Origin of the sequence: Micromonospora sp. HM134 (assembly GCF_007833915.1) — a bacterium.
Lineage (GTDB): Bacteria > Actinomycetota > Actinomycetes > Mycobacteriales > Micromonosporaceae > Micromonospora > Micromonospora wenchangensis.
In genome coordinates, this window is the sequence record NZ_CP041061.1 from 5,900,226 (window position 1) to 6,129,449 (window position 229,224).

209 protein-coding genes, 3 tRNA genes, 3 rRNA genes, 7 pseudogenes and 1 riboswitch (2 of these 223 running past the window's edge) are annotated in these 229,224 nt (G+C 72.3%); of the genes and pseudogenes, 86 read left to right on the plus strand and 136 right to left on the minus strand.

Features of this window, described 5'->3' with window-relative positions:
* Window positions 1-44: the beginning of a helix-turn-helix transcriptional regulator gene (locus FJK98_RS25445; RefSeq protein WP_240762349.1), read on the minus strand. It extends 760 nt beyond the left edge of the window; only the first 44 of its 804 coding nucleotides appear in the window; the start codon lies at window positions 42-44; the stop codon falls past the left edge of the window.
* Between the two features lie 448 nt (window positions 45-492).
* Between FJK98_RS25445 and FJK98_RS25450 the strand changes: the two genes are divergently transcribed.
* Window positions 493-714, plus strand: coding sequence for a flavin reductase (locus FJK98_RS25450; protein ID WP_240762350.1), 222 nt, complete (start codon window positions 493-495; stop codon window positions 712-714).
* 111 nt (window positions 715-825) lie between these two features.
* Here FJK98_RS25450 and FJK98_RS25455 read toward each other — a convergent pair whose 3' ends face one another.
* The 5 genes from FJK98_RS25455 to ppdK form a co-directional block, all read right to left on the minus strand.
* On the minus strand, window positions 826-1,437 hold the full coding sequence (locus tag FJK98_RS25455) for a hypothetical protein (protein ID WP_145921246.1): 612 nt from the start codon (window positions 1,435-1,437) through the stop codon (window positions 826-828).
* Complete coding sequence (gene dnaG, locus FJK98_RS25460) at window positions 1,437-3,311, minus strand: DNA primase (RefSeq protein WP_194821093.1); 1,875 nt, start codon at window positions 3,309-3,311, stop codon at window positions 1,437-1,439. The genes FJK98_RS25455 and dnaG overlap by 1 nt, the downstream gene beginning before the upstream one ends.
* A gap of 233 nt (window positions 3,312-3,544) precedes the next feature.
* Window positions 3,545-4,378, minus strand: coding sequence for a siderophore-interacting protein (locus FJK98_RS25465; RefSeq protein ID WP_145921248.1), 834 nt, complete (start codon window positions 4,376-4,378; stop codon window positions 3,545-3,547).
* A 278-nt stretch (window positions 4,379-4,656) separates the two neighbouring features.
* Window positions 4,657-5,958, minus strand: coding sequence for a deoxyguanosinetriphosphate triphosphohydrolase (locus FJK98_RS25470; protein ID WP_145921249.1), 1,302 nt, complete (start codon window positions 5,956-5,958; stop codon window positions 4,657-4,659).
* Between the two features lie 236 nt (window positions 5,959-6,194).
* Window positions 6,195-8,897 (minus strand): pyruvate, phosphate dikinase, encoded by a 2,703-nt coding sequence (gene ppdK / locus FJK98_RS25475; protein ID WP_145921250.1) that lies wholly within the window; start codon window positions 8,895-8,897, stop codon window positions 6,195-6,197.
* Between the two features lie 314 nt (window positions 8,898-9,211).
* Here ppdK and FJK98_RS25480 point away from each other — a divergent pair, with 314 nt between their 5' ends.
* Together FJK98_RS25480 and FJK98_RS25485 are read left to right on the plus strand one after the other, a co-directional pair.
* The gene (locus FJK98_RS25480) at window positions 9,212-10,993 is read left to right on the plus strand and encodes a beta-N-acetylhexosaminidase (RefSeq protein WP_145921251.1); all 1,782 of its coding nucleotides are present in this window, start codon (window positions 9,212-9,214) and stop codon (window positions 10,991-10,993) included.
* Window positions 10,994-11,788: 795 nt separating this feature from the next.
* Window positions 11,789-12,445 carry a C39 family peptidase gene (locus FJK98_RS25485; RefSeq protein ID WP_145921252.1) on the plus strand — a complete coding sequence of 219 codons (657 nt, stop codon included), beginning with the start codon at window positions 11,789-11,791 and terminating at the stop codon, window positions 12,443-12,445.
* 92 nt (window positions 12,446-12,537) lie between these two features.
* Here FJK98_RS25485 and dusB read toward each other — a convergent pair whose 3' ends face one another.
* The 7 genes from dusB to FJK98_RS25520 all read right to left on the minus strand — a co-directional run bounded on the left by dusB (window position 12,538) and on the right by FJK98_RS25520 (window position 18,986).
* The gene (gene dusB / locus FJK98_RS25490; protein WP_240763065.1) at window positions 12,538-13,629 is read right to left on the minus strand and encodes a tRNA dihydrouridine synthase DusB; all 1,092 of its coding nucleotides are present in this window, start codon (window positions 13,627-13,629) and stop codon (window positions 12,538-12,540) included.
* A 160-nt stretch (window positions 13,630-13,789) separates the two neighbouring features.
* Window positions 13,790-14,590, minus strand: a complete 801-nt coding sequence (locus tag FJK98_RS25495; protein ID WP_145921254.1) for a hypothetical protein — start codon at window positions 14,588-14,590, stop codon at window positions 13,790-13,792.
* Window positions 14,591-14,606: 16 nt separating this feature from the next.
* Window positions 14,607-15,413: a hypothetical protein gene (locus FJK98_RS25500; protein WP_145921255.1), complete on the minus strand. Its 807-nt coding sequence runs from the start codon at window positions 15,411-15,413 to the stop codon at window positions 14,607-14,609.
* Window positions 15,414-15,456: 43 nt separating this feature from the next.
* On the minus strand, window positions 15,457-16,284 hold the full coding sequence (locus FJK98_RS25505) for a hypothetical protein (protein WP_145921256.1): 828 nt from the start codon (window positions 16,282-16,284) through the stop codon (window positions 15,457-15,459).
* Window positions 16,285-16,437: 153 nt separating this feature from the next.
* Window positions 16,438-17,817, minus strand: coding sequence for a glycine--tRNA ligase (locus FJK98_RS25510; protein WP_145921257.1), 1,380 nt, complete (start codon window positions 17,815-17,817; stop codon window positions 16,438-16,440).
* A 116-nt stretch (window positions 17,818-17,933) separates the two neighbouring features.
* A complete protein-coding gene (locus tag FJK98_RS25515; protein WP_145922986.1) occupies window positions 17,934-18,407 on the minus strand; it encodes a hypothetical protein in 474 nt (157 codons plus the stop codon).
* Window positions 18,408-18,644: 237 nt separating this feature from the next.
* Window positions 18,645-18,986 (minus strand): antibiotic biosynthesis monooxygenase, encoded by a 342-nt coding sequence (locus FJK98_RS25520; RefSeq protein WP_145921258.1) that lies wholly within the window; start codon window positions 18,984-18,986, stop codon window positions 18,645-18,647.
* 27 nt (window positions 18,987-19,013) lie between these two features.
* Here FJK98_RS25520 and FJK98_RS25525 point away from each other — a divergent pair, with 27 nt between their 5' ends.
* The 7 genes and pseudogenes from FJK98_RS25525 to FJK98_RS25555 all read left to right on the plus strand — a co-directional run bounded on the left by FJK98_RS25525 (window position 19,014) and on the right by FJK98_RS25555 (window position 24,517).
* Window positions 19,014-19,271: a DUF6703 family protein gene (locus FJK98_RS25525; RefSeq protein WP_145921259.1), complete on the plus strand. Its 258-nt coding sequence runs from the start codon at window positions 19,014-19,016 to the stop codon at window positions 19,269-19,271.
* A 54-nt stretch (window positions 19,272-19,325) separates the two neighbouring features.
* Window positions 19,326-20,276: a metal ABC transporter substrate-binding protein gene (locus tag FJK98_RS25530; RefSeq protein ID WP_145921260.1), complete on the plus strand. Its 951-nt coding sequence runs from the start codon at window positions 19,326-19,328 to the stop codon at window positions 20,274-20,276.
* Window positions 20,273-21,034 carry a metal ABC transporter ATP-binding protein gene (locus FJK98_RS25535; protein ID WP_145921261.1) on the plus strand — a complete coding sequence of 254 codons (762 nt, stop codon included), beginning with the start codon at window positions 20,273-20,275 and terminating at the stop codon, window positions 21,032-21,034. Before FJK98_RS25530 ends, FJK98_RS25535 begins: the two co-directional genes overlap by 4 nt.
* Window positions 21,035-21,037: 3 nt before the next feature.
* Window positions 21,038-21,904 carry a metal ABC transporter permease gene (locus FJK98_RS25540; RefSeq protein WP_145921262.1) on the plus strand — a complete coding sequence of 289 codons (867 nt, stop codon included), beginning with the start codon at window positions 21,038-21,040 and terminating at the stop codon, window positions 21,902-21,904.
* A gap of 43 nt (window positions 21,905-21,947) precedes the next feature.
* A pseudogene (locus tag FJK98_RS25545) lies at window positions 21,948-22,250 on the plus strand (ArsR/SmtB family transcription factor); the annotation flags it as partial.
* Window positions 22,251-22,317: 67 nt separating this feature from the next.
* A complete protein-coding gene (locus FJK98_RS25550) occupies window positions 22,318-22,923 on the plus strand; it encodes a hypothetical protein (RefSeq protein WP_145921263.1) in 606 nt (201 codons plus the stop codon).
* Between the two features lie 103 nt (window positions 22,924-23,026).
* The gene (locus FJK98_RS25555) at window positions 23,027-24,517 is read left to right on the plus strand and encodes a cellulose binding domain-containing protein (RefSeq protein ID WP_205789217.1); all 1,491 of its coding nucleotides are present in this window, start codon (window positions 23,027-23,029) and stop codon (window positions 24,515-24,517) included.
* Window positions 24,518-24,562: 45 nt separating this feature from the next.
* On the opposite strand, the gene FJK98_RS25560 is transcribed toward FJK98_RS25555, so the two are convergent.
* Entirely contained in the window at window positions 24,563-25,819 is a 1,257-nt protein-coding gene (locus FJK98_RS25560; RefSeq protein ID WP_145921265.1) for a cellulose binding domain-containing protein, read from the minus strand.
* Window positions 25,820-26,060: 241 nt separating this feature from the next.
* On the opposite strand from FJK98_RS25560, the gene FJK98_RS33370 reads away from it, so the two are divergent.
* The gene (locus tag FJK98_RS33370; protein ID WP_168222550.1) at window positions 26,061-26,228 is read left to right on the plus strand and encodes a hypothetical protein; all 168 of its coding nucleotides are present in this window, start codon (window positions 26,061-26,063) and stop codon (window positions 26,226-26,228) included.
* A 106-nt stretch (window positions 26,229-26,334) separates the two neighbouring features.
* On the opposite strand, the gene FJK98_RS25570 is transcribed toward FJK98_RS33370, so the two are convergent.
* Window positions 26,335-26,838 (minus strand): DUF6328 family protein, encoded by a 504-nt coding sequence (locus FJK98_RS25570; RefSeq protein ID WP_145921266.1) that lies wholly within the window; start codon window positions 26,836-26,838, stop codon window positions 26,335-26,337.
* 127 nt (window positions 26,839-26,965) lie between these two features.
* Window positions 26,966-27,796, minus strand: a complete 831-nt coding sequence (locus FJK98_RS25575) for an alpha/beta fold hydrolase (RefSeq protein ID WP_145921267.1) — start codon at window positions 27,794-27,796, stop codon at window positions 26,966-26,968.
* A 102-nt stretch (window positions 27,797-27,898) separates the two neighbouring features.
* Window positions 27,899-28,004: riboswitch (TPP riboswitch) on the plus strand.
* Between the two features lie 76 nt (window positions 28,005-28,080).
* Between FJK98_RS25575 and FJK98_RS25580 the strand changes: the two genes are divergently transcribed.
* From FJK98_RS25580 to FJK98_RS25590, 3 genes are read left to right on the plus strand one after another with little or no spacing between them, the layout of a single operon-like run.
* Window positions 28,081-28,671 carry an ECF transporter S component gene (locus tag FJK98_RS25580; RefSeq protein WP_145921268.1) on the plus strand — a complete coding sequence of 197 codons (591 nt, stop codon included), beginning with the start codon at window positions 28,081-28,083 and terminating at the stop codon, window positions 28,669-28,671.
* Window positions 28,672-28,704: 33 nt separating this feature from the next.
* Window positions 28,705-30,132, plus strand: coding sequence for an ABC transporter ATP-binding protein (locus FJK98_RS25585; RefSeq protein WP_145921269.1), 1,428 nt, complete (start codon window positions 28,705-28,707; stop codon window positions 30,130-30,132).
* A gap of 52 nt (window positions 30,133-30,184) precedes the next feature.
* On the plus strand, window positions 30,185-30,985 hold the full coding sequence (locus tag FJK98_RS25590) for an energy-coupling factor transporter transmembrane protein EcfT (RefSeq protein ID WP_145922987.1): 801 nt from the start codon (window positions 30,185-30,187) through the stop codon (window positions 30,983-30,985).
* 124 nt (window positions 30,986-31,109) lie between these two features.
* Here FJK98_RS25590 and FJK98_RS25595 read toward each other — a convergent pair whose 3' ends face one another.
* Window positions 31,110-31,361: a hypothetical protein gene (locus FJK98_RS25595; RefSeq protein WP_145921270.1), complete on the minus strand. Its 252-nt coding sequence runs from the start codon at window positions 31,359-31,361 to the stop codon at window positions 31,110-31,112.
* 388 nt (window positions 31,362-31,749) lie between these two features.
* Here FJK98_RS25595 and gndA point away from each other — a divergent pair, with 388 nt between their 5' ends.
* The gene (gene gndA, locus FJK98_RS25600) at window positions 31,750-33,195 is read left to right on the plus strand and encodes an NADP-dependent phosphogluconate dehydrogenase (protein ID WP_088644399.1); all 1,446 of its coding nucleotides are present in this window, start codon (window positions 31,750-31,752) and stop codon (window positions 33,193-33,195) included.
* Window positions 33,196-33,382: 187 nt separating this feature from the next.
* On the opposite strand, the gene FJK98_RS25605 is transcribed toward gndA, so the two are convergent.
* The 3 genes from FJK98_RS25605 to recO form a co-directional block, all read right to left on the minus strand.
* Entirely contained in the window at window positions 33,383-33,568 is a 186-nt protein-coding gene (locus tag FJK98_RS25605; protein ID WP_145921271.1) for a hypothetical protein, read from the minus strand.
* Between the two features lie 70 nt (window positions 33,569-33,638).
* A complete protein-coding gene (locus FJK98_RS25610) occupies window positions 33,639-34,415 on the minus strand; it encodes an isoprenyl transferase (RefSeq protein ID WP_194821763.1) in 777 nt (258 codons plus the stop codon).
* A 32-nt stretch (window positions 34,416-34,447) separates the two neighbouring features.
* Window positions 34,448-35,344: a DNA repair protein RecO gene (gene recO / locus FJK98_RS25615; RefSeq protein ID WP_145921273.1), complete on the minus strand. Its 897-nt coding sequence runs from the start codon at window positions 35,342-35,344 to the stop codon at window positions 34,448-34,450.
* A 102-nt stretch (window positions 35,345-35,446) separates the two neighbouring features.
* On the opposite strand from recO, the gene FJK98_RS25620 reads away from it, so the two are divergent.
* On the plus strand, window positions 35,447-36,223 hold the full coding sequence (locus FJK98_RS25620; protein WP_194821754.1) for a DUF4097 family beta strand repeat-containing protein: 777 nt from the start codon (window positions 35,447-35,449) through the stop codon (window positions 36,221-36,223).
* Window positions 36,224-36,239: 16 nt separating this feature from the next.
* Here the strand turns inward: FJK98_RS25620 and FJK98_RS25625 are convergent, their stop codons facing one another.
* The 13 genes and pseudogenes from FJK98_RS25625 to hrcA form a co-directional block, all read right to left on the minus strand.
* Complete coding sequence (locus FJK98_RS25625) at window positions 36,240-37,322, minus strand: acyltransferase (protein ID WP_145921274.1); 1,083 nt, start codon at window positions 37,320-37,322, stop codon at window positions 36,240-36,242.
* Window positions 37,323-37,461: 139 nt separating this feature from the next.
* The gene (era, locus tag FJK98_RS25630) at window positions 37,462-38,358 is read right to left on the minus strand and encodes a GTPase Era (protein WP_145921275.1); all 897 of its coding nucleotides are present in this window, start codon (window positions 38,356-38,358) and stop codon (window positions 37,462-37,464) included.
* Entirely contained in the window at window positions 38,355-38,741 is a 387-nt protein-coding gene (locus FJK98_RS25635; protein ID WP_145921276.1) for a cytidine deaminase, read from the minus strand. The genes era and FJK98_RS25635 overlap by 4 nt, the downstream gene beginning before the upstream one ends.
* Window positions 38,734-40,116, minus strand: coding sequence for a hemolysin family protein (locus FJK98_RS25640; RefSeq protein WP_194821762.1), 1,383 nt, complete (start codon window positions 40,114-40,116; stop codon window positions 38,734-38,736). The genes FJK98_RS25635 and FJK98_RS25640 overlap by 8 nt, the downstream gene beginning before the upstream one ends.
* The gene (gene ybeY / locus FJK98_RS25645; protein WP_088644390.1) at window positions 40,092-40,565 is read right to left on the minus strand and encodes an rRNA maturation RNase YbeY; all 474 of its coding nucleotides are present in this window, start codon (window positions 40,563-40,565) and stop codon (window positions 40,092-40,094) included. The genes FJK98_RS25640 and ybeY overlap by 25 nt, the downstream gene beginning before the upstream one ends.
* A gap of 18 nt (window positions 40,566-40,583) precedes the next feature.
* A pseudogene (locus FJK98_RS34365) lies at window positions 40,584-40,943 on the minus strand (PhoH family protein); the annotation flags it as partial.
* A gap of 312 nt (window positions 40,944-41,255) precedes the next feature.
* A pseudogene (locus FJK98_RS34880) lies at window positions 41,256-42,026 on the minus strand (phosphate starvation-inducible protein PhoH); the annotation flags it as partial.
* A pseudogene (locus FJK98_RS34375) lies at window positions 42,015-42,710 on the minus strand (PhoH family protein); the annotation flags it as partial. The pseudogenes FJK98_RS34880 and FJK98_RS34375, both read right to left, overlap by 12 nt.
* A 213-nt stretch (window positions 42,711-42,923) precedes the next feature.
* Window positions 42,924-44,333 (minus strand): serine hydrolase, encoded by a 1,410-nt coding sequence (locus FJK98_RS25655; protein ID WP_145921279.1) that lies wholly within the window; start codon window positions 44,331-44,333, stop codon window positions 42,924-42,926.
* The gene (locus tag FJK98_RS25660) at window positions 44,333-44,692 is read right to left on the minus strand and encodes a histidine triad nucleotide-binding protein (RefSeq protein WP_145921280.1); all 360 of its coding nucleotides are present in this window, start codon (window positions 44,690-44,692) and stop codon (window positions 44,333-44,335) included. Before FJK98_RS25660 ends, FJK98_RS25655 begins: the two co-directional genes overlap by 1 nt.
* A gap of 441 nt (window positions 44,693-45,133) precedes the next feature.
* Window positions 45,134-45,868 carry a 16S rRNA (uracil(1498)-N(3))-methyltransferase gene (locus FJK98_RS25665; RefSeq protein WP_145921281.1) on the minus strand — a complete coding sequence of 245 codons (735 nt, stop codon included), beginning with the start codon at window positions 45,866-45,868 and terminating at the stop codon, window positions 45,134-45,136.
* 189 nt (window positions 45,869-46,057) lie between these two features.
* Complete coding sequence (gene dnaJ, locus FJK98_RS25670; protein ID WP_194821761.1) at window positions 46,058-47,203, minus strand: molecular chaperone DnaJ; 1,146 nt, start codon at window positions 47,201-47,203, stop codon at window positions 46,058-46,060.
* Between the two features lie 74 nt (window positions 47,204-47,277).
* On the minus strand, window positions 47,278-48,300 hold the full coding sequence (gene hrcA, locus FJK98_RS25675; protein ID WP_145921283.1) for a heat-inducible transcriptional repressor HrcA: 1,023 nt from the start codon (window positions 48,298-48,300) through the stop codon (window positions 47,278-47,280).
* 235 nt (window positions 48,301-48,535) lie between these two features.
* Here hrcA and FJK98_RS25680 point away from each other — a divergent pair, with 235 nt between their 5' ends.
* Complete coding sequence (locus FJK98_RS25680; RefSeq protein ID WP_145921284.1) at window positions 48,536-49,138, plus strand: DUF4870 domain-containing protein; 603 nt, start codon at window positions 48,536-48,538, stop codon at window positions 49,136-49,138.
* 83 nt (window positions 49,139-49,221) lie between these two features.
* Here FJK98_RS25680 and hemW read toward each other — a convergent pair whose 3' ends face one another.
* On the minus strand, window positions 49,222-50,445 hold the full coding sequence (gene hemW, locus FJK98_RS25685) for a radical SAM family heme chaperone HemW (RefSeq protein WP_205789557.1): 1,224 nt from the start codon (window positions 50,443-50,445) through the stop codon (window positions 49,222-49,224).
* A gap of 19 nt (window positions 50,446-50,464) precedes the next feature.
* Between hemW and FJK98_RS25690 the strand changes: the two genes are divergently transcribed.
* Together FJK98_RS25690 and FJK98_RS25695 are read left to right on the plus strand one after the other, a co-directional pair.
* Window positions 50,465-51,247, plus strand: a complete 783-nt coding sequence (locus FJK98_RS25690; RefSeq protein ID WP_145921286.1) for an enoyl-CoA hydratase-related protein — start codon at window positions 50,465-50,467, stop codon at window positions 51,245-51,247.
* A 96-nt stretch (window positions 51,248-51,343) separates the two neighbouring features.
* Window positions 51,344-52,207, plus strand: coding sequence for a hypothetical protein (locus tag FJK98_RS25695; RefSeq protein ID WP_145921287.1), 864 nt, complete (start codon window positions 51,344-51,346; stop codon window positions 52,205-52,207).
* 37 nt (window positions 52,208-52,244) lie between these two features.
* Here FJK98_RS25695 and FJK98_RS25700 read toward each other — a convergent pair whose 3' ends face one another.
* The 8 genes from FJK98_RS25700 to FJK98_RS25735 all read right to left on the minus strand — a co-directional run bounded on the left by FJK98_RS25700 (window position 52,245) and on the right by FJK98_RS25735 (window position 60,033).
* On the minus strand, window positions 52,245-52,886 hold the full coding sequence (locus FJK98_RS25700) for an MOSC domain-containing protein (RefSeq protein ID WP_145921288.1): 642 nt from the start codon (window positions 52,884-52,886) through the stop codon (window positions 52,245-52,247).
* Window positions 52,887-52,928: 42 nt separating this feature from the next.
* Window positions 52,929-53,759 carry a carbohydrate ABC transporter permease gene (locus FJK98_RS25705; RefSeq protein ID WP_145921289.1) on the minus strand — a complete coding sequence of 277 codons (831 nt, stop codon included), beginning with the start codon at window positions 53,757-53,759 and terminating at the stop codon, window positions 52,929-52,931.
* The gene (locus FJK98_RS25710; RefSeq protein WP_145921290.1) at window positions 53,756-54,742 is read right to left on the minus strand and encodes a carbohydrate ABC transporter permease; all 987 of its coding nucleotides are present in this window, start codon (window positions 54,740-54,742) and stop codon (window positions 53,756-53,758) included. Before FJK98_RS25710 ends, FJK98_RS25705 begins: the two co-directional genes overlap by 4 nt.
* A complete protein-coding gene (locus FJK98_RS25715; RefSeq protein WP_145921291.1) occupies window positions 54,739-56,028 on the minus strand; it encodes a sugar ABC transporter substrate-binding protein in 1,290 nt (429 codons plus the stop codon). Before FJK98_RS25715 ends, FJK98_RS25710 begins: the two co-directional genes overlap by 4 nt.
* 298 nt (window positions 56,029-56,326) lie before the next feature.
* Entirely contained in the window at window positions 56,327-56,614 is a 288-nt protein-coding gene (locus FJK98_RS25720) for a GlsB/YeaQ/YmgE family stress response membrane protein (RefSeq protein ID WP_088644376.1), read from the minus strand.
* Between the two features lie 213 nt (window positions 56,615-56,827).
* Complete coding sequence (locus FJK98_RS25725) at window positions 56,828-57,115, minus strand: GlsB/YeaQ/YmgE family stress response membrane protein (RefSeq protein WP_145921292.1); 288 nt, start codon at window positions 57,113-57,115, stop codon at window positions 56,828-56,830.
* A 365-nt stretch (window positions 57,116-57,480) separates the two neighbouring features.
* The gene (gene lepA, locus FJK98_RS25730; RefSeq protein ID WP_145921293.1) at window positions 57,481-59,358 is read right to left on the minus strand and encodes a translation elongation factor 4; all 1,878 of its coding nucleotides are present in this window, start codon (window positions 59,356-59,358) and stop codon (window positions 57,481-57,483) included.
* 138 nt (window positions 59,359-59,496) lie between these two features.
* A complete protein-coding gene (locus FJK98_RS25735; protein ID WP_145921294.1) occupies window positions 59,497-60,033 on the minus strand; it encodes a DUF4240 domain-containing protein in 537 nt (178 codons plus the stop codon).
* Between the two features lie 91 nt (window positions 60,034-60,124).
* Between FJK98_RS25735 and FJK98_RS25740 the strand changes: the two genes are divergently transcribed.
* Complete coding sequence (locus FJK98_RS25740; protein WP_370516923.1) at window positions 60,125-61,318, plus strand: phosphotransferase family protein; 1,194 nt, start codon at window positions 60,125-60,127, stop codon at window positions 61,316-61,318.
* Window positions 61,319-61,377: 59 nt separating this feature from the next.
* Window positions 61,378-61,644 carry a 30S ribosomal protein S20 gene (rpsT, locus tag FJK98_RS25745; protein ID WP_088644372.1) on the plus strand — a complete coding sequence of 89 codons (267 nt, stop codon included), beginning with the start codon at window positions 61,378-61,380 and terminating at the stop codon, window positions 61,642-61,644.
* A gap of 196 nt (window positions 61,645-61,840) precedes the next feature.
* Here the strand turns inward: rpsT and FJK98_RS25750 are convergent, their stop codons facing one another.
* From FJK98_RS25750 to pepN (FJK98_RS25790), 9 genes are all read right to left on the minus strand, one after another.
* Entirely contained in the window at window positions 61,841-62,239 is a 399-nt protein-coding gene (locus FJK98_RS25750) for a hypothetical protein (protein ID WP_145921295.1), read from the minus strand.
* A gap of 92 nt (window positions 62,240-62,331) precedes the next feature.
* Complete coding sequence (gene holA, locus FJK98_RS25755; protein ID WP_145921296.1) at window positions 62,332-63,312, minus strand: DNA polymerase III subunit delta; 981 nt, start codon at window positions 63,310-63,312, stop codon at window positions 62,332-62,334.
* A 221-nt stretch (window positions 63,313-63,533) separates the two neighbouring features.
* Window positions 63,534-65,891: a ComEC/Rec2 family competence protein gene (locus FJK98_RS25760; protein ID WP_145921297.1), complete on the minus strand. Its 2,358-nt coding sequence runs from the start codon at window positions 65,889-65,891 to the stop codon at window positions 63,534-63,536.
* Window positions 65,888-66,736, minus strand: coding sequence for a helix-hairpin-helix domain-containing protein (locus tag FJK98_RS25765; RefSeq protein WP_370517094.1), 849 nt, complete (start codon window positions 66,734-66,736; stop codon window positions 65,888-65,890). Before FJK98_RS25765 ends, FJK98_RS25760 begins: the two co-directional genes overlap by 4 nt.
* Before the next feature lie 498 nt (window positions 66,737-67,234).
* Window positions 67,235-68,086 (minus strand): DegV family protein, encoded by an 852-nt coding sequence (locus FJK98_RS25770; protein WP_145921298.1) that lies wholly within the window; start codon window positions 68,084-68,086, stop codon window positions 67,235-67,237.
* A gap of 72 nt (window positions 68,087-68,158) precedes the next feature.
* Window positions 68,159-68,788, minus strand: coding sequence for a histidine phosphatase family protein (locus FJK98_RS25775; RefSeq protein ID WP_145921299.1), 630 nt, complete (start codon window positions 68,786-68,788; stop codon window positions 68,159-68,161).
* Window positions 68,785-69,189: a ribosome silencing factor gene (gene rsfS / locus FJK98_RS25780; RefSeq protein WP_145921300.1), complete on the minus strand. Its 405-nt coding sequence runs from the start codon at window positions 69,187-69,189 to the stop codon at window positions 68,785-68,787. The genes FJK98_RS25775 and rsfS overlap by 4 nt, the downstream gene beginning before the upstream one ends.
* 110 nt (window positions 69,190-69,299) lie before the next feature.
* Window positions 69,300-69,896, minus strand: a complete 597-nt coding sequence (gene nadD, locus FJK98_RS25785) for a nicotinate-nucleotide adenylyltransferase (protein WP_088644365.1) — start codon at window positions 69,894-69,896, stop codon at window positions 69,300-69,302.
* A gap of 57 nt (window positions 69,897-69,953) precedes the next feature.
* Complete coding sequence (gene pepN / locus FJK98_RS25790) at window positions 69,954-72,470, minus strand: aminopeptidase N (protein WP_145921301.1); 2,517 nt, start codon at window positions 72,468-72,470, stop codon at window positions 69,954-69,956.
* Window positions 72,471-72,536: 66 nt separating this feature from the next.
* Here pepN (FJK98_RS25790) and FJK98_RS25795 point away from each other — a divergent pair, with 66 nt between their 5' ends.
* The gene (locus FJK98_RS25795) at window positions 72,537-72,755 is read left to right on the plus strand and encodes a DUF397 domain-containing protein (protein ID WP_067312494.1); all 219 of its coding nucleotides are present in this window, start codon (window positions 72,537-72,539) and stop codon (window positions 72,753-72,755) included.
* 122 nt (window positions 72,756-72,877) lie between these two features.
* Here FJK98_RS25795 and FJK98_RS25800 read toward each other — a convergent pair whose 3' ends face one another.
* The gene (locus tag FJK98_RS25800; RefSeq protein ID WP_240762351.1) at window positions 72,878-73,366 is read right to left on the minus strand and encodes a hypothetical protein; all 489 of its coding nucleotides are present in this window, start codon (window positions 73,364-73,366) and stop codon (window positions 72,878-72,880) included.
* A 107-nt stretch (window positions 73,367-73,473) separates the two neighbouring features.
* Here FJK98_RS25800 and FJK98_RS25805 point away from each other — a divergent pair, with 107 nt between their 5' ends.
* The 3 genes from FJK98_RS25805 to FJK98_RS25815 all read left to right on the plus strand — a co-directional run bounded on the left by FJK98_RS25805 (window position 73,474) and on the right by FJK98_RS25815 (window position 76,709).
* Window positions 73,474-74,721 (plus strand): cytochrome P450, encoded by a 1,248-nt coding sequence (locus tag FJK98_RS25805; RefSeq protein WP_145921302.1) that lies wholly within the window; start codon window positions 73,474-73,476, stop codon window positions 74,719-74,721.
* Window positions 74,722-74,935: 214 nt separating this feature from the next.
* A complete protein-coding gene (locus FJK98_RS25810; RefSeq protein WP_145921303.1) occupies window positions 74,936-76,039 on the plus strand; it encodes a glycosyltransferase family 2 protein in 1,104 nt (367 codons plus the stop codon).
* 187 nt (window positions 76,040-76,226) lie between these two features.
* Window positions 76,227-76,709 (plus strand): DUF4383 domain-containing protein, encoded by a 483-nt coding sequence (locus FJK98_RS25815; RefSeq protein ID WP_145921304.1) that lies wholly within the window; start codon window positions 76,227-76,229, stop codon window positions 76,707-76,709.
* Window positions 76,710-76,721: 12 nt separating this feature from the next.
* Here FJK98_RS25815 and FJK98_RS25820 read toward each other — a convergent pair whose 3' ends face one another.
* From FJK98_RS25820 to FJK98_RS25855, 8 genes are all read right to left on the minus strand, one after another.
* Window positions 76,722-77,171: a GNAT family N-acetyltransferase gene (locus tag FJK98_RS25820; protein ID WP_145921305.1), complete on the minus strand. Its 450-nt coding sequence runs from the start codon at window positions 77,169-77,171 to the stop codon at window positions 76,722-76,724.
* A gap of 70 nt (window positions 77,172-77,241) precedes the next feature.
* Window positions 77,242-78,714: a GTPase ObgE gene (obgE, locus tag FJK98_RS25825; protein ID WP_145921306.1), complete on the minus strand. Its 1,473-nt coding sequence runs from the start codon at window positions 78,712-78,714 to the stop codon at window positions 77,242-77,244.
* Between the two features lie 158 nt (window positions 78,715-78,872).
* On the minus strand, window positions 78,873-79,124 hold the full coding sequence (gene rpmA / locus FJK98_RS25830) for a 50S ribosomal protein L27 (protein WP_088647594.1): 252 nt from the start codon (window positions 79,122-79,124) through the stop codon (window positions 78,873-78,875).
* Window positions 79,125-79,135: 11 nt separating this feature from the next.
* A complete protein-coding gene (gene rplU / locus FJK98_RS25835) occupies window positions 79,136-79,450 on the minus strand; it encodes a 50S ribosomal protein L21 (RefSeq protein WP_067312477.1) in 315 nt (104 codons plus the stop codon).
* 181 nt (window positions 79,451-79,631) lie between these two features.
* On the minus strand, window positions 79,632-80,126 hold the full coding sequence (locus FJK98_RS25840) for a hypothetical protein (RefSeq protein ID WP_145921307.1): 495 nt from the start codon (window positions 80,124-80,126) through the stop codon (window positions 79,632-79,634).
* A gap of 118 nt (window positions 80,127-80,244) precedes the next feature.
* The gene (locus tag FJK98_RS25845) at window positions 80,245-83,361 is read right to left on the minus strand and encodes an Rne/Rng family ribonuclease (protein ID WP_145921308.1); all 3,117 of its coding nucleotides are present in this window, start codon (window positions 83,359-83,361) and stop codon (window positions 80,245-80,247) included.
* 131 nt (window positions 83,362-83,492) lie between these two features.
* On the minus strand, window positions 83,493-84,188 hold the full coding sequence (locus FJK98_RS25850; RefSeq protein ID WP_228543287.1) for a TIGR03936 family radical SAM-associated protein: 696 nt from the start codon (window positions 84,186-84,188) through the stop codon (window positions 83,493-83,495).
* 210 nt (window positions 84,189-84,398) lie between these two features.
* The gene (locus FJK98_RS25855; RefSeq protein ID WP_145921309.1) at window positions 84,399-86,420 is read right to left on the minus strand and encodes a TIGR03960 family B12-binding radical SAM protein; all 2,022 of its coding nucleotides are present in this window, start codon (window positions 86,418-86,420) and stop codon (window positions 84,399-84,401) included.
* Window positions 86,421-86,650: 230 nt separating this feature from the next.
* On the opposite strand from FJK98_RS25855, the gene FJK98_RS25860 reads away from it, so the two are divergent.
* Both FJK98_RS25860 and FJK98_RS34380 read left to right on the plus strand, forming a co-directional pair.
* The gene (locus FJK98_RS25860) at window positions 86,651-87,595 is read left to right on the plus strand and encodes a hypothetical protein (protein ID WP_145921310.1); all 945 of its coding nucleotides are present in this window, start codon (window positions 86,651-86,653) and stop codon (window positions 87,593-87,595) included.
* Window positions 87,526-88,833, plus strand: coding sequence for a hypothetical protein (locus FJK98_RS34380; protein ID WP_240763109.1), 1,308 nt, complete (start codon window positions 87,526-87,528; stop codon window positions 88,831-88,833). The genes FJK98_RS25860 and FJK98_RS34380 overlap by 70 nt, the downstream gene beginning before the upstream one ends.
* 118 nt (window positions 88,834-88,951) lie before the next feature.
* On the opposite strand, the gene FJK98_RS25875 is transcribed toward FJK98_RS34380, so the two are convergent.
* Both FJK98_RS25875 and ileS read right to left on the minus strand, forming a co-directional pair.
* Window positions 88,952-89,662 carry a 1-acyl-sn-glycerol-3-phosphate acyltransferase gene (locus tag FJK98_RS25875; RefSeq protein ID WP_145921312.1) on the minus strand — a complete coding sequence of 237 codons (711 nt, stop codon included), beginning with the start codon at window positions 89,660-89,662 and terminating at the stop codon, window positions 88,952-88,954.
* 151 nt (window positions 89,663-89,813) lie between these two features.
* A complete protein-coding gene (gene ileS, locus FJK98_RS25880; protein WP_145921313.1) occupies window positions 89,814-92,960 on the minus strand; it encodes an isoleucine--tRNA ligase in 3,147 nt (1,048 codons plus the stop codon).
* A gap of 320 nt (window positions 92,961-93,280) precedes the next feature.
* Here ileS and FJK98_RS25885 point away from each other — a divergent pair, with 320 nt between their 5' ends.
* From FJK98_RS25885 to FJK98_RS25895, 3 genes are read left to right on the plus strand one after another with little or no spacing between them, the layout of a single operon-like run.
* Window positions 93,281-94,291, plus strand: a complete 1,011-nt coding sequence (locus FJK98_RS25885; protein WP_145921314.1) for an ABC transporter ATP-binding protein — start codon at window positions 93,281-93,283, stop codon at window positions 94,289-94,291.
* A complete protein-coding gene (locus tag FJK98_RS25890) occupies window positions 94,288-95,058 on the plus strand; it encodes an ABC transporter permease (RefSeq protein WP_240762353.1) in 771 nt (256 codons plus the stop codon). The genes FJK98_RS25885 and FJK98_RS25890 overlap by 4 nt, the downstream gene beginning before the upstream one ends.
* A gap of 11 nt (window positions 95,059-95,069) precedes the next feature.
* Window positions 95,070-95,858, plus strand: coding sequence for an ABC transporter permease (locus tag FJK98_RS25895; RefSeq protein WP_240762355.1), 789 nt, complete (start codon window positions 95,070-95,072; stop codon window positions 95,856-95,858).
* 15 nt (window positions 95,859-95,873) lie between these two features.
* Here the strand turns inward: FJK98_RS25895 and FJK98_RS25900 are convergent, their stop codons facing one another.
* Entirely contained in the window at window positions 95,874-96,656 is a 783-nt protein-coding gene (locus FJK98_RS25900; RefSeq protein WP_145921315.1) for an alpha/beta fold hydrolase, read from the minus strand.
* Window positions 96,657-96,798: 142 nt separating this feature from the next.
* Between FJK98_RS25900 and FJK98_RS25905 the strand changes: the two genes are divergently transcribed.
* Entirely contained in the window at window positions 96,799-99,243 is a 2,445-nt protein-coding gene (locus FJK98_RS25905; RefSeq protein ID WP_168222551.1) for a glycogen debranching N-terminal domain-containing protein, read from the plus strand.
* Between the two features lie 60 nt (window positions 99,244-99,303).
* On the opposite strand, the gene ndk is transcribed toward FJK98_RS25905, so the two are convergent.
* Window positions 99,304-99,729: a nucleoside-diphosphate kinase gene (ndk, locus tag FJK98_RS25910; RefSeq protein ID WP_145921317.1), complete on the minus strand. Its 426-nt coding sequence runs from the start codon at window positions 99,727-99,729 to the stop codon at window positions 99,304-99,306.
* 141 nt (window positions 99,730-99,870) lie between these two features.
* Between ndk and FJK98_RS25915 the strand changes: the two genes are divergently transcribed.
* A complete protein-coding gene (locus FJK98_RS25915; protein ID WP_145921318.1) occupies window positions 99,871-101,268 on the plus strand; it encodes a VOC family protein in 1,398 nt (465 codons plus the stop codon).
* Window positions 101,269-101,274: 6 nt separating this feature from the next.
* Here the strand turns inward: FJK98_RS25915 and FJK98_RS25920 are convergent, their stop codons facing one another.
* The 3 genes from FJK98_RS25920 to FJK98_RS25930 all read right to left on the minus strand — a co-directional run bounded on the left by FJK98_RS25920 (window position 101,275) and on the right by FJK98_RS25930 (window position 105,751).
* Entirely contained in the window at window positions 101,275-101,772 is a 498-nt protein-coding gene (locus FJK98_RS25920) for a DUF4233 domain-containing protein (protein ID WP_145921319.1), read from the minus strand.
* Window positions 101,769-103,040 (minus strand): folylpolyglutamate synthase/dihydrofolate synthase family protein, encoded by a 1,272-nt coding sequence (locus FJK98_RS25925; RefSeq protein ID WP_228544452.1) that lies wholly within the window; start codon window positions 103,038-103,040, stop codon window positions 101,769-101,771. Before FJK98_RS25925 ends, FJK98_RS25920 begins: the two co-directional genes overlap by 4 nt.
* A 92-nt stretch (window positions 103,041-103,132) precedes the next feature.
* Window positions 103,133-105,751: a valine--tRNA ligase gene (locus FJK98_RS25930; protein WP_145921320.1), complete on the minus strand. Its 2,619-nt coding sequence runs from the start codon at window positions 105,749-105,751 to the stop codon at window positions 103,133-103,135.
* Window positions 105,752-105,820: 69 nt separating this feature from the next.
* On the opposite strand from FJK98_RS25930, the gene FJK98_RS25935 reads away from it, so the two are divergent.
* Complete coding sequence (locus FJK98_RS25935) at window positions 105,821-106,504, plus strand: hypothetical protein (protein WP_145921321.1); 684 nt, start codon at window positions 105,821-105,823, stop codon at window positions 106,502-106,504.
* A 186-nt stretch (window positions 106,505-106,690) separates the two neighbouring features.
* On the opposite strand, the gene rrf is transcribed toward FJK98_RS25935, so the two are convergent.
* The 3 genes from rrf to FJK98_RS25950 form a co-directional block, all read right to left on the minus strand.
* Window positions 106,691-106,807 (minus strand): 5S ribosomal RNA (gene rrf, locus FJK98_RS25940).
* A 93-nt stretch (window positions 106,808-106,900) separates the two neighbouring features.
* Window positions 106,901-110,010: ribosomal RNA gene (locus tag FJK98_RS25945) — 23S ribosomal RNA — on the minus strand.
* A gap of 377 nt (window positions 110,011-110,387) precedes the next feature.
* Window positions 110,388-111,902 (minus strand): 16S ribosomal RNA (locus FJK98_RS25950).
* Together the 16S, 23S and 5S rRNA genes form the textbook arrangement of a ribosomal RNA operon.
* Window positions 111,903-112,565: 663 nt before the next feature.
* Between FJK98_RS25950 and FJK98_RS25955 the strand changes: the two genes are divergently transcribed.
* Window positions 112,566-112,790: a hypothetical protein gene (locus FJK98_RS25955; protein ID WP_088647105.1), complete on the plus strand. Its 225-nt coding sequence runs from the start codon at window positions 112,566-112,568 to the stop codon at window positions 112,788-112,790.
* A gap of 41 nt (window positions 112,791-112,831) precedes the next feature.
* On the opposite strand, the gene FJK98_RS25960 is transcribed toward FJK98_RS25955, so the two are convergent.
* The 6 genes from FJK98_RS25960 to FJK98_RS25985 all read right to left on the minus strand — a co-directional run bounded on the left by FJK98_RS25960 (window position 112,832) and on the right by FJK98_RS25985 (window position 118,498).
* Window positions 112,832-113,629, minus strand: a complete 798-nt coding sequence (locus FJK98_RS25960; protein WP_145921322.1) for a carbon-nitrogen hydrolase family protein — start codon at window positions 113,627-113,629, stop codon at window positions 112,832-112,834.
* 290 nt (window positions 113,630-113,919) lie between these two features.
* Entirely contained in the window at window positions 113,920-115,215 is a 1,296-nt protein-coding gene (clpX, locus tag FJK98_RS25965) for an ATP-dependent Clp protease ATP-binding subunit ClpX (protein ID WP_145921323.1), read from the minus strand.
* Between the two features lie 213 nt (window positions 115,216-115,428).
* Window positions 115,429-116,091 (minus strand): ATP-dependent Clp protease proteolytic subunit, encoded by a 663-nt coding sequence (locus tag FJK98_RS25970; protein WP_030333536.1) that lies wholly within the window; start codon window positions 116,089-116,091, stop codon window positions 115,429-115,431.
* Window positions 116,092-116,101: 10 nt separating this feature from the next.
* Window positions 116,102-116,743: an ATP-dependent Clp protease proteolytic subunit gene (locus tag FJK98_RS25975; RefSeq protein WP_067310650.1), complete on the minus strand. Its 642-nt coding sequence runs from the start codon at window positions 116,741-116,743 to the stop codon at window positions 116,102-116,104.
* A gap of 171 nt (window positions 116,744-116,914) precedes the next feature.
* Window positions 116,915-118,267 carry a trigger factor gene (gene tig / locus FJK98_RS25980; RefSeq protein WP_145921324.1) on the minus strand — a complete coding sequence of 451 codons (1,353 nt, stop codon included), beginning with the start codon at window positions 118,265-118,267 and terminating at the stop codon, window positions 116,915-116,917.
* A 157-nt stretch (window positions 118,268-118,424) separates the two neighbouring features.
* Window positions 118,425-118,498 (minus strand) — tRNA-Pro (locus FJK98_RS25985).
* Between the two features lie 237 nt (window positions 118,499-118,735).
* On the opposite strand from FJK98_RS25985, the gene FJK98_RS25990 reads away from it, so the two are divergent.
* Window positions 118,736-118,809 (plus strand) — tRNA-Gly (locus tag FJK98_RS25990).
* A gap of 53 nt (window positions 118,810-118,862) precedes the next feature.
* On the opposite strand, the gene FJK98_RS25995 is transcribed toward FJK98_RS25990, so the two are convergent.
* From FJK98_RS25995 to FJK98_RS26025, 7 genes are all read right to left on the minus strand, one after another.
* Entirely contained in the window at window positions 118,863-120,221 is a 1,359-nt protein-coding gene (locus FJK98_RS25995; RefSeq protein WP_240762357.1) for a site-specific integrase, read from the minus strand.
* Window positions 120,221-120,439 carry a helix-turn-helix domain-containing protein gene (locus tag FJK98_RS26000; protein ID WP_018831717.1) on the minus strand — a complete coding sequence of 73 codons (219 nt, stop codon included), beginning with the start codon at window positions 120,437-120,439 and terminating at the stop codon, window positions 120,221-120,223. The genes FJK98_RS25995 and FJK98_RS26000 overlap by 1 nt, the downstream gene beginning before the upstream one ends.
* Window positions 120,436-122,256, minus strand: a complete 1,821-nt coding sequence (locus tag FJK98_RS26005) for a replication initiator (RefSeq protein WP_145921325.1) — start codon at window positions 122,254-122,256, stop codon at window positions 120,436-120,438. The genes FJK98_RS26000 and FJK98_RS26005 overlap by 4 nt, the downstream gene beginning before the upstream one ends.
* On the minus strand, window positions 122,253-122,873 hold the full coding sequence (locus FJK98_RS26010) for a DUF2637 domain-containing protein (RefSeq protein WP_145921326.1): 621 nt from the start codon (window positions 122,871-122,873) through the stop codon (window positions 122,253-122,255). Before FJK98_RS26010 ends, FJK98_RS26005 begins: the two co-directional genes overlap by 4 nt.
* Complete coding sequence (locus FJK98_RS26015; protein WP_240762359.1) at window positions 122,870-124,246, minus strand: FtsK/SpoIIIE domain-containing protein; 1,377 nt, start codon at window positions 124,244-124,246, stop codon at window positions 122,870-122,872. The genes FJK98_RS26010 and FJK98_RS26015 overlap by 4 nt, the downstream gene beginning before the upstream one ends.
* Before the next feature lie 38 nt (window positions 124,247-124,284).
* Window positions 124,285-124,512 (minus strand): hypothetical protein, encoded by a 228-nt coding sequence (locus tag FJK98_RS26020; protein WP_240762361.1) that lies wholly within the window; start codon window positions 124,510-124,512, stop codon window positions 124,285-124,287.
* 166 nt (window positions 124,513-124,678) lie between these two features.
* A complete protein-coding gene (locus FJK98_RS26025; protein ID WP_205789219.1) occupies window positions 124,679-125,107 on the minus strand; it encodes a hypothetical protein in 429 nt (142 codons plus the stop codon).
* A 153-nt stretch (window positions 125,108-125,260) separates the two neighbouring features.
* On the opposite strand from FJK98_RS26025, the gene FJK98_RS26030 reads away from it, so the two are divergent.
* Window positions 125,261-125,725, plus strand: a complete 465-nt coding sequence (locus FJK98_RS26030; RefSeq protein ID WP_145921329.1) for a hypothetical protein — start codon at window positions 125,261-125,263, stop codon at window positions 125,723-125,725.
* Here the strand turns inward: FJK98_RS26030 and FJK98_RS26035 are convergent, their stop codons facing one another.
* The 3 genes from FJK98_RS26035 to FJK98_RS26050 form a co-directional block, all read right to left on the minus strand.
* The gene (locus FJK98_RS26035; protein ID WP_145921330.1) at window positions 125,726-126,451 is read right to left on the minus strand and encodes a GntR family transcriptional regulator; all 726 of its coding nucleotides are present in this window, start codon (window positions 126,449-126,451) and stop codon (window positions 125,726-125,728) included.
* Window positions 126,452-126,799: 348 nt separating this feature from the next.
* Window positions 126,800-127,045, minus strand: a complete 246-nt coding sequence (locus tag FJK98_RS26045) for a hypothetical protein (RefSeq protein ID WP_240762363.1) — start codon at window positions 127,043-127,045, stop codon at window positions 126,800-126,802.
* Entirely contained in the window at window positions 127,035-127,316 is a 282-nt protein-coding gene (locus tag FJK98_RS26050; RefSeq protein WP_145921331.1) for a hypothetical protein, read from the minus strand. The genes FJK98_RS26045 and FJK98_RS26050 overlap by 11 nt, the downstream gene beginning before the upstream one ends.
* 362 nt (window positions 127,317-127,678) lie before the next feature.
* Between FJK98_RS26050 and FJK98_RS26055 the strand changes: the two genes are divergently transcribed.
* Window positions 127,679-128,902, plus strand: a complete 1,224-nt coding sequence (locus tag FJK98_RS26055; RefSeq protein ID WP_145921332.1) for a helix-turn-helix domain-containing protein — start codon at window positions 127,679-127,681, stop codon at window positions 128,900-128,902.
* Between the two features lie 24 nt (window positions 128,903-128,926).
* Window positions 128,927-129,394: an NUDIX hydrolase gene (locus FJK98_RS26060; protein ID WP_240762364.1), complete on the plus strand. Its 468-nt coding sequence runs from the start codon at window positions 128,927-128,929 to the stop codon at window positions 129,392-129,394.
* 37 nt (window positions 129,395-129,431) lie between these two features.
* On the opposite strand, the gene FJK98_RS26065 is transcribed toward FJK98_RS26060, so the two are convergent.
* From FJK98_RS26065 to FJK98_RS26095, 5 genes are all read right to left on the minus strand, one after another.
* Complete coding sequence (locus tag FJK98_RS26065) at window positions 129,432-131,381, minus strand: hypothetical protein (RefSeq protein WP_145921333.1); 1,950 nt, start codon at window positions 131,379-131,381, stop codon at window positions 129,432-129,434.
* 550 nt (window positions 131,382-131,931) lie between these two features.
* On the minus strand, window positions 131,932-133,305 hold the full coding sequence (locus tag FJK98_RS26075; protein WP_145921334.1) for a hypothetical protein: 1,374 nt from the start codon (window positions 133,303-133,305) through the stop codon (window positions 131,932-131,934).
* Window positions 133,306-134,258: 953 nt separating this feature from the next.
* Window positions 134,259-134,930, minus strand: coding sequence for an SMI1/KNR4 family protein (locus FJK98_RS26085; protein WP_145921336.1), 672 nt, complete (start codon window positions 134,928-134,930; stop codon window positions 134,259-134,261).
* Window positions 134,931-134,979: 49 nt separating this feature from the next.
* The gene (locus tag FJK98_RS34385) at window positions 134,980-135,438 is read right to left on the minus strand and encodes a hypothetical protein (protein WP_240762366.1); all 459 of its coding nucleotides are present in this window, start codon (window positions 135,436-135,438) and stop codon (window positions 134,980-134,982) included.
* Window positions 135,439-135,721: 283 nt separating this feature from the next.
* Window positions 135,722-136,219, minus strand: a complete 498-nt coding sequence (locus FJK98_RS26095) for a SigE family RNA polymerase sigma factor (protein WP_145921337.1) — start codon at window positions 136,217-136,219, stop codon at window positions 135,722-135,724.
* Between the two features lie 140 nt (window positions 136,220-136,359).
* On the opposite strand from FJK98_RS26095, the gene FJK98_RS26100 reads away from it, so the two are divergent.
* Window positions 136,360-137,220, plus strand: a complete 861-nt coding sequence (locus tag FJK98_RS26100) for a DUF3152 domain-containing protein (RefSeq protein WP_145921338.1) — start codon at window positions 136,360-136,362, stop codon at window positions 137,218-137,220.
* Window positions 137,221-137,392: 172 nt separating this feature from the next.
* Window positions 137,393-140,377 carry an Hsp70 family protein gene (locus tag FJK98_RS26105; RefSeq protein ID WP_145921339.1) on the plus strand — a complete coding sequence of 995 codons (2,985 nt, stop codon included), beginning with the start codon at window positions 137,393-137,395 and terminating at the stop codon, window positions 140,375-140,377.
* 76 nt (window positions 140,378-140,453) lie between these two features.
* Here FJK98_RS26105 and FJK98_RS26110 read toward each other — a convergent pair whose 3' ends face one another.
* Both FJK98_RS26110 and FJK98_RS26115 read right to left on the minus strand, forming a co-directional pair.
* The gene (locus tag FJK98_RS26110; protein ID WP_145921340.1) at window positions 140,454-141,251 is read right to left on the minus strand and encodes a trypsin-like serine protease; all 798 of its coding nucleotides are present in this window, start codon (window positions 141,249-141,251) and stop codon (window positions 140,454-140,456) included.
* 292 nt (window positions 141,252-141,543) lie between these two features.
* The gene (locus FJK98_RS26115) at window positions 141,544-142,083 is read right to left on the minus strand and encodes a hypothetical protein (protein ID WP_145921341.1); all 540 of its coding nucleotides are present in this window, start codon (window positions 142,081-142,083) and stop codon (window positions 141,544-141,546) included.
* Between the two features lie 123 nt (window positions 142,084-142,206).
* Here FJK98_RS26115 and FJK98_RS26120 point away from each other — a divergent pair, with 123 nt between their 5' ends.
* Complete coding sequence (locus FJK98_RS26120; protein WP_145921342.1) at window positions 142,207-142,536, plus strand: hypothetical protein; 330 nt, start codon at window positions 142,207-142,209, stop codon at window positions 142,534-142,536.
* A 36-nt stretch (window positions 142,537-142,572) separates the two neighbouring features.
* Here FJK98_RS26120 and FJK98_RS26125 read toward each other — a convergent pair whose 3' ends face one another.
* From FJK98_RS26125 to FJK98_RS26135, 3 genes are all read right to left on the minus strand, one after another.
* Window positions 142,573-143,058, minus strand: a complete 486-nt coding sequence (locus FJK98_RS26125; RefSeq protein WP_088647123.1) for a ribose-5-phosphate isomerase — start codon at window positions 143,056-143,058, stop codon at window positions 142,573-142,575.
* 74 nt (window positions 143,059-143,132) lie between these two features.
* Window positions 143,133-144,335, minus strand: a complete 1,203-nt coding sequence (locus FJK98_RS26130; protein ID WP_145921343.1) for a DUF1015 family protein — start codon at window positions 144,333-144,335, stop codon at window positions 143,133-143,135.
* Window positions 144,336-144,449: 114 nt separating this feature from the next.
* Complete coding sequence (locus FJK98_RS26135) at window positions 144,450-145,073, minus strand: DsbA family protein (RefSeq protein ID WP_145921344.1); 624 nt, start codon at window positions 145,071-145,073, stop codon at window positions 144,450-144,452.
* Between the two features lie 223 nt (window positions 145,074-145,296).
* On the opposite strand from FJK98_RS26135, the gene pepN (FJK98_RS26140) reads away from it, so the two are divergent.
* Window positions 145,297-147,843, plus strand: coding sequence for an aminopeptidase N (gene pepN, locus FJK98_RS26140; RefSeq protein ID WP_145922998.1), 2,547 nt, complete (start codon window positions 145,297-145,299; stop codon window positions 147,841-147,843).
* A gap of 308 nt (window positions 147,844-148,151) precedes the next feature.
* Here the strand turns inward: pepN (FJK98_RS26140) and FJK98_RS26145 are convergent, their stop codons facing one another.
* Window positions 148,152-148,565: a DUF5130 family protein gene (locus FJK98_RS26145; RefSeq protein WP_145921345.1), complete on the minus strand. Its 414-nt coding sequence runs from the start codon at window positions 148,563-148,565 to the stop codon at window positions 148,152-148,154.
* Window positions 148,552-148,836, minus strand: coding sequence for a hypothetical protein (locus tag FJK98_RS26150; RefSeq protein ID WP_067310700.1), 285 nt, complete (start codon window positions 148,834-148,836; stop codon window positions 148,552-148,554). Before FJK98_RS26150 ends, FJK98_RS26145 begins: the two co-directional genes overlap by 14 nt.
* A gap of 464 nt (window positions 148,837-149,300) precedes the next feature.
* Between FJK98_RS26150 and FJK98_RS26155 the strand changes: the two genes are divergently transcribed.
* On the plus strand, window positions 149,301-150,188 hold the full coding sequence (locus FJK98_RS26155; protein ID WP_370517095.1) for an alpha/beta hydrolase: 888 nt from the start codon (window positions 149,301-149,303) through the stop codon (window positions 150,186-150,188).
* 82 nt (window positions 150,189-150,270) lie between these two features.
* On the opposite strand, the gene FJK98_RS26160 is transcribed toward FJK98_RS26155, so the two are convergent.
* Complete coding sequence (locus tag FJK98_RS26160) at window positions 150,271-151,173, minus strand: tryptophan 2,3-dioxygenase (protein WP_145921347.1); 903 nt, start codon at window positions 151,171-151,173, stop codon at window positions 150,271-150,273.
* A 147-nt stretch (window positions 151,174-151,320) separates the two neighbouring features.
* Between FJK98_RS26160 and FJK98_RS26165 the strand changes: the two genes are divergently transcribed.
* From FJK98_RS26165 to FJK98_RS26175, 3 genes are all read left to right on the plus strand, one after another.
* Window positions 151,321-151,782 (plus strand): Lrp/AsnC family transcriptional regulator, encoded by a 462-nt coding sequence (locus FJK98_RS26165; RefSeq protein ID WP_145921348.1) that lies wholly within the window; start codon window positions 151,321-151,323, stop codon window positions 151,780-151,782.
* A gap of 87 nt (window positions 151,783-151,869) precedes the next feature.
* On the plus strand, window positions 151,870-152,394 hold the full coding sequence (locus FJK98_RS26170; RefSeq protein WP_228544104.1) for a hypothetical protein: 525 nt from the start codon (window positions 151,870-151,872) through the stop codon (window positions 152,392-152,394).
* Between the two features lie 48 nt (window positions 152,395-152,442).
* Entirely contained in the window at window positions 152,443-153,267 is an 825-nt protein-coding gene (locus FJK98_RS26175; protein ID WP_228544110.1) for a class F sortase, read from the plus strand.
* A gap of 31 nt (window positions 153,268-153,298) precedes the next feature.
* Here FJK98_RS26175 and FJK98_RS26180 read toward each other — a convergent pair whose 3' ends face one another.
* Window positions 153,299-153,844, minus strand: a complete 546-nt coding sequence (locus FJK98_RS26180) for an HNH endonuclease (RefSeq protein ID WP_088646592.1) — start codon at window positions 153,842-153,844, stop codon at window positions 153,299-153,301.
* Window positions 153,845-154,103: 259 nt separating this feature from the next.
* On the opposite strand from FJK98_RS26180, the pseudogene FJK98_RS26185 reads away from it, so the two are divergent.
* From FJK98_RS26185 to FJK98_RS26195, 3 genes and pseudogenes are all read left to right on the plus strand, one after another.
* Window positions 154,104-155,198 (plus strand): annotated as a pseudogene (locus FJK98_RS26185) (mechanosensitive ion channel family protein); the annotation flags it as partial.
* Window positions 155,199-155,604: 406 nt separating this feature from the next.
* A complete protein-coding gene (locus tag FJK98_RS26190; protein ID WP_145921350.1) occupies window positions 155,605-156,972 on the plus strand; it encodes an MFS transporter in 1,368 nt (455 codons plus the stop codon).
* A gap of 51 nt (window positions 156,973-157,023) precedes the next feature.
* Window positions 157,024-157,446, plus strand: a complete 423-nt coding sequence (locus tag FJK98_RS26195; protein WP_145921351.1) for a globin — start codon at window positions 157,024-157,026, stop codon at window positions 157,444-157,446.
* A gap of 40 nt (window positions 157,447-157,486) precedes the next feature.
* Here the strand turns inward: FJK98_RS26195 and FJK98_RS26200 are convergent, their stop codons facing one another.
* The 4 genes from FJK98_RS26200 to ettA all read right to left on the minus strand — a co-directional run bounded on the left by FJK98_RS26200 (window position 157,487) and on the right by ettA (window position 161,017).
* Window positions 157,487-158,068 carry a YbjN domain-containing protein gene (locus tag FJK98_RS26200; RefSeq protein ID WP_088646589.1) on the minus strand — a complete coding sequence of 194 codons (582 nt, stop codon included), beginning with the start codon at window positions 158,066-158,068 and terminating at the stop codon, window positions 157,487-157,489.
* Between the two features lie 131 nt (window positions 158,069-158,199).
* A complete protein-coding gene (locus tag FJK98_RS26205) occupies window positions 158,200-158,919 on the minus strand; it encodes a hypothetical protein (protein WP_240762368.1) in 720 nt (239 codons plus the stop codon).
* Window positions 158,892-159,338, minus strand: coding sequence for a thioesterase family protein (locus tag FJK98_RS26210; protein WP_088646587.1), 447 nt, complete (start codon window positions 159,336-159,338; stop codon window positions 158,892-158,894). The genes FJK98_RS26205 and FJK98_RS26210 overlap by 28 nt, the downstream gene beginning before the upstream one ends.
* A 2-nt stretch (window positions 159,339-159,340) precedes the next feature.
* Window positions 159,341-161,017: an energy-dependent translational throttle protein EttA gene (ettA, locus tag FJK98_RS26215; protein WP_145921352.1), complete on the minus strand. Its 1,677-nt coding sequence runs from the start codon at window positions 161,015-161,017 to the stop codon at window positions 159,341-159,343.
* A gap of 325 nt (window positions 161,018-161,342) precedes the next feature.
* Between ettA and FJK98_RS26220 the strand changes: the two genes are divergently transcribed.
* Window positions 161,343-162,743, plus strand: coding sequence for a trehalose-6-phosphate synthase (locus FJK98_RS26220; RefSeq protein WP_088646585.1), 1,401 nt, complete (start codon window positions 161,343-161,345; stop codon window positions 162,741-162,743).
* 41 nt (window positions 162,744-162,784) lie between these two features.
* A complete protein-coding gene (gene otsB / locus FJK98_RS26225; protein WP_145923001.1) occupies window positions 162,785-165,346 on the plus strand; it encodes a trehalose-phosphatase in 2,562 nt (853 codons plus the stop codon).
* A 146-nt stretch (window positions 165,347-165,492) separates the two neighbouring features.
* Here the strand turns inward: otsB and cobA are convergent, their stop codons facing one another.
* The 3 genes from cobA to cobC are packed head-to-tail and all read right to left on the minus strand — an operon-like array spanning window position 165,493 to window position 169,105.
* Window positions 165,493-166,833: a uroporphyrinogen-III C-methyltransferase gene (cobA, locus tag FJK98_RS26230; protein WP_145921353.1), complete on the minus strand. Its 1,341-nt coding sequence runs from the start codon at window positions 166,831-166,833 to the stop codon at window positions 165,493-165,495.
* Window positions 166,830-167,969 carry a nicotinate-nucleotide--dimethylbenzimidazole phosphoribosyltransferase gene (locus FJK98_RS26235; RefSeq protein WP_145923002.1) on the minus strand — a complete coding sequence of 380 codons (1,140 nt, stop codon included), beginning with the start codon at window positions 167,967-167,969 and terminating at the stop codon, window positions 166,830-166,832. The genes cobA and FJK98_RS26235 overlap by 4 nt, the downstream gene beginning before the upstream one ends.
* A complete protein-coding gene (gene cobC, locus FJK98_RS26240; protein ID WP_145921354.1) occupies window positions 167,969-169,105 on the minus strand; it encodes an Rv2231c family pyridoxal phosphate-dependent protein CobC in 1,137 nt (378 codons plus the stop codon). Before cobC ends, FJK98_RS26235 begins: the two co-directional genes overlap by 1 nt.
* A gap of 166 nt (window positions 169,106-169,271) precedes the next feature.
* Here cobC and FJK98_RS26245 point away from each other — a divergent pair, with 166 nt between their 5' ends.
* Entirely contained in the window at window positions 169,272-171,404 is a 2,133-nt protein-coding gene (locus FJK98_RS26245; protein WP_145921355.1) for a transglycosylase domain-containing protein, read from the plus strand.
* A 33-nt stretch (window positions 171,405-171,437) separates the two neighbouring features.
* Here FJK98_RS26245 and FJK98_RS26250 read toward each other — a convergent pair whose 3' ends face one another.
* Window positions 171,438-172,868, minus strand: coding sequence for a cobyrinate a,c-diamide synthase (locus FJK98_RS26250; protein WP_370516924.1), 1,431 nt, complete (start codon window positions 172,866-172,868; stop codon window positions 171,438-171,440).
* Window positions 172,869-172,996: 128 nt separating this feature from the next.
* On the opposite strand from FJK98_RS26250, the gene FJK98_RS26255 reads away from it, so the two are divergent.
* Both FJK98_RS26255 and FJK98_RS26260 read left to right on the plus strand, forming a co-directional pair.
* Complete coding sequence (locus FJK98_RS26255; RefSeq protein WP_145921356.1) at window positions 172,997-173,812, plus strand: SURF1 family protein; 816 nt, start codon at window positions 172,997-172,999, stop codon at window positions 173,810-173,812.
* A gap of 423 nt (window positions 173,813-174,235) precedes the next feature.
* Complete coding sequence (locus tag FJK98_RS26260; protein ID WP_145921357.1) at window positions 174,236-175,033, plus strand: hypothetical protein; 798 nt, start codon at window positions 174,236-174,238, stop codon at window positions 175,031-175,033.
* Between the two features lie 24 nt (window positions 175,034-175,057).
* On the opposite strand, the gene FJK98_RS26265 is transcribed toward FJK98_RS26260, so the two are convergent.
* The 4 genes and pseudogenes from FJK98_RS26265 to FJK98_RS26280 form a co-directional block, all read right to left on the minus strand.
* A complete protein-coding gene (locus tag FJK98_RS26265) occupies window positions 175,058-176,656 on the minus strand; it encodes an ATP-dependent DNA ligase (RefSeq protein ID WP_194821523.1) in 1,599 nt (532 codons plus the stop codon).
* Between the two features lie 103 nt (window positions 176,657-176,759).
* Complete coding sequence (locus tag FJK98_RS26270) at window positions 176,760-176,966, minus strand: hypothetical protein (protein WP_088646578.1); 207 nt, start codon at window positions 176,964-176,966, stop codon at window positions 176,760-176,762.
* A 76-nt stretch (window positions 176,967-177,042) separates the two neighbouring features.
* Window positions 177,043-178,395 carry a dipeptidase gene (locus FJK98_RS26275; RefSeq protein WP_205789558.1) on the minus strand — a complete coding sequence of 451 codons (1,353 nt, stop codon included), beginning with the start codon at window positions 178,393-178,395 and terminating at the stop codon, window positions 177,043-177,045.
* Window positions 178,388-179,332: pseudogene (locus FJK98_RS26280) on the minus strand (uridine kinase); the annotation flags it as partial. The gene FJK98_RS26275 and the pseudogene FJK98_RS26280, both read right to left, overlap by 8 nt.
* Between FJK98_RS26280 and FJK98_RS26285 the strand changes: the two are divergent.
* On the plus strand, window positions 179,267-179,668 hold the full coding sequence (locus FJK98_RS26285; protein WP_145923004.1) for a rhodanese-like domain-containing protein: 402 nt from the start codon (window positions 179,267-179,269) through the stop codon (window positions 179,666-179,668). The pseudogene FJK98_RS26280 and the gene FJK98_RS26285 sit on opposite strands and share 66 nt — an antisense overlap.
* A 117-nt stretch (window positions 179,669-179,785) precedes the next feature.
* Here FJK98_RS26285 and FJK98_RS26290 read toward each other — a convergent pair whose 3' ends face one another.
* The 3 genes from FJK98_RS26290 to ssb all read right to left on the minus strand — a co-directional run bounded on the left by FJK98_RS26290 (window position 179,786) and on the right by ssb (window position 183,298).
* Window positions 179,786-181,330 (minus strand): cobyric acid synthase, encoded by a 1,545-nt coding sequence (locus FJK98_RS26290; protein ID WP_145921360.1) that lies wholly within the window; start codon window positions 181,328-181,330, stop codon window positions 179,786-179,788.
* Entirely contained in the window at window positions 181,327-182,322 is a 996-nt protein-coding gene (locus FJK98_RS26295; protein WP_145921361.1) for a cobalamin biosynthesis protein, read from the minus strand. The genes FJK98_RS26290 and FJK98_RS26295 overlap by 4 nt, the downstream gene beginning before the upstream one ends.
* 157 nt (window positions 182,323-182,479) lie before the next feature.
* Window positions 182,480-183,298 (minus strand): single-stranded DNA-binding protein, encoded by an 819-nt coding sequence (gene ssb, locus FJK98_RS26300; RefSeq protein WP_145921362.1) that lies wholly within the window; start codon window positions 183,296-183,298, stop codon window positions 182,480-182,482.
* Window positions 183,299-183,694: 396 nt separating this feature from the next.
* Here ssb and FJK98_RS26305 point away from each other — a divergent pair, with 396 nt between their 5' ends.
* Window positions 183,695-184,117 carry an HPF/RaiA family ribosome-associated protein gene (locus FJK98_RS26305; RefSeq protein WP_145921363.1) on the plus strand — a complete coding sequence of 141 codons (423 nt, stop codon included), beginning with the start codon at window positions 183,695-183,697 and terminating at the stop codon, window positions 184,115-184,117.
* A 163-nt stretch (window positions 184,118-184,280) separates the two neighbouring features.
* The gene (locus tag FJK98_RS26310; RefSeq protein WP_145921364.1) at window positions 184,281-185,300 is read left to right on the plus strand and encodes an alpha/beta hydrolase; all 1,020 of its coding nucleotides are present in this window, start codon (window positions 184,281-184,283) and stop codon (window positions 185,298-185,300) included.
* 147 nt (window positions 185,301-185,447) lie between these two features.
* Here the strand turns inward: FJK98_RS26310 and FJK98_RS26315 are convergent, their stop codons facing one another.
* Window positions 185,448-186,131 (minus strand): hypothetical protein, encoded by a 684-nt coding sequence (locus FJK98_RS26315; RefSeq protein WP_145921365.1) that lies wholly within the window; start codon window positions 186,129-186,131, stop codon window positions 185,448-185,450.
* 151 nt (window positions 186,132-186,282) lie between these two features.
* Between FJK98_RS26315 and FJK98_RS26320 the strand changes: the two genes are divergently transcribed.
* From FJK98_RS26320 to FJK98_RS26335, 4 genes are all read left to right on the plus strand, one after another.
* Window positions 186,283-186,355: transfer RNA gene (locus tag FJK98_RS26320), tRNA-Arg, on the plus strand.
* A 68-nt stretch (window positions 186,356-186,423) separates the two neighbouring features.
* On the plus strand, window positions 186,424-187,926 hold the full coding sequence (locus FJK98_RS26325; protein ID WP_145921366.1) for a tyrosine-type recombinase/integrase: 1,503 nt from the start codon (window positions 186,424-186,426) through the stop codon (window positions 187,924-187,926).
* A 96-nt stretch (window positions 187,927-188,022) separates the two neighbouring features.
* Window positions 188,023-189,105 (plus strand): hypothetical protein, encoded by a 1,083-nt coding sequence (locus FJK98_RS26330; protein ID WP_145921367.1) that lies wholly within the window; start codon window positions 188,023-188,025, stop codon window positions 189,103-189,105.
* 126 nt (window positions 189,106-189,231) lie between these two features.
* The gene (locus FJK98_RS26335; protein ID WP_145921368.1) at window positions 189,232-190,266 is read left to right on the plus strand and encodes an NAD-dependent epimerase/dehydratase family protein; all 1,035 of its coding nucleotides are present in this window, start codon (window positions 189,232-189,234) and stop codon (window positions 190,264-190,266) included.
* Here FJK98_RS26335 and FJK98_RS26340 read toward each other — a convergent pair.
* On the minus strand, window positions 190,246-191,520 hold the full coding sequence (locus FJK98_RS26340) for a hypothetical protein (protein WP_240762372.1): 1,275 nt from the start codon (window positions 191,518-191,520) through the stop codon (window positions 190,246-190,248). The genes FJK98_RS26335 and FJK98_RS26340 overlap by 21 nt on opposite strands.
* Before the next feature lie 140 nt (window positions 191,521-191,660).
* On the opposite strand from FJK98_RS26340, the gene FJK98_RS26345 reads away from it, so the two are divergent.
* The 10 genes from FJK98_RS26345 (at window position 191,661) to FJK98_RS26385 (ending at window position 199,223) form a co-directional block, all read left to right on the plus strand.
* Complete coding sequence (locus FJK98_RS26345; protein WP_145921369.1) at window positions 191,661-191,903, plus strand: helix-turn-helix domain-containing protein; 243 nt, start codon at window positions 191,661-191,663, stop codon at window positions 191,901-191,903.
* Window positions 191,904-192,252: 349 nt separating this feature from the next.
* Window positions 192,253-192,495: a DUF6284 family protein gene (locus FJK98_RS26350; protein WP_145921370.1), complete on the plus strand. Its 243-nt coding sequence runs from the start codon at window positions 192,253-192,255 to the stop codon at window positions 192,493-192,495.
* Between the two features lie 12 nt (window positions 192,496-192,507).
* Window positions 192,508-192,717 (plus strand): hypothetical protein, encoded by a 210-nt coding sequence (locus FJK98_RS26355; RefSeq protein ID WP_145921371.1) that lies wholly within the window; start codon window positions 192,508-192,510, stop codon window positions 192,715-192,717.
* The gene (locus FJK98_RS26360) at window positions 192,714-193,508 is read left to right on the plus strand and encodes an ABC transporter permease (RefSeq protein ID WP_145921372.1); all 795 of its coding nucleotides are present in this window, start codon (window positions 192,714-192,716) and stop codon (window positions 193,506-193,508) included. Before FJK98_RS26355 ends, FJK98_RS26360 begins: the two co-directional genes overlap by 4 nt.
* A gap of 92 nt (window positions 193,509-193,600) precedes the next feature.
* Window positions 193,601-194,065 carry a DUF3307 domain-containing protein gene (locus FJK98_RS26365; RefSeq protein WP_013735514.1) on the plus strand — a complete coding sequence of 155 codons (465 nt, stop codon included), beginning with the start codon at window positions 193,601-193,603 and terminating at the stop codon, window positions 194,063-194,065.
* A 29-nt stretch (window positions 194,066-194,094) separates the two neighbouring features.
* Complete coding sequence (locus tag FJK98_RS33375; RefSeq protein WP_168222553.1) at window positions 194,095-194,262, plus strand: hypothetical protein; 168 nt, start codon at window positions 194,095-194,097, stop codon at window positions 194,260-194,262.
* A gap of 96 nt (window positions 194,263-194,358) precedes the next feature.
* Window positions 194,359-196,542: a cell division protein FtsK gene (locus FJK98_RS26370; RefSeq protein WP_145921373.1), complete on the plus strand. Its 2,184-nt coding sequence runs from the start codon at window positions 194,359-194,361 to the stop codon at window positions 196,540-196,542.
* 147 nt (window positions 196,543-196,689) lie between these two features.
* Window positions 196,690-196,929, plus strand: coding sequence for a hypothetical protein (locus tag FJK98_RS26375; protein ID WP_145921374.1), 240 nt, complete (start codon window positions 196,690-196,692; stop codon window positions 196,927-196,929).
* Window positions 196,926-197,231 carry a hypothetical protein gene (locus FJK98_RS26380; RefSeq protein WP_145921375.1) on the plus strand — a complete coding sequence of 102 codons (306 nt, stop codon included), beginning with the start codon at window positions 196,926-196,928 and terminating at the stop codon, window positions 197,229-197,231. Before FJK98_RS26375 ends, FJK98_RS26380 begins: the two co-directional genes overlap by 4 nt.
* A 36-nt stretch (window positions 197,232-197,267) precedes the next feature.
* Window positions 197,268-199,223, plus strand: a complete 1,956-nt coding sequence (locus tag FJK98_RS26385) for a DUF3987 domain-containing protein (RefSeq protein WP_145921376.1) — start codon at window positions 197,268-197,270, stop codon at window positions 199,221-199,223.
* A gap of 207 nt (window positions 199,224-199,430) precedes the next feature.
* Here the strand turns inward: FJK98_RS26385 and FJK98_RS26390 are convergent, their stop codons facing one another.
* Window positions 199,431-200,201 carry a hypothetical protein gene (locus tag FJK98_RS26390; protein ID WP_240762374.1) on the minus strand — a complete coding sequence of 257 codons (771 nt, stop codon included), beginning with the start codon at window positions 200,199-200,201 and terminating at the stop codon, window positions 199,431-199,433.
* Window positions 200,202-200,696: 495 nt separating this feature from the next.
* On the opposite strand from FJK98_RS26390, the gene FJK98_RS26395 reads away from it, so the two are divergent.
* Complete coding sequence (locus FJK98_RS26395) at window positions 200,697-202,118, plus strand: hypothetical protein (protein WP_145921377.1); 1,422 nt, start codon at window positions 200,697-200,699, stop codon at window positions 202,116-202,118.
* Between the two features lie 166 nt (window positions 202,119-202,284).
* Here the strand turns inward: FJK98_RS26395 and FJK98_RS26400 are convergent, their stop codons facing one another.
* Entirely contained in the window at window positions 202,285-202,854 is a 570-nt protein-coding gene (locus FJK98_RS26400; RefSeq protein ID WP_145921378.1) for a TetR/AcrR family transcriptional regulator, read from the minus strand.
* Between the two features lie 84 nt (window positions 202,855-202,938).
* Between FJK98_RS26400 and FJK98_RS26405 the strand changes: the two genes are divergently transcribed.
* Window positions 202,939-203,886, plus strand: coding sequence for a ketopantoate reductase family protein (locus tag FJK98_RS26405; protein WP_145921379.1), 948 nt, complete (start codon window positions 202,939-202,941; stop codon window positions 203,884-203,886).
* A 93-nt stretch (window positions 203,887-203,979) separates the two neighbouring features.
* Here FJK98_RS26405 and FJK98_RS34390 read toward each other — a convergent pair.
* Window positions 203,980-204,262, minus strand: a pseudogene (locus tag FJK98_RS34390) (hypothetical protein); the annotation flags it as partial.
* A gap of 8 nt (window positions 204,263-204,270) precedes the next feature.
* A complete protein-coding gene (locus tag FJK98_RS33380) occupies window positions 204,271-204,447 on the minus strand; it encodes a hypothetical protein (protein ID WP_168222554.1) in 177 nt (58 codons plus the stop codon).
* A 297-nt stretch (window positions 204,448-204,744) separates the two neighbouring features.
* Between FJK98_RS33380 and FJK98_RS26415 the strand changes: the two genes are divergently transcribed.
* The 7 genes from FJK98_RS26415 (at window position 204,745) to FJK98_RS26445 (ending at window position 210,503) form a co-directional block, all read left to right on the plus strand.
* Complete coding sequence (locus tag FJK98_RS26415) at window positions 204,745-205,629, plus strand: helix-turn-helix transcriptional regulator (protein WP_145921380.1); 885 nt, start codon at window positions 204,745-204,747, stop codon at window positions 205,627-205,629.
* Window positions 205,626-205,823: a DUF397 domain-containing protein gene (locus tag FJK98_RS26420; RefSeq protein WP_145921381.1), complete on the plus strand. Its 198-nt coding sequence runs from the start codon at window positions 205,626-205,628 to the stop codon at window positions 205,821-205,823. Before FJK98_RS26415 ends, FJK98_RS26420 begins: the two co-directional genes overlap by 4 nt.
* Before the next feature lie 102 nt (window positions 205,824-205,925).
* Entirely contained in the window at window positions 205,926-206,465 is a 540-nt protein-coding gene (locus tag FJK98_RS26425) for a DUF4240 domain-containing protein (RefSeq protein ID WP_145921382.1), read from the plus strand.
* Between the two features lie 156 nt (window positions 206,466-206,621).
* Entirely contained in the window at window positions 206,622-207,815 is a 1,194-nt protein-coding gene (locus FJK98_RS26430; RefSeq protein ID WP_145921383.1) for a sensor histidine kinase, read from the plus strand.
* The gene (locus FJK98_RS26435; protein WP_194821537.1) at window positions 207,805-209,016 is read left to right on the plus strand and encodes a hypothetical protein; all 1,212 of its coding nucleotides are present in this window, start codon (window positions 207,805-207,807) and stop codon (window positions 209,014-209,016) included. Before FJK98_RS26430 ends, FJK98_RS26435 begins: the two co-directional genes overlap by 11 nt.
* Window positions 208,986-209,702, plus strand: coding sequence for a response regulator transcription factor (locus FJK98_RS26440; protein WP_145921384.1), 717 nt, complete (start codon window positions 208,986-208,988; stop codon window positions 209,700-209,702). The genes FJK98_RS26435 and FJK98_RS26440 overlap by 31 nt, the downstream gene beginning before the upstream one ends.
* Before the next feature lie 75 nt (window positions 209,703-209,777).
* Window positions 209,778-210,503 (plus strand): hypothetical protein, encoded by a 726-nt coding sequence (locus FJK98_RS26445; RefSeq protein ID WP_145921385.1) that lies wholly within the window; start codon window positions 209,778-209,780, stop codon window positions 210,501-210,503.
* Window positions 210,504-211,109: 606 nt separating this feature from the next.
* On the opposite strand, the gene FJK98_RS26450 is transcribed toward FJK98_RS26445, so the two are convergent.
* From FJK98_RS26450 to FJK98_RS26490, 9 genes are all read right to left on the minus strand, one after another.
* Window positions 211,110-211,859, minus strand: coding sequence for a 1-acyl-sn-glycerol-3-phosphate acyltransferase (locus tag FJK98_RS26450; protein ID WP_145921386.1), 750 nt, complete (start codon window positions 211,857-211,859; stop codon window positions 211,110-211,112).
* A 74-nt stretch (window positions 211,860-211,933) separates the two neighbouring features.
* Window positions 211,934-213,994: a glycogen debranching N-terminal domain-containing protein gene (locus FJK98_RS26455; RefSeq protein WP_145921387.1), complete on the minus strand. Its 2,061-nt coding sequence runs from the start codon at window positions 213,992-213,994 to the stop codon at window positions 211,934-211,936.
* A complete protein-coding gene (locus FJK98_RS26460) occupies window positions 213,994-214,365 on the minus strand; it encodes an SCP2 sterol-binding domain-containing protein (RefSeq protein WP_145921388.1) in 372 nt (123 codons plus the stop codon). Before FJK98_RS26460 ends, FJK98_RS26455 begins: the two co-directional genes overlap by 1 nt.
* A gap of 160 nt (window positions 214,366-214,525) precedes the next feature.
* A complete protein-coding gene (locus FJK98_RS26465; protein ID WP_145921389.1) occupies window positions 214,526-214,942 on the minus strand; it encodes a CBS domain-containing protein in 417 nt (138 codons plus the stop codon).
* Window positions 214,943-215,006: 64 nt separating this feature from the next.
* The gene (locus FJK98_RS26470) at window positions 215,007-216,032 is read right to left on the minus strand and encodes an aspartate-semialdehyde dehydrogenase (protein WP_145921390.1); all 1,026 of its coding nucleotides are present in this window, start codon (window positions 216,030-216,032) and stop codon (window positions 215,007-215,009) included.
* A gap of 248 nt (window positions 216,033-216,280) precedes the next feature.
* The gene (locus FJK98_RS26475) at window positions 216,281-217,627 is read right to left on the minus strand and encodes a pitrilysin family protein (protein WP_145921391.1); all 1,347 of its coding nucleotides are present in this window, start codon (window positions 217,625-217,627) and stop codon (window positions 216,281-216,283) included.
* The gene (locus FJK98_RS26480) at window positions 217,624-218,916 is read right to left on the minus strand and encodes a pitrilysin family protein (protein ID WP_145921392.1); all 1,293 of its coding nucleotides are present in this window, start codon (window positions 218,914-218,916) and stop codon (window positions 217,624-217,626) included. Before FJK98_RS26480 ends, FJK98_RS26475 begins: the two co-directional genes overlap by 4 nt.
* A gap of 178 nt (window positions 218,917-219,094) precedes the next feature.
* Entirely contained in the window at window positions 219,095-219,313 is a 219-nt protein-coding gene (locus tag FJK98_RS26485) for a hypothetical protein (RefSeq protein WP_145921393.1), read from the minus strand.
* An 86-nt stretch (window positions 219,314-219,399) separates the two neighbouring features.
* On the minus strand, window positions 219,400-220,554 hold the full coding sequence (locus FJK98_RS26490) for an alkaline phosphatase PhoX (protein WP_145921394.1): 1,155 nt from the start codon (window positions 220,552-220,554) through the stop codon (window positions 219,400-219,402).
* A 314-nt stretch (window positions 220,555-220,868) separates the two neighbouring features.
* Here FJK98_RS26490 and FJK98_RS26495 point away from each other — a divergent pair, with 314 nt between their 5' ends.
* From FJK98_RS26495 to FJK98_RS26505, 3 genes are read left to right on the plus strand one after another with little or no spacing between them, the layout of a single operon-like run.
* A complete protein-coding gene (locus tag FJK98_RS26495) occupies window positions 220,869-221,972 on the plus strand; it encodes a 3-deoxy-7-phosphoheptulonate synthase (protein WP_145921395.1) in 1,104 nt (367 codons plus the stop codon).
* Window positions 221,973-222,009: 37 nt separating this feature from the next.
* Window positions 222,010-222,252, plus strand: coding sequence for an NAD-glutamate dehydrogenase (locus tag FJK98_RS26500; protein WP_145921396.1), 243 nt, complete (start codon window positions 222,010-222,012; stop codon window positions 222,250-222,252).
* Between the two features lie 28 nt (window positions 222,253-222,280).
* On the plus strand, window positions 222,281-222,490 hold the full coding sequence (locus FJK98_RS26505) for a hypothetical protein (RefSeq protein WP_145921397.1): 210 nt from the start codon (window positions 222,281-222,283) through the stop codon (window positions 222,488-222,490).
* A gap of 63 nt (window positions 222,491-222,553) precedes the next feature.
* Here the strand turns inward: FJK98_RS26505 and FJK98_RS26510 are convergent, their stop codons facing one another.
* From FJK98_RS26510 to FJK98_RS26520, 3 genes are all read right to left on the minus strand, one after another.
* On the minus strand, window positions 222,554-223,096 hold the full coding sequence (locus FJK98_RS26510; protein WP_088642719.1) for a DUF1360 domain-containing protein: 543 nt from the start codon (window positions 223,094-223,096) through the stop codon (window positions 222,554-222,556).
* A 69-nt stretch (window positions 223,097-223,165) separates the two neighbouring features.
* On the minus strand, window positions 223,166-223,483 hold the full coding sequence (locus FJK98_RS26515) for a hypothetical protein (protein ID WP_145921398.1): 318 nt from the start codon (window positions 223,481-223,483) through the stop codon (window positions 223,166-223,168).
* Window positions 223,483-223,803, minus strand: coding sequence for a DUF6158 family protein (locus FJK98_RS26520; RefSeq protein ID WP_145921399.1), 321 nt, complete (start codon window positions 223,801-223,803; stop codon window positions 223,483-223,485). Before FJK98_RS26520 ends, FJK98_RS26515 begins: the two co-directional genes overlap by 1 nt.
* Window positions 223,804-223,946: 143 nt before the next feature.
* Here FJK98_RS26520 and FJK98_RS26525 point away from each other — a divergent pair, with 143 nt between their 5' ends.
* Together FJK98_RS26525 and FJK98_RS26530 are read left to right on the plus strand one after the other, a co-directional pair.
* Window positions 223,947-224,366, plus strand: a complete 420-nt coding sequence (locus tag FJK98_RS26525; RefSeq protein ID WP_145921400.1) for a hypothetical protein — start codon at window positions 223,947-223,949, stop codon at window positions 224,364-224,366.
* A 24-nt stretch (window positions 224,367-224,390) separates the two neighbouring features.
* Entirely contained in the window at window positions 224,391-224,720 is a 330-nt protein-coding gene (locus FJK98_RS26530; RefSeq protein WP_145921401.1) for a DUF3817 domain-containing protein, read from the plus strand.
* Between the two features lie 26 nt (window positions 224,721-224,746).
* Here FJK98_RS26530 and FJK98_RS26535 read toward each other — a convergent pair whose 3' ends face one another.
* Complete coding sequence (locus FJK98_RS26535; RefSeq protein ID WP_145921402.1) at window positions 224,747-225,262, minus strand: DUF6232 family protein; 516 nt, start codon at window positions 225,260-225,262, stop codon at window positions 224,747-224,749.
* Window positions 225,263-225,744: 482 nt separating this feature from the next.
* On the opposite strand from FJK98_RS26535, the gene FJK98_RS26540 reads away from it, so the two are divergent.
* Complete coding sequence (locus tag FJK98_RS26540; protein ID WP_145921403.1) at window positions 225,745-226,728, plus strand: C40 family peptidase; 984 nt, start codon at window positions 225,745-225,747, stop codon at window positions 226,726-226,728.
* 96 nt (window positions 226,729-226,824) lie between these two features.
* On the opposite strand, the gene FJK98_RS26545 is transcribed toward FJK98_RS26540, so the two are convergent.
* Window positions 226,825-227,814, minus strand: coding sequence for an RNA polymerase sigma factor RpoD/SigA (locus FJK98_RS26545; RefSeq protein WP_194821544.1), 990 nt, complete (start codon window positions 227,812-227,814; stop codon window positions 226,825-226,827).
* A 443-nt stretch (window positions 227,815-228,257) separates the two neighbouring features.
* Window positions 228,258-229,224: the 3' portion of an N-acetylmuramic acid 6-phosphate etherase gene (gene murQ, locus FJK98_RS26550; RefSeq protein WP_370516925.1), read on the minus strand. It continues 8 nt past the right edge of the window; 967 of the gene's 975 nt are visible here — the last part of the coding sequence; its start codon lies off the right edge, out of view — the gene reads right to left on this strand; the stop codon is at window positions 228,258-228,260.

Below are 229,224 nucleotides of genomic sequence, written 5' to 3' on the forward strand. Positions count from 1 at the left end.
CGAAGTTCCTCCGCGAAGTGGTCCAGCATCGACGAGCGTTCCACCAGACAGCCTCCGTACATTGTCGTACCGCTCGGGCTCGACCGGTCCACGCCTGCGTCGTCGGCACGGCGGACCTCCCACCGTAGCCGGGTCATCAACAGACTGTCACCCAGCGGGACCGCTCCCGGGATCGGACGGTGGGCGGAACCAGGCCGGGAGCGTCCGTCGGTGTCGTCGGCGGACGCTCCCCTCCACCATCGACGGAGGCTCGACCATGCGTCAGGTTCTCGGATCGCGCTGCGGATTCTCGGGGCACCCCGGCCCCCGTTCCGGTCGACCGGATCGGCCCGAGCCGGGCCACGACGGGCCGGGGCGCGGCCGCCCGGCCTACGGTGATCCCGGCCGGGGCAGGTCGGGCGGCGTGTACTCCGACCGGGTCGGGGCCGGGCCGGGTGGGAGCGTCCGCCCGGTACGGCCGGGGCGGCGCTGATGCCCCGGTACCGTCCCCACGTGGCCGCCCGCCCCTCCTGGCGGTGCCGGGTGTGCGGGGCGGCCTGGCCGTGTTCGCCGGCGCGGCTGGCGCTGCTCGGGGAGTACCGCGAGGATCGCATCGCCCTGCTCGTCTACCTGGGCCTCCTGTTGGGCGAGGCCATGGACGACCTCGCCGGGCTGCATGGCGTCGCGCCACCCGGCCTCACCGAACGCATCGTCACCTGGGCACGGTCCCGGTAACCCGAGCCCACCTGACCGGCCGGTGATCGACTCAGGTGGGCTGATGTTGCGCTGTCCGGTTCGGATGATCACGCCATATCGCCGCAACAGCGACCAGCACCCCGACGATCCTCAGAGGTCGGCGGGGGCCGTCGCGGCGCGGGCGGCGGCGACGAGCTGGTCGGTCTCGGCGCGTACCTCGTCGGCGTCGACCGGGGTGCCGGGGTCGTAGCGGACCGTCCAGGTCAGACCGTCCGCCCCGGCCACCCGCCGGGCCGCGATCCGCCCCGAGCCGCCGGGCACCGGGTGCTGCTGGGTGTACGCCACCGAGCGGGTCACCCGGGCCCGCACCTGGTGCGGCAGGTCACCCGGGTCGAGCAGCAGGTACGTCTCGGCGGGACCGTCGGCGACCACCAGGTAGCCGTCCCGCTCGGCAGCCGTCGCGGCCGGGGTGACCGTCAACTCCCGCCCGGACCAGACGGCCTTGAGGATGTCGTGCCACCCCAACCGCTCCCCCCGGCCCGGCAGCCAGAGCCCGAGGTTCGTCGCCACCAGCACCCCGCCACCGGCAGCATCACCACCGGCACCGGCCGACGCACCGCCACCGGCCGACGTGCCCTCGGCGGGCGACGCGCCACTGCTGCCGCCGTCGCCGGGAGCGGCCCAGGCCAGTACGCGTTCACCGGCGGCCAGGGGCGGGCGGACGGCGGACGGCACCCTGCGTTTGCGGCCGAACAGTCCCATCAGAGTCCTCCCGCGGCCTGCTCGCGCAGGGCCCGCGCGTGCTGTTCCAGCGAGAGCAGTTCCCCGAAGAGAGCGAAGTACTCGTCCTTCTGGGTGACCGGGTTGATCCGCTGGATCTTGGACTTGAGGTCCCTGATCCGGGCGGTCACCGAGCCCCACTGCAACCGGGCCATGGTGATCGAGACGTACCTCGGGTCGGGCTCGCCGTCGAGCCGCAGCGGTTCCACGGCCAGCTCGCCGACCAGCGCCTGGGCCGCCAGGTCGGTGCAGGCGTCCCGGACCGCCTCGATCCACACCGCGCCACCGGCCGCGACGGCCACCCCGCCGGCCGCCGCGATCGCGGTACGCACCGCGACGTGCACCGGGTGCCGGTACTCGGCGGCCTCGACGGCGTCGAACATCGGGCCGGCGAGGACCGGCTCCTGGAGGGCGAGCTTCAACGCCTCCCGCTCGACCATCGACTCCGGACTGTCCACGGCGGGCACGGCCGGCCGGGTCCGACCCCGGGGCGGGGCGGCGGCCTCCCGCTCGCCGGGGGACTGGGCGGCGGCCAGCACCGCCCGCTGCACCGGCTCGATCTCCATGCCGAGGTCACCGGCGAGCTTGCGGACGTACTCGGGACGCTTCTCCCGGTCCTTGATCTTGGCGACCAGCGGGGCGGCCCGGCGCATCGCCTCCACCCGGCCGTCCACCGTGTCCAGGTCGTACCGGTTGATGACGTGCCGCAGGGCGAAGTCGACGAGCGGCTCGCGGCGGGCCACCAGGTCACGGATCGCCAGGTCACCCTTTGCCAACCGCAGGTCGCACGGGTCCATGTTGTCCGGGCTGACCGCGATGAAGGTACGCCCGACGAAGCGCTGGTCGTCCTCGAAGGCGCGCAGCGCGGCCTTCTGCCCGGCGGCGTCCCCGTCGAAGGTGAAGATCACCTCACCGGCCACCGCGTCGGTGTCGAGCAGCAGCCGGCGCAGCACGCCGATGTGGTCGGCGCCGAAGGCCGTGCCGCAGGTCGCCACGGCGGTCGGCACCCCGGCCAGGTGGCAGGCCATCACGTCGGTGTAGCCCTCGACCACGACCACCCGGCCCTGCTTGGCGATCTCCCGTTTGGCCTGGTCGATGCCGTAGAGGACGTGCGACTTCTTGTAGATCGGCGTCTCGGGGGTGTTGAGGTACTTCGGGCCGTCGTCATCGTCGAAGAGCTTGCGGGCCCCGAAGCCGATCACGTCGCCGGCGATGTCCCGGATCGGCCACATCAGCCGGCGGCGGAACCGGTCGATCAGGGTGCCCGAGCGCGACGGCCGGGACAGCCCGCCGGTGACCAGCTCGTCGTGGCTGAACCCCTGCTGGCGCAGGTGCTTGGTGAGCAGGTCCCAGGCGTCCGGGGCGAAGCCGCAGCCGTACCGCTGCGCGGCGGCCCGGTCGAAACCGCGCCGGGCCAGGAACTCCCGGGCCGGACGCGCGCCGGCCGTGGTGAGCTGCGCCTGGTAGAACTCCACGGCGGCGGCGTGCGCGGCCACCAGCCGCTGCTTCTGCCCCTGCTGCGGGCGGGTCCGGGGGGTCGACTGGTCGTTCTCGACGTACCGCAGCTGGATGCCGGCGCGGTCGGCGAGCCGTTCGACGGACTCGACGAAGCTGAGATGCTCGGCGTCCATCAGGAACTTGATCGCGTCGCCGCCGACGCCGCACCCGAAGCAGTAGAAGACGTTACGGGCCGGGGAGACGTTGAACGACGGGCTCTTCTCGTCGTGGAACGGGCACAGGCCCTTGAGGTTGCCGCCACCGGCCGACTTGAGGGTCACCGTGTCCGAGATGACCTCGGCGATGGAGGTGCGCTCGCGGACCAACGCGATGTCCTCGTCCCTGATCCGCCCAGCCACCGACGCCACCTCCTCAGGGCTACATCCTGCCCTGCCGCACCGACGATCCGGCGTCGGGGGGACGCCGTGTGGCCCACACCGCCACCGACCACGGGACGGGCATGCGGGGAGCGGTGGTGCCGGGTCGGGGGCGACGTCGGGGCGTCCGCTGGCGATGGTGTCGGCGGCGGGTCGGCGGAGTCGCCGTACGGCCCGGCGTGGCCGGGTCGCGGCCTCGTCGCCGTACGGCCGGGTCAGCCGACGGCTGCGGCCTCCTCGGCCTCGACCTGCCGGTTCCAGTCCGGCTTGGTGGAGCGCCAGCCCTCGTCGTCCATGCCCTGCCGCCAGTAGCCGGAGATCGACAGCGCCTCCCGGGGCACCGACCGCTCGACCCGCAGCAGCCGGCGCAGCTCCTTGACGAAGGTGGCCTCGCCGTGCACGAACGCGTGCACCCGGCCGGGCGGAAACTCCAGCTCCCGGACGGCCGCGACCAGGGCCTCGCCGACCGGCCGGCCGGCCCGGTGCAGCCAGGTCAACGCCACCGCGCCGGGACTCGGCAACGCCTGCTCGTCGGCCGGGTCGGCGATCTCGACCAGGACGACCGCCGGGGCGCCCTCGGGCAGCCGCTCCAACGCGGCACCGATCGCCGGCAGGGCACTCTCGTCGCCCACCAGCAGGTGCCAGTCCGCCGTCGGATCCGGCGCGTACGCCCCACCCGGGCCGACGAACAGCACCTCGTCGCCCGGACGCAGCCGCGCCGCCCACGGCCCGGCCAACCCCTCGTCCCCGTGGTGCACCACGTCGATGGTCATCTCCCCGGCCGCCGCGTCCCAGGCCCGCACCGTGTACGCGCGCAGCCGGGGCCACTGCTCCCGGGGCAGCTCCCGCTTGACCGCCGTCAGGTCCAGCGGCCTCGGCAGGTCCACCCCCTCGGGCGGGAAGACCAGCTTGACGTAGTGGTCGGTGAACTCCCCCACCGGCAGACCGGCCAACTCCTCCCCACCGAGAACGAGCCGGACCAGGTGCGGGGTGGGCCGTCCGGTCCGCACCACCCGCGCCGCAGTAACCATCTTGGAGCGCTCCGCCATAAAACTAAGGCTACCCTAACTCCCCCACCCCCGCTCCCCCGCCCCACGCCCGCCCCCGCCCCCGGTGATCAAGAGGTTTGCGTCAACCTCCCCCGTGATCAAGAGGTTCGCGTCAACCCAGTGATCAACTTTGACGCAAACCTCTTGATCGTTTGACGCAAACCTCTTGATCACCGGAGCGAGGGGCGGGGGCGAGGGGCGAGCGACCGGACGGGGCGGGGCGGAAGGCTGGGGCGGGCGGGAAGGGAGGTGGGACCGGGCTAGGGCGGGACCGGTGTTCAGGTGAGGTGGGTGTGCCAGGTCAGGGCGGCGGGGTCGGTGAGGGAGGCGACCTGGTCGATGATGACGCGGAGGCGGGCGGGGTCGTCTCCGGCCTGCCGCCACAGCGGGGCGAAGACCGGATCGAGGGCGTCCGGGGCGCGGTCGGCGAGCACGGTGACCAGTTCGGTGAGGACCTCCCGCTGACGGTGGTAGCGGGCGCGGGCGTCCGGGCGGCACATCACGTACCGCCAGGCGATGCCCTTGAGCAGGGCGCACTGCGCCCTGATCCGGCGCGGCACGACCAGGTCGGCGGCGTACCGGCGGTGCGGGCCGGGGCCGAAGCGGTCCCGGGTCGCCCCGACCACGGTCGCCACGAACCGGCCGGTGAGCACGCTGGTGGTGGCCTTGAGGGCGACCTGCGCCCGGTGGCTGCCGTCGTACCCGGCCAGCGGGGTGAGCGCCGGGTCGGCGAGCAGTTCGACCAGCACCCCGCCGAGGTCGTCCGGGGACTCCCCGGAGTAGACGGCGGCCACGTCGACGCAGAGCGCGGCGCGTTCGTCCGGGTCGTGCAGGAGGGGACGCAGCGAGACGTAGCCGCCGTGGATGCCGTCCTCGACGTCGTGCACCGAGTACGCCACGTCGTCGGCCCAGTCCATCACCTGCGCCTCCAGGCAGCGGCGGGCCCCACCGGACGGGTCGCCGGGTTGACCGGGACCGGGTGGGACCGGGGCGGGGCTGCCGGCGCGCAGCCAGTCGAAGACCGGGCGGTCGTCGCCGTACACACCGAACTTGCGCAACCCGGGGCGGCGGGGCCACGGGTACTTGCTGACCGCGTCGAGGGCGGCCCGGGTGAGGTTGAGCCCGGCCGGGCTGCCGTCCGGGGCGAGCACCTTCGCCTCCAGCCGGGTGAGCACCCGCAGCGTCTGCGCGTTGCCCTCGAAGCCGCCGCAGGACGCGGCGAGCCCGTCGAGGGTGTCCTCGCCGTTGTGCCCGAACGGCGGGTGCCCGAGGTCGTGGGCCAGCCCGGCGGTGTCCACCAGATCGGGGTCGCAGCCGAGCCGGGCCCCCATCTCCCGGGCGATCTGGGCCACCTCCAGCGAGTGGGTCAACCGGGTACGCAGGAAGTCGTCGGTGCCGGCGACGTGCACCTGGGTCTTCGCGGCGAGCCGGCGGAACGCCGCCGAGTGCAGCACCCGGGCCCGGTCCCGCTCGTACGGGGAGCGGCCGTGGCCGGTGTCCTTGGGTGCCTCCTGCACCCACCGTCGCGCGTCGGCCGGGTTCCCGTCGACGCCGGGTGGTCGGGCGGGCGGTTCCACCATCCGGCCTCCCCTTCACGGTCGTCCCCCAGGGTCGGGGGAGCCCAGGTTACGCCGCACCGCGCGGGTGTGCGCGCGCACCGGGAACCCCACGACCCTTCCGGGCACCGCCGCCGGGAACACCCCGCGACGCCGACCGGTGCTGGCCAAGGCGGACAACCCTGCGACGCCGACCGGTGGCGGCCCGGCGAATACCCGCGACGCCCACCGGTGGCCGGGCCGGTGGGCGTCGCGGGCGGTCAGCGGCTGTCGGAGCCGGTGGTCTCGATGGCGGCCCGGCCGGCCTCCAGCCGGGCGACCGGCACCCGGAACGGCGAGCAGGAGACGTAGTCCAGCCCCACCTCGTGGAAGAAGTGCACCGAGTCGGGGTCGCCGCCGTGTTCGCCGCAGACGCCGAGCTTCAGCCCGGGGCGGGCGGCCCGACCCTCCTCGGCGGCGATCCGGATCAGCCGGCCGACGCCGTCGCGGTCGATCGACTCGAACGGGGAGATGCCGAAGATGCCCAGTTCCAGGTAGCGCCAGAAGAACGCGCCCTCGACGTCGTCGCGGGAGAAGCCCCAGCCCATCTGGGTGAGGTCGTTGGTGCCGAAGGAGAAGAACTGCGCCGCCTCGGCGATCTGGCCGGCGGTCAGCGCCGCCCGGGGTACCTCGATCATGGTGCCGATCAGCACCTCGACGCCGCTGTCCCCGACCACTTCGGCGATGATCTTCTCGGCTTCGGCGCGTACCGTCTCCAGTTCCTGGACCGCGCCGACCAGCGGGACCATGATCTCGGGGCAGGCCGTGCCGCCGTCGCGGGTGACCGCGACGGCGGCCTCGGCGATGGCCCTGACCTGCATCGCGAACAGGCCGGGGATGACCAGGCCGAGGCGGACCCCGCGCAGGCCGAGCATCGGGTTCTCCTCGTGCATCCGGCGGACGGCGGCGAGCAGCGCCTCCTCCTTGGCGACGTCCTCGCCGCGTTCCTGGGCGACGGCGACGTTGACCGCGAGTTGTTCCAGCGGGGGCAGGAACTCGTGCAGCGGCGGGTCGATCAGCCGGACGGTGACGGGCAGTCCGGCCATCTCGCGGAAGATCTCCACGAAGTCCTGGCGCTGTAGGGGCAGCAGAGCGGCGAGCGCGTCGGTGCGGTCGGCGTCGGTGGCGGCGAGGATCAGCCGTTCGACCAGTTCCCGTCGGTCGCCGAGGAACATGTGCTCGGTGCGGCACAGGCCGATGCCCTCGGCGCCGAAGCGCCGGGCGCGGGCCGCGTCGGCCCCGGTGTCGGCGTTCGTCCGCACGGCCAGCCGCCGTCGCGTGTCGGCGTGCGTCATGATCCGGTGTACGGCCCGGACCAGCGCGTCGTCGGTCCGCTCCGGGTCGAGGGTGCCCTCGAAGTACTGCACCACCTCGGACGGCGTGACCGGCACCTCGCCCAGGTAGACCTTGCCGGTGGTGCCGTCGATGGAGACGACGTCGCCCTCGGCGACGGTGTGCCCGCCGACGGTGAACCGCTTCGCCGGCACGTTGACCTCGATCTCGTCGGCCCCGGAGACACAGGTCTTGCCCATTCCCCGGGCCACCACGGCGGCGTGGCTGGTCTTGCCGCCGCGCGAGGTGAGGATGCCCTGGGCGGCGATCATGCCGTTGAGGTCGTCGGGGTTGGTCTCCCGGCGGACCAGGATCACCGCCTTGCCCTCGGCGGCCAGCTCGACCGCGCGGGCGGAGGTGAAGACCACCGCGCCGGAGGCGGCCCCCGGGGAGGCCCCGATACCCGTGGCGACCGCCTCGATCCCGTGGTCGAGCTGGAAGCGGGGGAACATGAGCTGGGCGAGTTGCGCGCCGTTGACCCGGTGCAGCGCCTCGTCGAGGTCGATCAGGCCCTCGTCGACGAGCTGACCGGCGATGACGAACGCGGCGGCGGCGGTGCGCTTGCCGACCCGGGTCTGGAGCATCCAGAGCTTGCCGCGCTCGATGGTGAACTCGATGTCGCAGAGGTCCTGGTAGTGCCCCTCCAGCCGGGCCATGATGTCGAGCAGCTGGTCGTAGGAGGTCTTGTCGAGCCGTTCCAGTTCCTGCAACGGCACGGTGTTGCGGATGCCGGCGACGACGTCCTCGCCCTGGGCGTTGGCCAGGTAGTCGCCGTAGATGCCCTGCGCGCCGCTGCCCGGGTCGCGGGTGAAGGCGACGCCGGTGCCGGAGTCGGGGCCGAGGTTGCCGAAGACCATCGCCACCACGTTGACGGCGGTGCCCAGGTCGGCGGGGATGCGCTCCTGGCGGCGGTAGAGGATCGCCCGCTCGGCGTTCCACGACTCGAAGACCGCCCGGATGGCCAGGTCGAGTTGTTCGCGCGGCTCCTGCGGGAACTCCCGCCCGGTGTGCTTGGCGAAGATCTTCTTGTACGTCTCGACGAGTCCGCGCAGGTCGCCGGCGTCGAGGTCGAGGTCGTCGTGCGTGCCCTTGACGCGTTTGGCCTCGTCGAGGGCGTGCTCGAACTCCTCGCCGGGCACCTCGCAGACGGTCTTGCCGAACATCTGGATCAGCCGCCGGTAGGAGTCCCAGGCGAACCGGTCGTTGCGCCCCGCCTGGTTGCTCAGGCCGACGACGCTGCGGTCGTTGAGGCCGACGTTGAGGACGGTCTCCATCATGCCGGGCATCGAGAACCGGGCGCCGGAGCGTACCGAGACCAGCAGCGGGTCGTGCGGATCGCCGAGGCGTCGGCCCATCGCGCGTTCCAGCGCCTCCAGGTGGGCCTCGATCTGCCCGGCCAGCCCGTCCGGCTCCCGTCCGGTCGCCAGGTACGCCTGGCACGCCCCGGTGGTGATGGTGAAGCCCGGTGGCACCGGCAGGCCGAGATTGGTCATCTCGGCGAGATTGGCACCCTTTCCACCGAGCAGGTCCTTGAGGTCCTTGTTGCCCTCGGCGAAGTCGTAGACGTACTTGTCCGTCTCGTGCGCTGTCACCAGAAGCCTCCCACGCGCGCCGGAATTGACACTTAACGAAGGTTCAGTTCTGACTTACCCCGGGGCTGACCACCGGCAATCCGGCCTGGTCAGCGTTCGGTGGGCGAAGGTTAAGCGAACATCGGGCGGGCCGGGACCGTTCGGTGACAATAGGCACAGCGGTCACGACTATCCGCGTTCACGCCGGTTTCTGGGAACGCTTCCACGAGCACGATCACGCAATTCCGGTTCCTCCTCGTACTCTTGACGTCACCCGTCACGCCAAACCTGACCTTTGCCATATCCCTCGCGAATACACCCCTCGGAGCCGCCCCGTGTCGCGCACCCCACGTACCGGCGTCGCCCCCGTCCCCGAGCAGCCGCCGCGCCCCGACGCCGGCCCGACCCCGGCTACGCCGCCCACGGTCACGCCGCCCACGGTCACCCCGGCCGCGGGCACGCTGGCGCGCAGCGCCGCGGAGGCCGCCGGGCGGCTGCTCACCCGGCCGGCCCTCGGGTTGGGTGACGTGGTGCCGGCGCCCGCGTCGGTCCGGCCCAGTCCGGCCGCCGACTTCGTCCTCCCGGCCGACGCGGCGGTACGGGTCAGCGCCGACCCCGCCGCCCGGGAGGTCGCCGGCCACCTCGCCGAACTGCTCCGCCCCGCCACCGGCTACCCGCTCCCGGTCGCCGACCTGCCGCCCGCCCCGGGCCCGCTCCAGCTCACCCTCTCCGCCGCCGCGCCGCACGGCCCGGCGGCGACGGTGTCCGGCGACGCCGAGGGCTACCGGCTCGACGTCGGCACCGACACGGTACGGATCACCGCCGGCACCGCCACCGGCCTGTTCCACGGCGTGCAGACGCTGCGGCAACTGCTGCCGGCAGCCGTGGAGAGCCGGACCCCGGTGGCGCAGCACTGGGTGGTGCCCGGCGGCACGATCGTCGACCGGCCCCGCTTCCCCTACCGGGGGGCGATGCTCGACGTGGCACGGCACTTCTTCAGCGTCGAGGACGTCTGTCGGGTGATCGACCACCTGGCCCGGTACAAGCTCAACCACCTGCACCTGCACCTCACCGACGACCAGGGCTGGCGGATCGCCGTCGACTCCTGGCCCCGGCTGGCGACGGTCGGCGGGCGCACCGCGGTCGGTGGCGGCCCCGGTGGCTGGTACACCGCCGCCGACTACCGGCGCATCGTCGGACACGCCGCCCGGCGGCACGTCACCGTCGTGCCCGAGGTGGACCTGCCCGGCCACACCAACGCGGCGCTGGTCGCGTACCCCGAGCTGGCCCCGGGCAGGGTCGCGCCGCCGCCGTACACCGGCACCGAGGTCGGTTTCAGCTACGTCGACCCCACCGACGAGCGCACGTACGACTTCGTCGCCGACGTGCTCGGCGAGGTGGCCGCGCTGACCCCCGGGCCGTGGCTGCACATCGGCGGGGACGAGGCGTACAAGGTCAAGGGGGCGGCGTACACCGGGTTCGTGGAGCGGACGCAGCGGATCGTCGCCGGGCTGGGCCGGACCGTGGTCGGTTGGCACCAGATCGCCCCCGCCGGGCAGGTCGACGGCCGGGTGCTCCAGTGGTGGGGCACCGACGGCGACGACCCCACGGTGGCCGAGGCGGTACGCCGGGGCGCCCGGGTGATCCTCTCCCCCGGCAACCATGCGTACCTGGACATGAAGTACGCCCCGGACACCCCGATCGGGCACGACTGGGCCGGCCTGATCGACGTGCACCGGGCATACCACTGGGACCCGGCGACCCACCTGACCGGCGTCCCCGCCGAGGCGGTGCTCGGCGTGGAGGCCCCGCTCTGGACGGAGTCGGTGACCTCGCTGGCCGAGATCGAGTTCCTGTTCTTCCCGCGCCTGCCCGCCCTCGCCGAGGTGGCCTGGTCCGCGCCGTCGACCCGGGGCTGGACCGGCTTCCGGGAGCGGCTGGCCGGCCACGGCCCGCGCTGGCGCACCGCCGGCATCACCTTCCACCCGTCGCCGGAGATCCCCTGGCCCGCCGCGCCGGCCGGGCGGCATCTCCCCGACGCCGCAGGTACGCACCGGAATCCCGCCCCCGACCAGCCCGCACCGGGCCGAGACGCCACCACACCCGACACGCGTTGACCCAAGTCACCGCTCAACTTCCCGACCTCCCCGCACAGCGGGCACCCCAACCCGGCGGACTCTGCGGCACGGCGAGTTCTCCGACCTGCCGGAGGATCGCCGGCCGCTGCCCCACCACCTCCGATCACCGCCAGTCACTTCCGACACGAAAGCCACATCTATCACACAGCGTGACCGTTTCTGGCCATGATCAGCGGCCACCTTGCACCCCATCCGCCCCCAACCCACTCTGAGCTGCGCACTCTCGTCACTTCCCGGCAACCACCACACACCTCCCTCGCACGCTTTGCTCTGCTGCCACATACGCACCAGGCACACGGAGTGACTGTCGCGGGGAGGGCGGCAGAGCAAAGCGTGCGGAGGGGCAAGTGGCACGGGGGTGGTTTGTGACTGTGAGTGACCGGGTGGTGGGTTGCCGACGGGTGTCGTCGGTAGCGACGCTGCGATGACGGATCGGCCCACCGGCGGGTGACGGGGGCCACCCGTGGGGCGGAATCGTCGGCCGGCCGGGGTCGTTACACCTGGTATCCGCGATCGCCTGGCCGGTCGCCGGCTCGGCCCCCCGACCAGCAGGGCGGCGTAGCGCCACCCGGCACCCGGCCGGCAGAGCCGAGCCACCCGGTCAACGGAGGCGGGCGGTGGAATGCCTGAACCGGCGAACCGGTTGTGCCTCCCCGGCCGGCATCCCCGCGATCGCCGGTCCGATCTTCCTCTTCACCTGCCGATGTGGCACCACCGCGTCACCGCACCCCCTGCGGGACGCCGTGGAACCCCCGACACGCAGAGGAGCACGCCATGCGTACCGACATCCTGCGGAAGACCGTGCTCACCGCCGCCGGCCTCGCCGTCACCGCCGGTGGCATCGCCGGCCCCGCGCTGGCCGCGCAGGCCGCCGAGACCACCCGCCCCGCCGCCGTCGTGCAGACCGACCGCAAGCCGGCCGGCGAGCGTGAGCTGAAGGTCGACTACGCCGCGCAGCCCAACTTCTACTACTGCGGCCCGGCCGCCGCCCGTAACGCGCTGAGCGTGCAGGGCAAGAACATCGACGTGGACGCCATGGCCAAGGAGATGGGCACCACCGAGAGCGGCACCGACAGCATCAACGACATCACCCCGATCCTGAACAAGGAGACCGGCCGCAAGGACGCGTACCGCAGCACCGAGATCCCGGCCGGCAAGGTCGACGGCAAGCGGATCGACCGGCTGCGCGCCGACATCGTCCGGGCCGTGGACGACGGCCGCGCCGTGGTCGCCAACATCGCCGGCACCGCCACCGACACCGACGGCAACACCCACTCCTTCGAGGGCGGGCACTACATCAGTGTCGTCGGGTACCGCGACGGTGGTCGGGTCGTGACGATCGCGGACTCCGCCAACCCGGACACCGCCTCCTACCGGATCGACGTCGGCGAGCTGGCCCACTGGATCGCCAGCCGTGGCTACGCCTCCTGACCCGCGCCGACACGCGAAGGGCCGACCCCCGATGGGTCGGCCCTTCGTCGTTCGGCACCCCGGGCCGCACTCTGACGGCGGGCGGGCCGGCCTCAGCCGCCCGAGTCGTCCAGCTCGGCGCCCTCGGGGACGGTGTCGTCGTCCCGGCTGTCCAGCCAACCCTCCGGCAGGAAGACCTTGCCGGGGGAGTTCGTCCGGCCACGCGGCTGACCCAGGGCGGCCACCGGGAACGGTTCGCCCGCGTCGAGCTTGCCGAGCAGGTCGTCGAGCTGGGCCAGGCTCTCGATCATGGCGAGTTCCCGGCGTAGTTCGCTGCCGACCGGGAAGCCCTTCAGATACCAGGCGACGTGCTTACGGAAGTCGGTGCAGCCGTCCCGCTCGCCCCGGGCCGGGGTACGCGAGCCGGCGGTGAACTGGTCGACCAGCAGTTCGGCGTGCCGCCGTATGGTCACGGCCACCTCGCCGAGGGTCGGCATCCGACGCTCCGGCCGGCCCTCGAACGCGGCCTGCAGGTCGGCGAAGAGCCACGGCCTGCCCAGGCAGCCCCGACCGACCACCACCCCGTCCACCCCGGTGTGGGCCACCATCCGCAGCGCGTCGTCGGCCTCCCAGATGTCGCCGTTGCCGAGCACCGGCACGTCGAGCGCCTGCTTGAGGGTGGCGATGGCGTCCCAGTCGGCGGTGCCGGAGTACCGCTGCGCGGCCGTCCGCCCGTGCAGGGCCACCGCCGCCACCCCGGCGTCCTGGGCGGCCAGCCCCGCCTCGACGTACGTCAGGTGGTCGTCGTCGATGCCCTTGCGCATCTTGACGGTGACCGGCACCCCGGCGGGGGACGCGGCGTCCACCGCGGCCCGCACCAGCCGGGCGAACAGCCGCCGCCGCCACGGCAGGGCCGACCCGCCGCCCCGCCGGGTCACCTTGGGCACCGGGCAGCCGAAGTTCAGGTCGATGTGGTCGGCGAGGTCCCGTTCCACCACGATCCGCACCGCCTGGGCGGTGACCTCCGGGTCGGTGCCGTAGAGCTGGAGGCTGCGGGGCCGCTCGTCGGCGCCGAAGGCGATCATGCGCAGGGTCTTCGGGTTCCGCTGCACCAGCGCGACCGTGGTGATCATCTCGCAGACGTAGATGCCGCCGCCCTGCTCCCGGCAGAGTTGCCGGAAGCCGACGTTGGTGATGCCGGCCATCGGGGCGAGCACCACCGGCGGCCACACCTGGTGGGGGCCGATGGTGAGCGGACGAAGGACCGCAGCGGGACTGGTCACGTACCCCAGAATCCCATGCCGGCGGCGGCCCGCCCACCGCCGGTGGCCCGCCCCTCGGGCGAACCCGGCCGTCGGGTACGGCTCAGGACCCCTCGGGGACGGTCAGGACCAGCCCGCAGACGTCCACGATGACCGAGGTGGCCGCGTTGACGTGGACGCCGAACGACAGCGGGGTGCCCTGGTGGCTGCCCAACTGCACCTCCACCAGGTTCGACAGCACCTGGTTCGGCCCCCACCAGTTCAGCGAGGACGTCCCCGGCCGGGCGATGGACGAGCTGTACGCGGTGAGGAAACCCCCGGAGACGGTGCCGGCGACGGTCACGTTGACGTACGCGGCGGTGGCCCTCCCGGCCAGGGCCGGCGGCACGGCGCGCACCGTGACGTGCAGCGCCCGGCCGGCACCCAGCCTGCCGGCCACCACGTCGCCCGCACCGGCGACCACGTTCGCGGCGTAACGGTCCATCGCCCGGGTGTCGAGGATGCGCACCGGGGCGACGGCGAGCGTCCGGTTGGCCCACCGGGACGTGCTGACATACCGCCTCGTCCCGTCCCGGCCGCCGATGACCAGGTCACCGGAGTCGGTGACGGCCAGCGAGCCGGTGGGCAGCTCCGCCGGGATCGACGCCTCCGGGGTGGGGGCGAGGACCAGCGGTGGACGCCCCCCGTCGTGGGTGAGGGTCAGCGTCGGGGCGTCCGACGACCCCCCGGTCAGCAGCGTCCCGGCGGTGCCGGCGTCGTTGGGCTGCCCGACCCGCACCGGCTCACCGGCAGCGGCCTCCGCCGGGGTGACGACGACGCCCCCGACCACCACGCCCGCACCGACGGCCACGCCGCCCCGCACGAGCTGACGCCGGGTGGTCGCACGGGTCCGGTCACTGCTCACGTCGTTCCCCTCCCGGTCAGACACCGGTCCGTCCTCCGCGTCCGGCGGCTGCCCTGATCGTCCGGGCGCGCGCCCCGGCCGCACCCGGACGGCCACCGGACGCACCGGCCAGCACCGAATCCGGGTGGTACACCAGCAGGCCGGTGACGTCGAGGATCACCGCCGCCGCGCCGGCCGCCACCCAGACGGCCACCACGTCCGGGTGGTAGTCCCCGTCGACGGTCTCGTAGCCGCCGAGCTGGGAGATGACCCCGTTGGAGAGCAACTGGCCGACGTCCCACCAGTTGATCGTGGAGGCGGTGGGCAGCGCGCCCCGCCCCCAGACCGTGGCGTATCCGGCCCGCGCGGTGTCGGCGACCGTGACGTTGCCCATCAGGCCGTCGCCGTACGCGACGACGCCCCCCAGGTGGACGACCAGCAGGGTGTCGGCGAGCACCCGGCCCCGCGGGTCGACCCGGCCGACGCCTTCCAGTAGCCGGGCCCGGCCGGCCGCGCTGCGGCTGTCCAGCACCCGGATCGGCGGGATCGGCACCAGCATGGTGGCGTTCGCCGTGGTCAGCGTCTCGTGCTGCACCACCGCGCCGTCGACCACCCGCTGCACGCCCAGCCCGGCGGCGGTCGACACCAGCCCGCCGTCGCATCCCGGACCGGGCGGCCGGCGGGTCAGCCGGAGGGTGGCGCCACCGGCGCTGTTCGCCAGGGCCAGCGTGGCGGCCCCGCCGTCGGCGGCGCTGGTCACGGTGGTGTGCGCGGTGCCGGTGGTGGTCCCGCCGAGGACCACCGGGTCCCCGGTCGCGGAAGGGTCACCTGCGGACGATGTCATGCTTCGTTCCCCCGGGGGCGGATGCGGCGGGGCGGCGGGTCGCCTAGGCACGGCCGGTGAGCACCTGGCTCGGGTGACCGACGAGCAGGCCGGTCAGGTCGAGGATCACGTGGGTCGGCGAGCTGGTGGCCTGGAGGGTCAGCACGCTGTGGTACGCCCCCAGGGTGCCGAGCGCGGTGAACAGGAAGTTGGACAGGATCTGGCCGCTGGTCCACCAGTTGACCGTGGAGGTGGCCGGCCGGGGGCCGCTGCCCCACACGGTCAGCACGCCCCCACCGGTCATCCCGGTCACCGTCACGTTGCCCTTGACCGCCCGGCCGTCCCGGACGTAGCTGTCCAGGCTGAGCACGATCGGCCGGCCCGGCACCAGCCGGCCGGTGGCGTCGAGGTCGCCCGCGCCGGAGACGATGGCCCGCCGCAGGTCCGGCTGCCGGGTGTCGAGCACCCGGGTCGGCACCACCGCCACCGAGGTGGTCGCCCACTGCGACGTCCAGGCCCAGCCGGTGGTGCCGTCCCCGGCGTCCGTGCCGGCCCGGACGACGAGGTCGCCGTGCTCGTCGACGGCCAGGGTGCCGGGTTCGGCGTCCAGCACCTGCGGGTGGAGGCGGTCGCCGGGCACCAGCCGCAGCGGGGCGCCCCCGGTGTTCGCCAGCACCAGCGTGCCGTCCCCGGCGGTGGCCTGCACGGTCGTGGTGGCCGGGCCGGCGTCGTTGGTCGTACCCAGGGTGAGGTTCCCGCCCGGGGCGGCGCGGGCCGGGTCGGGCCGGGCGACCGTGACGGCGACGCCGGCCGTGGCGGCGGCGACCGTGGCGGCCCGGCGCAGCAGGCGACGGCGGTCCGGGTCGTGCTCCGGTTGCGGCGCACGCGTCATTTCCCACCCCCGTTGCGATATCCAGCACCGCGAATGCTGGCACGGCACACCGGCCGACTCAAGGACCCGGACGGACGCGGACCGGCCCCGCCCCGGTCAGGGGGCGGGGCCGGTCCGACGGTGGCCGGGCCGGGCGACCCGGATCCGGCGTGGTCAGCAGCCGGGCAGGCGCTCGATCAGGTAGCGCTCGACCTGGTCCAGGGCGACCCGTTCCTGGGCCATGGTGTCCCGGTTCCGCACGGTCACCGCGTCGTCGTCGAGGGTGTCGAAGTCGACGGTGACGCAGAACGGGGTGCCGATCTCGTCCTGCCGGCGGTAGCGGCGGCCGATCGCCTGCGAGTCGTCGAACTCGACCACCCAGCGCTTGCGGAGCTGGGCGGCGAGCCCCTTGGCCTTGGGCGAGAGCGCCTCGTTGCGCGACAGCGGCAGCACCGCCACCTTGACCGGGGCCAGCCGGGGGTCGAAACGCATCACGGTGCGCTTGTCGACGCCGCCCTTGGTGTTCGGGGCCTCGTCCTCGTCGTACGCCTCCAGCAGGAACGCCAGCACCGCGCGGGTGAGGCCGGCGGCCGGCTCGATGACGTACGGCACCCAGCGCTCGTTGCGGGTCTGGTCGAAGTACGACAGGTCCACGCCGGAGTGCTTGCTGTGCGTGGACAGGTCGAAGTCGGTGCGGTTGGCGACGCCCTCCAGCTCGGCGAACTCGGTGCCGCCGAAGCGGAACCGGTACTCGATGTCGACGGTGCGCTTCGAGTAGTGGGAGAGCTTCTCCTTGGGGTGCTCGTAGAAGCGCAGGTTCTCCTCGGAGAGCCCCAGGTCGAGGTACCAGTTCCAGCGCTCCTGGAGCCAGTACTCGTGCCACTGCTCGTCGGAGCCGGGCTCGACGAAGAACTCCATCTCCATCTGCTCGAACTCGCGGGTGCGGAAGATGAAGTTGCCCGGGGTGATCTCGTTGCGGAACGACTTGCCGGTCTGCGCGATGCCGAACGGCGGCTTCTTGCGGGCGGCGGTCGCCACGTTGTTGTAGTTGACGAAGATGCCCTGGGCGGTCTCCGGGCGCAGGTAGTGCAGGCCCTCGTCGCTCTCCACCGGGCCGAGGTAGGTCTTCATCAGGCCGTTGAACATCTTCGGCTCGGTAAAGGTGCCCTTGTTGCCGCAGTTGGGGCAGTTCAGCTCCTGCAACGAGGTCAGCGGCTTGCCGTGCTTCTCGGCGTACGCCTCCTCCAGGTGGTCGGCGCGGAACCGCTTGTGGCAGGACTGGCACTCGGTCAGCGGGTCGACGAACTCGGCGAGGTGGCCGCTGGCCTCCCACACCTTGCGGGCGAGGATGACCGCCGAGTCGAGGCCGACGACGTCGTCGCGTTGCTGGACCATGGCCTTCCACCACTGCCGGCGGACGTTCTCCTTCAGCTCCACGCCGAGCGGACCGTAGTCCCACGCCGACCGGGTGCCTCCGTAGATCTCGCTGGAGGGAAAGACGAAGCCTCGGCGCTTGGCGAGGCTGACGACGGCGTCGATACGGTCGGCTGGCATGTTTCCTCCTACGCCGGCTGGCGGTCGGCGTGGCCATGAAGACGGGTGGGACCGGACGGCCCGGGACAACGGTACGACCAGCAGCGCCCCGGGCCCAGCAGAATACCGGGGAGGGCTCAGCTGACCCCGCAGACCTCCATGCCGCCGGTCTGCTGGTCGGCGGCGAGGGTGACCTGCTGGGTGTCCCGCCCGCCGCCGCTGAAGGTCACGTCGACCGGCACGGTGAGGGTCTGCGGGTCGACGTCGCCCACCCGGTAGCTGGCGACGGCCGGTTCCTCGGCGACCCGGCGGGCGAACTCGCCCCGCGACTCCCGCCGCCGCGCGTCCTCGCAGAGCGCGTCGTACGCCTTGCCGTACTCCTTGGCGACCAGGGCGCGGTAGTAGTCGTCGGTGACCGCCTGGCCCTGCTCCTCGATGGCCTGCACGTTGCTGACGACCAGCCCGACGGCTGCCGCGCCACCGCCGCCGCAGCAGATCAGCAGGGCCAGCGCGCCGACGCCGAGGCCCAGCCAGAGCCGCTTGCGGCTGCCCTCGGTGGGCGGGGCGGCGAACGGGGGAGCCACCCCGGGCCCCTGGGGCGGCGGGGGCACCCCCGGGTCCGACGGCGGGGTGGGCACGCCCGGGGCACCCGGCGGGAGGGGCGTCCCCGGGCCACCCGGGGCGGCGGGCGGCGGTGCGCCGTCCGGGCCGGGTGTCGCGGGGTACGGCGGTGGGGCTGCCGGGCCGGGAGCGGTCATAGGAGCAGGGTAGTGCCACCGGGCTCGACGCTGCGGACTCGCGGCCCGATCGGGCTCAGCGCTGCCTGTGGACACGCGGCCCGGTCGGGCTCAGCGGTGCGGGCGCGCGGCCCGGTCACTGTCGACGACGACCACCTCGCCGTCGGGGGCCGCGCCGGCCAGCGTCTCGTACGCCGAGGGTTCGTCGACCGACTCGGCGAGCAGCGGCACGGCGGTGATCTTGACGTCGAACCCGCCCAGCGCCCGCCGGTACGTCCCGACCGACTCCCACTCGGTGAGCAGGCACCAGTGCCGGGGGTCGTCGAGGGCGCGCAGGAGTTCACCGCGCCGGTAGCCGGGGCGGGCGGCGAGCGCGGCCAGCGCGGCGTGCGCCCGGGCGGTGAAGTCGTCCGCCGCCTCGACGGCGACCACGAACCGGTTGGTGACCAGCACCGGGTTCCTCCTCGTAGAGTCTGTGGGATGCAGCCTACGCAGCGCCCCCTGCTGGCCCGGTTGGCCCGGGCGAACCCGACGTCGGTGTTCCTCGCCACCCTGGCGCTGGTGCTGGTGGCGCTCTTCGCGCCCGGCCCGGTCGGTGGTCTGCTGCTGCTGGCGCTGGCCGCCGGGCTGGCCTACCTGCTGACGGTCACCTGGCCGGTGCAGGCGCCGCAGACCCGGCTGATCCGGTTGGTGATGCTGACGCTGCTGGTCACGGTGGCCCTGGTCAAGCTCTTCTGACATGCACTCATGCGTTTTTGACAATCATTCTCGTTTTCACGGACAGTTGCCGACATGACCACCCGCACCCGGTTCCGCGCCCTGACCGCCGCCACCGCCCTGCTCGCCCTGACCGGTCTCACCGCCTGCTCGACCGAGGGCGCCGGGGCCGACCCGGACCGGGTGGACGTGGTCGCCGCCTTCTACCCCCTCCAGTTCGTCGCCGAGCGGGTGGGCGGGGACGCGGTCACCGTCACCAACCTGGCCAAGCCGGGTGCCGAGCCGCACGACCTGGAACTCAACCCCCGCCAGGTCGGCCAGGTCAGCGAGGCCGAGCTGGTCTTCTACCTCAAGGGCTTCCAGCCGGCGGTGGACGAGGCCGTCGCGCAGAACGCCGCCGACCGGGCCTTCGACGTGACAGGTGTCGCTCCGCTGCGCGACGCGACAGCCGGCGGGCACGACCACGACCACGAGGGTGAGGACGGTCACGCCGAGGAGGAGAACGGCGGCAAGGACCCGCACCTCTGGCTCGACCCGACCCGGCTGGCCACCGTCGCCGACAAGCTGGCCGAACGGCTCGGCGCCGTCGACCCCGACCGGGCCGCCGACTACACCGGCCGGGCCCGGACGCTGCGCGGCGAGCTGGAGAAACTCGACGCCGAGTACACCGCCGGCCTGAAGACCTGCCAGCGTCGGGAGATCGTGGTCAGCCACGCCGCCTTCGGTTACCTCGCCGAGCGTTACCAACTGGAGCAGATCGGCCTCACCGGGCTCACCCCGGACACCGAGCCCGCCCCGCAGCGGCTGGCCGAGGTCGCCCGCGAGGCCCGCGAGCACGGCGCCACCACGATCTTCTTCGAGACGCTGGTCAGCCCGAAGGTCGCCGAGACCATCGCCGCCGAGGTCGGCGCGAAGACCGCGGTGCTCGACCCGATCGAAGGGCTCTCCGCTGACGGGGGTGGGGACTACCTTTCGGTGATGCGCACCAACCTGACCACGCTCCGTACCGCCCTGGGGTGCTCGTGACCGCTCCCGTCATCCAGGTCGCGCACGCCACCGCCGGCTACGACGGCCGGCCGGTGCTGCGGGACGTCTCGCTGACCGTCACCGCCGGTGAGGTGGTGGCCGTGCTCGGGGCCAACGGCTCCGGCAAGTCCACCCTGATCCGGGCGGTGCTCGGGCTGGTCCCGCTGGGCGCCGGCACGGTCGAGCTGTTCGGCGTCCCGCAGCGCCGGTTCCGGCAGTGGCACCGGATCGGGTACGTCCCGCAGCGCCTCGGCGCGGGCAGCGGCGTGCCGGCCACCGTCCGTGAGGTGGTGGCCTCGGGACGGCTGGCCCGCCGGGGCGTGCTGCGCCCGCCGGGCCGGGCCGACCGGGCCGCGGTAGAGGCGGCGCTGCGCGCGGTGGGGCTCGCCGACCGGGCCCGCGACCCGGTGTCCACCCTCTCCGGCGGCCAGCAGCAGCGCACCCTGATCGCCCGCGCGCTGGCCGGCGGGCCGGAGCTGCTGGTGCTCGACGAGCCGACCGCCGGCGTCGACGCGGCCAGCCAGGAGGCGTTCGCCGGGGCGCTGCACGACTTCGTCGGCACCGGGGGCACCGTGCTGCTGGTCGCCCACGAGCTGGGGCCGCTGCGCCCGTTGATCAGCCGGGCGGTGGTGGTGCACCAGGGCGGCGTCTGCCATGACGGCCCGGTGCCGGAACCGGCCGGCCACCACGCCGAGCCCGACCACGACCACGTGCACCCGCACGGTCCCGAGGAGCCCGCCGGGCTGTGGAGCCGCTGAGCAATGGACCTCTTCCAGTACGACTTCATGCAGCGGGCGCTGGTCGGCGCCCTGGTGATCGGGCTGGCCGCCCCCGCGCTCGGCATCTACCTGGTGCAGCGGCGACTGGCCCTGATCGGTGACGGCATCGGCCACGTCGCGCTCACCGGCGTCGGGGCGGGCCTGCTGCTCAACCGGTCCCCGGTGCTGGTAGCGGTGGTCGCGGCGATCCTCGGCGCGGTCACCATCGAACTGGTCCGGGCCCGGGGCCGCACCTCCGGCGACCTGGCGCTGGCGCTGCTGTTCTACGGCGGCATCGCCGGTGGGGTGATGCTGGTCGGGCTCTCCGACGCCAGCAGCGCCAACCTCAACGCCTACCTGTTCGGCTCGCTGACCACCACCTCCCCCGCCGACCTGGCCACCATCGCGGTGCTCGGCGCGACGATCGCGGTGCTCATGCTGGCGCTGCGCCCGGCGCTGTTCGCGGTCTGCCACGACGAGGAGTACGCCCGGGTCGCCGGGCTGCCCGTGCGGGCGTTGAACCTGCTGCTGGCGGTCGCCACCGCGGTCACCGTCACCATCGCCATGCGGGCCGTCGGGGTCCTGCTGATCAGCGCCCTGATGGTGGTGCCGGTGGCCACCGCGCAGCAGGTCACCAGGGGTTTCCGCAGCACCATGACGGCGGCCATGGCGCTCGGCCTGTTCGCCGCCGGGGCGGGGGTCTGGGTGGCGGCCAACGCCGACACCGCCCCCGGCGCCTCGGTGGTGCTGCTGGCGATCGCGTCGTTCCTCGTGGTGGCGCTGGCCGCCGCGGCCCGGCGGGTGCTGCGCCGCCGGGCCACCCCGGCCGTGGTCAGCGCGCCGGAGCCGCACGAGGTGGTGCTCCGGTGACGCCGACCGGCGTACCGTCACCGGTATTGGTTACCGTTACGGGGTGACCGGCACCCACGGCTACGACGCCTTCGAGGGCGCGGGCGAGCTGCTCCGGGCGCTGTCCGCGCCGATCCGGCTGGCGATCGTGAGCGAGCTGGCCCAGGGTGAACGGTGCGTGCACGAGCTGGTCGAGCAGCTCGGCGCACCGCAGCCGCTGGTTTCCCAGCACCTGCGGGTGCTGCGCGGCGCGGGGGTGGTGCGGGGGTCCCGGCGCGGCCGGGAGATCGCCTACGCCCTGGTCGACGAGCACGTCGCGCACATCGTCGCCGACGCGGTCAGCCACGCCGGGGAGGGGCCGTCCGCCCCCGCCGAGCCGGCCGTCGGGCGCGCGGGGGGTGCCGGGCGGCCCGCGTCGTGGCACGCTGTCGGCCGTGAAGATCTACGCTGACCGTTTTCCGGTCGCCCTCCGTCAGTTCCTCACCGACCTGTTCGTCGTCGCCTGGGTCTATGCGGCGGTCCGCTTCGCGATGTGGCTGTACGACCTGGTGGAGAAGCTCGCCGTACCCGGGCGGAAGCTGGAGGGGGCCGGTGGTGGCCTCGCCGACAACCTGGCCGAGGCCGGCGGCAAGGTGGGCCGGGTGCCGCTGGTCGGCGACGAGCTGACCGGCCCGTTCACCAAGGCCGCCGACGCCGCCCGTGCGGTGGCCGAGGCCGGCCGCGACCAGCAGGACCTGGTCGGTCAGCTCGCCTGGGCGCTGAGCATCGCCGTGCTGGTCTTCCCGCTCGGGCTGGTGCTCTTCGGCTGGCTGCCGCTGCGGCTGCGCTGGATGCGCCGGGCGGCCTCGGCGAAGGCCCTCGCGGCCGGCCCGGCCGGCCGGGACCTGCTGGCCCTGCGCGCGCTGACCAGCCAGCCGCTGCGCCGGCTGACCCGGATCGACCCGGACGTGGCGCAGGCGTGGCGGCGCGGCGACGACGCCACCGTCGACGCGCTCGCCGCCCTGGAGCTGCGCCGACTCGGCCTACGCGGCGGCCGCTAGGCACCTTCTCCTGTTGTGCCGACCCACCCCACAGGCTTAGATGATGGTGAATGTCTTACGCCTGGTGGCCGTCGGCACGCACGGCCTGGAGAGGGGGCGTCCCATGCCCGTGTCCCGTATCCGGTCGATCGTCGCGGCCGGGGCAGCCGGGGTGGTGGCGGTGCTGGCCGCCACGCTCATGGCGCTGCCCGCCGCCCGGGCGGCCACCGGTGACGGCTCCCCCACCGACCCGAACATCGCGTTCGTCGGCCGCTGGGACCGCAGCACCAGCAGCGCGTACGTGCCGAACTGGGCGGGCGCCTACCTGCGGACCGGGTTCACCGGCACCACGGTCAAGCTGCGGCAGCGCCGGACCATCGATCTCTACTACAGCATCGACGGGGCCGACTTCCGCTACCTGACCAACGTCAGCGGCACGGTCAACCTGACCCCGACCCCGCTGCCCGCCGGCAACCACACGCTGGTGGTGTCGTACCGGGTGGTCGCCGGCTCGTACACCGGGGACGCGGTGTTCCAGGGGTTGACCCTCGACACGGGCGCGCGGACCCTGCCGGCGGTGGTCCGGCCCCGGCTGATCGAGTTCGTCGGCGACTCCATCACCCTCGGCACCACCTCGTCGCGGACGGCGCTGACCGCGTACGGGTGGCTGACCGGCGAGCAGCTCGGCACCGAGCACACCCAGCTCGGCTACGGCGGGGGCTGCCTGGTCGCCACCGCCGACGGCTGCGTCAGCGTCGCCAGCCAGTTTCTCCGCACCGGGTACGCGGCGAACAGCCCGGCCTGGGACTTCAGCCGCTACCAGGCCGACGCCGTGGTGATCAACCTGGGCACCAACGACCGCAGCCACGGGGTGAGCGGCACGGACTTCCAGAACCAGTACGCCACGTTCATCCGTACCGTGCGGGGAAAGTACCCGCGTGCGGCGATCTTCGCGCTGCGCACCTTCAGCGGCCGGTACGCCGCGGAGACCGCCGCCGCCGTCACCACGGTCACCGGAGGCGGCGACCGCAACGTGTTCTACGTGGACACCACCGGCTGGCTGCCGGCCGACGGGCTGAGCGACTCGGTGCACCCGAACGACGCCGGGCACCGGGCGATCACGGCCCGGCTCGCCCCGGTCGTCGCGGCGAAGCTGTCCACCACGCCGACGCCGACCCCGACCACCGCAGCGCCCACCACGGCAGCACCCACCACCGCGCCGCCCACCACGCCCCCGGTTACCACCGCACCGCCCACCACCGCTCCGCCGGTGACCACGCCGCCGGCCGGCGGGACCGGCTGCGCCGTCGGGTACGCGGTCACCGGGCAGTGGCAGGGCGGGTTCCAGGGTGAGGTGACGATCCGCAACACCGGCACCACCCCGGTCGACGGCTGGACGCTCCAGTGGACGTTCGCCGACGGCCAGCGGATCAGCCAGGCCTGGAACGCGGGCTACACCCAGAGCGGCGGCACCGTCCGCGCGACCAACGCCAGCTGGAACGGTGCGATCGCGGCCGGCGCGACGGTGAACTTCGGCTTCCTGGCCGACGTCACCGGCACGAACAACCGGCCCGGTGGCTTCACCCTCAACGGCGTCGCCTGCACGCTGTCCTGACCCCGGTCGGGCGGCCCCGGTCCGGGGCCGCCCGACCGCACGCCGTCAGCGCAGGTAGGCCGCGAGGCCGAGCTGCTGGTTACGCAGGGCGGTGGCGACCACGCCGGCGATCTGCCGGGCCCCGGCCGTCTCGAAATGGGTGTGGTCGGCGCAGAAGAACGCGCCCACCGCGCCCGAGTTGTAGTCGCCGTTGTTCGGGCACAGCTTCAGCGTGTTGTAGAGCGTGTAGCTCAGCTTGTGCAGGTCGATGACGGGGACGTTGTTGGCCCGGCCCGCGTCGAAGGTCTCGGTGAGGAAGCCCCGGTTGCCCACGGCGGTGCTGCCCGAGCAGGTGATCGCGGCGGCGGGGGTGAGGAAGACCGGGTACGCGCCGCGCTGCTGGGCCGCGCGGGCCATCACGCCGAGCAGCTCCTTGTAGCGGGCCGAGCCGACGTGCCGGTTACAGGTGGTGCTGCCGTCGTTGATGCCGAACTGGATGAGCAGGTAGTCGCCGGCCTTCATCCCGCCGGTGGCGTTCAGCATGGCCTGCCAGCGGGTCGAGTAGGTCTGCGGGTTGATCACGCACTCGCCGGCCGCGTTCATCGTGGTGGTGACGTTCGGGTCGTACAGCCAGGTCTGGATGCTGCGCCCGCCGACCGCGCTGTTGACCACGGTGGCGTTGCCGTTGAGGTACTGGCCGAACTGGTTGCCCCAGCCCACCGGGCAGGCCCCGCTGGACGACGGGTTGGCGACCGTGGAGTCACCGGCCAGCCACACGGTGACCGGCGGCTGCGTCGAGGGCGTCGGGGTGGGCGTGCGGGTCGGCGTCGGCGTGGGGGTGAGGGTGGGCGTCGGGGTCGGGGTGGGTGGGGTGGACGGTGGCGGGCAGGGCGTGGCGGTCGGGGTCGCGCCGGTGCAGGAGACCCCGTTGAGCGCGAACGCGGTGGGCGCCGGGTTGGCGGTGGTCCACGCGCCGTTGAACCCGAAGCTGACGCCGGCCCCGGTCCCGATGGTGCCGTTGTAGCCGACGTCCTTGGCGCTGACCGCCGTCCCGTTCTGGGTGACGGTGGCGTTCCATGCCTGGCTGACCCGCTGTCCGCTGGCGAACGCCCAGGTGAGCGTCCAGCCGGCGACCGGGTCGCCGAGGTTGGTGATGGTCACGTCCGCGCCGAAGCCGCCCTGCCACTCGCTGGTGACCTTGTAGTCGACCCGGCAGCCGGTGGCCGCCGCGGTGGCGTTCCCGGCCGCGACCGCCACGCCGCCCGCGAGGACCGCCAACGTGATCGCGCCCAGTCCGGCGAGACGTCGCCGTGCTGCTCTCATGGTCCACTCCTCGTCGCCGGTGCCGGGCCGGCGTCGCCCGCCCCCACTGGACGGCCGCCCGAGCCCCGCGACGATGGCCGCACCCCGGGACGAGAGGAGGCAACAATCGATGTTACTCGATATCAATCCCCCCTCCCACCTCCACCTGGCCGGACCGGCACGCCGGGCGAAGCCCTCGCCGGGCCGGGGCCGGTCATGCTGGGTCGTCGGGCGTCACGACCGGCTCGTCTAGGGTGGTGCGGTGCTCTACTTCCTGATCGTCATCGCCGTGCTGCTGCTGGTGTACGCCGCCGTGCTGGTCAGCTTCGTCCGGCGCGGACGCAAGATCCCGCCGCAGGCGTACCTGGTGCTGGCGCTGCTCAACGGGCTCATCCTGGCCGCCGTGCTGGCCTGGGCGATCGCCCGCTGACCCGCCGGCCGGCCCCGACCGGCGGACGGGCCGGGGGCCCGCCCCGGCCGCCGTCGGCCCGGACGGGCCCCCGGCCCACCGCATCCACCACCACCCGGGGGCGGGATCAGTCGCCGTTCAGCACCACCGGGTCGTCATCGTCGTCGTCGATGTCGTCGTCGCCCCAGTTGCGCCGGGCGAACGGCAGGATCACCCAGAAGGTCAGGAACCACAGGCCGGTGATCACGGTGAGCACCACGGCGATGCCGGTGTCGAGCACGAAATCGGCGATCAGCAGGACCGCGCTCACCATCGCGACCAGCATGAAGGCCAGGCCACCGGAGGCCATCCGGTGCGCGAAGCGGACCAGTTCCGGCTTGCGGCCCTGGCGGAACAGCGCCCGGTGGAAGGCGACCGGCGAGATGATCATCGCGGTGGCCGCGGCGGCGGACAGCAGGGCGAGGATGTAGACGTCCCGCTGGAACTCGCTGGTCCGGGTGAACCCGTTACTGAACGGCAGGGTCAGCAGGAAGGCGAAGAGGATCTGCACGCCGGTCTGGGCGACCCGCAGTTCCTGGAGCAGATCGGCGAAATTGCGCTGCCAGCGCTGCTTCTCGGATTCCTTCGACACGCGCTACCTCCGGTTCAGACGGTACGACCGACGGGGGCACCCCCCGTCGGCAGCAACGCCTGTGCCCGATCCACGATCGCCCGAAACCGATTCACGATCCCCGATCGGGGCGCTCCGTCGGCACCCCTCAGACCGCCCCGCGCACCCGGGCGAGAATCACCTCGGCCAACGGGCCCGGCGCCTCGTCGGGAATCCAGTGGGTCACCCCGTCGAACACCACGAACCGGTAGTCCCCCGACACGTGCCGGGCGCACGCCTGCGCGGCGGCCCGCCCGATCGCCACGTCCCGGTCGCTCCACACGTAGCTGGTCGGCACCGGCACCGGACCGACCGCCTTCATGTCCCGCCCCGACATCGCCCGGTACCAGTTCAACGCGCCGGTCAACGCGCCCGGTGACCGCATCGGCCCGGCGTACCGGGCCACCCGGGCCGGGTCGCCGACGCCGGACAACAGCCGGCGCAGCACCACCCCCCGCCCGGCCAGCAGCACCCGCTCCGCCAGGCCCGCCCGGCGGAACAACGCCATGTACGACGAGCGCGCCCGCTGCCCACGGTCGGTGGCCAACGCGTACCCGAAGGCGGCCGGGTGCGGCACCGAGACCGCGGTGAGGGTACGCACCCGCTGCGGATGCCGCGCGGCCAGCGCCCAGGCGACGACCGCGCCCCAGTCGTGCCCCACCACGTGCGCGGCGTCGACGCCCACCGCGTCCAGCACCGCCACCGCGTCGGCGACCAGCTCCGGCAGCCGGTAGTCGGCCACCGCGACGGGGCACGCCCCGGGCGAGTAACCCCGCTGGTCGGGGGCGTACGTGCGCAGCCCGGCGGCGTGCAGGGCGGGCGTCACCGCGTCCCACTCCCCACCGTGCTGGGGAAAACCGTGCAGCAGCAGCACCACCTCGCCGCCCTCGGGGCCACCGGCCCGTACGTCGAACGTCAGACCCCGCGCCGCCACCCGCACGATCGCCAGCCTACCCAGCCCACCCGGACGTCGAATGCCGGGAACCGTGTGACCTGCTGGGCCGTTGCCGCAGGTCGGTGCTAGCGTCTGCCGAGACAACTTCACATCCGACAGGGGAGCGCACAGCGCTGAGAGTGCGGGCACCGCCCGCAGACCCTCGAACCTGATCTGGGTAATGCCAGCGCAGGGAGTTCGGTCGACCTCCAGCCGCGCCGCCGTCCGGCAGCCGCCGGGCGCGGCGTGCGTCTTCTCCTGGTTCGATCGCTGGACTGGGAGGCACCGACATGCAGCACACCACCACCAACCGGTGGCGCACCATCGACATCGTGGTCGCCGCCGTGATCGCCGTCGCCTTCGGCGTCATCTTCTGGGCCTGGGGCCTGGTCTGGAAGGCCGCCGACCCGGCGTTCGCCGCCGCACCGGCCAGCCAGGCCGTGATGTACGGCGTCTGGCTCGTCCCGGCCGTGCTCGGCGGCCTGGTCATCCGCAAGCCCGGGGCGGCCCTGTTCTGCGAGGCCGTCGCCGCCACCGTCTCCGCGCTGCTCGGCGCCGAGTGGGGCGGCGTCACCATCGTGCAGGGCCTGATCCAGGGCCTCGGCGCGGAGCTGGCCTTCGCCGCGTTCCGCTACCGGGCGTACCGGCTGCCGGTGGCGGTGCTGGCCGGGGCGATGACCGGGCTGAGCGCCGCCCTGTTCGACTTCTTCGTCTGGAACGCCGAGTACGCCCTGACCAGCTACCGCCTGCCGTACGCGGCACTGACCGTGGTCAGCGCCGCCGTCGTCGCCGGGGTCGGCGGCTGGTACCTGACCCGGGCGCTCGCCGAGACCGGGGTGCTCGACCGGTTCCCCGCCGCCCGCGACCGCACGCTCGTCTGACCCTGCCGTGGCGAGCGGGAAGGGGTCGACGGCGTGGCCGGGGTGAGGCTGGTCGGCTTCGGCTGGCGGCACGCCGGGCGGCGGGCCTGGGCGGTACGCGGGGTCGACCTGCGCATCGACCACGGGGAACGGGTGCTGCTGCTGGGGCCGTCCGGGGCGGGCAAGAGCACCCTGCTGGCCGCGCTGGCCGGGCTGCTGCCGGCGGACTCCGGCGAGCAGGAGGGCACCGTCGAGATCGACGGCCTCGACCCGGCCAAGGCCCGCGAGCGGGTCGGCACCGTCTTCCAGGACCCGCAGTCCCAGCTCGTGATGGCCCGCTGCGGGGACGACGTCGCGTTCGGCCTGGAGAACCGGGGGGTGCCCGGCGACGAGATCTGGCCCCGGGTGGACGAGGCGCTGCGCCGGGTCGGTTTCCCGTACCACCGGGACCGGCCCACCGCGGCGCTGTCCGGCGGAGAGCAGCAGCGGCTCGCCCTGGCCGGCGTGCTGGCGCTGCGGCCGGGGCTGCTGCTGCTCGACGAGCCGACCGCCAACCTCGACCCGGCCGGCGGGGAACTGGTCCGCACGGCGGTGGCCGGCGCGTTGGACCCCGACACCACCCTGGTCCTGGTCGAACACCGGGTCGCCGACGCCCTGCCCCTGGTCGACCGGGTGGTGGTGCTCACCCCCGGCGGCGGGGTCCGGGCCGACGGGACACCGGAGGCGGTCTTCGCCGCGCACGGGGCCGCCCTCGCCGCCGAGGGGGTGTGGGTGCCCGGCCACCCCAGCGTGGCCCGGCCGGCCGCCGGACCGCCCGGCGCGGAGTTGCTCACCGCCGACCGGCTCGGCCTGCCGCCCCGGCTGGCCCCCACCGACCTGGCGGTACGCGCCGGCGAGGCGCTCGCCGTCCTCGGGCCCAACGGGGCCGGCAAGTCCACCCTCGCGCTGCTGCTCGGCGGCCTGCTCCGCCCCGGGGGCGGCCGGCTGACCGCCACCGCCGCACTGGCCGACGGGGACACCCGTACGCCCCCGCACCGGTGGCGGGCCCCCGCGCTGGCCGGCCGGATCGGTTCGGTCTTCCAGGACCCGGAGCACCAGTTCGTCACCCGCACCGTCCACGACGAACTGGCCCTCGGTCCGCGCCGGACGGGTCGCCCCGAACCGGCCGTCCGGGCCACCGTGGACGAGTTGCTGGACCGGCTGCGGCTGACCCGGCTCGCCGGGGCCAACCCGTACACCCTCTCGGGTGGGGAGGCCCGGCGGCTCAGCGTGGCGACCGCCCTGGCCACCGCGCCCCGGCTGCTGATCTGCGACGAACCCACCTTCGGCCAGGACCGCCGCACCTGGGGTGAGCTGGTCGACCTCTTCGCCGACCTGCGCGACGCCGGGCACGGCGTGGTCACCGTCACCCACGACGGGGACTTCGTCGCCGCGCTCGCCGACCGGACGGTCACCCTGCGCCCCGCCCGGGAGCAGCCGTGAGCGCCCCCGCCCCGCTCCCCCGCCCGGCCCGTCCACCCGCGTGGCGGCGGTCGTGATCGGCCTGGAACCCGTCGCGACGCCCGGTGCGCCGCTGGCCCGGCGCAACCCGGTGGCGAAGCTCGCCGCCGGGCTGGTCTTCTCGTTCCTGCTGGTCGCCAGCCTCGACCCGGTCGCGCCGGCGGTGGCGATCGCCGTCGAGCTGGCGCTGCTGCCGCTGTTCGGCATCCGCTACCGGGTGCTGGCCCGCCGGGCGTGGCCGCTGCTGGCCGGTGCCGTCGGCATCCTGGTCACCCTGGTGCTGTTCGCCGCCGACCGCTCCGGTCCGGTGCTCTGGGCCGCCGGGCCGCTGCTGGTCACCTCGGGGGTGCTGGTCACCGCGCTCGGGCTGGTGTTGCGGATGTTCGCGGTCGCCCTGCCCGGGGTGATCGTCTTCGCCACCACCGACCCGACCGACCTGGCCGACGCGCTGGTGCAGAACGCGAAGGCCCCGGCCCGCTTCGCCATCGGCGCGCTGGCCGCGTTCCGGCTGGTGCCGCTGCTCGGCCAGGAGTGGCAGATGTTGACCATGGCCCGGCGGGCCCGGGGCGTGGACGCCGGCCGTAACCCGCTGGCCCGGCTGCGGCTCTTCGCCGCCACGGCGTTCGCCCTGCTGGTGGGCGCGATCCGGCGCGGCACCCGGCTGGCGGTGGCGATGGACGCCCGGGGCTTCGACGCCGGCACCCCGCGTACGGTGGCCCGCCACCAGGTGTTCCGCCCCGCCGACTGGCTGCTCGTCGCCGGAGCGGCAGCCCTGGCCGCCGGCGCCCTGGCGATCAGCATCGCCCTGGGCACCTTCCGCCCCCTGATCGGCTGACCCACCCGCCCCGAGTCCCGCCCGCCGAGCGGCAGGCCGTCGGCAGCACTGAGCCGAAACAGCGGTATCCGAACCCTCGGATACCGCTGTTTCGGCGATCTGGCGTGACGGGCCGCCGGGCGGGTCAGCTGCGGCGGAAGGCGTACCGGCGGCTCTGGCCCTGGGCGGTGGTGGAGCCGGCCCGGACCGACCGGCCCGACCGCGACGGCGGTGGGGGCGGGGTCGACCGGGCGGCGACCTCCGGGTGGGACGACGCGACGGCGAGGGGAACCGGATGCGTGGGCGTCACGGTGAGCGCCGCGAGCGCCGCCGCGTCCACCTCCACCGGGGACGGTACGGGACGACGGGACTTCTTCGGACTGCGCTTGGCGGGCATACGCTGCCTCCTGACGAGGTGCGGAGGGCCACCCTGCCGCGCCAGCGGCGGGCGGATGGTCGACGGACGGGATCGGCTCCGGACGACCGGCCACGAGGCATCCCCTGTCAGCAGGGGGCGGGAGACGCGGACGCCCGAGCACGCGGACCCACGGCCACGGCGGCGGGTCGGCGCTGGAGAAGGGCGTCAGATGCGCATGCCGCCACGCTAACCGACCCCCGCACCCGACGCACCCGCTTTTCCCCGACGACCGTTCCGGCCGACGACTGTGGCCCCCGTCGGGCCCATGCGACCACCCTGTGACACTGGGTGGACTGCGGCTGCCGGCCCTCGCGGGCGCGCGATACGGTCGCAGCACACAGGTGACGTGAGAGGTGGCGGGTACGACATGACGCAACAGGCGACGGCGCAGATCGGCGTGACCGGGCTGGCGGTGATGGGTCGCAACCTGGCCCGGAACCTGGCCCGGAACGGGTTCACCGTGGCGGTGCACAACCGTTCCCCGGAGCGCACCCGCAGCCTGGTCGCCGAGCACGGTGACGAGGGCACCTTCGTGCCGTCGGAGTCCCTGGCCGACTTCGTCGGCTCGCTGGAGCGGCCCCGCGCGGTGATCGTCATGGTCAAGGCGGGCGCCCCCACCGACGCCGTCATCGACGAGCTGGTGCCGCTGCTGGAGGAGGGGGACATCGTCGTCGACGCCGGCAACGCCCACTTCGCCGACACCCGCCGCCGGGAGGAGACGCTGCGCGAGCACGGGCTGCACTTCGTCGGCACCGGCGTCTCCGGTGGCGAGGAGGGCGCGCTGCTCGGCCCGAGCATCATGCCGGGCGGCTCGGCGGAGTCCTACCAGAAGCTCGGGCCGATGTTCGAGAAGATCGCCGCGCAGGTGGACGGCGTCCCCTGCTGCCAGCACGTCGGCCCCGACGGCGCCGGCCACTTCGTCAAGATGGTCCACAACGGCATCGAGTACGCCGACATGCAGCTCATCGCCGAGGCGTACGACCTGCTGCGGGCCGGGCTGGGGGCGACCCCGGCGGAGATCGCGGAGATCTTCCGGGAGTGGAACACCGGCGAGCTGGAGTCGTTCCTCATCGAGATCACCGCCGACGTGCTGGCGCACACCGACGCCGCCACCGGCAAGGCCTTCGTCGACGTGGTGCTCGACCAGGCCGAGCAGAAGGGCACCGGACGCTGGACGGTGCAGATCGCCCTCGACCTGGGCATCCCGATCACCGGCATCGCCGAGGCGACCTTCGCCCGGTCGCTGTCCGGGCACGCCGGCCAGCGTGAGGCGGCCCGCCGCACCTTCGGCGACGCGGGCGAGAAGTGGCAGGTCGAGGACCGGGACGCGTTCGTCGAGGACGTCCGCCGGGCGCTGCTGGCCAGCAAGATCGTCGCGTACGCGCAGGGCTTCGACCAGATCCGGGCCGGCAGCCGCGAGTACCACTGGGACATCGACCTGGGCGGCACCGCCACCATCTGGCGGGGCGGCTGCATCATCCGGGCCCGCTTCCTCGACCGCATCCGCGAGGCGTACGACTCGCAGCCGGAGCTGCCGACGCTGCTGGTCGCGCCGTACTTCGCCGAGGCCGTCAGCGACGGCGTGCCGAGCTGGCGTCGGGTGGTGGCGGACTCGGCGCGGGCCGGCGTACCCACCCCGGCCTTCTCCTCGTCGCTTGCCTACTTCGACGCGCTGCGCGCGGAGCGGCTGCCGGCGGCCCTGATCCAGGGCCTGCGGGACAACTTCGGCGCACACACCTACCACCGGATCGACCGGGAGGGCGCGTTCCACACCCTGTGGGCGACCGCCGACCGCTCCGAAGTGGCCGGCTGACCGTCTCAACCGTCACCCCCGGTGGGTCGCGGTGTCCCCCGGTGGGGGGCATCGGGGCCCACCGGACCCGCACGGGTCACTGCCCCACCCGAACGCCCCGCTGCCCACGGTGAGAACCGGGGCGGCGGGGCGTTCGACGCGTGATCAGCGGTGACCGGGCGTCACCCGGAACACCGGTGGCCGACGGTCACCAGAACCGACGACGGCGGGCCCGCTGGGGGCGCAGCACGTCGGCGCCCCGGGACAGCAGCCGGCTCACCCCGCTGGGGCCGCGCCGGGCCTCCAGGGTGTGGCTCAGCCGGCGGGCACCGGCCGCGGCCAGCGGCACGGCGACCGCCATGACCGCCCACTGTGCGATCCGCTTCTGAATCATGAGTGCTCACCTCCGCGATTGGCTGCTCACCAGGGGATACCCCGACGGTGAGATCACCAATCGTGGCCGGTCAGCGCGGCGGGGCGACCGGGTTGGGCAGCGCGCCGCCGAAGCGGCGGTCCCGCTGGGCGTACAGCTCGCAGGCGTACCACAGGTGGCGACGGTCGAAGTCCGGCCAGAGGGTGTCCAGGAACACCAGCTCCGCGTACGCCGACTGCCAGAGCATGAAGTTCGAGATCCGTTCCTCGCCGGAGGGGCGCAGGAACAGGTCCACCTCGGGGACCTCCGGGTGGTAGAGGTACTTCGCCACGGTCTTCTCGGTGATCCTGTCCGGGTCGAGCCGACCGGCGGCCACCTCCCGGGCGATCGCGGCGGCGGCGTCGGCGATCTCGGCCTGACCGCCGTAGTTGACGCAGAACTGGAGGGTCAGCGTCGAGTTGCCCCGGGACATCTCCTCCGCGGTCTGCAACTCGGCGATGACGCTCTTCCACAGCCGGCCCGCCCGCCCCGACCACACCACCCGGACGCCCAGGTCGACGAGCTGGTCGCGGCGGCGACGGATGACGTCCCGGTTGAAGCCCATCAGGAAACGGACCTCGTCCGGCGAGCGCCGCCAGTTCTCGGTGGAGAAGGCGTACGCCGACAGGTAGGGCACCCCCAGCTCGATCGCCCCCTCGACGGTGTCGAAGAGGCTGTACTCGCCCTGCTCGTGGCCCTTGGTGCGGGGCAGGCCGCGCTCCTTGGCCCAGCGGCCGTTGCCGTCCATCACCACCGCGACGTGCTTCGGCAGCGCCTCGGCGGGCAACGCCGGTGGACGCGCCCCCGACGGGTGCGGGGTCGGCGGCACCGGCTCCCGCCGGCCGGCCCTCAACGATCGGATCACTCGGTCATCTCCCTGTCCACACCCTCCACACCGACCCGGGGTGGCAGCACCCGGCCACCCGGCGCACCGCCGTCGTCTGAGGCCGGCCCGCCGCCCACCGGGCCGGTGTCCGACGCACCGGTCGGCGGGCCACCCCGGTCGACCAGCGGCAGCGAGCGTAGCGCGCGTTCCAGGTGCCACTGCAGGTGCGCCGCGACCAGGCCGCTGCACTCCCGGCGTACCCCGGCGGCGGTGGCGTCGGCGACCTGCCAATCGCCGCTGGTGAGGGCGGACATCAGGTCGATGGTGGCCGGCGCTGGGTGGGCCGCGCCGGGCGGCCGGCAGTCCGGGCAGACCGCGCCCCCGGCCGGTACGGAGAACGCCCGGTGCCGCCCCGGGGTGCCGCAGACCGCGCAGGCGGTCAGGGCCGGCGCCCACCCGGCGAGGCTCATCCCGCGCAGCAGGTAGGCGTCGAGCACCAGCGTGGTGGCGTGCTCACCCCGGGACAGCGCCTTGAGCGCGCCGAGGGTGAGCTGGAACAGCCGCAGCGACGGTTCCCGCTCGACAGGGGTGAGGCGTTCGGCCGTCTCCGCGATCGCGCTCGCCGCCGTGTACCGGGGGTAGTCCCCGAGGAAACGTTTGCCGTACAGGTCGATGCCCTCGACCTGGCTGACGCTGTGCAGCGAACTGCCGGTGTTGCCCTTCGGGTCCCCGGCGAGCTGGAGGTCGACGTGCCCGAACGGTTCCAGCCGGGCGCCGAACTTGCTGGTGGTGCGGCGTACCCCCCGGGCCACCGCGCGCAGCCGGCCGTGCCGGCGGGTCAGCACCGTGATGATCCGGTCGGACTCGCCCAGCTTCTGCACACGCAGCACCACCGCGTCGTCGCGGTAGAGCTGTCGGCGGTACCCGGCCATCGGGTCATTCTCTCTCGGGGTGGGAAATCAGGGTCGGATCGGGGTGGGTCGGCGCTCCGCCCCGGATGTGCGCCGGGGTACGACGGTCGTAGGTTGCTGGTCATGGCACTTCCCCGCAGCGTGGTCGCCCTGGGCGCGACCGCCGCCCTCATCCTCGCCACCGGGTGCGACACACTGGCGTTCCGGCGGCTGGACTTCGACACCACCGAGGCGGCGAAGATCGCCCGGATCACCGTCCGGCCCGGTTCCGGGGACCTCGTGGTGCGGGCCAACGGCCCGGCAACCGGGGTACGCGTCAAGCGGGTGCTCCGCTACCAGGGCGACCAGCCCGACACCACGTACCAGATCAGCGGCGACGAACTGGTGCTCGACACCGGCTGCGGCCCCCGCTGCTCGGTGTCGTACGAGGTGACCGCCCCGCCCGGGGTGCGGGTGCAGGGCGAGACCGGCTCCGGTGACGTGGAACTGGCCCGGATCGGGTCGGTCGACTTCTCCCTGGGCTCGGGCAACCTGCGGATCGCCGACGCCAGCGGCCCGGTGCGGGCCGAGACCGGCTCGGGCAACATCGAGGTGCTCAACGTCACCGGCCCGGTCGACCTGCGGGCGTCCTCCGGTGACGTCACCGGGACCCGCCTCGGCGGCGACGTCTCCGCCGAGACCAGCTCCGGCAACATCACGCTCGTCCTGACCACCGCGGCCTCGGCGCGGGCCCACGCCGGCAGCGGGGACGTCGAGCTGACGGTGCCGGCGGGCCGGTACCGGGTGAAGTCCGACGTCGGCTCGGGGGACGCCGACCTCGGGGTGACCAACGATCCGGGGGCGTCGCTGGTGCTGGACCTCAAGACCGGCAGCGGGAACGTGACGGTCGTGCAGCGGTGAGGCGTCCCGGCGTACCTCACCGGGCCCTGGTCCCGGCGGCGTCGGCCCCGGCCGTCCGGGGTGCCGGGACGACGGGCGTCGCGGGCACCTGTCGGGTCGGCCGCCGGCCGGGGACCAGCTCGGGGCGGCGGCGGGCCGCCACGTCCTCGACCCAGCCGACCAGCAGGGTCACCACGCCGACCAGCAGGAAGACCAGCACCACCCGGATCGCCAGCCCCCACGGGTCGCGGGGTGACCAGCCGACCAGCCCGACCAGCGGGGTGAGCGCCACCACGAAGGGCATGTGCCACAGGTAGATGGTCAACGCGCGCCGGTTCACGATCGTCACCAGCCGGTCGACGATCCGGTTGCGGTCCACCCAGGCGGCGGTGGCCGGGGCCCGGCCGATGACCACCAGGATGAACGCCGCCGACCACAGGGCGTTGCCCAGCGGGATGTCGTTGAGGTCGTAGCCGCGCGGCCCGGGGTGGGTGAGGATCCAACCGGCACCGGCCCCGGCCAGCAGCAGCGCCACCGGCACCAGCACCCGGCCGGCCAGCCGGCGCAGCAGCCCGTCGTGGTGGGCGAAGCCGAGCAGCCAGGCGCCGAAGTACAGGCCGAAGTCGCGCAGGACCGCCGAGGTGGTGGTCAGCAGACCCGCCTCGATCGCGATCAGCAGCAGGTAGGGGACGGCCAGGGTGGGCAGCGGGGCGCGGCGGAACAGCCACAGCGCCACCGGGGAGGCGAGCACGAACCACAGGTAGTCCCGCAGGTACCAGATCGGGCTGAGCGCGAGCGCGCCCCAGTAGTTGGCCGGCGGGTCGGCGACCGGGAACAGCCAGAGCACCACCCGGGGGGTGAACACCAGTCCGGTCAGCAGCATCGCCGGGACGAAGACCGCCGCCACCACCCACAGCGAGGGCAGCAGCCGGCGCAGCCGACGCCCGACCGCGGGCACGCCGGAGCGGTCCAGCGACGCGGCCATCAGCGACCCGGCCAGGGCGAACATGACCGACATGGCCGGGAAGACCAGCGTCAGCGAGGCCAGCCCGGTGACGTGGTAGACCACGACCCGGACGATGGCCAGGAAACGGAGCAGATCCAGATATCGGTTACGCATCAGGCTGCATCTATGTCGGGGGCGGATGGACGTCCCCTACCCTGCGCACCCGACCTGTGAAACCGCTGCTAATCGGTGCCTGACGTGAAACTTCCCATATCAGTGTCCGAATTCCACCCCGGCGTACCCCGACGCCGGATCAGAAACCCAGCTTGCGCAACTGCTTCGGGTCGCGCTGCCACTCCTTGGCCACCCGGACGTGCAGGTCCAGATAGACCCGGGTGCCGAGCAGCTCCTCGATCTGCTTACGGGCGGTGGTGCCGACCTCCTTGAGCCGGCTGGCCCGGTGACCGAGCACGATCGCCTTCTGGCTGGGCCGCTCCACGTAGACGTCGGCGTAGATCTTCATGAGCTGACCCTCGGGGATCATCTCCTCCACCACCACGGCGATCGAGTGCGGCAACTCGTCGCGGACCCCCTCCAGCGCCGCCTCCCGGATCAGCTCGGCGACCAGCACCTGCTCCGGCTCGTCGGTGAGCATGTCGTCCGGGTAGAGCTGCGGTGACGGCGGCAGGTGGCCCGTCATCACGTCGACCAGGGTGTCCACCTGGTGCCCGGAGACCGCGCTGACCGGCACCACAGCGGCGAAGTCGGCCAGCTCGCTGACCGCGAGCAACTGCTCGGCCAGCCGCCGCTTGTCGACCAGGTCGGTCTTGGTGACCACGGCGAGCACGGTGGCCTTCAGCTCGCTCAGCTCGCCGCTGATGAACCGGTCGCCCCGCCCCACCGGCTCGTCGGCGGGGATGCAGAGGCCGATCACGTCGACCTCCGTCCAGGTGGTGCGCACCAGGTCGTTGAGGCGCTCGCCGAGCAGGGTGCGCGGCCGGTGCAGGCCCGGGGTGTCGACCAGCACCAGCTGTGAATCCGGCCGGTGCAGCACGGCCCGGATGACGTGCCGGGTGGTCTGCGGCTTGTTGGAGGTGATCGCGATCTTGGTGCCGACGATCGCGTTGGTCAGGGTCGACTTGCCGGCGTTCGGCCGCCCCACGAAACACCCGAAACCCGCACGGTACGGCCGCTGCTCCACGCCGGTCACTCGATCACCGTGCCGAGGACCGTCCCGTCCGGCGCGGCCACGTGGATCGGCGCGTCGGCGGACAGGTCCCGTACCGCGGCGTGGCCCGCCCCGTCCAGCGTCGACGCCTCGGTCACCACCACCGCCGCCTCCAGCCGGCTCGCCCCGGCCGCCACCGCCGACGCCACCGCGAGCTGCAACGCCGTGACCGTCAACGAGGGCAGCGTGACACTCGCCGCCGCGTACGTCCGGCCGTCCTGGTCGCGGACCGCCGCGCCCTCCACGGCGGACACCCGGGCACGGGCACCACGGGCCAGCACGACCAGCTTGCCGTCCTCGGCGCTCAACTCGGCCGGATCGGACGGGGTGGGCCGGGCGGCCGGCTCGACGGGTGTCTCAGGCATCGGCGGGTTGCCTCTCCTCGGTGCTGTTCTGATTGTCACGGGAATCGGGGCCGCCGGTCGGCGGCACCCGGCTGACCAGCACGCTGTCGATCCGGTTGCGCCGGCCGGTGGTGCCCTCGGCGACCAGTTTGAGGCCGGCCACCTCGGCGTCGGCACCCGGGATCGGCACCCGCCCCAGGGCCTGCGCCAGCAGGCCACCGACCGTCTCCACCTCGTCGGTGGGCAACTCGGTGTCGAACAACTCGCCCAGGTTCTCCACCGGCAGCCGGGCGGTGACCCGCACCGCGCCGTCGGCCAGGTGCTCCACCGGCGGGCGCTCGACATCGTACTCGTCGGTGATCTCGCCGACGATCTCCTCCAGGATGTCCTCGATGGTGACCAGACCGCCGGTGCCGCCGTACTCGTCGACGACGATGACCAGGTGGTTGCGGGCGGCCTGCATCTCCGACAGCAGGTCGTCGACCGGCTTGGACTCCGGCACGAACGTCGCCGGCCGCATCAGCTCGGCCACCGGCGTCTGGTGGGCCCGCAGGTCGCCACCCCGGGTACGCCGGATGAGGTCCTTGAGGTAGAGCACGCCGAGCACGTCGTCGACGCTCTCGCCGATCACCGGGATGCGGGAGAACCCGGAGCGCAGGAACAGCGCCAGCGCCTGGGAGAGGGTCTTGCCCTCCTCGATCCACACCATCTCGGTCCGCGGCACCATCACCTCGCGGGCGATGGTGTCGCCGAGCGCGAAGACCGAGTGGATCATCTGGCGTTCGCCGTGCTCCACCACCCCGCGCTGCTCGGCCAGGTCGACCAACTCGCGCAGCTCGACCTGGGTGGCGAACGGCCCTTCCCGGAAGCCGCGCCCCGGGGTGACCGCGTTGCCGATCAGGATCAGCAGCGAGGCGAGCGGGTTGAGCGCCCGGCCCAGCCAGCGCACCAGCGGCGCCACCGCCCGGCCCACCGCGTACGCGTGCTGCCGGCCCAGGGTGCGCGGGGCCACGCCCACCACCACGAAACTGACCACCGTCATCGCCCCGGCGGTCACCAGCGCCGCCCGCCAGCCCGCGCCGAAGCTGTCCACCGCCACCAGGGCGACCAGGGTGGTGGCGGTCAGCTCGGCGAGCAGCCGGAGCAGCAGCAACAGGTTGAGGTGGCGGACCACGTCACCGGCGACGGCCTGGAGGGTACGCGCGCCGCGCGCCCCGTCCCGGGCCAGCTCGGCGGCGCGCGCCGGGGAGACCGCGGCCAGCGCGGCCTCGGTCATCGCGATCAGGCCGGCGAGCACCACCAGCCCGGCCGCGAAGAAGATCAGCTGAAGATCGGGAAGGCCGGCGGTCGGACCGGCCGCGACTATGTCCATCACCGGGACCGGGTCGACCGCCAGCTGGCCAGCAGCCGGGCCTGGAGGGCGAACATCTCCCGCTCCTCCTCCGGCTCGGCGTGGTCGTAGCCGAGCAGGTGCAGCACCCCGTGCACGGTGAGCAGGTGCAGCTCGTCGGCGGCGCTGTGCCCGGCGGTGGCCGCCTGCTTGGCCGCCACCTCCGGACAGAGCACGATGTCGCCGAGCAGGGCCGGTTCACCGCCGGCCGGGGCGCTCTCCCCCGGGCCGTGGTCGACGCTGCCCTCGTCCATGGGGAAGGCGAGCACGTCGGTGGGGCCGTCGCCGCCCATCCAGCGATGGTTCAGCTCGGTCATGTAGCCGATGTCGACAAGCAGCACGGACAGCTCGGCGAGCGGGTTGACCCCCATCTCGTCGAGGGCGTGCCGGGCCACGGCGAGCACCGCGTCGGTGTCGACCTCGGCACCGGACTCGTTGGCGATCTCGATGGACAACTGTCTTCCTCTGATTGGTTAGCGGCGTCGGCCGGCCCGGCCGCCCTGGGCGGTCCGCCCCGGCACGGCGTGCACGCCCTGCGCCTGCTGGTTCTCCCGCTCGTCCCAGCGGGCGTACGCGTCGACGATCTCACCGACCAGCCGGTGCCGGACCACGTCCGCGCTGGACAGCTGCGCGAAGTGCACATCCTCGACGTGGCCCAGGATCTCCCGGACCACCCGCAGCCCGCTGGCCGTCCCGCCCGGAAGGTCCACCTGGGTGACGTCACCGGTCACCACGATCTTGGAACCGAAGCCGAGCCGGGTGAGGAACATCTTCATCTGCTCGGGCGTGGTGTTCTGCGCCTCGTCCAGGATGATGAACGCGTCGTTGAGGGTGTTGTGGGTGACCAGGAAGTCGTCGGTCACGTACAACGAGTCCTCGGCCGCCACCTGGATGCACATCGTCTCCTGGACCCCGGCCGGCAGGATCGAGTCGATGAACCGCATCGGTCGTCCGCCGCCGTGCTCGTCGTACCGCTGGCGCTTGCGGGCCAGCCGGAACGGCGGAACACCCGAAGGCAGCCGGATCTCCACGACGTAGGCGTCGGCGCGGTGCGGAACCGGAAGCCCGTTGGCCAGACCAGGCGTTCGTCCCTCAGCCTCCCGCACCCGCCAGGTCGCCACCCCACCGAGTGACTGGACCAGGTAGACGACGTCGTCCCGCAACCGGGCCGACGTCGTCGAATACTGCACCCGACAGGTGCGCCCCGCCTGGACGACCGGCCCCCCATCGGTGTCCAGCAGCCCCTGCAGGACGGCCAGCCGCACGTCGACACCGTTCTGCAGGTAGACGTCGGGCACGAACTTGGTCGCCGACTTCGCACCGGCAAGATTCAGTTCACGAAGGACGAGCGTCACCGGGTTGGCGACGATCACCCCGCCCCGGTGACCGTCGACATGCCGGAGCACGTAGTCGTAGTTGCTCTTGCGCACCAGCTCGATGCCGGGCAGTGCCGCAGCGAGCGCGTCGGCCAACTCCGGGTCGGCGGTGCTGAAGGCCGGGGTGGCCCGCGACGAGATGGCACCGTCGCCGAGCAGCAGACCGAGGGCGTACGGGTCGAGCGGCACCTCCTGCGACTCGAGCTGCACCGGTGCCACGACCGGAAGCTCGTACCGGCGGATGTGCCCCCGCCGCTCCTTGCCGATCATCTCGCGCGTCTCGAGGGTGCGCCGACCGCCACGCCGCTTGTCCTCCGGGGTGGCCACGGTCCAGAGGTGTTCACCACAGCAGAGAGTGGACGCGCCGTCCTGGGTCGTGACCCGGTAGACCTGCTTGGGGCCCTGCGGGTAGATGCCGATCACCGGTGTGGGCGTCCCGTTCGAGCCGATGACCAGGTCGCCGACCCGCAACGACCCGAACGGCCGGAAACCTTCCGGAGTCAGCACCCGTGCGTCGTACGGCTGCGCGCGACCCCGCATATACGCCAGCGGGGCCACCTCGATGGTGCCGGCGGCCATCAGCTTCGGGATGGACTCCGGGTCGAGCATGTCGTGCAGCGCGTCGTAGAGCGGGCGCAGGTACGGGTCGATCTTCTCGTTCAGGGTGCCCGGCAGGAAGCCCAGCCGCTCGCCCGCCTCGACCGCCGGACGGGTCAGGATGATCCGGTTGACCTGCTTGGCCTGGAGCGCCTGCACGGCCTTCGCCATCGCCAGGTAGGTCTTGCCGGTGCCGGCCGGGCCGATGCCGAACACGATCGTGTTGGCGTCGATCGAGTCGACGTACGTCTTCTGCCCCAGCGTCTTGGGGCGGATGGTGCGCCCGCGCCGGGAGAGGATGTTGAGGGTGAGCACCTCGGCGGGCCGCTCGGTGCCGCCCTGTTCGAGCATGCCGACGGTACGCCGGACAGCGTCAGTGGTCAGGGTCTCGCCTTTCTCGATCAGTTCGAGCAGCTCGCTGAAGAGGCGCTCGGCGAGAGCGTTGTCCGCGGGCGCGCCGGTGATGGTGATCTCGTTGCCGCGAACGTGCACGTCGCTGGTGACCGAACGTTCGACGAGTCGCAGGATCTCGTCGCCCGCGCCGAGCAGGTTGACCATGATCTTGGCATCGGGAACCGTGATCCTGGTCTGCACCCGGGGCGGGCCGGGAGGTGGGGTGCCGGTCATAGGTCGGGCCGTGGGGCCCTGCGCCACCTGCTTCCATCTCGCGCCGTGCCCTGCTGGCGCGGCGTGCGGACGATACTCCCATCGTATCCGCTCGGCCCCGGCGGCACCGCGTCACTTTTCCCGCCCGGTTCGGACCGGGCGGTCGTACCGCCCTCCCGGGCCGGCGTCGGGCCGGCGGCCGGGGGGTTGGCATCCGGCCGGGGGCCGGCCCGGTCAGGCCCGGAAGTCGTACCGGTCGAAGGTCTCCTGGTGGCGGGTGAAGCGGTAGGTGGCCCAGTGCATCGCGACCACCGTCCCGTCGTCGTCGCGGGTGAGCCGCAGCAACTCCCCGACCTCCCGCCCGGAGACCGTCCGGAACACGTCCGGCGACTGCGGCGTCGGCGCGAACACCGCCGGGGGCCGCCCCGCCGGATCGTCCGCGCCCCGGGCCCGCAACGCCCCGTCGTGCCAGGAGAAGATGTACTCGAAGCCCTCGCCCCACCAGCGGCCCAGCAACCCGCGCAGCGGTCCGGGCGCTCCCGGGCCCGGCCGCCACGGCACGACCTCCGCCGGGTCGTGCTCGGCCGAGGCGGCGAGCAGCCGGTGCGGCAGCTCCAACACCTCGGCGGCGGTACCGCTGGAGGCGAGCACCGCGCAGCCCATCGCGCCGGCCGTGCCGTCCCCGCCGCGCCGGCCGTAGACCCCGGCCAGGAACCCCGGCATCGCGCCGTCGTGCCCCACGTGCACCACCCGGTCCGCGAACGGGACCAGGATCAGACCGAGCCCGAAGCCGGCCTTCCAGACCGTCTCGTCGGTGGTGGTCACCGGCCAGCGCATCTCGTCCAGCGTCGTCGCGGCGAGCACCGCCCCGGTCGGGTCCAGCGCGGCCGGGTCGGCCAGGAACGCCGCCCACCGGGCCATGTCCGTCGCGGTGCTCCAGAGCTGGCCGGCCGGCCCGATCGCCCCGAAGTCGGTCGGCGGCTCCGGATGCACCTCGTCGGAGTACGCGTCGACCAGGAAACCGGTCACCGCCTGCGGCCCCGGGTCGACCGAGGTGCCGGCCAGTCCCAGCGGGGTGAGCACCCGGTCGGCGAGCACCTCGGCCCAGGTGCCGCCGCGCAACGCGCCGACCAGCCGACCGAGCAGCGCCATGCCCAGGTTGGAGTAGTGGTAACGGCGGCCGGTGGGCAGCACCCGCTCGACCCGGGCCAGGTCGGCGACCAACTCGTCCACCTGCGGCGCGCGCAGCGTGTCCCACACGTCGCCGTACGGCTCGCGTTGCAGCCCGGCGGTGTGCGAGAGCAACCGGCGTACGGTCAGCTCGCCGTGCGCGGGCAGCGGCAGGTGCCGGCCCAGCGGGTCGTCCAGGTCGAGCAGCCCGTCGTCGCGGCACTGCATCACCAGCGCGGCGGTGAAGGTCTTGGTGACCGAGCCGATCCGGAACCGGCTCGCCGGGCCGAGGACGGTGTCGTTGCCGGTGCCGCCGACCTCGAAGCTCCAGAGCGGACTGTCGGCCCGGTGCAGCGCCACCGCCAGGGCGGGCACCCGTGCCTGCGCCTGGGTCCCGCGGACCATCCGTTCCAGCCGACGCCGTACCTGCGCCCCGTCGCCGTCCGGCTCGGGTTCCCCGTCGGCCGTCGACATCACACCAGGTCCCGGGCCAGCATCGGGCCCAGGGGCGCGCCGCCGAGCAGATGGGCGTGCACGTGGAAGACCTCCTGACCGCCGTACGGGCCGGTGTTGAACATCAGCCGGAAGCCGTCGCCGGTCAGCCCCTCGTCCTCGGCCACCGCCGCCGCCGTGGCCAGCACCTCGCCGGCCAGCGCGGGGTCACCCTGGCCGAGCGTCGCCACGTCGGCGTAGTGCTCCTTGGGGATGATCAGCACGTGCACCGGCGCCTTCGGCCCGATGTCACGGAAGGCCAGGGTGGTGGCGGTCTCCTTGACGATGGTGGCCGGAATCTCCCCGGCGACGATGCGGCAGAACAGACAGTCGGCTCCCATCCCCCCACTCTAAAGACCACCCTCGTTCCTTTACTCCCTCCCCACCCCTCCGCCCCTCCGCCCGCCCCCGCCCGCGTTGATCAAGAGCTTTACGTCAATCCCAGGCCCGCCGATGACCCAAACCTCTTGATCACCGGACGCACCGCCGGGGACGGTGGTGCGGGGTGACGTCGAGGGACGGTGATCAAGAAGTTTGCGGCGGGAATCGGGCCGGGGATGACGCAAAGCTCTTGATCACCCGGCGCACCGTCGGGAGACAGCGTCGCGGGGCAGTGATCAAGAAGTTTGGGGCGGGAATCGGGCCGGGGGGTGACGCAAACCTCTTGATCAACGCGGGCGGGGCGGGGCGGGCGGGGCGGGGCGGGCGGGGCGGGGCGGGCTGGGCGGGGCAGCGGGCAGGTTCGGGGCGGGGCTCGGCGGGGTGGGGCAGGGCGAGGTGGGTTACCAGCGGGAGAGGCGGGTGGAGAGGACGGCCAGGGCGGCGGGGCCGGCGGTGGAGGTGCGCAGGACCGAGGGTCCCAGGCGTACCGGGCGGGCGCCCGCGTCGGTGAAGGTGGTCAGCTCGGTCGGGGCGATGCCGCCCTCCGGCCCGACGACCAGGACGATCTCGCCGGTGGTCGGCAGGTCGACCGCGGTGAGCCGTTCCTCGGCCTCCTCGTGCAGGACGAACGCCGTGCCCGCCCCGGCGATCCGGCGCGCCACCGTGGCGGTCGACTCGTCCGGGGCCCCGGCCACCACCGGCAGCCACGCCCGGCGGGCCTGTTTGGCCGCCTCCCGGGCCGTCGCCACCCACTTCTCCCGGGCCCGTACGCCCCGGTCGCCGCGCCACTGCGCCACCGAGCGGGACGCCGCCCAGGGCACGATCTCGTCCACCCCGACCTCGGTCATCGCCTGCACGGCCAGTTCGCCCCGGTCGCCCTTGGCGATGCCCTGCACCACGACCAGCCGGGGGACGTCCGCGTCGACGTACCCCCGGGAGGTGACGGTGACGTCGAGGGCGCCCCGGCCGACGGCGGTGACCACGGCGGTGGCGGTGCCGCCCCGCCCGTCGGCGAGCAGCAGTTCCTCGCCGACGCGCAGCCGTTGCACGGTGGCGGCGTGGTGCCCCTCGGGGCCGTCCAGGGTGAACTGGTCGGCAGGGGGCAGCGACTCGACCAGGAACAGCGGCGCGGACACGCCGCTCAGGCTAACCGGCCGGCCCGGCCGAGAAGCCACCCGGACCCCGGCCGGGCCCGGCCGAACAAGCCAGCCAGGGCCGGGCAGGCCAGCCGAAACGAGCAAGCCAGGACCCGGGCAGGCCAGCCGGGACGAGGCAGGCCAGCCGGCACGAGGAGGCCGAAGCTCCGCTGTCCCGGTACGGCCGGGTCAGGCGTGGCCGTTGAAGGCGTCGCGCATCCGGGAGAAGAAGCCACCCTGCTTGCTCAGCTCGGCGACCTCCTCGCCCCGGGTCTTGGCGAAGTCCCGCAGCATCTTCTCCTGGTCGGCGTCGAGCTTGGTCGGGGTACGCACGTCGAGGTGGACGTAGAGGTCGCCCCGGCCGGTGCCGCGCAGGTGCGGTACGCCCCGGGCGCGCAGCCGTAGCGTGCTGCCCGGTTGGGTGCCGGCCTTGACGTCGACGTTCTCGTCGCTGTCCAGCGTCTTGATGGTGAGCCGGGTGCCCAGCGCGGCGGCGGTCATCGGCACGGTGACCCGGCAGTGCAGGTCGTCGCCCTTGCGGGAGTAGACGTCGTGCGGCCGCTCGTGGATCTCGACGTAGAGGTCACCGGCGGTGCCGCCACCCGGGCCGACCTCGCCCTGCTGGGCGAGCCGGATGCGCATGCCGTCCTCGACCCCGGCCGGGATCTTGACGGTCAGCGAGCGGCGGGTACGTACCCGGCCGTCGCCGGCGCAGGTCGGGCAGGGATGCGGGATGGTGGTGCCGTAGCCCTGGCAGACGGTGCACGGCCGGGCCGAGACGACCTGGCCGAGGAAGGTGCGCTGCACCGACTGCACCTCGCCCCGGCCGCCGCACGCCTCGCAGGTCGCCAGGTGGGTGCCGGCCGCGGTGCCCGCCCCGGAGCAGGTGGTGCAGAGCACGGCGGTGTCGACCGTGATCGGGGCCTCGACGCCGAAGGCGGTCTCGTGCAGGTCCAGTTCCAGCCGCAGGATCGCGTCGGCCCCGGGCCGGGTACGCGGTCGGGGGCCACGGGTGCCACCGGCCGCGCCGCCGAAGAAGGCGTCCATGATGTCCTGGAAGCCGACGAACGGACCGGCCCCGCCGGGGCCGCCCGGGCCGCCGGCGCCCCCGCCGCCCGGGGCGAGCGGGTCGCCGCCCAGGTCGACGATCTGCCGCTTCCGGTCGTCCGAGAGGACCTCGTACGCGGCGTTGATGTCCTTGAACTTCTCCTGTGCCTCCGGGTCCGGATTGACGTCCGGGTGGAACTGCCGCGCCAGCTTGCGGTAGGCGCGCTTGATCTCGTCGTCGGAGGCTTCCCGGCTCACGCCGAGAATGCCGTAGTAGTCCCTGGCCACTGCGTTCCGTGTCCTCATGTTCGTCTCGCGTTTGCGCCGGTCGGCGGCCGGAGCCGGCCGCCGGCCCTGACTGGTCAGTTCTGGGCCAGCAGCTCGCCCACGTAGCGTGCCACGGCCCGCACCGTGGCGATGGTGCCGGGGTAGTCCATCCGGGTCGGGCCGAGCACGCCCAGCCCGCCGACGATGGTGGTGCCCGGGCCGTACCCGGTGCTGACCACCGAGGCGGCGCGGAGGTTGTCGATCTCGTTCTCGTCGCCGATCAGCACCCGGGTGGTGCTCGGCTCCGCCTCGCCGATCAGCTTGAGTAGCACGACCTCCTCTTCGAGCGCCTCCAGGATGGGTCGCAGCGAGCCCTGGAAGTCGAGCAGGCCGCCCCGGGTGAGGTTGGCGGTGCCGGCCAGCGCCAGCCGCTCCTCGGTGCGTTCCACCAGGGTCTCCAGCAGCACGGTGGACAGGGTGGTCATCGCGCCGCGCAGGTGCGGAGCACTCTCGTCGACCAGCGCCTGCACCAGCGGCGGAGTGTCGGACAACCGACTCCCGACGAGTTTCTCGTTGACCAGCCGGCGCAGGTCGAGGACGTCGTCGGCGGGGACCGGCGCGGGCAGCTCGACCAGCCGCTGCTCGACCCGCCCGGTGTCGGCGATCATGACCAGCATCAGCCGGGTGGTGGAGATCGGCACCAGTTCCAGGTGGCGCACCGACGAGCGGGCCAGCGACGGGTACTGCACCACGGCGACCTGCCGGGTGAGCTGCGCCAGCAGGCGTACGGTGCGGTGCACCACGTCGTCGAGGTCGACCGCGCCGACCAGGAAGCGCTCGATGGCCCGGCGTTCGGCCGGGCTGAGCGGCTTGACCCGGGAGAGCCGGTCGACGAAGAGGCGGTAGCCCCGGTCGGTGGGGACCCGGCCGGCGCTGGTGTGCGGCTGCCGGATGTAGCCCTCCTCCTCCAGCACCGCCATGTCGTTGCGGACGGTCGCCGGGGAGACCCCGAGCTGGTGCCGCTCGACGAGCGTCTTGCTGCCGACGGGCTCCTGCGTGGCGACGTAGTCCTCGACGATCGCCCGCAGCACGGCGAGTTTGCGGTCGTCGAGACCCATCTCCCACCTCCTGACGCACGTCGCCCCGGGCGCTGCCGCGCCCGGGCAAGCACTCTGGCACTCGACTGTAGCGAGTGCCAGTCTACGTCGGCAGGGCCGCCGCCGCGATGATCAAGACGGACCGTCGGTGCGCCCGCCCCGGCGGATGCCGGCGCGGGCGCTGACCGAACGTCGAGGCCAACCTCACCAGTGTCGCTCTGGTGCACCCTTGCCGGCAGCCCCTACCGTGGCGGGCATGACTGAACCACCTCGCCCTCCCGGCGCGGGGGACGGCGTCCCGCCGGACCCGACCGCGCCCCAGGGCTCGCCATACGAGCCGCCCACCGCACCACTGTCCGGCGCGCCGGGGGCGGGCGGGTATCCCCCGCCCGGCGGGTATCCGCCGCCCACCGGTGACCAGCCGCCGGCCGGCGGCTACCCACCGCCGGGTGGCTACCCCCCGCCCGGTGGCGGATACCCGACCGGCGGCACCTACGGTGCGCCGAGCGGCGGCTACGCCAACAGCGAGGACAAGACCTGGGCGCTGGTCGCGCACTTCGGCGGTGCCGCCGGCGCGTTGATCAGCTTCGGCCCGCTCGGCTTCGTCGCCCCGCTGATCGCCTACCTGGTGCGCGGGCAGCAGTCGCCGGCCGTCCGGGCGCAGGCGCTGGCCGCGCTGAACTTCCAGATCCTCTGGTCGATCATCGCGTTCGTGCTGCTGTTCGTGAGCTGGTGCCTGCTCTTCCTGCCCAGCATCGCGGTCGTGGTGATCCAGATCCTGTTCGGGATCATCGCCGGCATGAAGGCCAACGAGGGTCAGGCCTACCGCTACCCGATGTCCACCAGCTTCATCAAGTGAGTCCCGGCCGGCCGCTCCCCCGGCCGGTCGGGCACCACCGCCCGCCCCGGCGCGCCCCGCTGCGGTGCGCGGCGGGCCGGTGCTCAGGGCAGCAGGTCGCGGACCACCGCGTCGGCCAGCAGCCGGCCGCGCAGGGTGAGCACCGCCCGCCCCTGCGGGTACGCCACCGGGTCCAGCAGCCCGTCGGCGAGCGCCCGCGCGGCGGCGGCCCGGCCCACGTCGTCCAGCACGTCCAGCGGCAGCCCGGAGGCGAGCCGCAGGCGCAGCATCACGTCCTCCGTGTGCGTCTCGGCCGGGCTGAGGATCTCCCGGGCCAGGCCGGGTGAGTGCCCGGCGGCGAGCCGCTGGGCATACGTGCTGGGGTGTTTGACGTTCCACCAGCGCACCCCGCCGACGTGGCTGTGCGCCCCCGGGCCGAGGCCCCACCAGTCGCCGCCGGTCCAGTAGAGCAGGTTGTGCCGGCACCGGGCCGCCCCGGTGCGGGCCCAGTTGGAGACCTCGTACCAGGAGAAACCGGCCGCGTCGAGGGCGGCCTCCGCCGCCAGGTAACGGTCCGCCGCCACGTCGTCGGAGGGGTACGGCAGCTCGCCGCGCCGCATCCGGGCCGCCAGCCGGGTGCCGTCCTCCACGATCAGGGCGTACGCGCTGACGTGGTCGACCCCGGCGGCGACCACCTGCTCCAGCGAGGCGGCGAAGTCCTCGGGGCGTTCCCCCGGCGTGCCGTAGATCAGGTCGAGGTTGACGTGGTCGAACCCGGCGTCGCGGGCCTCCCGGGCGGCGTCGACGGCCCGGCCGGGGCGGTGGGTGCGGTCGAGGACCGCCAGCACCCCGGGGGCGGCGGACTGCATGCCCAGCGAGATCCGGGTGTAGCCGGCGGCGCGCAGGGTCTTCAGCGACTGCGGGGTGACCGACTCGGGGTTGGCCTCGGTGGTCACCTCGGCGTCGGCGGCCAGCCCCCAGGTGCGGTCGATGCCGTCGAGCAGGCGGGCCAGGTCGTCGGCGGGCAGCAGGGTGGGGGTCCCGCCGCCGACGAAGACCGTGTCGACCCGGGGCGGTGGCGCGTCGCCGAGCACCCGGGCGGCGAGCGCCAGCTCGGCCAGCACGGTGTCGGCGTACGACTCCCGGCCGACGCCCCCGCCCAGCTCGGCGGCGGTGTAGGTGTTGAAGTCGCAGTAGCCGCACCGGCTGGCGCAGAACGGCACGTGCAGGTAGACGCCGAACCCGCGCGCGCCGACGGCGGGCAGGGCGGTGGCGGGCAGCGCACCGTCCACGGGAACGGTCTCACCATCTGGAAGGACGCCGGGCATGGCCACTAGTGTGCCCGGCATGACCTCTCCCGACCGACTCGTGCGGGTCGCCACGGCCCGTGGGGTGACCACCCTCACCCTGGACAGCCCGCACAACCGCAACGCGCTCTCCACCCCGCTGATGACCGAGCTGCTGGCCGGGATCGCCACGGCGGTCGCCGACGACGCGGTCCGGGTGGTCGTGCTGGACCACACCGGCCCGGTGTTCTGCTCCGGGGCCGATCTGAAGGAGACGGCGGCGGCGTACGCCAGCGGGTCGGTGCCGGCCGGGATGCTCGGTGACGTGCTGGTGGCGGTGCGGGAGTGCCCGAAGCCGGTGCTGGCGCGGGTGGCCGGGCCGGCGCGGGCGGGCGGGTTGGGCCTGATCGCGGCGGCCGACCTGGCGGTCTGCGCGTCTGAGGCGACGTTCGCCTTCACCGAGGTGCGGATCGGGGTGATCCCGGCGGTGATCTCGGCGACCGTGCTGCCCCGGCTGCACCCCCGGGCCGCCGCCGAGCTGTACCTGACCGGCGACACCTTCGACGGCCGGCGGGCCGCCGAGGTGGGGCTGGTGACCGCCGCCGTGCCGGCCGGCGAGCTGGACGCGGCGGTGGCGCGGTACTGCGCGTCGCTGGTCCGGGGCGCCCCCGGGGCGCTGGCCGGGACGAAGGAGCTGCTGCGCCGCCCGGCCGCCACGGACCTGCGTGCGGAGATCGCCGACCTGTCCGCCCGGTCCACCGGCTACTTCCTGTCGGAGGAGGGCCGCGAGGGCGTGGAGGCGTTCCGGCAGAAGCGGGATGCGGCCTGGGTGCCCCGGCATTGACCTGGTTTATCCCGATTTCCTGCGGGAACGTGAACCGGTCGACCGACCCGGGGCCACCGGTTGGCGACGTACGCTTGGCGAACGTTGAAACGGGAGGTGCGGGTGCGGACACGGACATTCGTGGCAGCCGGGGTCGTGGTGGCGTTGTTCGCCATCGTCGGGGGCTGGGGAGTCCGTCAACTCGACGGGGAGTTCCGGCTTCCCGTCGCCGGCCGTAGCTGCACCGTGCAGGCCGACGGCACCGTGAAGCTCGACGCCGACCAGATGGCCAACGCGGCCACCATCGCCGCGATCGGCATGCAGCGGCAGATGCCCGAACAGGCCGTCGTGGTCGCCCTGGCCACCGCGTACCAGGAGTCGGGGCTGCGCAACCTCGCCCACGGCGACCGTGACTCGCTCGGCCTCTTCCAGCAGCGTCCCAGCCAGGGTTGGGGCACCCCGGAGCAGATCCGCGACCAGCGGTACGCGGCGAACCGGTTCTACAAGGCGCTGAAGAAGGTACGCGGCTGGGAGCGGATGGAGGTCACCGACGCCGCCCAGGCGGTGCAGCGTTCGGCGTACCCGAAGGCGTACCAGAAGTGGGCCGACGAGTCCCAGGTGCTGGCGCGGGCCCTGCTCGGCGAGGCGACCGGGGCGGTGGCCTGCACGGTGGGGCGTACCCCGGTGATGCGCGGGCAGGCCGCGGCGGCCGAGCTGACCCGTGGCCTGACCCTCGACTGGGGGTTGCCCGACGCCGGTGCGGTGGCCGAGCTGACCGACGTGACGGTGCCCGCCGCGGACGCCCGGGACGGCTGGCGGTACGCGCACTGGCTGGTCTCGCACGCCCCCGACCACGGGGTGAAGCGGGTGCGCTTCGACGGGCTGGAGTGGAACGCCGACAACGGCCGGTGGGCGAAGGTCGCCGACGGCCGGGCGACCGAACCCCGGGTGCTGGCCGAGGTCTTCGCCGACCCCGCCTGACCTGCCGGCGGGCAGTCCCGCCCGGCCTGCGGGCCGGTCAGCCGGCGACGTTCAACCGGCGGCGCACCTTCTCCATGGTCGAGGCGGGCAGCTCGGGGACGTCGAGCAGCCGGGGCAGCAGCTCCGGCTCCAGGCTGGTGGCCCGGAACACCTCGCCGATGGTGACGCCGTGCGCCGGCCGGTCCACCACCTCCACCGGGTCGCCCGCGCTCACCTCGCCGTCGCGCAGCACCCGCAGGTAGGCCCCGGGGGCGGCCCGGACGGTGAACCGTTTGATCAGGTCGGGCACCCCCCAGAAGCCGGCGAAGGTCGTGCAGGGGGTGCGCGGCTTGGTGACCTGGAGCAGCGCCGAACCGACCGCCCAGCGTTCGCCGATCACCGCGCCGGTCACGTCCACCGCCCAGGTGGTCAGGTTCTCGCCGAACCCGCCGGGGCTGATGTCGCGGCCCAGTTCGGCCGACCACCAGCCGGCGTCCTCCTGCGCGTAGGCGTAGACCGCCTGGTCGGGGCCGCCGTGCTGGGGCCGTTCGCCGATGAAGTCACCGGCCACCCCGTCGGCGTGCAGCAGCACCGGGCCGTCGACCGGCCGCTTGTCGATGCCGCTGCGCCCGCTCGCGTCGCCCGCCCACCGCGCCTGCGTCACCACGCCGAGGTTCACCGCCGCCACCCTGCCCGTCATGGCCCCAGGGTACGGCCGGGTGCGGGCGGTCGCCGTCCCGGCTCAGCCCTTGACGGCACCCGCCACCAGACCGGAGACCATCCGGCGCTGCACCAGCAGGAAGAAGACGATCACGGGCAGGGTGAACAGCGTGGAGGCGGCCATCACCGACCCCCAGGCGGTGTCGTCCCGGCCGAAGAAGAAGGTCATCGCCACCGGCAGGGTGTAGCGGCTCTGGTCGTTGACGAAGGTCAACGCGAAGATCAGCTCGTTCCAGGCGGTGATGAAGGAGAAGATGCTGGTGGCCACCAGGCCCGGCGCGACCAGTGGAAAGAGGACCTTGCGGAACGTCTGGGCGCGGCTGGCGCCGTCGATGGCGGCGGCCTCCTCCAGTTCCCTGGGCACCGCCGCGACGAAGCCGCGCAGCATCCACACCGCGAACGGCAGCGAGAAGCCCAGGTAGGTGAGGATCAGGCTGGGCAGGGTGTTGTAGAGGCCGAGCCGCTGGATCATCAGGAACAGCGGGATGACCAGCGCCTCCAGCGGGATCATCTGCACCACCAGCAGCATGATCAGGAAGGTGGTCCGGAGCCGGAACCGGAACCGGGCCACCGCCGTAGCGGCAAGCAGCGCCACCAGTCCGCTGAGCACGACCGTGCTGACGGCCACCAGCACGCTGTTCAGCAGGAAGTCGCCGAAGGTCACGCCCGGGATCAGGTTGCCGGTGAGGATCTCCCGGTAGTGCTCCAGGGTGGGGTGGGCCGGCACCGGCCGGGGCGTGGCCGAGAAGATCTCCCGGTTCGGCTTCAGCGAGGTGGCGATCATCCAGTAGACCGGGAAGGCGGCGAAGAGCGCCACCAGCAGGCCCGCGCCGTTGAGGGCGACCTTCTTCACGACGCGTCCTCCTGCCTGAGCACCATCCGGACGTACAGGCCGGTCACCAGCAGCAGGATCAGCGTGAGGATGACCGCGATGGCCGAGCCCACGCCGTACTTGGGTGGCGGGGAGAACGCCTCGGCGTACGAGTAGAGGGCCAGCATGAACGTCGGCCGGTCCTGGGTGCCGCCGGCCAGCACGAACTGCTGGGTGAAGACCTTGAAGTCCCAGATGGTGGAGAGCACCACCAGGATGCCGAAGACCGGCCGCAGCAGCGGGAAAGTGATCTTCCAGAACACCGTCCACGGTCCGGCCCCGTCGACCCGGGCCGCCTCGTGCAGCTCGCTCGGCACGCTCTTGAGCCCGGCGAGCACGCTGACCGCGATGAACGGGAACGAGTGCCAGACCACCACCAGGGTCAGGATCGCGAAGAACAGCAGCGGCGAGTTGAACCAGCCGTAACCCGACCAGTCGGTGCGGCCGAAGAGCGCCTGCGACAGCCCGTCGGGCAGGGCGTTGAACGCCCAGGTGACCAGGCCGGAGGTGTCATCGAAGATCCACTTCCAGACGATCGTGCCGGTCAGCGCCGGGGTGGCCCAGGCCAGCATCACGCAACTGGCGACGAAGGTGGCCATCCGGCGGCCCAGCCGGTGCAGCAGCAGCCCGACCAGGGTGCCCATCACCATCGTCAGCAGCACGTTCGCCGCCGCGAAGAGCACGGTGTTGCGCAGCACCGTACGGAAGAACGGGTCGCCGAGGATCTGGGTGTAGTTGGCCAGCCCGACGAACGGCCACTCCCGGTCCCCGCGCAACTGCCGGACGCTGTTCAGCCGGAAGAACGACATCGCCACCACCTGGCCCAACGGCCAGAGCAGCAGCACCCCGATCACGACCAGGCAGGGCAGCAGGAGCAGGTACGGCAGGCGGTCCACCCGGGGCCGCCGCCGCGTGGGGGTCTCCCGGGCGGCGGCCGTCGGGGTGTGCTCGGTCAGGGTGCTCACTTGGCGTTGAGGATGCTTTCCATCTCGGCGGCGGCGTCGGCGGTGGCCTGCTGCACCGACTTCTGGCCCTTGATGACCGAGCTGTTCATCGCCTGGGTGACCGTCTTCGTCCGGCTGACCTCCACCCACTTCGGGGTCAGCGGGGTGACCCGGGTGCGCTGCATGGTGCTGGCGAACGCCGCCATCAGCTTGTCGTCGGCGTAGTCGCCGCCCTGCACGAGGTCGGAGTAGACCGGGAAGAAGCCGAGGCTGCCGGCGAAGGTCTTCGCGTTCTTCTTGTTCAGCAGCACGGTCAGGTAGTCCCAGGCCAGGTCCTGCCGCTTGCTGTCCTGCCAGAGGGCGACGTCCGAGCCACCGGCGAAGGCGGGGGCCGGGCCGCCGTCCGGGCCGGGGATCGGGAAGGTCCCCCAGACCTTCTCGATGTCGGGGTTGTCCTTCTTGATCGCGCCGGCCTGCCAACTGCCGGCGAAGGCCATCGCCGCCTTGCCCGTGGCGAACTGGGTACGGGCGTCGATCTCGTTCCACCCGGCGGCGGCGGGCGGGGCGACCTTGTGCACGGTCACCAGGTCGGTCCAGAACTTGACCGCCCGCTGGGCCTGCGGGCTGGTGTAACCGGACTTCCAGGTGCCGCCCTGGTCGGTGGCGATCTCGCCGCCGGCACCCCAGAGGAAGGAGTAGAACGGCAGTTCGGAGTTGCCCGGCAGGGCGATGCCGTAGCTGCCGGGCTTCTTGGCCTGCACCGCCTTGGCGACCGAGACCAGCTCGTCCCAGGTCTTCGGCGGCTGCACGCCGGCCTCGGCGAACCAGTCGGTGCGGTAGTAGACGGCGCGTACCCCGGCGTACCAGGGGACGCCGTACTGCTTGCCGTCGAGCTGGGCGTTGCGCACCAGGTCGGGCAGGACGTCCCGACCCTCGGCCCAGCCGCCGAAGCGGCCGGAGATGTCGGCGAGCGCCTCCTGGGCCGCCCAGCCCTGGGTCTCGGTGTTGCCCAGTTCGGTCACGTCGGGGCCCTCACCGCCGGCGAGCGCCGCCTGGAACTTCTTCGGCGCCTCCAGCCAGGGGATGTACTGGACCACCACGTCGGTGTCGGGGTGCCGCTGCCGGAACTCGGTCTCGACGCCGTCGAGGAACGCCGTCTGGGCGTCGCTCCCCTCGCCCATCATCCAGACCGTCAGCTTGCTGTCGTCGGCGGCTTCGTCGTCGCCGGAACCACCGCAACCGGCGAGCACCATCACGGCCGAGGCCACGACGGCGGTGACCGGGGCCAGCCGCTTCCACCTGTTCACGCCACATCTCCCTCGCGCCGTCCGGCACTAACCTTCTCAGCCGCACCCTAGTAGGAAAATTTCCTTTACGACAGGGGGTGGGTGCCGCCCCGCACGGGCGGACCGTCGACGGGGCGGCGGCGGCCGGCGGGGCGTTCGGCGAGGCGACCGTATCGCAGGCGGGGGCCGCTCAGGCAGACCCCGCGACGACCCGGCGGGATCGACGGCCGGCAGCCGGACGAGCGGATGCCCGCCCCCGGTCCGGGGGCGGGCATCCGCTGCGGTGGTACGTGCCGACCGGTCACGGCCGGCGGGTCGGTCACCGGTGGGTGACGCCCCGACGCCGACCCACACCGGCCACCAGGGCCACGGCGATGGCGGCGAGGACGACCTGCACCAGCAGCTCGGCCCAGTCGATGCCGGCGGTCTGGGTGGCGATGCCCATCGCCCGGGCCAGCACCGTGCCCAGCAGCGCGGCGCCGACACCGATCAGCATGTGCAGCCAGATCGGCATGTTCTGGCGACCCGGCACGACCAGGCGACCCAGGGCGCCGACGATGAGACCGACGACGAGCGCGGTGATGATGCCCCAGACGGTGAACTCCACGGCCGTCCTCCTTCAGTAGATATGTCGTTGGTGAGGTGTTTGTTGCTGTGGTGATCGATAGATTCCCGAAGCGGAGAATCTCCAAACCGACTCCGGTAACGATCTGGTCTAGACCGCCCGCCACCGGCGACGGCCCCCACCGCCCGACCCGCGCACGCGAGCGGGCGCCCGACCCCGTGGGGGTCGGGCGCCCGCTCGGCGGTGCCGCTTGACTTACCGGTGGGTGACGCCGCGGCGGCGACCCACGCCGGCCACCAGGGCCACGGCGATGGCGGCGAGGACGACCTGCACCAGCAGCTCGGTCCAGTCGATGCCGGCGGTCTGGGTGGCGATGCCCATGGCGCGGGCCAGCACCGTGCCCAGCAGCGCGGCGCCGACACCGATCAGCATGTGCAGCCAGATCGGCATGTTCTGGCGGCCCGGCACGACCAGACGGCCCAGAGCGCCGACGATGAGACCAACAACGAGCGCGGTGATGATGCCCCAGACGGTGAACTCCACGGTCGCCCTCCTCCTGAAGATTGAGTCACACGGTATGTGTGGTTCCTGTCGTGACAGCTAGGTTCCCGACCCGCCAGAAAACCAAACCGACTCACCACCACACATGTCGCCGCACGTCGATCCGATGCCGCTGCGTCGGTTCGCCGGCCTTCGATGTCCGCGCAGCTCAGGACGCCCGCGCCGGCCCGCCCGCAGCAGCGGGGAGGGCGGAAAAATTTCGTCCGTACGACACCGGGGGGCGGGCGTGCCGACGGCCGGCGGCCCGGTCGGAACACCGGGCCGCCGGCCGTCGTGGGGCACCGGGACGGCCGTAGCCGGGGCGCGGCCGAGCCGACCGGGCCGGGCGTCCGCGCCGCCGGGGCGGGCTACTTCTTGCCGGCCGGCTTGGCGTCGGCGGAGTCCGAGGAGAGCGCGGCGATGAAGGCCTCCTGGGGGACCTCGACCCGGCCCACCATCTTCATCCGCTTCTTGCCCTCCTTCTGCTTCTCCAGCAGCTTGCGCTTGCGGCTGATGTCACCGCCGTAGCACTTGGCGAGGACGTCCTTGCGGATGGCGCGGATGGTCTCCCGGGCGATCACCCGGCTGCCGATGGCCGCCTGGATCGGCACCTCGAACTGCTGGCGCGGGATCAGGTTGCGCAGCTTCGCCGCGATCGTCGTGCCGTAGTTGTACGCCTTGTCCTTGTGCACGATCGCGCTGAACGCGTCCACCGGCTCGCCGTGCAGCAGGATGTCCACCTTGACCAGGTCGGACGCCTGCTCGCCGGAGGGCTCGTAGTCCAGCGAGGCGTACCCCTTGGTCCGGCTCTTGAGCTGGTCGAAGAAGTCGAAGATGATCTCGGCGAGCGGGAGGGTGTAGCGCAGCTCCACCCGGTCGGCGGAGAGGTAGTCCATGCCGAGCAGGCTGCCCCGCCGCCCCTGGCACAGCTCCATCACCGCGCCCACGTAGTCGTTCGGGGTGAGCACGGTGGCCCGCACAACCGGCTCGTACACCTCGGCGATCTTGCCGGTGGGGTACTCGCTCGGGTTGGTCACCACGATCTCCTGGCCGTCGTCGGTGATGGCCCGGTAGACCACGTTCGGCGCGGTGGAGATCAGGTCGAGGTTGTACTCCCGCTCCAGCCGCTCCCGGATGATCTCCAGATGCAGCAGGCCCAGGAAGCCGCAGCGGAAGCCGAAGCCGAGCGCGCCCGACGTCTCCGGCTCGTAGTCGAGCGCGGCGTCGTTGAGCTTGAGCTTGTCCAGCGCCTCACGCAGGTTGGGGTAGTCCGAACCGTCGATCGGGTAGAGGCCGGAGTAGACCATCGGCTTCGGATCCTTGTAGCCGCCGAGCGCCTCGGTGGCCGGCCGGGCGTTGATGGTGACGGTGTCACCGACCCGGGACTGGCGGACGTCCTTCACCCCGGTGATCAGGTAGCCCACCTCGCCGACGCCGAGCGCGTCGGCCTTGACCATCTCGGGTGAGATGACGCCGATCTCCAGCAGCTCGTGCACGGCGGCGGTGGACATCATCTTGATCCGGTCCCGGGCGCTGATCCGGCCGTCGATGACCCGGACGTAGGTGACCACGCCCCGGTAGACGTCGTACACCGAGTCGAAGATCATCGCGCGGGCGGGCGCGTCGGCGTCACCGACCGGCGGGACGAACTGCCGGACGATCTCGTCGAGCAGGTACGGCACCCCGTCGCCGGTCTTGCCGGAGACCCTGATGCAGTCGGCCGGGTCGCCGCCGATCAGGTGGGCCAGCTCCTCGGCGTACTTCTCGGGCTGGGCGGCCGGCAGGTCGATCTTGTTGAGCACCGGAATGATCCTGAGATCGTTCTCCAGCGCCAGGTAGAGGTTCGCCAGTGTCTGCGCCTCGATGCCCTGGGCGGCGTCGACCAGCAGCAGCGCCCCCTCGCAGGCGGCAAGCGAACGGGACACCTCGTAGGTGAAGTCCACGTGGCCCGGGGTGTCGATCATGTTCAGGACGGCCTGCTCACCGGCCCGCTCGCCGTCGCGGACGGTCCACGGCATCCGGACGGCCTGGCTCTTGATGGTGATGCCGCGCTCGCGCTCGATGTCCATCCGGTCGAGGTACTGCGCGCGCATCTGCCGGGGATCGACCACGCCGGTGAGCTGCAACATCCGGTCGGCCAGGGTCGACTTCCCGTGGTCGATGTGGGCGATGATGCAGAAGTTCCGGATGCGCGCCGGGTCGGTGGCACCAGGAGCGTTCGCGCCGGGATCGAGCGTCGGTGGCACAGCGGTCCGTTCTGGTCGGCTGACGTGAGCGGGCCGACGCGCCGCCGGCCCCCTCTATGCTCCCACGTCGCTCCGAACCCGGTCCGATCACTCCTGGGGTACCCGGCAGCGGCCCCGCCGGTGGCCCACTCGCCGGGCTCACTCCTCGGGCGGCTCGACGAAGAGGGCGGCGAGCTTCGGCAGCCGACGGCGGGCCTCCGCCTCGTCGTCGAAGTCCCAGAAGTCGTTCAGGTCCGGCACCGGCACCGCGTCCCGCTGCGCCGGCAGGTCACTCGCGGTCGCCTTCCGGTACGCGTCCCACGGCACCGCCAGCATGTCCTCGCACTCGAACTCCTCGCCACTGAGCGCCGCCGACCGTACCCGGGGCAGCCCGGCCAGCGAATCCGGGTCGGCCACCGCGGCGGCGAAGACCGCCCGGCCCTGGGTCATCAGCCAGCCCCGGAAGTACTCGAACCCGTCGTCGGAGGCACCCCCGTTGATCAGGTACGCCGCACCCCACAGGTCGACCCGGTACGAGGCGGCCAGCACCCGCTGCTGGTGGTGCGCGTACCCGACGATGTCCTCCGGGGTGCGCTCGGCGAGCAACGCGACCGCCCGTGCCGCGACCGCCTCGGCCTCTCCCCCGCCCCCGGCCCGGGCCTGGTCGATCAACTGCCAGAAGTCGTCGGTCCTCATGGCCTGGAGTCTCCCAGACCCGCGCCGGCCGCCGGCCCCACCCGGCCGGGCGCCGGTCACCGTGCCCGGCCGGACCGGGCACGATGGTGGGGTGTCCGCGACGCCGCCGCCGTACCACGAGACCGCCGTGCGACCCGACTGGCGGGACCTGCCCGACGGCCTGCGGGACGCGATCGGCGGCCGGCTCGGCGCGCCGGTGGTCGCGGCCCGGACCGCGACCGCGGGCTTCACCGGCGGCTTCGCCGCCGTGCTCACCACGACCACCGGCGCGCGGGTCTTCGTCAAGGCCGCCGACCTGGCCCGGCAACGCCACCTGGCCGACTGGTACGCCCGGGAACTTGCCGTCCTCGCCCGGTTGCCGGCCGGCCTGCCGGTGCCCCGCCCGCACTGGGCGCTCGACGCGGCCGGCTGGTACGCGGTCGGCCTGGACGCCGTCGACGGCCGGACGCCCCACCTGCCCTGGGACCCGGCCGAGCTGACCGCCGTGCTCGCCGGGTACGCCGGGGTCGCCGCCGCGCTGGCCGACCCACCCGCCGGCCTGACCGCGCTCGGCCTGCCCCGGCTGGCCGACCTGGCCCGCTCCGACATCCTGTGGTGGGAGGAGGTGGCCGCCGGACGGGAGCCGATGCCCCCGCTGATCCCGCCGGCCCGCGACCGGCTGCCCGAACTCGTCGCGCTGGAGTCCCGCCTGCCCGGGTACGCGGCAGCCGCGCCCGGCCTGGCCCACGGCGACCTGCGGGTGGACAACGTGCTGCTGGACCCCGCCGGCCGGGCCTGGTTCTGCGACTGGAACTGGCTCTGCCACGGCCCCGCGTGGTTCGACCTGGCCGGCCTGTTGATCACCGGGTACGCCGACGGGGCCGGGCTGGACGCCGTCTTCGCCGCACATCCGGCAGCGGCCGACGCCCCACCCGACGCCCTGGACGTGACGCTGGCCGCGCTCGCCGGCTACTACCTCACCGCCGCCGGCCCACCGGCGACGGCCGACCCCGCGCCGGGTGCGGGGGCGGCCGGGGGAACCCGGCGGGCACGTCCGCGCTGCTCGGGGCGCACCGGCGGTTCAGCGGGGAACAGGCGCTCCGCTGGCTCGCCGCCCGGCAGGGCTGGCACTGACCCGGGCCGCGCCACCGCGGTCCGGCCCGGTCCGGTCGCCGTGGCGCGGCCCGCGCCGCCGTGGCCCGGCCTGCCGGTGGTGGGTCCGGGCACCGGTCGGCGGTGCGGTCCGGGCAGGGCGTTTTGGCTCGTCCCGGCCGACCTGGTAGCCTGGCTTTTCGCGTGGCGATGACGCATGCTCGTCGCACGCGGATTGCAGACCAAACCGAGCTATCAAGACGAGGCTGTCGCGTGGCGAACATCAAGTCCCAGATCAAGCGCAACCGGCAGAACGAGAAGCGCCGGCTGCGTAACAAGTCGGTCAAGTCGTCGCTGAAGACCGCCATCCGGAAGTTCCACGAGGCTGCGGAGGCTGGTGACACCGAGAAGGCCACCACCCTGATGCGTGACGCCGCCCGCAAGCTCGACAAGGCCGCCAGCAAGGGCGTCATCCACGCCAACCAGGCGGCCAACCGGAAGTCGGCCATCGCGAAGCGCGTCGACTCGTTCTCGGCCTGACCGAGCAAACCCACACCTGACCGAGAGCCCCGGGGCACCACCCCGGGGCTCTCGGCTGCGTGTTCCCCGCGAGGTGTCTCCCGAACGGCCGAACGCCGCGTACCCCGGGCGGCGGTGCACTGCATCCCTCTGCTGGCTGGTGCGCTGCGACGGTCGCCCGCCTCGGGTACGTCGTGGCGGGACGACGGTGGTCGGGCTAGCCGTGGTAGCGCCGGGAGCGCAGCGGTGGTCCGGCCGGCTCCCCCGGTGGCGGCGTGCTGGTGACCACCGTGCCGGGCAGCGTGTACGGCACCGGGGCGCGACCGACGACCGGTTCGAGTTCCCGCCGGAACCGGTCGCGTTCCTGCTCCGGCACCAGTGCCGCCGAGTGGACCACCCGCCCGGCGACCTCGTCGTTGAGTTTGACCATGACCGCCACCGCCAGCGGCAGCACCGCCACCGCCCACCAGCTCACCAGCTCGGCCAGGGCGAGGAGCACCGCGAACGCCACCGCCCCCTCGAAGAAGAGGAAACAGAGCACCCCGCCGGGGTTGACGATGCGCAGACCGAGCAGCCGGGCGTAGAGCGGCCGGTAGCGACGGTCGTCCGCCGGCATGACCGACCATCCGGGCCCGCCGCGCCCCGCCACCCGGCGGGAAGGGCCGGTCACCCGCCCACCGCGCCCCACCACCGGGCGGGAGGGGCCGGTCACCGGGCGCTGCCCCGCCGGGCGGCGGCAACCGAGAAGACCGCCTTCTCCAGGGCGTATCCCCGGTCGTCGGCACCGCCCTTGACCGCCGCGTTGCACTCGGCCGCCACCCGCATCGCCTCGACCAGGCCCTCCGGGGTCCAGCCCCGGGCCCGCTGCTGGGCATTCTTGATCTTCCAGGCCGGCATACCGAGGGTGCTCGCCAGCTGGTAGGGGTCGCCCCGGCCGGCGGCAGCGACCCGGGCCACCGTACGGACCCCGTCGGCGAGGGCGTCGGCGATCGGGACCGGATCGACCCCGACGTGCAGGGCCCAGCGCAACGCCTCCAGGGCGGCCGGCACGTCGCCGATCATGGTGGCGTCGGCGACGGTGAAGCCGCTCACCTCGACCCGACCCCGGTAGTAGCGGGCCACCATGTCCGCGCCGATCCGGCCGTCGGTGTCGGCGAGCAGTTGCGAGCAGGCGGCGGCCAGCTCCCGCAGGTCGGTGCCGACGGCGGCGATCAGCGCCTCGGCCGCGTCGTCGGTGCACTTGCCACCGCCCCGACGGATCTCGTCGCGGACGAACGCCACCCGTTCGCGATGTCCCTTGAGCTTCGCGGCCGGAACGACCGTGGCACCGGCGGCCCGCAGCCCGTCGGCGAACGCCTTGCCCTTGCCGCCGCCCAGGTGCAGGGCCACCAACTGGACGTCCGGGTCGGGATTCCGGGCGTAGTCGAGCAGCGCGGTGACCAGGTCCTTGCGGGCGTCCTGGGCGGAGCGGAGCACCAGCACCCGCCGTCCACCGAACAGCGAGGGGCTGAGCATCTCGGCGATCTCGCCGACGGCCAACGCCCCGGCCTGGTACTCCCGGACGTCGACCTGCGGGTCGACGCTGCGGGCTTTCGCCACGGCTTCGGTCACCGCGCGCGTGGCGAGCAGCTCCTCGTCGCCGAGGACGAGCAGAATAGGGGCAAGGTCGACGCCGGTCACGTCGCTCATCTTGGCACGGCTCGGCGGCGGATCGCGCCTGCTCATCGACGGCTGCGACGGCCCACCCCGCACTCAGCGCAAATATAGACATTTACCTCGATTGCCACCCAGTACACGCAATATCCCTTCCAGTCCGGATTTCCTCTCACCTCTCCCCCCACCGTGAGCCGGGACGGCGGACCGCGCCGGCCCACCGGGTCATCAGGCCGCCGGCACACAGGTCAACCGGGTCACCGGCGGCCCGGCGGCAGTCCCCGGCCGACCACCGCGAGCCGGCCGGAACGGACCACCACCGCCACGTCCCCGTCGGTGTCGGTCCGCAGCACCCGCACACCGGACCGGGCGAGCCGGTCGAGGATCACCGGGCTCGGATGCCCGTAGTCGTTGTCGACCCCCACCGGCACCAGCGCCACCGCCGGCCGGACCGCGTCGAGGAAGGCCGGGTCCTGGTACGCGCTGCCGTGGTGGGCCACCTTGAGCACCTCGGCCCGCAACGCGTGCGGCGGCACCCGGTCCAGCAGGGCCCGCTGCTCCTCGGTCTCCGCGTCCCCCGGCAGCACGACGCGTACGCCGGCCACCGTGGCCCGTAGCACCAGGGAGTTGTTGTTCGGGTCGGACCGGGTGCCCCGCAGCGGGTAGGGCGGCCCGAGCGCGACCACCTCCACCCCTGGCGACCGGTACGACCAGCCGGCCGCCGGCACCATCAGGCGCGCCGGCCCGACGGCGGCCGTCACCAAATCCCGTCCCGCCACCGGCTCGGCCAGGGTCGGGGTGAGCACCATGGCCACCCGCCGGCCCCGGGCCACCCCGGCCACGCCACCGACATGGTCGGCGTGGAAGTGGCTCACCACCAGCAGGGAGACCTCGCGTACCCCGAGCCGCCGCAGGCAACCGTCCACCGCCGACGGCTCCGGACCGGCGTCCACCACCACCGCCCGGCCGGCCGCCACCGGCAGCACGACGGCGTCCCCCTGCCCGACCGCGCACGCCACCACCACCCAACCGTCCGGCGGCCACCCGCTCGCCACCAGCCGGACCGGCAGGGTGCCCAGCACCACCGCCGCCGCGCCGACCGCCACCAGTCGACGCACCAGCGGCCGGCGGACGGCCAGCAGCAGCCCCAGGGTCAACCCGGCCAGCAGCAACGCGCCCGGCAGCCCGCCCGGCCAGGGCAGGGTGCCGGCAGGCAGCCGGGCCCCCACGCGGGCCACGGTGACCAGCCACCAGGCCGGCCAACTCGCCAGCCAGGCGGCGAACTCCGCCCCGGCCGGCCACCCCGGCGAGACGACCGCCGCCGTCACCCCCAGCACCGTGGCCGGGGCGATCGCCGGCACCACGAGCAGGTTGGCCGGCACCGCCACCAGGCTCACCGTGCCGGAGATGCCGGCCACCACCGGCCCGCAGGCGAGTTGGGCCGCCGCCGGGACGGCGAGCGCCTCCGCCAACCCCGCCGGCACGCCCCGACGCCGCAGCCCGTCGCGCCAGCCGGGGGCGAGCAGCAGCAGCCCGCCGGTGGCCAGGACGGACAGCGCGAAACCGGCGTCCCCGGCCAGTTCCGGATCGACAAGGACCAGCACGGTCACCGCCGCAGCCAACGCCGGCAGCGTGGCCCGGGGCCGCCCGACCGCCAACGCGGCCAGCCCGATCGCCCCCATGGTGGCCGCCCGCACCACGCTGGGCGAGGGGCGGACCAGGACGACGAAGCCGATCAGGGCGAGCCCGCAGAGGACCGCCGCCAGCCGGGGACCGGCCCGGGCCCAGCGGGCCAGCAGCAGCACCGCGCCGACCACGATCGCCACGTTCGACCCGGACACCGCGTTGAGATGGGTCATCCCGGTGGCCCGGAAGTCCTCCTCCACGCTGGCCGGCAACCGGCTGGTGTCCCCGACGACCAGGCCGGGCAGCAGGCCACCCTGCTCGGGCGGGAGCGGCGCGCAGGCCCGGTGCAGGCCGGCCCGCAGGGTGCCGGCGGCACGCTGGAGCCACGGTGGTGGCCCGTCCCGGACCGGTGGACCGGACACGGTCAGCACGGCGGCGGTGAGGTCGCCGCCCCGGGGCGCGGCGAGCCTGCCCTGTGCGGTCAGCCGCTGCCCCGGCAGCAGGCCCCGCCAGGCCGGGTCGGTGGCGAGCACGAGCAGGCGTACCGGGACCCGGAGGCGGTGGCCCTGCGGGTCGGTGAGGACGCTCGACTGCGCGGTGACGAGCAGGGTCGCCGGCCGGCCGGGTGCCCCGCGTACCGGACGGGGATCGTCGCGGAGCACCAGGTCGACGGTGACCCGGGCCCGGTCGTCGACCAACAGGCGCAGTGGTGCGGCGTCCCGCACGTGCAGCCGGGCCGCGGTGGCGGTGCCGCCGCAGACCACGCCGAGCAGCACGGCGACGGCGATCCAGCCGTACCGGCGGGCCGGGGCGGCCGGGGTGCCCAGCAGCGCGAGCAGGTGCGCGGCGAGCAGGGCGGCGAGGACGGCGGCGCCCACGGCGAGCAGGACCGCCGTGCGGGTGGTGAGGTGCAGGCAGGCCAGCGCCGCCAACCAGGCCGCCACCGCCAGCCCGGCCAGCCGCAGGTCGGGCGTCCGGTCGGCGGTCACACCGTCACCAGGTCCTTGAGCTGTTCGTACCGGGCGTCGCCGATGCCGTCGACCTGGCGCAGGTCGCCCACGCTGCGGAAGCCGCCGTGCTGGTCGCGGTGGGTGAGGATGCGTTGGGCGAGCACCGGGCCGACCCCGGGCAACGCGTCGAGCTGGGCCAACGTGGCGGTGTTGAGGTTGACCCGGCCACCCGGCGCCGCCCCGCCGGGTGCCGCCGCCGGCCCGGCCGGGGCCGCACCGGGACCGGCCGCGCCGGGTGGGGCGGTGACACCGACCAGGATCAGCTCCCCGTCGGCCACCTTCCGGGCCGGGTTGAGCAGTGCCACGTCGGTGCCGGGCAGTGCCCCGCCGGCCGCCTCGACCGCGTCGGCGACCCGCGCGCCGGCCGGCACCCGGACGAGACCGGGGCGGCGGACCCGGCCGGCCACCGCCACCACCAGTTCGCCGGTCGGCGCGACGGCCGGACCGGACGCGGGCCCGCCGGAGGACTCCGGCCCGGCCACCGTCGCCGCCGGGCGCACCGGTTCCGGCTGTGGGCGGGACCGCCAGGCCCAGAATCCCGCGCCGAGCACCACGGCCACCGCCACGGCCGCCAGCGCCCGGACGCCGCGCCGGCCGGGGTCGAAGACACCGGGACCGGGCAGCGGGGCGGCCGGTGCCGGGTCGTCACCGTCGGCGGGATACCGGCGGTCGAGGTCGCCGGGGCGGAACGCAGCCGGATCGTCCCCCTCCCGACGACGGGGACCGACGTCGGGAAAGCCGTCGCCGTGACGACGTGGACCGACGTCGCGAGGGACGTCGCCGGGGCGACGGGGACCGGCGTCGGGATGGTCGTCGTCATGCAGCCGGGGACCGCGCGGGGCACCGTCGAGGTAGTCGCCGAGGTCGAGGGAACCGGCGTCGCGGGGGCCGTCGGCGGCGGCCGGCCCGGGGCGGCGGCCGGCCGGCACGCCACCCGCACCCGTCTCCGGCGGTATGCGGGAGGCCCCCGGCCCGTACGGGCGGGGTGGCGGCTCCGGCGGGCCTGCCGTCGGTGCCACCGCCGACACCCCGGCGGTCAGCCGGTACAGCCGTCCCCGCACCCTGGTTTCCTCGTCCTCCGACACGGCGCGAGGTTAGGCCGGAGGAGGGCACCCGTTCAGCCCGGCGGTGGTCGGCTGTGGACGACGACGGCGGCTGTGGACAACTGCCTGATCATGGCCGGATCTGCTATGCGGAGAGCGGCGTCGCCGCCCTGGGCCTCGCCGAGCCAGCCGGTCAGCACGCCGAGGATGTCCAACGGGCACCGGCGGCCGACCCCGTACGGACGGGCCGGTGGGGGCCGGCGGCCGGTCCGGACCGGTTCAGGCCGGCCGGCGGTGGACCACGACGCCGGCCAGGCCCGGCCCGGCGTGGGCGGCGACCACCGCGCCGGCCTCGGAGACGTACGTGTCGTGCAGGCGGTCGCCGAGCCGGGTGGTGAGCGCCTCGACGAGGTGCTCGGCACGGTGCGGGGCGGCGAGGTGGTGCACCCCGAGGTCCACCTCGGCGTCGGCGGCGGCCTCGACCGCCAGGTCGATCAGGCGGGCCACCCCCCGGCTGGCGGTACGCACCTTGTCGCGTACCACGATCGCGCCGTCCGGCATGTGCATGATCGGTTTGACCGACAGGGCGGTGCCGAGCAGCGCCTCCGCCGCGTTGATCCGGCCACCCCGGCGCAGGAACTCCAGCGTGTCGACGTAGAAGAAGATGGTGGTCCGCTCGACGGCGGCCAGCGCCGCCGCGCGTACCCCGGGCAGGTCGACGCCCGCCTCGGCGGCGGTGGCGGCGGCCAGCGCCGGGAAGCCCAGCCCCATGCCGGTGGACCGGCTGTCGACCACCTCGACGCGGTCGCCGACCTCGGCGGCGGCGAGCCGGGCCGCGTCGACCGTGCCGGACAGGTCGGCCGACAGGTGCACCGACAGCACGCCGTCCGCGCCGTCGGCCAGCAGCCGCCGGTACGTGGCGGCGAACTGCGCCGGGGACGGCCGGGACGTGCTCACCGAGACCCGCCGGCCGCCGAGGGCCCGGGTGGCGTCGGCGGGGAGGGTCTCCACCCCCTCCAGCCCCTCCGCGCCGTTGAGCACGACGGTCAGCGGCACCACGGTCAACCGGTGCGCCCGCACCGGCCCGGGTGGAAGGTAGGCGGTGGAGTCGGTGACGACCGCGACGGACATGCCCGGCACGCTAGCCGATGCCGGAACCACCCGCCCCGACCGGCCGGCCCGGGACGCTGCGGACCGGCCGGTTCAGGCCGGGTCGGCCGGTGGCGGCGGGGCGATCGGGCCGACGTTGTGCGCCCGCAGGTGCCAGCCCCGCAGGTCGTTGCGGCGTAGCTCGGTCCAGTGGCAGTTGGCCAGTGAGCCGACGCTGCGCAGCACGGCATGGTCCCAGCCGAGCAACTGACCGACGCCCTGCCGGGCCGCGCCGCCGTGGGTGGCGACCACGACGGTGCCCCCGGCGGCCAGCTCGGCGGCGGCCAGCAACGCCTCACCGACCCGTTTGCCGAGGTCGTCGAGGGGTTCGATGCCCGCTCCCGGGTCCGGGTCGCCGGCCCGCCAGCGGGCGTACTCGGTGGGAAACCGGGCGGCGGCGTCGGTGAGGGCGAGGCCCTGCCACTGGCCGAAGTGCCGTTCCCGTAGCCGGGCGTCGGGGCGTGCCGACTGGCCGGTGAGCCGGGTGAGCGCGGCGGCGGTGTCGGCGGCGCGACGCAGGTCGGAGGCGACGACGACGTCCGGGCGCAGCGCCGCGAGCAGCGGGGCGGCGGCGTCGGCCTGCTCCCGGCCGAGGTCGTTGAGGGGTACGTCGGTCTGCCCCTGCACCCGACCGGTGGCGTTCCAGTCGGTGTTGCCGTGCCGCCAGATGATCAGGCGGGTCATTCGGCGGCGGCACCCGCGGCGTCGGCCTCGACCAGGTCGCGGTCGACGAACGGGAGCTGGGGGCAGTCCTTCCAGAGCCGGTCGAGGGCGTAGAACTCGCGCTCCTCGGTGTGCTGGACGTGGACCACGATGTCGACGTAGTCGAGCAGCACCCAGCGGCCACCCCGCTCGCCCTCGCGGCGAACCGGCTTGGCCTTCTCGGGCAGGTCCAGCAGGCGCTCCTCGACGGCGTCGACGATGGCCATCACCTGACGCTCGTTGGGTGCCGAGGCCACCAGGAACGCGTCGGTGATGGCGAGCTGGTCACCCACGTCGATGATGACGATGTCCTGCGCCTTCTTGTCGGCCGCGGCCTGGGCGGCGGCCATCGCCAGCTCGTGAGCGCGTTCGGAAACTGTCACCGTTCTCCTTCGATCAACCGTGCGACCCGTCAAGCGTCTCACACCCGGCGCGGAGACGACTTGTCAGTTCTGGCCGCTTACCGGGACGAAGTGGGAGTTACCGGGCGTGATCACCGCTGGTAGAGCCGCCGTTTCGCGATGTACTGCACCACACCGTCGGGCACCAGGTACCAGACCGGTTCCCCCCGGCCGACCCGCTCCCGGCAGTTGGTCGAGGAGATCGCCATCGCGGGCACCTGCACCAGGCTGACGGTGTCGGCGGGCAGGTGCTTGTCGGTCAGCTCGAACCCGGGCCGGGTCACCCCGATGAAGTGGGCCAGCGCGAAGATCTCGTCCAGATCCTTCCAGGACAGGATCCGCTCCAGCGCGTCGGCACCGGTGATGAAGTGCAGTTGCGCCTTCGGGCCGTACTCGTGGTGCAGGTCGCGCAGGGTATCGACGGTGTAGGTGGGGCCGCCGCGGTCGATGTCGACCCGGCTGACCTGGAACCGGGGGTTGGAGGCGGTGGCGATCACCGTCATCAGGTAGCGGTCCTCGGCCGGGCTGACCGGGGTGTCCGCCTTCTGCCACGGTTGACCCGTCGGCACGAAGACCACCTCGTCCAGGCCGAACCGGTCCGCCACCTCGCTGGCCGCCACCAGGTGACCGTGATGGATCGGGTCGAAGGTGCCGCCCATGATGCCGATCCGTCGGATGTCGTCCTCCACCCCATGATCGTAGGCCGCTGTGCGCCGGGCCCGCCGGGGCCCGGCGCACAGCGGGCGTCACGCGGCGGCAGCGGCGACCGCCGTCCGGGCGACCAGGGCCCGGCGCAGGTCGTCGGCGGCGTCGACGACGCTGCGGCGCAGCCCCGGGGTGAGGTCGTCCCGGGTGAGCAGGGTCGCGGCCGAATCCAGCGTGGGCTGCGCCACGGCGTAGCGGGGGAAGGCCAGCCGGGCGACCCGTTCGGCCACCCACGGGGTACGCCGCCGCGCCGCCGCCGGCATCTCGGTGAAGTACCGGTCGACGTACGTGCCGGTCAGCTCGGCCTGTTCCGGCTGCCAGAACCCCTCGGCCGCCGCCTCGACGAGCCGGTTGGAACGGGTGGTGTCCCGGGTGACGATCTCCCAGGCGGCCTCCTTCGCGGCCACCTCCGGCAGGGCCGCCCGGCACCGGGCCGCCCGTTCCGCGCCGGTGGCGCTGCGGTCGGTCGCCGCCTCGGCCGCGATCTCGGTCTCGCCGGCCGCGCCCAGCACCACCAGCCGGCGCAGCAGCGCCCAGCGCAGCTCGGCGTCGACGGCCAGCCCGTCGGGCACGCCCCGGCCGGCGAGCCAACCGGCGAGCAGGTCGGCGTCGGCGGTGGCGGAGAGCAGCCCCCGCGCGGCGGCCAGTTGCAGCGACCCGCCGGCCGGGGCGGTGGCGAGCAGCGCGGCGCAGGCGTCGGCCGTCCGCAGCAGCGCGGCGTCCCGGGCGAGCGGGTCGAGGTAGCGGTCGACCAGGTTGCGGCTGCGGGCGAGCACGCTCTCGGCGACGGCCACCTCGGTCTCGGTGGGCAGGGCCGCCGTCAGCAGCGCCACCACCGCCGACACCGGCCGCTCGCCGTCGGTGGCGGCGTCCAGCGACTCCTCCCAGAGCAGGGCGCGGGCCAGCGGATCGGTGAGCGTGGGCAGCACCGAGCCGACCGCGTCCACCGACGCCGGATCGAGCCGGATCTTGGCGAAGGTGAGGTCACCGTCGTTGGGCAGGAGCAGCCCGGCGGACCGGCCGGTCAGCGCGGGAAGCGCGGTGCGCCCACCGTCGGCGGCCGGGTCGAGATCGACCTCGACCCGTTCCACCGCGCCGTCGGGGGCGTACCGGCCGACGGCGATCCGGTGCGGGCGCAGCACCGGGTACTCCTGCGGCGCGGTCTGCACCACCGCCACCGAGGACCACCGGCCGTCGGCGTCCACCGAGGTCTCCGTCCGCAGCGTGTTGACCTGCGGTTGACGCAGCCAGCGGGCGGCCCAGTCGGTGAGGTCCCGCCCGCTGGCGGCGCTGAGGCTGGCGAGCAGGTCGGCCAGGGTGGCGTTGCCGAACCGGTGGGCGGCGAAGTGCTGGTTGAGCCCGGCCAGGAAGGCGTCGTCACCGAGCCAGGCGACGAGCTGGCGGAGCACGCTGGCGCCCTTGGCGTACGAGATGCCGTCGAAGTTGAGCAGGGCCTGGGCGGCGTCGGCGACCTCCTGCGGGGCGACCGGATGGGTGGACGGACGCTGGTCGGCGGCGTACCCCCAGGCCTTGCGGCGGATCGCGAACGTCGTCCAGGCCCGGTCGAACCGGGTCGCCTCGGCGGTGACCCGGGTGCCCAGGTACTCGGCGAAGGACTCGTTCAACCACAGGTCGTCCCACCAGCGCATGGTGACCAGGTCGCCGAACCACATGTGGGCCATCTCGTGGGCGATGGTGGTGGCCCGCTGCTCCCGTTCGCTGTCGGTGACCGCCGAACGGAAGACGTCGTCGTCACGGATGGTGACCAGGCCCGGGTTCTCCATCGCGCCGGCGTTGAACTCCGGCACGAACGCCTGGTCGTACTTGACGAACGGGTAGGGCTCGGCGAAGAGCTGGTGGAACCGGTCCAGGCACTGCTTGGTGACGGTGAGGATCTCGTCGAGGTCGGCGTCGAGGTGCGCGGCCAACGACTGCCGGCAGTAGACGCCCAGCGGAATGTCACCGTGGCTGTCCCGCCGTACGTGCCAGGGGCCGGCGATCAGCGTGACGAAGTAGCTGGCCAGTGGCGCGGTGGGGGCGAACTCCCAGCGGCCCGGGGCCGGGTTGGCGGCGAGCGGGCCGTTGCCGGCGACCGTCCACTGTGGCGGCGCGGTCACCGTGAGGGTCACCGGCGCCTTGAGGTCGGGCTGGTCGAAGGCGGCGAAGATGCGCGGCGCCTCGTCCAGGAAGGACATCGCGTAGAGGTACGTCGCGCCGTCGGCCGGGTCGACGAAGCGGTGCATCCCCTCACCGGTGTTGGTGTAGGCCATCTCGGCGGTGACCGTGAGGGTGTTCTCCGCCGCCAGCCCGGTGAGCGGGAACCGGCCGTCGGCGAGGGCCGCCGGGTCGAGCTCCCGGTCGTTGAGCCGGACCGCCTCCAGCATCGCGGGCTTGACCTCGACGAACGTCTCGGCGTCGGGGGTGGCGGCGCGGAACCGGATGGTGGTCGTCGAGCGGAACCGCTCGTCGCCAACGGTGAGATCGAGGTCCACCTGATAGGACTCGACATCGATCAGTGCGCGACGCGCGGTCGCCTCTACACGGGTCAGGCTCGGCATCCGCTTATCCTGCCCGACGGGGAGCCGGCCGGGCTCCCCGATACGCGCGGCAATGGAGGATCAACAATGGGTCAGCACCCCAAGGGCGACTTCGACCTGTCCCGGGCGGTCTGGCAGCGAGCCGAGGGCGACACCTCCGACAGCGCGGTCGAGGTGGCCTTCGTGGACGACCTGATCGGGATGCGCAACTCGGCCGAGCCGGACGGCCCGGTACTGGTGTTCACCCAGGCCGAGTGGGACGCCTTTGTCGCCGGCGCCCAGGACGGTGAGTTCGACCTGGACTGACGGCCGGGCGGCGGCCCCCGGGCGGTAGGCGGCGACCCGCCCCGCGCCCGGGGGCACCGGCTGATCGGGCGACCGCCGCGCCGACCCGATCCGGGCCGGCGCGGCGGTGCCCGCTCGGCCGCTCACCCGTCCCCCTCGCCCCAGCCCAGCCCGCCCGGCCCGGGGGCGTGGTGGAATCCGGGGTGGCCGGCGACGTCGGCGCAGCGGTCGCCGTCCGGGCCGACGGCGGAACAGAACAGCCGCTCCGCGTCCCGCCAGGCATCGGCCGGGGACAGCGCGACCGAGGCCAGCACCAGCTCCGGACGCAGCAGGCCCAGCGCCTCCGCGTACGCCACCGCCAGTTCCCGGGCGTGTTCCGGCCCGTCGGCGGTGAACCCGAGGTGCACGGTGAAGCGTCGGGACGGACGGCGTGGCCGGGCGAGCAGCGGCTGCCCCGGCGGGTGGCCCCCGCCGGGCCGGCCGAGCGCGTCGACCACCTGTCGCTGACGCCAGTACGGCGGCGTGTTCTCCCGCATCCGGTCCTCCCCGTCGTCGACGCCCCACGGCCGCCCGTGGTGGCCCGGTGTCGAGCCAACCAGGTTCGCGGCGGCCCGGGAGGGGCCAGCGGGCACCCGGTCACCGTCCGGCGGCGCGGCGGGATTCAGGGCCCCAAACCCGGGTAGACCACCCACGGCCGACCAGCCGGGTCCGCCCACCGTCACCGCGTCAGGAGAGCCCGATGGCCACCACACCGGCCGACCGTAGCCCGGAGAGCACGCTGGCGTTCTTCCGCGAGGGCTACCGGTTCATCAGCAACCGGTGTGAGCGCTACGACACGGACATCTTCACCGCCCGGCTGCTGCTGGAACCGACGATCTTCCTGCGCGGGCGGGCCGCGGCGGAACTGTTCTACGACACGGAGCGGTTCCGGCGCGCCGGTGCGGCGCCCAAGCGGGGCCAGCGGACGCTGACCGGGCAGGGTGGGGTGCAGGGGTTGGACGGGGCGGCCCACGCCGACCGCAAGGCCATGTTCATGTCGATCATGACGCCCTCGGCGGTCGAGCGGATCGGCCGGCTCTTCGCCGACCAGTGGCGCATCCGGCTGGCGGCCTGGGGCGACGCCGGCCCGGTGGTGCTCCGCGACGAGATCGGTCCGATGCTGCTGCGGGCCGTCTGCTCCTGGGCGGGCGTACCGCTGCCGGAGAGCGAGGTCGGCCGGCGTAACGCCCAGATGCAGGCCATGATCGACGGACCGGCCGCGCTCGGACCCCGGCACTGGCGCGGGCTGCGCGGCCGCCTGCGGGCCGAACGCTGGATCGCCGACCTGGTGGAGCGGGTACGGGTCGGCACCGTGGCCGCGCCCGAGGGCAGCGCACTCGCGGTGATCTCCGAGCACCGCGACGCCGAGGGGCGGCTGCTCCCCCGCCGGGTCGCCGCCGTGGAACTGATCAACGTGCTGCGGCCCACCGTGGCCGTCGACCGGTACGTCCTGTTCGCCGCCCTGGCCCTGCACGACCATCCGGACTGGCGGGAACGGGTGCGCACCGGCGACGAGCCGACCGAGTGGTTCGTCCAGGAGGTCCGCCGCTACTACCCGTTCTTCCCGGTCGCCTTCGCCCGGGTGCGGCACCCGTTCGAGTGGCAGGGGCACCACTTCCCGAAGGACCGCCGGGTGCTGCTCGACCTGTACGGCACCAACCACCACCCGGGGCTCTGGTCCGAGCCGGAGCGGTTCCGCCCGGAGCGGTTCGCCGGCTGGCGGGACGACCCGTACGGTTTCGTGCCGCAGGGCGGGGGCAGCCACCTGGCCGGCCACCGCTGCGCCGGGGAGTGGATCACCATCGAGCTGATGAAGCAGGCGGTCGGCCTGCTGACCGGGGCGATGGACTACCGGCTGCCGCCGCAGGACCTGGCCCTGGACCTGTCCCAGGTGCCGACCCTGCCGCCCAGCGGACTGGTGCTCACCGACGTCCGCCACAGCAGCTGACCCGTTTCAGGCCGCCGGGCGGGGACTCCGGCACGGGTCGGGTGCGGGGGCCGGACGCCGCGCGGTTTGTCCGGCCGGGGGCGGGGGATGTTCGGGCACCACCGTCACCGGGAGGACCCGTGCCCGACACCATCCACCGCCGCGCCGGCACCGGCCGGGAGGCCGCCACCACCGTCCGCCGCAGGCCGGCCGCCCGGCGTCGCGGGGCACGCCGGTGAGCGCCCCCGCCGGGTCCGCGCGACCGGCCCCGGCCGGGTTCCGCCCGGCCGCCGCGGCGGGCGGCCCGCCGCACCCGCCCCGGCTTCCCGTCGAGTACGTCCTGCCGCTGTGCCGGACCGACGACGACGGCCTGGACGAGCTGACCGGCTACCTGCGCACGCTGTGCCGGCTGGTCGACGTGACAGTGGTCGACGGTTCGCCGCCGCCGGTGTTCGCCCGGCACGCCGCCCGCTGGCGTGGCCTGCTGCGGCACCTGCCGCCCGACCCGGCGGTGCACGGGCTCAACGGCAAGGTGCGCGGGGTGCTGACCGGGGTGGCGGCGGCCCGGCACGAACACGTGGTGATCGCCGACGACGACGTCCGGTACGCCGGGGCGGAACTGCGGGTGGTGCACCGGTTGCTGGACACCGTCGACCTGGTCCGCCCGCAGAACTACTTCGACCCGCTGCCCTGGCACGCCTGGTGGGACACCGGCCGGACCCTGCTCAACCGGGCGTTCGGCGTCGACTGGCCGGGCACCCTGGCGGTGCGGCGCAGCACCTTCCGGGCGATGGGCGGCTACGACCCGGACGTGCTCTTCGAGAACCTGGAACTGGTCCGTACGGTGCGCGCGTACGGCGGCACCGAGGCGAGCCCCGCCTGGCTCTACGTACGCCGGCTGCCGCCGTCCACCGCGCACTTCCGGGGCCAGCGGGTCCGCCAGGCGTACGACGATCTGGCCCGACCGGCGCGGCTGCTGGTGGCGCTGGCGGTGCTGCCGGGGGTGGTGGCCGCGTCGGTGGCCCGCCGGCCGGGGCTGCTGGCCGTCGGGGCGGCCGGTGCGGTGGCGCTGGCGGAGGTCGGCCGGCGGCGGGCCGGCGGCACGGCGGTGTTCCCGGCGAGCACCGCCCTGGCCGCGCCGCTCTGGCTGCTCGAACGCGGGCTGTGCGGGTGGCTCGCGGTGGCCCGTCGGGTGGGTCGGGGCGGGGTGCGCTACGCCGGTCGGCGGGTGCGCCGCCCGGCCCACTCGGTGCGGACGCTGCGGCACCGGATGGCCCCGGTCGAGCCGGGCGAGCTGACCCGGTGGGTGCGGGCCGACCCGGCCTCCCGGGGCCGCTGACCGGACGGTCCACGGCCCGGACGCTTGTCGCGGCCGGTTGCGGGGAGGCGCCGGTCCGCCCGGTCGGGCACCTGGCGGCCGGAGTCCCTGCACAATTCGCGTTTTCCCCGCCGGACGTCGCCGGTCGGCCCAGAATGTGAGGATCGTCCGACTGTGCCGTGCAGTTGGCCCCGTGGAGGTGACAGCGATGGCCCACGCCGTACGACGATCCGCCCCGGCCGCCCCGAAGCCCCGGGTCCAGACGGTCGCCGCCGTCGTCGCGGCGGTCTTCCTGCTGCTCGGGGTCCTCGGCTTCGTCCCCGGCGTCACCACCGGCTACGACGAGTTGGCCTTCGCCGGTCACCACTCCGGGGCGAAGCTGCTCGGGGTGTTCCAGGTGTCCGTCCTGCACAACCTGCTGCACCTGCTGTTCGGGGTGGTCGGCCTGGTGCTGGCCCGCCGGCTCGGCGGCGCCCGGCTCTACCTCACCGTCGGCGGGGCGCTCTACCTGGCGCTCTGGCTGTACGGCTTCGCCGTCTCCCGGGACGCCCCGGCCAACATCGTCCCGTTCAACGGCGCGGACAGCTGGCTGCACCTGGGGCTCGGCCTCGGCATGCTCGCCGTCGGCCTGCTGCTGTCCAACGACGCCGGCACCGGCGGCCGGCTGGACGTCCCCGTCGACCGGGACTGACCCGCCACCCGGTCAGGCCGCCACCGGCAGCCGCTTGGCGAAACACACGCTGTACGGGTTGTGGACGTACTCGCCGTAGACCGGGATCGGCTGGTAGCCGCAGGAGGTGTAGAGGCCGATCGCGGCCGGCAGGTAACTGCCCGTCTCCAGGCAGAGCACCGAGTGGCCGCGTTGGAACGCCAACTCCTCCAGCGCGCTGAGCAACTGCCGGGCGATCCCCCGCCCCCGGTACGCCGGCCGGACGTACATCCGCTTCAGCTCGCCGGTCTCGGCGTCGAGGGACTGTAGGCCGCCGCAGGCCACCACCCGGCCGCCGTCGACCACGACCAGGTAGCGGATGCCGTCGTGCACCACGGTGGCCTGCCCGTCCAGCCCGCCGTCGGCCTCGCGCAGCTCCCGCTGCTGGGCGGCGACCAGCGCGTCGACCTCCGGGTCGGTGGCGGGACGGGACTCGATCAGCATCATCCCACGGTAGGACGGGTCCGTTTCACGAAGGTTTCCAGGAAACGACCCGGACCCGACCGGTACCGGGCTATTCCTCGTACCCGTCGCTGTCCTCGTCGTCGTCCGCCGGCTCCGGGGCCGGGTCCAGCTCGTCCTCCGGGCGCTGCCGGCGGGCCTTGCGGGCGGCCAGCCGCTCGGCCGCCGCAGGACGCGACGACTTCTCCTCCAGCCGGACGTCGGTGCCCCGGTTGCCGGGGACGAAGTCGACGCCCGCGTACAGGGTCGGCTGCCAGTCGAACTCCCGCTCACCGATGCGGACCAGGTCACCGGGGTTGGCGCCGGCCTTGGCCAGCTTCTCCTCCACGCCCAGCCGGGCCAACCGGTCGGCGAGGAAGCCGACCGCCTCGTCGTTGTCGAAGTTCGTCTGCCGGACCCACCGTTCGGGTCGCACGCCCCGGACCGTGAACGAGCCGTCGGCCTGCGCCTCGATGGTGAAGCCGGCGTCGTCGACGGCCTTGGGACGGATCACGACCCGGGTCGGCTCGGCCGGCGGGGCGGCCCGGCGGGCCTGGTCCACCAGCTCCGCCATGGCGTACGTCAGCTCCCTGAGCCCCTCCCGGGTGGCCGCCGAGACGTCGAACACCCGGAAACCCCGCGCTTCGAGGTCGGGGCGGACGATGTCGGCGAGGTCCTGCCCGTCCGGCACGTCGACCTTGTTGAGCGCCACCAGCCGGGGCCGGTCGGCCAGCCCGCCGTACTCGGCCAGCTCCGCCTCGATGGTGTCGATGTCGGCCAGCGGGTCCCGCCCCGGCTCCAGGGTCGCCGTGTCGACCACGTGCACCAGCACGGCGCACCGCTCGACGTGGCGGAGGAACTCCAGGCCCAGCCCCTTGCCGGTGGCCGCGCCCGGGATCAGGCCCGGGACGTCGGCGACGGTGAAGGTGTGGTTGTCCACCCGGACCACGCCCAGGTTGGGCACCAGGGTGGTGAACGGGTAGTCGGCGATCTTCGGCTTGGCGGCGGAGATCACCGAGATCAGCGACGACTTGCCCGCCGACGGGAAGCCCACCAGGCCGACGTCGGCGACGCTCTTGAGTTCCAGCACCACGTCGAGCCGGTCACCGGGCTCGCCCAGTTCGGCGAAGCCGGGTGCCTTGCGCCGGGCGTTGGCCAGCGAGGCGTTGCCCCGGCCGCCGCGCCCGCCCCGGGCCGCCTCGAAGGTGGTGCCCGCGCCGACCAGGTCGGCCAGCACGGTGCCGTCGAGGGTCTGCACGACGGTGCCGTTGGGCACCTTGATCAGCAGGTCGTGGCCGTTGGCGCCGTCCCGGTTCGACCCCGCGCCGCCCTTGCCGTTCTCGGCCTTGAGGTGCGGGCGGAAATGGAAGTCGAGCAGGGTGGTCACCTGTGGGTCGACCACCAGCGACACGCTGCCGCCGTGCCCGCCGTTGCCCCCGTCCGGGCCGCCGAAGGGCTTGAACTTCTCCCGGTGGATGGAGACACAGCCGTGCCCGCCGTCGCCGGCCTGCATGTGCAGGACGACCCGGTCAACGAACGTCGTCACGACGCCAATCCTTCCAGCGGGGTCGGCCCCCGCACCTGAGAAGAGCACCCGCGGGGCCCGCCCGGCCGGGGACGGACACCCGCCGGCGGGAGCATCCCGCACCTGAAACGGCGAAGCGGGCCGGGACCCCCAGGTCCGCGGCCCGCTTCGCCTTCGTGTTACTGCGGCACGATGCTGACGGTCTTGCGACCCCGCTTGGTGCCGAACAGGACCGAGCCGGCGGCCAGCGCGAAGAGCGTGTCGTCGCCACCACGGCCGACCAGGTCACCGGGGTGGAACTTGGTGCCGCGCTGCCGGATGAGGATCTCACCCGCGCTGACCACCTGACCACCGAAGCGCTTCACGCCGAGTCGCTGGGCCGCGGAGTCACGACCGTTACGCGAGCTGGACGCACCCTTTTTGTGAGCCATTGTCCGACGACCTACTTCCCGCTGGAGATGCCGGTCACCTTGACCTGGGTCAGCGGCTGGCGGTGACCCTGGCGCTTGTGGTAGCCGGTCTTGTTCTTGAACTTGTGGATCCGGATCTTCGGGCCCTTGGTGTGTGCGGCGATCTCGCCGGACACCGCGACCTTGGCAAGCTTCGCCGCGTCGGTCACCAGGTCGTCACCGTCGACGAGGAGCACCGCGGTGAGCTTCACCGCGTCACCGGGGGCACCGGTGAGCTTCTCGACCTCGATCACGTCGCCCTCGGCGACCTTGTACTGCTTGCCGCCGGTCTTGACGATCGCGTACATCGGAGGCGGACTCCCTGTCGTTGAGGCTGCTGGCGGTCGTTCCCATGGCAACTCGCCGGGTAGCTGTGACACCGGCAGCGCGGGCACGCGGGAACTCGGCACACCAAAGTGCGCCGCAGGAAAGAGTACGCCATCACCCGCCCGCCCCCCAAACCGGCCCCCCGGCCGGCCGGGTCCGCCGTCAACGGGCGCAGAGCTGGTCCAGCCGCTGCTGGAGCCGGTCCAGCTCGGTCTCGTCGATCGAGTCGACGTCGGTGCCGAGCCGGCCGATCTCGGTGGCCAGATCGGTGAGCAGGGTCTTCAACTGCGGATCGGTGGCCCGGCCGGACTGCTGCCGCAGCACCGTCCGCCAGGTGGTCAGCGCCGTCTCCGCCCGCTTGCGGGCGGTGTCCGCCGCCGCGCTGTCGTTCGCGCCGACCGCCGCGATCATCTTGCCCAGTTCCTCGACGTAGGTGCGCACCGCCGTGGTCGACGCCGCCTCGGCGTCGGCACACACCTGCGGCCCGTTGCCGCCGGCCGGGGAACCGCTCACCGCCGCCGACGGGACCACGGAGGCGGGGGTGGCGGCACCGGACGGCCGGCCGGAGGCCGTCGGCGCGTCGGCCCGGTCACCGGAACAGCCGACGCCGGCCAGCAGGACGGTGGTCACCACGATGGCGGCGGGCAGGCGGCGCATGTTCTTCTCCTAGCCGGGGGGTGACCGATGGTATCGCCGCACCCCGGCACGGCAGGACCCCTCCCACCGGCGGTACGCCGGGGAAGGGGTCCACTGCCGTCGGGTGCGGCTCAGCCGGTCACGGCCGGGTACGGCGACGGGCACCGCCCCGGCGGGAGCGCCGCCGGCCCGCGCCGGCCTCCCCGTCGTCGTCGCCGTCGGGGTCGCCGAGCGCGTCCGGGTCGTCCGCCCCGGCGAGCCGGGCCGACTCGCCGGTCTGGGCGTCGGCCGCAGCCGGGGCGGCCGGGGTCTGCGTCTCGTACCGGGACAGGTCGTAGCCCATGGTGTCGTGGTAGCCGTTGTCGGCCGCCGGGGCCGCGACCTCGACCTCGGGGGCCTCGGTGGTCTCCACCACGGCCCGCTCCGTCGTCGCCGCCTTGCGGGCGCGCCGCCGCGCGGAGGGGGTGGTGGCGGTGGCCGGCGGCTCGGCCGCCGGGGTGGTCACCGCCGAGGCGACCGCCTTGACCCGTTCACCCGCGCCGCCACCGGTACGCGGCTTCTCCGGCACCGGCTCGGTGTGGATCACCAGGCCCCGGCCCTTGCAGCACTCGCAGGGCTCGCTGAACGCCTCCAGCAGACCGGCGCCGATCCGCTTACGGGTCATCTGCACCAGGCCGAGCGAGGTGATCTCGGTCACCTGGTGCTTGGTCCGGTCCCGGCCCAGGCACTCGGTGAGCCGGCGCAGCACCAGCTCCCGGTTGGACTCCAGCACCATGTCGATGAAGTCGATCACCACGATGCCGCCGATGTCGCGCAGCCGCAGCTGGCGGACGATCTCCTCGGCCGCCTCCAGGTTGTTGCGGGTGACCGTCTCCTCCAGGTTGCCCCCGGAGCCGGTGTACTTGCCGGTGTTGACGTCGATGACGGTCATCGCCTCGGTGCGGTCGATCACCAGCGAGCCGCCGGAGGGCAGGAAGACCTTGCGGTCCAGCCCCTTGATGATCTGCTCGTCGATCCGGTACTCGGCGAACACGTCGGCGGTGCCGACGTACCGGCGCACCCGGTCGACCAGGTCCGGCGAGACGTGCGACAGGTACGACTCGACCATGCCGTACGACTGCTCGCCCTCGATGACCAGCTCACGGAAGTCCTCGTTGAACAGGTCCCGGACCACCCGGATGACCAGGTCGGGCTCCTCGTAGAGCAGCACCGGGGCGCCACCGGCGGTCGCCTTGGCCTGGATGTCCTCCCACTGGGCCTGCAACCGCTTGACGTCCCGGGCCAGCTCGTCCTCGCTGGCCCCCTCGGCGGCGGTCCGCACGATCACGCCCGCGCCGTCGGGGACCAGCTTCTTGAGCACGTCCCGCAGCCGCTTGCGCTCGGTGTCGGGCAGCTTGCGGCTGATCCCGGAGGCGTTGCCGTTGGGCACGTAGACCAGGTGCCGGCCGGAGAGCGCGACGTGGCTGGTCAGCCGGGCGCCCTTGTGCCCGATCGGGTCCTTGGTGACCTGGACCAGCACCGAGTCGCCGGAGCGCAGCGCCTGCTCGATCGAGCGGGAGCGCCCCTCCAGGCCGGTGCTGTCCCAGTTGACCTCACCGGCGTACAGGACGGCGTTACGACCCCGCCCGACGTCGACGAAGGCCGCCTCCATGCTGGGCAGGACGTTCTGCACCTTGCCCAGGTAGACGTTGCCGGCCATGGTGCCCGACGAGTTGCGGGTGACGTAGTGCTCGACCAGGACGCCGTCCTCCAGGACGGCGATCTGGGTACGGTCGCCCCGCTGGCGGACCGCCATCACCCGGTCGACCGCCTCCCGGCGGGCCAGGAACTCCGACTCGCTCAGGATCGGCGGGCGGGTCCGGCGCTGCTCCCGGCCGTCCCGGCGACGCTGGCGCTTGGCCTCCAGCCGGGTCGAACCGGAGACGCCCTGCACCTCGTCGACGGCCTTGCGGGGCTCCCGGATCTTGACCACCGTGGGCACGCCGTCGTCGGCGCCGCCCTCGACGTCCCCGGCGCCCCGACGCCGACGCCGCCGACGACGACGGGTCAGCCCGTCCCCGTCGCCCTCGTCCTCGGCGTCGTCGCCCTCACCCTCGGTCTCGGCCTGGGCCGGTTCCTCGGTCTCGTCCTCGTCGGTCTCGTCCGCGCCGCCCTTGCCCCGGCCCCGGCCCCGGCGGCCCCGGCGGCGACGGCGACGCGCGGCGGCCGATTCGTCGTCGTCCTCCTCGTCGCTCTCGTCCTCGCCGGCCTCCCCGACCTCGCCGGTCGGCTCCTCCTCGACGACCTCCACGGCCTCCACCGGCTCGGCCTCGCGGCGGCCACGGCGACGCCGCCGCCCGGTCTCGACCGGTTCCTCGACGGGCTCCTCGGCGACCGGGCCGGGCTCGACCACCCGGAAGGTGGGCGGCTCCTCCGGCTGTGGGGCCATGAACAGGACCGTCGGCGCGGCGATCGCGGCCCGCCGCCGACGGGTACGCGGCTGCGGCTCGGCCGGCTCCACCGGCTCGTCTACGGCCGGCACGGCGACGCCGGGCGACACCTCCCCGGTCCGGTTGCCGGCGGCCGGCGGCGTCGACGCGGCGGCCGGCCGGTCGGCAGCGGGCTCCTCCGCCACGGGCTCCCCGGCAACGGGCTTCACGGCCTCGTCGGCGACGGTCGGCTCGGTCGGCGCAGCCGCCTCCACGGCGGGCTCCTCCTCCTCGGGAGTAGCCACCTGAGCTGCGGGAGTCTCACCCACGGTCGCCACCTCGGCGGCCGGCGGCGACGCCGGAGACTCGGCGGGCGGCTCGGTCGCCGCCGGGGCGACGGCCTTCTTCCGCCGGGTCCGGGTCACCTTCACCGGCGGGACGAGTTCCGCGCTGCCCTCCTCGACCCCGTCGACGACCACCGGCTCCTCGGCGGCCTTGGCCGGGGTGGCCTTGCGACGGCGGCGGGTGGTCTTCGGCGCGGAGTCCAGCTCACCGGCGACCGGGACGATCACCTCCGCCTGCTGTGACTCGTCGGTGGCCGACGGGGCGGTGCCGGACGCCTCGGCGGGCGCTCCCCCGGTCAGCTCCGGCTGGCTCAGCGGCGCGGCCCGCCGCCGGGTGGCCCGCCGCCGGGTCGGTGCCGCCGTGCCGTCCGTGGACGCCGCCTCCTGCGGTGGCGTGCCGTCGGTGGCGGCGGTTCCCGCGCCGGTGCCGATGGTGCTGTCGGCGGTGTCGCCGGCCGGCTGGGAACCGGTCCGTTCGCCGCCCTCGGGCTCGTTCTCGAGCATGGACGTTCTCCAGTTCTGGCGGCCCCGGGCGCGGGTGAGCGCTGCCACGCAGGATCGCCGCAAAAGTGTTTCCGCCGGGCGCGCGACGTGCGCGACCGCCGAAGTCTGCCTGCCAGAACGCCGACCGACGGTCAGCGTTCTCCGATGGCTGCCCCGTCGCGGTCCGCGTCCAACGGATCCACGATCGCGCCCTGCGCGGTCAACATGCCCTGCGCCAGCCGGATCACCCTCGGGGAGACCGGCGGCTCCAGGGCGGCCACCACGCGGAGGCCGGAAAGGACGTCATCGGGTCGTACGGACGGGGTGACCTGCCGTACGACCAGTTCGAGTATCGCACATGACGGCTCCGCTGCCCCGGAAGGCGTCTGCACCGGGGGCAGCACATCGATACGGTTCACTGCGTTCCGCGCGTCGAACGTCCGCCGGCCCTGCTTCGTCATCCGCTCGACCTGCACCTCGTCGGCGGCCACGAAGGCGGAAACCGCCCGTTGCGCCACCGCGTGGTCGACCCCGGGCAGCTCGATGCGCCAGTACGAGGCCTCGATCCGCTCCGCCAGGCTCCCCCCGGTCGCGACCACCACGTCCAGCACGTCGAGGCCGGGCGAGAGCGCCGCGTCGAGGGCGACCCGCAGCTGCTCCGGGTCCACCGCCGTCTGGAGGCCGACCTCCAGGTACTCCGCCTCGCTGGCCACACCGGTGGGGGCGGCGCTAGCGTAGGAGATCTTCGGGTGCGGGGTGAAGCCCTGGGAGAAGGCCACCGGCACCGCGGCCCGGCGCAGGGCGCGCTCGAAGGCACGGGCGAAGTCCCGGTGGGAGGTGAACCGCAACGGCCCGCGCTTGGCGTACCGGATGCGGACACGCTGGACGACCGGCGCCTGCCCGCCCTCCGGCTGTGGTTTCCTGCTGATCGTCGTACTCCTCGGTCTGGTCACCGGCCGCCGTCCCCCGTGGCGCGGGCTGCCGGTGACGATAGCCTCACGCCCGCCGCAACGGGACGGGTGGCCCGCCGTGGCGCGCCGACCCCGTCCCGTCGGTGGTCACTGCTGGGCGCCGGTGGGCACCTTCAACGCGGTCACCGGGGTGAGCGGCAGCAGCTTGCGGCCGGTGGGCCCGATCTGGATCTCGGTGTCCATCGACGGGCAGACGCCGCAGTCGAAGCACGGGGTCCACCGGCAGTCGTCCTGCTCGTACTCGCCCAGCGAGTCCTGCCAGTCCTGCCAGAGCCAGTCCTTGTCCAGGCCCGAGTCGAGGTGGTCCCAGGGGAGCACCTCCAGCTCGTCGCGCTGGCGGGTGGTGTACCAGTCCAGGTCGACGCCGAACGTCGGCAGCACCTCGGCGGCGGCGTCCACCCAGCGCTGGTAAGAGAAGTGCTCGCTCCAGCCGTCGAACCGGCCGCCGTTGCGCCACACCTCGTGGATCACCGCGCCGACCCGGCGGTCGCCCCGGCTGAGCAGGCCCTCGATCAGCGACGGCTCACCGTCGTGGTAGCGGAAGCCGATCGCCCGGCCCAGCGAGCGGTCGCTGTTGATCGCCTGCTTGAGCAGCTTGAGCCGGCCGTCGATGACCTCCGGCCGCTCCATCGACGCCCACTGGAACGGGGTGTGCGGCTTGGGCACGAACCCGCCGATCGAGACGGTGCAGCGGATGTCCTTGGAGCCGGTCGCCGCCCGCCCGGCCCGGATCACCTCGTGCGCCATGTCGGCAATCTCCAGGACGTCGGCGTCGGTCTCGGTGGGCAGGCCGCACATGAAGTACAGCTTCACCTGCCGCCAGCCGTTGGTGTACGCGGTGACCACCGTACGGATCAGGTCGTCCTTCGACACCATCTTGTTGATGACCTTGCGGATCCGCTCCGACCCGCCCTCCGGGGCGAAGGTCAGCCCGGTGCGCCGGCCGTTGCGGGACAGCTCCTGCGCCAGGTCGATGTTGAACGCGTCCACCCGGGTCGACGGCAGCGACAGCGACACGTTGGTGCCGGCGTACTGCTCGGCGAGGCCGGAGCACATGTCGCCGATCTCGGAGTGGTCGGCCGACGACAGCGACAGCAGGCCCACCTCGTGGAAGCCGGAGAACTCCAGCCCCTGCTGCACCATCTGCCCCACGGTGGTGATCGACCGCTCCCGCACCGGCCGGGTGATCATGCCGGCCTGGCAGAACCGGCAGCCCCGGGTGCACCCCCGGAAGATCTCCACCGCGTACCGCTCGTGCACCGTCTCGGCCAGCGGCACCAGCGGCTTCTTCGGGTACGGCCAGGCGTCCAGGTCCATCGTCGTGCGCTTGTGCACCCGGAACGGCACGTCCGGACGGTTCGGCACCACCCGCTGGATCCGGCCGTCGGGCAGGTAGTCCACGTCGTAGAAGCGCGGCACGTAGACGCTCTCGGTCCGGGCCAGCCGCAGCAGCAGCTCGTCCCGGCCACCCGGGGAGCCCTCCGCCTTCCACTCCCGGACGATCGTGGTGATCTCCAGGACCGCCTCCTCGCCGTCGCCGAGCACGGCGGCGTCGATGAAGTCGGCGATCGGCTCCGGGTTGAACGCGGCGTGCCCGCCGGCCACGATCACCGGGTCGGCATCGGTCCGGTCGGCCGCCAGCATCGGGATGCCGGCCAGGTCGATCGCGGTGAGCAGGTTGGTGTAGCCCAGCTCGGTGGAGAACGAGACCCCGAACACGTCGAACCGGCGCACCGAGCGGTGCGCGTCGACGGTGAACTGCGGCACGCCGTGCTCGCGCATCAGCCGCTCCAGGTCCGGCCAGACCGCGTACGTCCGCTCGGCCAGCACGTCGGGCAGCTCGTTGAGCACCTCGTACAGGATCTGCACGCCCTGGTTGGGCAGGCCCACCTCGTACGCGTCGGGGTACATCAGCGCCCACCGTACGGTCGCCGCGTCCCAGTCCTTGACCACCGCGCCCAGCTCGCCACCCACGTACTGGATGGGCTTGGTCACCTGGGGCAGCAACGCCTCCAGCCGGGGCCACACCGACAACGTGGAGTCGTGGTGCGGCGACGCGTCGTCGGTCGGGGCCGCGGCGGGGCGCGGGGTCGTGGACGGAGCACTCATGGAGCCCAAGGGTACGCGTCCACCGGCGGACGGCTCGCCGCACCGCCGACCTGCCCGCTCCCGTCGCCCGCCCTTCCGCCCGTCCCACCGTCGCCGGTCGGCCGGGTGGCGGGGTGGCGGGGACCGCACCGGCGGGCCCCGGGCCGGCTGTGCGAGGCTTCCCGGTCGGCGGGGGGGCCGAGGGGCGGCCGATTGGTCGAGGTGGCAGCCCGGTACTAACCTCGCAACCGGTGCGAGAGGAGATTGCCGCGATGCCGGAGCCGCAGCCGGGAGTAGACCGGCCGGCCGACGGGGACGTCCCCGTCCCGGGTCGGCAGCAGGGTCCGGTGGTCGCCACCGGTCCGGCCGACCTCCCCGTACCGCCGCCCGACGGCCCCACCGACCCGGCGACGCCGGCCGGGGAGCCCGCTCCGGTTCCACCGGCCGCCCCCGCCCCGCCGGCCGGTGACGCCACCGCCCCCGCAGGGCCCGTCGACGTCCCCGCCGCGCCGGAAACCCCGGCCGACCAGGACGCCCCGGCCACGCAGGACGACCCGGTCACGCCGAGCGGCCCGACCGGACAGGACGACGCGACCGCCCCGAGCGACCCCACCGCGCAGGACGACCCGACGACGCGGGACGACCCCACCACACAGGACGACGCGACAGCGCAGAGCGACCCGGCCGGGCGGGGCGGGCCGGACGAGCAGGGCGGGCCGGCGGAGCCGCCGCAGCCCGCCGAACCGACCGCGCGGGCCGAGCAAGGCGACCCGGACGCACCGGCGGAGCCGCCCCAGCCCTCCCGGGCCGAGCAACCCGACCCGCCGGCACCCGGCAGCCCCACGGCATGGTCCGGCCTGCCGGAGCCGGGCAGCACTCCGGAGCCGACCGACCCCGGGGACCAGACCAGCCCGGCGGCCCAGACCAGCCCGGCGGCCCAGGTCAGCCCGGCAGGCCAGGTCAGCGCGGCCTGGCCCGTTCCACCGGTCGCATCCGACGGTCCGGTGGAGCCGGCGGGTCCGGCGCGGGGGTCGTACCCGGTCCGGTCACCCCGGCCCGGGGGTCGGCCGCCGTTCCGGGCCGGATCACCCCGCCCGGCGCACCGCACCGGCCCGACGCCACCCGGATGGAGCACCCGGGCGGGCAGCCCCCCGACCCCACGCGGATCGAGCGGCACCCCGACGACACCCCGGTGACGCAGCGGCCCGACGCCACCCGGGTGGAGCACCCGGGCGGGCAGCGTCCCGACCCGACGCTGGAGGAGCCGGCGGTACCCCGGTGGAGCGGTTCCGCCGCCGTGCCCGCACCGCCGCCGCGTCGGCCCGGGTGGGGCGAGTCGGTCGAGTTCGTCCCGCTTCCGCCACCCCCGCCACCCCCGCCGGAGCTGCCCGAACACCGCACCCCGGTCGACCCGTGGGCGGGTGCCGACACCGGTGGCTGGGACGTGCACCATCCGGAGCTGGCGCCGCTGCCGTACGCCCCGCCACCACCGACCCGTCCCTACCCGGCGGCCGGCGACCAGCCGCCATCCGCCGCGGCGGCGGCCCCGCCCCACCAGCACACCCCCACCCCGCCCCACCAGCACACCCCCACCCCGCCGCAGCAGCACACGCCGACCCCGCCACGCCAGCACAGCCCGGCGGCGTCGTACCCGTCGGCGGCACCGGCCGGCCCGGCCACGCCCTCGCCGACCCGGCCGTACCCGGTCGCGCCGGTGCCCGCCGCGCAGCCGGCCCCCCTGCCACCGGTCCCCCTGCCACCGGCCCGCCCGGCGTCACCGCCGCCCGCGCCGCCCCGCCCGCCGAAGCAGCGGCGGGTCCGCCCGCAGCCGCCCGCCCCTCCGCCGCAGCCACCGCCCAACCGGCCACCCAAGGGGTACGTCCGCCGCAAGCGGCGACGCTGGCCCTGGGTGCTGCTGCTCAGCCTGGCCTGCTGCTGCGGCTGCCCCGCCTGGTTCGGCAAGCCGGCCTGGGAGCAGTACCCGGCCGACGCCGCGCTGCCCGGTCAGGTGGCCGACCTGACCTTGCGGTCGGACTCCGGCAGCGAGGTCGACAAGCTCAAGGCCGAGGTACGCAAGGCGAACCTGCTCGCCGAGGACGTCTACGCCGGGGTCTACAGCACCTCCGACGGCAAACGGGTGACCGTCTTCGGGGACACCGGTTTCCGGCTCCGGCCGGAGTCCGACGCGGACGACGCGATGGCGCGGTTGACGGACACCTTCGGCCTGGGTACGCCCCAACCGGTCGACAGCGGCGTCCGGGGCCGGTACGACCGCTGCGCCACCGGGTCGTCCGACGGCACCGACGTGGTCGTGTGCACCTCGGTGGACCACGGCAGCAGCGCCACCGGCGTGTTCACCCGGCTCTCGGTGGACGACAGCGCCCGACTGCTCGCCACGATGCGCGCCCAGATCGTCACCCCGAAGCAGGGCTGAGCCGGCCGGCTTACCACGCAGGGGCCGGGCCGGTCCCCGGTCATGCCACCCGCGCCGTCGGGCGGGTCAGGTGGTGTTGGTCACGCCGGCCCGTGCCGGTCGGGCGCGGGCGCGGCGGTCAGGCCGGGGCGCTGCCGGCGGTGGGCGTGCCGCCCGAGGTGGGCTCGGCGCGGCGGGGGGCGTACCGGGGGACGTACTCCTGGCCGGTGAGCTTCTGGATCTCGGCCATCAGCTCGTCGGTCATCTCCCGCAGCGAGGTGCGGTCGTCGGAGCGGCCGGTGAAGTCCAGCGGCTTGCCGAACCGGATGATGATCTTCGCCTTGCCGGGGCGGGGGATGCGGGTGCCGATCGGCTGGACCTTGTCGGTGCCGGTCACCCCGACCGGGATCACCGGCACCCCGGCCGCCACCGCGAGCCGGGCGGTGCCGGTCCGTCCCCGGTAGAGCCGCCCGTCGGGCGACCGGGTCCCCTCGGGATAGACGGCGACCAGGTCACCGCCGCGCAGCGCGGGGATGGCCGCGTCGAACGCGGACAGTGCGGCCCGGCCGCCGGCCCGCTCGACCGGGATGGCCCCCAGGCCGGTGAGCACGAACTTGGACAGCGCGCCCCGCGCGCCGGTGCCGGTGAAGTACTCCGACTTGGCCCAGAAGGCGAGGTGCCGGGGGACGACGGTGCCGAGCAGCAACTCGTCGGCGACGGAGAGGTGGTTGCCCGCGAAGATCGCGCCGCCGCTCGCCGGAACGTGCTCCAACCCCTCCACGACCGGGCGGAACGCCAGCCGCATCGCGGGTCCCACGGTGAGCTTGCCGATGGTGTAGAGCAGCGGCACGGGTCCTCCGGCGGTCGTACGGTGAAACAGGCGGTGTCACGGTAGCGGACGGACGCCCGTGAAACCCAACGGGTGCACGCGCGTCCGCCTGCTGGATGGCGCGGCTGGCCGTGGGACCCCGGCCCGGTGGGTCGGGGTCCCACGGGCGACCTCACACCGGGCGGACGGTCACCGTCACCCGCTCGCCGTCGCCGACCTCACCGGTGAAGCCGTCGACGCCGTCGGCGAAGTCCACCGTGTCGGCGAGCACCTCCCGGGCCACGAACCCGGTGTACGCCGACACCGCCGCCCGGACCTGCTCGGAGGCCGCCACCGACACCACGATCCGGTCGGAGATGTCCAGGTCGGCGTCCCGGCGGGCCTGCTGCACGACCCGGACCACGTCCCGGGCCAGCCCCTCGGCGGCCAGTTCCGGGGTGACCTCGGTGTCGAGCACCACCACGCCCTCGCCACCGGGCAGCGGCGCGGAGTGCTCGGCGTCGGCGGCGACCAGGCGCAGCTCGTACTCGCCCTCGGCGAGGGTGACCCCGGCGGCGACCGGGGCGCCGTCGACCAGCTCCCACTCCCCTGCCTTGACCGCCCTGATCACCTGCTGCACCTGCTTGCCGACCCGTGGGCCGAGCGTCCGGGGCACCACCGTCAGCACCTGCTGGCAGTAGCTGGCGACCTCCGCCGAGAACGCCACCTCCTTGACGTTGACCTCGTCGGCGACCAGGTCGGCGAACGGCCGGAGCTGGTCGGCGACCGGCGAGGCCACGGTCAGCTTCGGCAGCGGCAGCCGGACCCGCAGCCCCTTGGCCTTGCGCAGCGACAGCGCCGCCGAGCAGACGTCCCGGGTGGCGTCCATCGCCGCGACCAGGTCGTGGTCGGCGGGCAGATCCTGCGCCGACGGCCAGTCGGTCAGGTGCACCGACCGCTCACCGGTCAGCCCGCGCCAGATCTCCTCGGCGGTCAGCGGGGCCAGCGGCGCCACCACCCGGCAGAGCGTCTCCAGCACCGTCCACAGGGTGTCGAACGCGTCGGCGTCACCCGACCAGAACCGGTCCCGGGAGCGCCGCACGTACCAGTTGGTCAGCGCGTCCAGGTAGGACCGGACGGTGCCGCACGCCCCGGAGATGTCGTACGCGTCCATCTGCGCGCCGACGGTCTCCACCAGTTCCCGGGTCTTGGCCAGCACGTACCGGTCGAGCAGGTGCGTGCTGTCCACCCGCCGCCGGGCGGTGTGCCCGTCGGCGTTGGCGTAGAGCGAGAAGAAGTACCAGACGTTCCACAGCGGCAGCAGCACCTGCCGGACGGCGTCGCGGATCGCCGGTTCGGTGACCGGCATGTCCCCGCCGCGCAGCACCGGCGAGGACATCAGCATCCAGCGCATCGCGTCCGAGCCGTACGCGTCGAAGACGTGGTAGACGTCCGGGTAGTTGCGCAGGCTCTTGGACATCTTGCGCCCGTCGGAGCCGAGCAGGATGCCGTGGCTGAGGCAGTTGCGGAACGCCGGCCTGTCGAACAGCGCGGTGGCCAGCACGTGCATGGTGTAGAACCAGCCCCGGGTCTGCCCGATGTACTCGACGATGAAGTCACCCGGGTAGTGGTGCTCGAACCAGTCCGCGTTCTCGAACGGGTAGTGCACCTGGGCGAAGGGCATCGAGCCGGACTCGAACCAGCAGTCCAGCACCTCCGGCACCCGACGCATCGTCGAGCGCCCGGTCGGGTCGTCCGGGTTGGGGCGGGTCAGGTCGTCCACCGCCGGCCGGTGCAGGTCGGTCAGGCGTACGCCGAAGTCCCGCTCGATGTCGGCCAGCGAACCGTAGACGTCGACCCGGGGGTAGGTCGGGTCGTCGGACTTCCACACCGGGATCGGCGAGCCCCAGAACCGGTTGCGGCTGATCGACCAGTCCCGGGCGTTGGCCAGCCACTTGCCGAACGAGCCGTCCTTGATGTGGCCGGGCGTCCAGTTGATCTGCTGGTTCAGCTCGACCATCCGGTCCTTGAACCGGGTCACCGCGACGAACCACGACGACACCGCCTTGTAGACCAGCGGGGTGTCGCAGCGCCAGCAGTGCGGGTACGAGTGGGTGTAGGTGTCCTGCCGCAGCACCACCCCCCGCTCCTTCAGCTCCCGGATCACCGGCTTGTTGACGTCGAAGACCTGCTCACCCTGGTACGGCGGGACCAGCGCGGTGAACCGGGTGTGGTCGTCGACGGTGACGATCGTGGGGATGCCGGCGGCGTTGCAGACGTTCTGGTCGTCCTCGCCGAACGCCGGGGCCAGGTGGACGATCCCGGTGCCGTCCTCGGTGGTGACGAAGTCCGCGCCGAGCACCTGGTAGGCGTTCTCCCCGGCCTGCTCGACGAGGAAGTCGAACAGCGGGGTGTAGCGGCGGCCGACCAGGTCCCGCCCGGACACGGTGCCGACCTGCTGGTAGCCCTCCAGCTCCTTGGCGTACGCGCCGAGCCGGGCCGCGCCGACGACGAACCGTTCGCCGTCGCGGTCGAGGACCGCATACTCGATGTCGGGGCCGACGGCGAGCGCCAGGTTCGACGGCAGGGTCCACGGCGTGGTGGTCCACACGCCCAGCTTCACCGGCCCGCGCAGCAGCTCCGGGGCGGACTCGTCGCCGGTCAGCCCGAACCACACGGTCAGTGTCGGGTCGTGCCGGTCGCGGTAGACGTCGTCCATCCGGGTCTCGGTGTTCGACAGCGGCGTCTCGCACCGCCAGCAGTACGCCAGCACCCGGAAGCCCTCGTAGACCAGGCCCTTGTCGTGCAGGGTCTTGAAGGCCCACATGACGCTTTCCATGTAGTCCAGGTCGAGGGTCTTGTAGTCGTTGGCGAAGTCGACCCAGCGGGCCTGCCGGGTGACGTACCGCTCCCAGTCCTGGGTGAACTCCAGCACCGAGGACCGGCACGCCTCGTTGAACCGGGCCACCCCCAGGTCGAGGATCTCCGCCTTGCTGGTGATGCCGAGCTGCTTCTCGGCCACCACCTCGGCGGGCAGGCCGTGGCAGTCCCAGCCGAAGCGCCGCTCGACGTGCCGGCCGCGCATGGTCTGGTAGCGCGGCACCACGTCCTTGACGTACCCGGTGAACAGGTGGCCGTAGTGCGGCAGGCCGTTGGCGAACGGCGGGCCGTCGTAGAAGACGTACTCGTTCTTGCCGTCGTCGCCGGCCGGCCGGGCCGTCACCGACGCCTCGAAGGTCTGGTCGGTGCGCCAGTGCTCCAGGACGCGGCGCTCGACGTCGGGCAGGTCCGGGCTCGCCGGGACGCCGGCGGCGGTCGGGTCGTGCAGCGGATAGCCCATCGGGGGTCGGTCTCCTCTGGCAGCTCACTGGTCTCGTGGTCTGCGAGGACGAGCCTGCGCCGGCACGCCGTCGTCGACGCCCCGGGCCGGGCCCGCGGTACCACCCCGCTTGGCGGTCAGGATCGACCGCCCGCTCGTTGGCCGGCTGTGACGGGCCGCCCCGTCCGGTTCTAGTCGGGCCCGCCGGGCCCTTTCTTCCGGAGGCTCACCGGTGATGGCCGGGTCGTCGCCTGTACCGGCAAGGATACTCGACCGCCGCGGGTCGCCGCCGCCGAGTAATGGGTGTGCGGGCGGCCGGGCCGACCCATAGATTCGCCGCCATGGGTGAGCACGCGATCGAGGCGGTGGGGCTGCACCGCAGCTACCGCAGCCGGACCGGCTGGTTACGACCACAGCGTCGGGAGGTGCACGCCGTCGCCGGGGTCGACCTCGCGGTGGGCCACGGTGAGCTGTTCGGCCTGCTCGGCCCGAACGGCGCCGGCAAGACCACCACCATCAAGCTGCTCAACACCCTGCTCGTCCCGACCGGGGGCGCGGCGCGGATCTGCGGCTTCGACGTGGTCCGGCAGACCCGGGAGGTGCGCCGTCGCATCGGGTACGTCTTCGGCGGCGACCGGGGCCTCTACGACCGGCTTTCCGCCCGGGACAACCTGCGCTACTTCGCCGAGTTGTACGGCGTACCGGGCCGGGAGCAGAAGCGCCGGATCGCCGAGCTGTTCGAGCTGGTCCGGTTGACCGGCCGGGAGGACGACCGGGTCGAGGGCTACTCCCGGGGGATGCGCCAGCGGCTGCACATCGCCCGGGGGCTGCTGCACCGGCCCCGGGTGCTGTTCCTCGACGAGCCGTCGATCGGGGTCGACCCGGTGGCGGCCCGGGAGCTGCGGCAGACCGTCGCCGACCTGGCCGCCACCGGCACCACCGTGTTGCTGACCACGCACTACATGGCCGAGGCCGACGAGTTGTGCGGCCGGATCGCGGTGATCGCGGGCGGCCGGATCCGGGCCCTGGGTACCCCCGCCGAGTTGCGCCACCACGCCGATGGCCGGCGGGTGCTGGAGGTGGAGGCGTACGGGGTGACCGACGGGCAGGTGGCGGCCATCCGGGCCCGGCCGGGCGTCCGCGAGGTGAGCCTGGCGGTGCACGGGGCGGCGCAGGTGCTCGGGGTGCAGTCCGACGCGGGGGTGGACGTGCAGGCCGACGTGCTGCGGGAGCTGAGCGGGGTACGGCTGGGCCGGGTGACCGCCCGGCAGCCCACCCTGGAGGACGCGTACGTGGCGATCGTCAACCGGGCGGCGGAGCCGACGCCGCTGGTCGGGCGGGTGCCGGCGTGAGCACCCTGCGGATGATCGCGGTCGGCGCGCTGCTGCACGTCAAGCAGCTCAGCCGTTCCCCGTTCGAGATCGCGATCGCGTTGTTCGTGCCGGTGGTGCAGGCGACCCTGGCGGTCTACCTGTTCCGGGCCGGTGGTGAGCCGGACCGGCTGCTGGAGGCGGCGGTGGGCGCGGGCCTGATGGGGGTCTGGTCGACGGTGCTGTTCGGCTCCGGCGGGGCGATCCAGAACCAGCGCTGGCAGGGCACCCTGGAGATGATCATGCTGGCGCCCCGCCCACCCGCGCTGGTGCTGCTGCCGGTCACCCTGGCCACCGGCGTCACCGGCACGTACGCGATGCTCGCCACGCTGGCCTGGGGCCGCCTGCTGTACGGCATCCCGCTCGACTTCGCCCACCCGGTGGCCTTCCCGGTGGCCGTCGCCGGCTGCATCGCCGGGCTGGGCATGTTCGGCCTGCTGCTGGCGTCCAGCTTCGTGCTGCTGCGGCACGCCAACGCGCTGGCGAACATGCTGGAGTACCCGATCTGGCTGGTCTCCGGGATGCTCGTGCCGGTCACCGCGCTGCCCGGCTGGACCGGGCCGGTCGCCGCCGTGCTGCCGACCACCTGGGGCGCCCGCGCGGTGCACGAGGCCGCGTCGGGCGGGCCGGTCTGGCCGGCGCTGGGTGTCTGCCTGGCGATCAGCCTGGCCTGCCTGGCCGCCGGCTGGGCCCTGATGACGTACGTCGAGCGCCGGGCCCGGGTCACCGCGACCCTGGCCCTGGCCTGAGGGAGGCACCGGTGGGCGCGCTGCTGCGGCTGGTCGGGGTGGGCGGGGTCATCGCCTACCGGGCCCTGTTCAACTGGACCACCCCGTCGATCTTCGTGGGCACCCTGCTGGTGGGGCCGCTGTTCCAGCTCTTCTTCTTCGCCTACCTGGGGCGGGAGTTCGGGGTCGCCGACGACCGGTTCTACGTCGTCGGCAACGCGGTGCTCACCGCCTCGCTGGCCTGCGTCTACGGCGGCACCATGGCGGTGGCCAACGAGCGGCGTTTCGGCACCCTCGGGCACGTGCTGCTCTCCCCGCGCAGCCGCACCGCCATCTTCCTCGGCCGGGTGCTGCCGTACGCCGGCAACGGCATGCTGATCGCGGCGAGCACGCTCACCGTGGCCGCGCTCCTGCTCGGCCTGCGGGTCCCGGCCACCGCCCTGCCCGGCCTGCTGCTGGCCCTGGCCACGGCCTCGCTGGCCTGCGGTTTCTTCGGGCTGACCCTGGGGGCACTGGGGTTGCGCTTCCGGGACGTCTTCCTGATCTCGAACGTGGCGGTGGCGCTGCTGCTGTTGTTCACCGGGGTGAACGTGCCGGCCGACAGCCTGCCGGCGGGCATCCGCGCGGTCGGCGCGGTGCTGCCGATCACCCACGCCGCCGACGCGGCCCGGCGGCTGGCCGGCGGCAGCCCGCTGGGCGACGTCCTGCCGGCGATCGGCCTCGAACTGGCCGTCGGGGTCGGCTACGCCGCGCTGGCCGCCGGACTGTTGACGGTCTTCGAGGCGGAGTCCCGTCGCCGCGCCTCGCTGGACACCTTGTGAGGCGGTGCGGCCGCTCTAGTCGGTGACCTCCAGGTAGCGGTCGAGCATCGCGTCGACCTGCGCCGGCACCTGGAGCTGCACGAAGTGCCCGGAACCCACGGTCTGCCCGATGAACGCCTGCGGGGCGAGTTCGGCCAGCCGGGCGTAGTCGGCGAACGGGGCGTTGCTGCCCACGAAGAGCAGCGGACGGTCCCAGCGGCCCAGTGCGGCCACGTCCCCCTCGGCGGCGATCCAGTCGGCCAGCCCGGCGATCGGCGCGTACGCCACCTCGGTCGACGGCCGGGCGGTGGCCGCCACCACCCGCTCCACCAGGCGCGGGTCGGAGTACGGCGGGAAGTACGACCGGACGATGGACTCCCGGACCGCGCCCGAGGTGTCGTCCCGCAGCGACGCCGCCACCTGGGCGATCGCGGCGGCGGAACCGGGTGGCCCGGCCACCGCCGAGTCGAGCAGCCCCAGCCCGGTGAACCGGTCCCGGTCCCCGGCGGCGGCCTCAAGCGACCAGACCCCGCCCAGGCTGTGTCCGAGCACGAAGACCCGGCGCAGGTCGAGCGCGCCGGCGAAGGCCCGCAGGTGGCCGGCCATCGCGGTGACCCCGTAGCCGTCGGCCGGGGGTGGGCTGGCCCCGTGCCCCGGCATGTCGACGGCGATCACCCGGGCCTGGCGGGTGGCCAGGTGCCGGGCCAGGGGTGCCATGAAGTCGTGGTCGCAGCACCAGCCGTGCACCAGCAGGAAGGTGCCCCGCCGGCCGTGCCCGTACGTCCAGTACCGCATCCCGGCGGCCGTCTGCCCGTCCATCGTCGAACCCTCCCCGGCGTTTTCGCAGGTAGTGGCGTTCTTCCACTTAAGCGCGCCCCGTCGGTTCCGGCACGGCGTATTGTTCCTTTTGGCACGCCTGGACCTTTTTGGGGTGGGCGCAGCGGTGGGACGGGAGCGGACCGTGGACGAGCGGATCGACGAGTTCTTCGCCGCCCTGGTCGCCGACTGCCGGGGCCGGTTGCCCGTCGCCCCCACCGGACTGCTCCGCTTCGACGTCGTCGCCGAGGACGGCGAGGCCGCCACCTGGTACGTCCGGCTCGCCGGCGCGCAGACCCGGGTCACCCGCACCGGCGAACACCCCGACTGCACGGTGGAGGTCCGGCCGGAGGCGTTCGTCCGGCTGCTGGCCGGCCGGGACAACATGGTGTCGATGCTGCTGCGCGGCGACGTCTCGGTCGCCGGCGACCTGGCGCTGCTGTTCACCTTCCGACGGCTGCTGCCGGGCACCGCCGACAGCGTCGGCACCGAACCCGCCGCCGAACTGGTCCCCCACACCGCCCCCGGCGTCGTCGGGCTGCACGAGGTCACCAGCGTCTTCGCCGGCAACATGTTCATGATCAGCGAGAAGAACGGGGACGTGCTGGCCACGCCGACCTCCCCGCTCGGGCTCTTCTCCTTCGACACCCGGTTCCTGTCCACCTGGCGGCTGACCATCAACACCGAATCCCTCTCGGTGCTCTCCGTCGACGACGTCGCCACCTACGAGGCGAAGTTCGGGCTGGTCCCCGGGGAACCCACGCACTACGTCAACGCCACCACCTCCGTGCTGCGGCACCGTTGGGTCGGTCCGGAGTACGAGGAAGAGATCACCCTGTTCAACTTCGCGCCGGAACCGGTGCGCTACGTCGTCCGGCTCGACGCGGGCGCGGACTTCGCCGAGGTGCTGGAGGTCCGCGACGGCTTCAAGCGGGCCCGGCCGGTCACCGCCACCATCGCCGACGACGCGCTACGGCTGCACTACAAGCGGGCCGGCCTGCACCGGGAGACGGTGATCACCGCCAGCACACCGGCCACGCTCGACGAGCACGGCCTGACCTGGACGTTCACCGTCGAACCCCACGGCACCTGGTCCACCCGGCTACGGGTGCTGGCCCTCCTGCGCGACCTGCACCGCCGTGACCTGCGGGAACGACTGACCAGCTCGGTGGGCCGCAGCCAGCACCAGCGGGGCCGGGACATCACCGCCCGCACCGCCGGGGTGCCCCGGCTGCGCGCCGACCACAAACCCCTCCAGCAGGCGTACGAGTACGGCGTCCGGGACCTGGCCGCGCTGCACTACCCCGGGCTGAACTTCGAGACCGCGCTGCCCGCCACCGGGCTGCCCTGGTCGATGGCGCTGCTCGGCCGGGAAAGCCTGATCAGCAGCTTCCAGGCGCTGCCCTTCATGCCCGAACGGGCGGTCAACACGCTGCGCATCCTGGCGCTGAGCCAGGGCGTCCGGCACGACCCGTTCCGCGGCGAACAACCCGGCAAGATCGTCCAGGAGAGCCGGTACGGCGACTCCGGCGCGTTCAACGATACCCCGGAGTCGGCCAGCTTCAGCGCGGCCGACACCACCGCCGCCTTCGTCATCCTGCTCGACGAGTACGAACGCTGGACCGGCGACGCGGAACTGGTACGCCGGTTCGAGTTCGAGATCCGGGCCGCCATCGGCTGGCTCGACCACGACGCGGACCGGGCCGGCAGCGGCTACGTCTGGTCCACCCAGCGCCCGACCCGCACCGGGCCGCAGAACGAGAGCTGGCGCAACTCCGCCGACGCGATCTGCTTCGACGACGGCCGCCCACCCACCTATCCCCTGGCGATCTGCGAGATCCAGGGGTACGCCTTCGAGGCCCGCCGCCGGGCCGCCCGGATGGCCCGCCGGTTCTGGGACGATCCCGCCTGGGCCGACCGGCTCGAACGCGACGCCGCCCGGCTGCGGGAGCGGTTCGACCGGGACTTCTGGCTGCCCGACCGGGGCCACTACGCGGTGGCGGTGCAGTTCGACGGCGTCCCGCTGGACTCCCTCACGTCCAACATGGGGCAGTTGCTGTGCACCGGCATCGTCGCCCCGCACCGCGCCGAGCAGATGGTGGCGCACCTGATGTCCCCGGCGCTGTACTCCGGCTGGGGCATCCGCACCCTGGCCAGCACGGCGGCCGACTACAACCCGCTGGGCCACCACACCGGCGCGGTCTGGCCCTGGGAGAACTCGCTGATCGCCTGGGGGCTGCGCCGGGCCGGGTTCCGGGCGCAGGCCGCCCGGGTCGCCACCGGGCTGCTCGACGCCGCCCGGCACTTCCAGGGCCGGCTGCCGGCGTACATCACCGGCTACGACCGGGCCACCACCCACGTCCCCGTCCCGCACGGGTTCACCGACAGCCCGTACGCGCCGTCGGCCGGAGCGCCCCTGATGCTGCTGCGCGCGCTGCTCGGGCTCGAACCGTACGAGGACCATCTCGCCGTCGACGCCGCGGTCCCCGAGGACCTGGGCCAGATCGAACTGCTCGACATCAAGGGCCGCTGGGGGTACGCCGACGCGCTCGGCCGGGGCCGCCCGTTCCGCGACCGCCCCGTCCCCTAGCGTCCCCCGCGTCCCACGGCCCGGGTGGGCCCGCCGGCGCCCGCCCGGGTCAGCGCGGGCTCAGCCCAGGGTGGGGAACCACAGGGTGATCTCGCGCTTGGCGCTGTCGGTGGAGTCCGAGGCGTGCACCAGGTTCTCCCGGTTCGACAGCGACAGGTCGCCCCGGATCGTGCCGGCGGCGGCCTTCCGCCCGTCGGTGCTGCCGATCATCGCCCGGACCACCTCGATCACCTGGTCGCCGGAGAGCACCAGCGACACCAGCGGCCCACTGGTCATGAACTTCTTCAGCGGCGGGTAGAACGGCTTGTCCACGTGCTCGGCGTAGTGCTGGTCGGCGAACCCGCCGTCCAGCGTCCGGATCTCCAGCGCGTCGATCCGCAGGCCCTTGCGCTCGAAGCGGGAGATGATCTCGCCGACCAGGCCACGGCGCACCGCGTCGGGCTTGATCAGTACGAGGGTGCGCTCATCCGGGCTGCTGCTGGACACGCTGGGTTCCTCCTGTGCGCACAAGGCGGTTCGGCTGGGTACGGTCAGCCTAGCGACCCGGTCCCGGCACCGGCGCGGCGGCTGCTCTTTCCCTCGGTCGCCGCGCGGCCTAGCCTGGCTCTGACCCCTGGGAGGTCCACTGTGGCGAATGGCGGGAACCGCACCATCGCGCCGGTACGCAAGCTGATCGCCGCGGTGCTCGGCACCGTGGCGGCCTTCGTCGTCCTGTTCGGGCTGGGCATGACCAGCTGGGCCATCGTCGCGCTGGGCGTGGCGCTGGTCGTGCTCGCCGTCGCCCTGGGCACCGTGCGCGGCGGCGGACGCACCTGGGTGGTCGGCGTCGGTCACGTGCACAGCGCCTCCGAGCCCCCCACCCAGTACGCCTTCGGCCGGTGCGAACTCCAGTTGGTGATCGACGCGCCGGGCCTGCCGCCCCGGTCCAAGAAGATCATCGAGCCCCGGGTGCCGGTGGCGAAGTGGCCGTCGCTCGGGCAGACCCTGCCGATCCGGGTGGCCCTGGACGACCAGCGGCACGTCCGCGTCCTCTGGGACGAGGTGCCGACCCACACCGAGGCCGCCGCGGGCGTGACCGACCTGCCCCCGGAGTACGCCGACGCCGAGCCGCTCGACGACCTGCTGATCCAGCAGGAGGCCCCGCCGTGGGCGGGCCGGACGGCCGACGACGACTTCCACGACGAGTTCCGGGACGACCTGCGTGACCCGCCGCCCGCCGACCCGGTCCGGTCCGACCCGCTGCGCCCGGAGCCGCCGCACCCGGACCCGGTCCGGGCCGAGCCGCTGCGCGACGACGTGGAGGTGCTGACCGACGAGCGGGAGCCGGTGGTGGTGCACCAGCGGCCGGGCGGCCCGGTGGTGCTGGAGGGCACCCTGGTCGAGCAGCCGACGACCGGCCAACTCCCCCGCCGGGCCACCGCCCCCACGGCCGCCGCCGGCACCGCCTCGACGGCCGCCGCCGCTGCGCCCACGGCCGCGCCCGCCCCCCGGCCGCCCGCCGAGGAACGGTTCGACGCGCCGATCCTCGACCCGGTCGACGTCCCGCTGGACGCGCCCACCACCGGCGACGGCCGGCTCGACCCCGACCTGGACGAGGCGATCTTCGGGTACGACCCGGCCGCCGCGACCGCCGGGGGCGACGATGCGGCCGGCCCGATCAGCGGCGTCGGGCTGACCCTGCTGGTCACCGACCTGTCCCGCTCCCTGGACTTCTACCGGGACCTCGGCTTCGAGGAGTTCGACCGGGGCTCCGGCAACGCGGTGCTCGCCTCCGGGCAGACCCGGCTGGTGCTGCGCGAGGTGACCGGGGCCGCCCCGATCAGCCGCCGGCTGGTCCACGTCAACCTGGAGGTCGACGACATCGAGGCGGCGTACCGGCGGCTCAAGGACACCGGTGTCCGGTTCACCTACGCGCCCCGGGTGGTCAACCGGGGCACCAAGCTGGAGGTGTGGGCCGCCGCATTCCGGGACCCGGACGGGCACGGCATCGCGCTGACCCAGTGGCGGGAACGCGCCGAGGCGTGACCCGGCTCAGCCGAGGATGACCCGCCGCACGTGCAACGCGTACGCCCAGACCAGGGCGAAGATGACCCCGAGCCCGAACAGCGACCAGTGCAGCAGGCCGGCGAGCAGCAGCAGCCCCTGGAGCACGGTGCCCGCCGACCAGGCCCACGGGCGGCGCATCAGGCCGGCCAGCAGCACCGCCGCCACGGCCAGCGCCACGGTGGCCGCGATCGCCGCCCCACCGAAGTGCCCCCCGACCAGCCGGATCGGCTGGATCGCCAGCAGCAGCACCAACGCCTCCAGGCCGAGCGTCCCGGCCCCGAGGCCCCGGACGGCCGCCTCGGGGTTGCGCAGTCCGGAACGCCGCCCGGCCGAGCCGCCGCCCTCGACCGGGCCGGCGTCCTGCGCCGGTCCCGTGTCCTGCGCCGGGGCGGTGCGGTCGGGCACTCCGGTGCTCCCGGCCAGTTCCGGGTGGTCGGCAGGGCGGCGGTCTGCGTCCGGCCGGTCCGGGGTCGGGCCGGTCATCGCTTCAGCAGCCGTCGGGCGTCGGCCACCGTCACCACCGAGCCGGTGACCAGCACCCCCACCCCGGCCAGCTCCCCCGGGACGTCGTACTCGGCCTCGGCGACGGCCGCCTCGATGGCGTCCGGCATCGCGGCGGCCACCTGCACCCGGTCCGGGCCGAAGACCTCCCGGGCCAGCTCGGCCAACTCGTCGGCGGGCATCGCCCGGGGCGAGCTGTTGCGGGTGACGACGAGCGAGTCGAGCACCGGCTCCAGCAGCTCCAGCAGCCCGGCCGCGTCCTTGTCGCCGAGCACGGCGAGCACCCCGACCAGCTTGCTGAACGCGAACTCCTCCTGGAGCGCGGTGACCGTGGCGGCCATCCCGTGCGGGTTGTGCGCCCCGTCCAGCAGCACCGTCGGGGCGTTGCGCACCTTCTCCAGCCGGCCCGGGGAGCTGGTCGCGGCGAACCCCTCCCGGACGGCCTCGACGTCGAGCTGCCGCTTGGCCCCGGCCCCGAGGAACGCCTCGACGGCGGCCAGCGCCACCGCCGCGTTCTGTGCCTGGTGTGCACCGTGCAGCGGGAGGAACACCTCGTCGTACACCCCGCCGAGGCCCTGGAGGGTCAACACCTGGCCGCCGACGGCGACCGCCCGGCGCAGCACCCCGAATTCCGCGCCCTCACGGGCGACCGTGGCGCCGACCTCGGCGCACCGTTCCAGGATCGGCCGGGCCGCCTCCTCCTCCTGGGCGGCGGCGATCACCGTCGCGCCGGAGTGGATGATGCCGGCCTTGTGCAGGGCGATGTCCTCCAGGGTGTCGCCGAGCCACTCGGTGTGGTCCAGCCCGATCGGGGTGAGCACCGCCACCCCGGCCTGGAGCACGTTGGTGGAGTCCTCGGCCCCGCCCAGCCCCACCTCCACCACGGCCACGTCGACCGGCGCGTCGGCGAACGTGGCGAACGCCAACGCGGTGGTCAGGTCGAAGTAGGTCAGCGGCTCGGCCGACCGCTGGTCGACCAGGTCGGCCAGCGGCTTCACCTCGCGGTAGGTGGCGACGAAACGTTGCTCGTCGACCGGTTCCCCGTCCAGGCTGATCCGCTCCCGGACGGTCTCCAGGTGCGGGCTGGTGTAGCGGCCGGTGTGCAGGCCGAAGGCCCGCAGCAGCGAGTCGATCATCCGGGCCGTGGACGTCTTGCCGTTCGTCCCGGTCAGGTGGATCGACGGGTACGCCCGCTGCGGGCTGCCGAGCAGGTCGAGCAGCGACTCGATGCGGTCCAGCGCGAAGTGCATCCGGGTGAACCCGCGCGCCGCCAACTCCGCGTCGACGGCGGCGAACTCACCGCGACCCACGCCGGACCGGCTGGGCTGATCGGTACGGTCGGTCACGACGGAAGCGCCTCCAGAGCGGCGTCGATGCGGACCAGGTCGGCCTCGGCCACCGCCAACCGGTCGCGGATCTTGGCGACCACCGGCTCGGGCGCCTTCCCGACGAACGCCGGGTTGTCGAGCTTCGCGCGGGCCTGCGCGACCTCCTTCTCGGCACTCGCCCGGTCCTTGGTGAGCCGGGCCCGCTCGGCGGCCACATCGATCGACCCCCGGGTGTCCAGCGCCACGCTGACCTCGCCGGGCATGGCGAGGGTGGCGCTGGCCTGGAAGTCGTCGGCCGGGGCGTCCAGCCGGGCCAGCGAACGGATCAGCGGCTCGTGCGCCGCGATGTCCGCGCCGGCCAGCCCGTTCAGCCGGGCGGCCACCCGCTGGGTGGGTCGCAGCCCCTGGTCGGAGCGGAACCGCCGGATCTCGGTCACCACCCGCTGGACGGTGCCGACCTCGCGCTCCGCGGCGTCGTCCACCAGCGTACGGTCGGCGACCGGCCAGGCCGCCGTCATCACCGTCTCGCCCCCGGTCAGCGCCGTCCACAGCTCCTCGGTGACGAACGGGACCACCGGGTGCAGCAGCCGCAGCAGCTGGTCCAGCACGTGCCCGAGCACCCGGCGGGTGGCGTCGGCGGCCGGCCCGCCGGCGGCGAGCACCGGCTTGCCCAGCTCCACGTACCAGTCGCAGACGTCGTCCCAGGCGAAGTGGTAGAGCAGGTCGCACACCTTCGCGAACTCGTACGCCTCGAACTGCTCGTCCACCTCGGCGGTGACGTGCGCCAGCCGGGACAGGATCCACCTGTCGACGGTCGAGAGCCGGTCGGCCGCCGGCAGCGGACCCTCGGTGTGCGCGCCGTTGAGCAGCGCGAACCGGGTGGCGTTCCACAGCTTGTTGCAGAAGTTGCGGGAGCCCTGGCACCACTCCTCGCTGACCGGCACGTCCCCGCCCGGGTTCGCGCCCCGGGCCAGGGTGAACCGGGTCGCGTCGGCACCGTAACGCTCGACCCAGTCCAGCGGGTCGACCACGTTGCCGAACGACTTCGACATCTTCTTGCCGTACTGGTCGCGGACCATGCCGTGCAGGGCGACCGTGTCGAACGGCTGCCGGCCGTCCATCGCGTACAGGCCGAACATCATCATCCGGGCGACCCAGAAGAAGAGGATGTCGTAGCCGGTGACCAGCACGCTCGTCGGGTAGAACTTGGCCAGGTCCGGGGTCTGTTCCGGCCAGCCGAGGGTGGAGAACGGCCACAGGCCGCTGGAGAACCAGGTGTCCAGGACGTCCTCGTCCTGGACCCAGCCGTCGCCGGTGGGGGGCGTCTCGTCCGGGCCGACGCAGACGATCTCGCCCGCCGGGCCGTACCAGACCGGGATGCGGTGCCCCCACCACAGCTGCCGGGAGATGCACCAGTCGTGCATGTTGTCGACCCAGGCGAAGTAGCGCTTTGCCAACTCGGCCGGCTCGATCTTCACCCGGCCGTCGCGCACCGCGTCGCCGGCCGCCTTCGCCAGCGGGGCGGTGTTGACGAACCACTGCAACGACAGCCGCGGCTCGACCGTGGTACGGCACCGCGAGCAGTGCCCCACCGCGTGCACGTACGGCCGCTTCTCGGCCACGACCCGGCCCTGCTCGCGCAGCGCCGCCACGATCGCCGGGCGGGCCTCGTACCGGTCCAGGCCCTGGAACGGGCCGGGCGCGGTGATGACGCCCCGCTCGTCCATGATCGTCAGGGCGGGCAGGTCGTGCCGCTGGCCGATCTCGAAGTCGTTGGGGTCGTGCGCCGGAGTGACCTTGACCATGCCGGTGCCGAACGCCGGGTCGACGTGCTCGTCGGCGACGATCGGGATACGCCGGCCGGTCAACGGCACCTCGACCTCGGTGCCGATCAGGTGCCGGTAGCGCTCGTCGTCGGGGTGCACGGCCACGGCGGTGTCCCCGAGCATGGTCTCGGCCCGGGTGGTGGCGACGACCACGTCGTCGCTGTACCGGATCGAGACCAGCTCACCCTCGTCGTCCGTGTGCTCCACCTCGATGTCCGACAGGGCGGTCAGGCAGCGCGGACACCAGTTGATGATCCGGTTGGCCCGGTAGATCAGGCCGTCGTCGTAGAGCTTCTTGAACATGGTCTGCACGGCCCGGGACAGGCCCTCGTCCATGGTGAAGCGTTCCCGGTCCCAGTCGACCGAGTCGCCGAGCCGGCGCATCTGGCCGAGGATCGCGCCGCCGGACTCGGCCTTCCACTGCCAGACCCGCTCGACGAACGTCTCCCGACCGAGGTCGTGCCGGGACAGCCCCTCACCCGCGAGCTGCCGCTCCACCACGTTCTGGGTGGCGATGCCGGCGTGGTCCGTGCCGGGCAGCCAGAGCGCCTCGTACCCCTGCATCCGCTTGCGGCGCACCAGCGAGTCCTGGACGGTGTGGTCCAGGGCGTGGCCCATGTGCAGCACACCGGTGACGTTCGGTGGGGGGATCACGATGGTGAACGGGGGCTTGTCACTCTGCGCCGACGCCCGGAAGTGGCCGGCGGCTACCCACTGCTCGTACCGTCGCTGCTCTACCTCGCCGGGCTGGTACTGGCCGGCAAGGGTAGGGGCGTCGGGGCGTCGGGCATCCAGTCTCTCGGTCACCCGGAAAGTCTACGGAGCGCTTCGGCGGACCCGACGTGCGCCACCGGTCATTCGCGTACGGTGGCGAACATGTCCGACGCACATCTCACCGAGCGTCAGCTCATCGAGGGTCCCGAACCGGTCGAGCTGACCGACGAGCCGATCCGGTTGAGCACCCACGACCCGGAGCAGAACCCGCAGGGGCGGGGTCCGGTGTCCCGACGCCGGCGGATCGCGCTGACCGTCGCTCTCGTGGTCGGCCTCGTCGGCGCCGCCGCGCTCGGCACCGCGGGCTGGCGCATCGCACAGGAGAAGGACGTCCGGCTGGACGCGCCCGGCCACCTCGCCGGTCTCACCCGCGACGACTCCGACCGGGCCCGCAGCACCGCCGACTACCTGCGTAGCGGATTCGCCGCCGACATCGACCTGGACCGCAGCATCGGTACGGTCTACCGCGACCCGGCCGACGAGAAGCGGGTCGTGCTGTTCTTCGGTGGCACCACCCTGCTCTGGCAGCCGGAACGCGACCTGGACAGCCTGTTCCGGTTGATGGCCGACGAGACCGGCCGGGTGACCGAAGTCCGTACGGTCCCCGCCGGCAAGTACGGCGGCGTGATGAAGTGCGGTCGGACCAGCGGCGACGGCGGCGACTTCGCGATCTGCGGCTGGGCCGACCACGGCAGCGTGGCGATGGGCATGTTCGCCAACCGTTCCGTCGACGAGTCGGCCGGCCTCTTCCGCCAGCTCCGCGAAGGCATCCAGACCCGGGACTGACCCCCGTCGGCCTCGCTGAGCGTGCCATATCGGCGATGTTGCGCTGTCCCCGCCGACGGATCACCGCCATATCACCACCCGAGCGGCTTCCTGCGGTGGCTATCCCGGGAGCAGTTCCGGGATGTGTGGGTGGGTATAGCAGTTGAGGCCGACCCCCTAAGGGGGTCGGCCTCGACTGGAAAGGTTGTCCGGCGGTGTCCTACTCTCCCACACCCTCCCGAGTGCAGTACCATCGGCGCTGGAGGGCTTAGCTTCCGGGTTCGGAATGTGACCGGGCGTTTCCCCTCCGCCATGACCGCCGTAACACTATGAACATATCAAACAACACACACACCCACACTGTGGGGGGTTGTTTGGTGTTTGTTCAGAGTTGCACAGTGGACGCGTAGCAGCCTTGTTATCAAGTCCTCGGCCTATTAGTACCGGTCAACTGAACCCGTTACCGAGCTTACATTTCCGGCCTATCAACCCAGTCGTCTAGCTGGGGGCCTTACCCCCACAAAGTGGGGTGGGATACCTCATCTTGAAGCAGGCTTCCCGCTTAGATGCTTTCAGCGGTTATCCCTTCCGAACGTAGCTAACCAGCCGTGCCCCTGGCGGGACAACTGGCACACCAGAGGTTCGTCCGTCCCGGTCCTCTCGTACTAGGGACAGCCCTTCTCAAGTATCCTACGCGCACGGCGGATAGGGACCGAACTGTCTCACGACGTTCTAAACCCAGCTCGCGTACCGCTTTAATGGGCGAACAGCCCAACCCTTGGGACCTGCTACAGCCCCAGGATGCGACGAGCCGACATCGAGGTGCCAAACCATCCCGTCGATATGGACTCTTGGGGAAGATCAGCCTGTTATCCCCGGGGTACCTTTTATCCGTTGAGCGACACCGCTTCCACACGCAAGTGCCGGATCACTAGTCCCGACTTTCGTCCCTGCTCGACCTGTCAGTCTCACAGTCAAGCTCCCTTGTGCACTTGCACTCAACACCTGATTGCCAACCAGGCTGAGGGAACCTTTGGGCGCCTCCGTTACCCTTTAGGAGGCAACCGCCCCAGTTAAACTACCCACCAGACACTGTCCCTGAACCGGATAACGGTCCGAAGTTAGATACCCAAATCAACCAGAGTGGTATTTCAAGATTGCCTCCACCCATACTGGCGTACAGGTTTCACCGGCTCCCACCTATCCTACACAAGCCCATTCAGATACCAATGTCAAGCTATAGTAAAGGTCCCGGGGTCTTTCCGTCCTGCCGCGCGTAACGAGCATCTTTACTCGTACTGCAATTTCGCCGGGCCTGTGGTTGAGACAGTGGGGAAGTCGTTACGCCATTCGTGCAGGTCGGAACTTACCCGACAAGGAATTTCGCTACCTTAGGATGGTTATAGTTACCACCGCCGTTTACTGGCGCTTAAGTTCTCCGCTTCGCCCCAAAGAGCTAACAGGTCCCCTTAACGTTCCAGCACCGGGCAGGCGTCAGTCCATATACATCGAATTACTTCTTCGCATGGACCTGTGTTTTTAGTAAACAGTCGCTTCCCCCTGCTCTCTGCGGCCATACAACGCTCCACCCGCACGGGGCTTCACGTCTCCGGCCCCCCTTCTCCCTAAGTTACGGGGGCAATTTGCCGAGTTCCTTAACCACAGTTCGCCCGATCGCCTCGGTATTCTCTACCTGACCACCTGTGTCGGTTTGGGGTACGGGCCGCTCGAAACTCGCTAGAGGCTTTTCTCGGCAGCATAGGATCACTGACTTCACCTGAATCGGCTCGGCATCACGTCTCAGCCCCATGACATGCGGATTTGCCTACATGTCGGCCTACACGCTTACCCCGGCACAACCACCGGCCGGGCTCAGCTACCTTCCTGCGTCACCCCATCGCTTGACTACTACCCGCCAGGTTCCCACGCTCCCCAACATCCGTCCGAAGACATCAGCCAGCTCGGGTGGTTAGCACAACGAGGTTCATCACGGGCGCTCCTTCGCGGGTACGGGAATATCAACCCGTTGTCCATCGACTACGCCTCTCGGCCTCGCCTTAGGTCCCGACTCACCCAGGGCGGATTAGCCTGGCCCTGGAACCCTTGGTCATCCGGCGGAAGGGTTTCTCACCCTTCTTTCGCTACTCATGCCTGCATTCTCACTCGTGCCGCGTCCACAACTAGGTCACCCCGCTGCTTCACCCCCGGCACGACGCTCCCCTACCCATCCACACACCTGCACAAGGAATCACGTCCAAGCGAGATTAAAATGTGAATGCCACAGCTTCGGCGGTGTGCTTGAGCCCCGCTACATTGTCGGCGCGGAACCACTTGACCAGTGAGCTATTACGCACTCTTTAAAGGGTGGCTGCTTCTAAGCCAACCTCCTGGTTGTCTATGCGACCCCACATCCTTTTCCACTTAGCACACGCTTAGGGGCCTTAGCTGGTGATCTGGGCTGTTTCCCTCTCGACTACGAAGCTTATCCCCCGCAGTCTCACTGCCGCGCTCTCACTTACCGGCATTCGGAGTTTGGCTGATTTCGGTAAGCTTGTAGGCCCCCTAGACCATCCAGTGCTCTACCTCCGGCAAGAAACACACGACGCTGCACCTAAATGCATTTCGGGGAGAACCAGCTATCACGGAGTTTGATTGGCCTTTCACCCCTAACCACAGATCATCCCCCAACTTTTCAACGTTGGTGGGTTCGGCCCTCCACGCGGTCTTACCCGCGCTTCAGCCTGCCCATGGCTAGATCACTCCGCTTCGGGTCTAGAACATGCGACTCAAACGCCCTCTTCAGACTCGCTTTCGCTACGGCTCCCCCACACGGGTTAACCTCGCCACATGCCACTAACTCGCAGGCTCATTCTTCAAAAGGCACGCCGTCACCCCGCAAGGCTCCGACGGATTGTAGGCGAACGGTTTCAGGTACTATTTCACTCCCCTCCCGGGGTACTTTTCACCATTCCCTCACGGTACTCGTCCGCTATCGGTCACCAGGAAGTATTTAGGCTTACCAGGTGGTCCTGGCAGATTCACGGCAGATTACAGGAGTCCGCCGCTACTCGGGAACACCCACAGAAGATCAGCAACTTTCACCTACCGGACTCTCACCGACTACGGTTGGCTTTTCCACACCATTCGGCTAGCCACTGACTTTATAACTCCTCGAACAAGTGTCAGCTCGTTCAGCAGGGTCCCACAACCCCGACCACGCAACCCCTGACAGGTATCACACGCAACCGGTTTAGCCTCAATCCGCTTTCGCTCGCCACTACTCACGGAATCACTAAATTGTTTTCTCTTCCTACGGGTACTGAGATGTTTCACTTCCCCGCGTTCCCCCCACACACCCTATGTGTTCAGGTGCGGGTGACACCACATGACTGGTGCCAGGTTTCCCCATTCGGACACCCTGGGATCACAGCTTGGTTGACAGCTCCCCCAGGCCTATCGCGGCCTCCCACGTCCTTCATCGGCTCCTGGTGCCAAGGCATCCACCGTTCGCCCTTGACAACTTGACCACAAAGATGCTCGCGTCCACTGTGCAATTCTCAACAAACAACCAACCCACAACCCCACAGCCCCACACCAGCAACCCCAACAGGGACCCGGTATGCGAGGCCAGGCCATGCCTGGCAGACCACCGAAGCTCACGCTCCAGAACAGTCCTCCGAAAAAACAACCTCAGGTTGTTCCTTCAGGACCCAACAGGGTGCTATACGCTCCTACCCAGCCGCACCAGAAGGAACCGTTCCCACCACCCCGAAGAGCAGCTGTACTAGGTATCCCGGCCGTTGCCGGACACAAACTCGCCAGTGTCTCCGCCATCTGAGCACCCCGACCCGACATCCGCAGGCCGCGGGCTCCATACCGGCTTTCACCGGATGGTGCTCCTTAGAAAGGAGGTGATCCAGCCGCACCTTCCGGTACGGCTACCTTGTTACGACTTCGTCCCAATCGCCAGCCCCACCTTCGACGGCTCCCTCCACAAGGGTTGGGCCACCGGCTTCGGGTGTTGCCGACTTTCGTGACGTGACGGGCGGTGTGTACAAGGCCCGGGAACGTATTCACCGCAGCGTTGCTGATCTGCGATTACTAGCGACTCCGACTTCACGGGGTCGAGTTGCAGACCCCGATCCGAACTGAGACCGGCTTTTTGGGATTCGCTCCACCTCACGGCATCGCAACCCATTGTACCGGCCATTGTAGCATGCGTGAAGCCCTGGACATAAGGGGCATGATGACTTGACGTCATCCCCACCTTCCTCCGAGTTGACCCCGGCAGTCTTCGATGAGTCCCCGCCATAACGCGCTGGCAACATCGAACGAGGGTTGCGCTCGTTGCGGGACTTAACCCAACATCTCACGACACGAGCTGACGACAGCCATGCACCACCTGTGACCGCCCCCGAAGGACCTCCCATCTCTGGAAGTTTTGCGGCCATGTCAAACCCAGGTAAGGTTCTTCGCGTTGCATCGAATTAATCCGCATGCTCCGCCGCTTGTGCGGGCCCCCGTCAATTCCTTTGAGTTTTAGCCTTGCGGCCGTACTCCCCAGGCGGGGCGCTTAATGCGTTAGCTGCGGCACAGGGAACCGGAGAGGCCCCCCACACCTAGCGCCCAACGTTTACAGCGTGGACTACCAGGGTATCTAATCCTGTTCGCTCCCCACGCTTTCGCTCCTCAGCGTCAGTATCGGCCCAGAGACCCGCCTTCGCCACCGGTGTTCCTCCTGATATCTGCGCATTTCACCGCTACACCAGGAATTCCAGTCTCCCCTACCGAACTCTAGCCTGCCCGTATCGACCGCAGGCTTGGGGTTGAGCCCCAAGTTTTCACGGTCGACGCGACAAGCCGCCTACGAGCTCTTTACGCCCAATAAATCCGGACAACGCTCGCGCCCTACGTCTTACCGCGGCTGCTGGCACGTAGTTGGCCGGCGCTTCTTCTGCAGGTACCGTCACTTGCGCTTCGTCCCTGCTGAAAGAGGTTTACAACCCGAAGGCCGTCATCCCTCACGCGGCGTCGCTGCATCAGGCTTCCGCCCATTGTGCAATATTCCCCACTGCTGCCTCCCGTAGGAGTCTGGGCCGTGTCTCAGTCCCAGTGTGGCCGGTCGCCCTCTCAGGCCGGCTACCCGTCGTCGCCTTGGTAGGCCATCACCCCACCAACAAGCTGATAGGCCGCGAGCCCATCCCAGGCCGAAAAACTTTCCACCCCCCACCATGCGACAGGAGGTCATATCCGGTATTAGCCCCCGTTTCCGAGGGTTATCCCAAAGCCTAGGGCAGGTTACTCACGTGTTACTCACCCGTTCGCCGCTCGAGTACCCCGAAGGGCCTTTCCGCTCGACTTGCATGTGTTAAGCACGCCGCCAGCGTTCGTCCTGAGCCAGGATCAAACTCTCCAACAAAAACCTGTCGAACAGCAATCCCGACAACAAACATGTTGCCAAAGGAATCCCAAACCAACCAAACCCGAAGATTCAGCCGGCACGGGGTATAAAACAATTGGCACTGGCTTTACAAGCACCCTGTTGAGTTCTCAAAGAACAACCACACACCAACCAGACCACCGCACCAACGGCCACCCAGTCGGGGCAACTTCCCTAAGCTACTTGGACCGAATTTCGCTGTCAAATTCGCTGTCGCGATCCGCCAGCCTGGTTCGACCGTATCCACGTTGCACCGCATACCGTTTCCGGCAGTCGTTACGATCGTGGGAATCGGCAGACCGGCCGGCATCCGCTTTCGCGGTGCCCGCCCGGCTCCCTGCCGGCTTCAGAACTCTACCCGGTCGGCTTCGCGTTCGCAACCCCAACTTTCGGAGCACCTCGCACCGCCCGATCCTCAGCATCGCTCGGCGTCTCCGCCACGATCCTGGTGCCCGTTCTCGGCCGGTTCGTCCGGCCTCCCGCGTGCAGAGAGAAAGTTACGCGGACGTCCCACGGAAGGCAAATCAATGATCGTCACTGCTCTCGTCGGCGGGCGTCGCCTGCCGACATCCGGCCCTACCGGTGTCCCACCCGCGTACCGAAACAACGCCGAGGTGGCCGATCCGTGCCAGAGTGGCTGCCATGGATGAGGCGTCCCGCTCCCCCACGGTCACCCTCGCCGACGACGCACTGCTGGGACTCCTGCTGCCCTTCTGGCAACTGGTGATCGCGGCGGTCGTCCTCGTCGTCGTCGTACTGTCGGTCGTTCGGCTGGCCCGACGCGGACCCTCCAGGATGGGAACGGCCCTGCTGGTGACGGCGGCGGCGATCATCGCGCTGGCGGTCGTGGGAGTGCTGCTGAGCTGACCGACGCCCGGCACCCTCGGCGGGCCCGCCTGCCGAGCCGCTCAGAGACGGCGGTTGGCCAGGCTGGGCAGCTCGGCCCGGATCGTGCGCAGCCGGTCCAGGTCGAGGTCGACCACGGTGAGACCCGGCCCGTCCGGCACCTGACCGAGCACCGTGCCCCACGGGTCGATCACCATGCTGCGGCCGAAGCACGTCCGGCCCGGGTCGTGGTCACCGGTCTGCCCCGCAGCGGCCACGAAACACTGGTTCTCGATCGCCCTGGCCCGCAGCAGAACCTCCCAGTGGTCCCGGCCGGTGTGCATCATGAACGCCGCCGGCACGACCAGCAGGTGCGCACCCCCGTCCGTGGCGAGCCGACGGTACAGCTCCGGGAAGCGCAGGTCGTAGCAGATGGTCAGCCCCACCCGCAGACCCTCCACGTCGACCACCACGGGTTCCGCTCCGGGTGCCACCGTGGCGGACTCCCGGTAGGACACCCGACCGGGGATCTCCACGTCGTACAGGTGGATCTTTCGGTAGCTGGCGGCGAGGACGCCGGAACGGTCGAAGACCAACGAGGTGTTCCAGGTGTGCGCCGGGTCCGGCCCGACCTCGTGGAAGGAGCCGGCGACCAGCCAGATCCCCAGTCGCCGGGCCACCTCGGCGAAGAAGGTGCCCACCGTCCCGTCCACCCCCTCGGCCGGCGGCATCCCCTCGGCCCGGCCGAGATAGTCGACGTACTCGGGAAGGACCGCCAGGTCGGCACCGGCCGCCGCGGCCCGCACGAGCAGGGCCTCGGCGGCGGCCAGGTTGGCCGACCGGTCGTCGCGGGCGTTGAGCTGGCAGACGGCGACGCGCATGCTGCCCAGGGTACGGGCGGACGGCGATCCCGGGACAGTCCGCGACCCGGAGAGGCCGGAACGTGGACACCCGACCGGCTGCGCCACCCGGGACGGGCGCTCGGACACCCACGGTCGATCACAGGGGCACACCGTGAACGCCCGGAGCGCCACCGAGGGGCGACCGCGAGCCGAGGGTGTGGGACCGGGGTGGGCGGCCGGTCAGGTGGCGGTCAGGGTCGAAACGCCCGTACACGCGGAAGCACGGCCCCGGGCGGGGGCCGTGCTTCCGACGGTGGAAGGGGTGTCGGTCAGGCCGACTTCTCCTCGCGGTCGCGACGGGCCCGGCGACCGGTGAACTCGCGCGGCACGATGGTCGGGTTGACGTTCTCCAGCACGGCCTCGCGGGTGATCAGCACCCGGGCGGCGTCCGGGTTGCTCGGCACCTCGTACATGACGGAGAGGAGGACCTCTTCCATGATGGCGCGCAGGCCACGGGCGCCGGTGCCGCGGAGCATGGCCTGGTCGGCGATCGCCTCCAGCGCCGGCGGCTCGAACTCCAGCTCGACGCCGTCCAGCTCGAAGAGCCGCTGGTACTGCCGGACCAGGGCGTTGCGCGGTTCGGTGAGGATGCGCACCAGGGCGGAACGGTCCAGGCTGCGCACGTTGGTGATCACCGGAAGCCGGCCGATGAACTCGGGGATCAGCCCGAACTTGAGCATGTCCTCCGGCATCACCTGGCTGAAGATGTCGTCGGTGGAACGCTCGGAGACCGACCGGAGCCGGGCGCCGAAGCCGGTGCCGCCGGAGCCGGTGCGGGCCTCGATGATCTGGTCGAGGCCGGCGAAGGCGCCACCGCAGATGAACAGCACGTTGGTGGTGTCGATCTGGATGAACTCCTGGTGGGGGTGTTTGCGGCCACCCTGCGGCGGCACGTTCGACACCGTGCCCTCCAGCATCTTGAGCAGGGCCTGCTGCACCCCCTCGCCGGAGACGTCCCGGGTGATCGACGGGTTCTCCGACTTACGGGCGATCTTGTCGACCTCGTCGATGTAGATGATGCCCGTCTCGGCGCGCTTGATGTCGTAGTCGGCGGCCTGGATCAGCTTGAGGAGGATGTTCTCCACGTCCTCGCCCACGTAGCCCGCCTCGGTCAGCGCGGTGGCGTCCGCGATGGCGAAGGGCACGTTGAGCATCCGGGCCAGGGTCTGCGCGAGGTGCGTCTTGCCGCACCCGGTCGGGCCGAGCAGCAGGATGTTGGACTTGGCCAGCTCGACCGCGTCGCTGCCGGAGCCGGGGGCGTTGGCCGCCTCGGCCTGGATGCGCTTGTAGTGGTTGTAGACCGCCACCGCGAGCGCCTTCTTGGCCTGGTCCTGGCCGACGACGTAGTTGTCGAGGAACTGGCAGATCTCCATCGGCTTGGGAAGCTCTTCCCACTTCACCTCGCCGGACTCGGCCAACTCCTCCTCGATGATCTCGTTGCAGAGGTCGATGCACTCGTCGCAGATGTAGACCCCTGGGCCCGCGATGAGCTTCTTGACCTGCTTCTGCGACTTGCCGCAGAACGAGCACTTCAGTAGGTCGCCGCCGTCACCGATCCGTGCCACCTACGTTCTCCCTGCACTCGTCGACCGGAGACCGGCCCTGAACCGCGGACGCCGGAGCGCCCGTCCGTGGTGAAATCCGTTCCGCCGGTCCGACCCGGCCACGCCGTACGGACCCGACGTTACCCGCTGGCGAGGGTTTCTCCGACCCCCAAAACGGGTGTGTCAGAGGCCGGCCGGGAACTGCTCACCCGACCGGCCTCCGACCGGTGGTGCTCAGCGGGCCGCGTTGGCGGCCAGCAGGCCCTTCTTGCGGCTGGTCAGGATCGTGTCGACCAGTCCGTACTCCTTGGACTCCTCGGCCGTCATGATCTTGTCACGGTCGATGTCCTTGCGGACCTGCTCGATCGGCCGGTTGCAGTGCCGGGAGAGCATGTCCTCCAGCTGGGTGCGCATCCGCAGGATCTCCCGGGCCTGGATCTCGATGTCCGAGCCCTGCCCGTAGCCGCCCTCGGTGGCCGGCTGGTGGATGATGATCCGCGAGTTCGGCAGCGCCATCCGCTTGCCCGGGGTGCCCGCCGACAGCAGCACCGCCGCCGCGCTGGCCGCCTGGCCCAGGCAGACGGTGGAGATGTCCGGCCGGACGTACTGCATGGTGTCGTAGATCGCCGTCATGGCGGTGAACGAACCACCGGGCGAGTTGATGTACATGATGATGTCGCGGTCCGGGTCGGTGCCCTCCAGCGTCAGCAGCTGCGCCATCACGTCGTTGGCCGACGCGTCGTCGACCTGGACGCCGAGGAAGATGATCCGGTCCTCGAAGAGCTTGTTGTACGGGTTGGACTCCTTGACCCCGTACGAGGTGCGCTCGACGAACGACGGCAGGACGTAACGGTTGTGCACGGCCGCGAACTGGGGCGGCAGGCTCAGATCGGTCATCGTCAGCTCCTCAGCTCAGGGTCCCGGCGCCATCCGGAACCTGCGTGGCCCCGATGATCACCTTGTCGATGAAGCCGTAGTCCATGGCCTCCTGGGCGGTGAACCAGCGGTCGCGGTCCGAGTCGGCCTCGATCTGCGCCTGGCTCTGCCCGGTGTGGTGGGCGACCCGCTCCTGGAACATCCGCTTGGTGTAGAGCATCTGCTCGGCCTGGATCGCGATGTCCGACGCGGTGCCACCGAGGCCACCGGACGGCTGGTGCATCATGATCCGCGCGTGCGGCAGGGCGTACCGCTTGCCCTTGGTGCCCGCGCAGAGCAGCAGCTGACCCATCGAGGCGGCCATGCCCATCGCCACGGTCGACACGTCGTTGTCGATGTACTGCATGGTGTCGTAGATCGCCATGCCGGAGTAGACCGAGCCACCCGGCGAGTTGATCCAGAGGAAGATGTCGCGGTCCGGGTCCTCCGCCGCGAGCAGCAGCAGCTGGGCGCAGATGCGGTTGGCGACCTGGTCGTTCACCTCGCTGCCGAGGAAGATGATGCGCTCCTTGAGCAACCGGTTGTAGACCGAGTCGTCGAGGTTGCCAATGGTGTCGCCACCTCGGGCTTCGATCGCCCGGAGCGGCTTCGCTGGGATGTGCATGTCGGTCATGGCAGCCCTTCGCTCTCCGTACCGTCGTACCCGACATTAACCGCTCCACCGGGTGATCGACTCCCGCTCGCGGCACTGTTCGCTCTCAGCGCAGCAGGCTCGGGACGTACCCGGAAAAGGGGTTCGGCCGCCGTGCGCCGCAACGGGCGGACGGCGGCCGACCGGGTCGGATCAGTGCTCGTGGTCGTGGTCGTGCGCCTGCTCGCTCTCGGCCCGCAGCGCGTCGAGGGTGACCTCGTTGCCGGCCGAGTCCTTGATCTTGATCTTCTCCATCACGGAGGCGAGCGCCTTGCCGCGCCGCACGTCACCGAAGACGGCGGCGGCGGCACCGGAGCGGACCAGCTGGTCGTAGTACTGCTGCGGGGCCATCCCGGCACGCTGCGCCCGGTGGACGATCTCGTGGCCGAACTCGTCGTCGGAGACCTGGGTGTCCTCGGCGTCGGCCAGGGTGTCCAGCAGCAGCTGGATCTTGACGCCCTCGGTCGCCGCCTCGGTCAGCTCGGCGTCGATCTGCTCCTCGGTCTTCTCCTCGGCGGCGAGGTACTCCTCCATCGAAGCGCCGATCCGCTCCAGCTGGTCGACCATCGCCTGCTTGCGGCTCTCGACCTCCTCGCGGACGACACCCTCCGGCGCCGGCACCTCGGCGGCGGCGACGAGCTGCTCCAGGGCCTTGTCCCGGGCGGCGTAGATCTGCTCGACCCGCTTGCCCCGGGTGACCTTCTCCCGCAGGTCGGCGCGCAGCTCGTCGATGGTGTCGAACTCGCTGGCCATCTGGGCGAAGTCGTCGTCCAGCTCGGGCAGCTCCTTCTCCTTGACCGTGCGGACGGTCACCGCCACCTCGGCGTCCCGGCCGGCGAAGTCGCCGCCCACGAGCTGGGTGGTGAAGGTGGTGTCGTCGCCGGCGGCGAGACCGACCAGGGCCTCGTCCAGCCCCGGCAGGAGCTGCTTGCTGCCGACCTCGTGCGAGATGTTGCTCGCCGAGCCGCCCGGCACGTCCTCGCCGTCGACGGTCGCGTTCAGGTCGATCTGCACGTAGTCGCCCTCGGCGGCGGCCCGCTCGACGGTCTTGAGCGTGGCGAACCGCTCGCGCAGGTTCTTGACCTGCTCGTCGATCTCGGTCTCGTCGATCTGCAGCTCGTCGACGGTCACCTCGACGGTGGCCGGGTCCGGCAGGGTCAGCTCGGGCCGGACGTCGACCTCGGCGGTGAAGTTGAGCGAGTCACCGTCGTTGAACTCGGTGATCTCGACCTCCGGGCGGCCGAGCGTCTTGAGGTCGTGCTCGCGCACCGCGGCGAGGATGTTCTGCGGGATGGCCTCCTGCACCGCCTCGTTGAGCACGGTGCCCCGGCCCACCCGCTGGTCGATCACGGCGGCCGGGATCTTGCCCCGACGGAAGCCGGGAACCTGGACCTGCTGGCCGATCTCCCGGTACGCCTTCTTGAGGCTCGGCTCGAGCTCGACGAACGGCACCTCGATGGCGAGCCGCACGCGCGTCGGGCTCAGAGTCTCGACGGTGCTCTTCACAGGCGTACTCCTTGACGGATCTCAGTGGTGGGTCTGGGTCTGGGCGTGATTGCGCGCATCGAGTGTAGGCGAGCCGGGACGCTGCTCCGGCAGCGCCCGGCGAACCGCACGGATCGGCGTCGCCTCCCGGGGGGGTGATCCCGGGATGCGCACGCAGTCGGGGTGGCGGGATTTGAACCCACGGCCCCTCGCTCCCAAAGCGAGTGCGCTACCAAGCTGCGCCACACCCCGTGGCGAAAGAAGTGTATGCCGTCGCGCCCCGCCCGGGATGCCGGGGCGTCCCCACACCCCCTCCGGCGGGCCGCCCGGAAAGCCACCCGGGTCGGTGATCAAGAGGTTTGCGTCAAGTTGATCGCCGCAGGTGACGCAAACCTCTTGATCACCGGGGCCGAGGCGCGGGGAATGCCGGTGCGCGGGGGGTGGAGGGAGCGGGTAAGGTGTGGGCGCGTCCTGGTGTACGGGGCGTTTGCGGGCGTAGCTCAATGGCAGAGCTTCAGTCTTCCAAACTGACGGTGCGGGTTCGATTCCCGTCGCCCGCTCCACACCTTCCGGCCCAGGTCAGCGGCATACTCGCCGAGCCTGGGCCGTTCTCGTACTAGCCCTCTTTGATCTTGCGTGCCATTGGCGTGCCAGTAGCGCCGGCCGTGTCGCCCGAGGCGGGTCCGCGTGCCGGGCGGGCCGTTTTCGTGCCCTTGGCCGCCCTACGGGCCGCCGGCTTCGCCTCGGTCGCGTTCCGCTTCGCCGGCTTGTCCTTGGACGCCTTGGCCGGGGCCTGGCTCGGCTTGACCTTGGACGTCGCTCCCTTGCCCTTGCTCGACCTGGCCGTGGCCGCCGCCCGCTTCGCCTGCTTGGTGATCCGGCGGTCCATGCCGTCGGCGATCTCCCGGTCGCGCTCGCTGTTCGCATGCTGGTAGATCAGCGCGGCCCGCATGCTCGCGTGCCCCATCCGGTGCATCAGGTCCCGGGTGCTGGCCCCGGTCGCCGCCGCCAGGTTGTTGCCGGTGTGCCGCAGGTCGTGGAAGTGGAACCCGGCCGGCATGCCCGCCGCCCGCAGCGCCGACGCCCAGCCGACCGCCCGGCGGAAGTTGCCGGAACGCAGCACCGCCCCCTTGTCCCCGGTGAAGACCAACGCCTCCGGCCCCTCCCCCACGTACGCGGCCAGGTGGTCCGCGAGCACCGTCCGGGCCGCCGCCGGAAGGGTCACCGTACGGTTACCCGCCGCAGACTTCGGCGGACCGAACTCCATCCCGTTGCGCAGTGCGGCCAGCTTGCGCGGGACGCGGACCGTGCCGGCCGTGAGGTCGACGTCCGAGCGCCGCAGCGCCGCCAGCTCGCCCCAGCGCAGACCGGAGAACGCAGCGACGATCACCAGCGCGGCGAACCGGGGCGGCATCCGCTCGGCGAGCGCGAGCACCTGGGCGACGGTCGCCACCGGGCGCTCCGGCGTGTGATAGCGGTCATAGCCCGGGATACGGCAGGGGTTCTGCCGAATCAGCTCGTCTTCCTTTACGGCGGTATTGAGGATCGCCCGCAGCAGTGAGTACGCCTTGACCGCCTGCGGCTCCGTCGTACCGCCGTCGAGCAGGGTGCGCCGCCAGGTGCGGATGGTCTGCGGCTTGATCGCGCCCAGGGCCAGCGCGCCGAGGTGGGGGCCGATGTGCAGCCGGAACAGGTCCTCGTAGTTCTCCCGGGTGCGCGGTTGGAGCTTCCGCTCGGCGATCCAATTCCGGCCGTACCCGTCGAGCTTGATCTCTCCCGCTTCCGGTGCCGTCCACTCCCCCTTGATGATCTCCGACTCCACCACGGTCAACCACTTGGCCGCCTGGCGCTCACTCTCGAAGGTGCGCGGTGCCTTCCGCTCCAACCCGTCCGGCCCGACGTACCGCGCCTGGTACCGCCCCGACGGGAGGCGACGCACGTTGCCGAAACGCCGCCGGCCCTTGCTGGCCGCCATCAGGCCACCTCCCCCAGGTAGTCACGCAGGTGCGCCCGGGTCATCGGTACGACCCGGTTGCTGTCGATGTAGGCGGCGACGGCCGACGCCTCGAAGCGCACCAGGCGGCCGACCTTGACGAAGGCGATCCGTCGTTCGGCGACCAGCCGGCGGACGAATCGCGGGGTTGCCTTGAGCCGAGCGGCGACCTCGTCAGCGGTCAACAGCTCGTCGTTCATGCGGTTACTCCTCCCAGGCTTACGGCCGCGAGCGCGGCGGGTGGATCGGTCGTCGCTGCGGTGGTCGCTGTTCGTATCCGGGCGGTGTCGAGGTCTGCGCGCCAGCGGATGCGGGCGGAGATCGCTCGGAGGAGTCGGTGTTCGAGAGGTGGGACGTCGGGGTCTTCGGGTCGGGCGAGTTCGAACCGGTACCGCTTCGACCCGTCCGGTTCGTCGGCGGCCTGGTCGTGTTCCTCGGTGTCGGCCATGCCGCCGGCGAGGATCGCCCGCACCCAGGCCCGGTTGTCCGCCCGGTGGTCGGCGAGGGTTTTGCCGGACCACTGGCGGGAGACGAGCACGCGGCGGCCGGTGAAGCCGAGGGTGGAGCGTTGGTGGACCTTCCCGGTGCACCGGCCGGGCGTCAAGCCCGCCTTGACGCCGTCCGGCTGAACGCCGTAGAGCAGCCAGTTCGCGCACGTCGGGGAGCACGGCAGCACGGACAGTTCCGCGTGCAGGCGGTCGAAGTGTGCCTTCTGGGCGTCGGATCGGGGCTTGGCCTGGTCGGTCAGGTCTTTGGTGACGTACTTCGTCACGTAGCGGATGGAGCGTTCGGCGTCGCGGGTGCCCTGCTCGATACCTCGGGCGTCGATCCGGCCGAGGCGGGCGACGTAGGCGGGTCGGCTGTCGGGTTCTTCCAGGGCGTCGAGCGCTTCGCCCCAGGTGGGCAAAGGTTGGCGGGTCTTGGGGTCGACGTACGCCTGTCGGTCGACGTCCCACACCGGTGGCTTGTCGACGCGGTAGACCATCTCGTCGAAGGACGGCCACCACACTTGGTGGTACGTCGCGGCGGCGATCTGCTTGAGCAGCCGACGCGGGAGGGTACCCCGGATGGCGAAGTGGGCGTGTGGGGCCAGTCGACGTTGCAGCTCCACCGCCCCCGCGTACTGGACGTTCCAGCCGGCGGCGCGGCGGACGTTCTGCCACCACCGGTCGAGGATGCGGGCGAAGTGGATCGAGTCCAGGGCTGCGCGCCGGTAGTCGTAGGTGGTCGGGTCGACAGGGGTGCTGAGCACGTCATCGTGCGGGCCGTGCCGTTGTCCGCACTCGCAGGGCGCGACGTAGGTGCCGCGTCGTAGGTGGGAGTGCACGGGTCCGTGGGAGCCGAGGGTGAGCGTGATGAGCATCGACGGCCGGTGGGTCTTCCCGGCTTTGCCGGAGTAGGCGCGGCCGACGGTGCGCGGGTCGACGGGCAGCCGGGGCAGGTCCGGGGAGTCCTGCCGCCGCCGGGTCGACCGCTTGCGGCGGGGTCGTTCGTCGCGGTCTTTGGGGGTGAGGTGTCCGCGCAGGCTGGTTTCGCCGAGGGCTTCGTCCAGTTCGGCGATGGCGGCGTCGATCTCGGCCAGGTGGGTGGCCCGCTCGTCGGGGGTGAGGGGTTGGTACTGGATGGCTTCGCGTTCGAACTCCAGATGCGCCCGGACCCGGACCAGGGCGAGCACGTCCTCGCCGGGCTTGTCGGGGCGGATGGTGGGTTCGTCGGTGAGGTGCCAGCCCTCGCGGATCTGTTGGATGCGCAGCCGCCGGCCCTTCTCGGCGCACGGCTTGCACTTCGCCGCCAGGGTCGCCCCGCAGGGCACCTCCACCACCTCGGTCAGGCCGGTAGTGGTGTCGGTGCGGCGCAGCGCCAGAGGCCGGACGCAGACGCCGTGTTGTTCGGCGAGCTGCTTGAGCGCGTCCTTGGCGAGGGGTTTGCGCATCCGGTCCGCCCGCGACCCCGGCCGAGGCTGCTCGACCTCGGGCGGGGTTGGGGTCGTGGTGGGGAAGAGTTCCTGTTGGGTCACCGGTCACGCTCCGCACCGCTGGCACCGTTGCGGGGTGCGAACGCCGCCGCTGACACCGGCACGAGCCCCGGCCGCTGCACCGCCATCGGTCGGGCCGGTTCGACGGTCACCGCCTGGTCGACGTCGACCAGGCGCAGAGGTGGCCGTTCGTCGGTCTGGTCGTCTTCGGGCGACCACTCGCCCCAGTCGGAGCTATCGGCCGACGTGTCGCCGGCCGCCGGCACCGAGACGGCAGGAGTGGTGGAGAAGACGAGCTTGGACAGCCCCAGGAACGCCAGAGCGGGCACGGCCGACAGCAGCCACCCGGACAGGCTCGGCTGAGCCACGGCCAGTTGCGCCGCCAGGGACAGCGCGACGGCGCAGACAAGCAGGAACAGCGGGTAGCCGACCGGGCCGCCCGTGCGGCGGCGACGGCGGATGGTCAGCAGCGCCGCCAGAGGGAGCAGTTCGGAGATGGCGGCGTTGGCCCAGCCGAACCAGTCCCCGGTACCGGCCGGCGAGTTCGCCATGGTCCAGTCGTGGACGTGGGTGAACGACGCCGCGCCGGCCAGCCCGCCCACCGTGAGGACGATGAGCACCAGGACCACGCCCTCCACCCGCTCTGCGTTGGACTTCACGAGGTCACCCCCTGATCGGTGTCGCCGAGGCGGCGGTAGTCGCGGCCGAGCTGCCGGATGTCGTCATCGGTGAGGTAGGCGAAGCGAACCCGGAGGGGTTCGCGGACGCCGTCGAGGACGGCGAACCCCACCCCGGGCGACGACTCGGGGATGCGGTCGCACAGGGCGCCCCGGTCGCGGGCGGCATCGCCGAGGACCATGTCCACCTGCTCCGGCTCGGTCAGCCGCAACCCGATGCGGGTCGGGAACAGGTCGCGGAACGGGAGTACGTCCTTGCGCGGGTCTTGGAGCGCGGCGACCACGTGCACGCCGACCGCCCGGCCCTGGGAGAGCAGGAGGCCGAGTGATTCCTTGATCCGGTCGCGGACCTTCCGGTCAGTGATGTATGCCGTCAACGCCGCCATCTCATCGACCACCAGGACGAGCAACGGCTCCTCCACCGTCGGCACATGCTGGCGGGTCACCCCGCTCAGTCGGGCCGCCCGCAGCCGCATCCGCTTCACGGCGTCGTCGAGGACGCCGGCCATGCTGTCGGGGTCGTCGTAGGCGAACCGGGCGAACAACGGCACCCCCGCCGCCAACTCCATGCCGCCCTTCGGGTCGAACGCCCACACCTCCACCAGCCCCGACCGGATACCGCCAGCCAGGGAGCGGATCAGGGACCACAACACCGACCCCTTGCCCGACCCGGTCGCCCCGGCGATCAGCACATGCGACCCCGACAGACGCAGCCGATACGGCCGCCCGTCCTCGCCGACCCCGAGGGCGAGCCCGTCCAGGGCCGGCACCTCGGGCACGGGCAGCGGCGCGACGACACCGGCGAGGGGGTCCCGGCGTACGAACCGCAGCACCACCCGATCCGGCCGGGCAGCCGACCGCGCCTGCCCGGTGCGCAGGCGGAAGGCGTAGGCGAGGCGTTCCGCGGCCTGCCCCCAGTCGTCCGGGATCTGCCCCGGTAACAACCGGACGGTCAACTCATCGCCGAACCTGTCACACCGCACCTTGAGCAGGTGCGGGACGTAGCGGTCCCCGGCGAACGCGGTCGCCAGCCCACACGTCGCCATCACCGACGCCCACCGCCGCCGGTAGACGAACAACATCCGCACCCGGGCGACCAGTGGATACCAGCCGAACCGCAGCCACGACGACCGGTGCCACCGCCACCACGCCCCGCAACCGGCGGCCACCGCCAGGACGACGCCGGCCAGGACCAGGCCCCCGAACTCCGCCCGCACCCACAGGACGAGCACGGCCGGAGCGGTCAACCACCAGTAGCGGACGGCGAGGACGGTGAGGCGGAGCAGGCCCCGGGCGAGCCACCAGAACACCAGCAGCCATCCCGGCACCCGCCACGCCGGCAGACGCACATTCATCGGAGCTACCGGGATCTTCTCCCCCGGGATGATGTTGATCAGAGGCACAGGTCACCACCCCGACCCGGACGACCCAACGTCGCGATGCACGACCGGCACGACATCCGCCGCAGGTCGAACCGACGCGGCTTCACCCACCGGCAGCAGTACGGGCAACGGATCGCACACACCCGCGCCGAAGCCGGCGGCAACCGCAGCACCGACCGCAGGACGGCCTCCGCCTCCCGGTAGGCGTGCCGCAGACCGACCAGACGAGTACGGGACATCAGGACCACCGCCCGCACAGGCGGCGACCCTGCGAGGGGATCAGGGCAGGGGGAACTACGGTGGGCATCACGCCCTCCTTCACCAGATGAGGGATGGGAGAGCGCGGGACGGGTCGGGACTCTTGGCGGGGAAACGACCCGCCCCGCGCGCACAAGCAAGGTGCGGTCAGGCCACCACCGAGCCGGGAACGGCCGACGCCGGACGGATTGCGGTCGCCCGCAGCGAGTACGCCATCCGCGAGCGGCAGTCACCCGACGACCGGCCCGGCTTGCACCGCTGCGAATCCACGTACGGGGTCAGGGTCAGGCCCTCGAACTCCACGGCCGGCGGATAGCCGGGCACGGTCGACGGCGGCGGCACCGGCTGCTGGGCCGCGACGACCTTGACCTTCGCCTCCGTCGACCGGCCGAACTTCCCGGCCTCCGGGTCCAGGTCCATCACCCGCACCACCCAGACCCGCTCCCCCGTCTCCTTGTCCCGCGCCTGGTTGTCCGCCTCACCCCGCCGCTCGAAATCAATCTGCGGCGACACCCCCAGGCACAACGCACCGGCGGGGAACACGTACTCGGACGGGACCGGCACCTTCAACGTCATCGGAACCACGCGAACAGCCTCCTAGCCTTACCAGTCGTCTTCCTGACAACCGGTTGATCTAACAAGCTACGTCAGCTTGTAAGCACAAGCAAGGGATTCGATGAGACGTGTTCACATAGCGAATGTCGGACGGTGGTGCCAGCCTCTGGACCCATGAAGCCCCTCGTGGAACACCGCACCCCTCTCAGCGTCTCGTACGGCCACTTTGTGCTGCGAGACGTGTGGTGCGATGCCGGCGATGACGGCGAGTCCTACCAAGATGCGCAGGATCAGGTGGCCGGGGCGTCCACCTACCAGGTCAGCGTCCCGGCCTCCTCGTCACCGCCCAAAGCGGGGCTTGAGCTGAGGGTCTGGGCCGGCGAGCCCGCACCAGATGACCGCTCCTGGGACGGATGCCGTCAGCTTGAGCTGCACTGCCCGACCGGAGAGCTGATCGTCGAGTTGATCGCCTGCGGAGCGGCAGTGGAGATCACGCTTCCGCAGGGAGCCGGCGTCTACGGCGTCCGCGTTCACCGCAGGCATGCCGACACCGACGAATTCCTCATCGATCTGTGGTGGCGGACCCCGCTGCCGCCGGCCGACGATGACGAGGACTTCTACGGCGACCTGTGGACTTGATCAGGACAGGGCGTAGGTGTCTTCGATCTCGTGGCGGCTACCGGGCATGACTAGCACTGATGCCATGATCGGGTCACCGGACGCCTGGTGGACGGTGATGACGACGCTCAGCACCGGCTCGTCGGCCGGGACGTCCAGGGCCGCTGCTTCGGCTTCGTTGACCCGGCGCGCGGTCATGCGTTCGGTGGCGTAGTCGGCACGGAGGCCCTTGTGCCGGGCGATGAGGTCGAGCAGGCCGCCCGGGATCGGGTCCGGCTTGGTGATGTCCGTACCCACCGCGATGTCGACCGGCACAAAGGTGGACACCAGGTCTACCGGTCCCGCCTCTGACAGGGTCCGACGACGACGCTCGTAGACGGGCGTGCCGTCGGGGATCTGCAATTCCGCCGCGATACGCGGTGAGGCCAGGACCGGGCCGACGTGCAGGATCTCCGTCTCCCCCGTCTCGTCCAGCTCGACGGCGTCCCGGGCATAGTCCGGGGAGGTACGGCCGGAGACGGGACGGCCGCGCACGAAGCTGCCCTTGCCCTGCTGCGACTCGATCCAGCCATCCTGCTTGAGGATGCCGAGCGCCTTGAGCACTGTCGGACGGGACACCCCGAACTCCGTGGAGAGCTGATTCTCCGACGGCAGCGCCGCACCGGGGACGTAGTCGCCGTCCTCGATGCGCTTCCGCAGCGTGTTCAACACGCGCAGGTACTTCGGCGTCGGAATCTCGTACGCCATCGCGGGCCACCCCACCTGTGAATACTGCATGAATCACAGCAGCTTATGAGTTGTTTGCATGACAGAACAAGTCACCTCAGCCGTTCGGCGTCACACCCTCCACCGCAGCGGCCAACCACCCCGACCACGACGACGACACTCCCACCGCCTCCGGCCGAGACGCACCCGGCCACCGACGCGGCAGACAGCCGTACTGGCCGAACAACCGCAACGCCGCCCGGCGCGGCGGACACGGCCCTTCCTCGCCGCAGCCCCCGCAACGGCCATCCCCGCTCGACGGCGTGTGCCGGTCGAGCTGCGCCTGAGCCTCCCGAAGCCGATCACGCGCCGCACTCGACAGGTAGGTGCTCACCGGGGCGCGTCCTCCGGCAGGAGCTTGCTCGCGCGGATCAGGATCTGTGCCTGTTGGCCCCGCCGGCCGGTCCGGCCGAGTCTGATCCCCTCGACCCAGATCCACTCGTCATGGGGAGGGCGGTGGGCCACCAGCCGTACCCCGGTCACCCACAAGGTGACCGGTCCGTCCGACGGCATCAACCGCTCCGCCGCACTGATCTCCAACACCGCACCGAGCCGAACCCGAACATCAAACACCATGTCCCCTCCTGACCGGCCCCGCGTTCCTACGCGGCGGCGTGCTCGCTGTCGTCCGTGGCAGAAGTTGAAGGCCGGCGATCCGCACGAACACCTCGCGCCGCGCCAACGCCTCACCGGTGGCCCGGTTGATCGAGTAGCCGGTGAGCCACACCCACCCGTCATAGGTCGGTCTGTCGTCCACCGACGTCACCCGCAGCCACAGCGCCCGGTCGCCGATGAACTGCACCGACGCCCGGCGGTCGATCAACACCAGGTCACCCGGTGCGGGCACACCCGGACGATGCGGCAGCGGGGCGCGAGGCACCGGGGTAGGCGGGCCATTCACGGGACGACGTTCGGGTCGTCGCCCCACGCCAGCACCCACCCCGGGCCAGCCTCAGCACGACGCCGTACGACCGGAACCCGCGCAGTCCAGGCAGGACCGCCGGGCCAGGGAACGCGTCCGCTCAGTCCCCCGCGCCATGCCCCGGATGGCGGTGCGGGCAAGGGTGTACTTCCAGCCCACGCCCGAGCAGGATTGGCAGTTGGTCGATGCGTTCAGCCCCGTCATGCAGACAGGTTGTGGCACGAACCGCCCACCGACCCGGAAAATCCTTCCGGGGTCACGGCAGGCTGAGGGGAGACAGTGGACCGATGCGCGGGAGAACGAACAACCTGACCATCGGCGAACGCGTCGCCTGGTACCGCTACCGACGCGGCCTATCCCAAGAAGTCCTGGCCGGACTCATCGGCCGTACCGCCGACTGGCTGGGCAAGGTCGAGAACAACCGCATCGAGCTGGACCGGCTCTCCGTCATCAAGTCCCTCGCCGAAGTCTTGGACGTGCCCCTCGGTGACCTGCTCGGCGAACCCGCCCTGCTCGACTGGACCAGCGACAGCGGCACCGCCACCGTCCCCGCACTCCGCGCCGCCCTGATGAACTACCGTGCCCTCGGCCCCTTCACCAACGGCCCGGACCAGGAACCCCCGAGCGTCGCCGCACTCAAGAAGGACGTCGGCGCACTCTGGGACGCCTACCAGAACTCCCGCTTCGGGTACGTCACCGGCCGCCTACCCGACCTGCTCCACCGCGCCCAGGCCGCCGCCGACCACCACCACGGCGACGACCAGGACCACGCCCGCCGACTACTCGGTCTGACGTACCAACTCGCCGCGACCCAGCTCACCAAGCTCGGCGAGAGCGACCTCGCGTGGATCGCCGCCGACCGAGGTTTGGCCGCCGTCCGGCCCACCGGCGACCCGCTCATCACCGGCAGCCTGTTCCGGTCCGTCGGCCACGCCCTACACGCCACCGGCCGGTACGCCGAAGCCGTCCGCCTCACCGAGGACGCCGCCGGCTACCTGGAGCCCCACCTCACGCACGCCACCCCGGAACTGCTCTCCGTCTACGGCACCCTGTTCCTGTCCGGCTCCATGGCCGCCGCCCGCGCCAACGACGCCGGCACCACCCGCACCTTCCTCGCCGCCGCCGACCACGCCGCGAACCAGCTCGGAGCCGACGCCAACCACCTCTGGACAGCGTTCGGACCGACCAACGTCGCCATCCACCGCGTCGCCACCGCCGCCGAACTGGGCGACCTGCAAGTCGCCATCGACCTCGGCCCGCGCGTCGACACCACCGGCCTACCCATGGAGCGCCGGGTACGGCACGCCCTCGAAGTCGCCCGCGCCTACAGCTCCTGGAACCGCCTCGACGACGCCCAAGCAGCCCTACTCGACGCCGAACAGATGGCACCCGAACAGGTCCGCCACCACTTCCTCAGCCGCCAACTCGCCCTCACCTGGATACGCCGACAGCGCGGCAAGCCCACCGCCGAACTGGTCGGACTGGCCCAGCGACTCAAGGTGCTCGACTGAACCCCACCTGTCTACGCTGCCCAGGTGACGACCAACGAGATGCCACCCGTGGCAACCCCACGCGTCGCCGCAGGCGCCCTCTTCTTCGACGCTGAGGGCCGCGTGCTCCTCGTACGCCCCAGCTATAAGGACCACTGGGACATCCCTGGCGGCTACGTCGAACCCGGCGAGTCCCCGCGCACAGCGTGCATTCGGGAGATTGCAGAAGAACTCAGTCTCACCGTGGAAGTCGGGCGGATGCTGATAGTCGACTGGGCTCCTACAGCAACAGAGGGCGACAAGCTGCTATTCGTCTTCGACGCCGGATCTCTCAGCACCCGCCAGGAGCAGGCGATTCGTTTCGCAGACGGAGAACTTACCGAATGGCGCTATGTGCGCCCTCAAGATCTAGAGGGCTACAGCCCAGCGCGGCTCGCGCGAAGGATCCAGACCGCCATTTCCGCTCGCAATGGAGCGCCTGCCGCCTACGCAGAACACGGACACCAGCGTTAGTCGAAAATAGAAGCAGCTTGCCACCGGTATTAGCGCTTCATGCAGCATTCCGGTCGCTTGTCAATCGATCCAGAGTCACTACTTCAGCCGGACCGGGGTGCTTTACCGACCTAATTACGGGCTCCTGATACGAGAAGCTAAGCCGCTGCCACCGCTTCGCATACTCTGCCGGGACGCCGTTATCAGCCACAATAATCTGGACACGTCCCTTGTAGCTTTCGGCAAGGATATCGAGCTGGCTGTACAGGTTCGCCGCGAGCGCCTCACCGGCACCAATCGACTTGCGAGGGCTATCGAGAACTAGGCATGCCGGCATATTGCTCGCGGAGTCTCGCAAAGCCACCGAAATTAGAGTAACCCAGTAGGCCACCACGAGAGCAGTGCGAAGGCCACCCGTGCTAATCTTATCAAAACGATCACCATTGACGTAGGGCAAGTAGGTCCGATCATCAATTCTTACCGAATTGACTCCGGGCACGCCAAAGTTGGAGAGAGTTCGGGCATACTCCTCAGTCAACGCCGAAAGAACTTCTTTCTTTGCGAGCTCAACCGACGATTCACGCCGCACCACTTCGTCTTTTAATGAGTTGCGTTCATCCCTTGCCCGTTGGACCACTCTTGAAATGTCCCCAGCCCGGTCCCAGTAGCGCAAGCGCTCATCAAGGGCTTTAATCCTCTCCTCTGCCATACCGATAGCTTCGCTCACATCCGCATACTCTTGGAGGCGTGGGCTAACGAGCTCACGGCTGCGCTCGTCCACAAGCAGAGCCAGCTTCTTAGCATGCTCCTCTGTCTCAGACAACGAATGTCGGAGTTGCTCAATACGCCCACTGCTTGCGGCGATCAACTCTTCAGTCTCGGCCTGCTGGACACGCATTTGAATGACTTCATACGGTTCATCACTGGCATTGACGCGATAGTCAGTATCTGCCTGTAGGCACAACCTACAATGCCCGTCAGGGATGGAACGGTGCTCAAGGCTCTGAGTGCAGCGCGGGCAGATAACGAACTCAATGTCGGCAAGGCGAGCGCCAGCATCTTGAGCACGCTTCAGACGTGCCAGATCCTGACGAATTCCAGCAGCTAGGCCTAGCCGCTCCTCATGCACCTTCTCCAGACTACTCAACTCCCGCTTGAGGTCGTCGGCCCTGTCCTGCGTGGTAAGCAAGAGGTCCCTCAAGACGTCGGTCTGCGGATCCGCAGGATCTGCCTCCGAAGCCAAGGACTGAAGTCGGGCTCGGTACCTCCCAAGCTGAACGCGCACTTTTTCCTGCTCAGCCAGACTGGCGTCGCGAGGTTCCGCGCCTACGCTCTTGAGGAATTCGAGGATGGTGGCTTCTTCTGATTCTGCGGACAAGACCACCTGCTCCGCGTCCTGCAGGCTCGACTTCAGCGCAAGTAGATCTTTATCCGTGATTCCAAAGAACAATTCAAATACGGTTCTACGCTTAGGCTCTCTATAGGTATCGCTATGGTGAGCGATACTCCTATCAATTTCAGGCTGCTCGACATATAGCGATGACCAGATGTCATTGAATGTAACGACGCTTGGCTTGCTCGTCGCTTTCGAACTGAGGGCCGAAGCCCGCACATCAGTGGGAAGCCCCAGAGCCGTTAGCAAGAGCTTACCGACAGTTTGGGTCTCGTCTCCTTGACCCCGAGTCGGCTCAACTGGAAACGCACCCAGGTCTTCTCTAGATCTCAGGTCACGGACGTAGACAACGCCAGCCCCGCCGAAGGTTGAACGCGACAATTCGAACCGTTCGCGGCCAGCAGAGAGCCGCACTCTCACGCTCGTAACATGGTCTTTAACGACGGGGCTGAACCGGGCAGAGCCCCCCAAGCCATGCTTAATTAGCTCGACCATCGTACTCTTACCTGTAGCTACCGGGCCGTCGAGGATGGTCAGCGGACCACGGAAGTCGTAGGCTACTTCACCACCGGCGGTTACCAGGCCTATGCCATCGATTCTGAAGTTGGTACTCATGGGCGGATTGCCTCCCGGTGTGGCCTGTCCATGATCTCCGGGAGTCTCTCGTAAATTAGTTCTTTGAGCCTATTCCCGTTATAAGCGCCAACATGCTCAGCCACAGCCTCGCACCGCATGGCCACCTCCCCCCAAGCTAAGCTCGTAGCTAGCTCGCGTACAACCTTCCTGCCTAGTGGCGTGGGCCGTAGAGCTACAGTTCCCTTTCCGCCACGGGTGTACGCCAAGAGACCTTTACCAACAAGGGCACCGATTACAGGGTAATATCGATTATCCCATGGCCCATACTTGTAACGGATCATTGGCGCTTCGGTTTCACGCCGATCATCTTCCGATGGGTTAATTCGACCATCACCCTCTAGGTCCTCAACAACTCTAGTCGCAAGCGTTGGATACCGGACGAGAAAATCGAGCTTTGCAAGTTTGGTCAGGCCGTCAAGCTTCCGTCCTGCGCCTGGGGTTCGACATACTGCTTCAACCAGAAGCAGGACTCTGGCTTGGTGGTATGCCATATCAGCAAGCTGGCCGGCTCGCCGCGAAACATTAGCAGTCATGCGGCAACCCCCTGGGTGGAATTTCCGGGCTGGCCGCCGAGCCGCTGGCGCATTTGCGCTTGCCTAGCATCTACATCAAAAAGGGGTCCGAACCACACCTGACATCTGCTCGCCAGATCGCAGATACCTCCGAGGGCTACCAACGGTTCGCGTGGTACCGGAAGCGCACCTAGAGCACCGACTAGATCAACGGTGTCGAACTTGCGCCACATCTTGGAGCCGTACTTGGCACCATTGGCCTCCTCGGCAGCCTCTTCGGCTACCTTACTCGCAAGATACCGCAAACGTTCCTCTGCGTCGAAAAACTGCTGTGCCATCCCCGGAACATCTGCATGCTTGTGGCGCTCTCGCCGCCACCGCTCCGCGAATGTTTCGGCCCCAAGCATAGTAGTCTCGGTGCATCCACCATCGTCCAATTTTGCAGCAAGGCGTGTTGCAGCAATCTTCAGGTTAGGAGTTGCATAGGCGCCTGGGCTAGCGGCTGCGCTCCGGACGGCGAGGATTACATCCTGGGCAGTAACCACCCGCCTGCGAAGTGTTCTGTCGAGTCGCTGCTTACTCGTCTCACCTCGTATGTGGCCGATCAAGCCAGCTAGCTCTTGCAGGGGGAGCTTCCCCCTGCCTCTCATCCTTTGGCGGAAGATGCCGAGAACCGCATTCCATGCCGCCCTGGCTGCCCCCGCATGAAGGCCAAGCTGATCGAGCAACGGTTCAACGTACTTTTGAGGAGCCGATGCTTCGATATCGTCCGGCTGCGGGCGGCTCGTATCAAAAATGAGAGCCGACAGAAAGTTGGAAACATCATCCAAAAGTTCTTGGTCCGGAATTATCTGCGCTTTCGTGGCACCTTCCGGGGCGCGCCAATTTTTCGGAATCTCAGCCTTTTCGGGAATACGAAGGAGCTCGACCGAAAATGCCCGAACTATACGATCACAGTCGTCGCCACTGCCACCATCCTGCAACTTCTGACATATGGCTCGGAGTTCCGACGCGTCGTCGCCACTCTTTAGCTCGGAGTTCGTGAGCAGTCGACATCCGATATCGCGCCCCAACCCCTTCCACCGTGCGTATAGGTGGGCCAGCCCTCCCTCATCTGCCAAGGCCGACCAAGTGTATGCTCCGCGGCTCAACCCTCGGTGCTTCACGGAAACGAGCTGAACCCTATCGCCGTCTACAACGGCATAGTCCTCGTGATGCTCGCACAGGATCGCCTTCGTGAGAGCATCGTTCCCCTCATCGTGAAGATACATAACCGCGACTGCAAAGCTGTCAGCAGCGGCTACAGCGGCTTGCCAGTCAAAGAGGTCTGCCGTGTGCGCCCCGGCGTCCTCCGGCGAGGGAGTTCTCCACAACGCGTCGCGTGCAGTCACGCAGCAACTCCCCTCGGTTACTCCAGGCCTTGCATTGTTGCGTATGGTTGGAGGTCTGCATAGCCCTTCACTGGCGGCTAGTCAGACCACTACCTTCCTGAGGCTGCTCTAGCTTGTTGATCCATGTGGGTGATAATCGCTCTGACCTCCGCGTAAGCCAGCAACTGCCGAGACGATCTCTTTAGGATCAAGGCACCGCGCAAGCGCGGCGCGTTGGCCGCGCACTGGCCTGCTGGCGGCCTCCGGCCGGCATCGGCCGCACGCGGCCAACCATGGCTCGTGCTACGCCTGGGGAGCAATGATCGCAGCCTCTATGCGCAGTCCAACGCCAACAAGCACAAGAAGGCCAGCGAGGACATGCAACTCCGCCCTCCCTGAGTCGCTTGCCACAGTAAGCGCGGAGATCAGCAAGCCTGTGAGCAACGCAGAGGTGCCTACTACTCGTCTGGTGTCAGCTCGCCGGGATCGAAGGTCCACTGCGGGACCGTACCGGAGGCCGGGCATAGAAACTGTCCGCATGGCGACTGACCAGCGACTTGCGGTCGTGACGATCGCGGGACGGTCAACCACCGCAGAGGCTGGGGCGATCGGCTGCCGCGCCGCTTCGCGGCTTGCCACCGGGTACCGGGGTCCAGGCGCGCGGAGAGCCGACGACACGGCAAGCCGCCCCCGGCCCGAGAGGCCGGGGGCGGTAAGCCGTACGCCGCCGGACAGCCGCGCGCCCACCGCGCAGCCGTGCCAGCCACGTGCCAGTAACCGGTGTCCCAGACGGTCCCCAACGGTCATGATCGGGCACCACGACCCGGCCGCTGACCAGGCGATCCGGACGGATCATGACAGCCGAGAACGATCTTCCAAACTGACGGTGCGGGTTCGATTCCCGTCGCCCGCTCCACACCCTCCCGACCCAGGTCACGGGTCGGTCCCGTCCTTCCCCGTCCCACCTCAGGCAGCTAGTCCGCTGCCACCTCACGCTCGGCTGCCTCCAGCCAGCGCCGGTACCAGCGGGCAAAACCGAGTGGTGTCCCGTCGTCGTCGTACAGCGGCCGGAAGCCACCGCCCTCGGCGATGTCGTCCGCCCACATCTGCCCCCGGGCGGGACCGCTGACGACGAGTGCCTCCCGCAACGCGCAGCCGAGGTGGCACAGGTAGAGCAGGCCTACCGAGTTCTCCGGCGTGTAGACGACCTCCTCGTACCGCTCCCGGTAGGCGTCCTGCGCGGCGGTGAACGCCTCCGGCGAGTCGTAGTCGTCCTCGTCGGGTTCGGCGGGTAGGCCGTCGGCCGGGTTGAACGCCTCGACGTGGGCGAAGGGACGCCCGAGCGCCGCCAGCGTGGTGAGGTCGGCCCCGTCGCCCTCCCACCGCCAGCGTCCGTCGTGCCGACGCACCGGGAACAGCCCGTAGGCCGGTCCCGCACCGCCCCGACCCGCCTCCCGCAGGAACGACCGGTACTCGGCGGGCAGCTCCACCCGTAGCTGCTCCTCCACCTCGGTCACCTCGGCGGCGGTCAGTGGTGGTCCGAGCTCCCACCCGTGGTCGCCGGCACCGAACACGGTGCCGGCGGCGGGCGTCGCGGCCAGTCGCGCGAGCCGTCCACGGATGTCCGGCCAGTCGGAGCGCGTCACGCCCGGCACGATACAACCACCCTATGAAGGGGCAGCGGGGCTCGCCGGGTCAGAGCAGGCGGCCGGACCGGTCGCGGGCGACGATGCCGTCGAGTCGTACGCCGGGGGTGAGGTCGACCGGGTCGAACCAGAAGACCACCAGTTCCGGGTCGGTGCTCCAGCGGGCCAGCCGGGCGTCGACCTGCCGGCCCCCGACGGTGCCGACGATCCGGGCCGCCGGCCCGACGAAGTACCCGAAGGTCGGCACCGGCGGCCGGGCGTCCGAGGGGGTCGTGTCGTCGTACCCGATCTCGTGGAAGCCCGGTCGCCGGTCGCTGCCCTGCACGTCGTTGATGACGATGTCGTTGGTCAACTCGCCGGCGGGGCTGCGGCGGCCGGCCATCAACCCGACCCGCACCCTGGGCCCCTCGGGCACGTCGACCGCCACCAGGTAGTACACCCGCTGGTCGACGCCGTACCAGATACCGGTGCCGACCACCTCGCCGATCGGCTCCCGGGGGGCTTCCACCGGGTCGGTCCGGGGGTCGGCGGCGACGTCGCCGGGGGCGTCGCGCTGGGCACGGTGGCGGCGCGGGCGGGTGGGCGGTCCGGCGCCGGCGGCCGGGCCCACCGCACGCCGAGCCCGACACCACCGGCCACCAGCACGGCGACCAGCGCCGTCGCGCCCGCGCCGACGAGCCGGCGGCGTCGGCGCAGCCGCCGGCCGTCGCGCATGATCACGGTCAGGTCGAAATCCTCGTGGTACGGCCGTTCGGTCGCCCGCATCGCCCGGCGGAACTGCTCCAGCTCGGTCATCGGCCGGTCCCCTGGGTCGCCGGGGTCCCGGTGGCCCGCAGCTTCTGCAACGCCCGGGAACCGGTGCTCTTCACCGTGCCGAGCGATACCCCCAGTTCGCGGGCCACCTGCGCCTCCGGTAGGTCGAAGTAGTAGCGGAGCACGACGATGGCGCGCTCGCGGGCACTGAGCGCGCCGAGGATGTCGAGCAGCCAGCGGCGGGTGGCCACGTCGTCGGCGACGTCGCCGCGCCGCTGCTCGGGCAAGTCGTCGGTGGGGTACTCCCGGATCGGCCGCCGCCACCCGTCGACGAGGTGGTTGACCAGCACCGTGCGGGCGTACCCGTAGGCGTCCTCGTCGCGGACCCGGGACCAGGACGCGTACGTGCGGACCAGGGCGGTCTGCGCGGCGTCCTCGGCCTGGTGGTGGTTGCCGGTCATCAGGAACGCGGCGTGTCGGAGCCGCCCGGAGGCGGACCGGGCGAACTCGACGAACTCGGCGTCACCCCGGGCCATGCCCACTCTTCCCGTTTGCCACGCCGGACAGGACGGGCGGGGGCACCGAAAGGTTGAGTCCGGATGGGATCAACTGTTCCGGCGGGCCGCCCGTCCTTCCCGCTGCCCGACGCCGCCCGGCGGCGGGCGGAGGAGGCACCATGGCGACGAAGGGTAGCCCCCGCCGTGGCGGCGGCCCGCGTGCACGGTCGGTGACGGCGCTGCTGACGGCGGCCTGGCTGACCGGCTGCGGGCTGCCGGCGGCGGGGCGACCTGCGACGACGTCACCCTCCCCGGCCAGTTCGGCGGCGGTGCCCGACCGGTTGGGCGAGCCGGGACGGCCGGCCGGGTCCGTCCGACCGGGCGGCGGATCGGCCGCGGTGACGCCCGGCCGGTCCGGGCCCGCCCCGGTCAGCTACCCGAGGGACGGGGCCAACCGCTGGCAGGTGGCGCCCGGTGAACAGGCGGCCCCGCAGGGCCCCGGCCGGTTGCTGCGGTACCGGGTGGCGGTGGAACGTGACATCCGGGGGCTGCCGGTGGCGGAGTTCGCGGCCGAGGTCAGCGCGACGTTGACCGCCCCGCAGGGGTGGACCACGGGCGGGACGCTGCGGCTGTGGCGGGTCGGTCCCGGCGGGCCGGCCGACTTCACCGTCCACCTGGCCACCCCGGGCACCCGTGACGAACTGTGCGGGGACGCGGCGGACGGCTACACCTCGTGCCGCAACGGCGACCGGGTGGTGATCAACGTGGCCCGTTGGGTGAAGGGCGTTCCGGGGTACGGCGCGGACCTGGCCGTCTACCGGCGGTACGTGGTCAACCACGAGGTCGGGCACCGGCTCGGCCACGGCCACGAGCGGTGCCCGGGGCGGGGCCGGCCGGCACCGGTGATGCAGCAGCAGACGTTGGGCCTGCACGGGTGCACCGCCAACGCCTCGCCGTACCGGGACGGCAGGCGCTATTCGGGGCCGTCCGGCACCTACGTCGACCGGGTTCCCCCGCCCGAGCCGGGCCACCGGGGCTGACGGCCGCCGGACCGGGGCCGGGCCGGCCGGCCCCGGGGCTGCGGCGGGCCCGGGGCTGCGGCGGGCCCGGGGGCGCCGGAGCGAGGGCTGAGCGGCCGGACCGGCCCGGGGCGGCGGGGGCTGCGTACCATGCGGGACCGGGCATCCCCTCGTCCGGTGGAGGTAGCGACGGATGGCAGGCCAGCAGGACGGATACGCCCTCGGCGTCGACCTGGGCACGTCCAACACGGTGGCCGTGCTGCGCTGGCCGGACGGGCGGACCCGACCGCTGCTCGTCGACGGGCAGCCGATCCTCCCCTCCGGGGTCTACGCCGACACCGAGGGCCGGTTGCACGTCGGCCGGGACGCCCAGCGGCTCGCCCAGGCGGACCCGACCCGGTACGAGCCGAACCCGAAACGCCGGGTGGACGAGCCGACGGTCCTGCTCGGTGACCGGTCGTACGCCCCGGCGGAGCTGCTCGCCGCGACCCTGTGGGCGGTCGCCGAGCAGGCGGTGGCGACGGTGGGGTTCCTGCCCCCGGCGGTGCTCACCTATCCCGCCGCCTGGGAGGCCCCCCGGCGGCAGGTGCTGCACGACGCGTTGGCGCTGGCCGGGTGGCCGTCGGCCGCCGAGCACACCATGTCCGGGCCGGTGCCGGTGGGCACCCGGCTGCTGCGGGAACCGGTGGCGGCGGCCCGCTACTACACGGAGGTGCTGCGGCGGCCGGTGCCGGTGGGTGAGTCGGTCGCGGTGTTCGACTTCGGCGGCGGCACCCTGGACGTGGCGGTCGTCCGTAACGAGGGCGCCGACCCGTGGGGCGACTCGGGTTTCACGGTGATCGCCACCGGCGGGATGGCCGACCTCGGCGGGCTGGACCTCGACGCGGCCCTGCTCGCCCGGGTCGGTGAGCTGGTCGGCGACGGGCAGGCGGCGCTGTGGGCCCGGCTGACCCGACCGGAGACGACCGGGCAGTGGCGGGACCGGCAGCAGCTCTGGGACAACGTCCGTGGGGCGAAGGAGATGCTGTCCCGGGTCGCCGTGGCCCCGGTCGCGGTGCCCGGCCTGGAGACCGCCGTCCCGCTCACCCGCGCGGAGCTGGAGCAGCTCGCCACTCCCCTGCTGACCCGGGCGGTCGCCCGGACCCGGGAGGTGGTCGCCGAGGCGGGTCTGACCCCGGACCGGCTGGCCGGGCTGTTCCTCGTCGGGGGTTCGTCCCGGGTGCCGCTGGTGGCCCGGCTGCTGCACGCCGAGCTGGGGGTCGCGCCGACCGTGCTGGAGCAGCCCGAGCTGCCGGTGGCCGAGGGGGCGCTCACCGATCTGCCGCTGCCCCGGCCGGGCCGGCGTCCCGGGCCGGCCGGCGCGGTGGCGCCCGCCCCGGTGCCGTCGCCCGCCCCGTCGTCGCCCGCCCCGTCGTCGCCCGCCCCGGCACCGCCGTCGCCCGCTCCGACGCACGATGCCGCGCCGGGGGTACCCGACGCCGCGTCCACCCCGGTCGGGTCCGGTGCCGGCCCATCCGCCGGCACGGCCACCCTGCCGGCGGGCGCAGCGACGGCCGGCGGCACCGGCCACACCCTCCTGCCGGGACCGAGCGCCACCCTGCCGGCGGGAGCGGGCGCGACGCCGGTGGCCGGGTCGGGCGCTCCGTTTGGTGGGACGCCGGTAGCCGGATCAGGCGGAACGACAGTGCCGACCCTGGGCGGGATGCCGCCGGGCGGGACCGTGCCGGGTGGCGTACCGGCCCAGGGGTATCCGGCGGGCTGGCCGGGCGTACCACCGGGGGCGGTGCCGCCGGGGACCGGTGCCGGCCCCGCGACGCCGGTGCGGCGCGGGCGTCGCCGGCTGTGGGTCGGGCTCGGTGCGGGGTTGGCGCTGCTCGGCGTGCTCGGCGCGGCGGCGCTCTGGTTCACCCGGGACCGCTACCCGGCGTTGGAGTTCCACACCCTCACCGAGGTGGCCCGGCCCGCCGCCGTCGAGGACCGCCCGACGGCGATGTTCACCGCCGTGTTCGGTGACCGCGCCTACCTGGCCTACCAGCTTCCCGACGACCGGCTGACCGTGGTGGCGGTCGACGCCGGCACCGGGAAGGTGGCGTGGCGGACCACCGTCGCGGCCGGCAGCGGACGGTGGGCCGGGGTCCGGGCGGTGCCGGGGGCGGTGCTGGCCGTCGCGGACGCGGCCGGCGACAGCACCCCCCGCGACGTGGTGGTGCTCGACGCCGGGGACGGTAGGGAACGGTGGCGGTTGCCGGTGCACGGCGACGACGCGGTGCACGTCACCGGGGAGAAGCTGGTCTGGGTGGACCGCGCCGGCAGCCGCCTGGTCGGGCTGCGGCTGCGCGACGGCCGGCAGGACTGGACCCTGGACAACCCCCGCAGCGAGTACGGCGACACCCGTACCACGGTGCTGCGGGTGGGCACCGCGCAGAGCGTGGCCGGTCCCGCCGGGTTCGACGGCACGTCCGACGCCCCCTGGCTCGGCGACGCCGACCGGCTGGTGCAGGTGGGGGCCGACCGGTCGGTGCGGGTGCTCGACATGGACAGCGGCAAGGTGGTGCGTCGCCGCGACGGGGTCGCCGACGTCAGCGACCGGATGGTCGCGTCCGGGGACCGGTTGTACGTGGTGGCGGAGGACCGGGGATACAAGCTGCTCGGTTACGACCTGGGCAGCTTCGCCGAGCCGACGGTGCTCTACAGCGCGGGTGAGCAGCGGCGGGTCACCGGGCTGGTGGCCTGCGGCGGGCACCGGGCCTGCCTGCTGGAGGTGCCGGAGGCCGACACCGACCGGACGGAGGTGGTCGCCGCCACCGAGGGCAAGGGCAGTCGCCGCTGGGCGGCGCCGGGCGGCGTCGACCTGGTGCCGGTGGGTGAGCACCTGCTCGTCCGGCGGGAGTCGCCGAAGACCACGGTGAGTCTGTTCGACCCGGCCGGGAAGGCGGTGCTGACCGACCGCAAGGGCACGGCGGTCCGGGTCGACGCCGGCAACCTGCTGGTCTTCGCCGAGACGCCGAGCAGCGTCGAGGACGACCGGAGCCTGGCCGGGGTGTCGAAGTCCGGCGGGCTGACCGAGATGGGGCAACTCCAGGGCGTCCGCAGCGAGTCGTGCGCGTGGAACACGTCGGTGATCGTCTGCGGGGCGGAGCGGGACTTCGTGCTGTACCGGTTCGCCGGGGACGGCTGAGTGGCCGGACACCACTGCGCCACCGGCTGCCACGGGGGCGGTCGGTGGCGCAGCGGCCCGGGGGGCGGTCGTTGGGTCAGCCGCCGAGGCTGGCCGCGGCCGAGGCGATCGACGCGGCGAACGTGCTGACCTGGGTGTAGACGCCGGGGGCGTTGGGCCGGGCACAGCCGTCGCCCCAGCTCACGATGCCGACCTGGATCCAGGCGTTGGCGGCGTCGCGGCGGAACATCGGGCCGCCGGAGTCACCCTGGCAGGTGTCGGTGCCACCGCTGGCGTAGCCGGCGCAGATCTCCTCGGCGGCGATCAGGTCGCCGGGGTACGAGGACGAGCAGCTGGCGTCGCTGACGAACGGCACGGTGGCCTTGAGCAGGTACCGCTGCTGCGCACCACCCTCCCGGGCGGCACCCCAGCCGGCGACGGTGAAGGTGCCGTTGTCGTACGCGGTGGTGGTGGCGATGGGCAGGGTGGCCTGCGAGGTGACCGGGGTGGCGAGCCGGATGAGCGCCCAGTCCTTGCCGCTGCCGTTGTAGCCGGGGGCCTGGTAGACGTAGTTGGACTTGACCTGGATGCGGCTGCTCGACTGGAGGTCGACCGCGCCGAGGGTCGCGGTGATGCTGGTGTTCGTGCCGGTGCGGTTCACGCAGTGGGCGGCGGTGAGCACCAACCGGGGGCTGTAGAGCGCCCCGCCGCAGCCCATGGAGAGCCGGACCATGAACGGGAACTCGCCCTGCGCCGCCCGGGTGCCGCCGACGACGGACGGGGCCGCGTCGGGGGTGGGCGCGGCGGTGGCCGGGGCGGTCAGGACGAGCGACCCGGCGGTGATCGCCACCATCGTGGCGGCCATCCGGCCGATGAGACTGCGCCAACGGTTCACAGGGCCTCCAACCCTCGGCGGCGCACCTGGTGGGGGGCGCCGGTTCGATGGCGGGAGCCTAGATCGGTCAATTGATGTGCATCAACATCCTGTTGGGGTCATACGATCGCGGCCGGGCGGCCCGGCGCGGCGCGCGGGATCACCCGGCCGGGCGGGGATGAAGCCGGGGCGGCGGGGTATGCCAGCGCCCGGCCTGGAGGAGTGTCGACCGGTGTCGCGGGGCAACCCCGCGACCGGACGCGGGCGGACCGGGTCACCCCCGGCCCGCCCGCCGTACCGGACGGCGGGTGGCTCAGTTGCCGGTGACGAAGTTCCAGGCGTCCATCACCCACTGGGTCTGCTGGAGGTAGGCGATGCCCACCCCGGCCAGGAAGACCCCGGTCACCAGGTGCGCGCCCCGGGCGCTGCGGCGTACCCGGCCGAGCTGGCGTTCCAGGATCACCCGGCCCAGCAGCCGGGACAGCGCGAACAGGCCGGCCGCCACCAGCAGGCTGAGCAGGAAGGTCAGCAGCGGGGCGCCCAGGTCGCCCCGGCCGGAGATGGCCCAGATGCCCCAGCAGACGAAAGCGAAGAGGGCGCCGGCCGCGCTCCACTCGCCACCCCGGCGCAGCTGCTCCACGTGCCAGCTCATCGGCCGGCGCGGCGCGGCGGGCTCGGACCAGCCGGACTGGTCGTGCTCGACCACCGGGAACGGCTCGGTGCGCGGAGCCCGGGACTGCCCCACCGAGGCGACGCCCCGGCGGAACGGTTCCCGCTGCGGCGGCACCCCGACACCGGGCTGGGGCGGCACCTCGACGGTCCGCTCGGCCCACGGCTGTGTCTGGTCTGCCATCTTGTTTCCTCCCCATGACCGGTGCCGGCCGTCGACCGGTCCACCGTCTTCGAGGGTAGCGAGCGGACAAACTGCCGCGCCCGGCCCGGCCCGACGGGCACCGCCGGACGGTACGGTCGGGAGATGGTCGATGCGGAGCGGCGGCGACGCCGGCTACGGCACCAGCCGGAGCCGGCGGACGGGGGCGGTGAGCCGCCGACGGCGGCCACCGCCGAGGTGCACGACGGGGCCCCACCGCCACGGGCCCGGCGGGCCCCGGGCGGCGAGGACGGCGAGCGGGGCCTGCGCGGGCTGGTCGGCTCGGGCTCGTCGCAGGTCAGCGTGCGGGCCGCGCTACGGGCCCGGGACGCGGCCCGCCCCACCGAGCAGGACCTGGCCGAGGCCGAGGAACGCCTGGTGATCATCCGGCGGAACTGGGTTCCTCGGGAGGACCTGCCCCGCTCGGGCCGCTGACCGGGCCGGCCGGTGACCGGCCCGGGCGGGCGGCGGTCAGGACAGGTCGGCGGGGGCGGGCAGCTCGGGCAGCTCGCGGGTGCGCTCGTACTCGGCCACCTGGGCGATCCGGCGGGCGTGCCGCTCGTTGCCCGAGAACGGGGTGGTGAGGAACGCCTCGACGATGGCGGCGGCCTCGTCGAGGGTGTGCTGGCGGGCGCCGACGGCCACCACGTTGGCGTCGTTGTGTTGCCGGCCGAGCTGGGCGGTCTCGATGCTCCAGGCCAGCGCCGCCCGGACGCCGGCGACCTTGTTGGCGGCGATCTGCTCGCCGTTGCCGGAGCCGCCGATGACCACGCCCAGGCTGCCCGGGTCGGCCACCACCCGGTCGCCGGTATGCAGGCAGAAGGTCGGGTAGTCGTCGTCGGGGTCGAAGGCGTGCGGGCCCACGTCGACCAGCTCGTAGCCCTGCTTGGCCAGGTGGTTGGCCAGGTGCACCTTCAACTCGAAACCGGCGTGATCGGATCCCAGGTAGACGCGCATACCGGGCAGTCTGTCAGGGCCGCGCCCCGGCCCGCCGTGGGGGCGGCGTGCCGGGGCGGATTCGTCACAGGATTTCAGCGGGGCAGCTCGGCGACGACCAGGCCGCCGCGTGCCTTCGGGGTGAACCAGGTGCTCTTGCGGGGCATCTTCTCCCGGGCCAGGTTCACCGCGACGAAGTCGTCCACGGTCACCGGGGCGATCAGGACGGCGAGCTCCGCCCGGCCGGCGTCGACCTCACCGGTGAGCCAGCTCGCCGGGTAGTCGCCGCCGACGTAGGTGATCCGCTTGTCGCCCGGGTCGAGGCCGAGCGCGTCGCGCAGCAGCAGCCGCTCCACCAGGGCGTGGTCGAGGTTCTCCAGCCGGGCGGCGTCCGCGTCGTGCGGCAGGGTCACCGCGTACCCCTGGCCGGCGAGCCGGAGGTGCACGGTGCCGCCGGCCGCCGGGACCTCGACCGGGCCGTCGACCGGGCTGATCCGCGCGCCGGCGGCGCGCAGCCGGTCGAGCAGCTCGTCGGGGGTGCAGGGCAGCTCGCTGACCAGCCGGTTGTAGGGCTGGATGGCGACCGACGCCGGGGTGGTGACCACCGCGAGGAAGCGCGGGAAGCCGCCGGTCTGCGCGGCCAGGCTGCGGTGGTTGCCGTCGGCGACCACCAGTTCGCCGCCGCCGGCCAGCGCGGTCAGCGCGTCCTGCTCGGGGCCGGGGCCGAGCAGCCAGATGGCGTGCGTGCGGCCGGCCTGGTCGGTGTCGGTGGCGGCCGGCGCGCCCGCCGCGTCGGTCGCCGTGGCGAGGGCGGCGTGCAGCTCGTCCCCGCGCCCGGTCTGGAGCAGGAGTACGGGTGAGAGCAGGTGACCGAGCGCCTCGGCCAGGGCGACCCGTTCCCGCACCTTGGCGATGAAGACGTCCTCGTTGCGGATCACCAGGCCGGGCTCGTCGGCGCTGGTGGAGATCTGGTCGGTGTCGACCATGGCGAACAGCCCGTACGCCGACTCCTCGCCCGGCGCGCTGATCCGGTAGAGGACCACCACCTGCTCGGCGGGGGTGTAGCTGCCGTCGGCCTTGGCCTCGGTGAGCCGGGCCACCGCGTCGCCGAGCGCGTCGGAGAAGGACTTCCCCAGGCTCTCCGGCGCCCGGTGGGGCATCTCGATGCCGAGGGCACTGTGCGGGTTCGCCTCGATGATCGCGGTGATCTCCGCGTCGTCGGCGAACTCGTCGTAGTTCTGCGCGCCGGTGCCGCCAGTGGTGATCCAGGCCCGGGCGATCGGATGCACGACCGTCATGGGGGTTGACGCTACCGGCGACGGCCCTGCGCACGACGCCGACCCCGAGCCGGGTCCACCAGATGAACCGTTCCCGGCGGGGCCCGATCGGGCCGGGCCCCGCCGGTGCCGGGATCAGTCGAAGATCGGGCCCAGCTCGCGGGACCGCTTCAGCTCGTAGAAGCCGGGGGTGCCGGCGACCAGCAGGACGCCGTCCCAGAGCCGGCCGGCGGCCTCGCCCTTGGGCGACGGGGTGATGACCGGGCCGAAGAAGGCGATCTTCTCGCCGTCCGGGCCGGGGGCGTGCACCACCGGGGTGCCGACGTCGGTGCCGACCGGCCGCATCCCGGCCTCGTGGCTGGCCCGCAGCGCCTCGTCGTACTCGGTGGATTCGGCGGCGTCGGCGAACGACGGGTCCAGCCCGACGTCGGCCAGCGCCGCGGTGATCATCTCCCGGCCCAGCGACTCCTTGCCGAGGTGGATACGGGTGCCCATGGCGGTGTAGAGCTTCGCCAGCGTGGCGCCCCCGTGCGCCTGCTCCACGGCGATGCAGACCCGTACCGGCCCCCAGCCCAGCTTCATCATCTCCTGGTACTGCTCGGGCAGCTCCCGGCCCTCGTTGAGGACGGAGAGACTCATCACGTGGTAGCTGATGTCCACCTCCCGGACCTGCTCGACCTCCAGGAGCCAACGGGAGGTGATCCAGGCCCACGGGCACAGCGGGTCGAACCACATGTCGACGGCGACACGTTCGGTCACGGTGGAATCCCTTCGTGACGTCAGGCACGCCGGCGGACCCGGCGCGGTTACCCGTCGATCCTCACCCCGAACGGCATCGATCGGTAGCGGAATGAGAGCGTGACGTCGACCACCGCAGGGTCGGTGCATGGAAGACTCGGCTCGGGTCGCCGCCACGAGCGGCCGGCAGGGGCTGGCGCAGCCGGATGGCGGCGAGAGTGGGATGGAGACGAAAGTGCCAGGAGTGCGCAACCTGACCCAGGTCGAGGCCACCGAGCGGGCCCGCCTGCTGGAGGTCACCGGGTACGACATCAACCTCGACCTGTCAACCGCGGTGCAGGCCGAGGGCCGCACGTTCCGGTCGGTGACCGAGGTCAGGTTCCGCTGTGCCGAACCCGGGGCCGGCACCTTCATCGAGACGGCCGCCGAGTCGGTGCGCGCGGCGACGCTCAACGGCGCGCCGGTGGACCTCGCCGGCTGGTCGGCCGAGAAGGGGCTGGCGCTGACCGGGCTGGCCGCCGAGAACGTGCTCGTGGTGGACGCCGACTTCGGCTACTCCAACAGCGGGCAGGGCCTGCACCGCACCGTCGACCCGGTCGACGGGGAGACGTACCTCTACAGCCAGTTCGAGACGGCGGACGCGCAGAAGGTCTTCGCCTGCTTCGACCAGCCCGACCTGAAGAGCGTCTACACCTGGCACGCCACCGTCCCGGCGCACTGGCGGGTGGTGTCCAACATGCCCGTCGAGCGGGAGGAACCGGCCGGCGAGGGGCTCAAGACCGTCCACTTCACCACCTCGGCGCGGATGAGCACCTACATCACCGCGCTGTGCGCCGGGCCGTACCACGAGGTGCGGGACAGTCACGACGGCATCGACCTGGGCGTCTTCTGCCGGGCGTCGATGGCCCCCCACCTGGACGCCGACGACCTGTTCCTGATCACCAAGCAGGGCTTCGACTTCTTCCACGAGCAGTTCGGGGTGCGCTACCCGCTGCCCAAGTACGACCAGCTCTGGGTCCCCGACTTCAACGCCGGCGCGATGGAGAACTTCGGCTGCGTCACCCACGCCGAGTCGCACTACCTGTTCCGCTCGCAGGTCACCGACTTCGAGTACGAGCAGCGGGCCAACACGATCCTGCACGAGCTGGCCCACATGTGGTTCGGCGACCTGGTCACCATGCGCTGGTGGAACGACCTGTGGCTCAACGAGTCGTTCGCCGAGTGGGCGAGCCACTGGTGCAACACCCACGCCACCCGGTTCTCCGAGGCCTGGACGACGTTCCTGTCGATCCGCAAGAACTGGGGCTACCGGCAGGACCAGCTCTCCTCCACCCACCCGGTCTACTGCGAGATGCCGGACCTGGAGGCGGTCGAGGTCAACTTCGACGGCATCACGTACGCCAAGGGCGCCAGCGTGCTCAAGCAGCTCGTGGCGTACGTCGGTGAGGAGCCGTTCCTGGCCGGGCTGCGGGCGTACTTCGGCAAGCACGCGTGGGGCAACGCCACCTTCGACGACCTGCTGTCGGAGCTGGAGACGGCCTCCGGCCGGGAGCTGCGCAAGTTCGCCGCCCAGTGGCTGGAGACCGCCCAGGTCAACACCCTGCGCCCCGAGGTCACCATCGGTGCCGACGGCGGCTACGAGCGGGTGCTGGTCCGGCAGGAGGCCCCGGCCGGACACCCGACGCTGCGCACCCACCGGATCGGCGTCGGCCTGTACGACCTGACCGACGGCCGGCTGCTCCGCCGGGAGCGGGTCGAGGTGGACGTGACCGGCGAGGTGACCGAGCTGTCGGTGCTGCACGGCCGGCCGGCCGCCGACGTGCTGCTGCTCAACGACGACGACCTGACCTACACCAAGCTACGGCTCGACGAGCGCTCGATGGCGACCGTGGTGCAGCACATCGCCGGCTTCGACTCGTCGCTGGCCCGCGCGCTGTGCTGGACGGCCGCCTGGGACATGGTCCGCGACGCCGAACTGTCCGCCCGCGACTACGTGGCGCTGGTGCTGGCCGGGCTGCCCGCCGAGACCGACATCAACCTGGTCACCGCCACCCTGCGGCAGGCCAGCACCGCGCTGATCTTCTACGCCGACCCGGCGTGGGCGCCGACCGGCTGGGCCGGGCTGTCCCGGGCCGCGAAGGACGCGCTGGCGGCGGCCGAGCCGGGCAGCGGCTTCCAGCTCGCCTGGGCCCGGGCGTACGCCTCGTCGGCCCGCGCCGACGAGGACCTGGCGACGCTGCGCGGGTGGCTGGCCGGCACCGACGTGCCGGCGGGCCTGACCATCGACACCGAGCTGCGGTGGACGGTGTTGCAGTCGCTGGTGGCCAAGGGGGCGGCCGGTGCCGCCGAGATCGAGGCGGAGCTGGCCGGCGACCGGACGGCCTCCGGCGAGCGGGAGGCCGCCTACGCGCACGCGCTGGTGCCGACGGCGGAGAACAAGGCGACGGTGTGGTCCCTGCTGACCGGCCCGGACGCGCTGCCGAACTGGCGTAACCGGGCGCTGTTGCAGGGCCTGACCCACCCGACGCAGGTCGCGCTCACCGCGCCCTACCGGGAGCGGTACTTCGCCACGGTGGCGCAGGTGTGGGCGCAGCGCGACAGCGAGCCGGCGCAGGAGTTCGTGCAGCTGGCGTACCCCGCGTACCTGGTCGAGGAGGAGACGGTGGCGGCCACCGACGCGTGGCTGGCCGGCGACGGGCACCCGGCGTCGCTGCGCCGCCTGGTGGCCGAGGGGCGCGACGGGGTGGTCCGGGCGCTGAAGGCCCGCGCGCGGGACGCCCACAGCAGCTGACAGCCGAGATGGCACGGCCCGGGGCCGGCGCGGGTGCGAGCCCGCGCCGGCCCCGGGCCGTTGTCGTGCCCCGGCCGGGTGCCCCCGGGACCGGATGTGGGCCGACCCGTCGGACGTCGCTCTGGTCGTCGAGCCGGACGAGCCGGTACCGGTCGACGAGCCGTGGCCGATCCGACTCGGTCCCCGTGACTGGCCCCGCTGACCGGCGGCCGGCCGGTCCGGCACCGACGGGTGTGGTGGACGCGACGGAGCCCGGTCCGCGTGGTGCGGGCCGGGCTCCGGATCGGTCGGGACGTACGGGGTGGGGCTCAGGCCCGGCCGGCGTGGCTGGCGAGCTGGTCGAGGCCCTGGATGATGCCGCCGGCCAGATCCCCGCCGCCGAAGGACGCCACCATGGACAGCGCGGCCAGCTTGACGTACGTGTCGGGGATGCGCTTGCGGGCGTACCGGCCGGTGACGACCTCCAGCTGGCGCTGGTTGGGCGACACGGCGATCAGCACCGACCTGTCCGGCTCGGCGAGCTGGCGGTGCAGCCGCTCGGCGTGCTCCCGGACCGGCTCGTCGAGGCCGCCGACGTAGACCGAGAAGACCAGGCCGCTGCCCTGGTCGGCCAGGCGCAGCGCCTCGTCGATGCGCAGCAGTTGCCGGGTCGAGAACGGCCCGTCCAGCACCTCGGGCGGGGTGCCCGTACCGGCCTGGTCGACCTGCTCACCAACGGTCACTTGCGCCTCCGGTTCCACCGGCCGGCGCCTCGATGCCGGCCTGCTGCTGCTTGTGGCTGGTCAGCGCCGGCGCCTGGGCACCGGCGGCCAGGGCGGTGCCGGCCGAGTCGGCCAGCTGCTCCGGGCGGCCCAGGAACCAGACCGGCGTGAAGTCGAAGCGTCGGCCCGGCCGGTAGCGCTTGGCGCCGCCGCCGCTGCCGTGGTTGGCGGCGTAGACCAGCCCGACAATCACCAGCACCACCGCCGCCGGGATGCCGACGAAGATCAGCAACGTGTCAGTGACAGACAATCCCAACGCCCCCAGGCGGTAAGAGAGACCAGAGCTTCCGGGTCGGGTGGACGATCATGACACCGTGCTCCCGACTCCGCTGCCATTCACGTTAGCGGAGCCGACGCCCCGCGAGCCTGCGGGGTGCCGATCCCACCTGTCACTCCAGTGTTCCAGCGGCCCCGGGGCGGCGACGAGTCGGGTCACCCGGTCCCATCCTGCCGGTTCGGCACCCGATCGCGCCGGGACGACACGACCGGCACGGGTGTGGCGTCCGCCCCATATTCCGCTGACATGACCCGGCCGGGATTGCCGGTCTCGGTGCCGGGACCCGGAGGATGGCCCGTACCGATCGAACCTTTTCGATCGATTCCGGTCCACCCACCCGCAGGGAGCCCCCCGTGCAACCCGTGCCCGCCCTCCACCCCCACCCCGCCCGGTCCCGGTCCCGCCGACCCTGGCCCCGACTGGTCACCCGCCCGCTGCTCGCGCTCGCCCTGGTCGGTGGCAGCGCGGTCGCCGCACCCGGCGCGACCGCCGCGCCCGGCGACGGCCGGCCGGCCGCGGCGTCCGCCGCCAACCCGTACGAGCGGGGTCCCGCCCCGACGACGGCCAGCATCGAGGCCACCCGGGGCCCGTTCGCCATCGCCCAGAGCACCGTCGCGGCGTCCGCCGTGAGCGGGTTCCGGGGCGGCACCGTCTACTACCCGACCAGCACCGCCGAGGGCACCTTCGGCGCGGTCGCGATCTCCCCCGGCTACACCGCCAGCCAGTCCAGCGTCGCCTGGCTCGGCCCCCGGCTGGCCTCGCAGGGCTTCGTGGTCATCACCATCGACACCCTCTCCGTGTACGACCAGCCGGCCTCGCGGGGCACCCAACTGCTCGCCGCGTTGGACTACCTGACCGGCAGCAGCGCGGTGCGGACCCGGATCGACCGCAACCGGCTCGCGGTGATGGGGCACTCGATGGGCGGCGGCGGCAGCCTGTCGGCGGCGAACACCCGGCCCGCGTTGCAGGCCGCCATCCCGCTCACCGGCTGGCACACCGTCAAGAACTGGTCGTCGGTACGGGTTCCGACGCTGGTGATCGGCGCGGAGAACGACTCGACCGCCCCGGTGGCGTCGCACTCGGAGCCGTTCTACACCAGCCTGCCGGCGAGCCTGGACAAGGCGTACCTGGAGTTGAACGCGGCCGGCCACTCCGCGCCGACCTCGCCGAACGTCACCGTGGCGAAGTACAGCATCTCCTGGCTGAAGCGGTTCGTCGACGACGACACCCGCTACGAGCAGTTCCTCTGCCCGGCGCCCCGGGGCAGCGCGATCGAGGAGTACCGGGACACCTGCCCGCACTCCTGACCCCGCACCGGCCGGTCCCGGCGCCCCGCACGGCGGCGGGGCCGGCCACCCGTGGGGCCCGGCGGACCGCCGGCACGCCAGGTCACATCGCGGTGCGGGCCGACCACAGTTCGGGGAAGACCACCCGGGACATGCTGCGCTGCAACCAGGCCAGCCCGGCCGACCCGCCGCTGCCCACCTTGGCGCCCATGGTGCGCTGCACGGCCTTGACGTGGTTCCACCGCCAGTCGCCGAACTGCTCGGCCACGTCGGCCAGCGCGTCACCGAGCTGCCGCAGGTGGTTGTCCGGCCCGTCGTCGTCGTAGACCGCCACCCAGGCCGCCTCGACCCGGGGGTGCGGCAGGTGCTCGACGGCGACGTCCCGGTCGCGCAGCTCGGCGGGCAGTTCGTGCCCGTGCCGGCCGAGCAGGGCGATCACGTCGTCCCAGAGGCTCGGCTCGGCGAGCGCGGCGCGCAGGTCGTCGTACACCTGGGGTTGGCGGCGGAAGGGGCGGATCAGCGCCGGGTCGCGCAGCCCGAGCAGGAACTCCAGCTGGCGGTACATCGCGGACTGGAAGCCGGAGCCCTCGCCGAGCAGGTCGCGGAACCGGTTGAAGTCGGCCGGGGTCATCCAGCGCAGCCCGCGCCAGGCGGCGTTGAGCCCCTCCAGGTGCAGGGCGGCCCGACGCAGCGGGGCGAGCGCCGCCCACACCCGGTCGGCCCGCAGGTCCCGCTGGGCCTGGCGCAGCTCGTGGCAGGTCAGCCCGAAGTACAGCTCCATGATCTGGCTGACCATCAGGAAGGACATCTCGCCCGGGTCGCTGCTCAGTGGCTGTTGGAGGGTGTGCAGGGTGCTGGCGTGCACGTACGCGTCGTAGGGCGTCCGGTCGGCGAACTCCAGGGTGGGCTCGCCGCCGTTGCGGGCGGCGCGGGCCCGGCGCTGCTGCGGGGTGGCCGGGCGCACCGCCGGGTTCGGGGTGTGCGCCCGCAGGTCCGTCTGTTCCACCGTCTCGCCTCCTCCGGTTCGGCTGCCCCGACATGATCTCCCGGTACGTACGCGCGGTGGAATGCCGCTTCGATGGCGCTGACCGCCTCTCACTTCACGAACGAAAGGCACTTCGGCGGCACCACCTGCCGAAGATAAGGTCGGTGCGTGGACGAGATGGACTGGGCCCTGCTGCGGGAGTTGCAGGCCGACGCGCGGCTGTCGTACAGCGAACTGTCCCGGCGGGTGCACCTGTCCCCGCCGGCGGTCGCCGAACGGGTCCGCCGGCTGGAGGAGTCCGGGGTGGTCACCGGCTACCACGCGCACGTCGACCTGGCCCGCGCCGGCCGGGGGGTGGTCGCGCTGATCCGGATGTCCTGTTACGGCCCCCGGTGCATCCTGCACGACCCGAACGTCGTCGACTGGCCGGAGATCCAGGAGATCCACCGGATCACCGGGGACGCGTGCAGCATGCTCAAGGTCGCCGCCGGCTCGATCGGGCAGTTCGAGGCGGTGATCGACCGACTCGCCCCGTACGGGCAGCCGTCCAGCACGATGGTGCTCTCCAGCCCGTTGCAGTGGCATCCGGTCACCCCGTTGCCGCCCGCCACCGACCCCGGGCGGGCCTGAGTCCGGGTTTGCCCCCGGGCCAGCGGGAATGCAGCCCCGCACACCCGTCGCAGGATTCCGGCGAACCGTCGCCGGGAGGGGGGAATCATGCGGGGGCTCACTCTGCACCGTCACGCCGTCCACGCCGTACTGGCGATGCTCACCCTGGTCGGGGTGTTCGTCCTGGCGGCGGCCACCCCGGCGCGCGCCGGGGAGAACACCTTCGTCGAGGTCACGCCGAACACCGCGCAGGCCGGCACCCGGGTCACCGTCCGGGCGAGTTGCGACAACGCCAACAACCAGCAGGCCACCGTGCACTCGGACGCCTTCGGGCGGGTGGTGCTGCGGCCCGACAACGGCTTCCTCACCGGTGCGGTCACCATCCCGGGCAACAAGCAGCCCGGGGACTATCCGGTGGACCTGAAGTGCGCCAACGGCAACACCGCCTCGACCATGCTGACCGTGCTGAACATGGCCCAGCCGAGCAAGGGCCCGGCGACCGGCGGCGGCGGGACCGCGGGCGACCGGGGCAGCGGTTCGCTGCTGCTGGTCGGCGGACTGGCCGTGGTGGCCGTGGCGGCCGGGCTCGGCGTCTTCGGCGGCAACCGCCGACGGACCCGGGCCGGTGCCTGACCACCTGTCGTCATGGCCCGCACCCGTTCCCGGCCGGCCGGCCACCGGTTGCGGGCGGCGGCCCGGCGTACCGTCCGGGTCGCCGCCGGCAGCCGGCGCGCCGCCGGCAGCCTCGCCGCCCGTACCCGCCGCGCCGCCGGGCGTTTCCGCCGGGTCGCCGGCCAGGCGTTCTCCGCCAGCTTGACCACCGCCGACCCGGTCACCCAGGCCCGTCCGGTACGCCCGGCGCCCCGGGCTGCGGCGTTCGGCGGCCGGTTCACCGGGTCCGGGCCGGGTCTGCCGGTGCTGGCGATCGCCGCGGTGATGCTGCTGATCGTGGCGATGCTCGGGGTGGAGCGGGTCACCGGGCTCAGCGTCCTGCCGGACCGGTTCGTGGCCGGCCTGCGCCCGCCACCGAAGCGGTTCCCGGTGCTGTCGGGCAGCCCGCCGACCCAGATCGCCATCTCCCGGATCGACGTGCGGGCCCCGGTGCACCAGGTGGGCATCGCCCCGGACGGCAGCATCGACGTCCCGGCCACCGCCCGCGCCCAGGAGGCCGGCTGGTACGACCAGGGCCCCACCCCCGGCCAGTACGGCCCGGCGGTGATCGTCGGGCACGTGGACACCACCACCGGGCCGGCGGTCTTCCACGGGCTGCGGGAACTGCGCGACGGCGACGAGATCGAGGTGACCCGGGCCGACCGCAAGGTCGCCGTGTTCACGGTCGACGAGGTGCGGCGGTACGGCAAGGAACGGTTGCCGGTCGACGAGATCTTCGGCGACTTCAGCCGCCCCAACCTGCGGCTGATCACCTGCGGCGGGCGCTGGGTCGGCGGCGGGACCGGCTACGCCGACAACGTGGTGGTGTACGCCACCCTGGTCCGGGCCCGCTGACCCGCGCCGGCGCACCCGATTGCGACGCCCGTCAGGCGGCTTCGGCCTCGCGCAGCGGCTCCCGCAGGTCGAGCCAGTCCGCCCAGCGCGGGTCGGGCGCGCGGTGGCCGAGCACCCGCCAGGCGGTGCCTTTCGGGGCCGCCGGCAGGCAGTGCAGCCGCCACCCCAGCTCGGCCGGGGTCTTGTCGCCCTTGGTGTGGTTGCACCGGGCGCAGGCCGCGACCACGTTCTCCCAGGCGTGCCGGCCCCCACGGCTGCGCGGGAAGACATGGTCGATGGTCTCGGCGGGACCCCGGCAGTAGGCGCAGCGGTTGCCGTCACGGGCGAAGATCGCCCGGCGGGAGAGCCCGACATGGGTGCGGTAGGGCACCCGGACGAACCGGGTCAGCCGTACCACCGAGGGGACGGGGAGCGCGTCGTGGGCGCTGTGCAGGATGCCGTCGCCGTCGGCGACACAGACGGCCTTGGCGGAGAGCACCAGGATCGCGGCGCGACGCACGGACACGACACACAGCGGCTCGTAGGTGGCGTTGAGGACCAGCGCGCCGGAGCCCACCGTGGGTCGTATGTCAGGCATCGTGCTCACCCTCCCGGTCCAGCCGCTCCCACCGCTGGCAGCGCCGGTCGGCCCCCGGGCAGCGGCGGGCCACGACCGACTCCGGCGGGATCACCGTCGTCCGTTGACGCCAATCGTCCCTGATCGGACCCGCGATTGCACGCACTAATCCGGGGTACCCGCGGAACCCTCCGCACGGTGTAGGAAGATGTCCGGTTCGGCACCGTACGATCGCGGGCCGGGGCGGGCGTGGTGGGTCGGCCGTCGGCCGTCCGGCCCCCTGCGGTACGAAGACAGGGTGAGCGTCGTCAGCCTGTCGTCCGTCGTCCTGTCCGCCGCCCCGAGTCCGGCCCCGAGCGGCAGCCCGGGTTCCGGGGGCAGCTCGGGTGCCGACTGTCTGGGCAGCACCTCCTGCGAGTACCTGTACCGGGTGACCGGGTCGGCCTGGTTCGCCGAGGGCAGCTACTGGATCCTGCTCAAGCCGCTGCGGGTGGTGCTGATCCTGCTGCTGGCGTTCGTGGCCCGCTGGGCGCTGCACCGGACGATCAACCGGCTGGTCCGGACCACCACCGACGGCGCGGTGCCCACCCTGCTGCGTCCGCTGCGTGAGCGGGTGCCCACCGCCACGCTCGACCCGACCGAGTTCGTCCCCGAGCGGCGTCGCCAGCGCGCCGAGGCGATCGGCTCGGTGCTGCGCAGCATGGTCACCGCCTTCGTCTTCGGCATCGCGCTGCTGATGATCCTGCGCGAGTTCAGCTTCGACCTGGCCCCGCTGCTGGCCAGCGCCGGCATCGCCGGGGTGGCGCTCGGCTTCGGCGCGCAGAGTCTGGTGAAGGACCTGATCGCCGGGCTGTTCATGCTGATCGAGGACCAGTACGGCGTCGGTGACACGGTCGACCTGGGCGAGGCGACCGGGGTGGTCGAGTCGGTGGGGCTGCGGGTCACCACGGTCCGCGACGGTCGCGGGGTGCTCTGGTACATCCGCAACGGCGAGATCATCCGGGTGGGCAACAAGAGCCAGGGCTGGGCACTGGTCGTGATCGACCTGCCGATCGGGTTCGCCGGCACCGAGGAGGCCAACGCGGTGCTGCGGACGGCCGCCGCGTCGGTGGCGGTGGACCCGGAGCTGTCCCCCGACATCGTCGAGCCGCCCGAGGTGCTCGGCGTGGAGCAGATGACCGTCGACGGCGCGGTGATCCGTACGGTGGTCAAGACCACGGCGGAGGGGCAGTTCGCGGTCGGCCGGGAGTTGCGCCGCCGGCTCGCCGAGGCGTTGGAGAACTCGGGCATCACCGCGCGGATCGCGGCGGCCCGGCTCTATCCGGGGCTGCCGCCGGTCGGCATGACCACCGGCACCGCCGCCCCGACCACCCCGCCGGCCGCCGGCCCCGCCGCCCCCTCCGGCCCGACGGGTCCGGCCGTCCCGGCTGCCCCGACGGGCACGAACGATCCGACGGCCCCGGGTGCCCCGACGGGCGCCGGCACCCCGGCGGGCACCGGCAGCACGGGTGCCGGGCGGCCCGGGGACAGCTGAAACCGCAGCTCACCATCCGTCCGACCCGGCCCGATGGTCGGGGCTCGCGCGCCGGTCGACCCCTCGGGTATCGTCCGTTCGTTCAGTCGGGGATGCGACGATCAATCCGTTCGCCCTAGTCAGTTGTCAGACGATCGGGCAGAATCCGGTGCACGCGTTCCCGGGAGCGTGATCACGTCATCGCTGATCCGCGAATCTGACGACGGGGCCCCGCCGGGCCATCACAAGTGGCCGGTGCCGGGGCACGATGGAGGCGACGGTGTCCGACGAGCGACCCGCCCCGGACCGGCCGGCCACCTTCCGCGAGGTGTTCGGGCAGGGGGAGTTCCGGGCGGTCTTCGCCGCCAGTGTCCTGTCCTGGGTCGGCGACTACGTCGCCAAGGCCGCCGTCACCGTGCTGGTCTACCAGGAGAGCCGCTCCGTCGCCCTGTCCGCCGCCGCGTTCGCGGTCAGCTACCTGCCGTGGCTGGTCGGCGGTCCGCTGCTCGCCGCGCTCGCCGAGCGGTACCGGCACCGGCGGGTGATGGTGACCTGCGACGTGATCCGGATGCTGCTGACCGTCCTGATCGTGCTGCCCGGCCTGCCGGTCTGGGCGATCCTCGCGTTGCTCTTCGCCGCCACCCTGGCCAACCCGCCGAGCCAGGCGGCCCGCTCGGCGTTGCTGCCGGCGATCCTCACCGGGGACCGGCTGGTGCTCGGGCTGTCCCTCAACGCCAGCGCCAGCCAGGCCGCGCAGGTCGTCGGCTACCTGGCCGGCGCGGCGGTCGCCGCGGTCAGCCCGACGGCCGCGCTGCTGCTCAACGCGGCCACCTTCGGGCTGTCCGCGCTGCTCGTCCGGCTCGGCGTGCACGACCGGGAGCCGACGCTGAGCGCGGCGCACCGGACCCACCTGCTGCGGGAGACCGGCGAGGGGTTCCGGATCGTCTTCGGCACGCCCGTCCTGCGGGCGATCAGCCTGCTGGTGTTCAGCGCCATGCTCTTCTCGATCGTCCCGGAGGGACTGGCCGCCGCGTGGGCCGGCGAACGCTCCGGCAACGGCCTGGACTCGGGTGCCGCCCAGGCCGTCATCATGGCGGCCAACCCGGTCGGGTACATCGTCGGCGGACTGCTGGTCGGCCGGCTGGTGTCGCCCGCCGGCCGGCTCACCCTGATGCGACCGCTGGCGGTGCTCGCCCCGCTGGCCCTGGTGCCGGCGCTGCTGAACCCACCCCCGGTGGTGGTCGCCCTGCTCGCGGCGGCCTGCGGTTTCGCGGTCGCCGGCCTGATCCCGACGGCGAACGGTCTGTTCGTCCGGGCCCTGCCCAACGGCTACCGGGCCCGTGCCTTCGGTGTGATGGCCACCGGCATCCAGGTGATCCAGGGCGGCGCGGTGCTGGCCACCGGCCTGCTCGCCGACCGGTTCTCGGTGCCGGTGGTGGTCGGGGTGTGGAGCGCCGCCGGGGTGCTGCTGATGCTGGTCACCGCGCTGCGCTGGCCGGACCGGGCGACCGTCGACGCCGCCGTGAAGGCCGCCGACCTGGCCAACGCCGGCACCGGGTCACCGGCGGGCGACCGGCCCGAGTCGGCGACGCCCCGGCCCGGGGAGCGGGCCCGCCGGCGGCACGCTGTGACGTGATCGGCCGGTGGGCGGCGGTCGTGGCGTCGCCGTACCTGGCAGGATGGAACGGTGAATTCCGCAGGCGATCCCCGGCCCGTTCCGTCGACGACCTTCTTCGACGCGGTCGGTGGTGAGCCCACCTTCCGGCGGCTGGTCGACCGGTTCTACGCCGGCATCGCCGCCGATCCGCTGCTGCGCCCGATGTACCCGGAGGACGACCTCGGGCCGGCCACCGAGCGGATGACGCTGTTCCTGATGCAGTACTGGGGCGGCCCGAACACCTACTCGGCCCAGCGGGGGCATCCCCGGCTGCGGATGCGGCACGCGCCGTTCCGGATCGGCCCGGCCGAGCGGGACGCCTGGCTGCGCCACATGCGCCGGGCGGTGGACGAGTTGGACCTGCCACCGGAGCCCGCCGCCACCCTCTGGGACTACCTGGAGCGGTCGGCCTACTTCATGGTCAACGTGATGGAGGACCCGGCCGTCGGCTGACCCGGCGGCCACGACGGCGCGGGCGGGACGTCGGGCAGGCTCAGAGCAGGGCGCCCTCGTCGTGCAGCCAGTCGACGAAGGTGGTCGCCACGGCCGCGCCGCAGTCGAGCATCTCCACCAGCAGCGCGTCGTGCGCCCCGGCGCCGAGCGGCACCTGCAACTCGGCGTAGATGGGCAACTGGCCGCGCTCGGTCGGGTCGCCGATGTACGCCTTGCAGAACCGGCGGGTGTGGTTCCACTCGTTGACCACCCGGTAGGCCCGGTCAGCCCAGTCCGGCGGGACGGTGGCGTGCGGGCGGGCCCGCATCACCAGGATCTCGTCCTCGGGGCCTTCGAGGGTCACCAGCACCGCGTGCCGTTCCCACATGGCCAGCAGGTTGCCGTCACCGTCGGCCAGGTAACGCACGTCGAGCAGGTCGAGCGCGTCGCACACCCGGGCCAGGGTGACCGGCGCCACGGAGGCCGGCCGGTCGGTCACGACGGGCCGATCGGTGCCGGGGCAGTCCTCCGCCGGCTGCCGGGGCGGCGGTGGCCCCACCCGGATGCTGTCCACCGAGACTCCGCTTCGAGTTTCCGGGTCGCCGCCAGCGGCGGGACCAGGGCGCCATGACCACCACGGCATCGCTCGCGCACCTCACTCCCCAGCGGATCCAATCGCCTACGGTGCGTTGGATCCGAGGATGGACGGTACCCGGACAGCCGGGTTGAGACACCCCCCCAACGGCAGCCCCAGCCCGGAAGAATGAGCCGGGGTCATACTTTCGGCTGATCCCGCGCCGGACGAATTGCGAGATCCGAAACTTTCCGCGACCAGGCGGCTCCGTATGGTCCCACCAGACCGACCCACCGGCCGGCCACCCGGACCTGGACCTCCCCCGCCGCGGTGACCTCGGCCGGGCCCAGGAAACCCATCCGGACCAACCCCTGCACCAGCCGTTGGGTGATCTCCACCGGGTCGGCCGGATCGGCGTCGGGAGTGACGGTCACCGCCACGTGGTCCAGCAGCGCCTCCCGCAGCATCCGCTGCCCCACCGCACGCCCGCGTACCCCCTCGGCGGCGGCGGTGCGCAGGGTGCCCGCCGCGGCCTCGGCGATGCGCCGCAGCTCGGCGGCGGGCAGCACCTCGACCGGGCGGCTCACCACCGGGGGCAGCGGCCACCGCCACCGCTCGTCGCGGCCGGGCGGCAGCGCGGTGTCGGCGTCGGCCAACCGGGCCAGCAGCTCGGCCGCGTCCACGGTGACGTCGGCCGGGGCGCTCCCGGCCACCGTCCGGACCACCAGCACGTCCCACGGTAGCCGGGCCCAGAGGGCGGTACGGCCGACGCCGGGCAGCGGGCGTAGCCGGACCACCGTGGCCGGGTCGAGGCGGACCAGCCGGGCCAGGAAGGCCCCCGCGTCGTCCGCCCCGGCCAACCCGTGCTCCGGCCGGACGGTGGCCCCGCCGTTCACGCCGCCCCGTCGGTCAGGGCCCACGACTCCAGGAAGGCCCGTTCGTCGTCGCTGATCCGCCGGGGCCGCTTCTCCACGAGGTCGAACGGGACCAGCACCGAGCGGGCGGTGCTGGCCAGCACGTCGCCGTCGTACAGCTCGTAGGCGACGGTGAACGAGGCGGCCCGGATGCGCTCCACCCACAGTTCGATCCGGACGGTCGGCGCGGCCTGGGCGGTGGCCCGGCCGAGCGCGTAGTCGACCGGACGCAGGTAGTCGACCTCGTGCCGGCGGATGACGACCCCGTCGGCGAACGAGCCGACCCCCCACGCCTTGCCACCGGCGAACATCAACGCCACCCGCGCCTCCTCGTACAGGGTGAGGAAGCGCGAGTTGTTGACGTGGCCGTACGCGTCCAGGTCGGACCAGCGCAGGGTGCAGTGGTAGACGAAACGGTCCGCCATGCTCAGTCGCGGGTCAGCTTGCGGTAGGTCACCCGGTGCGGCCGGGCCGCCTCCGCCCCGAGCCGGTCGATCTTGTTCTTCTCGTACGCGTCGAAGTTGCCCTCGAACCAGAACCACTTCGCCGGGTTCTCGTCGTCGCCCTCCCAGGCCAGGATGTGGGTGGCGACCCGGTCGAGGAACATCCGGTCGTGGGAGATCACCACGGCGCAGCCGGGGAACTCCAGCAGGGCGTTCTCCAGGCTGGACAGCGTCTCGACGTCGAGGTCGTTGGTCGGCTCGTCGAGCAGGATGACGTTGCCGCCGATCTTGAGGGTCAGCGCCAGGTTGAGCCGGTTGCGCTCGCCACCGGAGAGCACCTTGGTCGGCTTCTGCTGGTCCGGCCCCTTGAAGCCGAACGCCGCGATGTACGCCCGGGACGGCATCTCGACCTTGCCCACCATCAGGTAGTCGAGACCGTCGGAGACGACCTCCCAGACGGTCTTGTCGCCGTGCAGGCCCTCCCGGTTCTGGTCGACGTACGACAGCGACACGGTGGGGCCGACCCGGACCTCGCCGCCGGTCGGCTGCTCCAACCCGACGATGGTCTTGAACAGGGTGGTCTTGCCGACGCCGTTCGGGCCGATGATGCCGACGATGCCGTTGCGCGGCAGCGAGAACGACAGGTCGTCGATGAGCAGCCGGTCGCCGAAGCCCTTGCTGAGGTGGTTGGCCTCGATGACCGTGCTGCCCAGGCGCGGGCCCGGCGGGATCTGGATCTCCTCGAAGTCCAGCTTGCGGGTCTTCTCCGCCTCGGCGGCCATCTCGTCGTAGCGGTCCAGCCGGGCCTTGGACTTGGTCTGCCGGGCCTTGGCGTTGGAGCGGACCCACTCCAGTTCCTCGGTGAGCCGCTTCTTCATCTTGGCGTCGCGGCGCCCCTCGACGGCCAGCCGGGCGGCCTTCTTCTCCAGGTAGGTGGAGTAGTTGCCCTCGTACGGGTACGTCCGGCCCCGGTCCAGCTCCAGGATCCAGTTGGCCACGTTGTCGAGGAAGTACCGGTCGTGGGTGATCGCCATGACGGTGCCGGCGTACTTGGCCAGGTGCTGCTCCAGCCAGGACACGCTCTCCGCGTCGAGGTGGTTGGTGGGCTCGTCGAGCAGCAGCAGGTCGGGCGCCTCCAGCAGCAGCTTGCACAGCGCGACCCGGCGGCGCTCCCCACCGGAGAGCTGGGTGACGTCGGCGTCCGGCGGCGGGCAGCGCAGCGCGTCCATGGCCAGTTCGAGCTTGGAGTCGATGTCCCAGGCGTCGAGGTGGTCCAGCTCCTCCTGGAGCCGGCCCATCTCCTCCATCAGCTCGTCGGAGTAGTCGGTGGCCATCTGTTCGGCGATGGCGTTGAACCGGTCCAGCTTGGCCTTGGTCCCGGCGACCGCCTCCTCGACGTTGCCGAGCACGGTCTTGCTGTCGTTGAGCGGGGGCTCCTGGGCGAGCATCCCGACGGTGTAGCCGGGCATCAGCCGGGCCTCGCCGTTGCTCGGCTTGTCCAGCCCTGCCATGATCTTGAGGAGGCTGGACTTACCGGCGCCGTTCGGGCCGACCACACCGATCTTGGCCCCCGGCAGGAAGTTCAGCGTCACGTTGTCGAGCACGACCTTGTCGCCGTGCGCCTTGCGCGCCTTTTCCAGGACGTAGATGAACTGGGCCACGGTGCGGGGTACCTCCGTCGGTTACTGTCGCGGGCTCGCGGGTGCGTCGGCGCGGGCTCCGACCTCCACCCGCCGCCGGCCGGGGGCCGGCCACGCGCACGCCGTCGTCAATCCTGACAGGTACGGCCGGCCGCGCCCACATCACCCCGCCCGGTCCGGTCCGCGCCGGGTCCGCCACCGCTGAGCTGGCGATGTTGACAAGATCACGGTACGGGTTCAGCGGCCGTGGGACGGGTAGGTAAGTCCGGCACGGGGTCCCAGACGCCGCAGCTACGCTCAGTACGCTCATCGCGGTGGACCCGTCAGCACCCGGAGGTGGCCGATCGTGACCGTCCGTAGCTCCTTTGTCGTTGTGGCCAACCGACTGCCGGTCGACGAGGTGAGCACACCCGAGGGACGACAGTGGCGGCGCAGCCCGGGTGGGCTGGTCACCGCGCTGCACCCCGTCCTCGCCGAGCACCGGGGCACCTGGGTCGGCTGGGCCGGTGGCACCGGCGCCGCCCCGGAGCCGTTCGACCTGGAGGGCATCCGGCTGCACCCGGTGCCGTTGAGCGCCGAGGAGTTGGAACGCTACTACGAGGGCCAGTCCAACGCGACCATCTGGCCGCTCTATCACGACGCCGTCGAGACACCCGCCTACAAGCGCCGCTGGCGGGAGGCGTACCGGCTGGTCAACGCCCGGTTCGCGGAGGCGGCGGCGGACGTCGCGGCCGAGGGCGCGACGGTCTGGGTGCAGGATTACCAGCTCCAGCTGGTCCCGGCGATGCTGCGCGAGCTGCGGCCGGATCTGAAGATCGGCTTCTTCCTGCACATCCCGTTCCCGCCGATCGAGCTGTTCATGCAGATGCCGTTCCGCACCGAGATCCTGCGCGGTCTGCTCGGCAGCGACCTGGTCGGTTTCCAGCAGCGGCTGGCCGCGCAGAACTTCGTCCGGCTGGCCCGGCACCTGCTCGGGCTGCGCTACGAGGGCCAGATGATCCAGGTCGACGGGCGGCAGGTGAAGGCGGGCGCGTTCCCGATCTCCATCGAGACCAAGGAGATGGAGCGGCTGGCCGAGGACCCGGCGATCCAGGCCCGCGCCAAGCAGATCCGCGAGGAGCTGGGCAACCCGAAGACGATCATCCTGGGCGTCGACCGGCTCGACTACACGAAGGGCATCGAACTCCGACTCAAGGCCTTCCGGGAACTCCTTGCTGACGGAAAGTTGACAGTTCCGGACGCGGTTATGGTGCAGGTCGCCACCCCCAGCCGGGAGCGCGTGGAGCACTACCAGGCACTTCGGGTCAAGGTGGAACGCGAGGTTGGTCGGATTAACGGCGAATTCGGCAGGGTCGGCGTGCCGGCGGTGCATTATCTGCATCAGTCGTACAGTCGCAGCGAACTGGCCGCGATGTACGTCGCGGCCGACGTGATGATGGTGACCCCGCTGCGAGACGGAATGAACCTGGTGGCCAAGGAGTACGTCGCATCGCGCGCCGACCAGGGCGGTGCGCTCGTGCTCAGTGAGTTCGCCGGCGCCGCCACCGAGCTGCGCCAGGCGTTCCTGTGCAATCCGCACGACCCCGACGCCGTCAAGGACGCCCTCCTGCGGGCTGTACACGTAGAGAAGCCGGAGGCCCGTCGACGCATGCGGATCATGCAACGTCACCTGCGCACCCACGATGTGGGGCACTGGGCGAAGTCCTTTCTGACCGAGTTGGGCGCACCGGGGACGGAGGCCGAGTGAACGCCCCCACCGCCGAGATCATCACCCCCGCCGCCGGGACGATGGACCCGGAGCTGCTCGCCGCGATCGGACGCATCGCCCGCGTACCGCAGCTCCTGGTCGCCTGCGACTACGACGGCACCCTCGCGCCGATCGTGGAGGACCCGAGCAAGGCCGTGCCGCTGCCCGAGTCGGTCGCCGCCGTCCGGGCGCTGGCCTCGCTGCCGCAGACCACCGTCGCGGTGGTCTCCGGGCGGGCGCTGCGCGACCTGGCCGCGCTGTCCCGGCTGCCCAACGAGATCCACCTCGTCGGCAGCCACGGCTCCGAGTTCGACATCGGCTTCGTCGAGCGGCTCTCCCCCGAACTGGTCGCCGTGCGCACCCGGCTGCGCGACGCGCTGCGCGAGATCGCCCTGGCCCACCCGGGGGTACGGCTGGAACGCAAGCCGGCAAGCGTCGCGGTGCACACCCGCGGGGTCGACCCGCAGGTCGCCGCCGCGGCCGTCGAGGCGGTCCGCAACGGGCCGGCGAAGTGGGACGACGTCACCGTCACCCAGGGCAAGGAGGTCATCGAGCTGTCGGTGGTCGCCACCCACAAGGGCACCGCGGTCGATCAGCTCCGCACCCAGCTCTCGGCCAGCGCGGTGCTGTTCATCGGCGACGACGTCACCGACGAGAACGCCTTCGGCAACCTGCACGGCCCCGACCTGGGCATCAAGATCGGCCCCGGGGACACCCAGGCGCACTACCGGGTGGCCGAGCCGATCGAGGCGGCCCGCGCGCTCGGCCTGCTGCTGGAGACCCGTCGGCACTGGCTCTTCGGCGAGCGGGCGGTGCCGATCGAGCGGCACTCGATGCTGGCCAACGGCCGTACCGTCGCGTTACTCACCCCCGAGGCCAAGGTGAGCTGGCTCTGCCACCCCAAGCCGGACTCGGCGGCGATCTTCGCCGACCTGGTCGGCGGCAGCCCGGCCGGGCACTTCACGGTCGGGCCGGAGCGGGGCGGCATCCCGCTGGGCCAGCGCTACCGCAACGGCACGATGACCGTGGAGACCCGTTGGTCGGGGCTCACCGTCACCGACTGGCTGGACCTGCCGGCCCGGGAGACCACCCCGGACGGCCCGGCCGTCATCACCGGCGACTCCACCCTGGTCCGGGTGCTCACCGGCTCCGGGCGGGCCCGCGTCGAGTTCGCCCCGCGTCCCGAGTTCGGGCAGGTCGCCACGCAGCTCCAGCCGATGGACGACGGCCTGCTGGTGCTCGGCTCCAACGAGCCCGTCGCGCTCTACTCCCCCGGGGTGACCTGGCAGGTCCGCAACGACGGCGGCTACGAGACCGCGCACGCCGTGGTCGACCTCTCCGCCACCGGCGGCCAGGTGGTGCTGGAGCTGCGCTTCGGCACGCACAGCCTGGAGGACCACGCGGTCGGCATCCACGAACGGCAGGCCCGGGCCGAGCAGCCCTGGAAGGACTGGGTGGCCTCGCTGCGGCTGCCCGCCACCGCCCGGGACCTGGTCGCCCGCAGCGCGCTCACCCTGCGCGGCCTCTGCCACGAGGCGACCGGCTCGATCCTGGCGGCGGCGACCACCTCGCTGCCGGAGGAGCTGGGCGGCGTCCGCAACTGGGACTACCGGTACTGCTGGCTGCGGGACGCGGCGATGACCGCCCGGGCCCTGGTCGACCTCGGCTCGATCGAGGAGGCCGAGGCGCTGCTGCGTTGGGTGGACGGCTGCATCGAGCGCACCGGCGGGCACCCCGAGCGGCTGCACCCGCTCTACACCGTGGACGGCTACGAGCTGGGCGCCGAGGCGGTCATCGACACCCTGCCCGGGTACGCCGGCTCCCGGCCGGTCCGGGTCGGCAACCTCGCCAACCACCAGCTCCAACTGGACGTCTTCGGCCCGATCGCCGACCTGATCGCGGCCGTCGCCGACGCCCGGGGTTCGGTCCGCGACGACGAGTGGCGGGTGCTGGACAACATGGTCGAGGCGGTCCGCCGCCGCTGGCACGAACCCGACCACGGCATCTGGGAGGCCCGCCTCCCGCCCCGGCACCACATCTTCTCCAAGGTGATGTGCTGGATGACCGTCGACCGGGCCCTGCACGTGGTGCGCCAGCACGACGGCGAGGACCGGCCGGAGTGGGTGGAGCTGCGCGACCGGATCGGTGCCAACGTGCTGGAGAACGGCTGGCACGAGGAGGTCGAGGCGTACAGCGTCGCGTACGGCGACGAGGACATGGACGCCTCCTCTCTCTGGATCGGGCTGTCCGGCCTGCTCCCGGGCGACGACCCGCGCTTCCTCTCCACCGTGCTCAAGATCGAGGCGGATCTGCGCAGCGGCCCGGTCGTCTACCGCTACCACTGGGACGACGGGCTGCCGGGCCGGGAGGGTGGCTTCCACATCTGCACGGCGTGGCTGATCGAGGCGTACCTGCGCACCGGTCGGCGCACCGACGCCGAGGAGCTGTTCGCCCAGATGGTCGACACCGCCGGCCCGACCGGGCTGCTCCCCGAGCAGTACGACCCGCTGGCCGAGCGCGGGCTGGGCAACCACCCGCAGGCGTACAGCCACCTCGGGCTGATCCGTTGCGCCCTGCTGCTGGACAACATGCTCAAGCAGTAGCGACAGTTCGACCCGCCACCTCGGCCCACCCGGCCGAGGTGGCGGCATCCCTCTCAAGACCGCCTCTTGTGGGCCGATGTAGCGGTGTCCCCCGTCGTGGATACCGCAACATCGGCCCAGGCGAGTCGATCAAGACGCGGGCGTGGTCAGGGCGTCAGGGCGTCGACCACGTCGCCGATCACCACGATGGCCGGGGGCCGCAGGCCCGCCGCGACCACGTCGGCCGCCACCGCGCCGAGCGTCGACCGCAGGCTGCGCTGCCCACCCGTGGTGCCCTCCTGGATCACCGCGACCGGGGTGGCCGCGTCCCGGCCGTGCCGGGTCAGGGTGTCGGCGATGGCGGCCAGGTTCTTGAGCCCCATCAGCACCACCAGGGTGCCCCGCAGACCGGCGAGGGCCTCCCAGCGCACCAGGGAGACCGGTGAGTCCGGGGCGACGTGCCCGGAGACCACCGTGAACTCGTGCGCCACCGACCGGTGGGTGACCGGGACACCGGCCACCGCCGGCACGGCCACCGCGCTGGTCACCCCGGGCACCACGGTCACCGGCACGCCGGCCGCCGCGCAGGCCAGCAGTTCCTCCCCGCCGCGCCCGAAGACGTACGGGTCGCCGCCCTTGAGCCGGACCACGACCTTCCCGGCGAGCGCCCGGTCGACCAGGATCCGGTTGATCTCCTCCTGAGCCCGGGACGGCCCGTAGGGGATCTTCGCCGCGTCGACCAGTTCGACGTCGGGGCGCAGTTCGTCCAGGAGCAGCCCGGGCACCAGCCGGTCGGCGACCACCACGTCCGCCTCGGTGAGCAGCCGCCACCCCTTGACGGTGATCAGCTCCGGGTCGCCCGGTCCCGCGCCGACCAGGGACACCCGCCCGACCGGCCCACCGGGCGGCACCGCCCCGCCGCCGGACCCGGCCGTCGCCGAAGGCTGCTGGTCCGCGACAGCCCCGGCCGGTGCCGGAGCCTGCGGGCCGCCGACACCCCCGGCCGGTGCCGGGGCGTCCCGGCTCGACCCTGCCGGGCCGACGGCCAGCCCGGTCCGCGCGGTGAGCAGCTCCCGGACGGCGTCCCGGACGGCCATCGCCCGGTGCGGGTCCCCCCCGCCCAGCACGGCCACCGTCACCGGTCCGTGCCGGGTCACCGCCGGGGTCCACGCGGTGGCCGCCGTCCGGTCGTCGGCCCGGACGCAGAAGATCCGCCGTTCGGCGGCGGCGGCGCTGACCGAGGCGGCGGCGTGCGGATCGTCCACCGCGACCTGGACCAGCCACGCCCCGTCGAGGTCGTCGGGGGCGAACCGGCGGGGTCGCCAGTGCAGCCGTCCGGCGTCGACGTGCGCGCGTAACGCGGGGGTGACCTCGGGGCTGACCAGCAGCACGTCGGCCCCGGCGTCCAGCAGGGCGGGTACCCGCCGGCTGGCCACGGCGCCGCCGCCCACCACGACCACCCGCCGCCCGGCGAGCCGCAGGCCGAGGGGGTACGGGTTGGTGCTCACTTCTCGGAGACCCCCGCCGCGTCGAAGGTGGCCACCTCGTGCAGCACCCGGACCGCGCCGGTGACCACCGGCAGGGCCAGCAGCGCGCCGGTGCCCTCGCCGAGGCGCAGGCCGAGGTCGACGAGCGGGTCGAGACCGAGGTGGCGCAGCGCCACGGTGGCGCCCGGCTCGGCGGAGCGGTGCCCGGCGACCATCGCGCCGACCGCGTCGGGGGCGAGGGCGGCGGCGGCCAGCGCGGCGGCGGCCGCGATCACCCCGTCGAGCAGCACCGGCACCCGGCGGGCCGCCGCACCGAGGATCAGGCCGGCCAGCGCCGCGTGCTCCAGGCCACCGACGGCGGCCAGCACCCCCAGCGGGTCGGCCGGGTCGGGCCGGTGCCGCTCCAGCGCCGTCCGCACCACGTCGACCTTGCGCCGGTACGTCTCGTCGTCCACCCCGGTGCCCCGGCCGGTGGCCGCCTCCGGGTCGACCCCGGTGAACGCGGCGACCAGCGCGGCGGCCGGCGTGGTGTTGGCGATCCCCATGTCGCCGGTGAGCAGCACCCCCGCCCCGGCGTCGAGCAGCTCACCGGCGACCCGGATGCCGGTCTCGACCGCCGCCCGCGCCTCGTCCCGGGTGAGCGCGGCGGTGACCGTCATGTCCCGGGTGCCACGCCGCACGTTCGCGTCGAGCAGGCGCGGCGGCGCCAGGGTGGTGCCGGTCGAGGCGGGCGCGGCGTCGGCGGGCACGACGTCGGCGGGCGTGGCGTTGTTGGGCGCGGGGTCGGCGGGTGGGAACGGCAGCGGGGTGGCCACGCCGACGTCGACCACGGTGACCGAGGCGCCGGCCTGCCTGGCGAACGCGTTGACGACCGCCCCGCCGGCCAGGAAGTTCCCGATCATCTGGGCGGTGACCTCCTGCGGCCACGGGGTGACCCGCTGGGCGTGCACGCCGTGGTCACCGGCGAAGATCGCCACCGCCGCCGGTTCGGGCAGCGGCGGCGGGCAGACCCCGGCCAGGCCGGCCAGGCGTACGGACAGCTCCTCCAGCGCGCCGAGCGAGCCGGCCGGCTTGGTCAGCCGGGCCTGGAGGTCCCGGGCGGCGGTCATCGCCACCGGGTCGGGCGGACCGATCTCCGCGATCGTCGTCTCCAACATCATGCCTCCAGGATCTCCGCCAGTACCTCGATGAACGCATCAGTGGTGGCCGGGTCGCGGACGGCGATCCGCAGCCAGTCCGGCCCCAGCCCGGGGAAGGTGTCGCCGCGGCGTACGGCCCAGCCCCGGTCGCGCAACGCCTGGCGTACCCGGTCGGCGCCGGGGCGGTGGACCAGGACGAAGGCGCTGGCCGGCCGGCCCGCGACGCGTACCCCGGGCAGGGCCGACAGGCGGCGCACCAGGTGGTCGCGGTCGGCGGCGAGCCGGGCGGCGATGGCGCGCTCGGCGGCGACGCCGGTCGGTGACGCGACGGCGGTGGCCGCGGCCAGCGCCGGGGTGGACACGGCCCACAGCGGCTGGACGGCGGCCAGCCGGTCCACCAGGGCGGCCTCGCCGAGCAGGTAGCCGATCCGCAGCCCGGCCAGCCCCCAGGTCTTGGTGAGGCTGCGCACCACGACCAGGCCGGGCAGGTCCCGGCGGGCGGCGAGGGACTCGGGTTCGCCGTCGACGCCGGGGGCGTCGGTGGTGTCGGCGAACGCCTCGTCGACGACGAGCACCCGGCCGGGCCGGGCCAGGGCGGCCAGGGCGGCGGCGGGGTGCAGCACCGAGGTCGGGTTGGTCGGGTTGCCGATCATGACCAGGTCGGCGTCGGCCGGCACCCGGGCCGGGTCGAGCCGGAAGTCGTCGTCCGGGTCGAGCAGGAGCCGTTCGACCCGGTGGCCGGCGGCCCGCAGCGCGGCCTCCGGTTCGGTGAACTGCGGGTGCACCACCACCGGGCGGCGTACCCCGGCCAGGGCGCGGGCGAGCAGCACGAAGCCCTCGGCGGCACCGGCGGTGAGCAGTACCTCCGCCGGTGGGCGGCCGTGCCGGGCGGCGACGGCGGCGCGGGCCGGCCGGGGGTCGGGGTAGCCGGCCAGGTCGGCGAGGGCGGCGGTGACCGGGGCGGCCAGCCAGTCCGGCATCGGGTCCCGGCGGACGTTGACGGCCAGGTCGACCAGGCCGGGGGTGGCCTCGGCGTCCCCGTGGTGGGCGAGATCCGGTCCGGGGTCGGCGGTCGTCCCGCGCGTCGTCGCCGGCACGTCGCCGCCGCCGTCCGGACCGGTCGACGGCGTGCCGCCGGTCAGTTGCCCATGCATGTCCGCGATCCTGCCGGGAAGCCGGCGCAGGGGACAGCCGATCCCGGGGTGGTCCACATCACGGCATGCCGGACTCTTCCCCCGCGGTCGCCGTCCCGGTCGGGGAACGCCCGAGCGTTCATGAATTCTTCTCATGGACGAATCGGAAATGTCATAACTTGACCAGGTGAGCAATCGACCCCTTGCTGCCGCTGGTCGTTCCGTTCCTCTCCTGCGTGCCGGGCTGATCGCCGGCATCGTGCTCGCCGCCGTGGCGTACCCGCTGGCCGCCGTGACCGGCCTGGGCGCCAAGGCCACCGCGCACGCCGTGGAGCACAAGACGAACATCCTGCGCACCGCCCTGCCCGCCGAGACGTCCTACCTCTACGCCCCAGACGGCACCACGATCCTGACGATGTTCTACGAGGAGTACCGGCAGTACACCAAGTTGTCGGACATGTCGCCGAACATCCAGCAGGCCATCGTCGCCGCCGAGGACAACCGCTTCTACCAGCACCGGGGCGTCGACCCCAAGGGCGTCGCCCGCGCCTTCGTGGCCAACGCCCGCTCCAGCGGCGTGTCCCAGGGCGCCTCCACCCTGACCATGCAGTACGTCCGGATGGCGCTACGGGACAGCGCGCAGACGCCGCAGGAGGTCCAGGAGGCCACCCAGCAGACCAGCCTGCGCAAGGTCAAGGAGATGCGGATGGCGCTGGACATCGAGAAGGAGCTGACCAAGGAGCAGATCCTGGAGCGCTACCTCAACTCGGCGTACTTCGGCCACCGGGCGTACGGCATCTACGCCGCGGCGCAGATCTTCTTCTCCAAGACCCCGGCCACGCTCACCCCGGTCGAGGCGGCCACCCTCGCCGGCCTGGTCAAGTCCCCCTCCGAGTACGACCCGCTCAGCTCCGACCAGAAGGAGGCCACCGGCCGGCGCAACTACGTCCTCGACAAGATGTCCCAACTCGGCTACCTGTCCCCGGACGCCGCCGCGGTCGCCAAGAGCGAACCCATCCGGACCCGGCCCACCACCCCCGCCAACGACTGCGCCTCGATCCCCGGCAAGTACAACACCTGGGGCTTCGCCTGCGACTACGTGAAGAACTGGTGGAGCGCGCAGCCCGCGTTCGGCGAGAACCGGCTGGAACGGATGGACAAGTTGCGCCGGGGCGGCTACCGGATCGTGCTGAGTCTCGACCCCAAGGTCCAGGCCGCCGCCGAGAAGAACGTCGGCGCGAAGGACGGCGTCGGCAGCCCCTTCGCCAACGGCATCGTGGTCGCCGAACCGGGCACCGGGCGGATCAAGGCGATGGCGGTGAACCGGACGTACTCCCTGGATGTCAGCCAGAACGGACCCAGCTCGAACCCCGAGGCCGACCCGAAGACGAAGGCGAACTACCCGAACACGGTCGCCCCGCTGCTCGGCGGCGGCACCCTCCCCGGTTACCAGGCCGGCTCGACGTTCAAGATGTTCCCGATGCTGGCCGCCCTGGACGCCGGGATGCCGCTGTCCACCGCGTTCGACTCGCCGTACCGGTACAAGTCCGCCGTGTACGACGGGTGGGCGCCGTCCAACGCCAGCGGGGCGATGACCGGCCGGCAGACCATGTGGTCCGGGTTCGGCAAGTCGGTGAACACCTACTTCGTCCAGTTGGAGGAGAAGATCGGCGCGGACCGGGGGGTGCACCTCGCCGAGCAGCTCGGCCTGCGCTGGCGTACCGACGTGGACAAGGACCAGGCGTCGCCCAGCAAGGCGAAGAAGTGGGGCGCGTTCACCCTGGGCGTCTCCGACGCCACCCCGCTGGAGATGGCCAACGCCTACGCCGCGATCGCCGCCGACGGGCGCTACTGCGAGGCGATGCCGGTCAACTCGATCACCAACCGGGACGGCACCCCGGCCACGTACAAGACCGCCGGTGGCATCGAACGGGAGGTCGCCAAGCCGCGCTGCCGGCAGGTGGTGAACGCCGACGCCGCCCGTGCCGCCACCGACGCGGCGCGCTGCCCCACCGGCGACACCCCGGCCAAGGGCAGCTGCGGCGGCTGGTCGACGGCGGACAGCGTCCGGGGCACGGTGGGCCGCCCGGTGGCCGGCAAGACCGGCACCACGGACAGCACCCGGTCGGCCTGGTTCGTCGGCTACACCCCGGAACTGGCGGCGGCGAGCTTCATCGCCGACCCGGACAACCCGTTCAACGCCGTCGGTGACGGGCAGTCCCAGGTCCCGGTCAACGCGGTCGCCCAGACCCTGCGCGACGGTCTCAAGGGCACCCCGACCCGCCAGTTCACCCCACCGTCGGACGCCATCGTCGGCTGAGGCGGGGGCGGCCGGCCGAGGCTGGCCGGCCGGTCAGGCCGGTGCGGCGACGCCCTCGACCGGCGAGGGCAGCGCCGCCGCCGTCACCAACCGGGTCGCGATCTCGGGGTACGCCGCCCAGTGCAGGCCGAGCTGGGAGGCGTGCACCCCCCGCCAGACGAAGCCCTCGGGCGTGCCGCCCTCCCAACTCCAGGCGGCCCGCTGCCCGGAGCGGGGGGTGAGCACCGCGCCGTGCTGCTTGTAGCCCACCACCGTCGCACCGGTACGGGCGACCGCGCTGTCGGACAGGGCGGTCGCCTCCCGGTAACCGACCACCAGGCCGTCCCGGCTCGCGCCGATCGCGTCCAGCACCCCGCACATCGGCAGCCCGTCCAGCTCCCGGGCCAGCCACAGCAGACCGGTGCCCTCGGCGATCACCGGCCGGCCGGTGCGGGCCAGTTCAGCCACCGCGATGCACAGCCGCCGGTTGGCCGACAGGTCCCGCGCGTACGACTCGGGCAGCGCGCCCCCGACGACCAGCGCGCGGGTGCCGGCGGGCAACGCCTCGTCGCGCAGCGGGTCGACGGTGACCACCTGGGCCCCGGCACCCCGCAGCAGCTCGGCGGTCTCCGGGTGGCTGTAGCTGCCGCCGGGGCCGCCGGCGAGCGCCACCACCGGCGCGTCCCCCACCGGAGCGGCGGACACCGGCGACCAGGACGGGACGGAGAGCGCCGGGGCCGAGCGGGCCAACCCGAGCAGCCGTTCCAGGTCGACCGTTCCGGCGACCGCCTCGCCGAGCCGGCGCACCGCGCGGGACGCCTCGGCGTCGCGGCCGAGGACCGGCACCACGCCGTGCCGGCGGGCGGGCAGCACCGGGGGCAGTTCGTGCCGGCGCAGCGCGCCGTAGACCGGCATCCCGACGTCGTCGAGCGCCTCCCGGAGCATGGCCTCGTGCCGGCCGGAGGCGACCTGGGTGAGGATCACCCCACCCAACCAGAGCTGCTCGTCGTACGAGCGGAAGCCGTGCACCAGGGCAGCCACCGACTGCCCCATCGCCGCCACGTCGATCACCAGCACGACGGGGCTACGCAGCGCGGTCGCCACGGCGGCCGTGGATTCCGCCTCGGGGCGGCCCGCGACCGAGTCGTACAGCCCCATGGTGCCCTGGACCAGGGCCAACGCGGCACCCTGCGCGCCGTACGCGAAAAGGGGCCCGAGCCGGTCGCCGCCGATCAGCCGGGGGTCGAGGGTGCGGCCGGGACGGCCGGCGGCCAGGCCGAGGTAGGCGGCGTCGACGTGGTCCGGGCCGACCTTGAAACCGGCGACATCGAGCCCCCGGTCGGCGAGGGCGGCGAGCAGACCGACGGACAACGCGTTGGTGCCGTGACCGGAGGACGGCGCGCTGAACACGAGGCGCGGCACGGCGGTCATCATCGACTCCTCGGTGGCGACGGGCGGTGGCTCGCGGACGGCCGGGAGGAACACCGGCGGCGATCCGCAGGCGTGACCATACCCGCCCCCGGCGACAGGCGGAGACCGCCGATCCGACGGCGTACGGGCCGGTGCCGGGCCGTCGCGCAGGGTGGCGTCGGTCATACGGGTAGCCTCATGCTGTGTACCGGTTCCTGCTGACCCCACGCTGGCTGGGCATCCTCGCGCTGACCCTGGTCGCCGCCGCCGTCATGGTGCTGCTCGGCAACTGGCAGCTGGACCGCTACCGGGAACGTACCGCCGTCAACGAGCGCATCGACGCCGGCACCGCCGGCACCCCCGCACCGCTGCGGTCGACGCTGCCGGCCCCCACCGGGGGCGCGGGCACGGTCGGTCCGGCCCCCGCCGCGCAGGCCGAGTGGAGCCGGGTCACCGTCACCGGCCGGTACGACGCCTCGAACGTCATCCTGATCCGGGGCCGGACGGTGGAGAGCCGGGTCGGCTTCGAGGTGCTCGCCCCGCTGGTGCTCGACGACGGCACGGCCGTGCTGGTCGACCGGGGATGGGTTCCCCCGGCGCCCGGCGGCGCGCTGGCCATGCCCGAGGTGCCGGCGCTGCCGACCGGTCAGGTGACCGTCGTCGGCCGGGTGCACCCCACCGAGAGCGGCGGCAACGGCGTGGACCGGCGCGACGGCCGGTTGGAGACCCGTCGGGTGACCGTGGACAAGCTGGCCCGGGAACTGCCGTACCCGCTGCACGGGGCCTACCTGCTGCTCGACGAGCAGACCCCGGCGAACGACCCGGCGTTCCGGGCGGTGCCGATCGGGCACACGAACAACTGGCAGAACTTCGGCTACGTCGTCCAGTGGTGGTTGTTCGCCGCGATGACGCTGTTCGGCTACGGCTGGGTGGCCCGGCGGGAGGCCCGCCGGGCCGCCGGCCTGGACGCGCCGAAGCCCCCCGTCGACCGGGCCGCCGAACCGGCCGCCTCCGCCTGACCACCGCCCCTGCCGGACCGCCCGCCCGCCAGGCTGTTCCGCCCGCCAGGCTGCCCCGCCCACCAGGCTGCCCCGCCCGCCGAACTGCCCGGCCCCGCCAGGCTGCCCGCCATACGGCACCAGCCGGGCGGCCTCCCACCATGGGTGCGCGTCCTTTCGAGCTGATGACGTCACGACATCACCCGGTCGAGTGCCGGAGCCGCGCGATTCGGTCCACCACTCCCGGTCGGCCCTGACTCGTTCTCGTCATCACCTCGAAAGGACCCACGACAGTCACCCACCCGGCCGGGGCGACCGGCTGGCGGTGGCTGCACCGGGCCCTCTGCGGGCCGCCGTGCCCCGGGGTCGGAACCACGCCGGGACGCGGGACGGCGGCGGACGCTGTATGGTCCGCAGGATGTCCAACGCGCGTGAGGTGTCGCGGTGACCTCCGACCCCGCCCCGTCGTACCCGTCCGATCCGCCCACGCAGGCGAGCCCTGCCTCCGACCCGTGGGCACCGTCGCCGGACGCGCCCCCGGCGGCCTTCCCCGCAGCACCGGATGCCTTCCCGGCGCCCCCGGCGGTACCGGCGCAGCAGACGCCTCCCACGGCCCCGTTCCCGGCCACGCCTCCCCCGGCGGCACCGCTCGACCCCTCCACCCCGTCGCCGGCCGGACCGTACTCGGCCCCACCGGCGCAGTTCTCCGGCCCGCCGGCCCAGTTCTCCGCACCGCCCGCGCAGTTCTCCGCGCTGCCGGCCCAGTTCTCCGCGCCGCCGGCACCGTTCCCGGCACCGGCCGGGGTCGACCCGTACGCCGCGCCGGTGGGCCAGCCTGGGCCGTACCCGCCGCAGTTCACCCCGCCGCTGCCGGGGGCGGCGGGCGGTCAGCAGCCGGCGGCGGTGCAGATCGGCGAGATCATGGTGAGTCCGCCGGTGATCCGTACCCCGGCCGGGGTGATGCCCCTGGCCGGCGCCACCTGGTACGTGACCGACCACTGGCAGCGGGAGGAGAAGATCGCCAGTTGGGCGATCGTCTGCGCCATCCTCGGCTTCTTCTGCCTCACCATCTTCAGCCTGCTCTTCCTGCTGATCAAGGAGACCCGGTACCACGGCACGGTGCAGGTGACGGTGACCAGCGGCGGCCACCAGTACGTGGCCCGTATCCCGGTCGTCGACCAGGGGCAGGTGCAGCAGATCAACAACCAGGTCAACTACGCCCGGTCGCTGTCCACGGTCTGAACCGGCCGTCCCGCCGGGTGCGGCTCAGTCGGTGGGCCGCCCGGCGTGCAGCGCCCGGACCGTGTCGATGGTGTCCGCCTCGGCGGCCGACTTGTCGTCGCGGTAACGCAGCACCCGGGCGAACCGGAGCGCCACCCCTCCCGGGTAGCGGGTGCTGGCGAGCACCCCGTCGAAGGCGATCTCGACCACCTGCTCGGGGCGGACCCGCACCACCCAGTCACCGCGTTCCACGGCCAGCCCGAGGAAGCGTTCGGTCTGCCAACGCAACAGGTCGTCGGTGAGGCCCTTGAAGGTCTTGCCGAGCATGACGAACTCGCCGGTGCGCGGGTCCCGGGCACCGAGGTGGAGGTTGGACAGCCACCCCTCCCGCCGGCCGCTGCCCCACTCGACCGCCAGCACGACCAGGTCGAGGGTGTGCCGGGGCTTGACCTTGACCCAGGCGGTGCCCCGTCGACCGGCGTCGTAGGGCGCGTCCGGCGACTTGACCACCACCCCCTCCTGGCCGGCGTCGAGCGCGGCGGCGAACACCGCACCGGCCTGCTCGGGGTCCTCCACCTCGGCCCGGCCGACCAGCAGCGACCCGTCGACGACGTCGGCGAGGCGGGCCCACCGCTGCCGGCCCGGCAGGTCGATCAGGTCGTCGCCGTCGAGGTGCAGCAGGTCGAAGAAGTACGGCGTGAGCGCGGTCGCCTCGGCCAGCGGGGCCACGTCGGCCGCTGCGGCGGCACCGCCGGCGGAGGTGACCCCGGTCGCGGCGGCGGTGGCCCGTCGGGCCGCCCGGCTGGAGGTCTGCGGGAACGGCAGCGGACGGCCGGCGGTGTCCAACCCGATCGCCTCGCCGTCGAGCACCACGTCGCGGACCGGCAGGGCGCGTACGGCGGCGACCACCCCGGGCACCCGGGCGGTGATCTCGTCGAGGCTGCGGGTGAAGACCGCGACGTCGTCGCCGGAGCGGTGCACCTGGATGCGGATGCCGTCGAGTTTGACGTCGACCACGGCCGGGACCCCGGTGGCCTGGAGCGCGGCGTCGACCGAGGGCGCGCTCTGGGCCAGCATCGGCGCGAGCGGGCGGCCCACCTGGAGCCCGAACCCGGCCAGCGCGGCGGCCCCGCCGGTGCGGGCGGCCAGCGCGACGGCCCGCAGGTCACCGGCGAGCAGCAGGGCGCGGCGTACCGCCGTCACCGGGACGTCGGCGGCCTTGGCGACGGCGTCGGCGAGCAGGCCCGCCTGGGCGCCCTGGCGCAGTTCGCCCCGGAAGAGGTCGACCAGCAGCCGCTGCTCGTCGGCGGTGGCGGCACCGAAGAGGGCGGCGAGCAGGTGCCGGCGACGGGCCTGGGAGCCCGGCCCGTGCACGGCGGCGATCTCGTCGATCGCCGCGTCGACGGCGGTCACGGTCAGGGTCGGCTCGGCGGCCGGCGGCGGCAGGTCGCGCAGGCTGGCCCAGCCCACGCCGGTCTGCCGCTGGCGCAGCTCACCGGCGAGGTAGCCGGAGCCGACCGACACCTCGGACGGGTCGAGCGCCCGCAACGCGTCGGCCAGCAACTCCACCTTGGCCCGCCGGCCGGAGGTGGCCGCGACGGCCGCGGAGGTGGCTGCCAGGTCGAGGAACCGCACGCACCTCATCCTGCCAGCCACCCCCGACATCACCCGGGTATTGCCGTACCCGGGCCGTCCCGATCCGGCCGTCCTCCCCAGTGGCACCGGGTGTGGCCACCCGGACCACGGCTCAGACCGAGACGGGCTCCTCGATGCGCAGCCCACGGGCGCGGACGCCGTCGGCGACCCGGGACAGCACGCCGTCCAGGGCGACCAACACGGCCGAGAGCTCGCCGAGCTGTTCCTTGAGCGTGTCCTCGGGCCACGCGGAGACGTCGACGTCCCCCAGAGCGCTCACGGCGGCTTCCAGCCGCGTCATCACGTCGTTCGTACGCATGTTCGAAGGCTATACCAGGCCGTCGTCCGACACGCCGCGAACTCCGACATCGACCCCGAAGTTATGGTTCCGCGACCTAACCGGCCTGCCGCCCCTGCTCGGCCACCTTCGCCAGCAGCAGCGCCTCCGCCAGGCAGACCCGGGTGAACTCGCCGAGGTGCAGGCTCTCGTTGGGGCCGTGCGCCCGCGCGTGCGGGTCCTCCACCCCGGTGACCAGGATCGCCGCCTGCGGGAACATCTCCTGGAAGGTGGCGATGAACGGGATCGACCCGCCGACGCCGATGTCCACCGGCTCGGTGCCGTCCCAGGCGGCCCGGAACGCCGCGCGGGCGGCGTCGAACACCGGCCCCGACGCGTCGATGACGCACGGGTCACCGTCGTGCTCCAGGGTCACCGCCACCCGGGCGCCCCACGGCGCGTGCTTCTCCAGGTGGGTACGCACCGCGTCGTACGCCCGCTTGGGGTCGTCGCCCGGCGCCAGCCGTACGCTCAGCTTGGCCTTCGCCGCCGGGACCAGCGCGTTCGGCGCCTCGCCGGTGGCCGGGGCGTCGATGCCGAGCACCGCCACCGCCGGTCGGGTCCAGAGCCGGTCGGTGATCCGGCCGGTGCCGATCAGCGACACCCCCTCGACCAGCCCGGCCTCGGCCCGGAACCGGTCCTCCGGATAGTCGACGGCGGCCCCCGCCCGGCCGGTCAGGCCCTCGACGGCCACGTCGCCGGCGTCGTCGTGCAGGGTCGCCAGCAGGCGGACCAGCGCGGTCAACGCGTCCGGCACGGCACCGCCGAACATGCCGCTGTGCACCGCGTGGTCCAGGGTGCGCAGCTCGACGAACAGGTTGACCACGCCGCGCAGCGAGGTGGTCAGGGCCGGCACGCCCACGTCCCAGTTGGTGGAGTCGGCGATCACGATGACGTCCGAGGCGATCTCCTCGCGGTGCTCGGTGAGCAGCCGCGGAAGCGAGTCCGAGCCGTACTCCTCCTCGCCCTCGATGAACAGCACCACGCCGACCGGGAGCCGGTCGCCGAAGGCGCGCAGGGCGGCGACGTGCGCCATGATGCCGGCCTTGTCGTCGGCCGCGCCGCGCCCGTAGAGGCGGCCGTCCCGCTCGACCGGCTCGAACGGCTCGGACTCCCACAGCGACAGGTCGCCGACGGGCTGGACGTCATGGTGGGCGTACATGAGCACGGTGGGCGCGCCGGGCGGGGCAGCCTTCGTCCCGATCACGGCGGGCTGACCGCCCGACCGCACGATCCGTACGTCGAGACCGCAGCCGCGCAGCAACTCGGCGACCGCCTCGGCGGAGCGCTCGACGTACGAGTGGTCGAACCCCTCGAACGCGATGCCGGGGATGCGGACGAGACGTTCCAGGTCGGCACGGACCCCGGGCAGTTCCCGCGCGACGGCGGCCCGTACCTCGGACTCGGACATGATCGGTGAGGTCATGACCGGCATCGTATGCCGGCCTTACCGCGAGCCACCCGGCGAGCCGGAACCCGCAGTCGGGCCGGACCGCCGACCGGCCCCGGCCGCCGGCCCGACGACCGGACCGGGAGCACCGACGGGTGCCGGGCGGCGGACGTAGTAGTGGTCCCGGTCGTGCGGCAGGGTCGGTGCGCCGTCGACCACCAGGTCGACCGCGTCGGCGGTCCGGTCGGCGGCGAAGTGGGCCGCCTCACCCGCGTGCCAGCGCCACAGTTCCGCCAGCAGGTGCGCACCGTCGCGGTCCAGCGCGCGGCGCAACCGCACCGGCTCCGGCGCGGTCACCTGCACCGACAGGGTCAGCTCCGGGCGGATCGCCGCCCGCGCCGCGCTCACCCCCTCCAGCAGCAGCACCGGCGCGACCGGCACCGGCACCTCGCGGGGCAGGAACGCCCGGCGCACCCAGCTGTACCGCCGGTAGGAGCCCGGTCGCCCGGCCCGCAGCGGGGTGAGCACCCGTTCCTCCAGTCGGGTCCAGAAGGTGAACTGGTCGTCCCAGCCGTCGAGCAGGTCGTCGGTGTGCACCACCGGTGGCCGCCCGCCGTCGGGCAGGCCGGCCAGGGCGTCCGCGAGGCACGCGGTGAAGACGCTCTTGCCCGCGCCGCTGGGCCCGTCGACGGCCACCAGTCGGGTACGCCCCAACCGGGCCGGCCCGGCGAGCACCCGCCGGGCCAGCGTCGCGTACGCCTCGACCAGGGCCACCGTCACACCGGTGACGCTAGTGGGTGTCCCCCGTGAGCCTGGTTCCGCCGTGGGGAGTGCGGTTCGTCGGGCGGGGCCGTGGGTGCCGGGGCATGATCTGGACGTGCTCAATGACGTGATGAGTCCCGGCGTGGACGCCCTGCTGGAACAGGCCCGGGCCGGGCTGCGACGGTTGAGTCCTCACCAGACGGTCGAGGCGGTACGGGCGGGTGCGCTGCTGGTCGACACGCGTACCGAGGGGCAACGCCGGGAGCAGGGGGAACTGCCCGGCGCGATCGTCATCGACCGGACGGTGCTGGAGTGGCGGCTGGACCCGGCCAGCGAGTGGCGCATCCCCGAGGCGACGGGCTACGACCGGGAGATCGTGGTGGCCTGCCGGCACGGTTACAGCTCCAGTCTGGCGGCGGCGAGCCTGCAGGCGTTGGGCCTGCGCAACGCCACCGACATGACCGGCGGCGTGCAGGCGTGGCAGGAGGCCGGGTTGCCGCTGTCCGACCAGCCCGCCGACGTACGTCGCTGACGACCGGCACGACGACGGCCCGACCGACCGGCCCGACACGGACGGCAGCGGGCGCGGACCGGGGTTCCCAGCGGGCGCGGGCGCGGACCGGGCGTCCGGCCGGGGCGGGCAGGATGGTCAGGTCGTCGGTGGTGCGCCGGGTGGGATGAACGGCAGATCGGCGGGGGCGCCGGTCTCGATGAGCCGCCACAGCGCGGCGGTGTCGAGGTGCTCCTCGACCAGGTCGCCGAGCAGGTCGAGGGAGCGTTCGCGGGCGGCGTCGAAACTGGTGCCCGGTGCGACGGTGAAGCCGTGCCGACAAGCCGACCGGGCCACCTCGGTCAGGAACCGGCGGCGGAACTCGTCGGACTCGAACGCGCCGTGCCAGTGGGTGCCGTGCACCGCGCCGAGCCGCGCGCCCTCGGGGCGGCCGTCGGCGTGGTGCAGCAGCGGCGGCAGGTCCGCGTCGGCGGTGGAGACGTACCCGTGGTGGATCTCGTAGCCGCGTACCGGGACGTCCGGCGCGGCGGTGCCGACGGCGGGGCGGACGGTCTTGACCGGGTCGAAGGTGATCTCGATGGGGAGCAGGCCCAGGCCGGGGACGCTGCCCCGGCGGCTCTCCACCGGGTCGTGGATGGCCGTGGCCAGCATCTGGAAGCCGCCGCAGATGCCCAGCAGCGGCCGGCCGGCGGCGGCGTGCGCGGTGACCGCCTCGGCGAGCCCGGTCTCCCGCAGCCAGGCCAGGTCGGCGACGGTGGACTTCGAGCCGGGCAGGACGACCAGGTCGGCGGCGGCCAGTTCGGCGGGCTCGACGGTGAGCCGGACCCGCACGCCCGGTTCGGTGGCGAGGGCCTCCACGTCGGTGGCGTTGCTGATCCGGGGCAGCCGGACCACCGCCACGTCGAGCCAGTCGGTGCCGTGCGGGGCGGCGGGCCGGCCGAGCACCCGGCCGTAGGCGAGCGAATCCTCCGCGTCGAGCCACAGGTCGAGGTGCCAGGGCAGCACCCCGTAGGTGGGCCGGCCGGTCACCCGGTGCAGCATGTCGAGCCCGGGGCGGAGCAGCCCGAGATCACCCCGGAACTTGTTGATCACGAAGCCGGCGATCAGCGCCTGGTCGGCGGGGTCGAGCAGGGCCACCGTGCCGAACATCGAGGCGAACACGCCGCCCCGGTCGATGTCGCCGACCACGATCGTGGGGAGACCGGCGTGCCGGGCGAGCCCCATGTTGACGTAGTCGCCGGCCCGCAGGTTGATCTCGGCGGGGCTGCCCGCCCCCTCGCAGATCACCACGTCGTACGTCGCCCGCAGTTCGGCCAGGGCCGCGTACGCCGTCTCGGCGAGCTTCGGACGCAGGGCCCGGAAGTTGCCGGCGGTGACCGTGTCGACGGCCTCGCCGAGCAGCACCACCTGACTGGCCAGGTCGCTGCCGGGCTTGAGCAGCACCGGGTTGAACCGCAGGTCGGGGACGAGACCGCAGGCGGCGGCCTGCATCGCCTGGGCCCGCCCGATCTCGCCGCCCCGCCCGTCCGGGCCGACCACGACGGCGGAGTTGTTGGACATGTTCTGCGCCTTGAACGGGGCCACGGCGACGCCGGCCCGGTGCAGCCAGCGGCAGATGCCGGCGGTGAGCACGCTCTTGCCCGCGTCGGAGGTGGTGCCCGCGACGAGCAGCCCGCCGCTCACCGACCCCGCCCCCCACCCCACAGCGCGCCACCGGCGGCGGCGACCAGCCGCCCCCCGGTCGTCGGCCAGGCAGCAGCCAACGCGAGGGCGGCCAGGCCGACCGTGCCGGAGAGCCGGGCGGCCCGCTTGAGGTGCCGCGCCTCGGGGCGTGGGCCGTCGCCGAGGAACGGCCGCACCTCGGACCGCCCGAAGTAGACGTTCCGGCCGCCGAGCCGGACTCCCAGCGCGCCGGCCATGGCCGCCTCGCACTGCCCGGCGTTGGGGCTGGGGTGGTCGTTGCGGTCCCGACGCCAGACCTGCCAGGCCCGCTCCCGGTCGCCGTGCACGGTGGGCGCGGCAGCCACGGTGAGCAGCCCGGTCAGTCGGGCCGGCAGCAGGTTGAGCAGGTCGTCGAGCCGGGCGGCCGGGGTGCCGAACCGGGCGTAGCGCGGTGAGCGGTGCCCGACCATCGCGTCGAGGGTGTTGGCCGCCCGGTAGCCGAGCAGGCCGGGCAGCCCGGCGAGGGCGCCCCAGAACAGCGGCGCGACGACGGCGTCGGAGGTGTTCTCGGCCACCGACTCGACGGTGGCGCGGGCCAGCTCGCCCTCGTCGAGCCGGGACGGGTCCCGACCGCAGAGGTGCCCGAGCCGGTGCCGGGCCGCCGGCAGGTCACCGGCGCGCAGCGCCGCGCCCATCACGGTCGCCTCGTGGCGCAGGGTCCGCCCGCCGAGCACCGTCCAGGTGCCGGCGGCCACGGCCAGGGCCCGGGCCACCGGGTGTCGCCGGGTGGCCCGGCTGACCGCCGCCCCGAGCAGCACCGGCCCGCCCACCGCGGCGGCGGTGAAGAGCGCTCCCGCCCGGCGGTCGGCGCGGTAGACCCGCCGTTCCAGGGCACCGGCGGCCCGACCGAAGCCGGCCACCGGATGCCAGCGCCGAGGATCGCCGAGCAGGCTGTCCAGCGCGTACCCGGCCAGCAGCCCGACCGTGTCCGCCGTCGCTGTGCGTCGCCCCACCCGTCACCACCTCCGGCCGGCCAGCCTAGTCGTACGGCGGGGTGACCACGTCGCCGTCGCCACCCCGCCCCCGTCCGTACGAACCGGCACCCGTGTCCCTTCCCCGGCACGGGTTCCGGAGCGCGCCCACACCCGGTGCGGGCACCCGTGGGCGATCTCAGGCCGGGACCGGTACCCGCCCCCGGCCACGCCGGCCCCGGCCCGCCGGACCGAGGGCCACCTCGCCCGGGGTCGGGACGACCGCCTCCTCCGCAACGGCCGGCCCGTCGCCGCCCGGACCGTTCTCCTCCTCCGACCGGTTCCCGCCACCCGGACCGTCCCCGCCGCCCGGCCGGTCCCCGCCGCCCGACTGCGCCGCCGGTTCGTCGTCGGGCAGCGGGACCGGGTCGTCGTCGGGTTCGTCGTCGAACGGGTCGGCCGGCGGGACGTACCCGCTGCCGGACAGGTCGTGGCCGGCGCGCGGGAGACCGAAGCCGGACAGGTCGAAGTCGTCGTCGAGGGGGCGGTCGTCGGGCCCGGCGGGGACCTGGTCGGCTGGCACCGGCTCGGTCGGCTCGCCGTGCACCCGTTGGGCCGCCGCCGCGTCCTCCACCGTGCTGGTGGCCATGGTCGGCCGGTTGCGTTGGAACCGGGACCGGCCCCGGGACAGGTCGTGCCCGACCGCGACCGCCTCCAACTCGTAGAGCACCCGGTGGTTGCCGGCGTCGTCGGTCCAGTCGCGGGTGTAGAGCCGTCCCGCGACCACCACCGGGTCGCCGACCATGACCGAGGCGGCCACCCCCTCGGCCAGCTTGCGCCAGCAGTTGACCCGGACGCGCAGACTGTTGCCGTCGACCCACCGGCCGCTGTCCCGGTTGAGGCGGCGGGCGGTCGAGGCCACCTTGAAGTTGGCGACCAGGGTGTTGCTCTGTGCCGTACGACGCCATTCCGGCGCGGTCAGCACGTTGCCGACGACCGTGACGTAGGTATCGAACATCGTCCCCTCCCAGGGGCCTGTGGATGCAATGACGAGTCGACTCGGGATCGAGCCTGGCCGGTACGGCACGGCGACGCGAGTCCCCGACCCCGTCCTGTGGACAACCGGAGCGCCTGTGGACGACGACCTGATCAAGGTCCCGGTGTGCTAGGCCATCAGGCCCTGGGTGGCCCGACCGGCCGGGGCGAAGATCAGGTGGCAGGGCCGGCCCCACCCCTCGGGTCACGACGACACCGCCGAAGGTGGCGTCACCCGGAGTGAGGTCGACCCCGGCTGGGTAAAGAGTTGATCACCCAGGCACCACCAGGCACGACGTCCGACGAGAAAGGCAACGCTGATGATTCGGACCCCGTTGCGTACGACCGGCTCCGTCCGCACCGAGCGGGAGGTGCGGCGATGAGCGCGGTGGCGAACCCGGCGACCGTGGCCGAGTGCCTGCGGATGGGCGCGGGCTTCTCCCAGGGCGACCGGAACTGGATCGTCGAGCAGTTCGGCACCCTGGACGCCCGGCTGGCCGCCTTCCACGCCGACGCCACCGAGCTGGAGGTGTCGGTCAAGGACCGGGAGGCGCGCGGGCAGAAGGTCACCCTGGAGTGCTGGATCGCCGGCCGGCAGAAGATCGTCACCACGTCGAGCGAGGAGGACCTGCGGGCCGCCCTCAACGACGCCCGGGACGACCTGCGCCGCAAGCTCAACGACGCCAAGACCAAGCAGGAGCCCCGGCACAACAAGCACATCCGGGAGATGGCCCAGCCCACCCCCGCGCCGGATCTCGACGCCGACGGGAACCTCGACCGGGTGGACGCCGAGACCGCCTGACCGGCCACCGGGCCGTTCCCCTCCCCGCCGGAGGGGAACGGCCCGGCGCGGGGCTGCCCGCCACCGACCGGACAGCGGGCGAGCGGCCCGCGCCGACGCCGTCCACCACGACGGCCGACCCGGGGGCTACCGCCGGGTAGCCTGCGGGCGTAGCGTCGCGGTCGTGGAACAGGACGTGCTGGGGCCGCCGTACGAGCGGCAGACGATCGACCTGGGCACCGACGACGAGGGTCCGGTGGTCGCGACGCTGGTCCGGCGGCGCGCCGACCGCCCGACCGGCCGCGCGGTGCTCTACGTGCACGGCTTCGTCGACTACTTCTTCCAGACCCACCTGGCCGACTTCTACGCCGAGCGCGGCTGGGACTTCTACGCCCTCGACCTGCGCAAGTACGGCCGCAGCCTGCTACCCCACCAGACCCCGAACTTCTGCCGCGACCTGAGCGACTACTTCCCCGAGCTGGACGCCGCCGCGAAGATCATCCGGGACGAGGACGGGCACGACACCCTGCTCGCCATGGGCCACTCCACCGGCGGCCTGATCATCTCGCTCTGGGCACACGCCCGCCGCGACGCCGCAGCCGTCGACGGGCTCGTCCTGAACAGCCCCTTCTTCGACCTCAACGCCCCCTGGCTGGTCCGTCGACCCCTCGCGGCCGCCGTCTCCCGACTGGGCCGTCACGCGCCGCACCGCATCCTCCCCTTCGGCCTGGGCACCGTGTACGGCGAGAGCCTGCACGCCGACCATCGCGGCGAGTGGACGTACGACCTGGCCTGGAAGCCGCTCGCCGGGTTCCCCGTCCGGGCCGGCTGGCTGGCCGCCATCCGCACCGCCCAACGGCAGCTCCGCGCCGGACTGGACATTCCCGTCCCCGTGCTGGTGGCCTGCTCGACCCGGAGTTTCCGGGGCACCCGCTGGCACGACTCGGCGGCCCTGGCCGACGCCGTGCTGGACGTGGAGCACATGGTCCGCTGGGCGCCCCGGCTCGGCCGGCACGTGACCGTGGCCCGCTTCGACGGCGGCAAGCACGACCTGGTCCTCTCCGGCCCCGCCGTACGCGAGCGGGTCTTCACCGAGGTCGGCCGGTGGGCCGAGGCGTTCCTCGGTGCCGGCCCGACGCCTCCCGCCTCGTCCGGGCCGGCGGCCGGGGCCGTGCCCCAGCCACGTCCCGCCCACTCCCCATGATCGACTCACCTGAGCCGACGTAGCGGCATACGGCGTCGGGCTCGACTCATCTGAGCCGATGTAGCGGTAACCGGCAGACGGGGACACCGCCACATCGCCACCCTTGAGTCGATCAAGCCGGCGGGTCGGCAGGTGGAGGGGCGGCGGTCAGGAGGCGGGCAGGGCGGCGAGCACGCGATCGAGGGTCGCCACCGGGTGTCCGCCTCCGGACGCGTCGTCGCCGGGCAGGAGCACGCCGAGACAGCACAGGCCGATCTCCCCGGCGGCGTCGGGACGTACCCCGAAGACGGGAGCGCCGACGTAGCCGGTAGGGAGCGCGGCGGTGACCCGCAGCCGGTCGCCGTCGCGGACGGCCCGCTCGACGGCGACCTCCAACGGTCGACTGCCGTCACCGCCGACGCCGAGGGCCAGCACGATCGCGGTGACCGGCCCGATACCGAACGCGGCGAGATCGTCCGCCGTGACGGCCACCGCGGCGGGCACCGGCTGCACCCGCCACCGCCAGCCCTGCCCGGCGGCGTACCCGTGCAGCTCGCCGGTGGGCAGGGCCGCCACGCCGAGCCGCGCGTCCCGGCGCCAACCGGCGGACAGATCCACCAGCGGCAGCGAAACGCCGGCCACACCGGCCGGCTCGGTGACACTGGGCCGCAGGCCGAGCCGCTGCGCCCGCCCAGCGACCACGTCCGCGGTCAGCAGGAGATCGCCGGCCGGATGGCCGAGGAAGAAGGCGGTGCCCGGGTCGCCGGCCGTGTCGACCGGCAGGATGGCCCGGCCCAGGAGCTGGCACAGCTCGTAGGCGACCTCGTCTTCGGCGTCGGGTTCCAGCAGCACGGACCCGAGGGTACGGCCCGCCGCGCCGGACGGAAGAGGGGTGCCCGGATCGGGGGTGCCGTGGGACGCTGATCACGCGTGTCCGGATGCGACCCGTTCCGCCGTACGGCGGGGGGTCGGCGGTACCCTCTTGGCGCGACACGTACGCCGCGCGCCCGTAGCTCAGCGGATAGAGCAGGGGACTTCTAATCCCAAGGCCGCAGGTTCGAATCCTGCCGGGCGCACAGGTACTTTCCCCTTCTGACCAGCTCGCGTGGGGCTATCCGTGGTGCGAGCGCGCTACGGTGGCCCCATGGCAGCCTCGAACGGACGCAGCAAGCGCCAACGCGGCGAGGTCGAAACCCTCCCCAGCGGGTCACTGCGCGTGAAGGTCTATGCGGGCGTCGACCCGATCAGCGGCAAGCGGCACTACCTGACCGAGGTCATCCCCGCCGGCCGCACCGCAGCCAAGGAAGCCGAGAAGGCACGTACCCGGTTGCTGGCCCAGGTCGACGAGCGGCGTAACCCGCGCACCCGCGCCACGCTCGACCAGCTCCTAGACCGGTGGCTTGAGGTGGCCGACATCGAGGCCACGACCCGCATGGGGTACGTCAACAAGCTCAACAAGCACGTACGGCCGGTGCTCGGCAAGCTGCCGGTCGGCCGGCTCGACGCCGAGACGTTGGAGTCGTTCTACGCGAGCCTGCGCCGCTGCCGCGACTGGTGCGGCGGCAAGGCGTACGTGAAGCACCGAGTGGAGGGCGAGCACACCTGCACGGCGAAGTGTCGGCCGCACGTCTGCAAGCCGCTCAGCGCGTCGTCAGTGCGCCAGATCCACTGGATTCTCAGTGGTGCCCTCAGTCGCGCCGTCCGGTGGCGGTGGATCGCCGTCAACCCCGCCGGACAGGCCGAGCCACCCGCACCGCCGCACCCTGATCCGCAGCCGCCGAACCCGGCCGACGCCGCGCGCATCATCAACGAGGCCTGGCGCGATCCGGACTGGGGCGCGTTGGTGTGGCTCGCCATGACGACGGGTGCCCGGCGCGGTGAGCTGTGCGCGCTGCGCTGGCAGCATCTCGACCTGGCCGCCGGTGTGTTGACCCTGCGCCGCAGCGCCTACCTGGACGAACACGGCGACCTGCAAGAGAAGGACACCAAGACGCACCAGCAGCGGCGGGTAGCGCTCGACCCCGAGACGATCGAAGTGCTGCGCGAGCTGCACGGCCGGTACGTCGAGCGCCTGGCCCAGCTCGACGCGGACACCGATCGTGTCGACTACGTCTTCTCCCCCGAGCCGGACAACAGCCGTGGCTACCGGCCCGATACCATCACCCAGCGGTACGGCCGACTCGCCGCCCGGCTTGGCATCACCAGCCACATCCACGCCCTGCGCCACTACTCAGCTACCGAGCTGATCAACGCAGGTGTCGATGTGCGAACGGTCGCCGGCCGGCTTGGTCATGGCGGCGGCGGGACAACCACGCTCAGGGTCTACGCCGCTTGGCTTTCCGAATCCGACCAGCGTGCCGCCGGCACCCTCGCTGCCCGGATGCCCGCCCGCCCGACGTCGCCCGCCCTGCCGAGCAGCCCGTATCGGACTATTGCTGAAGAACTGCGCGAGCAGATCCAGAGCGGAAGACTCAAGCCGGGCGAGCCACTTCCTACGGTCGCTGAACTCGCACAGGCGTACGGACTCTCGGTCGGCACCGCTCATCGCGCAGTGGCGCTGCTTACGGCGGAGGGACTGGTGAACGTTGCCCGAGGCTGCAGAGCAACCGTCGCAGTCAGCCCGACGAGCAACCGCAGGACGAGCTAAGTAGCTCCGCCAACGCCTATAGGTCCTTGACAACTCCGCGGCTCGCCCTCGGAGGAGACATCGACCCGACTGGCCACCCAGGGTATGGTAGCGAACGTGCTGCCAAGCCTCCAGTTTACCGAGTTTCACAAATTCCTGGTCAGCGCCGGCGGATTGTCCATGGGCACGGCGGCGGCACTTCCCGTCTTTTTAATCAAGACCCAAAAGGCAAGCCTAGTCAAAAACAATGAAGTGTCGGACTTGAGCCCAACCTCAAAAGGGGCGCTAGAAATACAGCAGAATCAAATGCTGTGGCTCCTTAAGAGTTGGCCGTTCATCTCCGGCACACTCATGCTGGCCGGAATGTTGCTATTAATCTTCGGGGCAGCGATTTGGAAGAGGCGGCAAGACGTACTGAATGAACGTGAGGCTTCTGAAATTCGGCGCACTAACGCCGAAGAGGAAAAGCTACGACAAGAGTCGGCAGCCTTATTGCGGGCACATCGAGAGCCTCTAGAGGAACAACTTCAGGCAGTCGAAGAGAAGGCAAGAGAGGTCGAACAAATCAGCGAGAGGGGGCCCGAGCAGGAGGCGCAGCCACCTGACAATTCCGACTTAAACAAGGAGGCGAGAGAGAGCGAACGAGCAGCAACATCTGCCGAGTTCTGGCTAGATTCATTTGAGATACCCTCCGGCGCACCCAAAAACGTCGCCAACGTCCTCAACTACCTTCGCATCGAAGAACGCGCAATCGAGCGGATCGGAAACATGTATAAAGGCGATGTAGACGTATCAAGACAGGTGCGCCTGGGGGATGCACGAGTAGATGCCACCTTCACGTCGCTGTCTTCCGATCTACCCAACCTTGTCGTTGACGTCAAGTACCTTTCCGGCTCATTCCACCAAATCCGAAGCAAAGTTGAGGAGGCAGTCCTCGAAGCCAGCAGCAATAGTCGAGCTGTTACAGAGGTATCTAAGTCAATCTTTCGCCCCGTCATCATCTTCGTAACTCCACCAACCAAGGATTCAGACGCTCGATACATCGTAGACAACGTACTGGAACAAGTTCTAGACGATATGCGGGAAATCGAACGCCCGCCTCTTACTGTCATCATTTCAAGGATGGACAGCCTGGAACGATTAACAGTCGATCCCTCATGGTTTCGGTCATCAGTTCCATACATCGTTCGGGCCGATTGACACTTCTCGCGGTTACGAAGCACCTGAGCAATCACTAGATGCAAGGTGGCCACTTGCTGAAACTAAGCGTGCTCGGCGCAACTACCCCGCGTTGGGCCGGTGGATTGCTTTCGGCATGATGGACCTATGCGTTTGCTAGTGCTCGGCGGAACCTGGTTCGTAGGCCATGCGATCGTCACGGCCGCCATTGATGCTGGCTGGGAGGTCACCACGTTCAACCGGGGCACCTCCGACCCCTTTCTAGAGGCCGTGCGGCCCGTTCGGGGTGATCGAACCCGTCCAGAGGACGTCGCCGCCCTCGCCGCCGCCGGCCCATGGGATGCCGTGATCGACACCTCGGGGTACGTACCGAGGAACACCCTGGACGTAGCTCACGCGCTCGCTCCCGTCGCCGGTCGCTACGTCTTCATCTCCACGCTCAGCGTCTACCGAGACTGGCCGCTGAAGCCCCTTAGCGAGCGTTCCGAGCTGCTCTACTGCCCGCCGGACGCCGGCCCCGACTACGGCACCGACACCGAAGACGGCCCGACCCGGTACGGCTACCAGAAAGCCGGTTGCGAGGCCGCAGCCGTCACCGCGTTCGGAGCTGACCGAACCACGATCCTGCGCCCCGGTGTCGTACTCGGCCCGCGTGAGTACGTCGGCCGCCTGCCGTGGTGGCTGCGCCGCGTGGCTGCTGGTGGAGAAGTCCTATCCCCCGGTTCCCCCGACCGCACCATTCAGCCGGTCGACGTGCGCGACCTGGCCGCGTTCGCACTCCACACAATCACCGAAGGTTCCTCCGGCGCGTTCAACGTCTGCGCACCGCAGGACGGTGCCACCTTCGGGGGGTTCCTGGCGGACTGCGCCCACGCGACCCAGTCCGACGCCTCCTTCGACTGGGTGCCCGATGAGGTATTGCTCAGCCAAGGCGTCCGGCAGTGGTCGGAGCTGCCGCTCTGGCGCACGTTCGACGGCGTGTGGCGCGTCAACACCACCAAGGCGCAGGCAGCCGGCCTGCGCTGCCGGCCGCTCTCCCTGACCGTCCGCGACACCTGGCGCTGGATGGTGGAAAGCGGCGAGGTCAGTAGCCACGATCGGGCCACCGAGATCGGCATCAGCCCGGAGAAGGAAGCGCAGGTGTTGGCTGCCTGGCATCGGTCAGGTGAGCGGGCGGGCTGAGGTTTCGGACAGCCACGCCGCGATGCGCTCGGCGAGCTGGCGCGCGTCCGCATCGCGGTCCCACGGCGACTGGCTCAGCATGTGCTCGATCCGCGACAGCCGACCGGTCAGCGAGACGTTGCGCTTCTGCGGCGGCAGGTCCAGGACGGTACGCAGTGCGTCGGCGGCACCGTCCTTGTCTCGCATGTGGAGGTGAGCAGCGGCAACGTCGATCTGCGTCCCGTTGATCTGCGAGTACGGCCGCCTGGGCGACGGCAACGCCTCGTACACCTGCAACGCCTCTCGGGCGTACCTCGCGGCCTGCTCGCCGTTGCGGAGGTCGAGCCATGCCGCCGCCGCACATGCCGCCGCCCGCGCGTCGCCGAAAGCGAACTCCCCGCCGGTCACGGTGGCAAGTTCGTCGGGTCGGTCCGCTGCCGCTTCCCTGTCTCGCTGGGCCGCTTCCAGGACAGCCGCGACTGAATCGGAGTCCGCGAGCAGGGCGTGAGAGCGGGCAGCGACATAGCGGAGCCTCAGTCTCGGCTCGCCCTCCGGTGCCGTCCGCATGGCGCGAGCAAAGTAAGTCAGGGCGGAATCAGGCTCATTGCGCCAGTTGGCGAGGGTCATTTGCAGGCCGTAGGTCCATGCCTTCAACGACGCGTGTCCGGCCAGGTCGGCGTACTGCGTTGATGCTCTGGCCAGGGCCGCCGACTCATTCCAGTGCCCGAGGTCAAAGGCGGTGGAGGCCATCAGGGCAGCACTCTGGCCGATGACCACGTAGAGGTCGGCCAGCTCAACGGGTCGACGAGTGCGCTCGACCAAAGCCCTTGCCTCGTCCCGCAACCGGCGAGCACTGCTGAACACGTCGAAGGCTGCCATGCCTCCCGATCGGGCGAGCAACGTCACGTCTTCCTGCAAGGACTCGATAGAGTCGTTCGGCAGAGCAAGGCTCATCAGCAGGGAATCATTGGCGACCGATTCGGCAGCATCACTCACAACAGTAACAACGCTGCCACCGCCACCTGCATTTCCCTCCCGACGCACTCCGCTGAGCGTTTCGAGGAAGCGGGAACGAACCGAATCCGATACACGATCCAAGGCGGCATTCAGCACGTCTTGATTGGCATTGCCAGGAACGGTGTCGGGTCGACTGCGCCAGTACGCGACAGTCCTTGTCGCGATGCCGAGCCACCCCGCGAAACCCTCGTTCGTCATTCCGGCGGCAGCTTGCAGCGAGCAGGCGAGACTTCCTGTCCACCGGTCTACCGTCGCCACCGTGGTCTCCCGAGCTTGCGGATTGCATCGGATTGCCGCGCGTTGCACTGGGCTTGCATGGGCGTTCCCCTCCTTTTCGACTTCACTTGGTCTCAGCAAGCCGAACGGAACACCGACCACAGACTACTGAGGAGACTCCCGTGGTTGAACCCCTCGCCGCCAAGAACGATCGCCCCCGGTTCCGGTCCGTCGCGGACACCGCAGCGATTCTCGGCATGTCGGAGGTGACCCTCTACCGGGCGATTCACGCCGGCCAGTTCCCCGCGATCAAGGTCCGTGGACGCTTCGTGATCCCGGCGCGTGCCATCGACGACATGGAGGCGTCCGCGCTGACGTACGGCCTGGTCGACGCCAGCAACCACACGCTACGGCCCGCCGGGTGACCGCTACCGGGCCGCGCGCTTCGGCCCCGGAGGAGCAGGCGGGACGCTGTGCTCCCGAGCAAGCTTCCGAACGTACGCACCACTGAACGGCGACAGCCGCTCGACCTCAGCCGGGCCGACGCCATCACGGAGCGCCGCAACCACAGCCGCGACAACCGCTTCACGTGCCGCTTCATGAGCAGCTTCGGTACGCCGGTACCGCCTCGTAGCTGCTGACAGCTCGTCTCGCGCATCACTCATCAGACCAACATACCGCTACCCCCTTGCGCAACAGACCCGCGTATCGCTACCTTGTTGCGCAACAGAGGCGCACATCTAAGAGCGCCGGATCAGTCAGAAGGGACACGAAGTGACTGAGTCGAACCACTCCCCCGAGATCGGGCCGAGCGCCGCCGAGCTGGCCGAGATCGAGCAGGAGTTGCCGCTGATCGAGGCTGAGGTTCTGTTGCTCGACGCGCAGATCGTCGTGCTGACCGGCGACGGCGGTCCGACCGAGTTGGACTGGCAGCGGTTGCGTCGGGCGCAGCGTCGGGTGCTGCGGGAGGCGCGTGCCCTGCTGGCCGTTCGGTCGGCCGCCGGCCGGGCGGCGTAGGTGGTGGCCGCGATGGGCCGCCGGTTCCCGATCCCGCTGCGGGCTGAGGACTCCCGTTTCACGTTCGGTCTGGTGCATGACGTGGCCCAGGTCCTCGCCGCGCACGGCTACCCGCCGATGACCGGCCCGTACGACGGATGCGGCGCGGACCTGCTGGCCCTGCAACAAGCCCTCTTCTCCCTCATCTACACCACGAACCCATCGGAGGAACACGAGTCATGACCGCCCCCACGTTGTCGGCGTTCCCCCGGCCGGTCGAAGACCTGATCCCCGCCGCCCGCGATCTCGCCGACCAGCTCGGCGAGATCCCGTCGCGCAACCGCATCAAGAAGGAACTGCGGGTGGGCGGTCCGAAGGCAGACGCGATCCTCGCCGCCCTCACCCGCACCGACACCCCGCCGGCCACGATCGCCCCTCCGGCGGACCCGGCCGACACCACCCCGGACCCGATCGCCGACCCGGCCCCGGTGGCGGACCCGCCGCCCGCCGCCGACGACGTACCGCCGCTGGTGTCGGCGCAGGCAGCACCCGTCGCGGACCCGGGCACCAAGGTCACCACCGACGTCATCCCGACCGGCTCCAAGGGCATCCGGCGGGCTGTGGCGTGGCCGGTGGTACTGCTGGCCCTGCCGGCGTTCGTCGCGATCTGGTCCGGGTGGGTCGGACTCGGCGGACTCACCGGGTTCGGGGTGGTGCACCCGCTGCCCGGCATCGCCGACGGGTTCTCCATCAACTCCGCGATCACCCTGCCGATCGGGGTGGAGACCTACGGCGCATACGCCCTCTACATCTGGCTGTCCGGGCGGGTGCCCGAGCCGGCCCGCCGGTTCGCCAAGTGGTCCGCCCTCGGCTCCCTCGCCGTCGGCGCACTCGGCCAGGTCGCCTACCACCTGCTCGAAGCGGCCGGGGTCACGTCGGCCCCGTGGTGGATCACCACCGCCGTGGCCTGCCTTCCGGTCGCCGTACTCGGCATGGGTGCCGCCCTGGCGCACCTGGTCCGCACGCACGACTGATTTCGCCCGGCGGCGCGGCCACCTGGCTACCAACCTGCGCCGCGCCGCCGGCCCTCGACCCCTCAGCCAATCGACCTCAGGAGAGACCACCCATGTTCGCAGATCCCACCGGCACCCGCGCTGCCACGTTCGCGGCCGTGTTCGTCGCCCTCTACGTCGCCCACCAGGTCGCCGACCACTGGGTACAGACCCAGCACCAGGCCGACTGCAAGGGCCGCCCCGGATGGGCAGGCCGCATCGCCTGCGCCACCCACGTCACCACCTACACCCTCACCGCCGGCCTGGCCCTGGTGTTCCTGATCGCCGGCACCGGCCTGCGCCTGGACCCGGCCGGTGTGGCGGTCGGGCTGACCATCTCGGCGGTCACCCACTACATCGCCGACCGACGTACCCCGCTCCAGCGCATCGCCGCCGCTCTCGGCTCAGCCCGCTTCTACGCCCTGGGTGCTCCCCGGCCCGGCCGGGACGACAACCCGTCGCTGGGCACCGGTGCCTACGCCCTCGACCAGTCCTGGCACATCGCCTGGCTGTTCATCGCCGCCCTGTTCGCCGCCTGATCACCCCTCACCCGGAAGGAGGCCCACTGATGGCAAGCATCTCGATCGGCAGCGCCGGACGCGTCACCAGCGGCGGCAAGCAGTTGTGGTGCCCGGCCTGCGGCAACGAGACGAACTGGCGCGACATCACCGCCACCAACCAGCGCACCCAGGCCACCTGCGGCGACTGCGGCAACCGCATCTCCGTCAAGAGCTGACCTGCCTGCCCGGCGGCGCGGCCACCTGGCTACCAACCCGCGCCGCGCCGCCGGCCCTCGCCCACTGCCACAACCCCACACGGAGGAACACCCACCATGACGTCCCCCCACGATGACAACCGATTCGACTGGCGAGCCGCCGAACGCGACCTGACCGACGACGCCCCCGACACCAACGTGGTCGACCTCGACGCCGCCCGCACCGCCCGCACCACCAACCCCGACGACATCGGCGACGGCGGGCCGCTGCTGGTCGACTCCCCGGACGCGCAGCGGTCCCCGCGGTTCACCCTCGACGGTGCCCGCGTGGGGCAGCGTCGGCCGATCCTGCCCGCGTGGCTGCGCTCCCGAACGGAGCTGGTCGACGTGATGCGGTGGGCGGTGGGGCATCTGCTGCACACCACCGGCTATCACGCCCTCCGGCTGCCGAAGTACGCCGGGAAACTCGCCCTGCGCGCCCCGGCCGGGGCGGCCCGGTTGGTGTCCGGGGCTACCCGGTGGTTGTTCGACTGGGAAGGCGAGCACCTGCGGCAGTCGACCTCGCAGACCCGCGACGGTGAGCTGTACCTCAAGCTGTCCAAGCAGCGTGACCGGCGCGTCCGCTGGCGAGGCATCGTCACCACGTTCACCCTCGCGGTCACCCTGGCCGGTGGCGTCGCCGTCGCCCTGGCCCCGTTGTGGGCGCGGTGGGCAGTGCTCGCCATGCTGGTCACCCTGTGCGGGTTGCTGGGGCAGCCGGCCGACAAGCCGCTGCTCGACACCGCCGTGGTCATCCCCCGCGTCGCCCGCCTCACCTCCGACGTGGTCGTGCGCGCCCTAGCCGTGCTCGGCATCGCCGGCATCACCCAGGCCATCGCCAAGCAGGGACACCGAGCCATCGCGTTCACCGCGCCGATCACCCGCGACGGCCCCGGCTGGCGAGCCGACATCGACCTACCCCCCGGGGTCACCGCCGGGGACGTGATCGAGCGGCGTGACCGGCTCGCCGCCGGCCTCACCCGCCCCCTCGGCTGCGTGTGGCCCGAAGGGCAACCGGAGGTGCACCCGGGCCGGCTGCTGCTGTGGGTGGGCGATCAGGACATGGCCGCGACCAAGCCGGCCGCCTGGCCGCTACTGAAGGCGTCGGGTGGGTTCGACCTGGGTCGGCCGGTGCCGTTCGGGACCGACCCGCGCGGGCGGGTCATCTCGTTCGAGCTGCCGTATACGAATCTGCTGATCGGGTCGATTCCCGGCTACGGCAAGACCGCCGCCACGCAGGTGCCGATGCTGGCCGCCGCTTTGGACCCGTACGCGGAACTGTGGTGCTTCGACTTCAAGGGCACCGGCGGCTTGGACCCCTTGGAGAAGGTGTCCGCCCGGTACGCGTCGGGGCAGGACGACGACACCGCCGAAGAGGGCTTGTTGGCGTTGCGGGAGCTGCGCAAGGAATGCCAGCGCCGCGCCGCGATCATCAAGGGCCTACCCAAGGCCGTGTGCCCGGACAACAAGGTCACCCCCGAACTGGCCCGCCGCAAGAAGCTCGGCCTGCACTGGCTCGTGGTCGCCCTGGACGAAGTGCAGGAACTGTTCTCGCACCCGGAGTTCGGCAAGGAAGCCGGAGAACTGGCCGAGAAAATCATCAAGCTCGGTCGCGCCCTGGGCGTCATCCTCGTCGTCGCCACCCAGCGGCCGGACGCGAAGAGCCTTCCGACCGGAGTGTCCGCGAACGCCGGTACCCGGTTCTGCCTGCGGGTCATGGGCCAGATCGAGAACGACATGATCCTGGGCACCTCGGCGTACAAGAACGGCATCCGGGCGACCATGTTCGCCAAGAAGGACAAGGGCGTCGGCTACCTCGTCGGCGCAGCAGACGACGCGCAGATCGTCCGCACCTTCTACGTCGACGGCCCCACCGCCGAGAAGATCACCGACCGGGCACGCACCCTCCGCGAGGCAGCCGGGACGCTCACCGGCCACGCCATCGGGCAGACGCCAGCCACCCCGGCGGCACGCCGGGACACTCTGTTGGACGACATCCTCACCGTCGTCCCGGCGACCGAGCCCAAGGTGTGGGCGGAGACGCTGACCGAACGCCTCGCCGAGTTGAACCCCGACGCCTACGGGGATCTGACCCGCGACCAGTTGACCGCCGCGCTCAAGCCCTACGGGATCACCACCGGGCAGGTGTGGGGCACCGACCCGGCCACCGGCAAGGGCGCGAACCGGCGCGGCATCGACCGGGCCGACATCGCCGATGCGGTTGCGGAGCGTCACAAGCGGCGAGGCGACAAAGCCGCCTAACCCGGACAGCGATCGGGTGCTAGGTCTAGCGGCGGCCCCCGCTAGACCTAGCACCCCCGCTAGCACCCCATCCGATCCCCGGCCAGCGCCCTAACAACTAGCGGCGGCGGCCCTCTACGCCCCTGATCCGGCCTGTGGAGGCACTTCGTGACCACCATCGCCCTGCTCGCTAGCCTTCTCCTACCCGGTTACGCAGCGTGGTACCTGATCCTGTGTGCGGTGTCCCCGTGGGGACGCTGCCGGTGCTGCCACGGACGGCGCTCCCACCGCACCGCGATCGGCACCCGACGCGACTGCCCCCGCTGCGACGGCACCGGCATCCGCGTCCGCACCGGCCGCCGCATCGCCGACTACATCCGTGCCGAGTACCGGGCCGGCAACCAATGAACCGCCGCCGTACCGGCCCTGATCACCACACCGAGTGGTGCGCCCGGGACCACCGCTGCAACCTCGCCGAACACCGATCGGCAGAGATCCTGGTCGACCTGCCCGGCCACGCACGGGCCGTCCTCGTCCGCGTACGCGCCAGCGACGGCCGCGAGCACGCCGAGATCCGCGTACGCGTCGCCCTGGCCGACGTCGACCCGGCCGCCCGCCGCCAGCTCGGCACCCTGCTTGCCGATCTGCGCGACCTGGTGACCCACGCCGCCGTGACCCGCCGGGCGCAACCCGGCCGCACCGCCGCCTGACTTGCCCTCCCCGCCTCACGACAGGAGCACGTCATCGTGACCCGACCTCCCGCACACGACCACGCCGCCGAGCAGGCCGTCATCGGCGCTGCACTGCTCAACCCTTCCGTCGTCGCCGACCTCGCCCCGACGCTCGCCCCGGCCGACTTCCACCGACCCGCGCACGGCCGGCTGTGGGAAACGCTCTGCGCGATGCACGCCACCGGCGAACCCGTCGACCCGATCGCCCTCGCCGCCCACCTCGCCGCAACCGGCGACCTCGCCAAGGTCGGCGGTGCCCCGTACCTGCACACCCTCATTGCCGCCGTACCCACCACCGCGAACGCCGGGCACTACGCGCGGATCGTCGCCGACCACGCCCGCCGCCGCCAGGTCGCCGACCTCGGCACCTACTTCGCCGAGAAAGCCGACCAGGGCGCAGACGTCGCCGACATCCTCGCCACCGGCCGCGCCATGCTCGACCACGCCGCCACCGGCACCCAGTGGGCGCCGCTGATCCCGCTCGGCGACCGCCGCCACCTCCCCGAGTTCCCCGCCTACGTCCTGCCCGGCTGGGTCGCCGAGCACGTCTACGCCGTCGCCGAGTTCACCCAAACCCCCGTCGACCTCGCCGGCTGCATCGCCCTGGCCGCTCTCTCCACCGCCGCCGGGGGCCGCGCCGAAGTGGAGGTACGCGGTTCCTGGCGCGAACCGACCAACCTGTTCACCGTCGTCGTGTTGCCGCCCGGCTCCCGCAAGTCAGCCGTGTTCGCCGCCATGACCGGGCCGCTGCTCGCCGCCGAGAAGACCCTTGTCGAGCGCGTCAAACCGGCGATCGTGGAAGCCGAACTCGCCGCCCGCGTGGCCGGCAAAACGGCCGAGAAAGCCGCCATCGCCGCCGCAAACGCCGACACCTCCGGCCGAGACACCCTGCTCGCCGAAGCAACCGCCGCCGCCATGAACGCCGACGCCGTCACCGTCCCTGTCCTACCGCAACTGGTCGCCGACGACGTCACCAGCGAGGAAGCCGCATCCCTGCTCGCCGAGCAAGGCGGACGCCTCGCCGTCCTCTCACCCGAAGGCGGCATCTTCGCCACCATCGCCGGCCGCTACTCCGGCACCCCCAACCTCGAAGTGTTCCTCAAAGGCCACGCCGGAGACATGCTGCGAGTCAACCGCCGCTCCCGCGCCCCCGAACACGTCGAGCACCCCGCCCTCACCCTCGGCCTGGCCGTACAACCCGACGTGCTGCGCGACATCGCCGACATGCCCGGCTTCCGTGGCAAAGGGCTGCTGGCCCGAATCCTGTTCAGCCTGCCGGAAAACACCGTCGGCCGACGCAAGATCGGTGCCGACCCGGTACCCGAACCCATCGCCACCGCCTACACCACCAACCTCGGCGCACTGGTCGCCACCCTCGCCGAATGGACCGACCCTGCCGTGCTCCCGCTCACCCCGGAAGCCAACGAACGCGTGTTGGACATCGAACGCGCCGTAGAGCCACGCCTCGCCCCCGGCGGCGCATGGGGACACGTCGTGGACTGGGGCAGCAAGTACACAGGCGCAGTGGTCCGCCTCGCCGGGCTGATCCACCTCGCCGAACACCTCCGCGACGGCTGGGGCAAGCCGGTCACCGCCGAAACTGTCGAGCGGGCCGCGCTGCTCGGCGAATACTTCGCCGCTCACGCCCTGGCCGCCTTCGACGACATGGGCACCGACAAGAGCACCCGCTACGCCCGACTCGTGCTCGCCTGGATCGAACGCACCAACTCGACCACGTTCACCAAGAAGGAGCTGTACCGGGCCGTCCGCAGCCAGATCCCCACCGCCGCCGACCTCGACCCCGTCCTATCCCTACTCGAAATCCACGGCTACCTGCGCCAACTCGACCCACCCGCCCGCACCGGAGCAGGACGCCCACCGTCGCCCGCGTTCCTCGTCCACCCCGACGTCCACCAGACCACCGGCACCGTCCACGCCCTGCCCGCAACGGCAAGCCGCAGACCCGCGTAACCCGCTGGCTCAAATGGCGAGAATGGCCGAAACCCTGCCCGTGCAGGGTTTCGGCCATTCTCGCCATTTAGACCAAGGTCTTGACCGTCGCCAGGCAGCGGCCATCTACCCATCAACTTTGACCTTCGAGAATCAACCTCCCTGTTCGACTCTTGCTCTGGCTCGCCTCGCCGGCACGCGCCCACGGCCGGCTTACCACATCGGAAGCTAGTGGAACTGCTTCATCTGAGAAACGGCCCTCTCCAGTCGATTTACGATGCGCGGCAAGTTCTCAGCGATTTCAGCAACAGCCCGGGTAGTGTTTTCGAAGATTCCTCCCTCGAAAACCTCGGCAGCATACGCAGCAGCGCGTGCGCTGCTATCGAAAGTGCTCGCACCAAGCACTTCAGCGGCGTAGGCCAGGGATCGCGCAGTCTGACCGCTCATACCATCCCCGGCTGCCGACAGGGTTGCGATGATGCCCTTCAGTTCCATGACCGTTTCAGAGTTCGCCACACCGGTTTCCTCCAACCGCCTGGTGACGGCTTCAAGCCGCTGTAGAGGGGGTTCAGCAAGCTCCGTCAGCAGCTCGCCGAGCGTTTCGGCGTCAGGCAGGCGCAATCTAGCGAGCACAGCGCCTGCGGCACCCTCGTGGCGAGTCTTCCAGGATTTCAGTACCTCGGGCGTATACCTGCTTTCGTCGCCATCCACCTCCTGATGATGCGCGAGGCAGAGCAGAAGCAGATTGGCAAAGGAATCGCGTTCCTCCGGTGGCATCTCTCCTTCAAACCGAGCAGCATTCGGCTTCACGCCGTAGATGTGGGCCACCTGCGAGTTCTTCTGGTAGACACCCGGTCGCACCTCAAGAACGACGGGCATGGGGCAGTTCGGGGCATAGCACTGCCCGTTGCTGACAGTCCAGAGAGCGGCCACCATCGCCGCAGGGAGGTTCCTTCGCTCGCCAGCGCCTTCGGCGCGAGGCTTGGGTGTCGTCGTCACCACAACACGATGTCATCAACCTATGACACATAGCTACAGCCCTCGGCGGGTTCCACCGCGCCGATCAACGGGCTACCACAGAGCGTCATCACCTCTCGCAACATCCACCCCACCGCCACACACCAGCCATGGAGCTAATCGTGGTGCGAAATACCGCCCAACAAGGAAGCTCAGGCACTCCAGGGAAGCTGTTTGAGCAGCTAGAGCAACCACCGAAACCAGGGACCATGACGCGAATGCCACTTCTAATCCCAAGGCCGCAGGTTCGAATCCTGCCGGGCGCACCCACGCCGACCCACACAACGGCTCACCCCACCCGATCCACCAACCGTGACGGATCAGTCACGACAGGTTGTCGGCCAGCGGGCAAGCGCATATCCAGGACCTGGGAATGACCTTGTTCACCATCCATCAACATTGATCCATGTCACGCAAATCGTTTGGATGGATACGCACTGTCAACCGGCAGTGTCCGCCACCCACCGAGGAGCATCCTTGCCCCGGTCCCCGTTCCGGACCCGCCGGCCGCGCACCCTCGCCGCCGTCGCCGCCACCACCCTGGCCACCGCCCTCGCGGTGCTCTCCGCCCCGACCCCGGCCCTGGCCTGGGGGCCCGGCACCGAGCCGGCCCAGCCGTACGCGCAGCCGAGCATGCCCACGGTGCCCAAGCGCGGCTGCGCGTCCACCGTCGCCGACCCGGCCGCACCGACCGGCGCGACCCCCGCCGTCCAGGTGATCTACGCCTGGCACGACGGCGTCGGCAACAACTACGAGGCCAACGTCGAGTACATCGCCAAGGTGGTGGACCGGATCGACTGGGCGCTCGACGAGTCGACCAACTATGACCAGCACTACAACTTCAGTTGCCGCACCGGCTACGACACCAGCACGTACGCCGGCTACGCCCGCGCCCTGGTCGTGCCCGAGAAGATCGACGCCGGGGCGAACCCGAACACCCCCGCCAGTACGGTCCGCAGCGACCTGGTCTCTGCCGGATACCAGGACAGCAACCGGATCTACCTGGTGTTCACCGATTTCGCCTCGAACTCCGACGCCTACCAGTGCCCGTCCGGCGGCAACTCCAGCGGCGTGCACTGCTCGGCGGTGACCGAGTCGTGGACGACCGGCGTCGCCGGCCACGAGTTGCTGCACGTGCTCGGCGCCGGGCACGCCTGGATGGCCGAGACGGGGGCCTCCTACGTGCCGGACATCATGTACGGCTGGTGGGACAACTGGAACACCGATCCGGGGTTCCGCAGCTACTACGACCCGAGTGAGCTGTCGGCCAGCTTCTACCTCGACCCGAGCCCGTCGACGGCGAAGGTGAACGTGGCGAACCACCCGATGCTGACCGCCCCGGTCTGCTGCGACGTCGGCGCGAACAACGACCTGCTCACCGCCGAACAGCGCACGGTCGAGGCCGCCACCCCGAGCAGCAGCACGTCGACGTTCACCTCGTCGGGCGGCTGGCACCAGGTGACGCCCGCCTGCGGCGTCTCGACGAACTCCTGCACCTACTTCGACGGCCGCCGGTCGGTCCAGTTCAACACCTACACCGGGCCGTCCAACACGTCGTCGATCTCGCTGACGAACCGGGCAACGGTCACCGCCGGCCGGACGTACAAGCTGTTCACCCGGTTGCGCAGCGGCACGGCGGTGAACACCCAACTCCAGCTCGCCTGGTACAACTCGGGCGGCACCCTGTTGTCGACCAGCACCGGAGCGACCGACACGCTCGCCGGCAACTGGCTGGAGTACCGGACGACGGCCACCGCCCCGGCGAACGCCGCCAGCGTGCGGCTCACCGTGAACGTGCCGGCGCAGTCCACCACCGGCAACCAGGCCATCAACCTGGACAGCCTCCAGCTCAACGACTGCACGGCGAACACCGGCGGCACCTGCCGCTACGACACCTGAGCCACCGGCGTGGTGCGGGCGGACGAGGGACGCCCGCACCACGCCCCGCCTCCACCGCTCCCCCGGCGACAGGCCGCCGAGCCCCGACGGCCGGCCGACAACACAAGACCGACACCCGACGACAGGCCGACGACACCCGACGGGGCAGCACACCGGCGCAGGCCGTTCACCGCGCCGGTCGGCGTAGGCCGGCGAGGACGAGGGTGATCACCCCGTCCGCGTCGGGTCGGTAGGCCGGGTGGCCGTAGGCCGCGCAGATGCCCTGGAGGGCCATCATGACCGCGCCGGCCCCCACGTCGTCGCGGATCTTCCCGGCCCGGACGGCGGCGGCCAGCAGGTCGGTGACGGCCCGGCCGAGGGCCTCGGCACCCTCGGCGAGCGCGCCCGAGCGGGCGGCCATCAGCGTGGACAGGGTGCGGGCGAGGCCCTCGTGGTCGTGCAGGTGGGCCACGAATCCGCGCAGGAAGGACTCCAGCGCCTCGTCGGCGGGGAGGGTGGTCCGCGCCTCGCGGGCCCGGTCGCACATGGCGGCGAGTTCTTCCCGGTAGACCGCCTCGGCCAGGGCTTCCCGGGTGGGGAAGTGGCGGTAGAGCGTGCCGGTGCCGACGCCGGCCAGCTTGGCGAAGTCGTCGAAGCGCAGGTCGTAGCGACCCTCGGCGAACAGTTCGCGGGCCTTGGCGAGCAGGGCGTCGCGGTTGCGGCGGGCGTCGGCGCGCAGCGGCTTGGCGTCGGTCATGTGGGGGCCTCGCGTTGACAAGTGGAGACTGTCTCCATATTTTGGAAGTGGAGATGGTCTCCGATTGTAGCTCCCGAGGTGCGCGTGAAGATCTTGATGTTCGGCCGTGGCGTGATCAGCGCGACCTACGGGTGGGCCCTGGAACGGGCGGGCCACCACGTGGAGTTCTACGTCCGCCCGGGGCGGGCGGCGACGTACGGGGAGGCGATCGACCTCGACCTGCTCGACGCCCGGCGGCGGCCGTGGGGCCGGCGGGTCGTCGAGACGTGGCCGGTGCGCTACCGCGAATCGTTGGAGCCGGACCACGACTTCGACCTGATCGTGCTGAGCGTGCAGCACTACGGCTTCGCCGAGGCGGCCGCCTTCCTCGGGCCCCGGGTGGGCGGGGCCACGGTGCTCGTCTTCAACAACCTGTGGGTGGAGCCGCTGACCGCGACCGCCAACCTCCCGGCCGACCAGCTGGCCTGGGGCTTCCCCGGGGCCGGCGGCGGTTTCGGTGACGACGGCGTGCTGCGCGCGTCCCTACTGCCCGTGGTCTTCCTCGGCACGCTCGACCGGCCGCCGACCGAGCGCGAGCAGGCCGTGCGTCAGGTGTTCCGGGCGGCCGGGTTCCGGGTCCGGGAAAACGCCGACTTCCGTGGCTGGCTGTCGGTCCACTTCGCCCAGAACGCCGGCCTGCACACCCAGAGCCTGCGGCGGGGCACACTGTCCAACCTGACCACCGGTGACCTCCGCGAGGCGATCCTCGCCACCCGCGAGCTGCTGCCGCTGGTCGAGGCGCGGGGCGTCGACCTGCGGCGGCACCGCGCCGAGCTGCTCCCCTTCACCGCACCCCTCTGGCTGGCGGCACCGGCCATGTCCTGGCTGATGGGGCATTTCCCGCCGATGCGCCGGGTGACGCAGGCGCACGCCAACCCCGAGGAGCTGCGCGCGGTCTGCCGCGACACCCTGGCGGAGGCGCGCCGGCTGGGCATCCGGGTCCCCCGGCTGGAGGCGGCCGAACCCTACTTCGCCGCCACCACGACGCCCTGACCCGTCACCCCCTACCGGCCGCACCCCGGCCGCCCGCCGGCCGGCGCTCGGGCGACGCACCCGCCGTACCCCGCCCACCGTCCGCCGGCGGCAACCCGGCCGGCCGGGGCCCCTGCCGCATGTTCGGCGTCACCCCCGCCCGGCCCGGCGCGCGCGGCACCGGCGCGGGCCGCACCGTCGCCAACCCCGCCGGCCGTACGAAGATCGAGCGCCGGACCACCGCGTCCCCCTTGGCGTCGAGCTGGTAGACGTCGAGCCAGCACCATCCGTCGTAGGTGATCCAGTCGAGCACCCGGATGACCCGGCACCTGATCGGCCTGACGAACTGCACACTGGCCGCCCGGCCCACGTCCACCAGGTCACCCGCCTTCGGCAGCGGCGCGCTCACCGCCGCCCCCAGACGTGCCGGAACCTGCGCCACTCCCTGATCCGGTGCCGGGCGGCCTCCACCACCGGGCAGAACCCGGCCTCGGCACACCTCCCGCACCGCCGGTGGCGGTGCTGGTCCAGGCAGTCCCACGCCAGCCGGACCAGCAGCGGCATCTCGCGGCGGGCCGTCACGACGCCACCCCGGGCCGGCCTCCGCGCTCGCAGGTGGCACACATCGGGTGTCCTTTCCGGAAATAGCGCCGCCCCGCCCGCGCGCTATTCGCAACGAGCGGGACAGCGGGCTATTGTCGACGCCTTTCTCCACGCCCAGATCACCGTCCGGCGATTCACACAGTGCGACACGACCGACACCTTGCGCAACACCTCACCCTCCCCCTAATGTCGGGTCGATTTGACGCGCGAGGAACGGAGGAGAGAAATGGCGGAGGGGAAACAATTGTTGTTGCATCAGGGGTGCGGTGATGTTGCATGACGGAGGAAACAAGCGGTTCCACCGTCCCCCGGCGGCAGCTCGGCCGGCTACTTACCCAGCTCCGTGAGGATGCCTCGGTCACCCTGGACAGCGCGGCCGAGGGGCTGGACTGCTCCCGGCAGAAGGTGTGGCGCATCGAGAAGGGCCTGGTGCCGGTGCGGGTGGTGGACGCCCGCGCCATGTGCGCGATGTACCGGGTGCCGGAGGAAATGACGTCCATCGTCGCCGGGCTCGCCCGGGAGACCCGCGCCAAGGGGTGGTGGCATTCCTACGGCGACGTGGTCCCGTCCTGGTTCTCGCTCTACGTCGGCCTCGAATCGTCGGCGTCGACGCTGCGTCAATACGATGCGGAACTGATCCCGGGTCTGCTCCAGACCCGCGAGTACGCGGCAGAACTGTTCCGCCGCAAGAATCCCACCATGAGCCCGGCGGAGCGCGAAAAGCTCGTCGAGGTACGGATGCAGCGCCAGCACGTCCTGACCCGCCGGCTGCCCAGCGCGCCCACCCTCAAGGTGGTGCTGAGCGAGGCGGTGCTGCGGCGCACCCTCCCCGACCGGCAGGCGATGGCCGGGCAGCTGCGGCACCTGCTCGACATGGCCACCCTGCCCAACGTGAGCCTGCGCGTCCTGCCGTTCACCGCCGGCCCGCCGCTGGCCAGCGAGACGGGCACCTTCGTCCTGCTGGACTTCCCGCAGGCGTTCGGGCGGGCATCGACGGAGCCGACTACCGTCTACCTGGAGAACATCACCGGCGCGCTCTATCTGGACAAGCCGGCGGAGGTCGCCGCCTACGACCGCGTCTGGGCCGACCTGGAGACGCTCGCGGCCGACGAGGCGGCAACAGAGAAAATCATCCGGGCGATCATCGAGGAGCGAGCATGACTGACCTGGCCGGGGCCGTCTGGCGCAAGAGCACCCGCAGCGGCGGGAGCGGCGGCAACTGCGTCGAGGTGGCCGACAACCTGCCCGGCCCGATCGGCGTACGGGACAGCAAGGACCAGTCCGGCCCGGCGTTACGGTTCCCCCCGGCCGCCTGGTCCACCTTCGTCCGCGCGGTACCTCGCGGACCGCGCTGAACCCGGCGGGGGCCGCCCGCCCGGGTGGGCGGCCCCGGCGTCCCATGTCGGCGGTACGTCGTTGCCCGGAGAACGTCGGGGCCGCCCGCTACGGTGCTGCCCATGAGTGACACGGAAACCGCGAACCGCCTGCCCACGGCCGAGGAGGAGGCCCGGTTCTGGGCCCTGGTGGAGGCCGCCTGGGAGCGGCTCGGCCCCGAGCCGGCCGCGCTGCGCCGGGCGCTGCTCACCCGCGACCGGGCCGCCGACGACGACAGCGTGTACGCGATCGACGGCTGGCTGGACGCCTTCCTCGACCAGTTGGGCCAACTCTGCGCCGACCTGTCCGGCCCCGAGCTGACCGACCTGGACCGGGTCGCCGAGCGCAAGCTGTACGACATCGACCGGGCCGACGTGCACGCGGTGATCGACGGTTCCGACGACGGTTTCCTCTATGGCCGGGGTCACGTGCTGGCGCTGGGGCGGGAGTTCTACGAGGCGGTCCGGGCCGACCCGACCTGGGCGTTGCCCGACGGCTACCTCCAGGGCATGGGCTACTTCTTCGCCCGGCTGCACCGGCAGCGCTTCGGCGAGTCGCCCCGGACCGGCTCCGGCATCTCCCGGGAGTCGTGCACCAACCCGACCGGCTGGGCCGGCCGGTGAGCCGCCCGGCTGCCGGTGGTCTGGCACCCGGGTACGGCGGATCGACACGCCGCACACCAAAGGTAAACAGTTAGGGCAGCTCATGCTATTCTCCGGCTTCGATGCACCGCCGAGCAGACCCGGACGGGTCACCGCCCGAAGGACGCCCTCCCCCCGATGTCGGCCCTACCCGCTCCGACCTCGTCACCGTCGTTACTGGAGCGGCCGGCCGGTGGCGCGCTCCAACTCATCTTCACCACCCTGCCGGCGCTGCTGCGGCTGACCTGCGGGCTGTTCGGTGCGGTGACCGCGCTCGCGGTGCGTACCCCACCGGTGCGGGTGCCGCTGCTGCTGGCTGCCGTGGCCGCGCTCACCGGCTGGTCACTGTGGTACGCGGCGCGGGCCCTGCGGGTCGGCATCGGCCCGGGACTCGTCGCCGGGGACGTCACGTTCACCGTCGCGGCGAGCCTGCTGGCCCCGCTGCTGGTCGCCCCGGAGGTGCTGCCCGGCGAGGGTAGCTGGCTCGCCGTGTTGGCCAGCACCACCGTGATCAACGCGCAGGCCACCGCGCCGGCCCGCTGGTCGGTGCCGGCGGGCCTGCTGGTCACCGCCGGCTACGCGGCCGGCACCTCGGCCGCCGGCAACACCGTCGAGGCCGGTGCGCACGCGGCGACCCTGCTCATGCAGACGGCCTGCGCGGCGATGATGGCGGCGGTGATGCGTCGCTGGATCGGCCGGGCCGACACCGCCTTCGCCGACTTCCAGCGCCTGCGCCGGGACGTGGTGCTGGCCCGGACGGCCCGCGAGGTGGAACGGCGGCAGAACCGGGACCTGCACGACACCGTCCTGGCCACGCTCACCATGGTCGGGCTGGGCGCCCTGCCGGCCGGCTCGGCGGCGTTACGTGACCGGGCCGCCGCCGACCTGCGTACCCTGGTCCGCCTCGCGCACGCCCGGTCCGCCCCGGCGGGCGAACCGGGCGACGCCGGCCCGGGCGACGTCGACGCCGGCCTGCGCGCGCTGCTCGCCACCCACCCGCAGTTACGGGTGACGGCCACGCTGCCGCCCTGCGCGGCACCGGCGGGGGTGACCGCCGCCCTGGTCGACGCCACCGCCGCCGCCCTGGCCAACGTGGCCCGGCACGCGCCGGACGCCGCCGTGACCGTCCGGCTGGGCCGCGACCACGGCGGCATCGGGGTCGAGGTGGTCGACGACGGTCCCGGTTTCGACCCGGCCACCGTCCCCCTGCACCGGTACGGGGTACGCGAGTCGATCCGGGGCAGGATGGCCGAGGTCGGTGGCCGGGCGGTGGTGACTTCCGCCCCTGGCGTGGGCACCCGGATCAGGCTGGAGTGGCCGCATGTCGACTGAGCTGAGCGCGACCGCGCCGGCCCGCGTACCCCCGCCGACAGTGCGGCCGACGGGCCCGGCGGGGTCCGACGCCGTGGCGGTGCCCGACAGCCCTGCGGTGGACGTGGGCCGGGCCTCGGACCGGGGGGCCCGGATCGCGGCGGTGGCCATCGCCCTGGTGTGGCACTTCGCGATCGGGCTGCCGGCGCTGCTCGGCGCCTGGCCCACGCTGGCCGCCCCCACGGTGGTCGCGGCGGGCTGGCTGGCCGCCTGCGCCATCGGCGGGTACGCCGCGCACCGGTTGCTGCACGGCCTGCTGCCACCGGCGCTGCCGCTGGCGGCGGCCCTGCTGACGGTCGACGCGGCGGTCTTCGCGGCGGCCGGCCGGGAGCAGCTCTTCGCCGCCGCGAACTGGGCGTGGACGGGGCTGGCCTGGTTCCTCGTGGTGGTGCTGTGGGGTCGCCGGATCCGCTGGATGATCGTCCTGCTGGCCGGGCACGCGGTGATCGCGCTCGCCGCGCTGGTCGGTGACGGGGCGACCGCCCCCGCCGACCTGACCCGCTACGCGATGTACGTCTACGGCACCTCGTCGCTGCCGGTGGCGGTCTTCACCGGTGCGGCGGTGATCGCCACCCTCGCCCGGGAACGCGCCGACACCGCCACCGCGACCCTCGCCGTCCGCGCCGAACGGGACGCCGCCGAACGGGCCTGGGCGGACCGGCGGGCCCGGCTCGCGCTGGTCGGCGGGGCCGCCGAGCAGGTGCTGGCGGAACTGGCCGACGGTCGCGCCGACCCGGGCGACCCGTTCGTGCAACGGCGGTGCGTGCTCGCCGCGACCCGGCTGCGTCGCCTGATCGCCGAGTCCGACGACGTGCCGGACCCGCTGCTGCACGAGTTGCGGGCCGCAGCCGACCTGGCCGAACGCAACGGGCTGCCGATCGAGCTGATCGCCATCGGCACGCCACCGCCCCTGCCGGTGGAGGTCCGTCGACGGCTGGCCGACCCGCTGGCCGCCGCCCTGGCCGATGCCACCGGTTGGGCCCGGCTGACCGTGGTGGCCGGCCCCGACGAGGTGGCGGTCAGTCTGGTCACCCCGGACGGACAGGGCCCGGGGGCGGCCGATCCGCCGACCACCCGGGCCGGCGACGACGACCAGGTGGAACACGTACATGAGCGGGACGGGGAGATCAGGTGGACGCAGACCCGATGGCGCAGGCCATGAGCGGGGAGCGCCCGGTCGGTGTGTCGATCGTCGACGACCATCCGGTGGTGATCGACGGTGTGCGGGCCTGGCTGTCCACCGAGCCCCGGCTGCGGGTGCTCGCCACCGGCGACGACCCGGATCTGGTGCTGCGGACCGCCCCGGAGGCCGACGTGATCCTGCTGGATCTGCGGCTGCGCGGGCGGATGGTGCTGGACAAGCTGGCCGAGCTGAGCGCCGACGGCCGGCGGGTGGTGGTCTACTCCGAGCACACCGACCCGGCGACCATGCTCGCCGCGCTCGACGCCGGGGCGACCGCGTTCCTGGCCAAGCACGAGGGGCGGGAACACTGCGTGGCCACGGTGCTGGCCGCCGCCAGCGACCGCCCCTACGTGCCGCCGGCCCTGGCCGGGGCGATGGTGGGCGATCCGCGCCCGGACCGTCCGGCCCTGTCGGACAAGGAGCGGGAAGCGCTGCTGCTGTGGTTCCAGTCGATGTCGAAGGCGTCGGTGGCCCGCCGGATGCAGATCAGCGAGCACACCGTCAAACAATATGTGGACCGGGCCCGGATCAAGTACACCCGGGCGGGTAGACCGGCCGCCACGAAGGCGGCGTTACTGGCCCGGGCGATCGAGGACGGTCTCATCCGGCCGGAGGAGATCGGCATCTACCGGTCACAGGCGTCGTACGACCGGCCGACCCCCTAACGGGTGTCATGACAGCCCGTCACGACTCGGCGAGGCTGGACGCCAGAAGACCACTGCGCGGGGGAGGTCGTGACGATGCGCGAGAACATGTCCCCGTTCTTCATCGCACCGCACCGGTTCGATGCGCCGGAGGACGATTCCGCTCCCGTGCTCGACCGGCGTTACGAACTCGTCCCGGAACCCGGCGAACGGGTGCTCGGCCGGTACCCGACGTCGGTGGCCGGCTGCCTGATCAGCCCGACCGGCGCCCGGCGGCACTGGGTGCTCCCCGCCCCCGCCTCGATCACCGTCACCGACCGCCGACTCGCCTACGTCTGCCTCGCCGGTGACCTGGCCCTGGTCGCCGGGAAGATCGACGCGACGGGGGTCCGGCACCGCCGCAATGTCCGGCTGCCGCGCCTGGTCAGCGGGCAGGTCCGCTGGCAGTGGCCGTCCCGGTTGGAGCTGCGTACCACCGGCCGGCCCACCGCACAGGGCACCGCCGAGGCGGAACTGCTGGTGGTCTGCGACGCGCTGCGGACGATCCAGCAGCCGGCCCTGGCGCTGGGCGGCGCGGTGGGCCCGGTGACCGAGCTGGCCCGGCTGATCCGCCGGACGGTGGCCTGCTTCCGGGTCACCCACCCCGAACTGGTGGAACTGGCACCGCCGGAGCGGGACGTGCTCATCCGCCGGGCGACCGCCCCGCCGCTGACCGGTGAGGCGCGGGTGACCCTGCCGGGGTCGCTGCCGGTGGAGTTCCTCTCCCGCGACGACTACTACCGGGTCCCCGAGCGCGCCGGTCAGGACGCGGTCGGCAGCTGACCCCACCCTGACCGACCTGGGCTGAGCTGACCTGGGCTGATCTGGCCCGGGTGTGGTCTGGCCCGGGTGTGGTCTGGCCCGGGTGTGGTCTGTCTGGGCCTCGTCTGGCCCATCTGCCTGGTCTGGCCGGACGGCCGGTAGGTATACCTCTCAGCGCCCTTTCGACCTGATGACGTTGACGAATCGCCGACGGTGGTCGCCCCCCGGGTACCGGACCGGTGGGCGGCGGTTGCATCGCAGGTCGTCAGTGGTGGGGGCGTAATCGGCTTCACCACAGAGGCCGAGCCACCGCGTCGACCGACCCGACCGAGCCAGACCAGCCAGCCGCGTGGACCAACCCGGCCGAGTCAGACCAGCCGGCCGCGTCGACCAACCCGGCCGGATCGGGACCAGCCGGCCACGCCGATCGGGTCGGCCGGTCGGACCGGATACGTCTGACTCGCTGACGTCGTCAGCTCGAAAGGACGCGAACCCACCACCCTCTCCCCCGACCTTCCGGCCTCCGTCCACCCGAAAAGTCCGCACCGCCCCCGCCCCCGCCCCCGGCAGCGGCAGCGGCAGCGGCAGCGGCAGCGAATAGGAGTCACGAGGGAAGGGGACCGGCGGTCAGGATGCGGTGGAGCGGCGGGGGCGGCGGTCCAGTTCGGCGGCCTCCTGGGGGGTGGGCGCGGTGCCGCCCAGGTGCGCCGGCTGCCACCAGGAGTCGTCCGGGCCGGCCGGCTTGTCGGGGTACTCCTGCTGGGCCCGGTCGACCAGCGCGGTCAGCCGGGTCTTCAGCTCCGCCGTCATCGTGTTGGCGTCCGGGTACGCGCCCGGGTCCATCGGCTCGCCCAGCAGGATGGTGATCGGGGTGTGCCGCCGGGTCAGCGTCTTCGGCCGACCCTTGGTCCAGAGCCGCTGGGTCCCCCACAGCGCCACCGGCACCAGCGGCACCTCCGCTGCCTGCGCCATCCGGGCCGCCCCGCTCTTCAACTCCTTCACCGTGAACGAGCGACTGATCGTCGCCTCGGGGAAGACGCCCACCACCTCGCCGCGCCGCAACGCGTCCACCGCCGTGTTGTACGAGCCGACCCCCGCCGCGCGGTTCACCGGGATGTGCTTCATGCCGCGCATCAGCGGGCCGGACACCTTGTGCGCGAAGACGTCGTGCTTGGCCATGAACCGCACCAGCCGCCGGGACGCGTGCGCCCCGTACCCGCAGAAGATGAAATCGAGGTAGCTCACGTGGTTGCTGGCCAGCACCGCCCCGCCGGTACGCGGGACGTGCTGGTTGCCGTCCACGGTCAGGCGCAGGTCGAGGACCCGGAACAGCGTCTTGGCAGCGGCAATCACGGGCGGGTACACGAGTTCCGGCATCCGGTTACTTTACCCCGCGTAGGTTACGGAACCGTAGGGCGGAGCCGACGCACCGTGGCGTGTGCCGCCGCCGCTCACTCGGCCAGTTTGTGCCGGTCGAACCGGCCCCGGGCGAAGGCGTCCACCCGTCCCCAGCGACCCGGGATGTCCAGCACCTCGATCCGGCCCATCCCCACCGGCAGCACCGGCTCCACCGCCAGGTGCCCCTCGTGCGGCTCCAGCCCGAGCATGGTGCGCAACAGCAGCAGCGGGGCCCCCGTCGACCAGGCCTGCGGGCTGCACGCCGTCGGGTACTCGACCGGGAACTTGGTCTGCTCCCGGGGGTAACCGCCGAACGCCTCGGGCAGCCGCCCGTCGAAGTAGGTGGCCGCGTCGAGAATGCCGTTGGCGATGATGGCGGCCTCCTCGGCGAAGCCGTACCGCCGCAGGCCCCAGGCGATGAAGGAGTTGTCGAACGGCCAGATCGTGCCGTTGTGGTAGCCGATCGGGTTGTACCGCACCTCCCCCTCGGCGAGGGTCCGCACGCCCCACCCGGTGAACAGCCGGGGCCCGACCATGTGCCGGGCGATCTTCTCGGCCCGGTCGTGGTCGACGATCCCGCTCCACAGCAGGTGCCCGATGTTGGAGCTGAGCACGTCGCACTGCCGGCCGTCCGGGTCCAGGGCCAGCGCGTAGAACTCCCCGTCGGCCACCCACCAGTCCCGGTTGAAGCGCTCCTTCAGGGCCGCGGCCTCCTGCTCCAGCCGGTCGGCGAAGGCCGGGTCACCCCAGAACTCCCGGGCCATCCGGGCCGCCCGCAGCTTGGCGTCGTAGGCGTACCCCTGCACCTCGCAGGTGGCCCGGGGGAACGGCGGCAGGCTGCCGTCGGCGTACGAGATGGAGTCCCAGGAGTCCTTCCAGCACTGGTTCTCCAGGCCGGTCTCGGTGTTGCGCCGCTCGTACCAGATGTAGCCGTTGCCGGCCAGGTCGGCGTACTCGTCGATCCACTTCAGCGCCGCCCGGCACTCCCGTTCCAACTCCTTGACCAGGGCGACGTCACCGCTCCACCGCTCGTACTCGTCGAGCAGGACCACGAACAGCGGGGTGGCGTCCACCGAACCGTAGTACGGCGAGTGCGGCTGCTCCTCGAAGGCGGCCGTCTCGCCGTAGCGCATCTCGTGCAGGATGCGGCCCGGGTCCTCGTCGCGGAAGTCGTCGAACCGGCTGCCCTGAAGCGACGCCAGGATGCGCAGCGTGGTCTTGGACAGCTCGGGGGCGAACGGCAACACCTGGAGGCAGGTCAGGATGCTGTCCCGGCCGAACATGGTCATGAACCAGGGCAGGCCGGCGGCGGGCAGGGTCTGGCCGCCCAGCGACAGCGGCGCGAACCGCAGCGCCGCCAGGTCGATCAGGCTGCGCCGGTAGGTGGCGGCCACCCGGTCGTGCTCGCTGTTGACCTTGGGGGCCTTGGCGATCCACTCCTGGAGGTCGTGCTGGAGGGCGAGCCGTTCGTGGCCGTGTACCGTCACCCCGAGCCGCAGGTCACGCCCCCCGGGGCCGACCGCGAAGGTCTGCACGTCGATCTCGGCGTCCCACTGCTCGTTGGGCTCCAGGTGCACCGAGTACGCGAACCCGTTGCGGTCGTAGCAGGCCGGCCGGGACGACGAGATGACCGTCTCCCGCACGAAGTTGCCCCGCCGGTAGCCCAGCCGCAGCCGGTCGGATTCGACCTCGGCGTACAACTCGCCCTTCTTGTTGAGGATCTCGTCCTTGACCTGGAAGAGGTCGGCGAAGTCGGCCCCGGCGTCCATCCGGATCTCCAGGTCGACCGCCTTCTCGTCGTGGTTCAGGATGGTCAGCTTCTCGCGGAAGCTGCCGCCGACAGCCCGTTCCCGGATGATCGACAGCTTGGCGTCGACGTAGTGGGTGGCCATCCCGGGCACCAGGAAGAACCGTGCCTCGTAGTACTGGAGGTCGTCGTAGGACAGCGCGTTGAGCCGTTCCCCGTTGATGGTCAGCACCCAGCGGGACAGGAACCGCATGTCCAGGGAGAACAGGCCGGTCGGCTCGGTCGGCGTCGCCTCGATGTCACCGGTCTCCTCCGAGACGACGAACGTGTTGCCGTCCAGGATCCGGATCGTGTTGCTCTGTCCCATCACCGCACCTCCCGATGGTGGAGCCGGCGCGGCCCCTGCGCGTCCGGGGAACCGGGGAAGATCCGTTCGATCTGCACCACCAGCCGGGCGTCACCGGTGACCGTCATGTCGCCGCGCAGCACCGCCGCCAGGCCGTTCTCCCGCCCGGCGGCCATCTCCTCGAACAGCTCCGGCGTGGTGCCGATGACCGTGTCGGCCTCCCGGTCCTCCTGGCTGACCGTGAGCTTCCCCCGGTCCACCCGGAGCAGCCAGTGGGTGGTCTGCGCCCCCTCGTGCAGATCGAAGCGCAGTGTCCCGGCCGCCTTGTTCAGCAGCGGCTCGTGATCCCGCCGGTTCAGGCTCTCGAAGAACCTCGTGGTCGCGTCCACCATCGGGCCCTCTCCCCCGTCGTCGCATCGACCTGCCGGTACCCGCACGGGGTCCCCGCACCGCCCGGTGTCAACCTCGCCCGGATCGGGTGAGCACGACCGGCGCACACGACGACGCCGGCCCCCGGGAGGTCCCGGAGGCCGGCGTCGGACGGGGCGGACGTCAGTTGTTGGGGTCGTCGGCGCTGATGTCGGCGAGCACCGACTGGGGTTCCCGTTCCACCGCGAGGTCACCCATCGACACCAGGCCCACCAGCCGGCCGTCGTCGACCACCGGCAGGCGGCGTACGGCGTAGGTGCGCATCAGGTCCGCGGCGGCGACCGCGTCGTCGTACTGGCTGACCGTGATCACGTCCCGGCTGGTGATCTCCCGTAGCCGGGTGCGGTTCGGGTCGAGATCCTCGGCCACCCCCCGGACGGTGATGTCCCGGTCCGTCACGATCCCCACCACGTCGTCACCATTGGTCACCACCACGTCGCCGATGGCGCTGTCCCGCATCTCCTGCGCGGCGGCGGCGAGGGTGTCGTTGCCGTCCATCGTCACCAACCGGGTCGTCATGAACTCTCCGACCGTTGTCATGGTGCTCCCCTCTCGGTGTCGGCACGGCGGTCTACCCGCCGGCCCCGAGCAGGTAACACGCCCCTCAGCGCAGCTCGGCGGCGACCAGCTCGGCGAGCTGCACGGCGTTCAGCGCGGCACCCTTACGCAGGTTGTCGTTGGCGCAGAACAGCGCGAGGCCGTGCTCGACGGTCTCGTCGGCGCGCAGCCGGCCGACGTACGTCGGGTCCTGGCCGGCCGCCTGCAACGGCGTCGGGACGTCCGACAGTGCCACCCCCGGCGCACCGTCGAGCAGTTCCCGGGCCCGCTGCGGGGTGATCGGCCGGGCGAACCGGGCGTTGATCTGCAACGAGTGGCCGGTGAACACGGGCACCCGGACGCAGGTGCCGGAAACCTTCAGCTCGGGGATCTCCAGGATCTTGCGGCTCTCGTTGCGCAGCTTCTGCTCCTCGTCGGTCTCGAACGAACCGTCGTCGACGATCGAACCGGCCAGCGGGAGCACGTTGAAGGCGATCGGCCGGGCGAACGAGCGCGGCGCGGGGAACTCGACGGCCGACCCGTCGTGGGTCAGCGCGGTGGCCCCCTCGACGACCTTGCGGACCTGCTCGTCCAGCTCGGCGACACCGGCCAGGCCGGCCCCGGAGACCGCCTGGTAGGTGGCGACGACCAGGCTGACCAGGCCGGCCTCGTCGTGCAGCGGGCGCAGCACCGGCATCGCGGCCATCGTGGTGCAGTTCGGGTTGGCGACGATGCCCTTCGGCCGGTCGGCGAGCGCGTGCGGGTTGACCTCGGCGACGACCAGCGGCACCTGCGGGTCGGTGCGGAACGCCGACGAGTTGTCGATCACCACCGCGCCGGTCGCGGCGACCCGGGGGGCCAGTTCCCTCGCGGTGCCCTTGCCGGCGGAGAACAGCACGATGTCCAGCCCGGAGTAGTCGGCCGTGGCCGCGTCCTCCACGGTGACCTCGCCGTCCCGCCAGGGCAGGGTGCGCCCGGCCGACCGGGCCGAGGCGAACAACCGCACCTGCTCCGCCGGGAACTCGCGTTCCGCCAGCACCTGCCGCATGACCCCACCGACCTGGCCGGTGGCTCCCACAATGCCGATCCTCATGCCCGCGAGGCTACCCAGCCGCAGGCCCACACCGGGAAGCCTTTCCCACCGCCCGGGTCGCCGCCCGCCCGGCCGGTCACCGCCCACGCCGCTCGCCGTGCCGGAAACCACCCGACGGTACGCCCCGAAGCCCCGGAAGATCGGCCGTGGCCGGGCCGTCCGGCCGCAGCATCCGCACCGCCGGCCCGGCCCGGCGCCCCCGGGGCGGCGCGACCGGAATCACACCGCCCCGGTCGCGCCGACGCCGGTCAGCCGACGTGGTCGGTCACCTCGCCGAGCCCGGAGGCGACCAGCTCGTCCCGGATCGCCGCCGCGTCGCCCTCGATGACCAGGGTCAGCGCCTCCGGGTGCAGGTGGGTGGCAGCGGCTGCCGAAACCTGCGCCACGTCGGCGGCGAGCAGCGCTTCCCGCAGTCGGGCGTGGTAGTCGTCGGGCAGGTCGTGCACGACCAGGGTGGTCAACGCGGAGGCGATCGCCCGGGGGCTCTGCAACTCGACCGAGAGCTGCCCGGCCCGCCAGGACCGGGCCACCGCCAGCTCGTCCTCGGTCACCCCGCCGGCCCGGGTACGGCTGATCTCCCCGACCGCCTCGACCAGGGCCGGCGCGGTCACCGCCGTCTGCACCCCGGAGCTGACCGCGAACCGGCCGAACCGGCGGGACGAGGCGAAGTCGCCCCGGATGCCGTACGTGTAGCCGCGTACCTCGCGGATCAGGTGGTTGAGCCGGGAGGTGAACGCCCCGCCCAGCACGGTGCCGGCGAGCGTCATCGGCACGTGGTCGGGGTGGGCGCGGTGCGGCGCGGGGTGGCCCAGCCGCAGCGTGGACTGCACCGAGCCGGGCCGGTCCACCAGGATGATCCGCCGGCCGGCGGGCAGCGGCACGTCGATCGGGCCGCCCAGTTCGGCGGGGCCGCCGCCGGTGCCGGCGAACGCCGCCGCGCCCAGCGCGTCGAGGTCGAGGCGGTCCAGGTCACCGGCGACGATCAGGGTGCCGGGGCGCAGGAACCACTCGGAGTGGAAGACGGTGACGTCCTCCACGTCCAGCCCGGCCACCGAGCCGGGGTCGCCGTAGAGCGGGCGGCCCCACCGGTTGTCCGCGCCGAACAGGTCGGCGCGGAGCACCGCGTCGGCCCGGGGGCCGGGGTTGGCCCAGTCCATCCGCAGCGCGGTCGCCTCGTCGTCGCGGACCCGGCGCACGTCGTCGGGGTCGAGCCGGGGCGTCCGCACCGCCTCGGCGAGCAGCTCCACCGCCGCGCCGAGCCGGTCAACCGGCACCTGGACGCTGACCTGGAAGCTGTCCCAGTCCAGCCCGGTGGCGAGTTCGGTGCCGAGGCCCTCGACGGCCAGCGCGAACCCGGTGGCGTCCCGCTGCGCGGTGCCCTCCTCCAGCGCCTTGGCCAGCACCGCGCCGAGGCCCTCCTTGCCGACCGGTTCCCGGCCGGCACCCGCGTCGAGCAGCAGCAGCGCGACGGCGAGGGTCTGGCCGGGCAGGTGCGCGGCGACGACCCGGCCACCGGCGACGTCCCGCCGGACCACCGTCGGGAACCGGTACGGGCGGGCGGTGCCCGGACCCGGCCGGGTGGTGATCAGTGTCATCGGGTCTCCTCCGGCAGGTAGGTCAGGGTCACCCGGTCGGCCGGGGTGAGCACGTCGGCGGCCAGCTCGGCGATCTGCCCGGCGGTCACCGACAGCCAGCCGGGCAGCCGGTCGGCGGTCCTCGCCGGGTCGCCGAACTGGGTGGCGTACCTGCCGAGCGCGTCGGCCCGGCCGTCCACCGTGGACATCTGCCGCCACCAGGCGGTGCTGAGCAGCGCCTTGGCCCGGTCCAGCTCGGTGGCGGTGACCGGCACGGTGGCGAGTTCGTCGACCACCTCGGCGACCCCGGCGGCGAGCTGTTCGGCGCTCACCCCGGGGCGGGCGGTGGCGGTGGCGATCACCGGTGCCGGGGCGTGCGCCAGGTCCACCCCGTACGCCCCGACCAGGTCCGGTTGGGCGAGCCGTTCGCCGTCGGCGAGCCGCTGGTAGAGCCGGCTGCCCCGGCCGCTGCCGAGCACGGTGGCGGCCACCGTGGCCACGTCGTAGCCGGTGCTGCCGAACGGGTGGGTGCGGTGCGCGACGTAGACCCGGGCGGCCGGCACGTCGGCGGTGACCGTCTCGACGGCGGGTCGGCCGGTGCCGGCGACGGTGTGCCCGTCCGGCGCGGCGGGGATGTCACCGCGCGCCGGGATCGCCCCGAAGTACCGCTGCGCCAGCGTGAACACCTCGGCGGCGGGGGCGTCGCCGACCACGGTCAGCACGGCGTTGTCGGGCGCGTAGTAGGTCTGGTGGAACGCCTGGAAGGTGGCCAGGTCGGCGGCGTTCAGGTCGGCCATCGACCCGATCGTCGCGTGGTGGTAGGGGTGCCCCGGCGGGTAGAGCAGCGGGAGCAGCCGCAGCCAGGCGTCGCCGTACGGGACGTTCTCGTAGCGTTGCCGCCGCTCGTTCTTGACCACGTCCCGCTGGTTGTCCAGGGTCTCCTGGGTGAGCGCGGGGACCAGGCCGCCCATCCGGTCGGCCTCCAGCCACAGGGCCAGTTCCAGGTGTTCGGCCGGGACGGTCTCGAAGTAGTTGGTCCGGTCCGGGTTGGTGGTGGCGTTGAGCGAGCCACCGGCGCCCTGGATCAGTTTCATGTGTTCGGTCTTGGCGACGTTGACCGAGCCCTCGAACATCAGGTGCTCGAAGAGGTGGGCGAAGCCGGTCTGTCCCGTCGGCTCGTGCCGGGAGCCCACGTCGTACCAGAGGTTGACCGCGACCGCCGGGGCGGTGCGGTCCTCGCTCACCACCACGCGCAGGCCGTTGTCCAGTCGGGTCGTCTCGATGGGCCAGGGGTAACCGCTGTCGGGCATGACCCGACGCTATCCGATCTCCGGGGCGGGATGGCGCCGTGTCGTCACCCGACCGTCCCTCACCCCGGCCGCCCCACCCCTGATCAACTCGATGGTGCCGATGATGCGGTATCAGCCAGGCGTCGACACCGCATCATCGGCGACCTTGAGTCGATCAAGGCGGGCGGGTCGTCGAGGCTCAGTCGGGGGGTTCGATCGGGGGGACTGTCTCGGCGGAGGTGCGGTGCTCCAGCACCGTGCCGGGGGCGGCCTGCGGATCGGCCGTCCGGAGATCCGACTCGGCGAGGATCGCCTCGGCCTGGGCCTGCGGGTCGTCGCTGCCCACCGCTGCCTCCTCGGGCAGCAGGTGGGCCCGCGACTCCACCCGTTCCTGGTCGCTCTGCTCGTGGGTTTTCATGCCCATCCCGTTACCCAGTCGGCGTCTCCGCCACGCCGGTCCCCCGGGCTTGCCGGGGAGTCGACGCCGGGGCGGGCGGCCGGGCGTCAGCGGAACGGGCCGCGCACCTCGTAGGTGATCCCACCGGCGGAGATCCCGGCCGTGCCGCGCTGGGAGGAGAAGTAGAGCCGGCTGCCGTCCGGGGAGAACGCCGGGCCGGTGATCTCCGACGAGGACTGCCCGGTGATCCGCAGGAACGGCGTCACCACCCCGGTCGGGGTGATCAGGTTGATCTCCATGTTGCCGCCGTCCTCGGCGACGTAGAGGTCACCGGAGCGGGTGCCGGTGATGTTGTCCACCCCGGTCAGCGGGGCCGTCCCGCCGGTCACCAGCGAGTCGTCGTACGCCAGGTCGATGCGCTGGCCGACCGCGTCGTACGCCCAGACCCGGTTGTCGCCCTTGGTGGTGAACCAGCAGGTGCCGTCGGCGTACCAGCAGCCCTCGCCGCCGGTGAACCGCTTCGCCCCGGCGACCTGGTTACGGGTCGCCGTCGGCGAGCCGTCCGGGTCGGGCACCCGGGCCCAGCTCACCGCGCCGCTGGTGGCGGTGCCGGCGACCAGCACCTCCAGGGTGCCGGCGGACAGGTCGCCCCAGACGGTGGGGCGGAACCGGTAGAAGCAGCCGTCGGTCTCGTCCTCGGTCAGGTAGATCACCTGGCGGGTCGGGTCGGCCGCCGCCGCCTCGTGCTTGAACCGGCCCAGCGCCGGGCGCTGCACCGCGGCGGTGCCGCCCTGCGGGTAGGTCTCGTAGACGAAGCCCCGGCTGATCTCCTCGCAGGACAGCCAGGTGCCCCACGGCGTCGCGCCACCGGCGCAGTTCTGGTTGGTCCCGGACAGGATGCGGTACGCCGAGGTGACCGTGCCGTCGGCGGCGAACCGCACCGCCGACGCGCCGCCGCTGGGGGTGATCTCGGAGTTGGAGACGTAGATCCAGCCGGTGCCGGCGGCGAAGCAGGACCCGCCGTCGGGTGCGGCGTGCCAGGTGTACGAGGTGCCGGGCACCGTCTGCCGGGAGCGGGCGACCACCCGGCTGGTGAAGCCGGCGGGGAGCTGGATACCGTTGCCGTCGGCGCTGCCGGGCGGCCCGTAGGGACCGGTGCCGGGTTGGGCCGGTGCGGCCGACGCGGCACCGGACCAGAGGCTGCCGGCGAAGGCGGCGGCCCCACCGGCGACGGTGGCGCGCAGGACGGTTCGACGGTCCATCGGAAACCTCCGGGGATGCGAGCGGTGCCGCCGAAGTTACCGACGGTGGCAGTGACGGAGGTGAACGTCAGGCGAGGGTTGGCCGACGGGCGGATGAGTCCTTGCCTCCGCCTCGGGTACGCTTGCCGGCGTGACACGTACGTATCCATGGTTTAGGCAGCCGGCTGCGGAGCCGGTGACCTCACCATGAGCTGACGTCACCGCGTTTCGAGCCGGCCGGGCAGGAGCCTTCGAGCTTCCTGCCCTTCTGTTTACGAGCAGCCGGCTCGACCCGGGCACCGGCCCCGGGCACGGTCGGCGGAAGGATTCCCACCGTGACGACCCCGGACAACGGGCCCACCCCGGACAACGGCGCGGTCATCGACCAACGGATCGACCGTGTCGTGCCGCTGACCACCCCCGCCCTGCTCCTGCACGAGCTGCCCCTGGACCCGCCGCTGGCCTCGGCCGTGCTGGCCGGCCGGCGCGACGTCGGCCGGGTGCTCGACCGCGCCGACGACCGCCTGCTGGTGGTGGTCGGCCCGTGCTCGGTGCACGACCCGGCGGCGGCGCTGGAGTACGCGCACCTGCTGCGCGAGGCCGCCGACCGGCACGCCGACGACCTGCTGGTGGTGATGCGGGTCTACTTCGAGAAGCCGCGTTCCACGGTCGGCTGGAAGGGCCTGATCAACGATCCGGCGCTGGACGGTTCCGGCGACGTGAACACCGGCCTGCGCACCGCGCGGGCGCTGCTGCGCGACGTGATCCGGTTGGGGCTCCCGGTGGGCTGCGAGTTCCTCGACCCGATCACCCCGCAGTACATCGCCGACACCGTGGCCTGGGGCGCGATCGGCGCCCGGACGGTGGAGAGCCAGGTGCACCGGCAGCTCGCCTCCGGCCTGTCCATGCCGATCGGCATGAAGAACCGCCCGGACGGCAGCATCGGCACCGCGGTGGACGCGATCCGGGCCGCCGAGGTGCCGCACGTCTTCCCCGGCATCGACGTCTCCGGCACCCCGGCGATCATGCACACCCGGGGCAACGCCGACGGGCACCTGGTGCTGCGCGGCGGCGGGGGCCGGCCCAACTACGACGCCGCCTCGGTGGCCGGGGCGCTGGACCTGCTCCGGGCGGCCGGGCTGCCGGAGCGGCTGGTGGTCGACGCCAGCCACGCCAACAGCGGCAAGGACCACCGCAACCAGCCGAAGGTGGCCGCCGACGTGGCCGCCCAGCTCGCCGCCGGGCAGCGCGGGATCGTCGGCATCATGCTGGAGAGTTTCCTGCTGGAGGGCCGGCAGGACCTGGACCCGACCCGGGAGCTGACCTACGGCCGGTCGGTCACCGACGCCTGCATCGGCTGGGACACCACGGCCGAGGTGCTGGAGCAGCTCGCCGTCGCGGTGCGGGCCCGCCGGGCCACCCTGCCCACCCCGGCCTGACGGGTTTGACCGTTTCGACCCCGGGTAGCAGGGCGGGGTGACCGACGACGTAGCCGCGCCCGACGACCTGCCCGGGACCGCCCAGCCGGACCTCCGGCAGCTCGACGAGCTGCTGGACGAGATCTACCACGGCCAGGAACGGCTCAGCCAGGCCGACATCTACCGCTCGGCGGTCAGCGCGGACCTGCCGGCGGAGCTGCTCACCCGGGTCGCCGCCCTCCCCGAGGGGGAGTACGCGGTGGACGAGGTGGCCGACCTGCTGGGCGGGTCGGCGGGCTGACCGGCGACGCCGGCGAGAGGAGATCGAGATGTCCGACCAGACCGAACGCCACGAACGGATGCCCGCCCTCGGCCAACCCCCCGAGGGGCGGGACACCCTGCCCGAACCGGACTTCGCCAACGAGCACGACAGGACCGCGGTCGACCGCGACGTGATCACCGGCGCGGACGCCGACGAGCGGGAGCCGGAGGCGCCGCGCGGCTGGGCGGGCGAGGACCACGGCACCACCCCCACCTGAGCGGGCGTCGACGGATGACGGAAAGGGGCCGGCGGACACGATCCGCCGGCCCCTTCCGCCTGGTCACCGTTCGTCGTGCCGCCCGCCCTCGGCGGCCTGCTGCGCCACCGCGTACCCCATCTGGAGGAAGTCGGACGCGGCGACGGCGGTCAGCGCGGTCGCCACCAGCCGGGTCAGCCGGGGGGCCAGCACCAGGCCGCCGGTGAGCCCGGTGGCCACCCAGACGGCCAGGCAGAACGGGCAGCTGAGCAGCTCACCGATCGCGTGCCGGGTGGAGCTGCCCTGGTCCCGGACCTGTTCCATCACCTCGCCGCTGCCGATCGGACGGTCGTAGCGGGTGAACGGGGCCCGCAGCGGGCTGGTCACCGCGTCCTTGGACAGCAGCCGGCTCAGCTTGTGGGTGGCGACGGCGAGCAGCACCACGTCACCCGGGGAGGGCCGTTCGGGCACCGGCCGGCCGGTGGCCTTCACCAGCGCCGCGATGGAGGCGGTCACCCCGGCGTACGTGCCCATCGCCGCCAGGTAGCCGCCCAGCGGCCGGTGCTCGTGCGGCGCGTACGCCTGGCGCAGCCGCGCCACCTTCTGCTTCAGACCACCGTCGGTCACCGGGTCTCCTCGTTCGTCGTCGCACCGTCGGGTGCGGCGCAGCGGTCTCGTCGGGGTGGGCGGGTGGGGTCAACCTGCGGTCAGGTTCTCGGCGACCTCACGTTCGAGGTTGACGAGCGATTCGTCGGCGAGCCCGGCGTCCGCGCCGGCGGGCAGGTCCAGCCGGACCCGGGCCCCGCCGGAGTCGGCCGGGGCGACCCGCAGTTCGGCCGCGCCGTCCGGGCCGTCCCAGCGGGCCCGCAACTCGTCGTCGGAGCGGCTGCTCGGGGCCGGGCCGTCGGCCCGCAGCGCCCCGGGCAGCCAGGCGTCGATCCGTTCGGGGTCGGTGGCGGTACTGAACACCACCTCCGGCGGCGCGGACATGCCACGCTCGGCGTGCGTGCCCATCAGGCGTCCCGGAGCCGGTGCGGGTCCACCTCGCGGCCGGGGTGCCGGGCCAGGTACTCGGTCTCCAGTTCGGCGGTGCGGCGCAGGTGGTTGGCGAGCGCCGAGTCGGCGGCGTGCCGCAGCGTGTCGAGCCGGGTGCGGTGCAGGCTCTGCAACTCGCGGATCAGGTCGTCGTCGTCGAGGTCTGCCGGGTCCACCCCGAGCAGCTCGCCGTCGGTCTCGGTGACCACGGTGGCGGTCCGGTGGACGTGGTCGCCGTCCCACTCCGGCATCCGCTGCTCGGCGCTGGCGTCGCCGGAGCGGTGTACTGATTCGGTCATGTCGCCCCCTCGGGTTCGACTGGGCTGGCTGTCTAGACGGTTGCCCAGCCGCGCTGGCACCAAACCAGCGCTCCACCGACCGGCGGCGCGGCGACTACGACATCGTGTCGGAGTCGCCGGGCGCTCCCGGTACCCTCGACGGCATGAAGCGGCTCTGGACACCGGCGTGGATCGTCCGCCACGTGGCCCTGGTCGTCCTGGTCACGGGATTCCTGGCGCTGGGTTGGTGGCAGATCAGCCGGGCCGCTTCCGGTAACACCCTGAGCTGGGCGTACGCGGTGGAGTGGCCGATCTTCGCCGGTTTCGTGGTCTTCGTCTGGTGGCGGGAGGTCCGGCACGCGCTGCGCGCCCCCGCCGCAGCGCCCCCACCGGCCGGGGCGGCCCCGGCCGAGCCGGCCGCCCCCGGGCCGGGCACCCCGGCGGTACGACGTCCGGTGCGGGTCGCCCGGGTGCCGGCGACACCTGTCGACGGCGCGGACGACGCCGACCTGGCCGCGTACAACCGCTACCTGACCTGGTTGAATGCCAATCCGGGCGCGAGGCCCGGCGACTATCCCGGCTGAGGCCGGTCGGAAGGACGGACGACGGTGGGCGGAGCCCTTACCCGGTACCGCGTGATCGCCTGGATCGTGGGCGTGGCGCTGGCCGTGCTGGTGCTGATCGGCATGCCACTGAAGTACGTGTTCGACGAGCCGATCGTGGTGGCCGTCGTCGGCACCGCGCACGGCTGGCTCTACCTGCTCTACCTGGCCGCCACCTTCGACCTGGGCCGGCGGGTGGACTGGCCGCTCAAGCGGATGCTGCTGGTGATGCTCGCCGGCACGGTGCCGTTCGTGTCGTTCGTCGCGGAGCGCAAGGTGACCCGCGAGCTGGCGGCTACCGCGCCGACCCGTACCCCGGAGCCGGTCGGTCGCTGACGGCCGGGGCTGGCGCGCGGCCGGGCTCAGCGCTCCGGTCGCCAGTAGGCGGCGGTGGGTGACGGGTCGTCGGCGTCGGGGTAGCGGTGCTGCTCGCGGGCCTGGTGCAGGGCGTCGACCACCTGCTCGAACTGCTCCCGGTCGTCGCTGCTGAACAGCAGCAGCTCGGTGCCGTGGCAGTGGCCGTGCAGCTCGTGGGCCGGTGGCCGCCAGCGGTCGCCGAGCAGCACCAGCAGCACGGGCAGCAGGCACACCAGGCCCAGCGCCAGGTACGCCTCGGCGGTGAGCCGTTCCAGCCCTCCGGTGAAGCCGAGCAGGACGCCGACGCTGCCCGCCCCGACGGCGGCGCAGGTGACGACCCGGGCGGCGAGCCGGTCGTGCGGCCCACGGCCGGTACGCAGGTGGGTGAGGTCGGCGACGGCGTAGCTGCTGCGGCCGGCGGTGAACCGTTCGGTGGTCACCACGATGCCGGGCCGGGCGTAGAGCAGGGTGGTCGGTCGGGACCAGTGTGGCGGTCGGGTGCTGGCGCGGTCTGCCTGCACGGCGTCCTCCCGGGGGCCGACGGAACCGGTCGCCCACCGCCACGCCACCTGCGTACGGCGGGATTCCCGGCCGGGGCTCCATTCTGGTGCCGACCCGCCCGGGCCGCTCTCCGATTTCCGACACATCCGGCGAGCGCGACGTCCCAGCATCGCCGGCATCTGACCACCATTCCGGTTTTATCCGGCTAATACCGCGCGATCCCTGCCGGTATCCGCCTGGAACGACGAATCAGACCTTCCTCGCCTACCGCGCGGAACCCGGTCGCCGGCCGTCCGCCCCGCATCATGGGTGCCACCTGCCACAACGACCCGCCGGAGCGCTCGGCCAACATTCGCCGCTGCTTTGTCTGCGCGTCACTCCCGCCACAGGTTAGGTTGATCGGGCCGGCTCGGTACACGGCCGTCCATCCGGACGGGCCCGGGCCGGTGTCGCCGGGGGCTCAGCATCCTCCGGTGACCGGTGGGAGAGGAGTCTTCCGCTCTTGTCGTCCTTACGGATGCTGCTGCGCACCCTGGCGGTCGCCGGCCTGTCGGCCGCGTTGATCGCCCCGTCGGCGCCGGTCCGGGCCGAGCCCTCGGTCGCCGACCTCACCGCCCGGATCGAGCGCTCCTCGGCCGAGCTGGAACGGATCGTCGAGTCGTACAACAAGCTCAACGAGGAGATCAAGACGAACCAGACCACCGCGGCCGGCCTGCACGCCAGGATCGGCCCGCTGGAGGTCCAGGCCGCCCAGAGCCGGGCGGCGGTGGGCGAGATCGCGGCCACCGCGTACAAGACCGGTGGGCTACGGACGGCCGAGGCGATCCTCGACCCGGCCGGCGGCTCGCTGGTCGACCGGCTGGGCACCCTCGACCAGCTCACCCGGCACCGGCAACAGCAGATCGACGGGTACACCGCCGACCAGCGGGCGCTGCTGGACCAGAAGACCAAGCTCGACGCCACGCTCGCCAGGCAGGCCGCCCAGTCCCGGGCGCTGACCAAGACGAAGAAGCGGATCGAGCAGGATCTGGCGGAGCTCTACGAGATGCGGCGGGCGGCGTACGGTCGGGCGACCGAGGCGCCGGTGAAGAAGCCGAAGAGTGCCGCACCACCCGACACCCCCGACGCGCCGGCCGTCTCCGGCAGCGCCGGGGCCGCCGTCCGGTACGCCTACGGCGCGATCGGCAAGCCGTACGTCTGGGGGGCCGAGGGGCCCGGCGGCTACGACTGCTCCGGCCTGACGCTCGCCGCCTGGCGGTCCGCCGGCAAGCGGCTGCCGCACAACGCGGCGATGCAGTGGAACGCCACCTCCCGGGTCAGCCGTAGCGAGCTGCGCCCCGGCGACCTGGTCTTCTATTCGGGGCTGGGACACGTCGCGCTCTACGTCGGCGGCGGTCAGGTGATCGACGCGCCGAGCGCCGGGCGCAACGTGCTCAAGCGGAAGATGAACATGATGAGCATCGCCGGCTACGGCCGGGTCCGCTGACCGCAACGACAACGGCGAACGGCCGGCGTCCCCCTATCGGACGCCGGCCGTTCGCCGTCATTACTACCAGCTCAGGCCGCCTGCGGGACCACCAGCTCAGGCCGCCTGGAGGCCCTCCGCGCGGGCCAGCTCACGCAGCCGGCCGAGCGCCTGGATCTCCAGCTGCCGGATCCGCTCCCGGGACAGCGAGAACCGGGACGCGACCTCGGTCAGCGAGTGCTCCCGCCCGTCCTCCAGGCCGTACCGGGCCCGCATGATGCCGGCGGACCGGTCGTCGAGGTGGTTGAGCAGGCCCTCGATGCGCTGCCGCTCCAGCCCGGTGAGGACGATGTCCTCCGGGGACGGGGCGTCGCTGTCGGCGACCAGGTCACCGAGGTTGGTGTCGCCGTCGTCGCCGACCGGGGTGTCCAGCGACACCGTGTCCTGCGACCAGCGGACCAGCTCGTTGACCCGCTCGACGGTGACGCCGAGGGCGGCGGCGATCTGTTCCGGCTCCGGGTCGCCACCCAGCTCACGGGTGAGCTGCCGGGCCACGTTGCGCATCCGGTTGACGTCCTCGACCAGGTGCACGGGCAGCCGGACGGTGCGTTCCTGCTGCGCGATGGCCCGACTGATCGCCTGCCGGATCCACCAGGTGGCGTAGGTGGAGAACTTGTAGCCGCGCTCGTAGTCGAACTTCTCGACCGCGCGGACCAGACCGGTGTTGCCCTCCTGGATCAGGTCCAGCATGGGCATCCCGGAACGCACGTACCGGCGGGCGATCGACACGACCAGCCGCAGGTTGGCCCGGATGAAGAGATCCTTCGCCCGTTCCCCCTCGACGACCAGCCGCTCCAGGTCGTCCCGGTCGGCCCCGGCGGGGACGCGGTCCTCGCCGAGCAGGTGCTCGGCGTAGAGGCCGGCCTCGATCGCCTTGGAGAGATCGACCTCCTTGGCGGCGTCCAGCAGTGGCGTCCGGGAGATCTCGTGAAGGTAGACGCCGACCAGGTCACGCTCCTCGGCGACCTCGTCGGTTCGCATGCCGATGTTCTTGTCCACGGTGTCCACGGTCCCCTCGCTCGCGCCGGTTGCCCGGTTCCTTGCCATCCCCACGTCCATCAGCCCTCCCCCGTGCAACGCCCCTGCTGCCCGCCGGTGCTGACACCTGCACAACAGTCGAGACGGGTCGGGGATTCCATGTCGTGAGTCGAAAGTGTCACGAATGCCTGAGTACCAGCTGAAAGCCCGGTCCACGTTTGCTGTCAGCGGCCCCGGAGAGCCACCTGTCGGCCGCACGATCGCCGCTGGTCGGCACGGGTGTCGACGGGCGTACGCCGGGCCCCGCTTCATTGCGGTGCCCCGGGTAAACCGCGACCCTCGTCACCGTCCGGCTGCGATCGGAGTCACTGCCAGATACGGGCCGGTGGACCGGTCGGTTCACCCGGCGGTCCTGGATTACCCCACGCCCGGAACAACAATCCGTGGCGTGGCCGACGTCCCCCCGACACGGTGTTCTGCGTCACCCCGCAGCACCCGACCGGTGGGACGGGTCAGGAGGCGAGCAGGGCGATGGCACCCCGGACGTGGTGCGCGGTCCGGGCCAGCGCGGCGCGGGCCGCGTCGACCTCGGCCCCGGACAACAGCGAGACGAGGGCCGTCTTCAGGTCGCCGTCGGCCTCGTGCAGGGCCCGCCGGGAGACCTCCTCGGAGCAGCCGGTCGCCTCGATCAGGATGGAGATCATGCGGCCCCGCAGCTTGGCGTTGGTGGCCACCATGTCGATCATGAGGTTGGAGTAGACCCGGCCCAGCCGCACCATCACCGCCGTGGAGAAGGTGTTCAGCACCAGCTTCTGCGCGGTGCCCGCCTTCATCCGGGTCGAGCCGGTCACCACCTCGGGGCCGGTGTCGACCCCGATGACCACGTCGACCTCGGCCGCCGCCCGGACCTCCGGATTGGCGCACAGCAGCACGGTCGAGGCCCCCCGCTGCCGGGCCGCGTCGAGTGCGCCCAGGACGTACGGGGTGCGTCCGCTGGCCGCCAGCCCCACCACCAGGTCCCCGGCGGTGACGCACCCGGCGGCCTCGCCGGCCCCGGCTGCCAGGTCGTCCTCGGCGTCCTCCACGGCCTGCCACATCGCGTCCGGCCCACCGGCCAGGTGGGCGCAGAACCAGCCGCGCGGGGAGTTGAAGGTGGGGGCCAACTCGGCGGCGTCGATCACCCCGAGCCGGCCGGAGGTGCCGGCCCCGAAGTAGTGCACCCGGCGCCCGCCGCGCAGCGCGGTCACCGCGAGGTCGACGGTCACCGCGATCTCGTCCAGGACGGCGGCCACCGCCGCCGGCACCCGCCGGTCGGCGTCGTTGATCACGGTGAGCACGTCCCGGGTCGACATCAGGTCGAGGTCGGTGCTGTGCGGGTTGCGTCGTTCGGTCGGGGCACCGACCCGGACCACCGGCCGCAGGTCGACCACGCCCTCGCCGCCCCGCTGCCCCACCACGTCGTCCGGCCCGACCCGGCCG

Coding starts and splice junctions, on each gene's coding strand:
- ileS (WP_145921313.1), bottom strand. CDS start 92,960: ATGGGCTATCCGCTGCACGACCCGACCGCCGCCGGCGTCCCGGCGAGC.
- FJK98_RS26365 (WP_013735514.1), top strand. CDS start 193,601: ATGTTCGCAGATCCCACCGGCACCCGCGCTGCCACGTTCGCGGCCGTG.
- dusB (WP_240763065.1), bottom strand. CDS start 13,629: ATGGCCGGCATCACCAACGTCGGCTTCCGGCAACTCTGCCGGGAGCAG.
- FJK98_RS26505 (WP_145921397.1), top strand. CDS start 222,281: ATGTCCGACCAGACCGAACGCCACGAACGGATGCCCGCCCTCGGCCAA.
- FJK98_RS25955 (WP_088647105.1), top strand. CDS start 112,566: ATGGATGAGGCGTCCCGCTCCCCCACGGTCACCCTCGCCGACGACGCA.
- FJK98_RS25510 (WP_145921257.1), bottom strand. CDS start 17,817: ATGCCAGCCGACCGTATCGACGCCGTCGTCAGCCTCGCCAAGCGCCGA.
- FJK98_RS25525 (WP_145921259.1), top strand. CDS start 19,014: ATGCAGCCTACGCAGCGCCCCCTGCTGGCCCGGTTGGCCCGGGCGAAC.
- FJK98_RS26055 (WP_145921332.1), top strand. CDS start 127,679: ATGCGCGGGAGAACGAACAACCTGACCATCGGCGAACGCGTCGCCTGG.
- FJK98_RS26545 (WP_194821544.1), bottom strand. CDS start 227,814: ATGGCAAGGAACCGGGCAACCGGCGCGAGCGAGGGGACCGTGGACACC.
- FJK98_RS26520 (WP_145921399.1), bottom strand. CDS start 223,803: ATGACCGAATCAGTACACCGCTCCGGCGACGCCAGCGCCGAGCAGCGG.
- FJK98_RS25620 (WP_194821754.1), top strand. CDS start 35,447: ATGGCACTTCCCCGCAGCGTGGTCGCCCTGGGCGCGACCGCCGCCCTC.
- ssb (WP_145921362.1), bottom strand. CDS start 183,298: ATGTTCGATACCTACGTCACGGTCGTCGGCAACGTGCTGACCGCGCCG.
- FJK98_RS26470 (WP_145921390.1), bottom strand. CDS start 216,032: ATGAGGATCGGCATTGTGGGAGCCACCGGCCAGGTCGGTGGGGTCATG.
- FJK98_RS26210 (WP_088646587.1), bottom strand. CDS start 159,338: ATGGCGGACCGTTTCGTCTACCACTGCACCCTGCGCTGGTCCGACCTG.
- otsB (WP_145923001.1), top strand. CDS start 162,785: ATGGACCCGGAGCTGCTCGCCGCGATCGGACGCATCGCCCGCGTACCG.
- pepN (WP_145921301.1), bottom strand. CDS start 72,470: ATGCCGAGCCTGACCCGTGTAGAGGCGACCGCGCGTCGCGCACTGATC.
- FJK98_RS26480 (WP_145921392.1), bottom strand. CDS start 218,916: ATGCCCGACAGCGGTTACCCCTGGCCCATCGAGACGACCCGACTGGAC.
- FJK98_RS26015 (WP_240762359.1), bottom strand. CDS start 124,246: ATGAATGTGCGTCTGCCGGCGTGGCGGGTGCCGGGATGGCTGCTGGTG.
- FJK98_RS26235 (WP_145923002.1), bottom strand. CDS start 167,969: ATGTTGGAGACGACGATCGCGGAGATCGGTCCGCCCGACCCGGTGGCG.
- FJK98_RS26180 (WP_088646592.1), bottom strand. CDS start 153,844: ATGCCTGACATACGACCCACGGTGGGCTCCGGCGCGCTGGTCCTCAAC.
- FJK98_RS25500 (WP_145921255.1), bottom strand. CDS start 15,413: ATGACATCGTCCGCAGGTGACCCTTCCGCGACCGGGGACCCGGTGGTC.
- FJK98_RS25845 (WP_145921308.1), bottom strand. CDS start 83,361: ATGCTCGAGAACGAGCCCGAGGGCGGCGAACGGACCGGTTCCCAGCCG.
- FJK98_RS25775 (WP_145921299.1), bottom strand. CDS start 68,788: ATGACCCGCCTGATCATCTGGCGGCACGGCAACACCGACTGGAACGCC.
- FJK98_RS26120 (WP_145921342.1), top strand. CDS start 142,207: ATGGTCGATGCGGAGCGGCGGCGACGCCGGCTACGGCACCAGCCGGAG.
- FJK98_RS26190 (WP_145921350.1), top strand. CDS start 155,605: ATGGAGGCGACGGTGTCCGACGAGCGACCCGCCCCGGACCGGCCGGCC.
- FJK98_RS25970 (WP_030333536.1), bottom strand. CDS start 116,091: ATGACCGATCTGAGCCTGCCGCCCCAGTTCGCGGCCGTGCACAACCGT.
- FJK98_RS25700 (WP_145921288.1), bottom strand. CDS start 52,886: ATGACGGGCAGGGTGGCGGCGGTGAACCTCGGCGTGGTGACGCAGGCG.
- FJK98_RS26425 (WP_145921382.1), top strand. CDS start 205,926: ATGAGTGACACGGAAACCGCGAACCGCCTGCCCACGGCCGAGGAGGAG.
- FJK98_RS25485 (WP_145921252.1), top strand. CDS start 11,789: ATGCGTACCGACATCCTGCGGAAGACCGTGCTCACCGCCGCCGGCCTC.
- FJK98_RS26490 (WP_145921394.1), bottom strand. CDS start 220,554: ATGGACCGTCGAACCGTCCTGCGCGCCACCGTCGCCGGTGGGGCCGCC.
- FJK98_RS26400 (WP_145921378.1), bottom strand. CDS start 202,854: ATGACCGACGCCAAGCCGCTGCGCGCCGACGCCCGCCGCAACCGCGAC.
- FJK98_RS26415 (WP_145921380.1), top strand. CDS start 204,745: ATGACGGAGGAAACAAGCGGTTCCACCGTCCCCCGGCGGCAGCTCGGC.
- FJK98_RS26125 (WP_088647123.1), bottom strand. CDS start 143,058: ATGCGCGTCTACCTGGGATCCGATCACGCCGGTTTCGAGTTGAAGGTG.
- FJK98_RS26170 (WP_228544104.1), top strand. CDS start 151,870: ATGCGGGGGCTCACTCTGCACCGTCACGCCGTCCACGCCGTACTGGCG.
- FJK98_RS25795 (WP_067312494.1), top strand. CDS start 72,537: ATGGGTCAGCACCCCAAGGGCGACTTCGACCTGTCCCGGGCGGTCTGG.
- FJK98_RS25605 (WP_145921271.1), bottom strand. CDS start 33,568: ATGATTCAGAAGCGGATCGCACAGTGGGCGGTCATGGCGGTCGCCGTG.
- FJK98_RS26305 (WP_145921363.1), top strand. CDS start 183,695: ATGAGCGCGGTGGCGAACCCGGCGACCGTGGCCGAGTGCCTGCGGATG.
- FJK98_RS26105 (WP_145921339.1), top strand. CDS start 137,393: ATGGCAGGCCAGCAGGACGGATACGCCCTCGGCGTCGACCTGGGCACG.
- FJK98_RS26485 (WP_145921393.1), bottom strand. CDS start 219,313: ATGAAAACCCACGAGCAGAGCGACCAGGAACGGGTGGAGTCGCGGGCC.
- FJK98_RS25805 (WP_145921302.1), top strand. CDS start 73,474: ATGGCCACCACACCGGCCGACCGTAGCCCGGAGAGCACGCTGGCGTTC.
- FJK98_RS26515 (WP_145921398.1), bottom strand. CDS start 223,483: ATGGGCACGCACGCCGAGCGTGGCATGTCCGCGCCGCCGGAGGTGGTG.
- FJK98_RS26445 (WP_145921385.1), top strand. CDS start 209,778: ATGCGCGAGAACATGTCCCCGTTCTTCATCGCACCGCACCGGTTCGAT.
- FJK98_RS26035 (WP_145921330.1), bottom strand. CDS start 126,451: ATGGCGTACGAGATTCCGACGCCGAAGTACCTGCGCGTGTTGAACACG.
- FJK98_RS26130 (WP_145921343.1), bottom strand. CDS start 144,335: ATGACGGTCGTGCATCCGATCGCCCGGGCCTGGATCACCACTGGCGGC.
- FJK98_RS26115 (WP_145921341.1), bottom strand. CDS start 142,083: ATGGCAGACCAGACACAGCCGTGGGCCGAGCGGACCGTCGAGGTGCCG.
- FJK98_RS25555 (WP_205789217.1), top strand. CDS start 23,027: ATGCCCGTGTCCCGTATCCGGTCGATCGTCGCGGCCGGGGCAGCCGGG.
- FJK98_RS25770 (WP_145921298.1), bottom strand. CDS start 68,086: ATGTCCGTCGCGGTCGTCACCGACTCCACCGCCTACCTTCCACCCGGG.
- rpmA (WP_088647594.1), bottom strand. CDS start 79,124: ATGGCTCACAAAAAGGGTGCGTCCAGCTCGCGTAACGGTCGTGACTCC.
- FJK98_RS26430 (WP_145921383.1), top strand. CDS start 206,622: ATGTCGGCCCTACCCGCTCCGACCTCGTCACCGTCGTTACTGGAGCGG.
- FJK98_RS26325 (WP_145921366.1), top strand. CDS start 186,424: ATGGCAGCCTCGAACGGACGCAGCAAGCGCCAACGCGGCGAGGTCGAA.
- FJK98_RS25595 (WP_145921270.1), bottom strand. CDS start 31,361: ATGCCCGCCAAGCGCAGTCCGAAGAAGTCCCGTCGTCCCGTACCGTCC.
- FJK98_RS26265 (WP_194821523.1), bottom strand. CDS start 176,656: ATGAGGTGCGTGCGGTTCCTCGACCTGGCAGCCACCTCCGCGGCCGTC.
- FJK98_RS25815 (WP_145921304.1), top strand. CDS start 76,227: ATGGCCCACGCCGTACGACGATCCGCCCCGGCCGCCCCGAAGCCCCGG.
- FJK98_RS26025 (WP_205789219.1), bottom strand. CDS start 125,107: ATGACGTTGAAGGTGCCGGTCCCGTCCGAGTACGTGTTCCCCGCCGGT.
- FJK98_RS33375 (WP_168222553.1), top strand. CDS start 194,095: ATGGCAAGCATCTCGATCGGCAGCGCCGGACGCGTCACCAGCGGCGGC.
- recO (WP_145921273.1), bottom strand. CDS start 35,344: ATGGCCGGGTACCGCCGACAGCTCTACCGCGACGACGCGGTGGTGCTG.
- FJK98_RS25635 (WP_145921276.1), bottom strand. CDS start 38,741: ATGCCTGAGACACCCGTCGAGCCGGCCGCCCGGCCCACCCCGTCCGAT.
- FJK98_RS26065 (WP_145921333.1), bottom strand. CDS start 131,381: ATGAGTACCAACTTCAGAATCGATGGCATAGGCCTGGTAACCGCCGGT.
- FJK98_RS26270 (WP_088646578.1), bottom strand. CDS start 176,966: ATGCGTACGAACGACGTGATGACGCGGCTGGAAGCCGCCGTGAGCGCT.
- hrcA (WP_145921283.1), bottom strand. CDS start 48,300: ATGGGTCTCGACGACCGCAAACTCGCCGTGCTGCGGGCGATCGTCGAG.
- FJK98_RS26100 (WP_145921338.1), top strand. CDS start 136,360: ATGGCGACGAAGGGTAGCCCCCGCCGTGGCGGCGGCCCGCGTGCACGG.
- FJK98_RS25750 (WP_145921295.1), bottom strand. CDS start 62,239: ATGCCGGCGGACGACCGTCGCTACCGGCCGCTCTACGCCCGGCTGCTC.
- FJK98_RS25465 (WP_145921248.1), bottom strand. CDS start 4,378: ATGGCGGAGCGCTCCAAGATGGTTACTGCGGCGCGGGTGGTGCGGACC.
- FJK98_RS26360 (WP_145921372.1), top strand. CDS start 192,714: ATGACCGCCCCCACGTTGTCGGCGTTCCCCCGGCCGGTCGAAGACCTG.
- FJK98_RS25925 (WP_228544452.1), bottom strand. CDS start 103,040: ATGCACTTCGCGCTGGACCGCATCGAGTCGCTGCTCGACCTGCTCGGC.
- FJK98_RS25855 (WP_145921309.1), bottom strand. CDS start 86,420: ATGAGTGCTCCGTCCACGACCCCGCGCCCCGCCGCGGCCCCGACCGAC.
- FJK98_RS25995 (WP_240762357.1), bottom strand. CDS start 120,221: ATGGCGGCCAGCAAGGGCCGGCGGCGTTTCGGCAACGTGCGTCGCCTC.
- FJK98_RS26450 (WP_145921386.1), bottom strand. CDS start 211,859: ATGCCGGAACTCGTGTACCCGCCCGTGATTGCCGCTGCCAAGACGCTG.
- FJK98_RS25690 (WP_145921286.1), top strand. CDS start 50,465: ATGACCTCTCCCGACCGACTCGTGCGGGTCGCCACGGCCCGTGGGGTG.
- FJK98_RS25540 (WP_145921262.1), top strand. CDS start 21,038: ATGGACCTCTTCCAGTACGACTTCATGCAGCGGGCGCTGGTCGGCGCC.
- FJK98_RS26465 (WP_145921389.1), bottom strand. CDS start 214,942: ATGACAACGGTCGGAGAGTTCATGACGACCCGGTTGGTGACGATGGAC.
- FJK98_RS26095 (WP_145921337.1), bottom strand. CDS start 136,219: ATGGCCCGGGGTGACGCCGAGTTCGTCGAGTTCGCCCGGTCCGCCTCC.
- FJK98_RS26335 (WP_145921368.1), top strand. CDS start 189,232: ATGCGTTTGCTAGTGCTCGGCGGAACCTGGTTCGTAGGCCATGCGATC.
- FJK98_RS25680 (WP_145921284.1), top strand. CDS start 48,536: ATGACTGAACCACCTCGCCCTCCCGGCGCGGGGGACGGCGTCCCGCCG.
- FJK98_RS25840 (WP_145921307.1), bottom strand. CDS start 80,126: ATGCGCCGCCTGCCCGCCGCCATCGTGGTGACCACCGTCCTGCTGGCC.
- FJK98_RS26420 (WP_145921381.1), top strand. CDS start 205,626: ATGACTGACCTGGCCGGGGCCGTCTGGCGCAAGAGCACCCGCAGCGGC.
- FJK98_RS25580 (WP_145921268.1), top strand. CDS start 28,081: ATGCAGCACACCACCACCAACCGGTGGCGCACCATCGACATCGTGGTC.
- FJK98_RS34380 (WP_240763109.1), top strand. CDS start 87,526: ATGGAGCACCCGGGCGGGCAGCCCCCCGACCCCACGCGGATCGAGCGG.
- FJK98_RS26030 (WP_145921329.1), top strand. CDS start 125,261: ATGAAGCCCCTCGTGGAACACCGCACCCCTCTCAGCGTCTCGTACGGC.
- FJK98_RS25625 (WP_145921274.1), bottom strand. CDS start 37,322: ATGCGTAACCGATATCTGGATCTGCTCCGTTTCCTGGCCATCGTCCGG.
- FJK98_RS26200 (WP_088646589.1), bottom strand. CDS start 158,068: ATGCCGTGGTGGTCATGGCGCCCTGGTCCCGCCGCTGGCGGCGACCCG.
- FJK98_RS25660 (WP_145921280.1), bottom strand. CDS start 44,692: ATGGGAGCCGACTGTCTGTTCTGCCGCATCGTCGCCGGGGAGATTCCG.
- FJK98_RS25560 (WP_145921265.1), bottom strand. CDS start 25,819: ATGAGAGCAGCACGGCGACGTCTCGCCGGACTGGGCGCGATCACGTTG.
- FJK98_RS25470 (WP_145921249.1), bottom strand. CDS start 5,958: ATGGTGGAACCGCCCGCCCGACCACCCGGCGTCGACGGGAACCCGGCC.
- FJK98_RS26455 (WP_145921387.1), bottom strand. CDS start 213,994: ATGGGACAGAGCAACACGATCCGGATCCTGGACGGCAACACGTTCGTC.
- FJK98_RS25505 (WP_145921256.1), bottom strand. CDS start 16,284: ATGACGCGTGCGCCGCAACCGGAGCACGACCCGGACCGCCGTCGCCTG.
- FJK98_RS26475 (WP_145921391.1), bottom strand. CDS start 217,627: ATGACACTGATCACCACCCGGCCGGGTCCGGGCACCGCCCGCCCGTAC.
- gndA (WP_088644399.1), top strand. CDS start 31,750: ATGACGCAACAGGCGACGGCGCAGATCGGCGTGACCGGGCTGGCGGTG.
- FJK98_RS26355 (WP_145921371.1), top strand. CDS start 192,508: ATGGGCCGCCGGTTCCCGATCCCGCTGCGGGCTGAGGACTCCCGTTTC.
- FJK98_RS25455 (WP_145921246.1), bottom strand. CDS start 1,437: ATGGGACTGTTCGGCCGCAAACGCAGGGTGCCGTCCGCCGTCCGCCCG.
- FJK98_RS25820 (WP_145921305.1), bottom strand. CDS start 77,171: ATGCTGATCGAGTCCCGTCCCGCCACCGACCCGGAGGTCGACGCGCTG.
- FJK98_RS26370 (WP_145921373.1), top strand. CDS start 194,359: ATGACGTCCCCCCACGATGACAACCGATTCGACTGGCGAGCCGCCGAA.
- holA (WP_145921296.1), bottom strand. CDS start 63,312: ATGAGCGACGTGACCGGCGTCGACCTTGCCCCTATTCTGCTCGTCCTC.
- FJK98_RS25960 (WP_145921322.1), bottom strand. CDS start 113,629: ATGCGCGTCGCCGTCTGCCAGCTCAACGCCCGCGACGACCGGTCGGCC.
- FJK98_RS25655 (WP_145921279.1), bottom strand. CDS start 44,333: ATGTCGACGGCCGACGGGGAACCCGAGCCGGACGGCGACGGGGCGCAG.
- FJK98_RS25885 (WP_145921314.1), top strand. CDS start 93,281: ATGGGTGAGCACGCGATCGAGGCGGTGGGGCTGCACCGCAGCTACCGC.
- FJK98_RS26285 (WP_145923004.1), top strand. CDS start 179,267: ATGAGTCCCGGCGTGGACGCCCTGCTGGAACAGGCCCGGGCCGGGCTG.
- FJK98_RS25735 (WP_145921294.1), bottom strand. CDS start 60,033: ATGAGGACCGACGACTTCTGGCAGTTGATCGACCAGGCCCGGGCCGGG.
- FJK98_RS26435 (WP_194821537.1), top strand. CDS start 207,805: ATGTCGACTGAGCTGAGCGCGACCGCGCCGGCCCGCGTACCCCCGCCG.
- FJK98_RS26275 (WP_205789558.1), bottom strand. CDS start 178,395: ATGTCCGAGTCCGAGGTACGGGCCGCCGTCGCGCGGGAACTGCCCGGG.
- FJK98_RS26380 (WP_145921375.1), top strand. CDS start 196,926: ATGAACCGCCGCCGTACCGGCCCTGATCACCACACCGAGTGGTGCGCC.
- FJK98_RS26020 (WP_240762361.1), bottom strand. CDS start 124,512: ATGTCCCGTACTCGTCTGGTCGGTCTGCGGCACGCCTACCGGGAGGCG.
- FJK98_RS26000 (WP_018831717.1), bottom strand. CDS start 120,439: ATGAACGACGAGCTGTTGACCGCTGACGAGGTCGCCGCTCGGCTCAAG.
- rplU (WP_067312477.1), bottom strand. CDS start 79,450: ATGTACGCGATCGTCAAGACCGGCGGCAAGCAGTACAAGGTCGCCGAG.
- FJK98_RS26460 (WP_145921388.1), bottom strand. CDS start 214,365: ATGGTGGACGCGACCACGAGGTTCTTCGAGAGCCTGAACCGGCGGGAT.
- hemW (WP_205789557.1), bottom strand. CDS start 50,445: ATGCCCGGCGTCCTTCCAGATGGTGAGACCGTTCCCGTGGACGGTGCG.
- FJK98_RS25920 (WP_145921319.1), bottom strand. CDS start 101,772: ATGACCGGCCCGACCCCGGACCGGCCGGACGCAGACCGCCGCCCTGCC.
- FJK98_RS25900 (WP_145921315.1), bottom strand. CDS start 96,656: ATGGACGGGCAGACGGCCGCCGGGATGCGGTACTGGACGTACGGGCAC.
- FJK98_RS26525 (WP_145921400.1), top strand. CDS start 223,947: ATGAAGCGGCTCTGGACACCGGCGTGGATCGTCCGCCACGTGGCCCTG.
- FJK98_RS25935 (WP_145921321.1), top strand. CDS start 105,821: ATGTCCGACGCACATCTCACCGAGCGTCAGCTCATCGAGGGTCCCGAA.
- FJK98_RS25530 (WP_145921260.1), top strand. CDS start 19,326: ATGACCACCCGCACCCGGTTCCGCGCCCTGACCGCCGCCACCGCCCTG.
- FJK98_RS25975 (WP_067310650.1), bottom strand. CDS start 116,743: ATGACCGACATGCACATCCCAGCGAAGCCGCTCCGGGCGATCGAAGCC.
- FJK98_RS26045 (WP_240762363.1), bottom strand. CDS start 127,045: ATGGTGTTTGATGTTCGGGTTCGGCTCGGTGCGGTGTTGGAGATCAGT.
- cobC (WP_145921354.1), bottom strand. CDS start 169,105: ATGCATGGGCAACTGACCGGCGGCACGCCGTCGACCGGTCCGGACGGC.